Here is a 230,686-nt window from a genome sequence, read left to right on the forward strand (position 1 = left end):
CAGTCAGCGCGTCCCCGTCTGGGTCAGTGAAGGTGCCGCTCGGCACGGTGTAGGCGTACGCAGCGCCTGCCGCCACGCTCTGGTCCGGTACCGGTGCCGAAACCACCGGCGCCTGGTTCGTGGCACCGCCTCCGCCATTCACGAAAATCCGTGGGGTACGTTTGTCCCAGCCTATAGAGATGACATCTAGGTCACCGTCATTGTCAAGGTCTACCGTTTGCGTACCGTCATGGTGATCTGGAGTTGTTGCACCACCCGCATGCAGAATCCGCTTGATCCAAGTACCGGAATCACAGATATCATTTTCAAAGGCAATTAGCCGGTGGTCATTTTTCCATTCGCCGGTGACCACATCTAAGTCGCCGTCAAAGTCGAAATCCACTACATCTAAACTAAGTCCGGCATCTACATCTGTGCCTATCACTTTCCTGGTCCAGGTTTTGGTAGGATCGGTAGGAATTTGCAACCAGCTAATCTCTCTATCAATGCCATCTTCGGTCACCACTGCTTCCAAGACCCCATCCCTGTCAAGGTCATAGAATCCATTCCGCTCCATTTTGGAAGGAAGAGTGACTCCTGTCGCAAACTGGGTCCAGGAGCCATTGTCATTCCTAAGCCAATTTTTCCCTTGGAATAGGTCCAGATCACCGTCTTTGTCTATGTCAACGGCAGACATAGACTCGCCTACCCCTACCGGCATGATGTCTTTTATAGCCCAGGTGGTGATGGCCGGATTGGTGGGAACAGTCAACATCTGCACAGGCAATTTGTTTGCGTCAGCCCCATTCCAGGATAAAGCAATCTGGATATTCTCTACCCCGTTGAAGTTACCAATAGCTGCTCCTGCAATAAAGGTTTTGTCCTGGATTGACCCCGCTGGAAAACCACCCGGAATGTTGGTATGGATAATGAAGTTCCCTTTCCCATCATTCTGTGCCCATGCCATCTGTGAGCTAAGGTATTTGCCTTGGAAACCGAAAATGTCTAAGTCTCCATCTTTATCCAAGTCATGAACAAGCACCATGTTGTTCAAAGGGGCACCAATTATATTTTGCGTCCAAACTCCATTAGGTATTCCGGGGTTGCGGTACCACCACCCACCAGTTACAATATCTTTGAACCCATCATTATTGATATCTACCGGGTAAATGTAGGCAGCCCGGTAAGCCACATCTGGCCCTATAATGTGCTCTGTCCATTTAACAGGGAAAGGATTGTCCACACAAAGCAGTTGGGAAGCCACATTTATCTGGATCTCATGACTGTATTCCGTTAAACTATGGTCTGCGTTTGCCAAGGCAAGCTTCAAAGTATGCGCACCCAAGGATAGGTTATCAACTGTTATGGGAGCTGTACTAATGACATCACCTTTGTCTACGCCGTCTATGATCTTATGAATATGCGACGTCTGACTACCAATAGGCCAGTAGTTCACATTGAAATTGATCTTGAAAGGTTGAACAACTGTGGCACCACTGGCAGGGTTTGTAATGGTGATATTGGGTTTCTGCACCGTTTCCTTGCCATAAATTACCTCAATGGCATTTACCTTAGCCCTCCCCACAACACCGGTAAAAGGCATGGTCAAGGAGCCATCAGTGACCTGGATACCATTGAACCTTTCTATTTGTGCCGTTCTGTATCCGGCCCTGCCAAAGATGTCATAATTGGAAAGCGTGTATTGCCCGTTTTCAATGTTCACGTTGAACAGCCTTGACCCGGTTTTGGTGTAATCCAATTCGGCGAAATGTAGTTTAACATCATACACTCCACTCTGAGGCACTGGGATATTATAGGTAAAGTTGTTGTTGACTTCAGATAGGTAGATTACGTCTGAGGTGGTATTGTCTATAGGTACAGTAGTCTTGGTAACGCTAGTACCACCAGTCTGAAACTGGCTTTTGGCCCATTGCACTCCATTCACTTCAATAGCAGGCCCACCAGAGTTAATCCGGATAAACACCTCATCTAAAGTGAAGTTTTTAGTTAGGAGCGTGGAGGAGACCACTCCACTTTCGTTTTTTCTGTACAAAACAGAAAAAACATTCTCCACCTGAGGCACAATGCTGGTGGTATTGAATACCACCGTTTTTCGGTCACTTTGTAAAACCGCCGATAAAATGCTGATCCCGTTACTGACACTGTAATTAGAAAGGGACTCTGCAGAGGCTTGGTCTAATGCCTCATTAAACCTCACCTGGAACTGGTTTTTAGACGTGCCCTTTATAGAGTATATATTAGGCGGTGTCGTGTCTACTGAAACGCCGGCCCCAATAAACTCAATATAATTGACGTCAAAGAGGTTGATGTCTCCGGTCTGCTTCTTGAATACAATGTACAGGTCATGTTTTCCCCCAGGGTCTGTGATGGTGCCGGTCACATCTCCCCACCTGTCTAAACTACCAGTCACCGGAACAACCACCTTGCTGAGGATTGGTCCGTCTGGGGAGTCTCGGTGAACCTCAATGGTACCGCCTAAGGTGGAGGCAATTCTGTACGAGACAGAGTGTATGTTTTTGAGGTTTCTGCCCGCCATCATCACATAAGCGCCATGTGACAAAGCCCTTACCGAATAAGAAGCTCCTCCCAGTTGATCTGTATTATCTATCAGGCGGGTGTTTGACTCCGTGTCATAATACTCCGCCTCCATTATCTTTGGATGCACCGTTACCTGGTCAAAAGCAGTTAAGCCACCTTTATCAGTATAACTAGTCTTAAAAATATAGAAGATGTCATCAGGCCCCTGCGCATCGTGCCCGCTGGGATCTAGGTAAAAAGTACCTTTGGTGTTGTTGATGGTGATACCATCATGCGAATGGGTTAAGTGCCCAAAAGCCGGAACAAGTTTTAGCGCACTGCTACTGATGGTACCATTGGCGGTGGAGCCGTCCTCCGCATCATTCACCACGATGTCATAATTGAGGTTATCTTCCCAACTGATCATACCGCCATCTACCGGGCTGTTAAACTGAAAAGTAGCCGCGGTATTGCCAGCGTAGATTTTGATCGACTTTGAGGTGGTGGCTCCCTTTGTATCTGTTACGCGTAATTGTACATCATAATTTAGCTTTTGAGTAAAGGTGAAGGATGGGTTTGGCTCGCTTGAATCAACCGTACCATCTGACTGAAAATCCCAGGCGTACGTAAGGGCATCTCCGTCTTGGTCAGAAGTACCCTCGCTGGAAAAATTAACGGTTAAAGGCAGAGGACCAGAGATAGTACTTGCATTCAGGGCCACTACAGGGCTTTTGTTTGTATCAATTCCGGTATAGTCTAACCTGACCAGCTTGCCACTCCCAACGTTTCCGGGGCAACAGCCAGCACCGTATTCCAGGATATACAACTGTCCGTCTGGGCCAATCTTCAAATCCATGAAACCCGCCCCGGTGATACTTGGCGCGAACGGTTGGTTTGAAAGGATTTTACCGGTGGCGTCTAGTTTTACAACCCAGATTTTACTTTGGTTGAAATCATAATAGAAGAAGGCCTGGTTAAACTCTGAAGGCAGCTTCTTAGGGTTGTTAAGCGCTGAATTGTAGTAGTACCTTGGGCCTGCCAGGTAACATTGGTGAAAAAAGTCTAACCAGGACGATTGGGCAGGAGGTAACGTTTTTGCACCTGAATTCCATTTAGAAAGGTTTACCGGATTGTTTTTATCATAGTAGAAGTCCGGCTCTGCGTAGGTGTTCAGGTAAGGCCGGTTCGCACCTGAGAGATAGGGCCAACCATAATTGCCCGCACTTTTTGTGAGGTTTATCTCATCAAGCCCTTCTGGGCCGGCATCACTGGCCACATCCGCGTCGGGCCCAACTTCCCCCCAGAAAAGCCAATCAGTTAGGCCTTTGTCTACAAATATCTTAAAGGGGTTTCTAGCCCCCATTACGTAAATCTCGGGTAAACCACCCTCTCCGTTGGGGAACAGGTTCCCTGCCGGAATAGTGTAGGTACCGTTTGCCTCAGGTTTTATCCGTAAGATTTTACCCCTGAAATCATTTGTATTAGAGGAGGTTCTTTCAGCACTAAGGTTGGCGTTGGATTCATTAAGCGGAGCGTACTGAGAGTGATTGGAATTGTCACCGATGGCGATGTATAAATTTCCTTTAGAGTCAAAATCCATATCTCCGGCGGCATGGAAATACCCATTTCGGTCACTCGTCCATTCTAACAGTACTCTTTCTGAAGTTAGATCAAGGTTGTCACCGTTCATCAAGAACCTGGAAACCCTATTCTTTGGGAGAGTGGCATGTGAATAATGTATATACACATAGTGATTCACCGTGAAATTGGGGTCGAAGGCAATAGCCAACAGCCCTTCTTCCATATCATGGAAAACGTCTAAGGTACCGGCAGATACCGTTGTTTGCAGGTTGGGTTTGTAAATAAACAACTCCCCGTACCTATCCAGAATAAAGATTCGGCCATCTGGTGCAAACTCAAAGTTGATGGAGTTCTTTAGACCTGTTATTAATTCTACTTTTTGAAAGCTGGTTGGCAACTGTGCGGATCCAACCAGAGGAAAAAGAAATAAAGAAAATGCAAAACCCTGCAAGAGTATACACTTCCATAACTGGAAAGTAGATTTTGTCTTCATAAAGCTACGCTACTGTATACAATATCTAATACAAATCATTAACAATCAGACCTAATACCAACAAAAACGGGGGAGCAACAATCAGGAATTCTTTGAATGTTAGATTAACTATCTCTATGACGTATGACTATTTTCTATTTCAATTCTAACCTTACTATTAGTTTTATCTATAATCTCACTACAAAAATTATAAATCTATTATTGTTATACTTTTCCAATAACACCCAAAAAACCTACCCTATTTTACTACACAGGAGTAGCTCCAAAACAGCAAGCCTTCTACCAGTTATATTTCTACCTTCAAGGCAATCAATCTGCAGACACCAGCTCTTTTTTCTTGGCCACACACATCAGCGACAGAGCACTGGAATCGGCGTTAGGGTCCCGGCCAGACAGAATGTTCCCCAATCTGTATTTCAGGGATGCTTTGCCTTTCTGGCCCTGTAAAACCTCGGATCCTAATTCATGGTTGTGCGGGAAAACCTTGACCTCAAATTCATTTGGGGTTAGGGTATCAGTGAATAGCTCTTTGGTGACCCCGTGCCCTGGTTTATGGTGGATTTCGCATTTTAAGCCCCAATACTGCTGGCTATCTGTCTTATGGAAGCCATGGCCTGTGATTTTGTAGAAGATAAGCCTTCCCTCCCATAGCACTTTTGCCAATCCTTTGTAATTCCAGGCGCTAAACTGCGGATCATGGTCTGTCACAATCAGGCCCCCTGGTTTCACTAGGCGGGCGGCTTCTTTTAAAATGGCGGCCATGTCCTCGCAGTGGTGAAGCGCAGCGTTCAATGCCACGATATCCGCAAACCCCGAAACAAACGGCAGGTGGGTGGCATCTGCTAGAATTGGGAGGTACCCTAATTCGCCTGCCAGTTCCAAGGATTTCGGGGCCACGTCAACCCCAATTAAAAGCTTTGGTTTGCCCTTGAGTGTTGCATAGATATTACCAGGCCCACAACCTATATCCAACACTATTTTGTTTGTCCAATCGCCCACAGCGGCTTGCCACCTACTTTTGAAACTGTCGCTTCTATGGCAGTAGGTGAGATACTCTTCTGCCCACTCAGGATGATTGAAGTAATAAGCATTGGCTTTTAACCCTTCTGAGGGATTATGGATGGGACACTCCAGATATTTGTCAAGCTGTTTGATTTCTGCATCTGGAAGCAAATAAGGCTGGATTTCTTTCAACATGGCTTTGGGTTTAGGTTATCACACGATTTTCATTTCCTACACCTGCTTCACTGCCTCCCTGGATAATGAAAGAGTACAGGAAACATAATCTGGTGATGACAGAAAGAAAATGTGGTTTCTGCCTTTACTTTGCTTTAGGCTTCTGTGAGTGCCTGTTGCTGCCATTCTACCCGGTAACGGGCATTTATCTCCTCATACACGTTCTTCACCCCATCCTCCAAGGAGATTTTTGCTTCCCAGCCACAGGATTTGAGCTTAGACACATCTAGCAGCTTACGTGGGGTACCATCTGGTTTGCTCTTGTCCAGCACTATATGTCCTTCATACCCCACTACGTTTTGGATCAGTTTTGCCAAATCCAGGATGGAAATGTCTTTCCCTACGCCTATGTTAATGAGGCCGGGCTCGTCATAGGTGTTCATCAGGTAAAAGCAGGCATCTGCCAGATCATCGGCATGCAGGAACTCCCGCTTGGGAGTACCACTACCCCAAAGCTCCACCATGGGCAACTTTTTCTCACGGGCCGTGATGAACTTCCGGATCAATGCGGGCAGCACATGGGAGTTTTGAAGATCGTAATTATCATTTGGTCCATATAGGTTGGTGGGCATCACCGAGATGAAGTTGCACCCGTATTGGTCGCGGTAGGCATCGCACAGTTTTATCCCGGCTATCTTGGCAATGGCATACGGCTCGTTGGTTGGCTCTAGATCACCACTTAAGAGGTATTCTTCTTTTAAAGGCTGTGGGGCTAATTTTGGGTAGATGCAGGAGGACCCCAGGAACAGAAGCTTTTTAACGTGGTGTACATACGAAGCATGGATCACGTTGCCCTGGATCATGAGGTTGTCATACAGAAACTCGGCCCGGTAGGTATTGTTCGCCACGATTCCCCCTACCTTGGCGGCTGCCAAAAAAACATAGTCTGGCTTTTCTGCTGAGAAAAAATCGTTTACCTGCGACTGGCTACGCAAATCCAACTCACGGGAAGAGTAGGAAACAATATTGGTATACCCCTCCTTCTCCAATTTTCTAACAAGAGCTGAACCCACCATGCCTCTATGGCCGGCTACGTAAATTTTAGCACCTGGCTCCATCTACTCAAACTGGTTATTGATCTGGTAACCTGCCTCCAGCAGAATCTTCTCTTTGTGGAAATTCTCCACATCAGCTTCCATCATTTCCTTCACCAAGGCTGCAAGGTCATATTTAGGTTGCCATCCCAGTAGTGTTTTGGCCTTGGTAGGATCCCCAATCAGCAATTCTACCTCGGTGGGGCGGAAGTAGCGCGGGTCAACGGCAATTACCTCCCTGCCTATTTCCAACAAGAAATCTGGGTTAGAGCAAGACGCAACAATGCCTCTTTCATGTACCCCTTTCCCTACAAATTCAAGCTCAATACCAATTTCGGCAAAGGCCATCCTCACGAAATCCCGGACGGTGGTCGTTATCCCCGTGGCGATGACATAATCCTGTGGTTCTTGCTGCTGCAATATCAGGTACATGGCTTCCACGTAATCTTTGGCATGCCCCCAGTCTCGTTGGGCATCCAAGTTTCCCAAGAACAATTTGTCTTGCATTCCTAAGGCAATTCTGGCAGCCCCTCTGGTGATCTTACGGGTTACAAAGGTCTCGCCCCTTAAAGGACTCTCGTGGTTGAAAAGGATTCCGTTACAGGCAAACATGTTATAAGCTTCCCGGTAGTTGACCGTGATCCAGTAGGCATACAACTTAGCGACGGCGTAGGGAGACCTGGGATAGAAAGGGGTGGTTTCGGTTTGGGGCACTGCCTGCACCATTCCGTAAAGCTCAGAGGTGGAGGCCTGATAGATGCGGGTCTTTTCTGCTAACCCCAACAGCCGTACCGCCTCCAGCACGCGGAGGGTACCGGTTCCATCTACATTAGCGGTATACTCTGGGGTTTCAAAACTCACCTGCACATGGCTCATGGCACCAAGGTTATAGATCTCGTCTGGCTGAACCTGCTGTATAATCCGGATGATGTTGGTAGAATCCCCCAGATCGCCGTAATGAAGCTTTAAATGGATGTTTTCTTCATGCGGATCTTGGTACAGGTGATCTATTCTATCTGTATTGAACAGAGAACTCCTACGCTTGATCCCATGCACTTCATATCCTTTACTTAGCAGGAATTCTGCTAAGTAAGCACCATCCTGGCCCGTGATGCCCGTAATTAATGCCCTTCTCATAACTTACAAGATTAAATCTAACTTATTAATTAAATTATTATATATTATAAAGAAGGCTCTGCAATACACCTTTAAAACGCGCAAGAAGAAGGTTAGCTTGATGAATTTACACAATGAGCAAACCTTCTTTAAAGGTCAATTCCTTTGATAACAGTAAGAGGGGATGGTAGATATTTCTTTAGGATTTTCTCCGCAAGAAAGTGGCTTAGCCTTGATAGTTGAAGTTTTTGATTATACTTTTCTATACTTAAAAGCTGATTTCATTCTCATTTCGCTAGTCCTCTGCAATACTTCTGCAAACACCTGTCAACTAGACAGAGGTGGGTAGGGTCGGGGATGAAAAAGATTTTCTTTTGTAGGAGGCTGTTGGTAATAATAACAGCTATTAGTAGGAGTACAGGTCTGTTTAAGATTTTCTTGAAAACTAATGTACTAATTAAAAATCTAATTTAATATTTTTTTATTAATATTTATTTTGCTTTATTCACGCCTCTCTCCGCTACTCGCGAACACCCCTATCTAATATTCTATACAAATACTTATACTATGCTCTATCCACCATGCCGTACAAGTATACTACCTTTTTTAAATGGATAAGTATATCAATTGATTACCTCTTTTTAAACCTTTCCTTATCCATTGGTTTACTTCTAACGAACCCTGCCCAATTAGAATCCGGCATCCCAGATCAATACAAGCTCAACTTTCTCTTATTCAACCTTATGTGGTTCTACTGTTCTCACTTAGTAGAGCTGTACCAAGGTGTGCTCAGCAGGGAAGCCATACCTACCATCAAAGCCACCGCGTTGGCCTTGGCTATGTACTTTTCTGGGCTGGTAGCTTTGCAACTGACCCTCAAACAATTGCCGCTCTCCTTTGAGTTTGTGTGGCTCAGCTCTTTTTTGTTCGGGTTTGTGCTGCTCACGGTGAAAGTAGCCTTTCTCTTCATCCGGAAAACCAAACGCCACCTCCTTATCAACTACAAGAAGGTAGTGATTATAGGCGCGGGCAAAACAGGAGAAAAGATCAGGGACTACATCAACCAAACCCCGCACCTGGGCTATAAAGTAGAGGGCTTTTTTGACGACAAGCCTGGCAACGGCAGCAACCTGGATATTCTAGGGTGTATAGACCAATGCTTTCCGCAGGCCAAAGCCTTGGGCGTTTCAGAGGTATTCTACACTCTTCCCAACCAAGACAAGGAAAGGGTAGATGCCCTGATCCATGAAGCCGATAAAAACATGATGAGGTTCAGGCTTGTACCGGAGATCAACCTATTCCAGGAAAAGAATGTGTTTATTGACCTGAATGGACCAGTACCTATTCTCACCAATAGGCAAGAACCGCTGGAAGACCGGGCCAACCGATTGGTGAAACGGGTCTTTGATCTGCTTGTCTCCTCCCTGGTCATTGTTTTTATCCTCAGCTGGCTTATACCCGTCATGGCGGTGATTATCAAGCTGGAGTCTAGAGGACCGGTATTTTTCAGGCAGTTACGCTCAGGCAGGTACAACAAGCCATTTTACTGCTTCAAATTCAGAAGCATGCGCCTAAATGACGAATCAGACAAAAAGCAGGCCTCCAAAGGAGACGCCCGGGTTACCAAGGTAGGAGCATTTATCCGGAAGACCAGCATTGATGAATTGCCGCAGTTTCTGAACGTCTTGATGGGCGATATGTCTGTCATTGGCCCGCGACCGCACATGCTCAAGCATACTGAAGATTATTCAGCCTTATTTGATGAGTACATGGTTCGGCATTATTTGTCTCCGGGTATCTCCGGTTGGGCCCAAGTGAATGGCTTCAGGGGCGAAACAAAAGACGTGCAGAGTATGCAGAAAAGGGTAATGGCCGATATCTGGTATATGGAGAATTGGTCACTCCTGTTAGACCTCAAGATCATGTTCTTGACCATCTGGGTAACCTTCAAAGGAGACCAGGATGCTTACTAAATGGAAGATTTATACTTTCGCCTGAACAGTGGCTTTTTGCTGGGTCTTCAGCAAAGAAATGAGATTTTCTACCTTAGGGTGCCCCATATTCATAAACAGGATCACTCCAATAAGCACCAGACAGTAACCGATACCAACACTGACCATGCTTTTCCCAAGGAAGGAGATAATGATCTTTCTTATAAAGAATGCCCCTAAAAGGCCAATAGTAGCACCTATTATTCCATATATAAATAACACTGCTACTTCTATCATAACATCTCCAAATGTCGTTAAACAAGTGCAATATAAGTACTTACAATATATGAAAATAGTTGCATCTATTTTCATGCCCCACTTTCATTATATAACATTAAGTAGAAACGACCTCCTACTCAACCGCTCCTTTTCTGGCAGTAAAAGCCAATAAAACCCTCTTTAAGGCACTTCAAGGCATATTATTCACAAGTAAACACCCTAAAACACATCTGTAATAAAGCGACAAACTTATTTGATATTTAAAACCTGAAAAGAATTATACTGAATTAACAAGCCAGAAAGGATTTGACAAAACTACTAACCATTCAGTGACCTCATCTTCTTTAAATGATAATATTATTCACACAATTAACAACAAGTAGATTTATAGAATAATATAGACATCAATCATCAAAAGGACAGAATAGGATCAGGTATCACCTTAGTTTAACAGGAGAAAACCTAAGGCCCAACAATCTATCACAAAGCCATAACCAAGATTCTTATAAATTGAAGCAAGACCCTTGGTTAAAAGTGATTTACTACCTGCTTATCATAATTTATGATTATAAATACACTACCCTTTTTACCTACTCCTTCTTTTATCCTCTTTTACAAGAATAGCCCAAAAAACAATTGAGCATTTTGGCACTACAGGAATCCTAAACCTGTAGGAAGGAAACACCAGAATAAATATCTGCCCTTAAACTCAGATCTGCTTTAGAACAGTTTTGCGCTGATTTTCCAGAAACTAGGTCTTAAACAAGAAATGCGCTGGCATTTAGGCGAATTAAAAAAGGGCTACGCGGAGGGGCTGCTGGATATCATCCAAAGCAACTCCTTTGCATGGCCCTTCTTTGTTTTTAGTTTAAACTTTTGCCTTACTACTTAAACCCTGCTCAGGCGGCTACTACGTCGTCTTTTGTGGCTTTCACCTTTTGCTTTGTAACAAGCAGCCATCTTTCGGCGGCAAGTTGGCTGTCAAAGATGCCGATCTTCACATTTTTAACTTCTAGCCGCCCGGCGTAGTCTGGTGACAAATTGCTTTTGGGAGGTTTCACCCACGCGAAAAAAGCACAGGTTGTCTTGTCCAGTTCCAGGAACCCCACAGTAGCAGCCCAGATGGCAGTGGCTTTCCAGTGCGTAGTTACGTTTGAGTTATTGTTCAGGATCAAGTGGCACCTTTCCTGCTCCAGCATGCTCAACAGGAACCGGCATCCATCTAACACGTTTTGTCTGGTAATATCGCCCCACCAGTCTACGTATAGAATAGAGGTTTCATTATCTACCGTAATGGTAATGTAGGGTTCAATTAATAAGATGCTTCTAGCCATAGCAACAATTGACTTACGTGGAGCTTACTCTGCAAAAAGTGTCATTAAATATAAGATAATTTAATTTGGCACCAAAACTTCATTTACTGTTTCTCACCTTCCTAATTCCGCAGCAACAGATTAGGTTTCAACCTTTTATTTTAAAACAGGTTTCCTAAAAACAGCCTTAAAACGGCTTTCCAGCGTTTCCCTGCGTTTGCTTTCCTATCTACGGCCAAACATGGTTTGAAAGTTCTACAAAACACTGCTTTATATGCGTCTATTACCAAAATCTGAAGTAAACAACTGCCATCCAGAGACCAGGAAAGCATATTTACACTTCTTAACAATTAGGTAACATAGAAGTAATATTCAGGCAATACTGTCCCTCTACTTTTGCACCATCAAAAGACCACGGCTAAAAACCCGAGACTAATTTTTAAACGTGTGTTTTTTGATGGGCAGAACAGAATCAAAGGCAATAACGCTGAAGTGGATGTTTTCCTACCATTACCCTCTTTTCATTCTGACTAAATGCAGAGAGGCAACAGTTACAGAATTTTACAATTAAACACTTCACTTTTTGCTTATGTTCTCACCCATAAACAAAAGCGTAACCAGATCTTATTTTAGAAAAATAAGTGTGATTGCTGCGTTTCTGCTTTCCGCTGGGGTAGCCCAGGCCCAGGTTCCGGTAAACCCAACCCGGGATTCGGCCGCTGTCACTTCTGCCCAGGACTCAGTGATGGCCAAACCAAAAGCTCCGGAAGCCCCCAAGGCACACTGGTATGACAAAATATCGTTGCGCGGATACGTGCAGATCCGTTATAACCGCCTGCTGGAAAGCAACCCAGATTTGAGATCAGAATACGACCGCTCTGTGGGCAACAACGGCGGCTTCCTCATCAGAAGGGCGCGTCTGGTGTTCAGCGGCAACGTACACGAAAGGGTGTACATCTACATCCAACCAGACTTGGCCTCCACCCCCTCCGGCAGTTCCACCATCCACTTCGCGCAGCTCAGAGATGCTTACGCCGATGTGTCTCTGGACAAGCAAAAGGAGTTCAGAATCAGAATTGGCCAAAGCAAGGTGCCGTACGGCTTTGAGAACATGCAGTCAAGCCAGAACCGCCTCACCCTGGACCGGAACGACGCCCTCAATACGGCCTTGCCCAATGAGCGGGACTTAGGCGTGATGTTCTACTGGGCTCCGGCGCATATCCGGAAGAGATTCAGCGAGCTAGCCAACACCCAATTCAAAGGCTCCGGCGATTACGGGGTATTTGCCCTGGGCGTGTACAATGGCCAGACTGCGAACAAACAAGAAGCCAACAACAACCAGCACGTGGTGGCCCGCCTCTCCTACCCCATCGCCTTCAAAAACGGGCAGATCATAGAACCCGGCATCCAGGCTTACACCGGGGTGTACACCGTCACCTCAGACCAATTAAGCAGCTCCGAGATCAAGGGCGGTAACTTTACCGATCGCCGGGTGGCTGCCAGCTTTGTGCTGTATCCGCAGCCCTTCGGTTTCCAGGCCGAGTACAACGTGGGCGAAAGCCCCACTTTTGACCCGGCTACCCGCACCATCCAGACAAAATCCCTGAAAGGGGGTTACGCGCAGGCCATGTATGCCTTTAAATTAGGAGGGCAGAACTTTATTCCTTTCCTGAAAGCCCAGTACTATGACGGTGGCCGGAAAGCCGAGACCGATGCCCGCTACAGCAAAGTGTATGAGACCGAGATTGGGGTAGAATGGCAGCCCATCCCCGCTTTTGAGCTGGCCGCCCAATACACCATCACAGACCGCACCAACAGAGACGCCCGTAACCTGGACAACCGCCAGCACGGACAGTTATTGAGAGTACAGGCGCAAATCAATTTTTAAGGCAATTCTGCAAAACTGACGCAAAAACATGAACACGACAATGATAAAATCTATCAAAACACAGGTAAGCAGTTTATTGGTTGCCACCTTGTTACTGGGCGCCTGCAGCAAAGGCGGCGATGCCAAAAAAGAGAATGTAGAAGGAGATAAAGCTACCTCCGGGGCTACCTCCATCACGGTGAAAGGCAGTGACACTGTCCTACCATTGGCCCAGCAGGAAGCTGAGAAATTCATGGGCAAAAACCAAGGCGCTGCCATCACCGTGGTGGGCGGCGGAACCGGGGTGGGCCTGTCTGCCATGCAGGAAGGCACCACTGACATCGCCATGGCATCCCGCAGTCTAAAAACCGAGGAGAAACTGAAACTGAAAGGCGCCAAGAAAGACGTAAAGGAAGCCCTCATCGCGTATGATGCTCTTTCTATCATTGTGCACCCCAGCAACAAGGTGAGCCAACTGACCCGCGAGCAACTGGAAGGCATCTTCACCGGCAAAATCTCCAACTGGAAAGAAGTGGGCGGCGCCGACGAGAAAATTGTGCCTTATTCCCGTGAGACCAGCTCCGGTACCTATGAGTTCTTCAAAGAGCACGTAATGGACAAAAAGAACTACGCCAACGGTATTCTTATGATGCCGGCCACCGGTTCTATTGTACAGTCTGTAAGCCAAACCAAAGGCGCCATCGGGTACATTGGCCTGGCCTACGAAACCAAAGAGGTGAAGGCGCTGTCCGTGTCTTATGACCAGGGCAAAACCTTTGTGGCCCCGAGCCTGGAGGCCGCCAAAAACAAAACCTACCCTATTTCGCGTCCGCTGTTCTTCTTCTATGACGCCACTTCTGAGGCCAAAGTGAAACCGTTTGTAGACTACGTGCTTTCTGCCGAAGGCCAGCAGACGGTGCAGGAGATTGGCTACATTCCTTTAAGCAAATAATTCAACCCGCTTAACCCATTCCCTTGAAAAGGTACTTCCACAATCTGGGCGAAAAGTTAATTGAAGGCTTGATTACCATCAGCGGCACGGTGACTAGTATCACCGTGCTTTTGATTGTCTTCTTCCTGTTCAAAGAAGGTTTGGGCATTTTCAGCCAGTCACCGGTGGCCGAGGGCTCCGTGATTGCCGTGCACCAGAACAACCCGGTCAAAGAGCTGAAGGCAGAAGAGGTGAAGGAAATCTTTGACCAGAACATCACCAACTGGAAAGAGTTGGGCGGCCCCAATGCCCCCATCAAGCTGTTCTCCATTGATGACATCACCGATTATTACACAGAGGAACAGATAGGGGCCAACTTTGAGTACCTGCCCCAGCGCCTGAATGAACTGGTAGCCAAAGAACCGAACATTCTGGCCTTCTTCCCCGAGGAGTACTTGGCCAAGGATTTCAAGGGGCACCAGATAAAACTGGCCAATGTCTCTTTGGGTGACTTTTTGTTGGGCCGGCAATGGTACCCTACCATCCAACCGGCGGTGCAGTTGGGCGTGCTTTCCCTCATTCTGGGTACCCTGTGGGTAAGTTTGGGCGCTATCCTTATTGCCTTACCTTTGGGTCTGGCCTCGGCCATTTACCTAGCGGAAATCGCGAACCCCAAAGTGCGCAACATCCTTAAACCAGTTATTGAGCTGTTGGCCGGTATCCCCTCCGTCGTATATGGTTTCTTTGGGCTGGTGGTGATTGTACCGCTTATCCAGGATCTGTTCGGCTTACCGGTGGGCGAGACTGCCCTGGCGGGTAGCATTGTCTTAGGTATTATGGCGCTGCCTACCATCATCTCGGTGTCTGAGGATGCCATGCGCACCACGCCGCGGGCCATGAAAGAGGCCAGCCTGGCGCTGGGCGCCAACAAGTGGCAGACCATCTACAAAGTCATTATTCCTTACTCCATTTCCGGTATCTCTACGGCGGCCATCCTGGGCATCGGTCGGGCCATTGGCGAGACTATGGCCGTGCTGATGGTGACAGGCAATGCCTCGGTCATCCCGCATACGTTCTTGGAACCGGTGCGCACCATTCCGGCTACCATTGCCGCGGAACTGGGCGAGGCGCCGCAGGGAGGTATTCACTACCAAGCGCTCTTCGCGTTGGGTTGTATCCTGTTCCTTATGACTTTGGTCATTAACCTTACCGTGGATTTCGTCTCTACTAAAAAGAAAGAAAACAGATAAGCCATGGCATTCGGAACTACTTCCTCGTCGCATAAAAGTAAGAAGCTGGCGCAGAGTGCGGCCTTCTTCATCTTCCGGTTGCTCAGTTTCTCGGTAGTGGCCATTCTGTTGGTGATCCTAGGTTTTATTCTGGTGCAGGGCATTTCCGTGATCAGTTGGGAATTCCTCACCGAGATGCCCCGCGAGGGCATGACTGAAGGCGGTATCTTCCCGGCGCTAGTGGGTACGCTGTGCCTGGTGGCAGGAAGCATGCTGTTCGCCTTCCCTATCGGTATTCTGTCGGGCATCTACATCCATGAATACGCCAAGGACAGCTGGTTCAAGCGCTTTGTGAAACTCATGACCAATAACCTGGCCGGGGTTCCATCCATTGTGTTCGGTCTGTTTGGGATGACCCTGTTCGTGAATCAATTCGGCTTCGGAGATTCCATTTTGGCCGGTTCTCTTACGTTGGGATTATTGGCCCTGCCGGTAGTGATCAGGACCACCGAAGAGTCGCTCAAATCCATTGATGACTCTTTCCGCATTGGGTCGCTGGCCTTGGGGGCTACCAAATGGCAGACCGTCAGCCGGGTGGTATTGCCCATGGCGTTCCCCAACATCATCACCGGTCTTATTTTGTCCATTGGGCGGGTTTCTGGCGAGACGGCGCCCATTCTGTTCACGGTGGCGGCGTACTTCCTGCCCAAACTGCCCACCAGCATCTTTGACCAGGTCATGGCCCTTCCGTACCATTTGTACGTAATCTCCACCAGCGGCACAGATATTGAGGCCTCTAGGGCAATGGCCTACGGCACTGCCTTCGTGCTGATTTTGATTGTGTTGCTGGCGAACCTATTGGCCAACTGGCTCCGCCGATACTTCGGCAAAAAAGTAAAAATGAACTAACTTGTGTTTTGGGCCCAGTTTTTTAGAATCGGGTTTAAAACAGGAATTAAACTTTCTCCGGCTGCTCCTCTTAACATTGATATGAATAGTGTAGAAACCAAAGACGTTCACCTTTATTACGGCGATTTTCATGCCCTCAAGGGAATTACCATGGCCATGAAAAAAAACCAGGTAACGGCTTTCATTGGTCCCTCGGGCTGCGGCAAGTCTACGTACCTGCGCTGCTTCAACCGCATGAATGACCTGATTGACGGCGTGAAGATTGAGGGCGATATTCTCATTGACGGCGTAGACATCTACAAAACCAACATCCAGGTAGACGACCTGCGCAAGCACGTGGGCATGGTGTTCCAGAAACCCAACCCGTTTCCCAAGTCCATCTTTGAGAACGTGGCCTACGGGCTGCGCGTGAACGGCACCAAAGACAAGCGGTTCATTGAGGAGCGCGTGGAGCGATCCCTCAAGCAGGCTGCCCTGTGGGACGAGGTGAAGGACAAACTGAAGAAAAGCGCCTTTGAGCTATCTGGGGGGCAGCAGCAGCGCTTGTGCATTGCCCGCGCCCTGGCCATTGAACCATCGGTGGTGCTCATGGACGAGCCTACTTCGGCCTTGGACCCACTTTCTACCGCCAAAACAGAGGAACTCATCCACCAGTTGAAGGAAGAGTACACCATTGTGATTGTAACGCACAACATGCAGCAGGCCGGCCGCGTGAGCGATTATACCGCGTTCTTCTACCTGGGGGAGCTGGTGGAGTACGCCAAGACTAAAACGCTGTTCACTAACCCCAAAGACCAGCGCACGCAAAATTACATCACCGGTCGTTTCGGTTGATTTCTGGCAGCAACGCTGTTTTGAAGCCGATTTTCTGAAAACAAGCTTTAAACACAGTGGCAGAATAACGTAGATCATTAGGGTAAATCCTGCTTTTCAAGTACCTTCTTTTAGCAGAATCAGGTTAGATATGAATCAATTAGATAAAGAACTTCTTCGGATTAAAACCAAGGTGGAGGAGATGTGGGATTTGGTGGACTTCCAATTGGCGGCCGGCAAAGAAGCCCTCATGACCTCCAATGCAGACCTGGCGAAGCGGGTGGTCAAAAGCGGGAAAAAGGTGAATGCCTATGACATCAAGATTGACCGCATGTGCGAGAACATTTTCGCGCTGTTCAACCCGGTGGCCGTGGATCTGCGCTGGGTTCTGGCCATCCTGAAGATCAACGCCAACCTGGAACGCATTGGGGACTACGCCGAGAGCATTGCCGCCATGCTCAAAGAAGCCAAACCGCCCATTGAACCCACCTTGCTGGAGGAAAGCTGCCTGCTGGAGATGTACGAGGGCACGGAAACCATGCTGCGCAACGTACGCAAGGCTTTTCTGGAGGAGGACACGGAGCTAACCCGCCAGGTGATCAAGCAGGACAAGCTGCTGAACAAGATCCACGGCAGAACAGACAAGGTGCTCATGCGGTACTTCCAGACGCACCCAGACAACATCTACCAAAGCCTGAAAGTGGCGGGCATCATCCGGAAACTGGAGCGGATGGGCGACCACACCACCAACATCGCAGAGGAGATTGTTTTCTACGTGGATGCCAAAGTGGTAAAACACAAACAGAAGAAAAAGAGAAAAGACAAAGGCCCCGAGGATGCGGACCAAATATCTTAATGATTTTGCTTTTACCCCAAAAGAAATGCCTGACTTTGCAGTCAGGCATTTCTTTTGGGAAGTAGTTTAATCCTCCGGGGTTACTCCTCACCAAGGCCACCCTTGGTCACCACTGAATTACTTGCCGAGCGCGTTTCATGGCCGTTTTATTAAAAAAGAGCCTGAACCAATCTGCCTTGTAAACCGGTTAAGCCATGGTAGCTTCTCCCGCAAGGTCATACCCCAGTTGCTGGCGGTACATGGCCTTCAGGGACTCCAATTTTGAAACAGCCACCAGAATCATCTGGTCTGCGGTAAGGAACTCATTCTCCGTCTGCTCGCTTAACAGACTTTGAGGAGTTATATTCTCTAGGGTATTAGTATTTTTCATCGCCAGGTAGAATCAGGGTAAAAGTCTATTTCCTAAGTAATAATAAAACAAACATAGGCGCTTTTAACTCCTTTCATCCGCCTTTTAGGTCTACTGGCCTTTGTTCACGCCCAACCCGCGCAATCAGACGTTGAATTTGTATAGTACAATTACCTTCCAATCTTGCCCACGGTGTCTTTGTTTGCAGCCACCCTTGAAAAGCGTTACTTTTGCAGCCCCCGGCAAGAGACTTACCCGGCTGTAACCCTATGCCTTTACTTCCCACTCCAGATATCCGGCGGCCATTTTACCTCCTGAACGGGCATCTCCAGACCATTCTCCCCAGTACGCTCCGGCGCCTTCCGCCCCACGCCTATACCCGGGAGCGGATCCAGACCCCAGACAAAGATTTCCTGGATCTGGATTGGTCAAAGGTGGGTTCCCAGACGTTGGTGGTACTGTCACACGGCTTGGAGGGAGATACCCATAGGCCTTACATGAAAGGCATGGTGCGCGCCTTAAACAAAGCCGGCTGGGATGCCCTGGCCTGGAACTTCAGGAGTTGCAGCGGAGAGCCCAACCACTTGCTCAGGTCTTACCACATGGGTGCCGTGGAGGATCTGGACCTGGTGGTGCGCCACGCCCTGCAAACCGGCAAGTACCAGACCGTTCATCTGGTGGGCTTTAGCATGGGCGGCAACCTTACCCTGAACTACCTGGGGCAATGGACTGAGAAAGTGCCGGCGCAGGTGGCCCGGGCTGCGGTCTTCTCAGTGCCCTGCCACATGAAGAGCGCCTGCCTCCAACTGGCCAAACCCGCTAACCGCATCTACATGAAGCGCTTCCTGAGGTCTCTCCACGAAAAGCTCAAGGAAAAGTCCCAGCGGTTTGAGTTAGACCTTGCCGGCTACGAGCAGATCACCACGTTTGAGCAGTTCGATGACCGCTATACCGCCCCCCTGCACGGCTTCGAGAACGCCGCCGACTATTACGAGCGCTGCAGCTCGGTCGCGCACCTGCACCGCATCAAAGTGCCCACGCTGCTGGTGAATGCCCAGAATGATCCCTTTCTGTCCAATGAATGCTTCCCGGTGGAGCAGGCCCGCCAGAACCCTAACTTTTACCTGGAGATGCCCAAAGAAGGAGGCCACGTAGGCTTCTCAGAGGGTTTTCTCAAAGGCCGTTACTACTCTGAGCGCCGTGCTGTGGCGTTCCTGCAAGGAATAGTGTAAGCCGTTTCACAGCTGTTTTTGCAAAATGGGCTTGAAAATAAGGACTGTACCCAACAAATTTCCCTAGGAATACTCTTTATAAAAATTCTCAATTTAAACCCACTGAGGTTCAATTAGATAACCTGAAACTTTGGATTGGCAGAAACTTTTAGGATACTGTTCAAATCAATGTCGCCGTTACCATAGGGGTTCTCGGTCATTCAAGTGTCTTCTGATTACTTTTTCAATGAGTGGGTAGAGCGGAAGGATAAGGTGGAAACTCATTTTAATAAAAAAGTGGAATGCTTTATCTTTGATTTTGATTGATATGCGCCAACACCAGATAGCTTTGAACAACGTCTCTAAAAGATCAACTCTGCTTCTCCTGAGCCTGCTGATGCTGCTTGGCTCTTGCGGAAAATCTTCTTACTCCACCTTCAGCAAGCCCAATGAAAAGTACCGGTCGGCCCGGGAAATTGCCGAGATGAAGAAGCGGGAGCGCATGGCGCGCAGATCAGGTTCCAAAAAACCACTCAAAGAGATTCACATTTCCTCCGGCCGTGGCCGGAACAATCCGGGCTCCATCCACTTGGGCAGCAACCGCGCCGTCCGCCGCGACATTGAGACCGTAATCTCCACCGCCCGGTCTTACACCGGCACTCCTTATCAACTGGGAGGCACCTCCCGCATAGGTATGGACTGCTCTGGTCTGCTGTGCACCTCTTTCCAATCCATAGACGTTTTGCTGCCCCGCACGTCTACAGAGCAAAGCCAGTTTGGGCTCCCTATCTCCACCCAGGAATTACAGGCCGGCGATCTGGTGTTCTTCAGTTCCTCCAAAAGTGAGTACAACATCACCCACGTGGGCATGGTTACCGAGGTGAGAAACCAGAGCGAGGTATGGTTCATTCATGCTTCCACTTCCCTAGGCGTGAAAGAAGACAATCTCTACGCTCCCTACTACCAGAAAATCTTCGTGAAGGCTGTGCGTCCCGCCATCTAAGTTATCGTTTTATTAAATTATCCTTTTTTTCAAAAAGCGATCCTTTAGGAAAATCGCTAGAAGAATTACGTATTTTTACTAATCCCATAATGAAGAAAGGGATAGAATAAGTGCTAATTAACAACTTCTAAAAAGTGTTAGCAAAACCTTAACCCCGAGGAGCTAACTATATTATTTTCTTGCAGCTAAGTTTGAATCTGGTTGCAAAACAAAAGAATTAACTCTCTATCTTTGCGCCGTCAATACACTGACCGCCAATAAAATGTTTTCCTCCCATAGGAATTTTGCATTTTCTTCCCTTCTCAATTCTGTTAGCATTGTTAATGTTAACTTAACAGTAGTCTCACCTACTTTTCTTTTTAATTATTTCTTTTTTACCAATTCTTTTTTTGCACAAAAAAAATCCTTTATGAAAAACCTTATTACCCGATTGATGCTCATCGTGGTGATGTGTTTGCCTATGCACCTTAGTTGGGGCCAGGGCTCAACCACCGCCTCAATGAACGGTGTAATCACTGATGCTAGTGGTGCTGGCCTGGCTGGCGCTACAGTAGTGGCGATTCACACTCCTTCTAACACCCAATACGCTGCAAGCGCCGATGCCAATGGCCGTTACAACTTGCAAAACATGCGCGTTGGTGGTCCTTATACCCTTACTTCTACGTACGTAGGTTACCAAGACCAAAAGAGAGAAAACGTATTCTTGTCTCTGGGTCAAAACCTTAAACTGGATTTCAACTTAGCCCAAAGTGCGGTAGGTTTGAGCGAGGTACAAGTAGTATCAGACCGCGGTGCCGTGATCAACGCAGACCGTACTGGTGCAGCTACAAGCGTTTCACGGGAGCAGATTCAGAACCTTCCTACCTTGAACCGTGGCTTGTCTGATTTCACAAGACTAACCCCACAAGCCTCTTCTTCTGGTGGAGGAACTTCATTGGGAGGTGCAAACAACCGTTATAACAACATCACTATTGATGGCGCTGTTAATAATGACGTATTTGGATTGGCTTCTAACGGTGCGCCAGGCGGACAGGCTGGTACACAACCTATCTCATTAGATGCTATTGACCAAATCCAGATCGTACTTGCTCCTTACGATGTAAAGTTCGGTAACTTTACAGGTGGTGGCATCAATGCTGTTACCAGATCAGGTACCAACAACCTGGAAGGATCTATCTATGGTTTCGGCCGTAACCAAAGCACTGTAGGAAATGACCCTACCACTGAATTAAAAACTGCTGATTTCAAAGATTACCAGACAGGCTTCAGAGTTGGAGGTCCAGTGATCAAGGATAAGTTGTTCTTTTTCTTAAATGGTGAAATTACACGTCGTAGCGAACCATTGATTAACGGATTAGGAACAGCAGGTTCACGTGTACCTTCTGACAGTGTACAGCAAATGTATAACTTCCTTCAAACGCAATATGGTTATAACGCAGGTACTTTTGGCAACATTGACCGCCGTACCGAAAGCAACAAATTCTTTGCTCGTTTAGACTGGAATATTACTGACCGTCATCAATTAACGCTTCGCCATAACTATGTAGACGCTTTTGATGATAACATAACACGCAGTCTTTCTGCTTTCCGTTTCGGCAACAATGCCTACGTTTTCAACAGTGTAACTAACAGTACAGTTGCAGAACTTCGTAGCCGTTTTTCAGAGTCTCTCTCTAACAGCTTAATTGTTGGATATTCTAGAATTAGAGATAACCGTGATGTACTTGGCCAGCTATTTCCGCAAGTAAGAATTAACTATAGCAATGGCGGTACAGGAACAGTAGACGCTGGTACCGAAAGAAGCTCTATCTACAACGAGCTTGATCAGGATATCTTTGAATTCACTGACAACCTTACCTTCTTCAGTGGTCGTCATACCTTCACACTAGGTACACACAATGAATTCTTCCACTTCCGTAACCTGTTCATCAACAACGCAGCTGGTTACTATCAGTTCCCAAGCTTTAAACGCTTCTTTGACCAAGGTTTACCAACCAGGTTACAGGCCACTTACTCTGCTGATTCTAAAAACCCACAACCATCTGCAGAATTTGATGCGATGCAGCTAGGGTTCTATGCGCAAGATGAGTTCTCTATCACAGACAACTTCAGATTGACCGCTGGTATTCGTTTGGACATTCCAGTAATGCCAGACACCCCAGCTAGAAATGAAAAAGTTGAGACAACTTTTGCTAACACTCAGTACAGCGATTTACGGACAGATCAAACTCCAAGTGGCCAGTTGCTGTGGGCTCCTCGGGTAGGCTTTAACTGGGATGTATTTGGTGACAAAACGTTCCAGCTGAGAGGTGGTACAGGTATCTTTACTGGACGTGTTCCATTTGTGTGGTTGTCAAACCAATTCACCAACAATGGTATCACCTTTAACAACATTGACTCAAACAGACCTCCTAGATTCGAGCCGAATCCTAACAACCAAGCCGCTGTAGCAGGTGCTTCTACTGCTTCTGAAATCAACCTTGTGACTTCAGACTTTAAAATACCTCAAACTTTCCGTACCAATTTAGCAGCAGATTACACCTTGCCTTTCGGTATTGTTGCTACGGTAGAAGGTATTTACTCAAAAACCTTGAATGACATTGTATACAAGAACATTAACTTGGTAGCACCTTCCGGTAACTTAGAAGGAGCCGAAAAGAGACCTATCTATCCAGCTGTAAGACAGATCAACTCTGCCTTTACCAACGTAATTCTACTTGACAATGCTAACAAAGGGTATTCTTATAGTTTGACTGGTCAATTGCAGAAGAACTTTGACAATGGTCTGAATACAATGGTGGCTTACACCTACGGTAAGTCTAAAGACCTGAATAGTGGTGCTAGCAGCACTGCAGTATCAAACTGGCAGTTCAACCAGATAGCTTGGGATCCAAACAATCCTGAATTGTCTTACTCACGTTCAGACGTGCGTCACCGTATCATTGCCACTGGTGGTTACACTGTTAAATACTTAGAGCACTTTGGAACATCTATCTCTCTGTTCTACGAAGGTCAGTCTGGCACGCCATTCACCTACCTGTACAGAAATGACTTGAATGGTGATGGTCAAAATGGTAACGACTTGATGTACGTTCCTAGAAATAGAACTGAGATGCCAAATATGAGCGAACAGCAATGGAATGACTTAAATGCATACATTGAAGGCGATTCATATCTTAGCACCCGCAGAGGTCAATACACAGAGCGTAACGGAGCACGTATGCCATGGACGCATCAAGTTGACTTACGTTTAGCTCAGGATCTTTACTTCAATGCTGCTGGCAAGAAGAATACACTGCAATTGACTTTTGATGTCTTCAACATTGGTAATTTGATTAACAACGATTGGGGTCGTCAGTATTCAATCACAAACAGCGCAGTTGAACTTGTATCCGCAACTCGTACAGGAACTGGAGCTACTTACACTTTCAGCAAACCTGCTGGAAAAGTATGGGGTGAAACTTTCTCTTCAAGATGGCAAGGACAAGTTGGTCTGCGTTACATCTTCCAATAACGAGATAGCTTAATTTCTTCTAAAAAAGGCGAACCTTGTGGTTCGCCTTTTTTATGCCTTATATCTTATGAAAGCCAGACAGAGCACTGTCTGGCTTTTGTGTTTTTGGCCATGTTATAAGAAAGTAGCCCTAAAAGGGGAAAGCCGGCATCTGCTGGGCTTCCATAGCCAGGTTAAAGGAACGAACTTCTATGTTTAGGCTCTTTACTAGAGTATTAAGGCAGAAATAAGTTTTCGGCAGAAATAAACTTGTGCCGTGTGGCATCGTAAAGAGAACGGCTAACTAGGTGATTATCTAATAGTTAGTATTATAAATATACTATATAGGCCCTGCCCTTCCCCAGCCTTGCGTGGCTGACTGCCTCCACACCTTTCCTCCGGAGGAGTTTATCTGACCCTAATGCGCCCCTGCTCATCACCCTTTATTTCCAATCCCGCTCATTAGTTCACTTAAAAGTTTGGCATAACAGAACCTTTATGAAAAAACTAATTACCCCCCTATTGCTTACTCTTGTCATGTGTTTGTTTGGTCACCTTAGTTGGGGACAGGGCGCTACTACCGCCTCCATGACGGGCGAGATTACAGATGCAAGCGGCGCAGGGCTACCGGGGGCCACTATTGTGGCCGTACATACGCCTTCCAATACCCAATATGCCGCCAGCGCCAATGAGAACGGCCGGTACAATCTGCAAAACTTGCGGGTGGGTGGCCCCTATACCATCACCGCCACCTATATTGGCTACCAAGACCAGCGCCGGGAAAACGTCTTCCTTTCCTTAGGCCAAACCCTTAGGCTGGATGTAAACCTAGCCGCCAGCGCCGTAGGCCTGAGTGAGGTGCAGGTAGTATCAGAGCGAGGTGCTGTCATCAACGCTGACCGGACCGGGGCTGCCACCAACGTATCCCGGGAGCAGATTGAGCGGCTTCCTACGTTAAACCGCTCCCTACAGGATTTCACCCGCCTTACGCCACAAGCCTCCGGCAACTCTTTGGGTGGGGCCAACAACCGTTACAACAACATCACCATAGACGGGGCCGTGAACAATGACGTGTTCGGGATATCCGGTACCGGGACCCCGGGCGGGCAGGCAGGCACCCAACCTATTTCCCTGGATGCCATTGACCAGATCCAGGTGGTGCTGGCTCCCTACGATGTGAAGTTCGGGAACTTTACCGGGGGCGGGATTAATGCGGTTACCCGATCCGGAACGAACAACTGGGAAGGCTCAGCCTATGCCTTTGGACGTAATGAGAACATTGTAGGCGATGACCCGATCACCGAGCAGGAAACAGCGGAGTTCAAGGACTACCAAACGGGTTTCAGGATAGGCGGACCGATTATCAAAGACAAACTGTTCTTTTTCCTGAACGGAGAAATTACCCGGCGCACGGAGCCACTTTTATTCAACCTGGGTGACCCGGGCTCCATTGTCCCGGCAGAAGACGTGAGGAGAATTGAAGACACGCTCCGCATCAAGTACGGGTATGACCCCGGCACCTCCGGCCCTATCAACAGGCTTACCGAGAGCAACAAGATCTTTGGCCGGCTGGACTGGAACATCACAGACCGGCACCAGTTAACGCTTCGGCACAACTTTGTAGACGCCTTTGACGAGAACATCACTCGCACCAACACCACGTTCCGGTTTGGCGGCAACGCCTACCGGTTTAACAGCTCCACCAACAGCACCGTGGCAGAGTTACGCAGCCGCTTTTCCGAAAACTTCTCTAACAGCCTTATTGTGGGCTATTCCAGGATCAGGGACAACAGGCAAACGCCGGGCGGCCTTTTCCCACAGGTAACCATCCGGTTTGCGGGGAGCGGCAGTAACACTATCACCGCCGGCACCGAGCGGAGTTCGGCCTTCAATGAGCTGGACCAGGACATCTTTGAGTTCACAGACAATCTCACCATTTTCAAAGGCCGCCATACCTTCACGTTGGGTACCCACAATGAATTCTTCAGCTTCCGGAACCTGTTCATCAACAACTACAACGCCTATTACCAGTTCAACAGCGCCGAGGATTTCTTTGCTGCCAGGCCTTTCCAGATAGAGCAGACCTATTCGGCTAGCCAAAACAACCCCACCCCGGCCGCCGAGTTCAACGCCGCGCAGCTAGGCTTCTATGTGCAGGATGAGATGGATGTGCTGGAAAACCTACGGGTAACCCTGGGGCTCCGGTTGGATGTTCCGGTCATCCCAGATGAACCCGCTCGCAACCAGGCCGTGGAAACCGCTTTTGCCAATACCACCTACTCCAACCTGAGGACAGACGTGACGCCTACCGGACAACTCTTATGGGCCCCGCGCCTGGGCTTCAACTGGGACGTGCGCGGCGACAAAACCATACAGGTGCGGGGCGGTACCGGTATCTTCACAGGAAGGGTGCCGTTTGTGTGGCTGTCCAACCAGTTCGTGAACAATGGGATTACTTTCAGTTCGCTACAATTGAGAAACCAGACCGCGCCAAACCGGTTTGTAACCGACATCAACCAGGTCCGGAACCTGGGCCCGGCCGTAAGCACCACGGAGATCAACCTGATTTCCGAAGACTTCAAGATTCCGCAGACGTTCAGAACCAATCTGGCCGTGGATTATACCCTTCCCTTAGGCATCATTGCCACCTTGGAAGGTATCTACTCCAAAACCATGAATGATATTGTGTACCGTGATATCAACTTACTCTCTCCCACTGGCACTTTGAGCGGTCCAGACAATCGGGCGCTGTATTCCTCCGGGCGGGTTTCCTCTTCGTTCACCAACGTAATCCTGCTGGATAATACCAACCGCGGTTACACCTACACCTTGACCGGCCAGTTGCAGAAAAACTTCAATATGGGGCTCAATACCATGGTGGCGTACACCTACGGCAAATCTGAGGATGTGAACTCAGGCGCCAGTAGCACCGCCCGGTCTAACTGGCAGTTCAACCAGGTCTACCGAAATCCCAATGACCCCGAGCTTTCCTACTCTCGCTTTGATATCCGGCACCGGGTTATTTCCTCCGGAGGCTACACGTTTAAATGGCTGAACAACTTCTCCACTACCTTATCTTTGTTCTACGAAGGCCAGTCTGGCACACCTTTCACCTACCTGTATGCGGGCGATATCAACAACGATGGCAGCAACGCCAATGACCTGCTGTACGTGCCGCGCACCATTGAAGAAAGTGGATTGATAGATGTCACCAACAGTTCCGGGGTAGTAACGCGCACGGCAGCCCAGCAGTGGACAGACCTGAACGCCTTTATTGAGAACGATGAGTATCTGAAAACCCGCCGGGGCCAGTATGCTGAACGCAACGGGGCACGCACGCCCTGGACCCACCGCGTGGACCTCCGCCTGGCGCAGGACATCTTCGCCAATTTAGGCGCGAAAAACCACACCCTGCAGCTAACCCTGGACATCTTCAACGTAGGTAACCTATTCAACCAGGACTGGGGCCGCAACTACTTCGTGAACAACGCCGCCGTAGAGTTGGTGAGGTTCAGCCGCCGCGATGATAACAACCGGCCGCTCTTTACCTTCAACAACCCTTCGGGCGATGTCTGGACTACCTCCTTCTCCTCAAGATGGCAGGGGCAGCTTGGGGTACGGTACCTCTTCCAATAAGCGTTTCCAATCTCTTTTTCAGAAAATCGGGCGAAAACAGATTTCGCCCGATTTTTTTCTTTCAATCCAAGGTGAATTTCAGAACCCTTAAGTTGAAACAAGTCAGCTATTTACCTATTGAACGACTTAACTGCTGGCACTTCAAGGAAAGCAAAATGCAGAAATGCGCCGAAAAGATTTTGTAGTTATCAGAAAGGCTATTACTTTTGTAACATCAAAACGGGGGATTAGCTCAGCTGGCTAGAGCGCTTGCATGGCATGCAAGAGGTCATCGGTTCGACTCCGATATTCTCCACTTGAAAATCAAGCACTTACGAGGTAAAACTTGTAAGTGCTTTTTTTGTTGGGTCACACAATTGTACACAAAGATTGTTTAAATCGTAGTAATTTGGTCTCAACAAATCCTTGAATAGCTTTAACAATCTTTTTAATCGTTTTGCAAAATCAAAGTAGTCATAGTGACTGCCATTCTTTGAGGCAAGATATATTGCAGTAAGTCCCTAATCTATATCAGAAATCAAATTATCTATCTCTGAAAGTATTGTCACCATCCCTGATACAGTTAAAAACTAGTCAACAAAGCAGCATTCCCAACTTGTTCTAGCTATCTATACACAAATCTTCGTTTTGTGAAAGTAGAACGCCTTCCAGCCCTGTCTACTGAAAGCTTACTTATCCAATTCCCTTTTTCATCGAAATCGTAGCACAAGCCTATATCATTTATAATAGCATTATCTGGCCTTAAGATTAGAATCTCTGTTATCTCTTTTGTGACTTTGTCTCTCCCGAGGTATATCGTAGCCTCAAGCTCATTGGAGGAACTATAATGAGACTGTACCTCTATGCTATCTCCCTCCCACTTACTCTTATGGTAAGTGAATACCTTTCCCTTACCATCTGTAAGCTTTTCAACTATGGGTTTTCCACTCTCGTTGTATTCGATAATTTTTGCAAGGCCTGGCTCTCCTTTAGCGTCATAACTCTTCACAGTTTCAACCCTGTTCTTTGAGTCTCTAACATGCACCTGCTTTGTGATAAGCTTTGATGCGGAATCTGAAGTGATACTCTCTTTTACAAAACCATCTTTATCATACTTGAAGATGTGTCTTTTTAGAATTCTGTCATTTTGATCGAACTCGATTAGTTCGGTTATGTTTCCTTCCTTATCAAAGTTGGACTGACCATGCCCTGTCCAGTCCTTCTCACCTACTTCCCACTTATCAGACCTGTATTCGGCTTTATAAGTGTTCTCATGCACTGAAACCACATTTCCTTTTAGATTATATTCATCAAGGGTGTTTTTCTTTTGGGAATGGCTTTCAAAAGAGCAGATCCAGCCTAGGACAAAAATTAGACATACCTTTTTCATTTGTACCCTATTTAAGTGATTATTGAAACTTGCTTCTCACTTAGCTAAAATACAATTAATTAACAAAAATTTTCAACTATAAAATATAAAAACCCTGGGCTGTTACCTTGAAAGGAGCAAATTAACAGCTCAGGGTTCAGACCTCAATTCAGGAAAACTTACCTTTCTACTTACTCCAGCACAAGCCTCACATGATAGGAATTTCCAGCTTTTCGAAGCACCACGAGGTACATTCCACTTCTTTCTTGACCGACCTACAGCCCCTGCCCAAAGAGGCCACCCTCTTTGGGCAGGGGCGGATAAACGAAGAAAGCCTGAACCATTGCTGGCCCAGGCTTTCTTTTTCACACCCGAAGGTCTGGAGTGACGGAATCCTTAAAAAGGGTACTTCCGCTAACGAACCAGAAGCCTGGCCCGGTAGGTAACCCCGCCCGAGGAGACGGTCACCAGGTAAAGGCCATGTCTAAGGCCGGCGGTGCCGATCGCCCTCTCCAGCGCCCCTCCCCCGTGGGTGAAACCCTCGGAGGAAACCCTCCTGCCCGACAGGTCCGAAACCTGCAGCACGGCCACCCCGCTGGGGAGGTCATGAATAGAGAGCATTACCCCTTCGCCGGAACCGGCGGGGTTCGGCCACAGGGCCATCTTCTCTCCCTGGGATGCGAAGGCCGCCGAAGCTGCTACTTCTGCCATTGCTCCGGATGAGGTCACTTGGCCCACCACGGCGAAGGGCGCGGAGGCGGTGCCGATCACCACAGGCGAGGTGCTCACCACCCGCACGCGGTAACCGCTGCCCGAGGGGGTATTTGCCGGGATGGTGCCGTTGATGGGGTTCCTGGTCTCGTAGGCGCCGATCACCACCGCATTGGCGAAGGAGCCGGAGGCGTCGGACAGATGGATACGAAACTCGTTCACGTACCGGGTGAAGAAGCCCGTCGCGGTATAGGGCACCGCGATCGTCGCGCCCGCCTGATAGGAGGAAGCGGCCAGGGTGCCGGTGGTGATGGCTCGGCCTATCACGGTAAAGGGCGCGGAGGGGGTGCCGATCACCACAGGCGAGGTGCTCACCACCCGCACGCGGTAACCGCTGCCCGAGGGGGTATTCGCCGGGATGGTGCCGTTGATGGGGTTCCTGGTCTCGTAGGCGCCGATCACCACCGCATTGGCGAAGGAGCCGGAGGCGTCGGAGAGCTGGATCCGGAACTCGTTAGTGTAGCGGGTGTAGGTGCCCGTCTTGGTATAGGGCACGGTGATCGTCTCGCCCGCCGTGTAGGAGCTAGCGGCCAGGGTGCCGGTGATGATGGCTTGGGGCTCCTGTGCCACCACGGTAAAGGGCGCGGAGGGGGTGCCGATCACCACAGGCGAGGTGCTCACCACCCGCACGCGGTAACCGCTGCCCGAGGGGGTATTCGCCGGGATGGTGCCGTTGATGGGGTTCCTGGTCTCGTAGGCGCCGATCACCACCGCATTGGCGAAGGAGCCGGAGGCGTCGGACAGCTGGATACGGAACTCGTTAGTGTAGCGGGTGTAGGTGCCCGTCCTGGTGTAAGGCACTACGATCGCCTCACCCGCCTTGTAGGAAGTGGAGGCCAGGGTACCGGTGGTAACCGTGTGCGTCGGTGGGGAAACTTCCACGGTTTGGGTGGTGCTATGTTCACAGTCTCCCTGCCTAATGGTAAGCTTGGCAGTGTAGGTGCCGGCGGCCGCGTAGGTATGGTTGATAGTGCCTTTGGTAGTATAGTCCACGGTGCCGTCATTATCCACATCCCAGGCATAGGTGGCATAGGTGGCCACGTTGGAAGAGGCGTCCGTGAGGGTGGTAGCATTCCCCATGGAAACGGGTGCTGCAGTGAACGAAGCCACCGGCAGAGTACAACCTTGGAGCTTGACCACCCAGTAGTCAATACCGCCTTTGGAGGCCCCGCCTTTGTCCCCCCCGATGCCAGAATCAGAATACCCACCTAGGACATAGCCCTTGTCGGCGGTTGGCTGCAGGGCCGTCAACTGGTCACTACCGCTCCCGCCTATGGTCCTGTCCCATACCTTGGCCCCGTTGGCGGCCAGTTTGACCACCCAGTAGTCACTGCCGCCTTTGGAGGCCTCGGTCTTGTCCCCACTGACGGGAGAAGGAGAAGTCCCCCCCAGGATATAGCCCCCGTCGGCCGTCTGCTGCAGGGAACTCAACTGGTCGCTACCGCTCCCGCCTATGGTTTTGTCCCACTCCTTGGCCCCGGTTGCGGTCAGCTTGACCACCCAGTAGTCACTACCGCCTCTGGAAGCCTCGCCCTTGTTCCCCCCGGTGCCAGAATCAGACCATCCCCCCAGGATATAGGCCCCGTCGGCCGTCCGCTGCAGGGAACTCAACTGGTCATTACCGCTCCCGCCGAAGGTCTTGTCCCACTCCTTGGCCCCGCTGGCGTTCAGCTTGACCACCCAGTAGTCACTGCCGCCTTTGGAGGCCTCGGTCTTGTCCCCACTGATGCCAGAAGGAGAAGTCCCCCCCAGGATATAGCCCCCGTCGGCCGTCTGCCGCAGGGAACTTAACTGGTCACCCCCGCTCCCGCCTATGGTCTTGTCCCATACCTTGGCCCCGTTGGCGTTCAGTTTGACCACCCAGTAGTCAGTACTGTTACCATTGCCTCTATTAGCCCCGGTCTTGTCCCCACTGACGGGAGAAGGAGAAGTCCCCCCCAGGATATAGCCCCCGTCGGCCGTCTGCTGCAGGGAACTCAACTGGTCAGTACCGCTCCCGCCGAAGGTCTTGTCCCACTCCTTGGCCCCGCTGGCGTTCAGCTTGACCACCCAGTAGTCATTATTGCCTCTGGAAGCCTCGGTCTTGTTGCCACTGACGCCAGAAGAAGAAGTCCCCCCTAGGATATAGCCCCCGTCGGCCGTCTGCTGCAGGGAATTCAACTGGTCGGTACCGCTCCCGCCGAAGGTCTTGTCCCACTCCTTGGCCCCGCTGGCGTTCAGCTTGACCACCCAGTAGTCACTGCCGCCTTTGGAGGCCTCGGTCTTGTCCCCACTGACGGGAGAAGGAGAAGTCCCCCCCAGGATATAGCCCCCGTCGGCCGTCCGCTGCAGGGAACTCAACTGGTCAGTACCGCTCCCGCCGATGGTTTTGTCCCACTCTTTGGTAGGTTGCGCCACAAGGCTGGTTATGGCTATACAGAACAGGAGGGCGTACATCATCCCGGCGATAGCGGTTTTGTAGGAGAAACCTGTCACTCTGGTGGCGACAGGTAGAGAATGGGTAAAGTTTCGGTTCATGTCTATTGGTTTAAGTGGAAAAATTGAATGCGCTTCGATTAAAAAACGGCACTGTAGCAGTGCACCGGTGGAGTGACGACTAAACAGTTTTTAGGCTAGATTAGGCGAGAAGGCAGGTTTTGGGTGGAATAGCTATAGATGCATATAATATTTATAATCTATGATTTAATTAAATAATTTAAAGCTGAATATAAGTGATTACAGATCAATAACCAAATTATTTATACGTATTCAATATTAAATATGATTTTTTATCTGGGTGTTTACCCGATGTATGGTGGTAGATGCTTGTTCTAGATACAAACAGAGGCTCAGCATTTACTTCGAAGACTTCAAGCGGTGAGTTCAGGTTAGTCCACCAGGGCTTTGCGTCTTTTAGTCAGGTATACTAATGCCCCCATGCTCAACCGACGCCCGCGTACTGGAAAACGGAGCGAAGAGGCGGGGGAACCCGGAGACGCGAGGGTGCTTCGCCGTATGTTCAATAGGTAGGCACCGTAGTTACCCCCTGTACTCGGGGACGATAAGGTTAGGACTAGCCAATAGTAAATACCTGATACTTTAATAACATGAAGCATCCCCTTGTTGATGTGACAGGGCTTTTTAGGATGTACCGTAGGCTGCAGTGAGATGAAGTAGGTTTTCTTCACCTGTAATGGACCATATGTTCAGAAGGCTAAATACTTTGATTTAAAAGACTGCACCATTATGTTTTATAAAACTTTATACTTGAAAGGGATGGAAAAAACTAGCCCGCTGCGAAAAATCACAGCGGGCTAGTTTTTTATAGTTACAGATAGAAACCTTCATTCCCCTTTGCTCCCATTATAATATGGTTTTACCTATTGCATTGCCGCTGTAAAAACCACAGGAGCGACCTTTAAAATTTAGTCAGAAGAGCCGCATTCTTCACCCGCTCTTCCTGCTCAAAGGAGGCCAAGTAGGTTTCTGTCGTTTTTAGGTCATTGTGGCCTAGGCTCTCCGATATAAAGGCAATGTTAGCACCCGAGCGTTTCAACACACTAGCATAGCTGTGACGGGCCGTATAGGTGCTTATGTTTCCAATACCAAGCTTCTCCCCTATCACCTTCATTCTATCATTCATCAAGTGAGTGATATTCTTGATAATCCTGCGTTCATCTGCTGGGCTTTCTTCTCCTTTTAAGAATGGGAAAATAAAATCTTCTTGCTTCCTGCTTTGATTGCCCCACCTATTAATGATGGTTTGCATCTCCGGAGTAATGAAGGCATGTATCAGCTTTTTCTTTTTGGCTTTAGCTAAAGTTTTTTGCCTGTAGAAGCAGATTTCACCGTTTCGGATATTGAAGTATTTCAATTTGCAAATGTCCGTTATATTCGCCCCGTTGCAGAGATAGGAGAAAAACCACAAGTCCCGGCACATCTCTTCATTACCACTACCGCACTCATATTTTACAATCTGTGAAATCTGGCTTATAGTTAAAGCGATGTTCCGGCCTTCGTGTTGTGGTATCTCAAATTTACCTTTACCGAACGGGTGCTGTGTCGCTTTGATTACCCCGGCTTCCTTTGCTTCATTGATGATCACCTGCAAGGCACGCATGTACATTGATATGGTAGTATAGCTTTTACCTTCATCCAGCAAATGCTTTTCATACTTTCTTAGCCAATCAATTGTGATTTGAGAAAAGCTAATCTTATCCCCAGCAAACAAGCGGATACTTCTTAGGGTGTACTTATACCAATCCGAGGTACTTATTTTACCCTTAGCGGTCAAGTCTTCTATCCTTGCAACAAAGGCAGTATTAAGAGTATCACTTGTGGCGCTACTTAGCCGTTTATTGAGTGCTTCAAAACTAAACGCGTCTTGCTTGATTAGTCCCTTTACTTCGGACCTGACTTTTTCTGAAAATTTCTGGATTGACTCTCTGATAGCTTTTGCCTCCTGCCCTTTGGCATTTGGCAAGCGTTCCCATTCTTCAGGCGACAGCACCTTTCCAGTGGAATAGTAACTGCGTTGACGTTTGTAAGTGATTCTTACCCTAACAGGGTGCAACCCGTCCTTATTCACTTTCCTAGTTTCAAGCACTGTGGCTAACGTAACGCCACTATCAGAGAATTCGAACATCTTTCAGGCTTTAAGTTTGTGTATACTACCCAAGGGGTCACACATAAGTACACACAAATATAGCAAACAGATGAGAATCAATGAAGGAACATGAAATTATTTTATACCCTATAATATTAAATATCAGCGCTTTATCAACAAAATGAAAACACAGGAAAATCAATGAATCACTCTACCTTTTGCATGGCATGCAAGAGGTCATCGGTTCGACTCCGATATTCTCCACTCTTTAAAGCGGCACTTACAAAAGTAAGTGCCGCTTTTTTTGTGCCCATACTTGTGCATTCTTGGCTCTATACTTTTCCTCAAACCCTTGGTAAACAATAGTACCGTTTTCTGCTTATTCTAAGTAAATAAAGGCAAAACCAACTACTGCGTTATGTTACTCACCGGCTATGCGTTGCTGATCACTTTTGCGTGGGTTTGCGCGAGTATCTACTTACTCATCAATAGCCGCAGGGTAAAGTACCTGAAGAACATCGCGCCACGCACCGGATCACGGGAGCCGCAGGTCGCTATCATTGTGGCGGTCAAAGATGAGGAGGCAGAATTGGAGCAAGCTCTGGCCAGCATCTGCAAGATTGATTATCCTAATGCTAGAATCCTAGTGATCAATGACCGATCTACGGACCGCACCCCGCAGATTCTGGAGAAAATGATGGGGGAAAATCCAGCCATAGCGGTGAGAACGGTGACGGAGTTGCCTCCGGGTTGGCTGGGAAAAAACCACGCGTTGTACCAAGGGTATCTCCATACCACAGAGGAATGGATGCTCTTCACCGATGCCGATGTGATGTACAACCGGCAAGCTTTGAAAAAGGCCATGCAGTACTCGCAGGACAACCGCTTAGACCACCTCACTGCCATGCCCGAGATCACTTCCCCTTCTGGCTTGTTCAGAAGCGTGATGAGCACGTTTTCCATCATGCTGGAGCTTCGGCAAAGGCCTTGGGAAGTCCGCAATCCTAAATCTGATGCCTCTATTGGAATCGGTGCGTTTAACCTGGTCAGGCGGACGGCTTATGAACAGGCAGGAACGCATAAGGCCTTTTCGCTTCGGCCGGATGACGATCTGAAGCTGGGCGAACAGATAAAAGCAGCAGGCTTCCGGCAGGATGTGGTGTACGGCGAGCAGGAAATCTCCCTGAAGTGGTATACCAGTTTGCCGGAGTTTGTGCGGGGCCTGATGAAAAACACGTTCTCGGTGGCAAATTACCATTTTCCTACCGCGCTAGGCATGGCCCTGGCCACGCTTCTGGTCTTCGTGCTACCGCCTCCCTTGTTACTGTTGGCAGGACCTACGGGGCAATTTTTGGCGGCGGTGCTATTGCTTTCTCAGGTGCTACTCATGCAATTCAAAAGCGGCATCCGCAGCAAAGGATGGCACGCCCTGATGATTCCGTTTGCGGGCGCAATGATGGTGTATATCCTCATTGCATCGGCAGTGAAGACCATCAGGCAGGGGGGCATCTACTGGCGCGACAGCTTCTACCCCCTGGAGGAACTCAAAAAGCAGCGGTAAGGATTCTGGCCCTTTCTGGTAAGGGCATTCAGGGCAATGTGTTTCAGGGCTGATTTCGGGAAAAGAACCCAGAAATGGAAGGCACGTAGAGAAAGGCAGAAGCGCAGCAGTACGTGACTTCCCTCATAGACTCTACTTAGCAGAAACCATGGCCAAGAAAAAGAAAAAAGGAACCAAGCACCAGACCTTTTACAAAGCGGTAAAGCCTTTTATCAAGGACAACCGGGTTTTACTTGCGCTGCTTGGGGCGGTGGGTGCAGGGGTGGCTTTAGGAAAGATGATGGGCCCAGATAGGGCCGGGAATCTGATAGACGGGATTACCGCCACCGTCAAACACCTGGCGCAACCCAAAAAGGAGAAGGAAAAGAAAGACAAATCGTCTAAAAAGAAAAAGAAACTCAAGCCTACCAGCACTCCCCATCCGCTCACCATAGCCCAGGACAACAGCTCTCCTGAAGACAAAACCTAATCAGGAAAAGTAGTGCGGTGACATGCCTTTTGCGGCAATTCTGTAGTCTGTAAAAACTAAAAGGCTTGACTGGCGTAGGTGCATACTAAGGGTTAACCACATGCAACAGCGTATTAACCCATTCATGTTGATTCACTTAATCATATCATTACAGCCATGTCAAAGAACAAAAACAAGACGAAGAAGAACAAAGACAAACAGAACAAGTCGCTTTTATCGGGAGTGCAATCTCTGGTAAAAAATAAAAAGGTGCTCTACTCCCTATTAGGAGCAGCAGGTGCTGGCATTGCGATTGCAGCGCTAGGCAAAGACAAACGTCGTTCGCTAACCGATAAAGTAACCAGCTCAGTACAAGGACTAGGCGGCTCCTTAGGGTTGGGCGGTTCAGATTCTGCTTCAAGCAAAGCTTCTGGCAATAACTCTGGCAATAACTCTGGCAAGCCTGCCGGCCAATAATCATCTGTAGGAAGTGTAGTAACCGCTTTCTCCTGCCCCATATTCCAGTAAAAGGCGAATCCCTGTAGACAGGGATTCGCTTTCTTTTTTAAGGCAGTTTTTAAGAAATCAGCCCAAAAACAAAGCCGCCCCTGCAGAGGCAAGGGCGGCTTTGCTTTTATCTAAAGAGGTAGTTACACAAACAGACCTTCCACTGACAGGTAACGCTCGCCGGTGTCATAGCAGAAGGTAAGAATACGGGCACCCGGCTCCACCTCAGAAATTTTCTGGGCTACCGCCGCCAACGAACCTCCCGAGGAAACCCCAATGAAGAGTCCTTCCTCCTTGGCCGCCCGGCGGGCATATTCAAAAGCATCTTTGGGGTCTACCTGAATCACGCCGTCCAACACAGACATGTCCATGATTTTAGGAATGAAGCCCGCGCCCACGCCTTGGATAGGGTGCGGACCAGGAGCGCCGCCGCTCAGCACCGGCGATAAGGTAGGCTCTACGGCAAACACCTTCAGGTTAGGGAATTTCTCTTTCAAGACTCTTCCAACGCCCGTGATGTGGCCGCCGGTGCCTACCCCCGTAATGAGGTAGTCAAATCCATCCGGGAAATCATTCAGGACTTCCTGAGCCGTGGTTTCTACGTGGATGCGGGTATTGGCCTCGTTCTCAAACTGCATAGGAATCCAGGCGTTCTCGTTTTCGGCGGCCAGTTCGTGGGCCCTTGCGATGGCACCATTCATGCCTTTCTCGCGCGGGGTCAGTTCCAGGTGGGCACCGTAGGCAGCCATCAGACGGCGGCGCTCAATAGACATGGACTCTGGCATGACCAAAGTAAGTTCATAGCCTTTTACGGCGGCTACCATGGCCAAGCCTACCCCCGTGTTGCCTGAGGTGGGCTCAATGATATGGCTGTGGGGCTTTAGTAACCCGCGTTGCTCCGCATCTTCAATCATGGACAGGGCAATACGGTCTTTGATGCTCCCGCCGGGGTTGGCACGCTCCAGTTTCATCCAAACCTGCGCCTCGGGGCCAAATAACTTGTTGATTCGTACGGTGGGGGTATCCCCGATGGTCTGCAATATGCTTTCTGCTTTCATCTCGTAAGGTTTACGTTAGAATTGTACCCACCCAGGCAAGTATCCTGGCCCAAGGCTTGGCACAAATGTAAAATTATTTCACTAATCCCATAAAGGGTAAAACTAAATAGAGAAATCAAGAATGTCCTCTGGTGCCTCAGATCGGCTTACCTTGATTTGCGCCCGGTGATACAGCCGCGAATACGCAGGTACGGTCTCGGTGAGCCAAACGTTACCCCCAATGATGCTGTGCGCCCCAATCACGGTGTTGCCCCCCAGGATGGTGGCCCCGGCGTAGATGATCACGTTGTCTTCCAGGGTAGGATGGCGCTTGAGATCGGTCATGTACTTGGCCACGCTCAGAGCCCCCAGTGTCACACCCTGGTACAGCTTCACGTTTCGGCCAATGGTGGTGGTCTCGCCTATGACAATGCCGGTGCCGTGGTCAATGCAAAAGGGGAACCCAATCTGAGCGCCGGGGTGGATGTCTATGCCGGTGCGGCTGTGGGCGTACTCGGTTAAAATGCGCGGCAGCAGCGGAACGCCCTCCTGGTACAGCAGGTGCGCGATGCGGTACACGGCAATGCCATAGAAACCAGGGTAAGAGCGCATCACCTCCTCTATGTGGCGGGCCGCCGGATCTTCCTGCAAAATGAACTGGGCATCGGCGATGAGCCGCTCATGCAGGTGGGGCAACTGTTTCATGAACCGGTCCACGGTCTCGGGCGCCGGAAACCCGCTGATGTGCTGCACGCCTTCCAGCAGAGACTCCAGTTCCTGCTCCAGAAACGTGGCTTCCTGAGCCAGGGCATCGGCATCCTTGAAGGGCTGCTCAGCCAGCGGCGGGAAAAGCATCTGCAACAGCCGGTTCAGGAACTGGCAAAGCAGACCGGTGGGTATCCGGAGTTGGTTCTGCTGATGAAGGCTCCAGAGCCGATTCAAAAATGATTCTTCCATAAAAATAACCTACGAAATTATACCTCCCAGGGAAACAAAAACCTTCTCTCTTTCAGGTAGGCGACGCAAAGGTAAAGCCACCGGCAGGCAGATGCGCAGCGCCTGCGGTTTCTTCCAGTATAGCACCAACCTTGTTTTACGCTCGTTTTCACAGAATCGGGGGTAAAACGGAAATTAAGTTGCGGTAGGCCTGCCCGTATTTCTGGCCGCGGCGGCAATCTCTTTATTCTGTCCCCTACATTTTACTTAAAAGCGCGTAAGTAAAGGGCTTTTCAATAACTTCACCGCCTATGGCATTCTGGGATAATCTAATAGGGAAGAAACCACCAAGGCAGGGACAGCCGCAACTTACCGTAAAGCAGCGGGTGAGTGCCCTGAAACACCTGCCGCCGTTCCTGAAGATGGTCTGGCAGACGAACCCGCGCATGGCGTTCATCAACGTGGTGCTGCGTCTGCTCAGGGCGGCCGTGCCGGTGGCCATGCTCTACGTGGGCCAGTTGATCATTGACGAGGTGGTGCGCCTCACCCAAACCAATGACAAACTGCTGGGCTATTTGCTCACGCTGGTGGCCATTGAATTCGGGTTGGCGGTGGTCTCGGATTTCCTTAACCGCGGCATCGCGCTGATTGACGGGCTGCTGGGCGATCTGTTTGCGAACCAGTCTTCGGTACGGCTCATGGAGCACGCCGCCGAGTTGGACCTGGACCAGTTTGAGGACTCGGCGTTCTATGACAAACTGGAACGCGCCCGCCGCCAAACCCTGAGCCGCACCATTCTCATGAGCCAGGTCTTGGGCCAGATGCAGGACATCCTCTCCATGATTTTCCTGGCCGCCGGTCTGATTGCCTTTTACCCGTGGCTTCTGCTGCTGCTGTTGGTGGCGGTGCTGCCGGCTTTCCTGGGCGAGTCGCACTTCAACGAGCGCAGCTACTCGCTGGTGCACGGCTGGACGCCCGAGCGCCGTGAACTGGACTACCTGCGCCAGACTGGTGCCAGCGATGATACGGCCAAGGAAGTAAAGATTTTCGGATTATCCGGGTTTCTGGTAGACCGCTTCCGCACGCTTTCTGATCAGTTTTACAAAGACAACAAGAAACTGTCTACCCGCCGGGCAGGTTGGGGCAGTGTGTTTGCCGCACTGGGCAGCGCCGGATATTACGGAGCTTACGTGTACCTGCTCATGCAGACGGTACAGGGCCAGGTTTCGTTGGGCCAATTGACCTTCCTCTCGGGCTCGTTCATGCGCCTGCGGGGCTTGCTGGAATCAGTACTCAACCGCTTCACCAGCGTGGCCGAGGGCGCACTGTACCTCCAGGATTTCTTTGATTTCTTTGAGCTGCAACCCCGCATTCGGCGGTTGGCATCGGCCCCACCTTTCCCGCGGCCCATCCAACACGGCTTTACCTTTGAGAACGTGGGCTTCCAGTACCGCAACTCAGAGAAATGGGCTTTGCGCCACCTCAACTTCACCTTACACGCGGGCGAGAAACTGGCATTGGTAGGCGAGAACGGCGCCGGCAAGACCACCATGGTGAAACTGCTCTCCCGCCTTTATGACCCTACCGAGGGCCGCATTCTGCTGGACGGCATTGACCTGCGCGAGTACGACCCCGCTGATCTGCGCCGCGAGATTGGCGTCATTTTCCAGGACTTCGTGCGGTTCCAGATGAGCGCGGGCACCAACATCGCCATCGGGCGGATTGAAGAAAAAGAGAACCGACCCCGCATTCAGACCTCGGCGCAGCAAAGCCTGGCAGATACCGTCATCGCCAAACTTCCCGAGGGATACGACCAGGTCATTGGCAGGCGCTTCAACAAAGGCGTGGACTTATCGGGTGGTGAGTGGCAGAAAATCGCGTTAGGAAGAGCCTATATGCGCGATGCCCAGCTCCTAATCCTGGATGAACCCACCGCCGCCCTTGATGCCCGCGCCGAGCATGAAGTCTTCCAGCGCTTTGCAGAACTGACCCAAGGCAAAACCGCCGTGCTCATTTCCCACCGCTTCTCCACCGTGCGCATGGCCGACCGGATTCTGGTTATTGAGAACGGGCAGTTCGTAGAGATGGGCTCCCACGAAGAACTCATCGCCAAAGGCACCCGCTACGCAGAATTGTTCAGATTGCAGGCGAAGGGATATTTGTAAAAACCTCTTCGTTTCTCAAAAACGGCCCTGAAACAATCAAGCTTCTACCCTTTTCTGAAACTTGCCCATCATCACGAACAAGAACGCCAGGAAACACAGGGCCGCGGCACCCCAGAACACGTAGGGAATAGCGCTGATCTCGTTTCCGTAAATCCAGCCGGAGGCGAAGGCCCCGATGCCGATACCGGCTTCCAAGGCGATGTACACGGTGGCCATGGCGCGGCCGCGGCGATCTGGGTGGCTTAGGTCAATGGCCCAGGCGTACAGCGTAGGCGAGTTCATGCCTGTCCCGAAACCATACAAGACGGCCGCCCCTAAGAACATAGCTTTGTTTTCCGCCAAGCCAAGCACCACCATGGACACAGCCATCATGAGTGTGGAAACTCTTAAAATGGGCACGCGGCCGTATTTATCAGAGGCTTTCCCGGCCAGGAAGCGTACGCCAATGGAAGAGACGGTGTAGAAAGTAAAGAACAGCCCTTTGTTCTGGATGCCCAGGTGCTGGCTGAAATCTGGGGTGACGGTGAGCACGGCGCCGTAGCAAGACAGCGTGAGCAGCATCACAATGAACGTAGGCAAAACCCGCGGCTCAAAAATCTCATCCTTCTTGATGCGCAGCAACCCGGTCCTGAACTTCTGCGGATTGGGCAGGGTCTCTTTCAGGTTCACCAGCACTAGGATAGAAAGCAGTGCCATCCCCGACGAGGAATAGAAAAGCGCATCTAAAGAGAAATGCCGGCTGAACTCTCCGCCAATGGCTGGTCCGGCGGCCAAGCCCAGACTTCCGGCCAACCCGAAAATACCGATGGCGGCGCCTCTCCGCTCCAGTGGTACAATATCGGCGATGTAGGCGGCTTCGCCGGTAGGCGTGAACCCGGTGGAAAATCCGTGGATGAGCCGCAAGAGCAAAAACGCAAAAACGGTGGTGAGCAGCGGGTACAGCAGACTACACAGAATACAGACGGCCACCCCGAAATACATGACCGGCAAGCGGCCCACGGTATCGGTGAGTTTGCCGCTGAACGGGCGCGAGAGCCCGGCGGTGAGCGTGAACAACCCGATGATGTAGCCTTTGTAATCGGCGCCGCCCAGGTGGGTGAGGAAGTTGGGCAACTCGGGGATGATCATGTTGAAACTAGCCGAAAAGAGAAACGAGCTCAGGCACAGCATCCAGAAACGAAACGAGTAGGTAGTGGTAGCGGGGGAAGCAGTAATCATAACGGGCGCAAAGGTCTGCATTTTTAAGACAATCGCTCTGCGTTTCTCCCCCATTTTCATTAAAGCAGGGCAAAAACGGCATTTCGTTTTCTACCGGCTGGTGGCCATGCCGAAGACTCAGGACAGTTTTGTATCTTCCGTGCTCAAGTGCTCTTTATGAAAAAACAGATCAGAAACGCCGCTGCTTTGCTTTTGTTGGCTGTTGCCTGCCGTCAGCCCGCCCAGCAAAGTGCTCTAAACGGCGTGAATAAATTCAGCGACGCCACCCTGCGCAAAATCTACACCCTGCAGGACGAACGCAAAACCCAGGAACTGCTCGCCTTTCTGGAGCGCCCCGAGACCATGTACCGCCGCGAGGCAGTCCTGGCCTTCGGATCGGTGCAGGACAGCACAGCGGTTCCCGCTTTAGCAGCCGCCCTGAAAGACCCTGAGCCTGAGGTCCGGAAAGGCAGCGCCTATGCCTTGGGGCAGATAGGCAGTGCCTCGGCAGAACCGGCGCTCATGGAAGCCTATAACCAGGAACAGAACATCCCGGTGAGGGCCGAGATTCTGGAAGCTTGGGGCAAATGCGCCTCGCAGAACGGCTTGGACATGATCTCCAGGTACACGGCACAACCGCAGATGGAGGCAGCGCAGGCCTGGGCCCTTTACCGCGCCGGCCAACGGAAACTCAACTACACGGGGGCCATCACCAAAGCCGCGGCCTTGCTAACCTCAGGTCAGGAAGAAGCCCGTTTAGGTGCCGCGCACTTTCTGGGCCGCACCGCCAAACTGGACCCCAGTCCGGCCAAAGCCCAGGTTTTCAAAGTAGTTCAGCAAGACCCCAGCGCCAACGTACGCATGGCCGCGGCCCTGGCCTTAGGCAAAATGACCGATACCGTAGGCCTGGCTCCTGTAGTCAATGCGGTTCTACGGAAAGACCCTGATTACCGCGTCCGGATCAATGCCGTGCGACCTTTGTACCAATTGCCCTACGAGGCGGTACAAGCCTCCGCCTGGAACACCCTCTTAGACAAACATCCGCTCGTAGCCCTCAGTGCTGCCGAGTACCTGACCGCCAAAGCGCCCGCTACAGAATCTGCACGGTTATTGGAAGCAGCCAACGTTCAGAAAGACTGGCGCGTACGGGCCACTTTGTTCGGGGCTGCCCTGGCCTCTGCGGGGCAGAAGCAGCCGGTAGTCCAGCAGATTCAAGAGCGGTTTGCCTCCGCGAAAAACCCGTACGAGAAAGCGGCCTTGCTCACGGCCCTCAGCAAAGATGCGGCCCAGTACCCGTTCATTGAACAGCAGACCTTCGGGGCCCCTCACCCAGCCATCAGCACGGCGGGTATGGAGGCCTTAGCGGCTATCAGAGGGCAGAAAAACTTCGATACTTCTGCAGCAGGTGTTTTCAACTCGATTTTCCAGAAAGCCATCCAATCTGGCGATGTGGCCATGGTGGGGATTGCCGCAGGCGCCATCCGGAACCCGGACCTGAACCTGAAGAACGCCTATGCAGACCGCTCTTTCCTGACCCAGGCCCGCGACAAACTCACCCTTCCCCGCGACATAGAAACGTACCTGGAACTGCAGAAAACCCTGGATTACCTGGAGGGCAAAACCTCAGCGCCAACGCCAGCCACCCCGTTCAGCCATCCCATCAACTGGACCACGGTAAACAAGCTGCAGAAAAATCAGAAGGCCCGCCTAATGACGTCTAAAGGTGAGATCACCTTTGAACTGCTGGTGGAAGATGCGCCCGGATCGGTGGCCAATTTTGTGGAGTTGCTGGAGCAGGGCTTTTTCAATGGCAAGAATTACCACCGCGTGGTCCCTAACTTCGTGGCCCAGGGCGGCTGCCCCCGCGGCGATGGCTGGGGCTCCTCGGACTACGCCATCCGCAGCGAGTTCGCGGACCTGAACTACCTGGAAGGCTACGTAGGCATGGCCTCGGCGGGCAAAGACACCGAAAGCTGCCAATGGTTTATCACCCACTCTCCCACCCCGCACCTTGACGGCAAATACACCATCTTCGCCCGCGTCATCAAAGGCATGGATGTGGTGCATCAGTTGAACATTGGGGATAGGATTGAGAAGGTGGAGTTAATTAAATAGCTAGTTTGATTTCACTAGCCAAGCTACCATAAATATGAGGTCATTCGTCCTTTGGATCATCATTTTGGGTTCTACTGTCTTAGCCCTTCTTTTTGGCATCACTTGGTCCTCAAGATTGAACTTAGAGTATAATGAAGAAGGTCGTTACTTCGATACTAATGCTTTAGTTACCTATGACCAAGCCGCATTACTCGTTTATGGGGCATTAACGCTGCTTTTTACTCTAATTGGAATTGGCGGCTATATATACACAGCTAAATCATTTAACAACCTGATTAAAGAAGTGAAACTTTGAAATTGTAAAGAAGCAAGCAGTTTACAGAAACAGAGTTCTTCCTATTGTCATCCTGAAAGGATCTTGTGGACGGACTAGAGAAGCCTTTCCTATTCAAGTTATAAGCTAGGGCACAATCATAGGACTAGAAAATGAACTTCGCCTTTAAACAAAAGAAATTCAGGGAGCCTGATAACACGGCTGTATTCACAACAACTTTTGTAATGAAAGAGCAGTCGCTCATCACATTAGTCACTCATGAACTGGATGGAGATTGGCAATTTTTCGGGAATGATCTATTTGAGGATGTTCTGACGGTTGCAATGGTAGTTTCTCTGGAAGAAATAATAATGAAAGATAAAACTTTATTGCAAGTAGCTGATGTACCTATTGGTTACAAAGCTACTAGAACCAGTAAATCGGAAAAATGGACAATTGCAAAGATTGAGTACGAGGAAGATGAACTAGCGGAGATGGGATTCTACTGCTCTGTTTGTGATCTATATCATAGAGATGTCCCTATGGCTTATGGTGCTCAGGCACCATACCAGTACTCTAATATACCTGAGGAAGAGTTAGAAGAAAGGAGTGAACTCAATCAGGATTTCTGTGTAATTGATGGGAAAGAGTTTTATCACAAAGGACAAATTAGAATCAAGGTATCAGAGAAAGAGGAATATTTTGCCTGGAATGTTTGGGTATCTATCAGTGAGGCAGACTTCTTACAAGCAAATGAGTCTCTCTTTGAAGAAAACAGGATGTTGCAAGAGCCTTATTCAGGAAAGTTAGCAACAAGCTTAGAATGCTACCCAGAAACTCTGGGATTAGAAGTTAAGATGTATACCCAAGAGGTCGGGCTTATTCCCTCTATTGAGTTACTTGAATCTGACCATCCGCTCTTCTTAGAGCAGGAAAATGGAGTTGACATGGCCCGTGTTATTGAGTTTGCAAAGACAATAATCTATGGCCATAACTAGAAAAGGCGTTTCATAAGAGGTACTAGAAAGAACGTAAAAGCAGAAGCCTCTTCATATGAAGAGGCTTCTGCTTTTATCTAGAATCTGTTTAGAGGAAGATTTTCCAAAAACAGCCTCTAAAACACCTAAGCCGTGGGATGCAGCGGTACGTACACCACCTTCTTCGTCTCGAAGAAGTCTTCCTGGAAATAGCTGCTCAGGTCAAACACTTCATGCAAAAGACCAGACTCAGCCAACTCCTCGGTTAGGTCGCCGCCTTTGAGGTAGTATAGCCCCTGGCCGGGCACCGATTCCTTTTTGTAGCTGAACTGAATCCACTGGTAGAAAGTAGCCAAACGGGCCACCGCGCGGCTCACAATGAAATCATACTTTTCGTGCACCTGCTCGGCGCGGGTGTGGGTGGCTTTCACGTTGTGCAGACGCAGTTCCTGGGCAATCTCCTGCACCACATGAATCTTCTTCCCGATGGAATCTACCAGGTGAAACTTCACCTCGGGGAACAGGATGGCCAAGGGCAAACCCGGCAAGCCACCGCCGGTTCCTACATCCATCACTGAAGAGCCCGCCGGGAACTGCACCACTTTGGCAATTCCCAAGGAATGCAGCAGGTGGTTCACCATCAGGTTGTCCATGTCTTTGCGGGAAATCACGTTGATTTTGGAATTCCACTCCACGTACAGCTCCGCTAGACGGGCAAATTGTTGCTGTTGCTCTTGAGTAAGATCAGGGAAGTAGTGCAGTAGGATATCGGCGGATGTTGGGTTCATAGGCTCAAAGATAAGGAAAGGAGTCCTGAGTCTTGGGTCCTGAGTTAAAAATGAGTCTGTTCCGTTTTAGATCTGTTTTCAGGAAAAGAAACTAAAAACGGAACATACTTCAAGTTTGAGCGCAGCGGTAACTTGGAGTAGCATGGAGAGCCAGTTTGCAACTAGCGAAACATATTGCTTGATTATGGTCAAAGCCAGTTGCAAACTGGCCACATGGCCCCACAAGTTACCGCTACGCTCAAACTTGCGGGATGTACGTTTTGTGTTTTGGGCCTATTTTCTGCAAAACAGCTTTAAAACACAGAAAGCAGCCACATGGGCTGCTTTCTGCTAACATTTCAATTTTAAAGTCTTATAACACGCTTGATCCTAGATCAGGTGTTTCTTGTTTTTCACCATGTCATAGAGCAACTCGCGGGCGCGGTGCAGTTGGGCCTTTACGGTCCCGAGCGGGGCGCTGAGTTCGGTGGCGATCTCCTCGTAAGACAGCTCGTCAAAGTAGCGCAGCGTTACTAGGCGCTGGTACTTATCGGGCAGTTTGCTCACGATGTACTGCATGATCTCGATCTTCTGATTCTTGATGGCGCTCTCCTGCGGGTTCAGGTTGTTGTCTTTGAAATCAATGGTGATCTCATCGCCGTTGTCGATCTTGATGGCCGAGTCAATGCTCATGGTCTTGATCTTGTTCTTCCGGATGAAGTCAATGCAGTTGTTCGTGGCAATGCGGAAAAGCCAGGTACTGAACGCGTACTCGGGGTTGAATTTGTGCAGGTTACGGAAGGCTTTCGCGAAAGCTTCAATGGTCAGGTCCTCCGCATCATCTGCGTTGCGCACCATTTTAAGCACCACGTGGTAAACTGGCTTTTTGTATATCTGCATCAGCTCAGCGTAGGCCTTCTCATCCCCATCTTCCACCGCTGACTGGATCAGTTTAAAATCGTGTTTCGCTTTCGCGGAGAATTGTTTGTTTACTTCCATCTTACCTTTTTAGTCGTTAAAACAGAGATCCCGATCCCTATGTAATTGAAGTAATATCCCAGTTCCAGTATTGGCAGCAACCACCACTTCACAGGTTCTTGCAGGCGGCGCGCCACCGGGAGGTACGTGCCGTAGAGGCCGGCATACCTCACCCCAATAATGAGGCCAACCCATAGCAGTTGATACTGTAAACCTAAAAGAACGGGTGATATTACATAAAATAGCCCATTTGACAAGACAAAAAGTCCGAGTCTGAACTGCTCCTTCTTCTGGTACTGCCGCCCTGCCGCCAAATGTCTCCGTTTCTGGCGCCACCAGTCGCGCCACCGGGTCTCCGGGGTGCTGCTTGTCTGGGCGCCACGGTCAATGACAATCTGGACGGCAGAGTGTTTGGCAGCTTCCTGCACAAATAAATCATCGTCCCCTCCCAAAGATCTTATATGGGAGGCAAAGCCTTTGTTACGTAAAAACGTTGATTTGGTATACGCCAGATTTCTCCCCACTCCCATATACGCCTGGCCCTTCCTGGCAAACGACAGATACTGCATCGCCGTTAAGAAGGTTTCATAACGGATCAAATGATTTAAGAATCCATATATCTGCATATACGGAGAAACGCCCAAAATGATATCGTTCTTCCCTAAAAATCCACTGGCCATGTACTGCGCCCAATGCCTGGACAGAGGTCTGCAGTCGGCATCGGTGAGCAGTAAGTGCTCATACTGAGCGGCTTTAATGCCCAAGAAAAGCGCGTATTTTTTTGGGCTCATAAGCGCCGGGGTTTCCTTTACCCGCAGCAATCTTACGTGGGGGTGCTCCATTTCATATTCTTTCACCAGCACGTGGGAGCCGTCCCAGGAGCGGTCATCAATGATGATGATCTCCACGGGTTGCGGGTATTCCTGCTCCAGCAGCAGCGGCAGCAGCTCCTTTAGGTTCTCCACCTCATTGTGCGCGCAGACCAGGATAGACAAGGGCGGCAAAGCCGATGGAGGGGCCACCTCCTGGCTGCGGTGGAAAGAGAGCGGCAGAAAGTAGTAGAACCCGTAAAACAACTGCACCAGCACGCAGGCCACCAGCAGATAGAGAAGAGAAGCAGAAAGAAGAAGTGAGTAGTCCAAAGCAAGAGCAAACTGAATCCAAAAATAGCACAAATATTCATGCGCAGCCTACCCGCAGAGCGGCAGAACAAAAGGTTGTTTGTATCTTTGCCGTTTGGAGAAGCGTGGGTTGCTTTACCGTGACCTGACCTATTGATAAAGAAGGCTTCCCCAGCACTTTACCCCTTGTACATGACCTTTGATTTAGTAGCGAAAGATCCCGCTTCCAAGGCCCGCGCCGGTGAGTTGACCACCGCGCATGGCAAAATACAAACCCCTATTTTCATGCCGGTGGGCACCGCCGGCACCGTGAAGGCCGTGCACCAGCGCGAGCTCAAAGAAGACGTAAAAGCCCAGATCATCTTGGGCAACACCTACCACCTGTACCTGCGCCCGGGTCTGGGCGTGCTGGAGAAAGCCGGCGGCCTGCACAAATTCAACGGCTGGGACTTGCCCATCCTCACCGATAGCGGCGGGTACCAGGTGTTCTCGCTCTCAGGCACGCGCAAGATCATTGAAGACGGCGTGAAGTTCCGGTCGCACATTGACGGTTCCACCCACCTGTTCACCCCGGAGAACGTGATGGACACGCAGCGCACCATCGGCGCGGATATCATCATGGCCTTCGATGAGTGTACGCCGTACCCATGCGATTACAACTACGCCCGCAATTCCATGGAGCGCACGCACCGCTGGCTCCAGCGCTGCATTGACCGCTTTGACTCTACCCAGGGCAAGTACGGCTATGAGCAGACGCTGTTCCCTATTGTGCAGGGCAGCACCTATAAAGACCTACGCATTCAAAGCGCGGAGACCATCGCTTCCAAAAACAGGCCCGGAAACGCCATCGGTGGATTATCGGTGGGCGAGCCTGCCGAGATGATGTACGAGATGACCGAACTGGTCTGCGACATACTGCCCGCTGACAAACCGCGTTACCTCATGGGCGTAGGCACACCAGCCAATATCCTGGAGAACATCGCCCTGGGCGTGGATATGTTTGACTGTGTGCTGCCTACCCGCAACGCGCGCAATGGCATGCTGTTCACCACCCAAGGCATCATCAACATCCGGAACGAACGCTGGAAAGAGGACTTCTCCCCTATTGATGCGGAACTGGGCGGCTACGTGAGCACGTTTTACTCCAAGGCGTATCTACGCCACCTCATGCATGCCACCGAGATGCTGGGAGCCCAGATTGCCAGCGTGCACAACATCACCTTCTACCTGTGGCTCGTGGGCCAGGCGCGCGAGCAGATCATTGCCGGTACGTTTAGGGCCTGGAAAGAGGAGATGGTGAAGAAATTGATGACAAGGTTATAATCAGGAGCTGAAGATCCGTGAAACTGAAACTATTAGATAATTACATCCTCAAGAAGTTCCTGACCACGTTTGTGTTTGTGGTGATTATCTTGATTGCGGTGATCTGCGTGATTGACTTCGTGGAGAAGAATGATGACTTCATTCAGCATAACCTCTCCGTGAAGATCATTCTGGTAGATTATTACATGAATATGATCCCGCACTACATCAACATGCTGAGCCCCATCACGGTGTTCATTGCCACGGTGTTTGTGACGGCCAAGCTGGCGTCGCACACCGAGATCGTGGCCATTCTGAGCAGCGGGGTTTCCTTCAAGCGGATGTTGGTGCCTTACATCATCGGGTCAATCGTTATTGGAATTTTCATCTTCTTTTTCGCCTCGTACGTGATTCCTACGGCCAACAAAACGCGGGTGGCCTTCGAGATCAAGTATGTGAAGAACCCTTATACCTTCGAGGGCCGCAACGTGCACTTTAGGATTGGGCCAGACTCTTACGTCTACCTGGAGAGCTATAACAACCACGCCGATGTGGGCTACAAATTCACCCTGGAAACGATCAGAAAGCAGGAACTCATCAGAAAGCTTTCCTCGGAATCCATCCGCTGGGATAGCACGAAGCAGAAGTGGCACATGGACAGCTACACCTTGCGCACCTTTAACGGTGACAAGGAAACGGTCTTCAACGGCGGCGCCATTGACACTACGCTTAACCTATTGCCCAAAGACTTCGCCAGTACCTACCGCCTCAAAGAGACCCTCACCAACGCCGAGCTGAACAAGCTCATTGACGAGAAAATCCTGCGCGGCGCCACCGATGTGGAGATGTACATGACCGAGAAATACGAGCGCATGAGCTATCCCTTCGCCATCACGGTTTTGACGATTATCGGTGTGATTCTGAGTTCGCGCAAAGTGCGCGGCGGCGTGGGTCTGCAGATTGCCTTGGGGTTTGTGCTGGCCTTTATCTTCATCATCTTCGTGATGATGAGCCGAAGTCTGGCCTCCGTAGGCGGAATTCCGCCGCAACTGGCCGCCTTTGTACCGCTGGCCGTGTTCACCGTGATCGGTGTTGTCCTCTACCGAACTGTTCCCCGCTAATAATCCTCCCGCTGTGTGCCCCTTGCCCTGTTTAGAAAGAGGAGTCACATACTAGCTACAAAAAGAAAGGTGTTTCGGGGCTGTTTCAACCAAAACAGCCCCGAAACACCTTATCTGATATTCCACCTGGAATCCATTCTTAACTTCTTTTTCCCTTGCAAACCCCTCGCCTCAAAGATTTCCTGGAACTTCACTTTATCATTCTGCTGTGGGGTTTTACGGCCATTCTGGGAAAATTCATCTCTATCCCGGCGGTGGAGCTGGTGTTTTACCGGACGATCTTGGCGTCGGTGGCGCTGGCGGTGGTCATCAGGCTGAAGAAACAATCCTTCCGGATTGGCCGGCGGAATATTGCCAAAATCTTGGGGGTGGGGTTCCTGATTGCGGCGCACTGGATTCTGTTCTTCGCCTCGGCGCGGGTGGCCTCGGTGTCTATCTGTTTGGCGGGCATGGCTACGTCCAGCCTCTGGACCTCCATCCTGGAACCCATCTTCACGAACAAGAAAATACGGCCGCATGAGGTAGCCCTGGCACTGCTAATTATGGTGGGCCTGTACGTCATCTTCCGGTTTGAATTTGACCATGCGGTGGGTATCTCCATGGCGGTAGTATCGGCGTTTCTGGCCTCTTGTTTCACCATCATCAACAGCAAACTCACCAAACAGCATGCGGCTACCACCATCACCTGCTATGAAATGGCCGGAGCCTGGCTAGCCACCTGCCTGTTCTTTCCGTTTTACCGCCAGTTCATGACCGATACCGGCGAACTGCAACTGGGCCTTACCTGGGTGGATGTGCTAAGTATTGGGGTGCTGGCTTTGGTCTGCACGGTGTACGCGTACACGGCGGCTGTGCGCCTCATGCACAAATTCAGCGCCTACACCATGAACCTTACCGTGAACCTGGAGCCGGTGTATGGCATTTTGCTGGCCTTTTTCATCTTCAAGGAAGGCGAGCAGATGTCGGCGGGCTTTTACTATGGGGCGGCGATTATCCTGTTCAGCGTGTTTCTGCACCCCATTCTGGAGAGTGTGATCAACCGGCGACAGAATCGTCTAAAGGACGCCCTGCCAAACTGAGTAATCCTCCGGGAAAGGCAGTGGCCATTCTGGCGCCGTTTGGAACAATCCGTACATCGTTGACCCCGAGCCTGACATAGACGCGTACACCGCGCCCATTTGGTACAGTTGTGCCTTCAGGTTAGACAGCACCGGGTACTTGGGGAACAGGCTCGCCTCAAAGTCATTCACCACCTCGTTTTTCCAGGTTGAGATATCCTGGGCCAGAAGCGTTTTAAGGCTCTTTTCCGGAAATCGGGGCGAAACTCCGGCATAAGCCTCAGCAGTACTGATGGCCAGGCTGGGATAGACCAGCAGCAGGTGCCAGCCTTTCAAATTCAAGCCAATAGGTTCAAACACATCGCCTTTCTCCAGCGCCAGCACCGTCTGGTTTTTGATGAAAAACGCGCAGTCACTGCCCAGTTGCCGGGCGTAGTTTTCCAAGGCATCCTCTGCGAGGTTCAGGTTGAATTGCTGGTTCAGGAGTTTGAGCGTGAAAGCGGCATCGGCGGAGCCACCGCCCAGACCCGCTCCCATGGGAATGACCTTGTGCAGGTGCATCTGAATGGCAGGCAGTTCAAAATCCCGGCGCAAAAGTTCGTAGGCTTTCCAGCAGAGATTAGCGGTGGGCGCGCCTGGCACCGGCAATCCCGAGAGCGTGAAAGAGGCCTCTCCCTGTGCGGGCAGAATCTCCAGGGCATCGGTCCAGCCCACGGGCAGAAAGCAGGAAACCAGGTTATGGAACCCATCCGGGCGCTTCGCCACCAATTGCAATCCAAGGTTTATCTTCGCGTTCGGGAATTGAATCATGCGCGCAAATTAACAGAATCTGCGCAGAGAATCGTACTTTCGTTTCAGGGCTGTTTTACAGAAACCAGGCCCGAAACAGAATAAAACGTTCAGGCCCCACCCTGATTTCAAAGCTCCTTTAATTCTTTACGCTGTTCTATGGCTTATCTGCCTTACGGGAAACGTTCTCTAGACCTTCTGCTGGCCGGGAGCGCGCTGCTCCTGCTGTGGCCCGTGATGGTGTTGGTGGCGGGGGTTCTGTGGGTGGGTTTCAACGGGCAGGTTTTGTTCCGGCAGCAGCGCCCGGGCCTGCACGGCAAGCCGTTTGGGTTCTATAAATTCGTGACCATGACCCAGGCACGGGACCTGCATGGAAACCTTCTCCCCGATGCCCAGCGCCTCACCCCGCTGGGGAAATTCATCCGCAAAACTTCCCTGGACGAACTACCTCAGTTGATTAACGTGTTACAAGGTGAGATGAGCATTGTAGGGCCGCGGCCGCTGCTCATGGAGTACCTACCGCTGTACTCCCCCGAGCAGGCGCGCCGGCACGATGTAAAACCCGGCATTACGGGTTGGGCCCAGGTAAACGGCCGTAATCTATTGGACTGGGAAGAGAAATTCGCTTATGACATATGGTACGTGGAGCATGTGTCTCTACGGGTTGATCTGCTGGTTTTATGGCGCACCATAAAGCATTTGTTTAAACCCGAAGGCATCTCGGCCCCGGGCACAGCCACCATGGAGCGCTTCACCGGCTCCTCCAACTCCTCTTCCACATGAATACCGTTAAACAAAGAATCGCTATTGTAGGTGCCGGCGGATTGGGCCGCGAGGTGCTCATGCTTCTGCTGCAGATAAACCAGGCCACGCCCAAATGGGAGATTGTGGGGTTCTATGACGATGCCCCTTCTGCCCACCCCACCATCTGCGGTTACCCCTACCTGGGCACTGTAGACCACCTGAACGACACCGAGACCCCGCTGTGCGTGGCCATTGCCATAGGAAACTGCGCCGCCAAGACAGACGTAGCCGACCGGTTGCTGAGCCCCTTATTGAAATTCCCGGTATTGGTGCACCCCTCGGTGCTGTGCAACCCCGAGCAGAAAAACCACTTTGGGGAAGGCACCATCATTTGCCAGAACTGCATTCTTACGAACAACGTAACCCTAGGCCGGCACGTGCTGCTGAACCTGGCCTGTACCATTGGGCATGATGCAGTCCTGGGCGATTTCTGCTCCCTGATGCCGCAGGTGGCGGTAAGCGGCTGTGTACGCTTGGGCGCGGGCGTGTATGGCGGCACCAACAGTACTATTTTACAGAACAAAAAAGTGGGGGACTTCACCATCATCGGCGCGGGCGCGGTGGTGAACGAGGATCTGCCCAGTTACTGCACCGCCGTGGGGGTCCCGGCCCGCATCATTAAACAGACGGCATGAGCCAAAAAGGAGAATTCATTTACCTCTCGCCCCCGCACATGGGCGGCAGGGAACAGCATTTTGTGCAACAGGCTTTTGACCAGAATTGGATTACCACGGCTGGCGCCAACGTGAACGGCTTTGAGCAGGAGCTGGCCAGCTACACAGGAGTACCCGCTGCGGCTGCTTTGGCATCGGGCACCGCTGCGCTGCATCTGGCTTTGCTGGCCCTAGGCGTTGGGCCCGGCGATGAAGTCCTTTGCTCTACGTTCACCTTTGTGGCCAGCACCAACCCCATCCGCTACGTGGGCGCCACGCCCGTGCTCATAGAAAGCGAGGCGACTACCTGGAACCTTTGCCCCAAAGCGTTGGAGGCCGCTTTGCAGGACCGCCACAAGAAAGGCAGAATTCCTAAAGCCCTCATGCTGGTGCATCTCTACGGCATGCCCTCCCGGATGAAGGAAATTCAGGAACTTGCCCAGCATTACGGAGTGCCCATCATTGAAGACGCTGCCGAAGCCCTCGGCTCCAGATACCACGGCCGTTTATTGGGTACTTTCGGGGAATTGGGGGTTTTCTCCTTCAACGGAAACAAGATCATCACCACTTCAGGCGGCGGCGCTCTGGTGTCTTCTGACCCCACTTTGGTGGAACAGGCCCGCTGGCTGGCCATGCAGGCCAAAGACGATCTGCCGTACTATCATCACACTACCATGGGCTACAATTACCGTATGAGCAACATCAGCGCGGGCATTGGGCGGGGACAGTTGGAGGTATTAGAGGAAAGGGTGCGACAAAGGAGAAAGGTGTTTGCCAACTACCAGGAATTGCTGCAGGAGGTGACAGAACTGGAATGGCACGCAGAGCCGGAAGGCTTTTTTTCGAACCGCTGGCTCAGCTGCTTCACTATCAAGAAAGGTAGCTCTATGACTCCTGAGGTCCTGCGCCAGCACCTGTTAACCGCCAATATTGAAAGCCGTCCGCTTTGGCAACCCATGCACCGGCAACCGCTCTACCAATCCTGCGACTACTTCGGCGATTACGTGAGCGATGACCTGTTCGCCCGCGGGCTGTGCCTTCCTTCGGGCTCTAGCCTCACCCCCTCAGACCAGGAGCGAATAGCCGATACTATCAAAAAAGCGTTTCAGGGCTGATTTCAGGAAAAGGAGCCAAAAACGATGCGACGCTCACCACAGGACAACTACAAGGGTTGGCTTCTCTAAGTTTTAGGACCGTTTTTAGCAAAAAGGCCTTAAAACAGGAAATCCTGTCCCGCCGAAGGCAGAACAGGATTTCCAAAGACTTTAAGAAGCAACAGACTATTTCTTGCCTTTTTTCTCCTCTGTCTGAGCGCTTTTCAGGGCTCTTGGGATAGTTACTGTAGCCACTGGTGAAAGTGGGTTGGTCAGGATAGCGTAGTTCTCAGGAGTGATTTTGTTCACTTTGATAGACTTACCCAACTCCAGGTCAGAGATGTCAACCGCAATTGAATCTGGCAGGTTAGCAGGAAGTGCTTTCACGCGCAGTTTACGTAGTTTGGTCACCAGTTTACCACCGGCCATAACCCCTGGAGAAGTACCAGTGAAACGTACCGGCACATCAACTTTCACTTCTTTCTCGTCTTGCAGTAACAGGAAGTCCACGTGCAGCAACATTTCGTTTACTGGGTGGAACTGCAGGTCTTGCATGATGGCTTTGTAGTGCGTGCCTTCAATGTTCAGGTCCACTTGGTAAACCTCCGGAGAGTACACCAGGTCACGGAACAGGATAGCAGGCGATGAGAAATGAACTTGCTCAGCACCGCCGTACAACACGCATGGAACTTGAGCTTCCTCACGAAGCGCTTTGGCTTCGGATTTACCGAGATTTGCTCTTTTAAACCCTATAATCTCTAAGCTTTGCATAAAAATGAATATAAATAAAAAATGAAAAAACGCTTTTGAAGAAGATCCTAGAGGATAGCCACTAGCCTTCTCTTAATATCAATCAGCAACTAGATAAACAGGGAGCTGATGGAATCATGGGTTACCACGTTGCTGATGGCCCGGGCAAACAGGTCTGAGAAGGTCAGGACTTTGATCTTAGAAGACTGACGCTTCAACGGAATAGTGTCTGAAATCACCAGTTCCTCCAAGACTGAATTCTCAATGCGGTCAATAGCCGGACCAGACAATACGCCGTGGGTAGCAATGGCCCGCACGCTTTTCGCGCCTTTGTCACGCAACAACTCGGCGGCTTTGGTAATAGTTCCGGCGGTGTCTACCAGGTCATCTACCAGCACCACGTCCATGCCGTCCACATCGCCAATCACCTGCATAGAGGCGATCTCGTTGGCACGCTTCCGGTGCTTGTCGCAAACGACCATCTCCACCCCAAATACCTTGGCAAAGCTTCTTGTTCTTACCACCCCTCCCACGTCCGGTGAGGCGAAGATCAGATCTTGCCCTAAATCCAGGCTGCGCAGATAAGGCACAAAAATGGCCGATCCGTCCAGATGGTCCACCGGTATGTCAAAGAAGCCCTGGATCTGACCGGCGTGCAAGTCGCAGGTCATAAGACGGTCAGCTCCTACGCACTGGATGGCGTTGGCCATCACTTTGGCTCCAATGGAGACCCTCGGCTTATCTTTTCTGTCCTGGCGGGCGTAACCGTAGTACGGCATCACCACAATTACTTTATGCGCTGAGGCCCGTTTGGCCGCATCTACCAGCAGCATGAGCTCCATGAGGTTGTCTGCGGGCGGAAACGTGGACTGGATCAGAAACACCTCGCAGCCACGAACAGACTCATTGAAGTGAACTGAGATCTCGCCATCTGAGAAGTGCTGCACCGTTAAGTCACCTAAAGGCAGACCGTAAGCGGCGGCTACCTGTTCAGCGAAATACCGCGAATTTGTTCCGGAGAAAATCTTTACCGTTGGGCTCATGGGGAAAAGAGGGTTGCCGAATGAAGTCGCAAAATTACTCCTAATTTTGGTAGGCTCAAACCAAGTACGCAAAAAATAAGAGGTACTTTTTCAGGAACTTGACAGTACAATTACTGAGACCGCTGTTTTATAACCCTTTTCCAAACACACTCAAATTCAATAATTTACCCAGAACAGGTCTGACCCGCCATATTCTAGTCGCAGAACCAAAGGATGTAAAAGCAAAAAACCTCTGTCTCTTTGCAGAAACAGAGGTTTTAAGTTGTCCGACCAGGTTTCGAACCTGGACTCTTCTGAACCAAAATCAGACGTGTTGCCAGTTACACCATCGGACAATCTCCGCTGACAACCTGTTGTTGTCGTTTGGTGTTGCAAAGGTAGAAAAGAATTTATTCAGCGCAATACACCAGGCGAAAATTTTTCAAAAAATTTATTCCATAATCCGCTCCAGGGCGGTGTCATAGCTGTTTTTGATGACCTGAATGGCATGGAAAACCTCACCGTCCACCTCGCAGTAGCGGGCAGTCACTTCACCAATTTTTTTGAAAGTCAGGCCGTTACCAGCCACCAAGTTCTCAAACGCCTCCTGCTGGGCGGGGCTTACGCTCACCACCACGCGGCTCTGGCTCTCACCAAATAAATAGGCATCCTTCCGGAAAGATGAATCGGTAGAAATGGTAAACCCAAGCTCCTTAGGCATGGCAGACTCCAGCAAGGTGATGTACAGACCACCATCGGCGCAGTCGTGGGCCGACTGGATGAGCGACTGATCAATCAGGGATTTCACTGTTTTCTGCAGCACCAACTCTTTCTCCATGTCAAAGGCCGGGGCCGGAGACAATTTCACCTGGTGATAAGAATACAGATACTCACTGGAGGCGATGTCATTGGCGGCATCTCCCAAAAGGTAAATGGCGTCTCCCTCGTTCTGGAAAGCCAGCGTCATGGTTTTGGATTTGTCTTCCACAATCCCCAGCATGCCTATGGTTGGCGTTGGGAACACCGGACCTTCGTCGGAAGACTGGTTGTAGAAGCTCACGTTCCCACCGGTCACCGGCGTCCCGAAAGCGGTACAGGCTTTGCCCATGCCTTTGATGGCGCCTACAAACTGCCAGTACACCTCCGGCACGTACGGGTTCCCGAAGTTGAGGCAGTTGGTGATGGCCACGGGCTCGCCGCCGGCACACACAATGTTACGGGCTGCCTCGGCCACCGCAATGGCGGTACCTTCCTCTGGATCAGCGTTCACGTAGCGGCTGTTGCAGTCCACGGTGATGGCGATGGCCTTGTCAGAACCTTTCACTTTCACAATGCCGGCGTCGGCAGGACGGTTGGTGGTCAAGGTGGACGTGCCGATCATGGAGTCATACTGCTTGTACACCCAGCGCTTAGAAGCGATGTTGGGGTGCGTGGCCAGGAACTCGGCTACTTCTTTGTAGTTGGTTGGCTCTTGTACAGAGTCAATGGAGAATTTCTTCGCTTCTGCATAGTAGGCTGGCTCGCGGTACTCTCTATGATAGACAGGGGCACCACCGCCTAATACAAGGTCTTCGGCAGGTACATCGGCTACCAGCTCACCTTTCACGTAATAGCGCAGGCGCTTGGAGTCGGTTACCTCGCCGATCTGGGCGCAGGACATATCCCACTTGTCGCAGATCTGATGAATAAGGTCCTCGGCACCTTTCTCCATCACCACCAGCATCCGTTCCTGGCTCTCGGAAAGAAGGATCTCAAACGGCTGCATGTTGGCCTGGCGGGTAGGTACTTTGTCCAGCCAGATTTCCATGCCGCTCTCGCCTTTGGCGCTCATTTCTGAGGTAGAGCAGGTGATACCGGCCGCACCCATGTCCTGCATGCCAATCACGCGGTTGGTGGCCAGAATTTCCAAAGTAGCCTCTAAAAGCAGTTTCTCCTGGAACGGGTCACCCACCTGTACAGACGGCAAGTCGTTCACCGAGTCCTCGGTGATGTCTTTAGACGCGAAGGCTGCGCCGTGGATACCATCCTTACCGGTAGCCGCCCCGATGATGAACACCGGGTTTCCGGCTCCGTGCGAAGTGGCGCTGGCGGTTTTACCCACCTCCACAATACCCGCTGAGAAGGCGTTTACCAGCGGGTTCACGTTGTAGCAGTCATCAAAGAACAGCTCGCCGCCCACCGTTGGGATACCGAAGGCATTGCCGTAATCCCCGATCCCTTTTACCACACCTCTCAAAAGGCGCTTGGTTTTATCTGAGTTCGGGTTCCCGAAGCGCAGGGAGTTCAGCTGCGCGATAGGCCGGGCACCCATGGTGAAGATATCACGGTTGATCCCGCCCACGCCGGTGGCTGCGCCCTGGTAAGGCTCCAGCGCCGATGGGTGGTTGTGTGACTCTATTTTAAAAGAGCAGGCTAGACCTCCGCCAATGTCTACCAGACCGGCATTCTCCTCACCGGCTTTGGCCAGCATGCGCGGAGAGTCTTTGGGCAGAGTCTTGAGCCAGACAATGGAGTTTTTGTAGGAGCAGTGCTCAGACCACATCACAGAGAAGATGCTGAGCTCGGTGAAATTGGGCGTGCGGCCCAGTATTTCTTTGATACGATCGAATTCTTCGGGCAGGAGGCCCAATTTCTGGGCGGTCTCTACAGTAGTCAGGGTCTGGGTTTCCAAGACGGATATGGATTTGGTAAGACAGGGCAAAAATAAAGATTTCTTTTACAAGGCACTGCCATCTTTTCACATCGTTTTTCGGCGGGTTTCCTAAAAGCAAGGCAAAAACGGAAAATGAGTCCTTATTAAGGACAGGCAGAAAAGCGTTTCGGGGCTGTTTTGCGGAAATCAGCCTCTAAACAGAGGCAAGAATAAAACACTCAGAAAGGCACGTTACATCCAAAACTTTTTAGGTACTTCTATGGAAATGAGGATAGAATGCCCTATTTTTGCAGCCTGATTGAGAACTGTATCTATCTAAATAATTATAAACCAACCAAATGGCGAATATTGGCAGAATTACCCAGGTGATCGGTCCGGTAGTGGACGTAAGCTTCTCGGGTGAGAATTCTAAGTTGCCCAACATCATGGATGCCCTGGTAGTGGTGAAAGAGAACGGTGCCCGCGTGGTACTGGAAACTCAGCAGCACTTAGGCGAAGACCGCGTGCGTACCATCGCGATGGACGCCACCGAAGGCTTAACCCGTGGCATGGAAGTAACTGACCTTGCGGCTCCTATCTCAATGCCTACCGGCGACAACGTGCTAGGCCGTCTGTTCAACGTAATTGGCGATGCCATTGATGGTATTCCGCAGCCTGCCAGCTTGGTAGACCTGCCTATCCACCGCAACGCGCCACGTTTCGAGGATCTTTCTACTTCTTCTGAGGTATTATATACCGGTATCAAAGTAATTGACCTGATTGAGCCCTATTCTAAAGGTGGTAAAATTGGTTTGTTCGGGGGTGCCGGGGTAGGTAAAACCGTATTGATCCAGGAGTTGATCAACAACATCGCCAAAGGCCACGGTGGTCTTTCTGTGTTTGCCGGTGTGGGTGAGCGTACCCGCGAAGGAAATGACTTGCTGCGTGAGATGATTGAATCTGGCATCGTGAAATACGGTGACGAGTTCATGGAGTCTATGGAGCACGGCGGATGGGATCTTTCTAAAGTTGACGCCAATGCGTTGAAAGACTCTAAAGCTACCTTCGTGTTCGGTCAGATGAACGAGCCGCCAGGGGCGCGTGCCCGTGTGGCCTTGTCTGGTTTGACCATTGCTGAGTCTTTCCGCGATGGTGACGGTACCGGTTCTGGCCGTGACATCCTGTTCTTCATTGACAACATCTTCCGTTTCACCCAGGCAGGTTCTGAGGTATCGGCCCTTTTGGGTCGTATGCCATCTGCGGTAGGTTACCAGCCAACTTTGGCTACGGAAATGGGTGCCATGCAAGAGCGTATCACGTCTACTAAGCGTGGTTCCATCACGTCTGTACAGGCCGTTTACGTACCTGCGGATGACTTGACTGACCCGGCTCCAGCGACAACTTTCGCTCACTTGGATGCTACAACCGTACTTTCCCGTAAAATCTCTGAGCTTGGTATCTACCCTGCGGTAGACCCTCTGGATTCTACGTCCCGTATCTTGACCGCTGACGTAGTAGGTGCTGAGCACTACAACACTGCCCAGCGCGTAAAAGAGATCCTGCAGCGTTACAAAGAATTGCAAGACATCATCGCTATCTTGGGTATGGACGAATTATCTGAAGAAGATAAATTGGTCGTACACAGAGCGCGTCGTGTGCAGCGTTTCTTGTCTCAGCCATTCCACGTAGCCGAGCAGTTCACTGGCTTGAAAGGTGTGTTGGTTGACATCAAAGACACCATCCGCGGATTCAACGAAATCATGGACGGTCTGCATGACAACCTGCCTGAGGCAGCCTTCAACTTGGTGGGTACCATTGAAGACGCCGTTGCCAAAGGTCAGAAAATGATGGCCGAAGCGAAATAGTTTTAATGTGCTAATGTGTTAATGTGCTGATGTTAGAAATTAGCACACTAGCACATTAGCCAATTAGCACATTAACAGATGTATTTAGAAATCATTACCCCAGATAGAAGAGTATTTGAAGGCGACGTAACCTCGGTTAAGTTTCCGGGCATCAATGGTGGGTTTGAGGTGTTGAACAACCACGCCGCCCTCATCAGTGCCCTGGCCAACGGAGCGGTACGCATCACGCCTGCCACCGGTACTCAAGTGGTGTTCCAGATTGACGGGGGAGTTGTGGAAGTGCTAGACAACAAGATCATTGTCCTGGCCGAAGCCGTAACCGCCTAAGATTTCCTGTTTTCCATTTAAAAAGCCCGTTCTTCTCTGCAGAAGGCGGGCTTTTGCTTTTAGGCTGTTTTTCTGAAAACAAGCCCAAAGCGCGCTTCCTACTTTCACTCCTTTCTGCTTACCTTTAGGATTGTTGATTGCCCATCGTTTGTTGTTTTTAACCGAAGCACCAATCACTCAGGCATGACAACCAACAACTAGCAACCAACAATTAACCATCAGTTTCGTGTCCATATCGCCAAAGATCACCCCCATTTACCAGACATCCGTGTTCACCTTTGAGGACCTGAACGCATTGGAAGCTTACTTCCAGGAGCCTGGCCAGCATTACATGTACACCCGCTACGGCAACCCCAACAGCGAAGAATTGGCCCAGGAAGTAAACAAACTGGAACATGGGCAAGGCGCAGTGGCTACCTCCTCGGGCATGTCGGCGATTCTGACGGCGGTGCTGGTGTACGCCAAAGCCGGAGACCACGTACTCTGCGCCGAGGAGATCTACGGAGGCTCCTCTTCCCTGCTCTCCAATGAACTCAGTCGATTAGGTGTGGAGGTGACTTACGTGCCTACCGCTGATACTTACTCGCTTGCCGGCTACGTGCGCGAAAACACCAAACTGTTCTTAGCCGAGACCATCAGCAACCCCATGATGATGGTGATGGATCTGGCCCAACTAGCGCAAAAGTGCCAAGCTAAGGGCATAAAACTAGTGGTGGACAACACCTTCGCTTCGCCGGTGATTACTCGTCCGCTGGAACTGGGTGCCGATTTGGTGATCCACAGTGTGACCAAATACCTATCCGGGCACAGTGACGTGACAGCAGGTGTACTAATAGCCAAAGAAGCCGAAGACGCTGCCCGGGCCGCCCAAATCATGCGCACCTGGGGCCTGAACCTGAGTCCGTTTGAGAGTTGGCTAGCGGCTCGCGGCCTGAAAACGCTTAAGCTCAGAATGCGGGAGCACTCCGCCAACGGTTTGGCCGTGGCCCAGTTCCTGCAGCAGCACCCCAAAGTGCAGGCCGTTTTCTATCCGGGCTTGGCCGAGCACCCGCAGCACGACCTCGCGCAAAAGCAAGGCAACGGCCTATACGGCGGCATGCTGTCCTTCAGAATCGCGGATGAGACGGAGGCCGTGAACCGTTTCATGAAAGCCTTGTCGCACATTCCATTCGCGCCGTCACTGGCTGGGGTCACTACCTCCATTTCTTACCCGTTGGGCACCTCCCATCGCGGCCTCACCCAGGAACAACAGGAAAAAATGGGCATCACCGTAGGCCTGATTCGGTTATCCGTGGGGATAGAGGATGCGCAGGAACTCATCGCAGACCTGGAGAAAGGTCTGGCGGCTATTTAGTGGTAACTTCCGTTTTATGCCTATTCTCTAAAAATTAGCCCCAAAACGTGGCAGCCCTTACCTTTGCAGGATGTTTACACGTTTCCTCAACTGGCTTGGCCAAAAAGAGCCTACTGAGCCAACAGAAAACACTCCAACTGATATGAAATACTTACTTGTGGGCCTGGGCAACATCGGCCCGGAATACGCAGATACGCGGCACAACATCGGGTTTATGGTGTTGGATCACCTGGCCAAAAAGCATGAGGTCTCCTTTGACACCGGCCGCCACTCGTTTGTGACGGAGTTCAAAACCAAAGGCAAGCACTTTACGCTGGTAAAGCCCACCACCTACATGAACCTGAGCGGCAAAGCCGTGGCCCATTGGCTGAGCGTTCTGAAGATTCCGGCCCAGCAGATGCTGGTGATCACCGATGACCTGGCGCTGCCCTTCGGCAAACTGAGGATGCGCGCCAAAGGAAGCGCCGGCGGTCACAACGGCCTCAAACACATCGAGGAGACCTTGGGCCACAATGAATATCCGCGGCTGCGGTTTGGCGTGGACTCTCAGTTCTCCAAGGGCCGTCAGGTGGACTATGTACTGAGCCCCTTCTCCGCCGATGAGCAGATTGACCTGCAGACGCACATTGAGAAAGCCGCCGAGATGAGCCTTTCCTTCGGGACCATTGGGCTGGAGCGCACCATGAACTTCTTCAACAAATAACCTCCAAGGTAGAAAAAACAAGTGAGCGTTTAGGGGCCGTTTTACAGAAACGGACTCTAAACGCTCACTCGCTTTCAAGGAAAACGGAAGCTTTCTAGGCAGTGCGCAGTTTCTCCAGGTTGCGGGCCAACAGCTCGGCCTGTACTTTCAATCGTTTATAATTCGCGCTCACCAATTTTCCGTCTTTGGCTGCGTTGGCCTCCATCTTAGCTCCCAGCGCCACCACCTCGTCTAAGAGCGTCTGTAGGTTTTGGCTCAGCTGGTCCTGGAACCGCTGCAGCTTTTCGTTGGCCAGGGCCAGCTGCTCCTGCTCCTTCACTCTCCTTCCTCGGGTCCCTTTCGTTTCTAATTGCAGCATGGTCTTTCTGGTTAAATCCTCCGGCGTCATCCTCCGGAGTTAAGTTACTCTTCTTTACTTCCCCTGATAAGCTACTGGGTTCTTGCGGACTGGCGGGCCCATTTGCTGCTACTAAGCCTGAAACCCCGTCCACTAAAACCAGCGCTTTGTCTAATTAAAGTTAAGAAACGCTGCAAGCATACTATTTAAGACTCGATAAACCCCTGGCTTTGGAAGTTAAAACCGCGATAATACCCGGTATAAGCTTTTGGATTGGTGGCATTTGCCTAATTTTATAGGACCCAGACGTCCTCCGCCAATGATTCCAATCGTTTCCCTTTACCGCAATGCCTTTCGTGGCCTCTCCAGAGAAGTTTGGTACCTGGCGGCAGTGACATTTATCAACCGCAGTGGGGCGATGGTGGTCCCATTCCTGAGCGTGTACCTCACAGAATCGCTGGGATTCAACATTAAACAGGTGGGCGTGCTGCTAAGCCTCTATGGGGTAGGTGCCACCATCGGCAATTTTTGGGGTGGCTGGCTCACCGATAGGCTGGGCCATTTCAAGGTGCAACTAGGGAGCTATGTCCTGACTGGCCTCTGGCTTGTTGTTGTCCCTTTCCTGCAGCGGTTTGAGTGGGTAGCCGGAGGGCTTTTATTGCTGAGTATCTTAACCGAGACGTTGCGGCCGGCCAATGAATCTGCGGTAAGCGCCTTCTCCGCTCCCCAGCAGGTAACGCGGGCTTTTTCCCTTAACCGGCTGGCCATCAACCTGGGCTTCTCCCTGGGGCCAGCCCTTGGGGGCTTGTTGGCTACGTTGTCGTACAAATGGATATTTCTGGCGGACAGCTTTACGTGCCTCACCGCGGGATTGGCTTTTTTCCTTTTGTTCAAGAACCGAAAAGGCACCGCAGCCGAAGCAGCTCCGCAGAACCAGCCTGCTGATTCCGGGCTGGAGTACCCAGCTTCGCGGTCTGCGTACCATGATGCGCTTTTCCTGGCCTTTGCTTTCCTGTGCTGCTGCTATCTGGTGGCGTTTTCCCAGTTATTCACCACCCTCACCCTGTTTTGGCAGAAGGTGCACCACTTGTCTAAGGCTGAGATTGGCGGCTTACTGTCTTTGCAAGGCTTGCTGGTAATTCCCCTGGAGATGGTCATCGTCTACCGGCTAGGCAAAGTGCGCACGCTCTGGAAAATGATTGTGCCCGGACTCCTTTTGCTGGCCATTGCCTGCGTCTTGGTTCCCCTGGCCCAAGGTCTTCCGGTGCTGGTGCTATCGGTGGTCTTCTGGTCGCTTTCAGAAATCTTCACCCTGCCTTTTACCAGTACCCTCACGGCGCAGCGGTCCAGTCTGCAGAACCGGGGCTCCTACATGGGGCTCTACACCCTCTCCTACTCAGTAGCGTTCATTGTGGGTCCGCTGGCGGGCACCAGCACCATTGATTCCTTCGGGTTTAATGCGCTGTGGTGGGGCTGCAGCGCCCTGTGTGTTCTTACCGCAGTTGGGTTTTACCTGGTGGTACGCCGGTTACAGGCACCTGCCGAGATGGATTTCAAATTAGCGGTACCGGAACCAGTTTAAGAACACCGGTTCATTTATTACCCGTAGAGTTGGTTTCATTTCTCTACTTTTGTGCCGCTACCCGCTTTAGAATGACCCCAATCCTTTCCCTTTACCGCAACGCCTTCGGAGGACTCTCCAAAGAAGCTTGGTTTCTGGCCGCCGTCATGTTCATCAACCGCAGCGGGGCCATGGTGGTGCCGTTCCTGAGCGTGTACCTCACCGAGGCCTTGGGCTTCAGTCTGCAGCAGGTGGGCGTGCTGTTAAGTCTGTTTGGGGTGGGTTCCATGTGCGGCACGTTTCTGGGCGGCTGGCTCACCGATAAGATCGGGCATTTCAAGGTGCAGTTCTTCAGCCTGACGCTGGGCGGCTCCTGGTTTTTTGTGATGCTCTCGTTCAAGCAGTTCGAGTTCTTTGCGGGCGGCATTTTCCTCTTAAGTCTTTTGACCGAGTGCCTGCGTCCGGCCAACGCGTCTTCGGTGAGTTCCTACGCCCGGCCTGAGAACGTGACGCGCGCCTTCTCCCTGAACCGGATGGCCATCAACCTGGGCTTTTCCATCGGGCCCGCGCTAGGCGGGATTCTGGCTACGGTTTCTTATCAGTGGCTTTTCCTAGCCGATGGCATTACCAGCCTTTCCGCCGGGGTATTGTTCTTCCTGTATTTCAGGCACCGGCAGGGACACGAGCCCCAACGTCAGGAACCCGGAGAGCCCCAGGCACCGACAGCCATGACTCGCTCTCCTTACCGCGATGGGCTCTTTGTTTTGTTCACCGTGCTGTGCTGCTGCTTTGCGGTGGCCTTCTTCCAGTTCTTCTCTACCATGCCGCTGTACTTCCGGCGGGTCTACCACTTGTCTGAGCTGGAGATTGGCGCTTTGCTGGCTTTCAACGGCATGGTGGTGTTCCTGCTGGAGATGATCATTGTGTACCTCATCGGTGATAAGCACGCGCTCTGGAAGATGATTGTCCTGGGCTTGTTTTTGCTAGCCTTAGCGTTTGTGCTGCTCAACGTGGCTAAAGGGTTCCCGGTGCTGGTGATTTCGGTGCTGCTCATGAGCCTTTCTGAGATCCTGGCCATGCCCTTCATGAGTACGCTCACGGTGCAGCGCTCCGGTCCGCATAACCGAGGCTCTTACATGGGCCTCTACAGCTTATCTTACTCTGCCGCCCACATCATCGGGCCGTTTGTAGGAACCACGGTCATTGCCAGCTTTGGGTTTGACACCCTGTGGTGGGGAGCCAGCGCCTTGTGCCTGGTGGCCATTGTGGGGTTCTACTTTGTGGTAAGGCGGCTGCAGGCGGGCTAAGCCCTATGCTTTGTGGCTTAATTCCGGAAAACAGCCGTAAAACGGAAAACCTTTTTCTGCTTTGCTATCTTTTTGGCATCTTTCACCAACTCTTCGTCTCTCTGATCTATGAAAACAATGATGTCGCTCCTGATTGTCTTAACTGTGATGCTGGTCGCCTGTTCTGTGGTGAAGCAAAGTTCCTACCCATCGGAAATGCTGGTGTACGTGGGTACGTACGCCAAACCCGATGCCGAGAGCATTTTCGCCTTCCGGCTAGACGAGGAGACCGGAACGCTGACCAGCGCTTTCGCGGTGAAAGGCGGCGAGAATCCATCCTATCTTACCCTGGACAAAGACCGCAAGCACCTGTACGCGGTAAACGAAACCACGGAGTACGAGGGCCAGAAAAGCGGGGCGGTGAGCGCCTTCTCTATAGACCAGAAAACCGGTGGCCTTACCTTTCTCAACAAACAGCCCTCGCTGGGCGGCGCCCCTTGCTACATCAGCCTGGACCACAAAAACAAAATGGCCATGGTGGCCAACTACGTGGGCGGCAACGTCTCCGCTTACCTGCTGCAGCCCGACGGCCGATTGAGCGCCTCCACCGATATGGAACAGCACGCCGGCAAAGGGCCGCGGCAGCAGCAAGACGGTCCGCACGCGCACTGCATTACCCCAGACCCCAACAACAATTTCGCGCTGGCCGTGGATTTGGGCATTGACCAGGTCATCAGCTACAAAATAGACAAAGAGAGCGGCAAACTGGAACGGCAGTCGGCGTTCACGGCTAAGACCGGCGCCGGGCCGCGGCACCTCACCTTCCACCCCAACAAGCGCTTCGCGTACGTGATCAACGAACTGAACGCCACGCTGACGGCCTTCACCTATAACCCGCAGACCGGCGTCCTCACCGAGGTGGAAACCGTGCCCACGCTACCTGCAGACTACACCGGGGAAAACGCCTGCGCCGACCTCCACGTCTCGCCCGATGGCCGTTTCCTGTACGGCTCTAACCGGGGGCACAACAGCATTGTGGTCTTCGCCATTGACCAGAACACAAACAAACTCACGCTGGTGCAGCACGCGAGCACCCAGGGCAACTGGCCGCGCAATTTCACCTTCAGCCCCTCAGGCAAAACCATGCTGGTAGCCAACCAGCGCTCCAACAACATCACCACCTTCAAAGTAGACACCCAAACCGGCAAGCTGACCTATACCGGAAACTCCGCTTCGGTTTCTTCGCCGGTGTACGTGCAGGTAGTGCCGGCTTTCGCAGAGACCCCAAGACCATAACTCCATCCTGTTTAGGGCCTGTTTTCTGCCAAACAAGCCCTAAATAGCTTCCTCTTTTGCCTGTCTCCTGCCTTCTCCAAGGTGGACTTCCGGAGTATTTCCAATAGCTTCGGCATCACTTGAAACTTCCGTTCCGGCAAAAAGTATAGTTCCTGTACATTCCTCATCCAGAACATGACCCTATGAAAGCAGTGGTGATCACAGCACCCGGCGCGCCGGAAGTATTGCAGGTACAGGAACGGTCTACTCCATCGCCGGCGCCGGGTCAGGTGTTGGTGCGGGTACACGCCGCAGGCATTAACCGGCCAGATGTGGCCCAGCGCAAAGGCAACTATCCGCCACCCGCCGGCGCTCCCGTGGACATTCCGGGACTGGAAATTTCTGGGATTGTGGAAGCCTGCGGCCAGGGAGTGGCGCGCTGGAAAGAGGGTGATGCCGTGTGTGCCCTGCTGCCCGGCGGCGGCTACGCCGAATACGCGGTGGTGGACGCGCGCCACTGTCTGCCCGTGCCTCAGGGCTGGAGTTTCGCTGAAGCCGCCTCTCTGCCCGAGACCGTTTTCACTGTCTGGCACAACGTCTTCCAAAGGGGCGCGTTACAAGCCGGCGAGACATTTCTGGTGCACGGCGGAAGCAGCGGCATCGGGATTACGGCCATTCAGTTGGCCAAGGTCTGGGGCGCCACGGTGTACGCCACGGCGGGCAGCGAGGAGAAATGCCGCGCCTGCGAAGAACTGGGCGCCGACCGCTGCCTCAACTACAAAACCCAGGACTTCACCGAGGAACTCAAAGCCGAGGGCGTGGACGTGGTGCTGGACATGATCGGGGGCGAATACATTCCCAAGAACCTGGGCCTGCTCAAACCCGACGGCCGGTTGGTGTTCATCAACGCGATGCAGGGTGCCCAAGGCCAGTTTGATGTACGCCAGGTCATGCAGAAACGCCTCACCATCACTGGCAGCACCCTTCGGCCCCGCCCCGCCGACTTCAAAGCCGCCCTCGCCGCCGAAATTGAGCAACACGTCTGGCCCCTGCTGGAAGCCGGCAAATTCAAGCCGGTTCTTTACCAAACGTTTGACTTAGCCGAGGCTGCCCAGGCGCATGCCCTCATGGAAAGCAGCGCCCATATTGGAAAGATCGTCCTCACCGTATCCAACGACTAAACCCAAACGCTGACGGCAGAGTACAAGAAAAGGTCCTCGGTTTAGCGCCTGTTTTCAGAAAATGGGCTTAAAACCAGAGGCAGGCATTTCTTCTTTCCTGGTCAATCCTTTTCGCCTTATCTTTAACCTCTGTTTTCTCACCGAAGCCCTGCATGAATCTCCTGTTCCTCACTTTTGGACCCAACATCAAAAACCATTACCAGGCAAACTTCGCCATTTTGTCGTTTTTGCGGTACCAGAAGGAGCTGAACACCATCTACGTCTTCACCGATTACCCAGAGTACTATACGCGCCTGCAAGCGCAGGTGCAGATAATCACGGTGACCAAGGAACAGCTCACTGCCTGGGAAGGCCCGCACCAGTTCTTCTGGCGCGTGAAGATCAAAGCCATTGAGCAACTCATCCAGGAGAGTCCAGACCAGCCGGTGATGTACGTAGACTCAGATGTGTTCCTATACCAGAATCCGCAGGAGTTATGCACGCAGCTGCGGAACGGAGCGGCCTTCATGCACCAACCCGAAGGAAGACTCTCTGCGCTGCAGAGCAAAACCGAGAAGCGGATGTGGCAACAGGTGCAGGGCATGGATTTCGGGGCTTTTAAACTGAACCAGCACCACCAGATGTGGAATGCGGGCGTGGTGGCCTTGCCGAGCCAGAACAACCTGGCAGCCGTAACCCTGGCGCTGGACATCTGCGACAAAATGTGCGCCCAACAGGTTACTCCCCGGCTCATTGAGCAATTTGCCCTTTCGGTGGCCCTGCAAGAGACGTACGGCCTGCGGGAAGCCAAACCCTGGCTTGCGCATTACTGGGGCAACAAAGACGAGTGGAACGAGCACATCAGCCAGTTTTTTTTGGAGTCTCACTTGAAAGGTTTTTCCGTGGAGCAGGATGTGGCCCGCTTGCAGCAATTCCAGTACAGATCATTGGCTTTGATCAAGCGGAACAAGAAGACCCGCACTCGGCTTATGCAGGCCATTGACCACCTGTTCCCGCCCAAAAACCAGGTCTTCATTGAGGAGTAGCACGCAGGAGCGGTAGCGCGGTCTTTCACCTTCGGCCATTTGGAGTCTTATCCTCTGCTTTTAGCAAGCGACGGTGTACCTCCAGTTTATTGTGGATGAGCAGGGCATCCTAAATGACTTTGGGAGGCTGGTTCAGAGAGCTTTGAGTTCAACCAAAAGGCCTCTTTCCTACATGGTATCTAACTATGCTGAAAAGGAGCCTTTTGACTCAAGAGACATCGTTCCCATCATTTTCAGATGAGAGTATTCAACTGACTCCTCAATAAAAACGCCTCGCCTGTAGAACCGGCGAGGCGTTTGATCTTATTTACGCTTTAGGCCTGATTTATTGAAAACAGCCTTAGAACGTGTATCCAAAAAACTTATTAGCTCACGCCACCGCCATTTACTACCGGTTTGGAAGGCTGCATGAAGGCCAAAGACCCATCGGCGTTCTCGGCCATCAGGAGCATGCCTTGGCTCACGATGCCTTTGATCTCACGGGGCGCTAGGTTCACCAGCACACTCACTTGCTGCCCGATGATTTCCTCAGGGTTGAAGTGCTCGGCAATGCCGCTCACGATGGTGCGCTGGTCAATGCCGGTGTCTACTTTCAGTTTCAGGAGTTTCTTGGTTTTGGCTACTTTCTCGGCCTCCAAAATGGTACCGATGCGGATATCTATTTTGGAAAAATCATCGAAGTTGATGTCTTCTTTGGCCGGGGCAGCCACGGCATTCGCCAGCTCATTTTCCTTTTTGGTGTTGAGCAGTTTCTGCACCTGCGCCTCAATCACGGCATCCTCAATCTTCTCAAACAGCAGTGCGGCTTCGCCGATGGTGTGGCCTGCCGGGATCAAATCAGGGGAGCCTGCCTGGTCCCATTTGCCCGGCGTGTAGTTAAGCATAGCGCCCAGTTTATTGGCCGTTTCAGGTAAAAACGGTTCAGACAGAATGGTGAGGCTCGCCGAGATCTGCAGCGCAATGTTCATGATCGTTTCCACGCGGCCGGCATCGGTCTTGATCAGTTTCCAAGGCTCGGTGTCTGCCAGGTATTTGTTGCCCAAACGGGCCAGGTTCATCAATTCGCCCAGCGCCTCTTTGAATCGGTACTGCTCCAGGGAAGCGGCAATCTTCTCGGGGAAATCGGCGAGTTGGGCCAATACCTCCTCGTCAAAAGAGGTTAATTCGCCGCGTTGCGGCACGGCGCCGTTGTAGTATTTATTGGTGAGAACCACCACCCGGTTAATGAAATTCCCGAAGATGGCCAGCAGTTCGTTGTTGTTGCGGGCCTGGTAGTCTTTCCAGGTGAAGTCGTTGTCCTTTGTCTCGGGGGCGTTGGCGCAGAGTACGTAGCGCAGCACATCGGCTTTGCCGGGCAGTTCCTGCATGTACTCGTGGAGCCAAACGGCCCAGTTGCGGGAAGTGGAAATCTTGTTGCCTTCCAGGTTCAGGAACTCGTTCGCGGGCACGTTGTCGGGCAGCACGTAATCGCCGTGGGCCTTGAGCATGGCCGGGAAGATGATGCAGTGAAACACGATGTTGTCCTTGCCAATGAAGTGCACCAGTTTGGAGCCCTGGTCTTTCCAGTAGGTTTCCCAGTCTGGCGTCAGGTCTTTGGTAGCGGAAATGTACCCGATGGGCGCATCGAACCACACGTAGAGCACTTTGCCTTTGGCACCTTCCACCGGCACGGGCACGCCCCAGTCCAGGTCACGGGTGACGGCGCGAGGCTGCAGCCCTTGGTCGATCCAGCTTTTGCATTGGCCGTAGACGTTCGTTTTCCAGTCGGTTTTGTGTCCGTCCACAATCCACTCGCGCAGCCAGGCCTCGTACTGGTCCAGCGGCAGGTACCAGTGTTTGGTCTCGCGCAGCACTGGCGGCTCTCCGCTCAGGGTGCTTTTGGGATTGATCAAATCCGTAGCGTTCAGGGACGTTCCGCAGCTTTCACACTGGTCGCCGTAGGCGTTCTCGTTTCCGCACTTGGGGCAAGTTCCCACAATGTAGCGGTCGGCCAGGAACTGCTGGGCCTTCTCATCGAAGTACTGCTGCGTGGTCTGCTCAATGAATTTGCCTTCGTCATACAGTTTGCGGAAGAACCCAGAGGCGATCTCGGCGTGCGTCTTGGACGAGGTGCGGGAATAGATATCGAAGGAGATGTTGAAATCGGCGAAGGATTTTTTGATCAGTTCATGGTACTTGTCTACAGCCTGTTGGGGCGTGATGCCTTCTTTCTTCGCCCGAATGGTAATGGGAACGCCGTGCTCATCAGAACCGCACACGAACTTCACGTCGCGCCCGCGCGAGCGTAGGTAACGGGCATAGATATCAGCGGGGATGTACACGCCCGCCAGGTGCCCAATGTGCACGGGGCCGTTGGCGTAGGGAAGCGCTGCGGTAAGGGTATATCGTTGTGGGTAGGTAGTCTCTGCCATAGTCTTTCTTTGAAGAGGCAAATATAGCGAATTTGCAGGGAGGTTTTTTTGCGGTTCTTTGGTCTGGAAGCAGCCTCTCCCCTGTTTTTTGGTTCAAGTTTGCGACTTGGACTTATCATGGTCTGCAGGTTGCATCTGCAGTGAGGCGGCAGCCTCAAAGGCACTCTGGAGGTAGTTGCTTCCTATTTCCTACTTACCAACCCTCTAGTTGCAGCCGCGGCCTGCGGGCGTTTGTCACTTTTCTCCTTGATGAGAAAAGTAACCAAAAGAATCAAGAAGAAAAGAAACTCGCTGACGCTCAGACAGTCTTTTCTTCATTCTTCGTGGCACCCCGCTGCAGTCCTCTGTTGCATAGCACACGTAGGCCATTACTGCTTGAGCTGTTAAAGCGTGCGGCAAGCCGTGCCTCGGCCTTATAGAGACCTTCACCCCGACCTGCCGCAGGTGCTTATTTCCATGCTCTAGTGCTGTTTCCTTTCCTTTATCCATGGTTCAAGTCTGCGACTTGGACCCATAATGATCGGCAGTTTGCAACTGCCGTGAGGCGAGAGCCTCAGGTAAAGTTTGCAGATAGCAGTAGATTGGAAAACGGCATTTCAACTGCTTCGTTTATGTTTGCGGGATTCCCCTCCTGGGAGGGGTTGGGGTGGGTTCGGACCTAAGCAAGATGCTGGTTAACTACTAAAAAAAACGCCACGACTTCTGGGGAAGTCGCGGCGTTTTTGGGTTGTTTTCAGGGAAATAGCCTAAAAACGGCTCTTATGCTAATTGCCGGTGGTGGTGCCTACCGTGGGTGGCATGGCGGGGCGCCGGATGGTGTCTGGCGCTACGGGTTGCCGGCCGGGTAGTATCTTCTGGCTCCTAACGGCCGGGGTTTGGTTGCCGGGCGAGTTAGAGTTGCGGTCTTCAATGTTCTTCTTCTGGTTCACCTGGCTGGCCTGGTTGTTTAGGTCGCGCGGGGTGGGCGTAGTCCGGTAGGTACGCTGCTGCCCGGCGGTTTCCAGCGGTGGACTTTCCCTGGATGAGGTACAGCCTACCACCATGGTACCCCAAAAGAGGCACATTCCCAATCCAGACGTTTTACGTCCTATTTTTCCAAAACTCCTCCAAAACGTCTGCATCTTCCTGGGGCTTAACGGGCGTTGCTTTGGCTTAAATCCTCATCCTCCAGTTCCTGAATAGCCTTGTAGCCGACAGGGGTCAACCGCAGGCCCGCTGGGTCTGGCGTGGCGTAACCCTGGTTCCGCAAATGTTCCTCGGCCCGCTTCTGTACATCCTGGTAGTGAAGTTTTTCATCTTCCTGGTGCAGGAAAGGGTAAATCTCCGCCCATTCTAACACTTCTTCGGCCTGGGTGCCTTTCACTTTGAAGGCCTTTAAAATAAGGTAGCCGGTATTCTCAATATTCTCGCTGTTGGAGCTCAGGTTCTCTAAATCCATAGTCTTGTGTGTTAAGGTCTGTGCTTTACAGTACGTCAACCCACACGCAAAGGATTTGACCGCTTAGTAGCGTGGCAGGTTGGCCAGAATACCGTCCCACAGGTGCAGGCGCATCTTCTGGCAGGCCACGGCTTCCTGAAGGCACTCTTGCCATTTGTGCTCGTCCTGGCCGCACAGTTCAGCCACCATGCGCATGGCCAGCGGGGAGTGTACCTCATCGTCTAGTTGGATGTGGCGGTCCATGTAGTATTGGAACGTGTCCAGGGTACCAGGGTAGCGGCGGTTCAGGTCTCCCACAAGGCAACGGAACATATCCGGGATCACGTCTTCGCGCCCGAAGGTGAAGGCCGCCGCAATGCGGTGTACCTGGCCGCTGTTGATGATCTGGAACGTATGCGCCACGAAGTCATGGGTGTGGCCCGGCACCGGCAGGTTCTCCAATTGCGCGAACACTGATTTTCCCTGGTGCAGTCCGGCCATGAACTCATGGATCAGGCGGACATCGGCGCCGCACTCTTCCATGGCCCGCACATACAGCTCAAAATGGCTGATGGGGTTTCCGGCGGGGTCAATGTCGGTTTCTTCCTCCAGCACAATCTCGTTGATGAGTCTGCGGTTGGCGGGGCTTCCGTGCGGCGTCCAGGGCACATCTACACAGGTAAGGTGGCGCTGCAGGCTTTTGAGCAGGCTCATGAAATCCCAAACGGCAAAGATGTGGTGCTCCATGAACACCCGCAGGTCGGTGAGGTCATAGATGGACTCATAGAGCGGATGCTGCATCAGCGCCTCGCGGTGCGGGCGGAGTGCCTGCTGCAGCCAGCTTATCTTTTCCTGATAATAAGGAGAAAGGTTAGATAAGGATTCGGATTTCTCTAAAGTTACGGGCATAGTATGGGGGTATAGAATTAGGTATAGACAGACCGCGGATTTTCCGGTCCCGGCCCCCAAACATCTCCTCTTCTGCAGACTGCTATCCTGGAGGGTAAAGGTACGTTTGGAACCGGTGATTACGCAAAAAACGCACGTTCGTTTTAATATTATTTTCTCTGAATTAATACAAAAACCACTTACCCTAAACGGGTATATTTTCATGGCTCAGGGCCAAAGAAGTACTAAGATCCGAAAAGAGGAAAAAACCGCACCTGCCCGCTTCTCTACACATTTCTTGGCCATTCTTTTGGCGGAGGAGAGCGCTTGTACCTGAGATGATAAACTCAGGTTTGATTGGCTGGTTTGGGTGAACTGATTATACGTAAATATAAGACTTGACGGGGTATAAATCTACCGTACTTCTACTAGGATTGGTGGCAGATATAGGAACTTAGTGGTGCAAGGTGCTGTTCTCCCCCACAAGCTAACACCTGTAACTGGTTGGGCGAAAGGCCTTTTTCATAAAAAGTATAGAAAAGCCTGAGAAAAACCCTACCTTTGCGGGCTGAAAATAACCTCTGAATGCAAAGTATCCGCAACATCGCGATTATTGCCCACGTGGACCACGGTAAGACCACGCTGGTAGACAAAATCATCCACGCCTCAAAGATATTTGACGCGCACCAACAGTTCGACGACCTGATCCTGGACAACAATGACCTGGAGCGGGAGCGCGGCATCACCATCGTTTCCAAAAACGTATCGGTGCGTTACAAAGATGTGAAAATCAACATCATTGATACGCCTGGTCACGCCGACTTTGGAGGTGAGGTTGAGCGCGTTTTGAAAATGGCCGACGGCGTATTGCTGCTGGTAGATGCCTTTGAAGGCCCTATGCCACAGACCCGTTTCGTGCTAGGAAAAGCTATCTCTCTGGGCTTGAAGCCGATTGTGGTAGTAAACAAAGTAGACAAAGAGAACTGCCGTCCGGACGAAGTACACGAAATGGTATTCGACCTGATGTTCAACCTGGACGCCACCGAAGACCAGCTGGACTTTGTGACGTTGTACGGTTCCAGCAAGCACGGCTGGATGAGCACCGACTGGCAGAAACCAACTGATAACATCATTCCTCTTCTGGAGGCCATCATTGACGTAATCCCTCCGGCTCCTTCAGAAGAAGGTACGCCGCAGATGCAGATTACTTCTTTGGATTACTCTTCTTTCGTGGGCCGTATCGCCATTGGTCGCGTGAAGCGCGGAACTTTGAGAGAAGGCGCCAACATGAGCCTTTGCAAGCGCGACGGTTCTATCAAGAAAGTAAAGATCAAAGAACTTCAGGTTTTTGAAGGCTTGGGCAAAGTGAAAGTGGAAGAGGTATCTGCCGGCGAGATCTGCGCCGTGACCGGTATTGAAGGCTTTGACATTGGCGATACTCTGGCTGATTTTGAGAACCCGGAGCCATTGGAGCGCATCTCTATTGATGAGCCTACCATGAACATGCTCTTCACCATCAACAACTCTCCTTTCTTCGGGAAAGAGGGTAAGTTTGTAACCTCCCGTCACCTGCGTGACCGTCTGTACAAAGAGACTGAGAAAAATCTGGCTCTGCGCGTAGACGAGACCGACAAAGAAGACACTTTCCTGGTGTACGGACGCGGTATCCTTCACTTGTCTGTACTCATTGAGACCATGCGCCGCGAAGGCTATGAGTTACAGGTAGGTCAGCCACAGGTAATCTTCAAAGAAGAGAACGGCCAGAAAATGGAGCCAATGGAGCACCTGGTTGTGGACGTTCCTGAGGAATCTGCCGGTAAAGTGATTGAATTGGTAACCCAGCGTAAAGGTGACCTCCTGATCATGGAACCGAAAGGCGACTTGCAACACTTAGAGTTCAACATTCCGGCCCGTGGTTTGATTGGTCTGCGTAACAACGTCTTGACCGCTACTGCCGGTGAAGCCATCATGAACCACCGTTTCATCAGCTACGAGCCGTTCAAAGGTCCCATCCCAGGTCGTATCAACGGTTCTTTGATTGCCATGGAGAATGGCCCAGGTACCGCTTACTCTATTGACAAACTGCAAGACCGCGGTGTGTTCTTCGTGGAGCCCGGCGAGGATGTGTACATGGGCATGGTAATCGGCGAGCACTCTCGTCAGAATGACCTGACCGTGAACATCCAGAAAGGAAAGCAGCTGACCAACATGCGTGCTTCTGGTTCTGACAACAACGTGAAGATTGTTCCTAAGAAACAATTCTCACTGGAAGAAGCCATGGAATACATCCAGAAAGATGAATTGCTGGAAGTAACGCCTAAGAGCATCAGAATGCGTAAAATTTACCTGGACGAGAACGAGCGCAAGCGCTTCGGAAACTCCCAAGGATAAGAAGTATCCATATCCCTTTCAAAAGCCTTACTGCTCCCTGCAGTAAGGCTTTTTTTGTGGCAGTTTTCCAAAAACAGGCCTAAAACAAGAAGTTCAGCAAAGGATGGTAGGTGCAAACCTTTCAGCGTGCCTCCTGTTTCTTTTCTCCCATCGTTAAGGCCACTTTCCGCCTCGCCTCGATGGTAAGCAAGCAGAATTTATTTTGAGGATGGGTTAAGGGCGTAGGGGTTGGTTTAGGGTTCCCTGTCTATATAAGCGGCCAGGGTTGAACAAATGATTGTATTCCCCTAAGGCCAGCTTCTCTTCCAGATTTATACCCTAACCCTTCATTCTCTTCTATTATGAATAAAAGACTTTCTTTGCTTGGCGGGGCGTTGGCCCTCTCCCTTCTTGTGCTTCCGGCACATGCCCAGTTCAACATCGGTGACAAACTCAAAAGTAAAGTCAACGAGAAGATAGATGCCAAACTAAACAAAACGGCAGACCAGGTCACCAGCGGTAAAAAAGCATCTAGTGGGGCGGCAAAAGAAAGCGAAGAAGCCGCTACTGAAGAAACTGCGGCGGAGGGCACCTCGGCGGCTCCTGAGGCCAAGGCAAAAGTCTGGACCAAGTATGACTTTGTGCCCGGTGACAAAGTGCTTTTCGCCGACAACCTGAAGGGCGAGGAAAACGGCGAGTTCCCTTCGCGCTGGGACCTGAAAAACGGAAACGCCGAGGTGGCTTCCTTTGGCGGCACCGATGTCATTCACCTGGTAAGCAACGGCACCGCCATCAGTCCCCTGATGAAGACCGAGAACTACCTGCCCGAAACGTTTACCGTGGAGATGGACGTCTACTTTGACTCAGACAACCCCAACATGGCGTATGAAATCTACTTCCTGAGTGACCTGAACAAGTACAACGAGGCGACCCACGGCATGTTCTGGGATCCCATCGTTATTTCGCCGGAAGGAGTGCATTTTAAGAATTTCGGCTCCAATTCTGCCGAGTTGCAGGCTACCGGCACCAAAAGCCAGTGGCGCCACGTGTCCATCGCTTTCAACAAACGCAGCATGAAAGTGTATCTGGATCAGCACCGCCTCATCAACATCCCCAACACCACCGGTAAACCAGTCAACCTGAAGATAAAGTCTGACCGGCGAATTGAGGGCAATGCCATGGTGAAAAACGTGTTCATCGCCGAGGGCGGCAAGAAACTCTATGACCAGGTGCTGGCCACCGGTAAGATTGTCACCTACGGCGTGAAGTTTGACACGAACAAAGCCGTGATCAGGCCAGAATCTATGGGCACCCTCAACAGCATTGTTAAACTCATGCAGGAGCAACCTTCCCTTAATTTCAGCGTAGATGGCCACACTGACAGTGACGGAGACGATGCCTCTAACCTGAAACTGAGCCAGCAACGGGCCGAGGCCGTAAAGACTTACCTCGTGAGCCAAGGCATCGCGGACAGCCGTCTGAAAGCCAAAGGCCAAGGCGAAAGCAAGCCGCTTGACAAAGGCACCACCGTAGAAGCCAAAGCCAACAACAGAAGAGTAGAATTTGTTAAAATTTGATTATCCTTGCCCACTACCTACAACCAACATGTTCTTTTAACCTATCATAGCCGTTTCTTTCTGTAAAGGATGAAGGAACGACTTTCCACCATAAAAAAGGCCCGCTACTAACAGCGGGCCTTTTTTATGGTGTTTTCTGAAAACTAAGCTTCAAACGGAATGGTCCGTTTTTCTTGGCTGCTCTGCATGATGAGTTCCACCACTTTGATCACGTCCCGTGCCTGTTCTGGCTTTACCGCGAGCGGCGCCTCTCCTTTGATGGCTTGGTAGACATTGTCATAGAAACTACGATAGTGGCCAAGTTCGCTTTCTACTCTGCCGGTGAAATGCAGACCTTGGAACTCGGTGTTCAGGTGGCCCCAGATGCTTTCGGGTTCTAAGCCCCAGGTAGAGGTAAGGTGGGGCAGCAATCCGTCGTTGAGGGCTTTTTCCTGCACGTCCAGGCCGTACTTCAGGAAAGAACCCTGATCGCCGTGGAGGGTGTACCTGGGGCTCAGTTCCCTAACCAGCAGTCCTGCCGATAGAGTCACTTTCAGGTTTTCATAGAACAGCGTGGCCTCAAACTTATCCACCACCGGGCTGCTGGGCCGCTGGATTCTGACATCGGCGGAGATGGCCTGCGGAAGTCCGAACAGTACCAAAGCCTGGTCAATGAGGTGGGAACCCAGGTCGAAGACGATGCCCGAGCCCGGCGCCTCTTCCTCTTTCCAGGTATTGCCCTTCAGCGCCGGCCTGAATCTATCAAAGTGGGCTTTGTACTCTACCACCTTTCCCAACACGCCGCTGGCCAGCACTTTCTGCACGGTCTTGTAATCACTGTCCCACCGGCGGTTATGGTAGACGGTAAGGATTCTGCCTTTCTGCCGGGCGAGTTGGATGAGTTCATCGGCTTCGGCGGAAGTGGGTGTGAACGGCTTTTCCACCACCACGTGCTTGCCCGCGTTTAGGGCCTGTTTTGCCAAAACATAATGCGAACTGTTGGGCGTAGCCACCACCACCAGGTCAATGGCCGGGTCATTCAAAATGTCTTCTGCCTGGCTCGTGATCTGCGCCTGCGGGTAGCGGCTGCGGGCAATCTGAATGTTTTCCTCGCGTGACTCGCGTATGCGCACCATTTCCAGCCCGTCCACCAGGTGGATGAACGGTCCGTGGAAAATGCGGCCGGCCATCCCGAAACCAATAAGCCCTACTTTGATGGTGTTCTGTGCTTCTGCCATGGAATGCTTTTCTGTTGTATTGCTAAAGGTAGTGTTCTCTCTCAAGTTGAGAGACCAGAATCCAGTCTAGTCATCTACCTCTTTTTAGAGTTCTTTCTGCTGAAAGGTATCAAAAGCTCCTCACTGATGTCAAAATTCCATAGGCTTAAGTCACGTATCCAGATCGATTTTTTATGCTGTCTATCTGATCAAGAAAACTCTTGCAAACTTAGCTTACTGATTGATTTACAGCGATAAATCTTCTGTATTGGGTAACTTTATGAAGGTACTGAGTTTGGGCTTAGGCTTGTGGTCCTGCGAACTTAAATAGTCTGGTTTCGTAAGATACTTTATCCAAAAAGCTGGAATGTAGATTTAAATTTCTACATTTGTTTATTATAACATTATCACATTAATGAAAAACGGTAAAGTAAAATTCTTTAATGATTCCAAAGGTTTTGGTTTCATCAAAGACGCAGACTCCAATGAGGAGTATTTCGTGCACGTGTCTAACCTGGTGGACGAAATCAGAGAAAATGACGAAGTAACTTTTGAGCTGAAAGAAGGCCGCAAAGGTTTGAACGCTGTAAATGTGAAACTTGCTTAAGTTTTAATATACATCAGTCCTCCAAAAGGGCCTCACCATACGTGAGGCCCTTTTTGCTTTTAGGCCTTCTCCCTTCCATAACCTCCTGCCTCAACAAAACTCTGCCGTTTATTTCTGGTCTGTTTTACAGAAAACAGAACCAAAACAGGTATAGATTACCGCTAGATTGCCTAGATTACGATTGAAATATTCTGGGTGAGCCCGGCCATTTGGTTGAGATGGTTTCCTGGCAGCTTAGAGGTTTCCCTTTACAGACATTCCCTTTAAACACCTATGCCTTTTTCTAAACCCGGAAGCCAGTTCTTCCTCACGATGGCCCTTAGCCTTAGTTTCTTCGCCTGCTCTGCCCCAGATAAAAAAACAGAGAATACCCCTGCGGCTTCGGCCACGCCCGTTGTTACCGCCGGTACCAAAACAGCACAAACCCCAGCTCCGTCTACCGATCCAACTGCTGCATCCACCGAGACTGAACCAGCCACTGCCGCTACCATCCTAGCCCGGCCGGAGGTGCCTATTCTGTGCTACCACCAGATCCGCGAGTGGAACTCCCATGACGGTAAAGTAGGCAAAGACTACATCGTGAAGCCCAATGATTTCAAAGCGCAAATGAAAATGCTAGCCGATAGCGGCTATCATACCATTTTGCCAGACCAACTGCAGGCGTACCTCACTAAAGGCACACCACTACCCAGCAAGCCTATTATGCTCACCTTTGATGACACCAAACTGGACCAGTACACCGTGGCTAAACCAGAGCTGGACAAATACGGCTTCAAAGGGGTCTTCTTCATCATGACCGTGTCCATTGGTCGGCCCAACTACATGACCAAAGAGCAAATCAAGGAGCTCTCAGATGCCGGTCACGTGATTGGCTCCCACACCTACGACCACCACAACGTGAAGAAGTACGAGGACAAAGACTGGATTACTCAGATTGAGAAACCCACAAAGCAACTGGAAGCCATCACCGGTAAGCCCATCAAGTACTTCGCTTATCCGTTTGGGTTATGGCGGCCGGAAGCCATTCCAGAACTGAAGAAACGCGGCTTTGACGCAGCGTATATTTTAGCTACCAAGCGTGATCAGCAGGACCCGCTTTACACCATCCGCCGCATCATCGCCAGCGGTTACTGGAGCACCAAAGGCCTGCACAACAGCATTGTGAGAAGTTTTTAAAGGAAAATAAGTAAATACATGAAGAGCATAAAGTTGATTTCAGCACTTTTAGTCTTTCTGGTTCTAATCAGCAAAGACGCATTTGGCCAAAGCTCTTCTTCATTTTATTTATCCCAAGAGGAAAACCAGCAATGGCTAGCAACCCTTACTCTAAAAGATAAGGACGCGAAGCTAGGAATGATAGCAGATAGGCTTCTCTTAAACGACAGGGAATCTGACTCTCTTCAAAGACAGTGTTGTTATCCATTACTGATTGTTGAGGGAATACCCCTTGAAAATACAAACCTGCTCAGTGATTCTATTGGCGTTGTGTTGTCTAATTATCTGAATAAGGAGAACGTAAAAGATGTTGCTGTTTTTGACAAGGCAGCAGAGATGATTCTCTGCACACCATCCAATGGAATTATATTGCTTACTCTAAGGGACAAAAGAACAGCTAAACAGTTCAGAAGGTTAATGGGATTGAAATAGGCTTTATTCTAATGCGCCCGGACACGAGCTGCAAGCTCGCGCCGGCGAAAAGAAGAAAGCGAATCAGGTCTATTTTCATGAAAATAGACCTGATTCGCTTTTGAATTGGTAAAAAGTCTTAGGCTATCCTTCTAGCACTTTTCCAGCGCCTGCAGAATATCGTTCAGGATATCATCGGCGTACTCCAGGCCTACGGAGATCCTGATCAAACCGGGAGTGATGCTCACGGCTTGGCGTTCTTCCTCGGTGAGTTTGGCGTGGGTGGTACTGGCCGGGTGCGAGGCGATGCTGCGGGTGTCTCCCAGGTTAGCGGTGAGTGACATCAGTTGCAGGTTATCCAGGAACTTCCGGCCGCTCTCCAAGCCGCCCTTCAGCTCGAAACAAAACAACCCACCGCCGTTTTTCATCTGCTTTTGGGCAATCTCATATTGCGGATGCGTGGGCAGAAACGGATACTTCACCCAGTTCAGTTGCGGATGGTTTTGCAGTTTGGTGGCAATAGAAAGAGCGTTAGCGGCATGACGTTCCATGCGTACATCCAGCGTCTCCAGGCTCTTGCTCAATACCCAGGCATTGAACGGCGACAAAGCAGGTCCCGAGCTGCGGCAGAACAGGTAAATGTCTTTGATCAGCTCTTTCTTGCCTACTACCACCCCGCCTAAAACGCGGCCCTGGCCGTCAATCCACTTAGTGGCGGAATGCACCACCAGATCGGCGCCGTACTGGATGGGTAATTGGTTCACCGGCGTAGCAAAGCAGTTGTCTACGTTGTAGATGAGGTTGTGCTTTTTGGTCAGCTGGCCGGCAAACTCCAGGTCAATGATGTCCAACCCCGGATTGGTGGGCGTCTCAATGTACAGCATCTTGGTGTTCGGCCGGATGGCTGCTTCCCACTCCTCGGGTTTGTCGGCAGACACGTAGCTGTACTCAATTCCGTACTTGGGCAGGAATTTGGTGATGACCGTATGCGTGCTCCCGAAAATGGAGTTACAGGCCAGCAAGTGGTCACCTGCCTTCAGCAAGGCCATAAACGAGGCGAACACAGCACTCATGCCCGAGGATGTCGCATACCCAGCCTCAGCGCCTTCCAGCGCCACCATCTTGTCTGTAAACTCCTGCACGCTGGGGTTGCTGAACCGGCTGTAGATGTTATCGTCGGTTTCATCGGCAAAGGCGGCCCGCATGTCCTCGGCATTGTCGAAGGCGAAACTGCTGGTCAGGAACATGGGCGTGGCATGCTCCATCTCATTCGTGCGCTCGGTCTGTATTCTGATGGCTTTGGTAAGCGGATGGTATTCCATGAGTTAATGTGCTAATTTGTTAATGTGCTGATGTGCTATCTGGGTTAGCAGAAGATTAAAAGGGTTACCTACCCTTGGCGAAAGCACTCGTAGGACTTTAGAAGACTACGAGGTCTCTGCAACAGGCGGTAATGCGGTTTTAAACGGCCTTCAACCCACCCCTACCCCTCCGAGGAGGGGAATATCAGCAAATGTAATCTGATTGTAAAATGGGAGAGCGCAGTGAGCCAGGAGGACGTCTTTGTTTTCAGCATCTTTTCTGCAAGACAGGTCCAAAACAAATAAGCGGAATTCCCCTCCTCGGAGGGGTAGGGGTGGGTCCACTTACCCAATTCAAGACTCAGAACTAAAGACTCAGAACTCGTTACGCAGTAACGCGCACTTCATAGGTAACCTGGGCACCGGCGCGGCGCAGGGTCTCGGCTACGGAGCAGTACTTCATGATGGAGAGTTCGCAGGCGCGCTCGGCTTTGCCTTGGTCAATGGGGCCTTGCAGTTCAAACACCACATGCACGTTCGTCCACAGGGAGGGTTCTTTGCCTTTTTCGCGCTCGCCGGAGATATCCATCTTGAAGCCAGTTACTTCCTGCCGCTGTTTTTTCAGGATCATGGCTACATCAATTCCGGCGCATCCGCCCAGCGCCATCAATAACATCTGCATGGGGCGCACCCCGAAGTTCACGCCGCCGCTCTCGGGGCTGGTATCGGTGGTGATGACGTGGCCGTTTGCGTCCCTGGCCTCGAAGCCGTAGTCGCCGCCTACGCGGTTCATCTCAATCTTTATCATTTTTATTACGGTTTTACACCTGTAGCCCTTTACTTTGTATTAGTTAAAGGTACTACATGAATTATTTTCAATATAACCAACCTTTTGAATTAGAAGGAGGGCAGACACTTCCAGAAATCACAGTTGCGTACCACACCTTTGGTAAGCTGAACGCAAATAAAAGCAATGTGGTCTGGATTTGCCATGCGCTTACCGCTAATTCCAACGTGTTGGACTGGTGGGATGGTATCGTGGGGGAAAGTAAGGTCATTGACCCTGAACAACATTTCATTGTCTGCGCCAACATTCTGGGCTCCTGCTACGGCAGCACCGGCCCCTTGAGCCTCAATCCCGAGACCGGGGCACCCTATTACAACACCTTCCCGCAGGTCACCATCCGTGACATGGTCCGGGCCCACATCCTGCTGCGCGAACACCTGGGCCTGGAGAAAATCCATATGCTGGGAGGCGGCAGCTGTGGTGGCTTCCAAGTTCTGGAATGGGCGCTAGCCGAGCCGGAGGTCGTTGATAACCTGTTCCTTTTGGCTACCGCCGCTGCTGAAAGCACCTGGAGCATAGGCATCCATACCACGCAGCGCCTCATGCTGGAAGCCGACGGTACCTGGGGAGAACCTAGCCCTACCGCGGGAAGTAAAGGCCTCAAAGCCGCTCGCGCCCTAGGCACACTCACTTACCGCAATTACCAGATCCTGGCCCAAAACCAAACCGACCCAGACCCTGAGAAACTGGACAATTACCGCGTGTCTTCGTATTTGAATTACCAGGGCGATAAGTTGGTGAACCGCTTCAATGCCTACAGCTATTGGTTCCTGACCAAGGCTCTGGACAGCCACAATCTTTCCCGCGGACGCGGCGGCCGTTTAGAGCCTGTTTTAGCAGAAATACGCCAAAAAACGTTGATTATTGGCATCAGCAGTGATATCCTGTGCCCCGTGCAGGAGCAGCAGTTCCTGGCCCGGCACCTGCCCAACGCGTCGTATGTAGAGATTGACTCCAACTACGGTCATGACGGCTTTATTATTGAAGGGCAAAAGATCTCCCAGCATTTCACGGCCTGGTACGCAGAGGTGCAGAAAGAAAACCAGGTTTCTGGTCCTATTCTCTCTGTTTAGATTCCGTATGGACTAAAAAGCGTTTGGGGGCTGTTTTCGTGAAAACAGCCCCCAAACGCTTTTATAGTTTTATTTCTTTTAGAACAGCCCTACCGCTTTCAACAGAATGCGCAGGCTCCAGATGATCACCAATGATCCTACGGCAATAAACATGGTTTTCATGGGCAGTCGGCCTGCCAGCTTGGCCGCAATGGGAGCCGCCAGCATCCCGCCAATCACTAGCCCCACAATGACTTCCAGGTGACTTAATCCCAGCATGGTGAAGAAGGTCAAGGCACTGGCGAACGTCACGAAGAACTCGGTGATACTCACCGTCCCGATCACGAAACGCGGCGTGCGGCCTTTGGCAATCAGCGTGCTGGTCACCAGAGGTCCCCAACCACCCCCCCCGAAGGAGTCCAGGAAACCCCCGGCGCCGGCCAGCACGCCGGCATATTTGATCTTCTTGCGCTCTTTGTTCTTCTTGAAGGCCGTGTAGATGATTCTGGCCCCCAGCACCAAGGTGTAGGCGGCTAAGATAGGCCGCACGTAGTTCGCGTACTCCTCCCCTACTTTGGCCAGAAGCCAGGCACCCACAATCGCACCTATTACCCCAGGCACCAACAAGACCTTGAACAGTTTCCGGTTCACATTCCCGAATTTGTAGTGGCTGAAGCCCGAGATGCCGCTGGAGAAAATCTCGGCGGTATGGATACTCCCGCTGATGGCCGGCAGGTTCACGCCCAGAGACAGCAACACGGTGGTGCTGGTCACGCCGTACCCCATGCCCAGGGCACCGTCTACCATCTGGGCTAGGAACCCCGCAAAAACCATCCAGTAGAAAATAGGCTCAATGTTCCCCACAAAGGTGGAGACCTCGTCAAAGGTGATGGCCGAGAACACAAACCGGCCCAAGATCATGAAGAAAAAGGCCAGGGCCGCGCCGGAGGCGATCTTTTTCCAGGGTCTTTCCTTGCGCTGATAAACCGGATTTGGTTTTTCGTTCACGGCCAGCACTTTGGTGATGTCGTTGAGCTGGGTTACCTTGGCGGAGAAATCCCCGGCCAGCCGGTTCCGGATGGACTGCATGTTATCCAGCACCTCGTCCAGTTCTTCAGGCACCGCCTCATTGAAGGTTTCTTTCAGGCGCTTGGCAATGGTGGGCGATTTGCCGTTGGTAGAGATAGCGATCTTTAAATTGCCTTTCCGGACGACGGAGCTGAGGTAAAAATCGCAGAGATCGGGCGTGTCGGCCACGTTTACCAGTTTGCCCTGGCGCTTGGCTTCCAGGCTGATCTCGCGGCTAGCCTCGCGGTCGTTCACGGCCACAATCACCACATCTGCGCCGGCCACATCCTCCGGGCTGAACGGTTTCAGGACGAGGGAAATAGTATTGTGCTCCTGGGCCAGTTGCAACACGGCCTCGTTGAACTGGGTAGCCACCACTTTGATGGTGGTTCTGGGCGAGTTCTGCAACAATGCGGTCAGTTTCTCCAGGCCTACATTGCCACCCCCTACCACCAACACGTGCAGATGTTCCAGTTTCAAGAAAACCGGAAACAACTCATTTTGCTCCTTTACGGTTACAGTTGTCATTGTCTGTATAAATGTCTTATAGGATGAAGGTTAGGGGCGTTTTGAAAATCTGTTTCGTCAAAAACAAAATTGCCGGGGGCCTAATCTGCGGGGGAGTGATACGAATGCGGGAAGGTTAGCGGGAGGATGGAAACCTTTTGGGCCTGATTTCTATAAAACAGGCCCAAAAGGCTTTCCTCACGGCTATGGTACTAATTCAACAGCGTACGGTAAGCGAAATCGCCGAAGCGTTCGCCCGGCAGGCGGTTCTGTTTGAAGGCCCCGAAAAGAACGTCCAGTTCCTGCAGAATGGCCGCTTCGTTCAGGTTCTCTTTGTAAAGTTTGTTCAGGCGATAGCCTTGTTCATCACCCCCCAGGTTAAGGTTGTAATGGCCCGGAGCCGTGCCCACAAACCCGATCTCAGACAGCACAGACCGGCCGCAGCCGTTGGGACAACCCGTCATCCGGATGATGATTTCCTCGTCCTGCAGTCCGTGGTTTGCTAGTACGCTGTCAATCTTGGTGATGAGTTCAGGCATATAGCGCTGAGCCTCGGCCAACGCCAAGGGGCAGGTAGGCAAGGCCACGCAGGCCATAGAGTTCTTGCGCACCGGAGAGGCGATTTCAGTGTGCGGGATTACGCTGTGTTTTACCAGAATCTGCTCAATTTCAGCTTTGTTCTCCGCGGTGATGTCGCTGAGGATCACGTTCTGGTTGCAGGTGAACCGGAAATTGGCTTTACCGGTCTGGGCTACTTCCAGGAGGGCTGATTTCAGGGAAGCGGAAGGCAGATCTGTGATGCGGCCATTTTCCACGAAGGCGGTGTAATGCCACAGGCCATTGTAGCTCTGCCCCCAACCGTAATGGTCTACGCGGGTCTCCAGCGCATACGCCCGGATAGGCTCCAACGCGAATCCGGTCCGTTTTTCTACTTCTGCCCTGAAAACGTCCAGCCCCATGTTGTCTACGGTATACTTCAGGCGGGCCAGTTTGCGGTCGGCCCGGTTCCCGAAGTCACGTTGCACGGTAAGGACCTCGTACACGGCCTTGAACAGCTTCTCGTCAGATTCCTCGGTGCTCACAAAGCCAATCTCGGTGGCCAGACGCGGATACGTTTCTGGGTTTCCGTGGGTGAATGATAAACCACCGCCCACGGCCAGGTTGAAGCCTTTCAGCTCTCCGTTCTCAATGATGGCGATGAGGCCCAAATCCTGGGCAAACACGTCTGAGTCATTGTTAGGCGGAATCACCAACCCGATCTTGAACTTGCGGGGCAGGTAGCGGTCTTGGTACAAAGGGTCTTCTTCCTCTGCCTTGTTGTAGATTTTTTCGTCGTCCAGCCACACATCATAGTAAGAGCGGGTCTTAGGCAACAGGTATTCGCTTATTCTGTCGGCGTACTGGTAGATGCGCTCGTGCAACGGAGACTCCAGCGGGTTGGCACTGGCCACCACGTTCCGGTTCACGTCGCCGCAGGCGGCTATGGAATCCAGTCCGGCTTGGTTGAAGGCTTTGATGGTGGGCTTGGTTTTGGCCTTCACAATGCCATGCAACTGCAAGGTCTGGCGCGTAGTGATCTTGATCACGCCGGTAGAGTTCTCGCCCGCGATGTTGTGCGTCGCGATGTACTGCTCCGGTTTAAGGAACCCGCCTGGAATCCGCAACCGGATCATGAAGGTATACAGACGCTCCAGTTTTTTGGCGGCGCGCTCCTCGCGGCGATCGCGGTCATCCTGCATGTACATGCCGTGGAACTTCACCAGCGCCGTGTCATCCTCGCGGATGGCTCCCGTGATCTCGTCTTTCAGGCTTTCCTTCAGCGTGCCGCGCAAGCCCTGGCTCACCTCTTTTATTTTCTCTATAGGAGACAGATTCTTTTTCTCAGTTGACATGGTAACTGGTCTTAATGATGACAGGAAGTTTCCTGTCTGGTGTGTTTGCCATTTTAGGCCTGTTTCCGGGGAAACACGCCTAAAACGTAAGTTTCTAAAAACCGCAAGTTGTAAACTTGCCTCATGGTTGCTCCAAGTTGAAAACTTGAAGCAGGGGTATTAATAGACGTCTTTCAGGTAGCGGCCTTCTTCTTTCAGCTGCTCCAGGTACACGGCGGCTTCCTCTGGGGAAGAGCCGGCGCCCAGCCCGATGATTTGCAACAGGGTATTTTCCACGTCCACGCTCATGGGTTCCTTGGCCCCGCACACGTACACGTAGGCCCCGGAAGAAAGCCACTCAAAGAAAGCGGCGGCGTTTTCCTGCATCTTGTGTTGCACGTACACTTTCTCTTGTTGGTCACGGGAGAAGGCACCGTTGAAGCGGGTCAGGATACCGGTCTCATACCAGCTCTGGATCTCGGTCTGGTACAGGAAGTCGGTGGCGAAGTGCTGGTCCCCGAAGAAAAGCCAGTTGCGCCCTTCGGCGCCGGTGGCATCGCGCTCGGCCAGGAAAGAGCGGAAAGGCGCTACTCCCGTACCGGGCCCGATCATGATCATGTCTTTGTCAGCGGCCGGCAGTTTGAACTGGCTGTTCTTGTGAATGTAGAACTCCAGCGGCTGGCCTTCTTTCTGCTCAGAAAGGTAATCTGAGCAATGACCGCACAGCAGCTCTTCGTTGATTCTGAACTCGTCTCTGGCTACCGTCACGTGGATCTCGCCAGGATGGGCTTCCAAAGACGAGGAGATAGAATACAGGCGCGGTGCGATGGGCTCCAAAATCTGCAGAACTTCTTTGAACTGCTCGGCGTCTTTTACCGGGTAAATTCTCAAAAGATCGAGTAAATCAATGCGGGTAGCGGGGATGTCCTGCTCCACCACTTCGGCGTACTTTTTCACCACGCGCTCAGGCAGGTAGGTGATGTTCACTTTGTCTTGCAGCAACTCCCGCACCGTAGACTCGCTGTTCCGGTGGGTCACTTTCTCCTCAGGGGAGATGCCCGTTACCTTCAGGATGGCGTCTACCGTGAACGGACGGTTCTTAGGGACCACGCCCAGCGCATCACCGGGTTCGTAGGCCAAATCCTCGGCCTCAATCTCAATGTGGTGCGTTGACTTGTTAGACCCTATGTCATTCAATACGATATTGGTGAGAATAGTGCCGTTGTATATTTTCTTGCCGGTTTTCTTGGCCGGAGCAGGCGCAGCAGCAGGCGCTGAGGCCGGGGAGGCGGCATTGTTCAGCGTCTCCAGAACGCTCTGGAACCAGGCGTTGGCTTCGTCCTCGTAATCTACGTCGCACTTCTGGATGGGCACCAGAGGGCTACCGCCTAGACGCTGCAGTTGCGCATCCACGTCTTCGCCGGCTTTGCAGAACAGCGGGTACGAGGTATCGCCCAGTGCCAGCACGCTGTACTTGAGCTTGGGCAGCTTTTTATCGGTTTGGTGCACGAAGTCATAGAACTTCTGCGCACCAGCCGGCGGATCTCCCTCTCCCTGCGTGCTGATGACGGTTAAGAAGTATTCTTCCTTTTCCAGGTCATTGAGGCGGTACTGGTCCAGGCTCACCACGCGTGCGTTGATGCCGCTTTTCTTGGCTTTGCCCGCCAGATCGGTGGCTACGCGCTTAGAATTACCGGTCTCGGTACCGTAGGCAATGGTTACTTTGCCTACCGCTGGTTTGGCGGCTACCGCAGCCTCAGCGGCCGGGGCAGTTACTCCAGGGGAAGCGGTAACGCCGGCCAGGTAACCGCTCATCCACAACAGTTCCTCTTTAGACGATTGCTGGACCAGATCCAGGAAGGTTTTTAATTTAGCTTCTGCTAACATGACAGATAATTATTGAAGTACCAGGCCCACCTGTTCAGTGACCGGCTTGAAGTAATATTCTCTCGTTGGGTTGTTGGTAAACCACTTGAACTCATGGTGCAGGTTCACCACTTTGCCAATGATTACCAACGAAGGGGAGACAAACGTCTTCCCGCCCAGGTTCCTTTCATACTCGTACAAACTGCTGGTTTGCACGTGCTGCAACGGCGTAGTGGCTTGTTCCACCACCGCCAAGTGTTTCTCCTCTGAGATGCCGTGGCGCGTGAGTTTCTCCACCACCTCGGCTAATCTTTCACTGGACATGTAGAACACCAGGGTGTCCTCCGTCTGGGCTAGTTCCTGCCAATAGGCATCGGTGAGTTTGCTGTAGGTGTAGAAGGTGAGAAAACGCACCGCGGTAGAATGCTGCCGGGCCGTTAAGGGAATGCCGGCGTAGGCCGCCGCTCCCAAAGCTGCGGTAATACCGGGGATGATCTCGTATTCAATCTCGTGGGCTACCAGGCTCTGGAGCTCGTCCAGCACGTTGGAGAAAATAGACACGTCGCCGCCTTTCAGGCGCAACACGTTCTTGCCCAACAGCGCGTACTCCACCAGCAGTTCGTTGATGGTGGCCTGCGGCGTGGTGCCGTGGCTGCGGCACTGCTTGCCCACGTACACGATCTCCGCCGAGGGCGAAGCATACGTGTCCAGGATCTCCTCGCTCACCAACCGGTCCACCAGAATCACTTGGGCCTGGCGCAACGCTTTCACCGTCTTCACCGTGATCAAATCAGGGTCACCGGGACCGGCGCCTGCAATGATCACTTTTCCTTTCTGTGGCGCTGCTTGCATGCTGTTGTTTGTAAGGCCGCCGGCTCTGTGCAGTTACCGGCGGTGATTAGATTGAATGTCCGTTTTAGGACTGATTTTTAGATTTCGGGCCAGAAAGGCTTTTCGCTGGCTTGGGTGGTGATCATACAGGCGCCAACCGTTACATTGCTGGTCTCGTCAATGAGAATGGCGCCGCCGTTGGCTCTCAGTTTCTGGTAGGTGTCAAAAGCGATGGGTGAGGCCGTTTTAATGGTGGCTTTCACTACATCATTCAAACCCGCGGAAACCGGGGAGAGTTCTTTCTCCAGGGTGTTCACGTTCAATTTATATTCCAGCTCTTTCACCACGCAGCGCACATTGCGGCTGTTGATCTGCAGGAGGTATCTGTTGCGGGGCACCAGCGGCGTGTTGCTCATCCAGCACAGCACCACCTCAAACTCCTGCGCCACCTGTACCGGGGCGTCCTGCTTCACAATCATGTCGCCGCGGCTGATGTCCACGTCGTCTGCCAGGTGCAGGACTACGCTCTGCGGCGCGAAGGCTTCTTCTACTTCTTTGCCGCCCAGTTCCACCGCCGAGATGGTGCTCTCAATGCCCGATGGCTGCACTACCACTTTGTCGCCTTTGCGGTAAACGCCGCTGATGATCTTGCCAGCGTATCCACGGTAATCAGGCAGTTCTTCGGTCTGAGGACGGATCACGTATTGTACCGGGAAACGCCCCTCAGTGAGGTTGATGTCTTCAGATACTTCCACGGTCTCCAGCACGCGCAGCAGGGAATCGCCGTCGTACCACGGCATGAAGATGGATTTCTCCACAATGTTGTCGCCGTTCAACGCGCTGATGGGAATGTAGGTCACATTCTTCAAGCCCAAAGAAGCCGCTACCTGGGAGTAGTCAATCACGATGTCGTTGTACTTGTCCTGCGAGTAGTTCACCAGGTCCATCTTGTTCACGGCCACCACTACGTGCGGCAGGTTGAGCAAGGAAACGATGATGGAGTGACGGCGGGTCTGCTCCACTACGCCGTGGCGGGCATCAATGAGGATAATGGCCAGGTCTGAGTTAGACGCGCCGGTCACCATGTTGCGGGTGTACTGGATGTGGCCCGGGGTATCGGCGATGATGAATTTGCGCTTAGGCGTGGAGAAGTATTTGTAGGCCACGTCAATGGTGATGCCCTGCTCCCGCTCTGCCCGAAGTCCGTCGGTGAGCAAAGCCAGGTCCACGCGGCCTTCTTCCTTGTTCTTGGTGCTCCGCTCAATGGCTTCCAACTGGTCTACCATGATGGACTTGCTGTCATACAACAGGCGGCCAATCAACGTGCTCTTGCCATCGTCTACGCTCCCGGCGGTTAAAAATCTTAGAATGTCCATTGTAATGAGTTCTGAGTCTTGAGTTCTGAGTCTTGAGTTTGTTATAGACCTGCTTTAAGGAAAACAGGCCTGAAACGAGGGACTCTTCACCAACTGCTCTTTATCTAAAATCGGCTGTAAGCCGAAATCTGTATTATTTAATTACGAGGCGGAGCCGAACAATTTTCTCATTCACTCCAGCCCTCCTTCTCTCAATCTCCTAGAAGTAGCCGTTCTTTTTGCGGTCTTCCATAGCAGCTTCGGACACGCGGTCGTCAATGCGGGTCTGGCCGCGCTCGCTGGTGTTGGTGGCGATGATCTCGTTGATGATGTCGTCCAGGGTTGAGGCGCTGGATTCCACGGCGGCAGTACAGGTCATGTCGCCTACGGTGCGGTATCTCACGGTTTTGCGGGTCACCACGTCATCATCGTGCAGTTGCACAAACTCGTTCGTGGCTACCAAACGGCCATCGAACTCCAGGACCTCGCGCTCATGGGCGAAGTAGATAGAAGGCAGTTCAATGTTCTCGCGGCGGATGTAGTTCCAGATATCCAGCTCGGTCCAGTTGCTGATGGGGAACACGCGCACGTTCTCGCCTTTGTTGATTTTGCCGTTGTAGATGTTCCACAGCTCAGGGCGCTGCAACTTAGGATCCCAAGACCCGAACTCGTCCCGCACCGAGAAAATGCGCTCTTTGGCGCGGGCTTTCTCCTCGTCGCGGCGGGCACCGCCGATGCAGGCATCGAACTCAAACTCCTCAATGGTGTCCAGCAAGGTGTAGGTCTGCAGGCCATTGCGGCTAGGCAGTTTGCCTTTCTGCTCGGTGAGGCCTTTGGCTTTGATGGTGTCTTCCACGTTGCGCACAATCAGCTTCTCCCCGATTTTATCTGCTAGGTAATCTCTGAAGTCCAGAGCCTCCTCAAAGTTGTGCCCGGTGTCAATGTGCACCAACGGGAAAGGGAACTTGCCGGGCCGGAAAGCTTTCAACGCCAAATGCACCAACACAATTGAGTCTTTTCCGCCGGAGAACAGCAACGCAGGACGCTCAAACTGGCCCGCCACTTCTCTGAAAATGTGAATCGCCTCTGATTCTAACTGATCCAGGTAATCTAATTTATATGCTGACATAATCTGAAAATGCTATGCTAAACAATTTTGGCTAATGAGTTGGCAACCCCTGGCTGCTCCTCGGTTACGTGCAGACCGCACTCTTTTTTGCTGGCGTCTTCCCACCACCAACGACCGGCCCGGAAATCCTCGCCCGGCTGAATGGCCCGGGTACAAGGCGCACATCCAATGGAGATGAAGCCTTTGTCGTGCAGCTTGTTGTAAGGGATGTTGTTCTGTTTGATGAAGGCCATCACCTCATCGGTGGTCCAGTACAGCAGCGGGTGGAACTTGATGAGTTGGTTTCCCTCGTCCCACTCAAACTTGGGCAGGATGCCGCGGCCCGGCGAGTGCTCGGCGCGCAGACCGGTAATCCAGATGGAGTGGCCCGCCAACGCTCGCTTTAAAGGCTCCACCTTTCTGATGTGGCAACAGTCTTTCCGGTTCTGGGTAGACTCATAGAAAGAGTTGGGACCAGTGTTATGGACAAACTCCTCCAGTTGCTCATTGTTAGGGTAGTAGGCCTTGATGCGCGTGTTGTACGCCTCATTGGTCCTGCTCCACACCGAGTACGTCTCGGGGAAAAGACGGCCAGTGTCTAACGTGAAAACGCGAATGGGGAGGTTGTTTTCCAGAATCTGGTGGGTGATCACCTGGTCCTCGAAGCTGAAGCTGGAGGAGAACGTCACCTCATTGGGGAAACGGTTGACCAGCAACGCAAGCGTCTGGTCTATGGTTAAGCCTTCTGTCTCTTGTATCAATTGAGACACCTGCTCTTGTTTTGAAGAGGCCATGGCAAGAAAGTACTAGGTAAGAAAATTGAATAAGTAGGGCGCCCGGATGGGCAATAGGTATTTGTTGACTGCTAGAGGTTAGCAACAACAGCAGCAGGAGCTGCAACAGCAGAAGCGCATTCGCTTTATATGAGAAGAATAGACCATGTAGTCTGATATCTGTATCTGTCTGTTAATGAAGATGACACAAAGGTAGGGACCGATCTTCACAAATCAAGTTTTCCTATCAATTTAATAGAGTTTATAGATAAAAATTTAGGAGGTCTACCCTCCATATTCTTACGCAACTCCCAATGAATCATCTCCAGCGTTAACGCATTCTCAAAAACCAGTGTTCCCTTTTAGCCCTCTTTTTTTGAAAACAGCCCGAAAACCGAAAACTTCTTGGCCTATGTCCCACCCAAAAAGCATTTCTAAACGCAAACCTCTGATTTGAAACTGAATCCCTAAAAACCCACCCCTACCCCTCCGAGGAGGGGAATTCCGAAATGCGTCACAAAGCGGCCGAACGGCAGTCTTGGTCGTTGGTGATAACACCAACAACGGCGGCGAGGTTGCAGGAGAAAGATAAGCATAATGTAGGGGCACCTCTGTAGGTGCCCTTTGCGGAGGATTCCGGTTATTTCCGTAGTTACTGATTATTACGAAGGACCCGTCAGAGACAAGGCATGCCTTGTCTCTACATGATCAAATAACCTAATCTAATGCTACAACTGTCTGTTTTCCTGCGGCGGGCCGGGGCGAAGGCCTACAGTGAGGCCGAGGCACGGCCTGCCGCAAGCAGTAGTGGTTTAAGCAGCAATGGCCTGCATTGGCTATGGAACAGATAGCTTTAGCCAGGTGGTACGGGATTGAAGCCTCACTGTCCGAGCGTCAGCGAGTTTGAGGCTTCTTGATTCTTTTAGTTACTTTTCTCATCAAGGAGAAAAGTGACAAACGCCCGCAGAGCGCGGCTGCAACGCAAAGTATGTAAGGAAGGGAATAGGAAAGAACTACCTCCAAAGTGATTTTGAGGCTAACGCCTCACTGCAGTTGCAAACTGCAGACCATGATAGGTCCAAGTCGCAGACTTGAACCAGGAAAGAGTGGGGTTATAAAGGTCAACAACCAAAACAACTCAGGATTGCCTCAATTGACAGCAGCATCCAAAATCAATCCCTACCTTCACAACTCCAATACACCTGCATCCATGCAAACCTTATCCCAACTGAAGGCCGGCGAACTGATCGGAGCGAAAAGACTGAAACTATCCTGTGACCTGACCGAGTTTCCAATAGAGATTCTAATCCTCGCGGATACATTGGAGATCCTGGACCTCACCGGCAACCGGCTATCAAATTTGCCAGAGGAATTCGCCCAGCTCACCAACCTGAAGATCGCGTTCTTCTCCGAGAATGACTTCACCGAGTTTCCAACGGTACTGGCCAAATGCCCGAAGTTGGAGATGATCGGGTTTAAGGCGTGCCAGATCAGACATATTGCCGAGGACGCCATTCCGCTGAATACCCGCTGGCTTATCTTAACCAATAACCAGATCACGGAACTGCCGACCTCCATTGGCAAATGTACCCGCATGCAGAAGCTGATGCTAGCGGGCAACAAACTCACCCAACTCCCGGAAGAAATGGCCGCTTGCCAAAACCTGGAACTGCTCAGAATCTCAGCCAATGAGATTACCCAGCTTCCGGAATGGCTTTTTTCCTTGCCGCGTCTGTCCTGGCTGGCCATCTCAGGGAACCCGTGCAATCAGCATGACTACCAGATGGAGAACCTGGAGGAGATTCCTTGGCCGGAACTGGTGCTGGAGGATGTACTGGGGGAAGGTGCCTCGGGGGTTATCTCCAGGGCCCACTGGCAAAACCCGACCGCACATGATGCCCCAGCCCAAGTAGCGGTAAAGGTGTTTAAAGGCGAAGTCACCAGCGACGGTCTTCCCGAGGATGAGATGCAGGCCTGTATGGCTGCCGGATCGCACCCCAACCTGGTGCAGGTTTTGGGCAAGATCGCGCAGCATCCGGCGCAGAAGCAGGGTTTGGTGCTGGAACTCATTCCGGCAGGCTATCGGAACCTGGGTGGCTCACCCAGTTTTGCCTCCTGCACCCGGGATGTCTACCCAGAGGGCACTGTTTTCACCTTGCAGGATACCCTGAGCATTGCAGAAGGTATTGCCTCGGCGGCGGCGCATCTGCACGCCCGCGGCATTATGCACGGCGACCTGTACGCGCACAACACCCTGGTAGATGGCTCGGGCCATGCGCTGTTCGGTGATTTTGGGGCGGCTACGCTGTATGACAAATCAGATGCGCAGAAGGCAACTGCCCTGGAAAAGATTGAAGTACGGGCGTTCGGATGCCTGCTGGAAGATCTGCTGGACCATTTGGCGCCGGAAGACGCAAACCAAAACGTAGTGGCAGAGCTGTTGCAGTTGAAACAAACCTGTATGCACCTATCGCCAACCCATCGGCCATATTTTGCAGCTGTTGTGGAGCAATTAGAAAAGCTACGCTAAGGAACCTGACCAAGGCCTCTTCTCCCCTCCTCCTGCCTTTCTGAGATCACGTTGACTTGCAGTGAACAGAAAAGCAGGGATTGTTTTTCGCCTGTTTTTCAGGAAACAAGCCCAGAATGGCGCCTCTGTGCGGTGATGGTGAAAATTAGGAAACCTCTATACCTCTAATCCGGTACATGTAACCTTAGACATTCACTGGCTATCACCTATCCGCAGAAAACGTATGGCGAAACATACCTATGACATGGGGCTTATTGGCAACTGCGCCTATCTGGCCCTCATCCACAAAGACACCAATATTGAATGGCTCTGCTGGCCCAGATTTGACAGCAGCTTTGTATTCGGCCCCATCATGGACCGGCAGAAAGGGGGAGAATACTCCATCAAGCCTGAGGCGGAGGAGTATACCTCGCATCAGTATTACATGGAGAACACCAACATCCTGTGCACGGAAATCACCTGCCAGGACGGCTCCTACCGCGTCACCGATTTTGCCCCCCGGTTCCGGCAGCACCAGCGCTACTACAAACCTTTGATGCTGATCAGGAAAGTGGAGCCACTCTCTGGCTCTCCGCGCATCAAAGCCACCTGCCGCCCCGTGGGCAATTACGGCGAGTTCCCTTTGAACAGAAGACGCAGCAGCAACCACATCGCGTTCCTGGGCCTAGATGAGGAGGTTCGCCTGACGACCAATGCCTCTTTGAGCTACATTTTGGAAGACCAGTTCTTTGTCCTGAACGAGACGCTGTATTTCGTGCTAACCTATGGAGCGCCTTTGGAGGCCAATCTGGAAAGCACCGCCGAGGCCTTCCTGAGCCAAACCAAGCGGTACTGGCGCAACTGGGTAAAGAACACCAGTATCAGCAATTTCTTCCAGGAGCAGGTGATCCGCTCAGCCCTGGCTTTGAAAATCCACCAGTACGAAGACACCGGCGCCATCATTGCGTCACCCACCACCAGCTTGCCCGAGCACCCCGGCAGTGGCCGTAACTGGGATTACCGTTTCTGCTGGATGCGGGATACGTACTACATCCTCAACGCGTTCAACAACATTGGGCACTTTGAGGAAATGGAGCGCTATTTCCATTTCATTGCCAATATCACGGCCAAAGATACCCAACGCTACCAACCCCTGTATTCTATCAGTGGCCAAAGCAAACTCACCGAGATTGAGCTGGAGCTGGAAGGATACCTGGGCAACAACCGTCCCGTGCGCATCGGGAACGATGCCTACACCCACATCCAGAACGATGTTTATGGCCAGATCTTGGTGGCCCTGCTCCCACTGTATGTAGACCGCCGCTTCAATGACGCCGAGCGGATAGAATCCAAGAAGCTGATCTCTAAAACCCTGGAGAAAATACAACAGACCATGGACGAGCCCGATGCCGGTTTGTGGGAGTTCCGCGATTTTGCCCAATACCATTGCTACACCTATCTGTTCCATTGGGCCGGAGCCTCGGCCGCCCGTAGCGCCGCCCACTACATGGGCGATGAGCAACTGGGCCAATTGGCCACGCAACTGATGGAGCAAGCCGCTGCCAAGATTGAGGAGTGCTTTGACCCAGCACAAGGCGTGTACACCCAAGCCATTGGGAAATCCCACATGGACGCCAGCACCCTGCAGCTCATCATGATGCACTACCTGGACCCAGCCTCTGAAAGGGCCAAAACTCACTTAGAGGCCATGGAGAAAGAACTTAAAACCCCTGAGGGGCTTTTCTACCGCTACAAACACGCCGATGACTTTGGGGTGCCGCAAAGCACGTTCCTCATCTGCGCCTTCTGGTACATTGAGGCTCTGGCCTGCGTAGGCCGCCTGGAGGAAGCTACCCAGGAGTTTGAGAACATCCTGAAGTACACGAACCACCTGGGCCTGCTCAGCGAAGACGTGGACTCCAAAGACGGAAGCCAATGGGGTAACTTCCCGCAGGCCTACAGCCACGTGGGTCTGCTGAACGCCGCCTACCGCATCTCCAAGCGCCTGGACAAACCATCGTTCCTGTTATAGCAGTTTCTGACCTGTAAAAGAGAAAGGCTCACCAATCTGGTGAGCCTTTCTCTTTTTATATTGGCCTTTTTTAGGCTGATTTTCTTAAACCAGAGCAAAAACGACCAAGATCGCAGACTCCCGAACACTGCCTGGTAAGTTTCTGTTTCCAGCCTCTTTTTCCAAAATTAACCAATAATCAACAATCAGCAATCAACAATCACCTCAGGAGCACAGGGACTGCAGCAGTTTGCGTACCTCTACGGTGTTGTTCAGGTTGAAGCGGGCCAAAGAGCGTTTGCTGCCTACTTTGATGGTGAAGGCCTCTTTGGGCATGATCCGGAACATGTCCTCATCGGTGCGGTCATCGCCGATGCCCAGGAGGAAATCATGCGGGTGTTCTTCGAGCCAGCGCAGAGTGGCCAGGCCTTTGTTCACCTCCACGTTTTTCACCTCCAGCACTTTGTCGCCCTCCATGACCTGCAGGTTGATGTTGGAGGCTAGGTATTGCAAATGGTTGTGCAGTTCGCGGGCGCGCAGTTCGCCCAGGCCTGGGTCTACTTTGCGGTAGTGCCACACCAGCGAGAAATCCTTTTCCTCAATGAACGAGCCGGGGGTGCGGCTGACCAGCAGCTCCAGAATGGGCTTGATCTCGACTTTCCAGTCACTGGTGAGGTGGTGCAGCATTTTCCAGTCCTGGCCGTATTCCCGCACCCAAACGCCGTGCTCGGCAATGATGTCTACCTGCAGATGCCCCAGCCATTCCTCCAGGGTCCGGCGGTCGCGCCCGCTGATGATGACTACTTTGTTTCCTTTCTCCTGGGCCAGGCAGCCCAACACCTGCAGCAGTTCATTATCGGGTTTGGCGTGTTTGGGGTTGTTATGGAACGAGGTGAGCGTGCCATCATAGTCCAGAAAAAGAATACGCTCCCCTGATTTTTTGTAGGCTTTCAGAAGATCGTCCCGCTCTTCCTCAGATAGGTACTCGGTGGCCAGGCTCATCTGCTTTATCTTGATGTAATCTAGCCGGTTCATGAAAATGCTTACCCAGTGGTGGATGTCATACTGCTGCAAAATCTCCTGCATGTGCTGCATGCGCAGTTTCTGCTCTTCCTCGGGCATGACCATGGCTTCCTGCATGGCCAGCACCATCGCGCCCAAATCATTGGGGTTAATGAGGAGGGCATCTGACAGTTCTTTGGCAGCACCGGCCATCTCACTCAAAATCAAAACGCCGCTCTGGTCCAGTTTGCTCGCCACAAATTCTTTGCAGACCAGGTTCATGCCATCGCGCATGGGCGTTACCAGGGCAATGTCCGCCAAGGCATACAGCGCCGAGAGTTCCTCTAAAGGGAAAGAGCGGTAGAAGTACTGAATGGGGTTCCAGGTGATGGTGCGGTAAGAGCTGTTGATGCGGCCCACCAATTCATCAATGGTTTCTTTCAGCTCGCGGTACTGCTCTACCTGGTCGCGGGATGGGACCACCAGCATAAACAGGGTTACTTTCTCCCGAAACTCTGGGTGTTCCTGCAGCAGCAACTCAAACCCCCTGAGGCGTTGCGGAATGCCTTTGGAGTAATCCAGCCGGTCAATAGACAACATCACCTTTTGGTCATGCAGGGCCTCACGGTATTCCTTCAGCTTTTCCTTCATTTCCTCTGAGGCGGCCAGCGAGGCATATTTCTCGTAGTCAATGCCCATAGGAAAGGCGTCAACCATGATCTGCCGATGGCCGTTGTCAATCAGGTTTTGGGAAGAAGTCCAACCCACAATGCGGCTCACCGAGCTGAGGAAGTGACGGGCATCATCAAAGGTATGGAAACCCACCAGGTCAGCGCCCAGCATGCCTTTCAGAATCTGCTCGCGCCAAGGCAACAGGCGGAACACCTCATACGACGGAAACGGGATGTGCTGGAAAAACCCGATGGTACTCTCAGCAACCTCTTCCCGCACCATCTGCGGGAGCAGGAGCAATTGGTAGTCATGGACCCAGATAGTATCGCCAGGCTCAGCGCGCTCCATCACGGCCTGGCAGAACTTGCGGTTTACTTGCTGGTAGGCCTCCCAAAAAGTGTCGTCATACACCGCGTACTGACTGAAGTAATGAAAAGAAGGCCACAGGGTCTCGTTGCTGAACCCCTCGTAAAAATCCCTGATCTCGGCCTCAGTGAGGAAAACCGGGTGCATGCTTTGCTCAGAAAGATCCTTGGAAACCTGCTCCTGCTCGGCCTCATCATTGAAGAAGGTGCCCGGCCAGCCAATCCAGATGTTGTCGTCGGTTTTATAGATGGACCCTAAGCCCGTTGCCAGCCCACCTTCACTGGTCTCGTAGGCCAAACCGGTCTCGGTGCGCTGTACTTTAATAGGAAGTCGGTTGGAGATGATGATCGTTTTAGGCATAGTGTATAGGTTTTAGAAAAATGGGCGCCCTGCCAGAAAAAAGGCCAGTTTCACTTTGCAACTAGCAAGAGAACGGGCTGCTTCTACTTTTTTTACCGGGGTGCCCGGCTCTTTTTACTCCTTTACCGGCAGATTGGTTAAAACATATAGAAAACCCTATTCTCTTTCTGACTCTCTCCCTGAGGTGAAGGCCTGGGCAACCCTTTTGCCGGATAGCGGGTAAACAGGAACTTGTAGTTTCAGATCAAAGGAATGCTAGAACAGTTTAGAATAGAGAAAGTGTTTGATCAGCTCAGGCACTTTGCCCTTGATCATATTCCCCAACTGCTGCAGGGTACCGGCGTAGTGGTAGGTGCCCTCATTGGCGGCATGATTCTCAGATGGCTGATCATCAAAGTTCTTTCGGCTTACCAGCATTGGTTTCCGCATATCTGGATTGAAGCCATCCTGGCAAAGCTCAGCAGACCACTCTCCTACTTACTTCCGCTTTTACTTCTGGCCGGGGCCCTGCCCCTGCTGCCGCTTACCCCCACGGCTTTTGAGGTGGTGCGGCGGGTGATGGAGATCCTGCTCACCTGCACCTTTGCCTGGTTTCTGATTGGCTGGGTGAACGTGGTGCAGTACCAGGTCCGGAAAAAACACCAGCTGGACAAGGCAGACAACATCAGGGAACGGCGGCTCTTCACGCAGCTGCAGTTTGTACGGCGCGTGGTCATCATCCTCATTGTGTTTCTGGCCGTGTGCCTCGTGCTCATGAGTTTCCCAACGGTAAGAAGAATAGGGACCGGCTTGGTGACCTCGGCGGGGATTGCGGGGGTTATCCTGGGTTTTGCCGCGCAGCGCTCGCTGGGCAATTTGCTGGCTGGTTTCCAGATTGCATTTACCCAGCCCCTGCGCATTGACGATGTGCTGGTGGTGGAGAACGAGTGGGGCCGGGTGGAGGAGATTACCCTTACGTATGTGGTGCTGCGCATCTGGGACCAGCGCCGCTTGGTGCTGCCCATCAACTACTTTATTGAAAAGCCTTTCCAGAACTGGACCCGCACCACCTCTGAGCTCCTGGGCACCGTTTTCCTGTACCTGGACTACACCGCGCCCATAGAAGCGCTACGCACAGAACTCACGCGAGTCTTGAAGGAAACGCACCTCTGGGATGGCCGGGTGGGGATCTTACAGGTCACCGAGTCCAAGGAAAGAACCCTGGAACTGCGGGTGCTGGTGAGCGCCGCCGATTCTTCCAGCGCCTTTGACCTGCGCTGCTTTGTGCGGGAAAAGCTGGTGGACTTTGTGCAGAAAAACTACCCCGAGTGCCTGCCCCTCACCCGCAACACCGGCTTCGCAGAAAGCCCCCACCACTCCTTCGCCCCCATGATCGACCCGACCGGGAAGTAGTAAGCAGCAATTGATTCTGGATTTATCTGATTTCTTGCCGGACTTGCCAGAACCGCCGTTTACCATTGTTGGTGTTATCACCAACAACCTGTACTGCGGAGGCTAGCGCAAGGGCAACCACAAGGGATTGCCCCTACAATTCATATTCCCATGTTCTGCTTATTTTCAGGAAAACAACCCTAAACAGGTATCCAAAAGAAATATCCGATTCCTGCCTGATTTTCACAAAACAGGCAGGAATCGGATATCACAGTATCTCCGCTGAAATACCGAAAATGGTGCTTAATCTTTGTACGGATCGTAGACGTCTTCCCCGGCCATAGCTACACCCAGCGGCCTGAGGGTGTGCAGTATTTTGATGGTATTGCCCTGGTGTTTAAGCACATCTTCCAGTTTCTTGTAGGCTTCAGGGGCTTCATCGGCACCTGCGCCGCGCAGTTCTATGCCTCTGGCTTTCATGCGTTGTTGCACCGCATCAAAATCAACCAAGCCCGGCGAGACCACGGTTTTGCGCTTCACGCCTTTCTTGTCCCTGATCCATTTGGTTTTTCCGGCAGCCGCGCGCCGGCTAAGCAAGCGCCCGGCCCCGTGCACCGTGGAGTACAAACCTCTAATCGATAATTCGCTTTCCACGCCTTCTATGATGACCGAGTTGTCAAACATATTAGCGCCGATAAAACCTTTCTGACCCGGGAACGCCGGCGTGCAGCCTTTACGCACGACCCAGTAATTCTCGCCCTGGTGCTTTTCAAACCAAGCGAAGTTGTGGTGGTTGTGGATGATCTCGGTGGCTTTCCCGCCCAGAATATGCAGCACCTGGTCTACTACCACATCGCGGCCCGCGTAGGCGTACTCGCCGGCCAACGACATGGCGGCAATGTAATCCTGACCCAGTTCTGAGTCGATGTCAAACAGGATGGGCGGTGCATCCATGGAGCCTTCCTTGGCTTTGTCAAAGAAACTCAATCCCTGGCTCAGCGCGATAAACCCCGAAGCCGTTTTGTGCCCGAACCCTCGAGACCCGAAGTGCACGCCTACCCACAAATAGCCTTTCTCGTCTTCAAACAAATCAATGAAATGGTTGCCGCTACCCACCGTGCCCAGTTGCTCGGTGGCTACTTTGCGCAGTTCCCGCTGCGGCTTGAACTCGGCTTTCTTGATATGCTCCAGTACCGGATGGTCAATACGCTTGGGATTAGGCCGGCCCACGCCAAAGCCGATGGTCTTCACAATCTCATCCATGATGCGGGAGACGTTCACATCAGAAGCCATAATGTCGGTGCGCACGGCTTTGTTTCCGCAGCCGATGTCAAACCCAACCCCAGACAACGAAACCTTGTTTTTGTACGCCACGGCTCCACCGATGGGGTGCGCGTAGCCATAGTGAGCATCGGCGGTGAGCACGCCAATGTCTTCCTCGCTCACGCAGCGCTTTAACTGATCAATAGCGCTCTGGTCAATGATCTCTTCCCCAAAAACAGTGATGTTGTCTTGCACAATAGCCATGGTCCTTCAAATTGGTGGTACAGGCTATACGTGAAAAGAGGATTGCGTTTTTTACCTGTTTTTTGGGAAAGGAGTGAAAAATAGATATTGCCAGAGACACTCGTAGGAGCTGCGCACACTACGAGGTCTTTTAAGCAAGCGTTATTGCAACAGGAGAAACAAAAACCTCACAAGTTTTAAAACCTGTGAGGTTTGCACTTACCGAAGCTATGGTTTCTATGACCTCGTAGTGTGCGCAGCTCCTACGAGTGTCTTTCAAGCTTCCCTTTCCAGCCTGTTTTCACCAAAATAGCTTAAAAACAAAGAAGCCCCACCAAAAAGGCAGGGCTCCTATTTATTTCAATCTTCCGGAAGGGTTACTTCTTCGCAGGTAATTCCTTCAACAGCACTTCTACTGCTTTCTCAATTTGCTGATCGCGGCCTTGGGCTACCAGAGCGGGGTCATTAGCTATGAGGTAATCTGGCTCCAGTTGGGAGTTCTCCAGGAACTTGCCGCCACTGAGGGTGCGGTAACCAACCTGCGGAATCCCGAAGACCATTGTAGGGTCAATGAGGGTTTCCCACCACACGAAGGTACCGGTTCCGGCCACGGGCATGCCCACGGTTTTACCGATGCCTAGCTCTTTGTAAAGTACCGGGAAGATGTGCGCGTCTGAGTAGTTGCTCTCGTTCATGACCACGATAGACGGACGCGTCCATTTGTTGCGGGGCTCGTCTGAGAGGTTCTGGCCGCGCGGGATGAACTCGGCGTACTGTTTGGTGTTCAGGAAGCTGATAAGGTCATCGTGCAGGTTTCCGCCGCCGTTGGAACGGGTGTCTACGACCAGCGCTTCTTTGGTCGCGTTCTTACCCAGCGCATCTTCATACACCGTGCGGTAGCTAGGATCGTTCATACTCCTGATGTGCACGTATCCCAAACGTCCGCCGGATAGACGGTCTACTTCCTTGCGGCGATTGTCTACCCAGCGCTGGTACAGCAATTCGCTCAGTTCGGTGCCTGAGATCGGTTTTGCCGTTTCTTCCCAACGCTGCTTCGTTTTCTCGTTGTACAAAGACACCAGCGTGTACTTACCAGATTTGCGGTTCAGGAGTTGGTCTACATCCGTGTTATCTTCAATAGGCTGACCGTCAATTTTCTCGATGATGATGCCCGGTTTTACTTTGGAGCTGGCACGGTCAAACGGACTCAGGTTGATCACTTCTTTTACTTTCAGCCCCTGGCCATTGTACTGCTCGTCATAGAACAAGCCCAAAGAAGCAGTGGCGTCTGGATTGGTAGCCCTGTGGCTGTAGCGACCGCCGGTATGGGAGGCGTTCAGTTCGCCCAGTAACTCACTCAGAATATCCGCAAAATCATAATTGTTTGCGATGTGTGGCAGGAACTGGCGGTAATTCTCGGTGTAGAACTTCCAGTCCACGTTGTGCAGGTCTTTCACATAGAATTTCTTGTCCAGCTGCCGAATCACGTGATCGTACATGTAGGCGCGCTCGGCGGCGGCGTTGAGGTTCATCTCGCCGTTTATCTTGAGGGTCTCCTGCTTGCCGGTTTCAGTGTCTACTTTCAGGATTTTACCTTCGGTTAACACAAACAGGTTTTTGCCGTCCTTGCTCATGACCATGTCACCGCCGCGGGCACCTAGTTTGGCCAGCAGTTTGGTGTCATTGTCACGCAAATTAGTCACCCACAGGTCATAGCCTTTCTCTAGACGGCTCAAATAAAACATGCGGTCGCCTTTGTCCGTCACCACGGCATCAGCTAAGTCCGAAGAAGTGGCCGTGAGCCGGGCTTTGCGCTGGGGCAGGTTATCCAATTCTAGCGTCATGCCAGTCGGAGCGGCAGTTTTAGCGGTTTCGCCTTTTTTGCCTTTCTTCTTGGGGTCAGCTTTTTCCGAAGATGCACTGCCCGCTGCAGCTTCGCGTTTCTCTAGGTCTTCTAAAAGAGTAAAGTCTTCTTTGCTCAGTTTGAACCGGTCAAAACCATCTTGGGTGGTAAACAGCGCATACATGTCGCCGGTACCAAAGGTGTTTCCGTTTCCGCGCAGACCTTCACGATTGGAGTAGTAGGTAATCATTTTGCCACCCATCATCCACTGCGGACTGTTCTCGTAGTAACCACTTTGGGTCAGGTTGATGATATCGCCTTTACCGCTGGCCGAAATCAGGCCTACTTCGCTCAGCCACTGCTTGGGTTGGTTGTACTGCACCAAAAAACACTTGCCGTCTGGTGACCACTCAAAGTACTGGTCTCCGTCTGAGTACGAGTAGTTGTTGGCATTGCCCAGAATGGTGCGCACCTGCTTGCTGGCTTTGTTCACCACTTTCAGGGTTACGCGTTCTTCCAGGTAGGCCACTTCCTTGCCGTCTGGTGAATAAGCTGGCTGAAATTCCTCGGCTGCCGTAGCAATCACGGGCTCTTCTTTCAGCACCGTGGAGGCGTAAAAGTACGGTTCGGCGCTGCGTACCAGGCTGGTTTCATAAATGTTCCAGCTGCCGTTACGCTCACTGGCGTACAGGATTTTGCGACCATCGGGCGAGAAACTCACGTTCCGTTCCTGCTCCGGCGTGCTGGTGATGCGGCGGGTGATGCCACCGTCTACCGATGACACGAACACCTCACCCCGGTTCACAAACACCACTTCTTTGCCGTTCGGCGATACCTCCATTTCAGTCATGCCGCCAGAGATAGGCAACACGGTCTCTGGGTTGGAACGGATGTCTGAATACAGTTGGATGGCTACTTTCTGCGGCTGAGCGCCCGGCTTGAGCGTGTAAATCTCGCCGTTGTAGGTAAATGACAGCACGCCGTCTTTGGAACCGCTCAGATGACGCACGGGGTGTTTACTGAAATTAGTGACTGCGGCGCTCTGCTTGGGATTCTGCAGACTCATCTTGCGCACGTTGAACGTGCCGTTGGGCTGCTCACTTAGGTAATACACCTCTTGTCCATTGGCGGTAAACACCGGCTGACGATCCTCGCCCACGTTATCGGTGAGTTTGGTGTGCTGCTTGGTTTTGGTGTTGTACGTCCAGATATCACGGGCAGTGGAGGAGGTCTGGTGCTTGCGGAAGTTGTTCTCTAGGCTCTTCTTGTCCTGGTAGATCAGCACATCGCCAGAGGCGTTGTACTTGGCAGCTTCGGCAGGTGTGGTCAGGACCATGGCATTGCGGCCACCGCCCAGCGAAACACTGTATAACTCAGGAAAGGTCGCCGAAGGAAACATGGCATTAGATGCCACATCAACTCTGGCAGAAGTGAAGATCACGTTCTTTCCGTCTGGCGTGAAATCAGAGGGTAAGTCTGAAGAAGAGTGAAACGTGAGGCGTTTGCTCTCGCCACCTTGCGCGGGCATCACAAACACGTCAAAGTTGCCGTAGCGGTCTGAGGCATACGCAATGGATTTCCCATCCGGAGACCAGACCGGCATGTACTCGTAGCCTTCGTGCATGGTGAGCGGCGTGGCGTTTCCGCCAGCCGCGGCTACTTTGTACAGATCTCCTTTGTAACTGAAGACAATGGTCTGGCCATCGGGCGAGATCGCCGGGGTGTTGAGCCAGAGCGGGGTTTGGGTCTGGGCCATGGCTCCCAAGCTACCTGCGCAGCAAAGGGCCAAAATGGCTAGAAACCTCTTTTTCATGATGTAAGCGGTTGTTTGTTAGATTGGAATACTAAATGTAAGCAATGTTCCCGCTTATTCAAAAGAAGCAGGATCTAGGCTTATTTTTCAGAAAAGTAAGGAAAATGGATTGGGCGTTTTGGAGGTAGTTTAAGGAAAATGAGCCTAAAAGGAACATTTAATGTATGGACACCTCTGGCTCGCGACAGCTGTGTTGTTTTAGAACTGAAAAGCCGTTCCACCCCTGATTTAAGAAAATCAGGGGTGGAACGGCTTCGGTAATTTTGACTCAGAACTTAGGATTATAGACTCAGTGCTCTTCCTAGTAATTTCCTTTTAAACCCTCCTGAAAGCAGTGGCGGCAGCGGGCCTCGTAAGAATCAGTTTCACCCAAGAGGACTTTCTCCTGGGAGGCGGCTTTCCGGAAGGAGTAGGAGGCGATGTCACCGCACTGCACGCAGATGGCGTGGACTTTGGTTACGTACTCGGCCACGCCCATGAGCGCCGGCATCGGTCCGAAAGGTTTGCCCAGGTAATCCATGTCCAGGCCAGCCACAATGACGCGCACGCCGGTGTTGGCCAGATGCACGCAGACTTCAGTGATGGCCTCATCAAAGAACTGCGCCTCGTCTACGCCCAACACATCGCAGCCGCTGCCTAGTAGGAGCATGTCATTGGCGAACTGGATGGGCGTGGAACGGATGCTGGTGGAATTGTGCGAAACCACATCGATTTCATGGTAACGGGTATCAATAGCGGGCTTGAAGATCTCCACGCACTGTTTGGCGATTTTGGCGCGATTAAGCCGCCGGATCAATTCTTCGGTTTTCCCCGAGAACATAGAACCGCAAATCACTTCTATCCAACCTCTTCTCTGGGCCTGCTGGCGGTTTCCCACCCGGGGTTCTATGAACATACGCTGTTATTGAATGATGGAGTGATTGACTGATGGAGAGAATACCTGGGGTTCAATCACTGAACAAAGGTATTAGCCCTCTGCCCTTTGCTAATGAACAATTTTTCCACACAGTTATCCAATCGTCTGGCTTTTAGCTTATTGAATGATTGAAGGATTGAGTGAAGGAGAGAATACTTTAATTTGGAGATTAGGAGATGTAGGAATACGAATAAAATTAGATTCAGCCAAAGATCATTTTCAAATCAGCACATCTACAAATCTTCAAATCACTCACTCACTCACTCACTCTCTCACTTGGTATAAGAAATGTGCGGGAGTTTCGTTTGTTGGGGAACGCGGCAGGTGACGGGGCCGGTGAGCTGCGCCTGGCAGGTGAGGCGCTCATTGGGTTTGAGGCGGCCGTTGTTGCGGAAACGGGTCTCGGGGGCAGTATCCGGGACCAGGTTCTCCGCGCCTTCCAGCACCACCATGCGGCAGGAAGTGCAGCGGCCTTTGGCGCCGCAGGCGTGCATCCAGTCTATTCTGGCGGCTTGCAGGGCGGCCAAAACCGTTTGCCCCTGGGCTACGTTCACCACAATTCCGCCCAGATTAGAAACCGTTAATTCGGCCATATTTCGCTATATTTACGAGCGTATGCTTCCTCCAATGAAAGACAAATATAATCAAATACGCCTGGCCCAGTACAGCCAGGCCCTTGCCCAACGCCTCAGCGAAGAACATTTTGCTCATCATGAGAACGTTACTGCCCAGCAACTGATTTCCTTTACCCCTATCAAACAGGTGAACCTGTACATGATCAGAGAGCTGCTTACGCTCTGGAACCATGAGATGGCCAACCTGCGCAGCCCGTACTTTGACTTTGAGCACCCCGAGGTGAAAGACGCCCTGGTACTGTTCATGAACGTATTGTCCCGCAAAATCTCCATCAAACGTCCGCACTTTGAGCCATTGCTGCTCAAGGCCATCCAGGACACGCTGCGCGCCGTACTGGAGCCCGAAGCGGTGTTTGAGGAGAAATTCATGCGCCTGGACGATCTTTCTGTACCCAAACTGCAGGAAAGCCTCAAGTACCAAGACCTTGACAAAGACCTGTACCGCCGATTCCTGGACACGCTCTCTGGCACCGAGGTAGACCGTTACCAGCTCATTCCGAGGCTGAGCCGTTTCCTGGCCGAGCACGAGGCAGAGCGTACTACCGTGAACGAGGTAGTGGCCAAATTCAATGAGGTACAGCCATTAAAGGTTGACGAACTGTTTACCCTGGCGGCCGCCCCGGCTCCTGCCGCCATGCCTGCCATGAGCACGCACGTGGCAAGTTCACCGCGGCCCAGTTTCCAGCCCTCATTGAACCCCGAGCCTCGGCTGAACGAACGCCTGCAAACCGAGCAGAAACCCAACTTGAACGACCGATTAAAACAGCCCGTAGTCCCCTCCATGGCCGACCGCCAGCAGGATCAGAGAATAGGCTCGCTCAAAGAAGCTATCTCCATCAACCAACGGTTCTCGTTCATCAATGAGCTGTTTGAGGGCGATAACATGGCCTACCATGCCGTAATCAAGCAACTGGACGAGTACGACAACCCCAACCAGGCCAAGCAGTACCTGCAGCAGGAAGTTGGCAGCAAATACAACTGGAGCCGCAAAGAAGAACACGTGCAAAAACTGACCAGGCTCATAGAGCGCAAATTCGCCTAAGCTTTTTCAGGTCTTTTTCACGAAAACATACACAAAACGCCCGCCTCTGAAAAAGAGGTGGGCGTTTTGCTTTTCAAGACCATGTGGCAGTCTGAAGAACTGCAATCATCTTTAACCAGGAACTCCGCCGATCCCAAAAGCAGAAATCCGTTTCGGGGTTGTTTTAAAGAAAACAGACCCGAAACGGATGCTTGCCCAGATATATGATACGCGCTACCTGATACGCAACTTACCCTCGGCCCAGGTCCAGCTTGCGGTGGGCATCGATGGCTAACAGAATGAACAGGAGAATGGTAAATGACCACAGCGACGAGCCGCCGTAGCTGAAGAAGGGCAGCGGAATCCCCACCACCGGCGCCAGCCCGATGGTCATTCCCACGTTTACCAGAAAGTGGAAGAAGATGATGGACGCCACACAGTAGCCGTACGTGCGCCCGAAAACCGAGCGTTGCCGCTCCGCCACGTAGATGATCCGGATGAGCAGGGCCATGAAGAGTGCCACAATGATGAGACTGCCCAGCCAACCGTGCTCCTCCCCCACGGTGCAGAAGATGAAGTCGGTGCTTTGCTCCGGCACGAAGTCGAATTTGGTCTGCGTTCCCTCCAGAAACCCTTTCCCGAAGAACCCGCCGGACCCAATGGCGATCTTGGATTGCGTTACGTTCCAGCCCACGCCCAACGGATCCACCTCGGGGTCTACCAGCACTTTGATACGGTTCTGCTGGTGCTCCTGTAGAACGTTGTCAATAAAGTACGTCACGCTGAATACCATGACCAGAACGGCTGCCCAAATGCTGATGTACGTGGGCAGATAGCGTTTTATCCGGTGGAAATTGAGCCACAGGTAAGCGCCCATCAGTACGGTGACAATGCCCGCCAGGTACCACTGCGGAATCAGCAACGTGAGCACGAACACAAACACGGCCACCGCCCCGATAATCAGAATCAAAGGCGACATGCCCTCCCGGAAGAAGGCCAGCGTGAAGGCGGCAAACACCAGCGCAGAACCGGTCTCGTTTTGGAGAATGATGATCATGGGCGGCAACAAAGCCAATCCCGCCAACTTGGCCTGGTCTTTCCAGTTCTGCTGCCGCAGGTTGATGCTGCTCATGAACCGCGAGACCGCCAGCGCCGTGGCAAACTTCGCGAACTCCGCAGGCTGCAAACGCACAGATTCCGTGATCACAAGCCAGGAACGCGACCCTTTGATCGGCGAAGCCAAAAGCAGAGTGCCTAGTAAAATCAGAATCACAAACCAGTAGATCCCGTACGCCAGCGAGTCATAGGCCTTGTAGTCAATGGCAAACAGCATGATGATGATGATCACCGAAGTGCCAATCCAGGCCAGCTGCTTCCCCGAGTTCAGGGTGAAGTCAAAGATGCTGGTGACGTTCTCTGGGTTATAGACGGCGGCGTAGATGTTCATCCAGCCCAGCGTCACCATGAGGGCGTACAGCCCAATGGTCACCCAGTCTATGTTATTCGCTATTTTGTAGGTAGTCCGCATGTACTTTCTGCTAATCGGTCCATTTGTAGAAACTACCGTTGATCATGTCAAACTCCCAGCGCTTGCGGTACTTTGTCTTTACGGTATCGGTGAGGTATTTTTCAATCATCAGGCTGGCCATGGGCGCCGCGGCAATGGCCCCGCCCCCGGCATTCTCCACGTACACCGCGATGGCAATCTTGGGATCCTCCTTAGGGGCGAAGGCGATGAACACCGAGTGGTCTTTGCCATGCGGGTTCTGCACCGTTCCGGTTTTCCCGCACACCACCACCCCAATGTGCTTCAGGCTGGCGTTGCGGCCGGTTCCTTTCTCCACCACCAACTGCATGCCGTCAATAACCGGCGGAAAATACCTGGGGTTCACAGAGGTGTAGTTTTTCACGGAGTACTCGGGCAGCGGTTTCCCGTTTTCGCCCACGGAGCGCACAATGTGCGGTTTGTAGTAATAGCCCCGGTTGGCGATGGTGGCGGCAAAATTGGCCATCTGCAGCGGCGTCACGCCCGTCTCGCCCTGGCCAATACTTACGGAGTAGATGGTCGGGAATTTCCAGCCGTCGCGTTTGTAGATGCGGTCATAGAACCGGGCGTTGGGCATCATCCCTTTTTTCTCGCCGGGCAGGTCTATGTCCAAACTGCTGGCAAACCCGAAACTCTTGATGTGCTTGTTCCACTCATCCAGCCCCAGCCTAACATCTTCGTACACGTTGCGTGATCTGCCCCGCGCCACCACCGACCGGAAAACCTGGTAGAAATAAGGGTTGCAGGAGTTCTCAATGGCGATATTCAGGTTGCCTGGATAGGGATGCCGGTGCGAGCATTTCACCAGAGACCAGTTACACGGGTACCCGGTCTCGGGGGTCAGCACGCCCTCCTGCATCGCGATCAACGCCTGCGCCAACTTGAAGATGGAGCCCGGTGGATACGTAGCCATGAGCGGCCGGTTGAACAGCGGCTTGGTAGGATCGCGCAGCAATTTCATGTAGTTGTTGCCCAGTTCCTTTCCGGTCAGCAGCGAGGGATCAAAATACGGCGCCGATACCAACGACAGGATCTCGCCGGTTTTGGGCTCAATGGCCACAATACTGCCCACCTTGCCGCCCGACATGAGCAACTCGGCGTACCGCTGCAGTTCCAGGTCAATGGTGGTGACCAGGTTCTGCCCCGCTACCGAGAGGGTGTCATACTCGCCGTTTTTGAAGGATCCTTTCTCAATGCCCCGCACGTTCACCATGGTGTATTTCACCCCGCGCTTGCCCATAAGAAACTGCTCGTACTGCCGCTCCAGGCCGCTGATGCCCAGATAATCGCCCTGGCGGTAACCGTGGTAAGTAGTGTCTTCTAACTGCCGAGGGCTGATCTCCCCAATGTATCCCAAGGCGTGGGCCAGGCTGCTATGCTGATAGCCGCGCACGGTACGGGCGTTGATGTAGAACCCGGGAAAATCCACCAGGTTGTCCTGGATGGAAGCAAACTCTTCGTTGGTGAGGCGCTGCAGGAACGGCGAGGGCTTGACGTAGGAGTATTTCTTGGCGGCGGTGATTTTCTCGCGGTACTCCGGTAAAGAGATGCCCACCAGTTGGCAGAACTTGAGCGTGTCAATGGCTTTGGCTTCTTTGGGCACCACCATTAAGTCATAGACGGGCGTGTTCTCTACCAGCAGTTTTCCGTTGCGGTCATAGACCAACCCCCGGAACGGGTACTGCACCACGCGGCGCATGGCGTTGCTTTCGGCGGCGGTTTTATAGCTGTCATCCAGCACCTGGATGTAGAAAAGTTTGATAAGATAAACCGCCCCTATGGCTATGAAAATTGCCTGGATTACGTATTTGCGGCCTTCTAAGTACTTCATCTAAAACCTCGTGCTCTTCGCTCAAAAAATAACATCTGAAAAATCAGCAGCACCGTTCCGGTGAACAGTGTGCTGGCAACTATCTTGGCTAACGTAAAACCAATCAGTTTAAATCCGTTGAGCTCCAGAAAAAACATGGTGAAGTGATGCACAAAGATAAGAGTCATGCCATAGGTCAGGAACCAGCGCCAGCCCATAGAGGGCAAACTGGCATGGTCAGAGACCTCGTAGCCATCGCGGGGCGTGAGCAGTTTGAGCATGGAGGGCCGCAGGTAGGCCATGAGCACCGTAGCGGCCGCGTGCACCCCAGACGTGTCATAGAACAGGTCAATGGTAAACCCGCAGACAAAACCTAGCAGCAGCAGCAGCACCTTGTCCATCTCTATGGGCAGAAACAAAATGAACCCGATGTACACAAAGCAGAACCCGGTCTCAAACAGCACCAGGTTGCGCATGAGCAACACCTGCAGGCTCATCAAGACCACAAACTGGACTAAGTGTATGAACCTAAAACTATTCATTCTCTTCGGTTATGCCTGATTGTACCAGCAAGCTGTCTAACTCAGGCTTGCGTTTGTTTTCCACCACGTACACATAAGACAGTTTCTCAAAGTCAACGCTCAGGCGCACCACAATGGTGTAAAAGCTTTTATCCAACTCTTTACGCACGCTGATCACGCGCCCCACCATAATGCCCGGCGGATAAATACCCCCGGCACCCGAGGTCAACACAGAGTCTCCCTTGTAGATTTTCTCGCTTAACGGAATATAGTGCAGACTGGCGGTCTCGGGGTTCTCTGTATCCCATTTGATGGAACCCAAGCTTTTGTTCCGCTTCAGTTTCACCGAGATCAGAGTTTGGGAGTGCAGCAGCGAGGTCACCGTGGCATAATGCTTGGAGACCGCTTTCACGCGGCCCACAATCCCGTTGGCGGTGAGCACGCCCATGCCAGGCCTGATGCCCGCATCTGAGCCTACATTCAAAGCCAGGTGATTGTTGAGTCCCCGCACCGAATTACTCGTCACCCGAGCTGGCCGGTAGGTAAACACCAGTTCTTCCAGGGAATCACGCGGTGCTTGAAGGGAGTCTTTCGGATCTGGGGCCTTGACCTGCACAAACACAGAGTCCTTCACCACGCCCAGGCTGTCGTTGAGTTTCCGCTCCTGAATCTGGGTAAGCTGCGCCCGCAACTGGGCATTCTCCTGTGCCAACGACTGGTTTACCTCCTTCAGCCGGAAATAATCAGCCACCTGGCTCTGGATCTCCAGCACGCGCCCCACGTAGTAGTTAGACGATTGGTAAAACGCCGCACTGTGGTAGGTGTTGCTCCGGTAAAGCAGGTAAATGGAAACGCCCTCTAACAGCAGGAACACCAGGAAAGCCCTAATCCGGAAGATGAAAATAAATAGTTTCCGCATGGGCGCGTGTGCTTAGCTCAACAGCACGTTGCGGAAACCCTCAATGTTTTTCACGGCCGCGCCGGTGCCCCGCACCACGGCTCTTAACGGATCTTCCGCAATGTGGATAGGCAGTTTTGTTTTAGCAGCTAGACGTTTGTCCAAGCCTCTGAGCAAGGCGCCCCCGCCAATAAGGTGGATTCCGTTGTCGTAGATATCGGCGGACAATTCCGGCGGCGCAATCTCCAGGGCCTTAAGCACGGCCTCTTCAATCTTGGACACGGACTTATCCAGAGCGATCGCGATTTCCTGGTAGGTTACCTTGATTACCTTTGGGATACCGGTCATCAAGTCACGGCCTCTGATCTCGAAGTCAGCGGGCGGGTTGTCCAGCTCGGTAAGCACGGCGCCTACCTCAATCTTAATCCGCTCAGCGGAACGCTCACCAATGAGCAGATTATGCTGACGGCGCATGTGGTCCAGGATGTCTTTGTTGAACACGTCACCCGCTACGCGGATAGACTGATCACACACAATCCCTGACAAAGCGATCACAGCGATCTCAGTAGTACCACCTCCTATGTCTACCACCATGGTTCCCACGGGTTGCTCTACGTCAATGCCAATACCTATCGCGGCAGCCATGGGTTCCTGGATCATCCAGACCTCGCGGGCATCGGCGTGCTCGCAGGAGTCTTTCACGGCGCGTTTCTCCACCTCGGTAATCCCGGACGGGATGCACACCACCATGCGGTAAGAAGGCTGGAACAGGCGTTTTTTGCCTTTGTCAATCATTTTGATCAACCCCCTGATCATCATCTCGGCGGCGGTGAAGTCGGCGATCACGCCGTCTTTCAAAGGACGGATGGTCTTGATGTTCTCGTGGGTTTTCTCGTGCATCTGCTGCGCCTCACGGCCTACCGCCAGCACCTTGTTGGTTCTGCGGTCCAGGGCGATGATGGAAGGCTCGTCAACTACAATTTTATCGTTATGAATGATAAGGGTATTGGCCGTACCCAAATCAATGGCTATATCAGATGTGAAAAAATTAAATAATCCCATTATTTGTCAGTCGTGCACTCACCGTTAGAGTGCTATATATGAAATCTATTTACTTAACCAGGCACTATAATGGCGCAAAATTACGTATTTCCCGCTAATAATTACGCTTGAGCATGAGACAGTTCTGTTTTCTGGCTTTTTTCCCGAAAACAGCTACAAAATACACCCAGTCTGGCTCGTTCAGTTACCCTGACGTTTACCTTAAGCAACCTCAAACCGCAAGGTACCTCAGAAAACCAGCATCCGCCCTCTTCCTGCCCGGGCAATTTCCTATTTAAAGCTATAATCCAATATCGCCCCCAAACTCCCAATATTGCCTGGCAACTAACCCGGAACAAAGCACCTTTTCACCACCTTAGAGAAGGACAGTTACTAACTATTTAATGATTAACGCCTCAACCAACTTCCGCTTTCCTTTAGACAAACTCAGTTCGAACTAATTCATCAGGAGATTCGCAGGTCAACTAGCCAATCTACTTCCGGCCATGATCCTCAAAAGCTTATATCTTCTCTGCGTGCTGCCGGGGATGATAGCTATTTTCAAGCTATTTTCTTAGAAACAAGTCTTAAACGACTTTTGGCACTTTCTGCGAAATGCAAAAAAGCCCGGCTGTCCAAAGAACGGCCGGGCTTTCATAGTACTCTTAAACTACGATTAATGTTTGAAGTGGCGCACGCCGGTCATGACCATGGCCATGTTGCGGGCATCGCAGGCATCAACGGAGTCTTTGTCTTTGATAGAGCCACCAGGCTGCACCACGGCAGTGATGCCAGCTTCGGCGGCAATTTCCACGCAGTCAGGGAACGGGAAGAACGCGTCTGAAGCCATCACGGAGCCTTGCAAATCGAACCCGAACGAACGGGCTTTCTCGATGGCCTGGCGCAGAGCATCCACGCGGGAAGTCTGGCCCACGCCGCTGGCCAGCAATTGGTTTCCGCGCGCCAGCACGATGGTGTTGGATTTGGTATGCTTGCAAACCTTCAGCGCGAACTCCAGGCCTTCCACTTCTTCTTGGCTCGGGGCCCGCTGCGTCACGGTTTTGAAGTCTTGGGCGGTTTCAACGGCCAGGTCTTTGTCTTGCTCAATCACGCCGTTCAAGAGGGTTTTGAACAGTTTGTTTGGCAACTGAACCGGTTTCTGGCGCAGCAAAATGCGGTTTTTCTTGGATCTGAGCAGTTCAAGGGCATCGGCATTAAAGTCCGGCGCAATGAGCACCTCAAAGAACAGTTTGTTCAGTTCCTCGGCAGTAGCCAGATCCACGGTTTTGTTCACGATGATCACGCCCCCAAATGCCGATACCGGGTCACAGGCCAAAGCGTTCATGTAGGCTTGGTGCAGGGAATCGGCGACAGCCACGCCGCAGGCATTGGTGTGTTTCAGGATGGCCACGGCCGGTTGGTCCGCGAACTCGGCCATGAGCAGCACGGCGGCATCTACATCCACCAGGTTGTTGTAAGACAGCTCTTTTCCGTTCAGTTTTTCAAAAAGAGCCTCTAAATCGCCGTAGAAGTATCCTTTCTGGTGCGGGTTCTCGCCGTAACGCAAGGTCTGGCTGGTGCGCTCGCTCTGCTTGAAGGCGGGAGCAAGGTCCTGCTCTTTGCTCAGGTAGTTGAAGATGTGGGTATCGTAGTGCGAGGACACGTCAAAGGCTTTGGCCGCGAAACGCTTGCGGTCGGCCAACTCGGTGCTGCCGTCCTTGGCCTGCAGCAGTTCTACCACCTCAGAGTACTGCTCGCGCGATGACACGATCAAGACATCCTGGAAGTTTTTCGCCGCCGCGCGGATCAAAGAAATTCCCCCAATATCGATTTTCTCAATCACGTCTTCCTCCGAAGCACCGGAGGCCACGGTTTCCTCAAACGGATACAAATCCACAATCACTAGATCCAGCGCCGGGATCTCGAACTGCTCTACTTCCTGCTGGTCTTGCTCATGGTTCCGGCGATGCAGGATTCCCCCGAAGATTTTAGGATGCAGGGTTTTCACGCGCCCCCCGAAGATAGACGGATAATCGGTCACGCTGTCCACGGCCACCACCTCGGCGCCCAGGCCTTCCAGGAACGTCTGGGTCCCCCCGGTGGAGTAAAAAGTAACGCCTTGTTTCTGCAACTCGCGCACCAGCGGCTCCAGGCCGTCTTTGTAGTACACCGAGATAAGGGCAGATTTGATTTTAACGGAATTCATATGGTTAGAAAATGTAGGTTCTGAAAGGAACAGGCAGGCATTAGGCTCAGCAATAGCCCGAGCACAGGATGGCTATCTTCCAATTTTACAGGTTGGGAGTTAGCGTTGTTGGTTCTAGGTAAATTATAAGGACAGAACAGACCTGAGAAGGCCCGCAGTTGACACGTAAGCAGCAGGGAGAGCAGTAGCAAAGGCCGTGTCAGTCGCTTCATCTCTTCTTCCGGTTTTAGGCGGCGGGCGTTTCGGGGCTATTTTTGCCGGATGTTAGCAAATCCTCCACTACGCGGGGCAGGTGCTTGTGCTCCAGGGTGAGCACGCGGGCCGCCAGGGTCTCGCAGGTATCATCGGGGTGCACGGCGCAGAACTCCTGGTAAATGGGCGCGCCCTCGTCGTAATGCTCGTTCACGTAATGGATGGTGATGCCGGTCTGGGCTTCCTGTGCATCTATCACGGCCTGGTGCACGTGTTGGCCATGCATGCCCTTGCCGCCAAATTTAGGCAACAGCGACGGATGGATGTTGATGATCTTGTTGGGGAACGCTTGCACAAAAGCGGCCGGCAAAAGCCAAAGAAACCCAGCCAGTACAATCAGATCGGGCGCATAGGCCTGTACCTGCGCCTGCACGTCGCCCGCCTTCAAAGACGCCCTATCGAAGACGACGGTAGGCACGCCATAGTTCTGGGCCCGCTGTAAGGCAAACGCCTCCGGGTTGTTGGAGAAGAGGGCCACCACCTGAATGTGCGCGTGGTCCTCAAACTGCTCCAGCAGGCGCTGGGCATTGCTCCCGGAGCCGGAAGCGAATATGACGATGTTCTTTTTCTTTGCGGAGGTACCCAAAACTGCTGTTGCTGTCAATGGAAGAGCAAAGATAGTGTTTCTGGGGTATTTTCCGGTAAACCGGGTGAAAACGTTTGAAATGATAGATAACGGCTTTGTTCGCCTGTTCACTTCCTAGCCTCTCTTCTCTGGTTCAAGTTTTATAACTTGGACCTACCATGGTCTGCAGTTTGCAACTGCAGTGAGGCGTTAGCCTCAAAGGCACTTTATAGGTTATTACTTTCTATATCTGTTCTTACCTCTCAAGGTTGCAGCCGGGGTCTGCGGGCGTTTGTCACTTTTCTCCTTGATGAGAAAAGTAACCAAAAGAATCAAGAAGCCTCAAACTCGCTGACGCTCGGACAGTGAGGCTTCAATCCAGTACCACCCCGCCACTGTCCTCTGTTGCATCGTAGGCGCAGGTCACTGCCACCTGAATAGTTCTTCCGTGCGGCAAGCCGTGCCTCGGCCTCACTGTAGGCCTTCGCCCCGGTCTGCCGCAGGTGCCTTTTCCTTTGTCAATCTGCCTTACCATTTAATTCTTTCATGGTTCAAGTCTGTGACTTGGACCCAGCATGATTGGCAGTTTGCAACTGCCGTGAGGCAATAGCCTTAACCAAAGCCTTCGGATAAAAGAAAAATTAAGGAAAATAAATGGCGAGCTAAGCTTTCAGGCCTATTTCCGGAAAACAGCTCTAAAACGCCAAACCTTAAGCGTTAAGCCTCAACACAGAAGTGGGCACTTGTTTGTTTTGGATGGGCTGGTGCGGCTGGAGGCGCGGCTTTTTCTCGGTAAGGTATTTCCAGTAGCGCTTGGGCATGTGGCGGAGGTGGAGTTTCTGGTTTTTCCGCTCGGGGATGTTGACGTGGTCAAAGTAGGCTTGCCAGAGTTGCTGGTACAAAGGTTCTACGGCGGTGAGAATTTCGGGGGAAAGCTGTCCTTTCCGGAGGCCTAGGGGGGCTTCTCCCAGGGAGACAATCTGTACGCTTTGCAGATCATAGTAGGCACCGTACTGCCGGCGCACGTCATAGATGAGCCAGTGCTGATCGGCGTAGCGTTTCTCAAAGTGGGGTACCACCAAAGGCAGCACGTTGAAGTCTGGGCTGATGGGCGCGACGAACAATCCATCTTGGGTGCGCTGGAACCGGATGAAAGCTTCCATGCGGTGCTTTTCCCGGTGCATCTGCTTGCCCACTACGGCCATCTTCTGCACGCAGGGCTCCGCGAAGTTCTCTTCCACCCCGGATTGGGTACTGGAGAACACCAGGCGCACAAACTGGAAGATGAGCATCTCAAAACCGGGCTGTTCCCAGAGGTAGGCTTTGTACACGTTCTCCCAAGCAGCTTTTGACAGCTTTTTGCCTAAACCCTCCCAAACGCGTTTGGCCTTGTCTTCCTGCGTGGGCACAAAGTGGTGTTCCGCAAAGATACCGGGGGGCGCCTCGCCTTCCTGCCCAATTTGGGTTGGCCATTCTTTGCGCTCATACGCTTCAAACACCACCGTCAGGAGGCCTTCAAAAGAACCGTCGTAGGTATAGAAATGCACGAGCGCTTGCAATTAGTTAGGAGGCGATCCGTACGGAGGAACGACGGCCGTTGTTCTCGTGGCGCTGGGCCGACAGTTGGCGCAGATACGGCACCAGGGTGCTGAGCTTGCAACGGAAAGAAACAGGGGCTACGGTTTGGCGGTTGGCTACAGTTGGCATAAGTGACAATAATCTATGAGGTTTTACAAAAACAATTCTTTTTCTCTTGTGTGGCGGAAGACTCCCAGACTTTTGGCTTTCTAACCCGCCTGCTGAAACAGGTCCAGCTGGCTGCCCCACAGGCTGGCCCGGCTCCCCTTCTCCCCAAAAATGATCCTCCTCCGGATAGTTTCTTCGTCCCATTCTCTCGTCTCCAAACTGCGCCCTCCGCAGGTGATAAAATACTTGGCCCGTTTCAGCACCACGCCAATCTGGCGCAGGTGCTCCCACGTGAGGTGGGCAAAGCGGCGGGCGGCCACTATCTTCTTCGCAGACTTTATCCCGACGCCGGGTACCCTGAGGATCATCTCGTAGTCGGCGGTGTTGATCTCCAGCGGGAACACGTGCCGGTTACGCAAGGCCCAAGCCAGCTTAGGATCAATCTGTAGGTCCAACTGCGGATTCTGCTCATCCAGCAGTTCGTTCACTCCGAAGCCGTAGAGCCGCACCAGCCAATCGGCTTGGTACAGCCGGTTCTCCCGGATGATGGGCGGCGTGCTGATGAGGGGCAGGCGGCTATCGGTCACCACCGGCACGTAACCAGAATAGTAGACCCGCTTGAGGTTGAAGTTCTGGTACAGGCCATTGGCGAGGGTCATGATCTGCCGGTCGGTCTCTGGTGTGGCGCCTACAATCAATTGGGTGCTTTGCCCGGCCGGCGCGAAGGAAGGCGTAGACTTAAAAAGCTTTTTCTCCTCTTTCACCAGCACCAGTTGGTCTTTGATATGCCCCATGGGCGTAAGCACCTCTTTGAAGTTCTTCTCAGGGGCCAAAGACTGCAGGCTTTCCTCGGTCGGCAGTTCAATGTTCACGCTCAGCCTGTCGGCGTAGAGGCCGGCTTCCTTTACCAGTTCCTCGCTCGCGCCCGGAATGGTTTTGAGATGAATGTAGCCGTTGAACTTGTGCTCCAGGCGCAGTTTCTTCGCCACGCGCACCAGGCGTTCCATGGTGTAGTCGGCGTTCTTGAAAATGCCTGAGCTCAGGAACAGCCCCTCTATGTAGTTGCGGCGGTAGAAATTGATGGTCAAATCCACCACTTCCTGCACCGTGAAAGCGGCGCGTTTCACGTCGTTGCTTTTCCGGGACACGCAGTAGGCGCAATCGAAAATGCAGAAGTTGGTGAGCAATATTTTTAGCAAAGACACGCACCGGCCATCCTCAGTATAGCTGTGGCAGATACCCATTCCTTCGGCGTTGCCTAAGCCTTTGCCCTCATTTTTGCGCTTGCCGCCGCTGGAAGAGCAGGAAACGTCATATTTGGCCGAATCTGCCAAAATACTTAGTTTTTCTAGGAGCGGAGTTTGCATGTGGTATGCTATTTAAATCATTGAATACGTTAGCAAGTTACAGCACATGCAGTTAAGAAACTAATAATTTTAGCCACAAATTATCAACAGTATGTGGATAAAGCTAATATCAATAGCAAAAACACCGCTCTTGTGGTTCTAAGGATTATTTGCCGTATTTTAGGGATGGGTTATAGGGTATGAAGACAGCCGCAAGATTTTCTGTGCACGCACAATTGCTATTTCTGCTGGTAATGGCAGGATGGTTCAGTTGCGTTTGTGCGCAGGCACAGGTAGCCTCCCCTCCGGTCACGCAGCCATCCCTTTACCCGCCGCTGGAAGACACCACCGACAACAAGCAGTTCCTGCAGTCTTTGAAGCGCATCAGCCAGAAGAAGACGTTGTTTGGCCGGGCCGTAAAAGCCCTGGTGGTCTTTAAGCCGCGCCGGATTGAGGGGCCCGTGGAAAACACCTTGCTGCCGTCCACCTACGCGCAACACAACTACAAGGTGGTCCGGAGTATCTATTTCAAGCGGTTGGATGCGTTCGGCTACTCCATCAATGACACCTTAGCCTTGCCCGACAACAGCCTGGAGCGCCTGGGCAATGCCCTGCACATGCGCACCAAGCGGAACCTGCTCCGGAACCAGATCCTTTTCAAGGAAGGCGATTTGCTGGAGCCCCTGGACTTGTCAGAGTCAGAGCGTTTGCTGCGCCAGACCGCGTACCTGCTGGATGCCCGGGTGCTGGTCAATGACTCCACCTCCACCAAAGACAGCATAGACGTAGTCATTATCACCAAAGACGTGTTCAGCATCAGTGGCTCGGGCTCGGCCAGTACCTCGGGCACCCGACTGGGCTTGCGGGATATCAACTTCATGGGCATCGGGCACCAGTTCAGGAGCAACTACCGGTTTGGCCTGTCTGAGCCGCAGAGCTGGCAGTTTCTGGGCAGCTATTTCATTCCTAACATTTCGCACACCTTCATCTCAGCGGAACTGCTCTACCAGAACACCCATTATTACAAGCAGCAGAGCCTCAGCTTCAGAAGGGACTTCTTCTCCACCGATACCAAATATGCCGGAGGGGCTACCGTGGCCTGGTACCAGACCCTGGTGCCGGATTATTACGAGCAAGGCGGCCCGGGAGAGAGCGAAGGAGAGGAACCAGTCATCAACCACATTCCCCTGGATTATAACATTCAGGATTTCTGGATTGGGCGCGCCTTCCGGCTCAAGTCCTATGACCTGGCCATGGACAACCCCACGCGGTTTATCACGGCGGCCCGGTTCCTGAACATCAAATATACCCAGGGCAGCGGCCCCACGCTGCAAAGCGCCCGCCTTTACCTTACCGCTTTTGGCTTCAGTTTTAGAAAATACTACAAAGATCAGTACCTCTTCGGGTTTGGCCGTACCGAGGATATTCCGGCCGGGAACCTGGTGGCCCTTACGGCAGGCTTTGAAGACGGTGCCCAGAAGAACCGGATGTACCTGGGGGTGAAAGCGGCCTTCGGGAAATACCAGCCCAACTTCGGTTACCTGTACGGCGGCCTTGAGTACGGCAGTTACCGGTACCAGAATGCCTGGGAACAGGGGGTGCTCACCTCAGAGGCTTTGTATTTCACGCCCTTGTACCGCTTAAGAAACTGGCGTTGGCGGCACTTCCTATGGAACCGTGCCTCGTTGGGCATGCGCCGCCCCGATCTGTTTGCGCTGGACATTGACCAGGAAGACGGCATCCGGGGTTTCAGCTCCGGCGCCGTGCGGGGTTACCGCAAGTTTGTCCTTAACTACGAGACCAACTTCTTCACCCCCCTGACGCTGCTGGGCTTCCGGCTGGCGATTATCGGCTTCGCCGACTTGGCCTGGCTCACCAGCATTCAGAACAAATCTCCCCTGAAAGAAAAGCCTTATACCGGCTTTGGCATGGGTCTGCGGTTCCGGAACGAGTTCCTGCCTATTAACACCATTCAGGTATTATTGGGGTATTACCCGCGCCTGCCGCTGGTCAACAACCAGCAGGATTTCAAGCTGTTCCAGACCACCCGGCAGTACTACGAGTTCAACGACCTGCGCTTTACCCAACCCCTGATCTCTGAGTTCAGGTAACTTTTGGGTCAATTCTCTCTTTTCGTTTTCGATTTTACCACCCAGCATGTTCAATATAACTATAAAAAGCTTATATTGACCTAATCTGAGAATACAGCACGTTTTGCAAAAAATAGGCTGAAAACGTGGTTAGAAATCAAAAGCGCTGGAAATTGAGATTTTACCCCCACTTACTCTGGAGCGTCTGCCTGGGCTTTCTGCTTCTCTGCGCCTTCTGCTCTGCAGCCCAAGTCACCTCCAACAAGGGGCGGGACTTTTGGGTGGGGTACATGGCGCACATTCAGAATGAATCTGGCCCCAATCCGCCGCAGGGAATTTCCAGCATGAACTTGTACGTCACCTCAGACGTGAATACCACGGTACGGGTCACCGTTGGCGCAGGGGCCGCTACCACGCACCAGGTATCTGCCAACTCGGTTACCGTCATTCCGGTGAGCCCCTCGGTGGCGTATGTAGGTTCCAGTGAGGTCATTGAAAACAAAGCCATCCACGTGACTTCAACGGAGCCGGTGGTGGTGTACTCCCACATTTACCACCTGAATAAATCAGGGGCCACGCTGGTGTTGCCGGCCAACACCCTGGGGCGCTCCTATTACGCCATCAGCTACAACCAAACCCAGTACCTGGATGCCCGAGCAGCCTCCCAGCTCATGGTGGTGGCTCTGGAAGACAACACCACGTTGGAAATCACGCCCACCGCACCTACCCTGGGCGGCCAACCCGCTGGCAAGCCTTTCTCCCCAAACCGCCCCCTGATGAAGGGTGAAGTGTACCAGGTGCGCTCTCTGCAAGACCTTACCGGCACCAAGGTAGAGTCTATTGAGTCAGGTATTGGCTCTTGCAAACGGATCGCGGTTTTCTCAGGGAGTTCTTACACGGCCATCCCGGAGCCCTATACCTGTCCGGGTCAGTTCAGCGGAGACAACCTGTACCAGCAGCTTTACCCGGTGAGCGCCTGGGGCAAGAACTTTATGACCGCTCCTTTTAAGAGCCGAATGTCAGGGGACATCTACCGAGTGCTCGCCTCCAAAGACAATACTGTTATCACCGTGAATGGCCAGTCCGTCACCAAAAACAGCGGGCAGTACCATGAGTTTGAGAACTCCATCGCTAATTACATCACCACTTCTGAGCCGGTGCAGGTGACGCAGTACACCAAATCACAACTCTGCGACGATGTGCCCAGCGACCCAGAGATGGTGTTGATCAACCCGGTGGAACAGACCCTGAAAAACATCACGCTGTACTCCTCGCCGTTCTTCCAGATCTCCAGCCACTACATCAATGTGACCATGAAAACGGCGGATATCGGGAGTTTCCGGTTAGACGGGCAACCGGTGGCATTCACGCCCGTTCCCGCCAATCCCACCTACTCGTACGCGCAGAACACGGTGTCCTCGGGGAACCACACCCTTACGGCAGACCAGGGCTTCAACGCCATCGCGTACGGGCTGGGGAACGTGGAATCTTACGCCTATTCTGCGGGCGCGAATGTGACCAACCTGAACCAGAACATCACCGTGGCCTCTGACAGCATCTGCGAGGGGCGCAGCATCCGGTTCAAAGGGTTTGCCGTGTACGTACCGCTGGCCTGGAAATGGTATTTCGGGGACGGCACTACCTCCAGCGAGCAGAACCCCACCCACGCTTTTCCCCGAGCCGGCAAGTTCAACGTCTCCCTGGTCACCACCAAATCAAACGGCAACGACTGCGACTCGCAGGACTCCACCAACATAGAGGTGGAGGTTCTGTCCAACCCCGAGGCAGCATTCTCCTACGACGTGGCCTGCGCCAATGACAGCACCCGCTTCACAGACCAAAGCAAAGTCACTACCGGCGACAGCCTCATCCAGTGGCGCTGGAACTTTGGAGACGGCACCACCTCCCGGAAGCAGCACCCAGCCCACCGTTTCAAGAATCCCGGCACGTACAAGGTCACTCTGTCCGTCACGAACCAGAATTTCTGCGTCTCAGACACCACCCTTGATGTCACCATCTTTGCCCCGCCGGCAGCCCGCTTCAGCGCCTCCCAAACATGTGACAAAGAACCCATGGCTTTCCAGGACCAAACCACCGTAGCGCAAGGCCGGGTGGCACGATGGGAATGGGACTTTGGGGATGGCACCCCGCGTAGCGCGGAGCAGCACCCGCGGCACGTGTATGTTGGGGTGGGTACCTACACGGTAAAACTGAAAGCGTTCTCAGACCAGGGATGCCAAGATTCAACGCAACAGACGGTAGTGATCCATCCTCGCCCCTTAGCAGGCTTTACCCTGCCTGATCTCTGCGTAAAGGACGAGGCCGTTTTCCAGAATCAATCCACCCTGGCCTCTGGCACTATGACCTACCGTTGGGATTTTGGCGACGGCAGCAGTTCCACGGCGCCCACCCCCCGCCACCGCTATACCGCCGAGGGCAACTACACAGTAAAACTAGTGGTGACGTCAAACAGAGGCTGCCAGGACAGTGTCTCGCATACCTTCACCATCAGCGGAGCGGTACCGGTTGCAGAGTTTACTGCTTCATCTTTCTGCCAGGAGCAGGGCATGGTTTTCCAGGATGCCAGCACCATCGCTTTCGGGAAGATCATCCGGCGGCAATGGACGTTTGGGGACGGCACCTCGTCTGAGGAAACAAACCCCAGCCACCAGTACGCCAAACCAGGGACTTACCAGGTGCAATTGCGTGTTTGGTCAGGTATTGTCTGCGAGGCTTCGCTCACCAAAACCATTGTGGTGCTGCCCAACCCAGCGGCGGGCTTTACGGCGGCCAATGTCTGTGAGGGCACGCCGGCCCGCTTCACGAACACTACCCAAGACCGAGGCAGCGGTGCTCTCACCTACCGGTGGGATTTCGGGGATGGCACTACTTCCACTGAGGCCAGCCCCGCGCACCTGTACGCGGCCCCCGGCACCTACATGGTGGTACTGGCGGTGAAAGGGGCTAACTCCTGTGAACAAACCTCCACCTCCACCATCACCGTTTTCCCAACCCCTAAAGCCGATTTCTCGCCCACGGCAGGCTGCCTTGCCGAGGCAGTGTCTTTCCAGGACATGAGCAGCCTGGCAGGCGGCCGGCTGACGAGTTGGGCCTGGGACTTCGGGGATGGGGCATCGGCGGCTGCCCAGCACGCAACGCACAAATATGAACGGGACGGTACGTACCAGGTCAGACTCACGGTTACTTCTGAGTTGGGCTGCACGCACACCATCAGCAAAGCAGTTTCCATTGCCCCGGCCCCGGTCGCGAAAGCGGGCCCGGACCAACTACTCTGCGGTAACGCTAATGCCACCCTGGCGGCCAACTCCCCGGCACCAGCTACCGGCCAATGGACAGTGGTGCGCGGCTCCGGCGGAAGCTTTGCCAACGCGGCCAGCCCTACCACCACTTTCACCGGCAGCCTGGGCACCGACTATACCCTCCGGTGGACGGTGAGCAACAGCCCTTGCGTCAGTGCCACTGATGAAGTGGAGATTAAACTGCAGCCTACCCCAGCGGTAAATGCCGGAAAAGACATCCTACTCATTGAAGGCGAGAGCATCAAACTGGAGGGCAGCGGGGAAGGTCAGCTCTCCTGGTCTCCAAATACCAACCTGAGCAACCAGAACACCGCGAACCCGGTAGCCTCCCCGCTGGTGACCACCACCTATTACCTGAGCACGGTCTCAGAGGCGGGCTGCCCCAACGTAGACAGCATGGTGGTGACGGTGATCAAGCGGCTGCAGATTCCCTCGGCTTTCTCGCCCAACGGCGACGGCTCCAATGACACGTGGGTTCTGGAAGGGATTCAGGATTACCCGCACCTCAACATTGAAATCTATAACCGATGGGGCCAGCAGGTGTACTCCACGCGCGGGTATTCTACCCCTTGGGACGGGAAACGCAACGGCGTTGATTTGCCCATTGGCGCTTACTACTACATTATTGACCCCAGCAACGGACGGCCCAAAATCACGGGGCCGCTCACCATCCTCCGCTAAGCCCAGCGCCTATGAGAAAGAATAGCTACTTCCTGCTTTTCCTGCTCTGTCTCCCGCTCCTGGGGTTGGCGCAGCAGATTCCGCACTACAGCCAGTACATGCTCAACCCGCTGCTCCTGAACCCCGCCGTGAGCGGCACCGACAATTACCTAGATGTGCGGGCCGGTTACCGGAACCAATGGACGGGGCTAGAAGGCGCACCTACCTCCTATTACCTGAGTGCCCACATGCCGCTTTCCCGCATGGATTACCTGAGCCCGCCCACTACGTTTAAGCCCCAGAACGCCGTGAAAGGGAAGTTCAAGAACCAGTGGCGGCCGGATTACCGCAACAACGCCCAGAAAACGCGTCCGCACCACGGGGTTGGGATCTTAATGCAGGCCGACAAAGCCGCCGGTCTCAAACGCACCGAGGTGCAGTTGCTTTACGCTTACCACCAGCCGCTCACTCCCCACCTAAAACTGGCCGCCGGGGTAGCGGCCGGGTTTACTCAGTTCGGGCTGAACCGCGAGATGCTTTCCTTCGGCACCGGAGGGGACCCGGTCATGAACGCCGATGAATACAACCGCTTGCTGCCCAGCATTGGGGTGGGTGCGCTCCTCTACAGTTCCCGTTTTTACCTGGGCGCTTCGGTGGCGCAGATTCTGCCCACACCCTTCAGTTTCCGGGAAACGCGGTCTACCGTATCAGCGAAACAGCAGCGGCATTTCTTTGGGCACGCTGGCTACCGCATCGCCTTGAGCAGCTATCTGAGCGTGACGCCTTCGGTGGTGGTGAAATACGCGGCGCCTAGTCCGGTTTCCGTGGATTTGAACACCAAGGTTTTCTGGCGCGACCAGTTCTGGGTGGGCGGCTCTTACCGGTTGCAGGATGCAGCGGTGCTCACGGCAGGTTTCCAGTACAAGCATAAATTCCATCTGGGCTACGCCTATGACCTTACTACCTCGGGGCTGAGCCAGGTGAGCTACGGGTCGCATGAACTGGTGCTGGGCCTCATGCTCCGCAACCGCCGCAGCATTTACTCCCCGTCGCAGTACTGGTAATCTGTTTAGGGCCTCCTTTCAGGAAATCGGGCTCTAAACGGCAGACAGGCATTCTAAAGAATATTGGTCATTGGTGAGAACACCAACCACGGCGATAGCGAAGATTCTCCTCCTCGGAGGAGTAGGGGTGGGTTCCTTTTGGCATGACGCCTGGAACTACTGAATCGGGGCACCCAGTTTGAGGCTGCAGCTTCACTGATTTGCAAACATCAGCCCATGATGGGTGCTAGTTCAAAACTTGAACCAGAGAAGATGTATTTGTTTTATAAATTGTAGAAACCAGGCTTTACTTGGTCTCCAACGGATTCTCCACCTCCACTGACGGTTCCCTTTAAACCTACCCAAAAACGTTGCTCTCACATCGGCCCTTAGCCAAAATATTATCGGCTGGTAAAAAGACGGTTAAGGCTGTTTATAGCCTGTTTTGGGCAAAACCGCCTCTAAACGGATTTCCCGCGACAAAGTTTGGCTAACGCTTGATAGGTGCCGTATAGATTCTCTACCTTTGTTTCACGTTTTAACCCATCTGGTATGCTGCACTTAGGCGATTACAACTTTCTGGAGATCCTCCGCGAATTGGAACATGGCATGTATTTAGGTTCTGAGGACGGCGACGTGCTGCTACCCCGCAAGTACGTACCAGAAAACGCGCAGGTAGGCGACATGATCTCGGTGTTCGTGTACCGCGACTCAGAGGACCGCCTCATTGCCACCACCCTGGAGCCGAAGGCCAAAGTAGACCAGTTCGCCTGCCTGCAGGTGCGGGACGTGAGCAACTTCGGGGCATTCATGGAGTGGGGATTGGAGAAGGACCTGTTTGTGCCTTACCGCAACCAGCACGAGGACCTGCACGTGGGCCAATGGGCACTGGTGTACGTGTACCTTGACGAGAACTCAGACCGCCTGGTGGGCTCCACCAAACTGGGTCCTTTCCTGAGCTATGACCCCATCACGCTGGAAGAAGGTGATGAGGTACAACTGCTCATAGGGCCGGAGAAGGCGCTGGGGTTCCAGGTCATCGTGAACAACAAGTATCTGGGCATGCTGTACCGCAACGAGGTTTTCCGCAGCCTCACGCCCGGAGAGTACACCCAGGGCTACCTGAAAAAAGTACGCGAAGACAACAAGCTGGACGTGAGCCTGCAGAAACAAGGCTACGACGAAGTGCGCGAGGCCTCTGAGCTCATCCTGGCTCGTCTGCGCGCCGAGAACGGCCGTCTGCCCCTCACCGACAAGAGTAGCCCGGAGCTCATCTACCAGACGTTGGGCATGAGCAAAAAAACCTTCAAAAAAGCCATTGGGGCCCTCTATAAAAGAGGAGAGGTGCAACTATTGCCTGATAGCATTAGTCTTTTGGTTAGTTCTTGATCTGTCTCTCTACAACCTGTCTCTTTTTGCCCTATGAAATACGTCTGTCTGCTTTTGCTTTGTCTTTGCAGCACCTTCCTCACCTATGCCCAGGCTCCTAAAGTCACAAAGCAAATCACAGCAGGCCGCACGGCCACTCCCCCCAAACTAGACGGCATCCCAGAAGAAGACATCTGGAAACAGGTAGAACCCGCCACCGGCTTCACCCAGATGGCCCCCGCTAACGGCTCACCGGCAAAGCAGCAGACCGAGGTGCGGGTTTTGTATGACGATGAAGCCGTGTACGTGAGCGCCCTGCTCCTTGACACCGCCCCAGACTCCATTCTCTCCCAGCTCAGCCAGCGCGACGGAGGCCAGGTGAACGCCGATATGTTTGGCGTGTACTTTGACACCTACCTGGACAAGCAGAACGCCTTCGGGTTTGAGGTATCCACTGCCGGAGTACAGACCGATTTCAAGGCCACCAGCAACGGGAACGAGACCACTTGGGACGCGGTCTGGCAGAGCGCCGTGGCCCGGCATCCGCAGGGCTGGAGCGTGGAGATGCGTATCCCTTATTCCGCCATCCGTTTCCCCAAAAAAGACGTGCAAACCTGGGGCATCAATTTCTGGCGCTCTACCCGCCGGTACAAAGAAGAAGCCTTCTGGAATTTCGTGGACAGTTCCATCCAGGGGTGGGTGAACCAGTTTGGCGAGGTGCACGGCATCACCGGCCTCAAAGCCCCGTTGCGGTTGTCCTTGATGCCGTACCTCTCTGGCTACGCCGATCACTTCCCGCAGGAGCAACCCGGCAAGAAAGACCTCAAAACCACCGTCAACGGCGGCATGGACATTAAATACGGCATCAACGACGCCTTCACCCTGGACATGACCCTGGTACCGGATTTCGGGCAGACCCAGTCAGATGCGCAAGTCCTCAACCTCTCGCCGTTTGAGGTCCGTTTTAACGAAAACCGGCAGTTTTTCACCGAGGGCACCGAGCTCTTCAACAAAGCCGGGCTTTTCTACTCGCGCCGCATCGGGGCCCAGCCCATGAACTACTACAACCTGGCCTATGACAAGGAGCGCTACGGCGAGCAGGTGGAAGTAGTGGAAAACCCCGAGAAAACCAGTCTCGTCAACGCCACCAAAATATCTGGCAGAACAAACAAAGGCTTGGGCATTGGCTTGTTCAACGCCGTGACCCGCAACACGTACGCCACCCTCAGAAGCGGCCTGAACGATGAGGAGTTCAGAGTCCTCACTGACCCCGTGACCAACTATAACGTGCTGGTGCTGGACCAAAGCCTGAAGAACAGCTCGTACGTGACCTTCACCAACACCAACGTGACCCGAGGAAGCGGTTTTTACAACGCCAACGTGACGGGCCTCATGACCAAGCTCACGAACAAGAAGAACTCCTACACCCTCAACCTATCGGGGAACCTGAGCCAGCACTACAACAAAGGCGAACTTCCCGTGGGCACCGACAAAGTGGAACTGGGCCACGCGTACGCCGCCACCTTCGGGAAGACCAGCGGCAATTTCCAGTTCCGGTTACGGCACACCGCCGAGAACCACACCTATGACATCAACGACCTGGGCTACCTGGACAACAACAACTCCCGCGAGAGCCAGGCCTTGGTGGCTTACAATTTCTACAAGCCTTTCTGGAAACTGAACAACGCCTACAACGCCCTGGGGGTGCAGCACCGCATGCTCTACAAACCGGCGGCGTTCACCCAACTGGCGTATTTTCTGGAGACCAACGCCACCACCAAGAACTTCATCTCCTTTGGGTACACCATTGTCTGGTTGCCCAAAGACGGCTACGACTACTTTGAGCCCCGCTCTTACAAAGACGGGGTGCCCGACCAGAAATGGCGCAAACCCGCCGGCTGGGAGGTGAACTCCTATATCTCCAGCGATTACCGCAAAAAACTGGCCGTAGACTTGGATTTCGGGTTCTATTGGGCGCCTGAGTACGGCGAACTGGACCGATGGATTGGCATAAGCCCTCGGGTACGGGTCAACGACCATTTACAGCTGGTTTACGGCGTCCGCTACAGTGATACGCCCCGCGGCTTTGGGTTTGCCGGCAACGGCGTGCAGGACAGCATTTTCTTCGGGCGCCGCAAGGTGAAGACCGTGAGCAACACCTTAACCGGTACCTACATCTTCAACGCCCGCACGGCCCTCAACCTGAACATGCGCCACTACTGGTCCAATGCCACGTTTGACAAGTACTTTCTGCTGCAGGATGACGGCAACGGCCGGCCTTTGGAGTATCGCCCCAACTCTCCTTCTGCCAATGCCCGCAACTTCAACGCCTTCAACATTGACCTGGTCTACAGCTGGCGGTTTGCCCCAGGCAGCGAGGTGAGCGTGGTCTGGAAGAACGCCATCTATGACAGCGCCCTGCCCGAACGCCCCGACTATTTCCTGAACCTCAGGAACACGCTGCAGGCTAAACAATTGAATAGTTTCTCCGTTAAGGTGCTATATTACCTTGACTACCAGGTGCTCAGAAGAGCCCTTAAAACCTAACCCGGAGATATGGTATCTGCCAAAGCTGCTCTCATTGCCGGCGCCAGCGGACTGGTAGGCAGTCACTGCCTACAACTGCTGCTGCAAAGCCCCCGCTACAACAAGGTAATCTCCGTGGGCCGGAAGAGACTGGCGGTAGACCACCCCAAGCTGCAGCAGATCATCGTGGATTTTGACCAACTGGAGAAACACCGCCACAGCCTCATCGCCGATGACGTGTATTGCTGTTTAGGCACTACTATTAAAAAAGCGGGCTCAAAAGACAAATTCCGGCAGGTAGACTTCACTTACGTGGTGAACCTGGCCAAAATCACCTCCTCCCACTTTGCCACGCAGTTTCTGGTAGTCTCGGCGCTGGGCGCTGATGCCCGGTCCCGCATCTTCTACAACCAGGTGAAAGGCGAGATGGAAGAGGCCGTGAAAAAAATGCCTTTTACCGCCGTGCACATCTTTCAACCCTCCTTGCTCTTAGGCGAACGGCAGGAAGAACGGTTCGGGGAGAAGGCCGCAGCCACGCTGATGAAGGGCGCGGGGTTTCTGTTCAACGGCCCGCTGCGCAAGTACAAAGCCATTCATGCCAAGACCGTGGCCAAAGCCATGCTGGAGGCTGCCAAACAAGACGGCGGTGGCGTACTGGTGCACCCCTCTGAGCAGATGCAGCAATACGCCTAAATGCCTTTTTGCCCGTGATCTGTTTTGAAGGTCATTTCAGGAAAACAGCCGCAAAACGACGTTACTCCTAGCAAACCGTTGAAAGTTCTGCAACTTTCTCTCCTTACATAGACGGCACACCTGCGCGCTCCAGCACTGGTATTTCTGCCAGGGAATGATAAATAAGTTTCCCTTTCTCCCGGCCAACGTTTACCATTTCATCGGCCCCTTGGGAAGGTCCTCCCACCCTTAGCACTGCTCCGCAAAAGTCAATCAGTTGGATGGCCACCGGGTGAAAGATCTGGTTAAAAATAGCATCTCCTAGTTGCGTAGAGCCAGCGGTCTCCAGAAGAGGCAACGCAAACCATTCGCCTAGCACCGGCAAATGGCCCAACTTGTATACCTCCAGCGCCACTTCCTGCATCAATTCCACGTTTTTCTTAATAAGTTCTGGGTTGTCCTGGGTGCCCGACCGATAGGGCCCGGCCACTAAAATCATCATGGGTGTGTTCAAGGTGTTTCGTAGTTAAGTAAAAAATTAATAATAAGAATAGAGCACTTCATAGCTGGAATTCAACTCTGGGTGCCCTGGGTACGCTACCGTATTCACCATCTTTTCCAGCTTCTCCTGGGTAATGGTAAAGTCTATGGAGACCACTTCCTCCACTTGGGCCGTCTGCCCCGGACCTATCACGGTCTTGGTGATTTTCTTGGGCAGCTGGTTAAGCCGGCTGAGTACCGGGTAATTGTAGATCTCGTACTTTTCAGCTAAGTCATGGCTAATGAACACCCAGGGATCAAAATCAAAAGGAGCAGAATAGCTGTCAATAGTCCAGATGACTTTATAGCCGTTGCTGGCCGTTGCGGTTACCTTAGACAACAGGTTTTGGCTGCTGTACTCATAGACATTGTGGTACACCAACTGCTTGCCGGCCTCATTTATCTTAAAGTAATCCATCTCAGAGACGGTGCCGGTAGCGTTGTATTTGTACTCAAACACAAAGGTGGAGCCGTAGCTCGCTTGTTTTTGCGCGCGGGTCCAGCTAATCATCTGGCCGGCGGGGTTGTAGGCGTAGGTGTTCTTATAATCAGATGCCTCCAAGGCCATTTCCGTCAGGGCTTCGTTCTGGTAGCGGAAATAGATATAGTTGCCACTTCCCACCTGGCTTACCTTTTTGATAGTACTGTCGCTGTTGTACGTATAGGCGGCCGTCTGACCGAAACTTTTCCATTCCACCGTGCGCAGCAGGTATTTCTGTTGCTTCTTAATGCCATGGCCTGCTTCTGGGAGGTCTTTACTCGGAACTGGATCTTTATCTTTTTCATCACAGCTAGTGGCAAGGAAAAATAACAGCAGAAGCAATCCGCTTAAGGGGGAGATCTTTGTCATAAATGCTTTTGGTTTTCAGCTAATAAACGGGTACTTGATTTGGAGTAAAATTTGCCCTTTACCTCCCGATCCTGTTTTGGGCGGATAGGTTGCAACAGGCTTACCGTAAATCAAGACAGCGTACCAACCCCTTTCCCCTACCTTGCGTAGTGTCAGTACTAATACTAATTTTAAATGGACGCTGCCCAACACCAGATACAACACCATTTTCCCCGCAGTACCCAGTATGACCCCACATGGGTACGCGAGCATTCTATGGGCGAGAACGTGCTCTTCAACCTGGAAAGCATCACTTCGCTTATTCCGCTGCAGAAAGGCATGCGCGTGCTGGACCTGGGCTGCGGCAAGGCGGCCAGCTCTATTTTCCTGGCCAAGGAGTTTGGGGTGCAGGTTTGGGCGGTGGATGAGGCCATCACGGCCACGGCCAACTACAAACGGGTGCAGGAAGAGAACCTGGAAGACCACGTGTTCCCGCTTCAGGCCGATGCCCGCTCCCTGCCTTTCCCTGAGGAATACTTTGACGTGGTACTGGTTATTGACTCGTACACATACTTCGGTACCGATGACAAGTACCTGCCCTACATCTGCCGTTTCCTGAAATCAGACGGGTACATCGGTATTGTGGATGTTTGTTTTAAGGAGGAGATTGAGACCATTGACCAGGTACCTGAGTTCCTGCGCGCCGATTTCCAGAACTACTGGTACTACATCCACTCGGTGGCTTGGTGGCGCAAACTGTGGGAAAAGACGGGCTTGGTGCAAATCAAGAACGCTGAGCTGCTGCCCGCTGCCGACCTGATCAGGGAACAATACGTGCGCGATTTTGAGGAGCACGGCCAGCGGAAAGACCCTTTTGCGCGCGGGCTCAAAAAAGATACTGACCACCATATCAGCTTCTTCCGGCTGGTTGGCCAGCGCACCTCCCGCGAGGCGTACCTGCAATCGTATAAAAAAGCCTAACTTGCCCCCGGTTTTCAGCCGGAAAGCCATAAGGTGTCTTCTGTTTTTAGGCACAGGTAAAATAATAACGGGTTCTAAGCAGTTTTAGAAAGGCAGGCGCTGTTCTGCTCTCTTTTTGCAAAGAATCTTTTTACTATGAGAAACAAACATCTTATTTTTGGGCTGGGAATACTGTTGCTCTCCTTTGCGCACCTGCAAAGCGCCCAAGCCCAGAAAGCGGGCATAGGCCTGCGGGTGGGCGGTTACTCGGCCGGTATCTCGGGTAAATATTTCTTCAGAGACGCCGTTGCGTTTGAGGGAATTCTGGGAACGGGACTTGGCCGGAGGGGCTTTCAGTTAACCGGTTTGTTTGAGTTGCACGCGCCGGCGTTTGCCGTACCGGGCCTGCAATGGTTTTATGGCGGTGGCGCGCACGTAGGCGCTTTCCGCGGAAGGTATTACTTCAAGCCCTCAAACAAACATTATGTAGAATCTTATGACAGAAACCTCGCTACGGTGGGGATAGACGGAATTGTAGGTTTGGAATATCAGATTACGGAAATTCCGATTTCACTTGGGGTCGATTTTAAGCCATTTATCGAAACCAACAGAGCGGGACTTTTCTTGTATGGCGACGGAGCTCTGACCGTCCGCTACACATTCTAATGCTTCCCCGAACCTACTTGAAAAGCCTGCCTTGTGCAGGCTTTTTCTATTTTAAACAATTTCGTTTTCTGGCTGTTTTCACAAAATCAAGCCTAAACGTCTTTTACAAAGCATTCTGTTTCCGTAAACGGATAAATTGACAGTGGCTTGGCAAATAATTATTCTATCTTTATCCTCCTGATCCAGGCAATAACCAAAAGGCCTAACACTTTCCTGGCGGATGACACGTTCACAGAAGATAAGCCCTGAGTAGGCTTGTTTTACCACCCTCAATTTTATTGCGCAACCGCTCTCTGCGCAGGTTCTGCCGGGTTTGTTTCTCGCGGTTCCCTTCCTTTCACTCCCCCCTCATGTCCTCTAAGTTAAAATTCATCAATAAAGACAAGTCCACTTTTTATGCCACTACCCGCCAGCGCGTAGAGATCCACTTAAAAGAAAAAGGAATTTCCAGAAACGCCAATCCCGCTATGTGGGGCAAGACCGCTTTTTACCTGTTGGTGACGGCCGGGCTTTATGGCTTGATCATGTCTAACGAGTTTGGTGTGTGGCCCATGTTTGGACTGGCCTTGTTGCTGGGCGTTTTCAGTGCGTTTATAGGCTTCAACATCTGCCATGACGCCATCCACGGCGCGCTTTCCTCCAATAGCAAGGTAAACAAGGTCTTCAGCTTTGTCTTCAACCTGATTGGCGCCAGCCCCTACGTCTGGAACTTGACCCACAACGTGGTGCACCACACCTACACCAACATCCCCGGCCACGACGAAGACATTGAGGTAGCCCCCGGCTTGATTAGGGTAGATACCAATGAGAAGGTGAACAAACTGCAGCGGTTCCAGCACATCTATGCCTTCGGGTTATACAGTTTGTCCTCGCTTTCCTGGGTACTCCGGAAAGACTACGTCAAGTTCTTCAAGAAACAGATTGGCGCCCAGGATACGGCCAACCACCCCACCAAAGAATACTATAAACTTTTCGGCTACAAAGCCATTTATTACGTGCTGTTCATTGTGCTGCCGCTGGTAGTGCTGGACATCACGTGGTGGCAGTTTATCATTGGGTTTGTGAGCCTTCATTTAGCCGAGGGGCTGGTGATGGGCTTGGTCTTCCAGTTGGCGCACGTGGTGGAGGGAACCGATTTTCCGGAGCCCAATGCGCAAGGCAACATGGAAGAAGCTTGGGCTGATCACCAGATGCGGACCACCGCCAATTTCGCCACGAAGAACCGACTGGCCGGTTTCCTGCTGGGCGGCTTGAACCAACAGATAGAGCACCACCTCTTCCCTAAGGTTTGCCACATCCATTACCCCGGAATTTCAGAAATCGTGAAGAAAACGGCCCATGAGTTTGGGTTGCCGTACATAGAAAGTCCCTCCTTCTCCAAGGCGCTGGGCTCCCATTACCGTATGCTCAAGAAATTGGGTTGGCAAGACTATAAAACACAGCAAATAGCTTTTGAAGTGGAAAACGCCCCTGAAACGAGTCTGGCGTTAAGCTAATTTCATTATTCAGATAGAGAGGCCGGTCTTTAGAGGAAAATAACCTGTAAAGACCGGCTTCTCCATTCAGAACCGCCTATTGCCTATTCAGGCATGGCTTGGGTTCCTCTCTCCGGGCGTGGCCTTTACATATTTGCAGAATCCAATAACAGCCGCTATCTTTGCTACTGCTTATCAAGAAAGACGGAGGGATTAGGCCCTGCGATGTCTTAGCAACCCAATTCAGTTGGGTGCTACTTCCTACCCGCTGCACCTACCGTGCCGGGGGAGATAAGTGACGGAACTCCTACGCACCAGCGCCCGCCACTTTCCTCTGCCCTTTCTTGAGCCGCAACTAACCCTTTAGGTTTGCACAAGAAGATGACTCCAATAGAGGAAGAAGTAAAAAAACGCATATTAGTCTTAGACGGTGCCATGGGTACCATGATCCAGCGGTACAACCTCCAAGAGGAAGATTACCGCGGCGAGCGTTTCAAAGACTACCACCTGGATGTAAAGGGCAACAACGACTTGCTCTCCATCACCCAACCCCACATCATCAAGGAAATCCATAGCCTCTACTTTGAGGCTGGCGCCGATATTGCCGAGACCAATACCTTCAGTGGCACCTCCATCGCCATGGCCGACTACGACATGCAGGACCTGGTGTACGAGCTGAATTACGAGTCAGCCCGCATCGCCAAAGAAGCCGCCGACGAGTGGACCGCCAGGACGCCAGACAAACCGCGCTTTGTGGCCGGAGCCATCGGGCCCACCAACCGTACCGCTTCTTTGTCACCGGATGTGAACAATCCCGGGTACCGCGCTATTACGTACGATGAACTGGTAGACGCTTATACCGAACAGGTGCGCGGCCTGGTAGATGGTGGCGTGGATTTGCTTCTGGTGGAAACCATCTTCGATACCCTCAACGCCAAGGCAGCGCTGTTCGCCATTGACCAATACAGTCAGCAAACAGGTAAGCGTTTGCCGCTCATGGTGTCTGGTACCATCACCGATGCCAGCGGTCGTACCTTATCGGGCCAAACCGTAGAGGCGTTTTTGTACTCCGTATCGCACATGCCGCTGCTGAGCGTGGGCTTCAACTGCGCCCTCGGGGCGAAGCAGCTGCGTCCGCACTTGCAGAGCTTGAGCAAAGCATCTAAATTCCATATCAGCGCCTACCCGAATGCCGGTCTGCCGAACGCCTTCGGGGCGTATGACGAGACTCCGGAGCAAATGGGCCAGCACATCCGCGATTTCCTGGAAAACAATTTCGTGAACATTGTGGGCGGTTGCTGCGGAACTACGCCGCCGCACATCAAAGCCATTGCCGAGATTGCGAAAGAATACCCGCCGCGTCCGTTGCCTCAACTTCCGGCCGTTCCTACCTACTCGGGCCTGGAGCCGCTCACGGTGTACGAAGGCTCTAACTTCGTAAACATAGGTGAGCGGACCAACGTGACCGGTTCCAAGAAATTTGCGCGCTTAATTCTGAACGAGCAGTACGAGGAAGCCTTGGCCATCGCCCGCGGACAAGTGGAGAACGGCGCCCAGATCATTGACGTGAATATGGACGAAGGCATGCTGGACTCCGAGGCCGCCATGACCTTGTTCCTGAACCTGATTGCCTCCGAGCCAGACATCGCCCGTGTGCCCATCATGATTGACTCCTCCAAATGGAGCGTGATTGAGGCCGGATTGAAGTGCGTGCAGGGGAAAGCCATCGTGAACTCCATCTCGCTCAAAGAAGGCGAAGAGAAGTTCAAAGAGCATGCCCGCAAAGTACGCAGTTACGGGGCCGCCGTGGTAGTAATGGCCTTTGACGAAGAAGGGCAAGCCGATAATTACGAGCGTCGCATCCAGATCTGCGAGCGGGCCTATAACATCCTGACCAAAGAAGTAGGCTTTCCTGCCGAGGACATCATCTTTGACCCGAACATCCTCACCGTGGCTACGGGCATGGAGGAGCACAACAACTACGCCGTAGACTTCATCAACGCCACCCGCTGGATTAAGCAAAACCTGCCGGGCGCTAAAGTAAGCGGCGGAGTGAGCAATATCTCCTTCTCGTTCCGGGGCAATGACCCCGTACGCGAGGCCATGCACAGCGTGTTCCTGTACTACGCCATCAAAGCCGGTCTGGACATGGGCATCGTGAACGCGGGTATGCTGGAAGTCTACGAGGAAATTCCGAAAGACCTGCTGGAGCGTGTAGAAGACGTGCTGCTAAACCGCCGCCCGGATGCCACCGAACGTCTGGTAGAATTCGCCGAAACGGTGAAGAACAAAGGCAAAGAGATCGTCCGCGACGAAGCCTGGCGCAATGAGCCGGTGCAGAAGCGTTTAACGCACGCTTTGGTAAAAGGACTGGTAGAATACATTGACCAGGACGTGGAAGAAGCCCGTCACTTATTTAGCAAACCACTGGAAGTGATTGAAGGTCCGCTCATGGACGGCATGAACGTAGTGGGTGATCTCTTCGGCGAAGGCAAGATGTTTTTGCCTCAAGTAGTGAAAAGCGCCCGCGTGATGAAGAAAGCCGTGGCCTATCTATTGCCTTACATTGAGGAAGAGAAAGTACGCGCTGCAGCTAACGGAGACACTTCTACCCGCCAAACCAACGGTAAAATCCTGATGGCAACGGTGAAAGGCGATGTGCACGACATCGGGAAAAACATTGTGGGCGTGGTATTAGCCTGCAACAACTACGAGGTGATTGACCTAGGCGTGATGACGCCAGCCGACAAAATCCTGGATGCTGCCCGCGAGCACAACGTGGACGTAATTGGACTAAGCGGGTTGATCACGCCGTCCTTGGACGAGATGGTGCACGTAGCCCGCGAAATGGAGCGCCAGAACTTCAATATCCCGTTGCTCATCGGTGGCGCCACTACGTCCCGCGCCCATACTGCCGTGAAAGTAGCACCAGCCTACAACGGCACCGTGGTGCACGTACTGGATGCTTCGCGCAGTGTACCGGTGGTAGGAAACCTGCTGAGTCCTGAAAACAAAGAGAAGTTCGCCCAAGACACCCGCCTGGAATACGACCAGATGCGTGAAGGCTATTTGAGCCGTCAAAAGGATAAGAAATACCTGCCCTTACCGCAAGCCCGCGCCAACAAGCTGCCTATTGAGTGGAAAGCCGAAGACGTGTACACCCCAGCCAAAACCGGTGTGCAGGTATTTCAAAACTTCCCGTTAGAAGAACTGGTGCCGTACATTGACTGGACGCCGTTCTTCCAGGCTTGGGAACTGCACGGCAAATTCCCGAAACTGCTGGAAGATGCAGTAGTTGGTGAAGCTGCCACCAAACTATACGCCGATGCCCAAGTTCTACTCCAACGCATTGTGGACGAGAAGCTACTCACCGCCAACGGTGTGGCCGGTTTATTCCCGGCCAACAGCGTAGGCGACGATGACGTGGAGATTTACACTGACGAAGCGCGTACTGAGATCTTAACGCATTTTCGTACGCTGCGCCAGCAAGGTCTTAAAGGACCAAACGTTCCTAACTTAGCCCTAGCTGACTTTGTAGCGCCAAAGGAAACTGGCTTAGACGATTACACCGGAGGTTTCGCGGTAACCGCTGGTATTGGCTTAGATGAACTGGTAGAACAGTTTGAAGCCGACCACGACGATTACCACAGCATCATGGCCAAAGCCTTGGCTGACCGTTTGGCCGAAGCCTTCGCGGAGAAGTTGCACGAGATTGTGCGCAAGGAGATTTGGGCCTACGAGCCGGAAGAAAGTCTCACGAACGAAGACCTGATCAAGGAGAAGTACCAAGGCATCCGTCCGGCCCCGGGATATCCGGCTTGCCCAGACCATACCGAGAAAACGACGCTGTTCCAGTTACTGGACGTGGAGAAGAACACCGGCATCTCTTTAACCGAGAGCCTGGCCATGTACCCGACTGCCGCTGTTTCTGGCATGTACTTCGCGCATAAACAGTCTCGATACTTCGGACTTGGAAAAATCGAGAAAGACCAGGTAACGGATTACGCGCAGCGCAAAGGCATGACGGTGGAGGAAACTGAGCGCTGGTTATCACCTATTTTGAATTACTAAACTCTCTGTTTAGGGGCTGATTTCATTAAATCGGCCCCTAAACAGGAAATAAGCATACTCCTTACTTTCAGGATTGCTCTCCTTTTTAGGACACCTTTTCCTGTCATCGTGAAAGGACCTTGTGGGCAAACTAGTGAGGCCTTGAAGAAACGCTGTTACGCTCGCACACAAGGTCCTTTCAGGATGACAAAAAGTAGGGAGAAAGTAAGAAAGAGAAAATAAACGAGGTAACTCGTCTCTAAACACCTTGCTTTCTTTAAAAACGAGAAAGCTAAAACAAAAGCTAAAAGAAAGGCTTACGCCTAAGACATACATAACTTCAATGAAAGTTACTGAGCATTTACAGAACGCCACCAGTACCCTTTTCTCGTTTGAGATTCTGCCGCCGGTGAAGGGAACCAGCATCCAGTCTATTTACCAGGGCATTGACCCGTTGATGGAGTTCAAGCCGCCGTTTATCAACGTGACCTACCACCGCGAGGAGTACGTGTTCAAGGAGCGCGAGAATGGTCTGTTGGAGAAAATCACCATTAGAAAACGGCCCGGCACGGTAGGAATCTGTTCGGCGATCATGAACAAGTACCACGTAGACGCGGTGCCGCACATCATCTGCGGAGGCTTCAGCCGGGAAGAGACGGAGAACGCTTTGATGGACCTCAATTTCCTAGGCATCGACAATGTGCTGTTGCTCCGCGGCGATGCGGTGAAGACCGAGCCTGGTTTCCGGCCGCACAAAGACGGACACTCGTACGCCACTGACCTCATCAAACAGGTGGTGCAGTTGAACCATGGCCATTACCTGGATGAGGAGATGGAAAACCCGGTGCCTACTGATTTCTGCATCGGGGTGGCGGGTTACCCCGAGAAACACATGGAAGCGCCCAACCTATCTGCCGATTTGAAATACCTGAAGCAGAAAGTAGACCTGGGGGCTAATTACATCATCACGCAGATGTTCTTCGATAATCAGAAGTTCTTTGAATTTGTGAACGCGTGCCGCGCTGCGGGCATCACGGTACCCATCATCCCGGGCCTGAAAACGCTTACGACCAGAAACCAACTGAACGTACTGCCGCGCTACTTCAACATTGACCTGCCCGAGGACCTGGTGAACGCCGTGGAAGCCTGCACCAACCCCAAAGATGTGAAGCAGGTGGGCATTGACTGGACCATCCAACAGTGCAAAGAGTTGATGGACTTCGGGGTACCGTGCCTGCACTTCTACACCATGAGTAAGTCAGATGCCACGGTAGCTGTAGCCAAGGCAATTTTCTAAACCCTGTTTAGCGGCTATTTCCCGCAAAACAGGCTCAAAGCAGAAGGTCCATTTACCTGAGTAAATGGACCTTCTGCTTTTATCAGGGCTCCTGAAGAAGGTTGCTGGCAGTTTACGTTTAAGGGCTACTTTCGCGAAAACAGCCTTTAACCAGGAATCGGTTTGGCGAAGTAAACCCTACAGCGGAATCCGGTATTTGGTGGTGGTAATGCCCCCGAAGTTGCCGTAGCCGTTCCGGATGTTGCTGTGCAGGTTCAGCGGCTCTGCAAAGGGATTATCTTCCTGGTAGTTACTTTTAGAGCGCTCGTACAGGTACAGGTCTGGGGTAAGGTGCTGCAGCGTAATCTCTATGTATTTGGGAGACAGGCCGCTGCCAATATAGGCGCCTACCTTGTCAGAGAAAGTGATCACGCCCTGCTTTGCCCAGCCATCGTCAAAGACCTTGGACAGCTCTATCTTCTCCACTTCCTCGCCAAAGATGTCGTCGTTGTCCTCCACGGAATAGAAATTCCCGATGAGCTGTTCCGCGTCATCCACCAGCCGCACATGCAGACGGTAATAGTCCTGCTGGTTGGCCAGGTCGTTGAACTGGATGCGCAGCAAACCAACGTAATTGTATCCATCGTTCTTGCTGTCGGGCACAAAAGAAGCAGAGGCTACGGGTACCTGGGCGGGCATGGTCAGTTTTCCCTCAATGGTCTCAAAACCCGGGGCGCTTACGGTGAGGCTGTACTGCTGGCCGGGCTCGGGCGTGAATTCATTGGTGGGCTTGTAGTTGCCTATCTCTTTGTTGTACTCCAGGGGCACAAACGCGAAACTTTGGCGCAGGGTACCGCCGCCATCGGTGATGGTGATGGCCGCATCCTTTACCAGGCCGTTCCGCCAGAGGTCGTCGGTGGCCAGCACTGATTGGCTCCGCCCGATGTACATGTTCTGCTTGGGCGCCTCGGTGTTGAGGTTGTACTGCACTGCCAGCTTGGGAGTGTGCCCGGGCACCTCAATGTCTACTTCCTTCTCACAACCCGTCAAACCTCCGGCCAAGAGAAGGCAGCGCAGGCCCCAGCCCAAGAAGCAGGTGTTTTTAGGTCGGTTTCCGGAAAAAAGGTTAAAAACGAAAGGGAACATGCGCTACTAGAACTTAAAGGTTTTGCTGATGGAAGGTAAGATGGGGAAAAGGCTGATCTGCCTGAACCTGGGTGGATCGCCTTCGTTTCTGCCTGCCTGCACGTAGATAAAATAAGGGTTCTTGCGGTTGTAGGCGTTGTAGAAACTAAGGTTGTTCACCACCTCGCCCCACCGTTTCTTCTTGGTGTGGCTCAGGCTGATATCGGCGCGGTGGTAAGAGGCCATGCGGTAACCGTTGCGGTCGCCGTAGTCATTGTAGGTCTGGGTGCCGCCGTAGCCGCCTTCCCAGGCTTCGCCCAACACGTAGCGGGCCTCGGGCAAGGTAACCGCGTTGCCGGTGCCGTACACCCACGTAGCCGACAGCGAAAGGTTGGGTTTAAGCTGATGGATGACCACCACCTCAAAATCATGGCGCCGGTCATAGCGGTAAGGGAACTCCCGGCCATCGTTCAGCTCCGCAAACTGGCGGTTAGACCAAGCCAGCGTATACCCGATCCAGCCGTTCGTACGCCCTGTCTTTTTGTGCAGGAACAGCTCCACGCCGTAGGCGTCGCCTTTGCCGGTGGTCACCTTGGTATCCCAGCTGTTGGAGATGCCAATGAACGAGGCGCCTTCTTTGTATTCAATGAGGTTGCGCATGGTCTTGTAGTAGCCCTCCAGGCTGATCTCCAGTTTGTCACCGGCAATGGTGCGGGTGGCACCCAGCGCAACTTGGCGCGAGCGCTGCGGTTTTATCTTCTCGGTGGAAGGCACCCAAAGATCGGTGGGCAACCCGATGCCGCTGTTGGTGAGCAGGTGGATGAACTGGGTCATGTGCGTGTAAGAGGCTTTCAGACTCAACTTCTCCGTGGCGATAAACCGCACCGAGGCGCGCGGCTCAATGGAGGAATAAGTCTCTCTGTTCACCAGGAAGCTGTTGGCCCGCACGCCCACATTGACCTTGACCCGGTCAGAGAGCCGAAGATCATCTTCCAGGTACAGCCCTACCTCCTGGGCCACCGTTTTCTGGGTGTTCACCTGCAGGTCCTCGGCAGAGCCTTCGCTGTTGTCCTGCACCTGCAAGGCGCCCGGCTGAAACTGGTGGTGCACGTACTGCCCTCCAAACCGAATGTAATGGTTGGGATTGGGGATAAAGTCAAAGTCCACCTTGGCGCTCAGGTCCCGGATGTTGGACAGGTACTTGAGTTTGTAGCGCACGTCGCGGTCCTGAAAAACAGATTCCTCCTCGCTGCTGATGTCAAACTGGTATTTGGTGTAGGTGAGGTGCGTGTTGAGGAACAGGCGCTGGTTGATGATGCGGTTCCAGCGGAACGCCGAGGTGAGGTTTCCCCAGCCCAGTCCGGCCGTGCTTTTCTCCCGCTTATCGCCGCTGCGGTCCACATCGGCGTAGAATTCATCGTAGCCGGTGTAGGCGCTCAGGTAAAGGCGGTCTTTGTCGCTTACTTTCCAGTTCAGCTTGCCGTTGAGGTCATAGAAATAATAACCAGCCACGCCGTCTTCCTTGTTCATGAAAGGCCGCGCCAGCACATCGATATAAGTCCGCCGGCCAGAGAAGATAAAGGAGGACACATCCTTTTTGATAGGTCCGCCCACCGTCAGCCGGGAGGCGATGAGCCCGATGGAGCCCTCCCCGTCCACCTCGTTCATGTTGCCCTCCTTCATGGAGATGTCCAGCACACTGGACAGCCTTCCGCCGTACCGCGCCGGAAAACCACCCTTCACCAGCTCCACGTTATTCAGGGCCTCGGCGGTGAACACGGAGAAAAACCCGAACAGGTGCGAGGCATTGTACACCGGCACGCCGTCCAGCAGGATGAGGTTCTGGTCAGGGCCGCCGCCGCGCACGTACAGGCCGCTGCTTCCCTCGCCACCAGACTGTACGCCCGGCAACAGCTGCAAGGTTTTGAGCACGTCCACCTCGCCAAACAAGGCGGGCACAGACTTGATCTGCGCCACACTCATGTTGATGGTGCTCATGCGGGTGCTCTCGCGCACGTCTTCCTCGCGGGTGTTCACAATCTCCACCTCCTGTAGGGCAGTGGTAAACGGGGTAAGCAGCAGGTTTTGCTGCACGTCTTTGTCTAAATAGGCCGAAAACGTCTTGCGCTCATACCCCACGTAGGAAAGCACCAGTTTCACCGAGTCTTTGGGCAGGGTAAGGCTGTAGAAGCCGTAGGCGTTGGTGGCAGTGCCCTGCCCCGTGACGGAGTTGAGGATGGCTACCCCAATGAGGTTCTCGCCCGTCTGGGCATCGCGCACGTATCCACTAATGGTGTGTTTCTGGGCAAAACCCGTGAGTGGAAGCAACAGAAGCACCAAACCAGCAAGCATCCGGAGGCTGCGGCCCGCAAGGCCCCGGAACCGAAAATGAAAGGACATTCAGAAAAGAGTTGAGATAGACACTGATCACAGGCAAGGTTTACCTACTTAGTAGGTAAGTGACAGGCAAGATCGTATTTACCCCTACTTCTTCCAAAGGAAATTTTGTTTAATAGCCGATGTGCAGAATGGCGTCTCCCTGGTTGACCACGGGCATGTGGTTGAGCCCTACCACATGGCCCGCCACGGGCGTGGTAATGGGGTGGGTGGCCGCCCCGTAAGGATCAGACACGGCGCCTACCTGCTGCCCCCGGCTCACTTCCTGCCCGTTTTTCACAAAACTGCGGAAAAGCCCGGCCCGGGGTGCCCTGATCCAGGTGGTATGGTGGCAAATGACGGAAGGCTGCGAGGCCGGCACCATTCTCTCGGCCATGTCCAGGTGATGCATGACCCGCTGGGTGCCTTCCATGGCCATGATGATGCCCTGCTCGTCAAAGCGCAACGACTCACCGGTTTCATACACAATGATGGTCTTGCCCATGACAGCCGCTTCTTTGCGCAGGGAGCCCAGCCGGTAATTGGAATTCAGGACGAAGGGGGCACCAAATGCTTTGGCCAACACATCACTCTCGCCATCTTCCAGGCGGCACCTGATCTGCGGGAAATTGGATTTACTTTGGCCCCCGGTATGGAAATCTATGCCATAATCAATGAGCGGCAGTATTTCTTTGGTAAACCGAGCGGCTACGCGGCTGGCCAGCGAGCCTTTGGAGTTACCCGGGAAACTCCGGTTCACGTCTTTGCCGTCTGGCACCTCGCGCGAGAAGTTCAGGAAACCGTAGATGTTGAGGATGGGGATGGCCAACACCGTGCCCCGCTGAGGCGTGAGCAACTTCCTCCTGATCATGCGCCGGATGGTCTCAATGCCGTTTACCTCATCGCCGTGCATGCCGGCCATGAGCAGCAGCACCGGCCCCGGTTCCTGCGCCCGGAACACGTGGATGGGGATGTTGATCTCCGTTCCGCTGGGCAACCGCGAGATATCCAGCCTGATGAGCTTGCTGTCTCCCGGGTAGATAGGAATGTCATTGATGATCATCTCCGCCATCGGGGGTGCTCTTTGATTTGGTCTTTTTGGTTTTCCCTTTGTTCACCAGCAGCTCGGTGTACTCAATGATCTTGCCGGCGATGTCTTTTTGGGTGGCCTTCTCAATGCCTTCCAACCCCGGCGAGGAGTTCACTTCCAGGATAAGGGGTCCGCGGGAAGACTGCAGCATGTCCACACCCGCCACATCCAGGCCCAGCGACTTGGCCGCCATCAAGGCTGCGGTCTTCTCGGCGCGGCTGAGCTTGATGAGGCTGGCGCTACCGCCGCGGTGCAGGTTAGACCTGAACTCGCCCTCTTTGCCCTGCCGTTTCATGGCGCCCACCACCTCCCCGTTCACCACAAACACCCTGATGTCGGCGCCCTTGCTCTCGGCAATGAACTCCTGTACAATGATGCGGGCCTTGAGGTTGTGGAACGCCTCAATCACCGACTCGGCGGCTTTCTGGGTCTCGGCTAACACCACGCCCAGGCCTTGGGTGCCTTCCAGCAATTTGATTACCAGCGGCGCCCCGCCAACCTCTTTGATCAGTTCCTTTACCTGTTTGGAGTAGTTGGTGAAGGCGGTTTTGGGCATGCCCAGCCCGGCCCGGGCCATGATCTGAAGGCTGCGCAGCTTGTCTCTTGACCGCAGAATAGACTGGGAGGCTACCACGCTCTTCACCTTCATCATCTCAAACTGGCGCACCACGGCCGTGCCGTAGAACGTCACCGAAGCCCCGATGCGGGGAATGATGGCATCTATGCCCGTGAGCAACTCGCCCTTGTAGAGAATATGCGGATCACCTTTCTCCATGACCAGGTCACAGCGCAAGTGGTCCAGCACCACTACCTCATGGCCCCGTTGCTGGGCGGCTTCCACTAACCGGCGGGTGGAATATAACTTGGGGTCGCGAGAGAGAATCGCTATTTTCATAAAGGGGAATTCTTGGGTGTGTTACTTTTCTTGGACTTGTTTTTGGCCTTGAGCGACAGGTATTTCTTGGAGACATCCACAATGAAGCGCCGCCTCAGCAGCGTGCGCCCCAGCAAGACCGGGTACTTGAGGTCGCTGCGGTCTGAGAGCGAGAACTCCGTCTCTACCTCCAGCCCGTTGATGAGGACCTTTGTCCGGATTACGTAGCGTTCCTGTACATCGCCAAACGAACTTTTTACAATCCGGAGGTCAAAGTCAGTGAATTGGAAGGCTTTGTGGTTATACCCCGGATGGTTGGCATCCAGGAGCTCAAAGTGGATGGCCCGCTGCCCGTTGGGCAAATCCACTTCCCGTATGTTGTTGCAGTGGATGGAAGAGGTGTACGCACCGGTATCTACCTTGGCTTCTATGTCAAACAACTCCAGCTCGGGGAAATCCACCATCTCGCGCCGGCCTATGATACTTTTTACAGGTTTGTCTTTCTTCATACCTCCTGGACTTAGTCGTTTTTAAGCCTATTTGGTAAAAAGAGGCCTGAAACAGACGCTGACTACTCAGTTAAGATGCGCACCTAAAAACTAAACGGCTCTCTGCACAGGTGCCTTGTGCTGATGATTTGAACGCCGGCCTGGTTGGTGGTGGCGCTGCTAACCGTAGAGCACTCCTTATGGTCGTTGCTGTGCCTGATAAACACAAAAGCAGATACGGCGAAAAGCACGATTCCCGCGCCCGCAAAAAGTACTGGCTTCTTTTTCATCATCTGGTGCCTTCCGTTACTGGAACAGACTTGTTTCTAGGCCAATATGAGAAAAAGAAGCCAGAAACCAGCTTACTTGTTACCGGTGTAGGTGATCCGGTAGATGGCGTCGTTCATGTCATCAGACACCAGCATGGATCCGTCTGGCATCACTTCCACGTCTACTGGGCGGCCCCACTCCTTCCCGTCCTGCAGCCAACCCGCCGCGAACGGCACAAAGCTGCCTTTGCCCTGCGCATCGGTGCGGTAGAGGCTCAGGCGGTACCCTATTTTCTCGGTGCGGTTCCAGGAGCCGTGCTCGGCAATGAAGATCTGGTTTTTGTAGTTCTCGGGGAACATGGCGCCGGTGTAGAACTCCATGCCCAGCGTGCCGCCATGCGGATTCAGTTTCTGCACGGGTGCGGTGTAGTCGGCGCAGTCCTTTCCTTTCCCGAACTCAGGGTCCAGGGTCTCGCCGGCGTGGCAGAACGGATACCCGAAGTGCATGCCTTTCTTGGGGGCGCGGTTCAGTTCATCTGGCGGCATGTTGTCACCCATGAGGTCACGGCCGTTGTCGGTGAACCAGAGTTCCTTGGTGGTGGGGTGCCAGTCAAAGCCCACGGTGTTGCGCACGCCGCTGGCGAAGACCTCCAGGCCGGAGCCGTCTGGGTTCATGCGGCTAATGGCGGCGTACACCGGCTCTTTCCGAAGGCAGATGTTGCAGGGCGCCCCCACCGGCACGTACAGCTTGTCATCTGGCCCGAAGGCGATGTATTTCCAGCCGTGGTGCTCCTCCGTGGGGAATTTGTCATAGACCACCGCCGGCTTGGGCGGGTTCTTCAGGTTCTGGGCGATGTTGTCATACCGCGTGATGCGGCTGATCTCGGCCACGAACAGGGAACCGTTGCGCAGGGCCACCCCGTTGGGCATGTTCAATCCACTGGCAATGGTGATCACCTCATCGGCTTTGCCGTCTTTGTTTCTGTCTGGCAGGGCGTACACGCTGCCTTTGTCACGGGAACCTACGTAGAGCGTACCATCCGGGCCCAGGGCCATGGAGCGGGCATTCACCACGTTGCGGGCAAAGTAACTGATCTGGAAGCCGTCTGGCAGGGAGATCTTGGCCAGGTCTGCATCAGTGGCGGGCTGTTCCGTGACATTCTCAGAGGCGGTGTCCTGGGCGGCGGTAGAGGTTCTCTCCCCTTCTTCGTTCGCATCGGGCTTGCCAGAGTTGGAAGAGCATCCAAGTTGGCAGAGAACCACCAGCAAACAGGTACTCCACCGCAGGATGGTGCTTTTTTTCATAGTTCTAGGGTAGGTTTGCAGAGCACGCGGGAATACCCGAATACTCCAATTAGAAATTACAGCTTATAAAGTATTTAACAGGACAATATTAGTTAAATTTAATATTGTAAAAAATTCAGCAACCACGATCCTCGGCAGGTTTCAGCGTGCCTACAGAGATACCAACCTGTCTCTCACCTAGTAGGCAAAATGAGACAGCGGTTGGTAGATCTTCCTACCGCAACATACCCCCACAAGTATAAAAGTAAAAGTCGCTTTTCCGTTTTGGAGCACGTTTTTTTTTAAAGCGCCTAAAACCCTCCGGGAAAAACATCCTTAGGGCGTATACGCAAAGAAACTCAGTTGGCTGTCTTTGAGCGGTGATTCCTGAGCCAGGTGGCCACGGTGTACAGCAGGTTGGTATGGCCGGTCTGCAGCACCACCAGGTTATGCCGTTTGAGGGCGTTGAGGAAAACCTGCAGCCTTTTCTGCGAGATGATCTGGTCATACTTGCCCAGGAAGACGTTCACCTCTATGTTGCTTTGGTTCAGGAGCCGCACAATCTTGCGGGTGTCAAAGGTAAGGTTGCTGAAGCCCGTCCAGCTGCGATACACGCGCAGGCGCTTCTGAGGCGAGTCCATCTGCCAGTTGGCGAATTTGACCAGGCCCGAGTCTACCCACCGTTTCTGCTCCAGCCAGGTCAGGGTCTGGAAAAACCGCGTGGGCCGCAGCACAATGCGCTTGAACAAGCCCTGCATCCAGCCGGGGTAGGTGGCCAGGCTGTAAAGTAAGTGGGTTTTGATGCCATCGGGGGCAATGAGGTAGAGTTCCTGCATGCGGTCATGGAACTTCTCCAGCACCGTGAGCGCAAATTTACCGCCCATGCTGAAGGCCATTACCGAAAAGCGCCCAATCTCTTCCTTCTCCAGCAAGGCCTGGATAAAGGCCTGCAGTTTCTTTTTGGAGAGCGGCTGGTCTGCTTTGCTCAGGGTGCTTTGGCCGTGGAAGAAAAGGTCTATGGCGTACACCCGGTATTCTGGCTGCAGCGTACGCGCCATGTTATCATAGTAATGCCCTTCCTGCCCGTAACCATGGAACGCCAGGAGCGCCCTTGGGCCAGTACCCATAATGCGGTAATGCAGCTTAGATGATTTTATTCTGATGAATGGCACGGAAAAGAGCGGTTGTCTGTGGTGAATAACTTGCCGAAAGATAAGGCAGGGATTCCTGCGTGAACTTGCAGGTCCCTACCAGAGCTTTCCAAATTACCTTTTACTGACTCAGGCCCGCCGGGTTGTTAGAGATCTCCCGCTCAAAATACACCAATTCCTTTTGGGCAGGATTTTCCTGCACCGTGCAGTAGTAAACCCGTTTCGCAAAACGCCTCACCACCAATTTCAAACCAGGGTTCACTCTCGCGAAAACGACAGTGCCCGGAAGGTATAAATTTTCCATCATCTAGTAAGGTACGCAAAAGAAGTCAGCAGTAGGGTTTTATTTCTGGCATTCGGCGCCCTTCAGGCTTTAAAGCGCTAAATACATGGAGCAAACACTTTTCTAAGCTGGAAACAACTTGAAAATCGGTTTCTCCAGTGATTCTCCTAGCCTAAGCATCAGCCCTTACCTTCCTTGCCTTTTATACCATGTTGTTCATACAGGTTGACTTTTCCGGTGGAAATGCCTCCCTCCTTTCCGGGGTTTACCCGGATTTACCTGTAGGGATTTTGCCTTCTTCTGATAGGTCAATTTATATATAGTGATTTTTCCGGCTGTTTTGCGCCCGGTTTCGTAAAAAGAAGCAGAACCTACTAAACCTAACTATATGAAAACCAAGATTTTATTTCTCACTTTATTCACCGTCGCCTTTACCTTTTTCACAGGCCAAGCGTGGGCGCAAACCACCGAGAATCAGCAGGAGCTGAATACCGAGCAGGACTCTATCAAGCAGCGGGCGCAAGATGACAAAAAACGTCTGAACGCCTTAACAGACTTGAAGAAAGACACCAAAGCCGATGCCAAGGTGGCCAAAGAACGGGCCAAGGAAGCCAGCCGGATAGAAAAGGAAGCCTCAGACGCAGCCCAGGAGGCAAAACAAGCTGCCAGAATGGAACAAAAAGCCCAGCGCAACAGAATGAAAGCCGACAAGCAAGCCAGAAAAGCCGAGAAAGCCCTGGAAAAAACCACCGACAACTAACTCCCGCGCTGACTCCATTGATTTGACGAATTTCAGATAATTCTGGAGCCACCACCTTTACTCCTGAAACCACAGGTTACATTCCTGATGTAAATGGAGACCAAAGCAGAAGCCGTTTCCAGCTTGATTTTCATAAATCAGGCCCGAAACGGCTTCTGCTTTTCTTCCTCTAAAGGAAGGCCTTCAATTTTCTTGTCCTGTTTTGCCTACAGCAAGCCAGTTTTATTCTCCACAGTGGTTACCCTGCTGCTTCTACCTGCCACATCAAAGGCAGCCAGTTTTATGGTCCCTTTTTCAGAAACAGGCCCAGAATACACTTTGCTTTGCGCGGTAGGCTCTGACCCATCCAGGGTGTACCTGATGACCAGGCCGGGCATCTGCACGTTGGCCAGTACTTTGCCGTCCTGCACGGTGGCGCCCACGGTGGGAATCCGGTACCCGAAGCCTCCGGCGTAGTGACTGAGGCGGGGCAGTTCCCGTTTGCCCAGCACGTTCACAAACTGGGACCAGGCCTGCGTATAGGCGGCTTTGCTCTGGCTAGATTCGGGGTTGGAGGCCCAGGCAGGATCAGGGGCCCAGGCTCTTTCGGCTAAGCCCAGCACCTTGGGCAGGAGCATGTATTCCAGCCGGTCCGGTGAGGTAAGTGTCTCGCTCCACAAAGGCGCCTGCAGCCCCACAATGTTGGCGCGGGCCGCGGGCTTCAGTTGCTCTTTTCCCGCGAACGCAGCGGTGGAGGTAAGCGGTTTGTTATCCTCGTTCACCCGGATGCTTTTCATGTAGTCAAACGGATTGAAGTAGAAGGGTTTGTCCACGTCCAGAAAACCACCCCAGTACAATCCTTTCTCATCGTATTCTTTCTGGTACGCCAAGTCCAAGTAGAAGTGCGTCACGTTGGTAAGCACCACTTTGTAGCCGGCGTTGGCCATGCGGTACGGCAGGTCCAGGTTGGCGCCCAGGTTGTTCCAGACATCCACGTGGAAATTCTTCTTCACAAACGTGGGGTTGGCCACGTAAGACAGGCGCCCGTTGGTCCGCACCTTGCGCAGGCCTATTTCCTCCCAGCCAGACAGGTACAGTTTGCGGGCCTCCAGCATCTTGCTCACCTTCCCGAAGAAGTAGTACCAAAGATCGTCCACGTTCTTCACCTCAGGGTTTTTGGCCATCAGGTTCTGCACCTCCGGCGATTTCTCCCACACCCCGCTGGGCACCTCGTCTCCACCGAAATGGATGGTCTGGATAGGCGCGCCGGCTTCTTTGTACATGGCCAGCAGCTCATCGGTCACTTTCTCCAGGAAGTTGTAGGTAGACGGCAGCGCCACGTTGATGACGTTGTCATTGAAGTACTGCACTGAGCGGTACTCCGATTTATCGTTCAGGTCACGGAGCAGGTACTTCTGGGCCTCGGCGGTCTTGCCTTCCTTCATCAGCCGCTCGTAGCGGGCATCCATGGATTTGATGGCGGCGCGGGCGTGGCCCGGGGTCTCCACCTCGGGGATGACTATGATGTGCCTTTCGCGGGCGTATTTGAGAATCTGCACGAAATCTGCGCGGGTGTAGAAACCGCTGCCGCTGGATTTGTCCACGTCTGGACCGGAGCCGTAGGCGGGCATCAGGAAGTTTTTCTCGCTTGGGTCATGCCCCCGGCGACCACCCACCTGCGTCAGCTCGGGCAAGCCCGGAATCTCAATGCGCCAGCCTTCGTCATCGTTCAGGTGGAAATGGAACACGTTCAGTTTGTACAGGGCCATCAAATCCAGCAACTTCAGCACGGCCTCTTTTTTATGGAAGTTTCGGGCCACGTCCAACATGACCGCCCGGTGCCCGAACCGCGGTTCGTCTTTCACCTGTACCCCGGGCACCAAAACCGAAGTCTGCGTCTGGGCCAGCGCCGAGGCAGGCAACAGCGTTTTCAGAGACTGCGTGCCGTAGAAAGCACCCGCAGGCGTTGTGGCGGAGATCAGGATTTCCTGCGGCGTTACCTGCAATTCATAAGCCTCTTTGCCAAGGCCCGCCTTTTTCTTCAGCCGGATGGCCTTGCCTGTGCCAGAGGCTTTCACCTCGGGTTTCTGCCCGAAGATGGAGCCCAGGTGAGTTGCCAGCAAAGTAGCCTCGTTCTGGAAAGCCTGATCCGCGACCACCGGCACCGCCGAGGTCAAGGCAAACGCCTGGTCAGTTTCTTTGTACTGCGCCGGGGTGGGGAAAACCTTCGTGAGTTGCTCACCTGGGATGTCTTTGATGCCGCTGTTCTGGGTGTAGATGTCTTTGGGCTCAATCCAGCCTACCATGTTCTTGGCGGGTTTCAGGACCTGGGCATTGGTGATGGCGTACCCTTTGGTTGGTTCTTTGTCCCACACCAGGTAAAAACCACGGGGCGCCCGGGACTCGTTCACAATCTGGCCGGCCGCCACAAACTCAAACTTCTGCGTGTCGCCGGGCTTCAGTTCCTTGAATTTGCCCGTCGGCACGATGCGCAGCAAATCCCCGTTAATGGACTCTACCTTCAAGGGCGCATCCGTGGCTTTAGGCGTGAAAGAGGGCGTACAGTGGAAGTAAATACTCCATCCCGAGGCCGGCAAGGCCACGGCCCCGCTGTTTTTGAACGTGAGCACCGACAGCGTCTGGTTTTTGCCCAGGTACTTCTCCTCCAGCACTTCCCAAGTGAGGCTCAAAGGCTGCTGTTGCGTGTCTACCGCCGGCGCGGCTGTCCCCTGGGTTTGGGCTGGGGACGGTTGCCCGCAGGAACAAATGGAAATCAGGCTCAATAAACAAACTAGAAGGTGTTTCATAAGGGGATTTGTTTTTGATTCACATGACAAAAGGCAAGCACGGGGCAAAAGTGATTCCTCCTGATTCTGCCCTACCAGGATTTGCGCCTCTAAAGATATCATTACCGCCCGACTTTCCCTCTTTCTTCTGGTGGAAGGCTAAATTTCTAGGCAGCTCTGGCGTTTATTACCCTTTTTACGCAAAGAAGGCCTAAAAACAAAGAAACCCGCTTTAAGCCTGCTTTCACAAAAACAGGCCCAAAACAGGTTCCATTGCTTTCCGATTCAAGCCTTATTTCGCAAAAATGGGCTTGAAACAGAGGTAAACAGCAGACGGATGCTAGCCTAGATTTTAGAAACCCCGCCGGACACCACAAACTTCATGACCTCGCTGCTAGGGATTTCCAGGTAGGTGACATTCTCGCGGGCCACCAGGAACAGCTCACCGGAAAAGTTGTAGGAGTGCGGGAAGTAGACGGCCACTTTCTCGGGCAGGTTCACCGCCTCCATGGACAGCTGCGTCACGAAGCCCAGTTTGTAGGTATCGTTAAACTGTGTCATCTTCACCAGCACCGGCTGGTTGAATTTCTGGTTCTCGCCCACAAACGCATCAAAAAGGTCTTTGAGCGAGGAGTAGATCATGTTCACCAGCGGCAAACGGCTCATGATGCGCTCGGTGAGCACAAAGAAAGGCTTCACCAAAAAATGAGAACCTATATACCCCACCAACGTCACCAGAAGAATGATGAGCAGCAGGCCCACACCGGGGTAGTTGAGCCAAAAGAGATCATCCAGCCAGTTGATGGTGGCCACAATGATGTAGATGGTCAGGGAGATAGGTGCTACAATCAGGAAGCCATTCAGAAAATAGCGTAAGATTTTTTTCATAAACAGAAGGATAGTAAAAAAGCCCCGTCTCCGGGGCTTTCAAATATACTGAGTCTCTAATATTTTGTTCTAAGAATTATACCGCCACAGGGTGCTGCGCCTGAATGGCATCGGCTACCTGCTGCATGAGCCACATGGGGGTGGAAGTAGCGCCGCAGATACCCACGGAGGTCGCGTCCTTAAACCAGTCCATGTCCAGTTCCTCGGCGTTCTCCACGAAATAGCTCCTGGGGTTCACCCGCTGGCAAACGGCATACAGCGCCTTGCCGTTAGAGCTTTTCTTGCCGCTCACAAACACCACCACATCATGGTTCTGCGCGAATTTGTCCAATTGCGGCTCGCGGTTAGACACCTGGCGGCAGATGCTGTCATTGGCATCCAGGTCAAAAACCTCTATCCCGTTGGCTTTCACTGCTGCTACGCGCTCCTCAATGAGCTCTTTCATGCGGTAGAAGCCTTTGGTGCTTTTGGTGGTCTGGCTAAACAGGGTGATGGGGCGGGTATAGTCCAGTTGGTCCAGGTCTTCCTCGGTGGTGATCACGATGGCCTCATTGCCGGTCTGCCCGGCCAAGCCGATGACCTCAGCGTGCCCCTGCTGCCCGTACAACACAATCTGGCCGTTGTGGGCTTTGACCGAATCATAGGCATGCTTTACGCGGTTCTGCAGTTTGAGCACCACCGGGCAAGAGGCGTCAATGAGCTCCAGGTTGTTGCGCAAGGCTGTCTGGTACGTCTCCGGCGGTTCGCCGTGCGCTCTTATGAGCACTTTGCAGTCATGCAGTTGCTCCAGCTGCTCGCGGTCAATGATGCGCAGGCCTTTGTTATACAAACGCTGTACCTCCATGCTGTTGTGCACAATGTCACCCAGGCAGTACAGCTCAGATACTTCTTCTAATTCATCTTCTGCCATCTGAATGGCAAACTCTACCCCAAAACAGTAGCCCGAATTCTTATCTATGGTGACGTTCATACACAAAGGTAACAATCTGTTTACTGGGCAAGTTCTCTTTGCAGCAGCGCCGAAGCGACTAAATCCAGCACGAAGTCTACCTGCTCATCTATGGTAATATAGGAAGTATCCAGCAAATGCGCATCCTCAGCCCTTCTCAGGGGGCTCTCGGCGCGGGTAGAGTCAATGAAGTCGCGTTTCTTCAGGTTCTCCACAATATCGTCAAACGGTACCATCTGCTTTTTCTCAAACAGCTCCTGCTGGCGGCGGCGGGCCCTGATTTCCACCTCGGCGGTCATAAATACCTTCACCTCGGCATCGGGGAAAACGGCGGTTCCTATGTCACGGCCGTCCATCACCACGCCGCGGCGCTTGCCCATTTTCTTCTGCTCGGCCACCATGGCATGGCGTACGGCCGGCAGCACGCTCACCTCGCTCACCTTGTCAGAGATGTACATTTTCCTGATCTCGTCCTCCACGTTGAGGCCGTTGAGGAAAACCTCGTTGCGGCCCGTCTTTGGGTTCCGGTGGAAAGTGACTTCAATGTTGTTGAGCGCTTCCTGCACCTTCTTGGGGTTGGTGAGGTCTACGTAGTGCTCTAAAAAGTAGAGGGTAACGGCCCGGTACATGGCGCCGGTGTCAATGTACGCGTAGCCTAGTTCTTTTGCCACTTGCTTGGCGGTGGTGCTTTTACCACACGAAGAGTGCCCGTCCAGGGCTACTACAATCTTCTTCATACCAGTGCCTTAGGTGAATTAATTAGCAATCTTTGGTGGGGCAGGGTATGCCTTTGCCCGAGCGCTGGTGGCGCTGGTAGCTCTTGGTTTTCTTACTCAAGGAGGAAGACTTGCGCGTGCAAGCCGGACTTACCGCACCCAGCAGCAAGCACCATACTAACCCAAGGGAAAAAATCTTTCTCAAAACCATTAACTTTGACTGCAAAGATAAACGTAATCTGCCGGAACCGCTACGGGTTTTTACGTACGCTACCATTTCCGGCTTACTTTTCGCAAAACTCCTTAAAAACGTACCATGGCTACACCCAGATTCTACAAAATGAGTGGCAATATCATTGACGTCCTGCAGAAGGAAATCTACCAGGGAACCCTGGAGATCATGGACGGCCAGATTGCCCGCATTGTACGGGAAGCCGTGACAGAAACACACTATCTCCTGCCCGGGTTCATAGACGCGCACGTGCACGTGGAAAGCTCCATGCTGGTGCCCTCTGAGTTTGCCCGCCTGGCGGTGCCGCACGGCACGGTGGCCACCGTCTCAGACCCGCACGAGATTGGCAACGTACTGGGCCTCAAAGGCGTGGAGTACATGCTGGAGAACGGAAAGAAAGTGCCTTTCAAGTTCTTTTTCGGGGCGCCATCCTGCGTGCCGGCCACGCCTTTTGAGACAGCCGGCGCCGAGATTACCCCTGAGGACATTGAGGAGTTGTTCCAGCGGCCCGAGGTCAAGTACCTGGCCGAGATGATGAACTGGCCCGGCGTCCTGAACCAGGATGACCTGGTCATGCAGAAGATCACGCTGGCCCAGAAGTTTGATAAACAGGTAGACGGCCACGCCCCGGGTCTGCGGGGCGAAGAAGCCCAGGCCTACGCCGCCGCCGGCATGACCACCGACCACGAGTGCTTCACCGCCGAGGAAGCCCTGGACAAGATCACCGTCGGCATGAAAATCCTCATCCGGGAAGGCAGCGCCGCCAAGAACTTCGATGCGCTCATAGAACTGCTCAGCCAGCACCCAGACCAGATTATGTTCTGCTCCGATGACAAGCACCCCGACAACCTGGTGGAAGGCCACATCAACGAGCTGGTGAAACGGTCCCTGGCCCTGGGCCATGATTTGTTCCACGTGCTACAGGCCGCCTGCGTGAACCCCGTGCACCACTACAAACTGGAAGTAGGCCTGCTTCAGGAAAAAGACCCCGCCGATTTCATCGTGATTGACAATCCGCAGGACTTCAACGTGCTCAGAACCTACATCAACGGGCAATTGGTAGCGGAGAACGGCCAAAGCAAAATCGCGTTTACGCCCAGCGAGATCATCAATAACTTCCACGCTGAGCCTAAAACCGTGAAGCAGTTCCTTTTCTCGGCCGGTGATGCAGTAAAAATCAGGGTGATTGAGCCCTATAACGGTCAACTGGTGACCGGCATGCTGCTGCTGGACCCCAAGATTGAAGACGGCCATATTGTGAGCGACCTGGACCAGGACGTCTTGAAGATGACCGTGGTGAACCGTTACCAGAACACCGCGCCAGCGCTGGCCTTTATCAAGAACTTTGGGTTAACCAGAGGGGCCATTGCCTCCAGCGTGGGCCATGACTCGCACAACATCATCGCCGTAGGCGTGGACGATGAGAGCCTGTGCCGCGCCGTGAACCTGCTTATTGAGGCCAAAGGCGGCATCTCGGCGGTAGACGGGGAAAAAGAAGAAGTGCTGCCGCTGCCGGTGGCCGGCATTATGTCGCCGGAAGACGGGTATTGGGTGGCGGAACAGTATGCCAAACTAGACAGAGCCGCAAAAGACCTGGGCAGCACCCTCACCTCTCCGTTCATGACGCTCTCGTTTATGGCTCTTTTAGTAATTCCATCCTTGAAACTCAGTGACAAAGGCTTGTTTGACGGCCTACATTTTCAGTTTGTGGAGGTCACCAGTCCCACATTGGAGGGAGAATAACTCATTAATTGTTTTCCCGCTGTTTTTCAGCCTGAAACGCAAATTTCAGGCTGAAAACAGCGGGAAATTTACGGCTTTGGTTAAGCGAAGGGCAGTTTATTCTCCTTTGGGCTTCAGATTCCAGGCACGCTGGCAAAATTATTGCTTTTGGCTGGGTAACTATTTTTTCTGCCGGATGGTAAGCAAGGGCAAGGCTCCTTTCAAATGGAGCCAACTTGCAACACTTCGGCGGAAAGAGGACGGCTCTTCTTTCTCTCACCTTGTCATCTAGTAAAAGCGCGGCTTGTTAACAGAGATTCTCCTTTTTGCGGTAGGGATTGTGGTCAGCACCTTCGGGACGATGGTGGGCTTTGGGGGCGGGGTGTTCATGGTGCCTATCCTCATCATGTTCTTCCAGTTCCCCATTGAACTGGCCATCGGGACGGCCATGACGGCGCTGCTGCCCGCGGCGTTGGTTTCCTCCATCTTCAATTTCCGGGAAAAAAGCATTGACTACGTGGTGGCCTCGCTTTTGCAGTTCCCGGCCATGGTGGGTACCCTCATTGGCGCTTTTCTGGTGGCCTACATGCCCGTGCTGCAGATGCAGATTCTGTTTGCGCTGTTTGTGCTGGCGGTGGGTATCTACATGCTCATCACCTATAAACAGGAGAAAATGCGCAAGCAGGGCATGATGTACCGCCTTAACCGCATGCCCACCTCATTCATCCGGAAAAACCATCCGCGGCACCTGGCTTATAGGTTGAACGGCAGCCTCATGGCGTTCTTCGGGTTATTGACCGGGGTCATTGCGGGGCTTTTCGGGATTGGCGGGGGATTTCTGCAGACGCCTATCATGATCAGGGCCTTCAAAATTCCGTCGCAGATTGCCATCTCCACGTCTTTGTTTATTCTGGTGGTGACCAGCCTGTCGGGCATCTCCTCGCATTACTGGCTGGGGCATATTGACTGGACCAAGAGCATGCCGCTCATGCTGGCCTTCGCGGTTGGGGCTTTGCTGGGGAAAACCCTCAAAGGCCAGAACTTCCCTCCTACCCAGCAGTTCTCTGAGAAACTCATCGGGGTGGGCCTTATGCTGGCCGGCATCAGCGTGATGGTGCACATTTTTTTGAAGTACCAATTCTAAGCTCCCTGGCGGGCAGACCCAACAGGGAGGTAAACAGCAGAGCGTTTAGGAAGCGTTTTTCAGAAAACACCCCCTAAACGCTCTGCCAATTCATGTGCTCAGAAGTGGGTAGAACTTAGATCATACCTTCTGTTTACGCGCCGTTTTCCGGGAAATAGTTATCCAGCAGGCTCTGTACTTTCTGGGCCGTGAGGGGCTTGGTGAGATAAGCAATGTTCTTGGCGGCGGCGCGCTCAGTGTCCTGGCTGTGCTCTGAGGTAGACAGCAGCGCCAGCACCATGTCTTGCCGGAACTCGGGGTCCAGTTTCTCAAACATGCCCAGGAACTCAAAACCATTCATAACAGGCATGTTGATGTCCAGCAGAATAAGCGAGGGCTTGAAGTACTCTGCCGAGGCCGCATCCATGTCGCCTTCGCTCAGGTGGTGGAGGTAGTCCAGGGCGTGCTTGCCGTTGCGGAACTCCTTGATCTTATCTGTAATCTGCATCCGGCTCAGCAGGCGCTGGTTCAGGAAGTTGTTTGTATCATCGTCATCGATGAGCATGATGCCCTTCAGTTTTTTCATATCCTTGGTCCGGTCTATTGTTCACGGTTTACAAAATACAGCAGGAACGTGGTTCCTTCGCCCAGTACGCTCTCCACTTCTACTTTGCCGCGGTTGTTGTCCATGATGCGTTTAATGATATACAGTCCTACGCCGCTGCCCTCCACATGGTCATGGAACCGGCGGAACAACGAGAATAAGTGCTGCCCATACTGGCTTAGGTCCATGCCAATGCCGTTGTCCCGCACGGTTAGCACCACATAATGGTCCTCATGCCTGGTGGAAAGGAAGATCTGCAGAGGCCGCTGGGCATCGCGGAACTTGATGGCGTTGGAGATGAGGTTCGTGAGCAGGCTGAGGAGGTTGTCGCGGGAAAAGAACACCTCAGGCGCGGCGGAGAAATCGGCGTGCAGGTTGGCTTCCGCGATGTTCAGGGGCTCCGCCAAGGTTTCTCTGGCCAGTTCCAATACCTGCTCAAAAGACACCATGCTCAGTTCTTCCTCCTTCACCGGCCGCTGGATTCGGCTCACCTCTGTGATGTTATGCAGTTTGCGGTGGATGCTGGAGACGGAATCGTCCAGGCGGGCGAAGAGCTGGTTGAACTCGGGGTTATCTGGCGGCAACTCCTCCCGGAGGGCTTCCACCAACCCAGACACGTTGAGCACCGGCGCGCGCAGGTCACGGGAGGCGTAATAAACGAAATCATCCAAATCAGCATTCTTCTTGACCAGTTCGTAATTCTTGGAGATGAGCTGCTTCTCGGCGCGTTTGCGGTTTTCCACTTCCCGCTCCAGTTCCCGGGTGGCGGTAATGGCCCGGGCACTTCGCTCCTGCACCCGCTGCTCCAACTCCTGCTGCACCTGCCGCAGGGCCACCTGGGTTCTTTCGCGCTCGGCTATTTGTTCCCTGAGCTCCTCGTTGGTCTTCTGCAACTGCGCCGGGCTGGGAATGGCCAGCACGCCCGGCACCGCCTTGATCAGCAGGCCGGTGGTTACCAAGGCAATGACCCCAAACACTAACCTGAGCACCAGAAACAAGCCTTCGTCGTTGTCATTGCCCCAGAAGTTGAGGGAGTGCAAAGCTCCGCCCATGATGGCCGTAACCCCAAAAAGCGCCAGCACCACCTTCCGTTCCTGTGTTTTCTGCCGTACGGCCAGGTAAAAGAGCGTTCCCGCCACCAGAATGTAGGCCGTTACCACCATCAAATCCCCCACCAGCACCAGGCCATCAGGGCCAGAGGCGTTTGCCGGAGAACTCACCGCGTTATCTGAGGAAATCTGAAGGAGGAGCACAAGCTAGATTTTGAGAGTTTAATGTGCTTAAAACGGGCACTGCCCCCACAAAGTTACCACCAAAGGGTTTGGCCTGAGAGGCAGACCGTTATCTACAGCCCGTGTTAAACAGAACGGCCACCAGGTAAAAGCCCGGTGGCCGTTTCTGGCCTGTTTTACAGAAAACAGGCTTAAAAGGCAAAGAGGTTAGTCAAGGTAGCCCTGGGCCCGCATCCAGTCATCGTTGTAGATCTTGGCCAGGTACCGGGTGCCGTGGTCTGGCAGAATCACAACCATGGTATCGTTCTCGGTGAGGTGCTCACGGGCGTACTCCAGCGCGCCGTGCACCGCCGATCCGCAGGACCAACCCACAAACAGGCCTTCTTCCTTGGCCAGGCGGCGGGTCATGAGGGCTCCGTCTTTATCGGTCACTTTGATGAACCGGTCAATCAGGTCGAAGTTCACGTTCTTGGGCAGAATGTCTTCGCCGATGCCTTCGGTGGCGTACGGGTAGATTTCTTCCTCGTCAAAGATGCCGGTCTCTTTGTATTTCTGGAACACCGAGCCGTAGGTGTCAATGCCGATGACTTTGATGTCTGCGTTCTGCTCTTTGAGGTACTTGGAGATGCCGCAGATGGTACCGCCCGTGCCTACGCCGCACGCGAACGTGGTGATCTTGCCATCGGTCTGTTTCCAGATCTCGGGGCCGCTGGTGTCATAGTGGGCGGCGGTGTTGGAAAGGTTGTCGTACTGGTTGGGGTAAAACGAGTTGGGGATCTCCTGGTTCAGGCGCTTGGCTACGGAATAATAGGAATCTGGGTGCTCTGGGGCCACGTTGGTGGGGCAAACCACTACCTCGGCACCTACCGCCTTCAGAATGTTGATCTTCTCCTGGCTCTGCTTGTCAGACATGGTGAAGATGCACTTATAGCCTTTGGCGATAGCGGCCAGGGCCAAACCCATGCCCGTATTGCCGGAGGTTCCTTCAATGATGGTGCCGCCTGGTTTCAGGATGCCCGCTTTCTCGGCGTCTTCCACCATGCGCAGGGCCATGCGGTCTTTCACTGAGTTGCCCGGGTTGAAATACTCTACTTTTGCTAACACAGTGGCTTTCACTCCGTCTGTGACGCTGTTCAGCTTCACCAGTGGCGTGTTACCAATGGCCTCTATAACATTGTTGAAATACATACCTTATCTCTTGGTTGTGTGACTCTTGGAATCAGGCACAAAGGTAACCAAAATTTTAAGACCTACCGGGTGCGGCGCCCACTCTGTTACCAGCGCGGGTCATAGAAAGTGGTGGTGTCCCGGAAGAGGCGATTATACCGCAGACGGGCCTGCCGCAGGGAGTCTTGCCGCATCATGAGGCGCTCGGCCTGTTTCAGACGTTCCCTTTCCTCCATGAGTTTGGCCACGCGCGAGCGCTGCCTGCCTTCTTTGGAGAACTGCTCATACAGGAAGCTGATGGGGCTGGTGATGAGGTCAGCGGGCGCAGGCGGCCCGGGCGGGATGATGATGCGTGGCACGGTCACGTTCATTCTGGGTTTGGGAGGCGCGGGGCGCGGTTTCATGTTCCTGAGCACCCGGTCTACCTTCTCCGGCGACAACGGCGATACCCGCACCTCTTTCAACTGCACGCTTTCCTGCTGCAGCAGGATGTTCACCCGCAACTCTGTGACGCTGCGCAACGAAGGCACGTATATTTTCTCCCGGAACCCCAGCGCCCGGAAAACCAGCGTGTCTGCCGCGGAAATCTTGATCCGGAAGGCGCCCTGCTCATTGGTGGCCTGTCCCTGGCCGGTGGCTTTGAGGTAGACAGACGCTCCCGCGATGGGGGCCTTGGTGTCTTCCCGCAACACCTGCCCGCTTACCCAGATACTGTGCCCCGCCGTGGTCTGGGCCATGGATTTCTGCAAGCCAAGCCAGCCTAATATAACTAGAAACAAAAAGCAAAAATGCTTACTCATAGACTCAGAAGGGCGCAAATGCAATGAAAAAGGCTTGCCTTTCTTACGGGCAAGCCTTTCAAAGATACAGAGAGAACGCTTAGTTCTCCAGTTTTATTTTAGTGTCACCAGACTTGTATTTCACCTCGTCCTTCTCGCGCTTGATCTTGGCGTCATCGGTCTTGATTTTAGACTCATCCCCGTCTTTTTTCACTTTGGTGGTGCTGGTTTTGAGTTTGGACTCGTCGCCTTCTCTTTTCATCTTGGCATCGCCGGTCTTAAGCTTGGCCTCGTCACCGTCAATTTTGAGTTTGGAGCCGTCCTGCATTTTGTACCTGGTATCTACGTTGTAGTATTTCTTGCGATTGGCCTCGTACATCTTGAACTGCTCTGGGGTCAGGAAGCCTTTCACCTCCATGTCTACATTAGAGTTGATGGACTCCATCTCGCTGTAATACTGAGTTGGGTAATCTTCTGGGTACCCGGTTACTTCCATGGCGGTAGAAGTTTGCACGGCCGCGCCGCTGTCCATCATAGTATCATCTTCCACTAGCATGTCTTCGCTCATGGTGCTGCTGTCTGCGGCCAGACCGGCGCTTTGGTTTGTGCTGCTGTAGCGAGTCTCCAGCTCGTTCATCATGCGGGCCCGGTTATACATCACCGTCCTGATTCTTGCCTGGGCAGCCGCGTCTAATTTCAAGTCCTCGGAGATCTGCGAAGACATGCGAGTCGCCCGTTCTCTTGACTCCCGTTCGTAGTTGTATACCGTAGAGCTGTCGTTAGTTTCACCGGAGGCGTTGTCTGGGGTATCGCTGTCGTTTTCGTTTGTTTCTGTGGAGGTACCGGCGTCTTCGCGGCACGAGGAGAAAGCAAAGGCTCCCGCCGCCATACACATCAAGATATACTTTTTCATAATCTATTTCTTAAATGGAACATCTTTAACCAAGTAGCTTAGCTCATTCCAGCAGTTTTACGCAACCCTATTTCGCAGGTTACCCAACAATTGGACTTAACCCACATCAACGCTTCTACTGCCGCATCCGCTAAAAAGACTTATAAAAACCAAAAACCCCGTTTTGAGGCCATTTTAGCGAAAACAGCTTCAAAACAGGGTTTGTACTTTGGCTAAAAAATCACCAAAAGAATTTTAGATCAATGCTAATGCCCATCGGCTTCTTAGGCTCGCTTGAATTCAAACACGGTGATCTCAGGCAGGAAGCCCACGCGCCCGTGGTAGCCCAGGAATCCCAGACCCACGTTCACATACAAATGCTGCCTGCCTTTCTTGTACAGGCCAGCCCATTGTTTGTACACGTACTGCACGGGGCTCCATTTAAAACCGGGGATGTTCACGCCAAACTGCATGCCGTGGGTGTGGCCAGACAACATGAGGTCAATATCCTGGTAGTTGATGTTCACTTCGCCATCCCAGTGCGAGGGGTCATGAGAAAGCAGGATCTTGAACGGATACTTTTCTGTGCCGGCATAAGCCTTAGACAGGATCCCGTATTTGGGGAAATTCATGCGGTGGCCCCAGTTCTCCACCCCCAACAGGGCAATCTGCTGCCCGTCGCGCTCCAGCACCCGGTGCTCATTCATGAGGATATCCCAGCCCGCCCGGCGGTGATGGCTGATGAGCGTGTTCAGGTTCTTCATCTTCTCCTCGCGGCTTTCCCAAGCCACATAATCGCCGTAGTCATGGTTACCCAGAATGGAGAAGACGCCGCTGGGGGCTTTGATTTTGGCCAGCGTAGGGATATACGGCTCCACCTCAGAGGCCACGTTGTTCACCATATCGCCGGTGAACACCACCACATCGGCGGCCTGCTTGTTGATGATGGCCACTGCTTTCTCCAGCGGCTCGTTGGAATGGAAACTACCCGAGTGCATGTCAGTGATCTGCAGCAACCGGAAACCGTCAAAGGCCGGTGGCAGGTTGGGGAACCTGAGGGTCACTTTCTTCACCTGGTAGTCATAGGCGCCTTTCACCATTCCCCAGATTAGCGCCCCAAACGGAAGCGCGCCCATCACCAAAGCCAACTGGCTCATGAAACGGTGCCTAGACACATCAAACTTCGGGTTCTCGGGGCCTCGTACCGCGTTGGACACCCACTGCGTGAGGCGCACCAGATCATCCAGTAACAGGAATAGCACGATCACCACCTTGGAAATGAACAGGATGAAGAGCACGTTGGCTACCTGCATGCGCGTGGGATTGGGCGCCGAGCCCCGGGTGAGCAAAGCCAGCAGCAGCGTGCCCAGGGTAAACAAACTGATGGCCCAGTAAATGATGTAAGCCGCCTTGCGGGCCCCGGGCGAAAAAGTGGCGGCCACCGTACGTACCGCCTGGAAAACGTAAATATCTATGAGTAAAACGAGTATTAACGTGATGATCAATCTGGTCATGTTCTTCTATAAAAGCTGATTCAATGCGACAAAGCTAATTTTCCTTAACGAAGGATGTACGTGTTATTGTAGCTGCCCGGTGAACTATTTCTGAAGCATATAAATTATACAAGAAATTTTATTCTGAATTCAATAAAAACTATTAACCGTATGTCTACGCTTTACGCCACCGCACCGCTCTCCATTAAATCCTGGGCCGAGGAAGACCGCCCGCGCGAAAAACTCCTGCTCAAAGGCCGCGCCGCCCTCTCCGATGCCGAACTGATTGGCATCCTCATCGGGTCTGGCACGGCCAAACTGAGTGCTGTGGACGTAGCCAAACTCATCCTCAGCGCGGTAGACAACGACCTCAATGCCCTGGCCCGGCTTACCGTGAAGGAACTGCAGAAACACAAAGGCATCGGCGAAGCCAAGGCCATCTCCATTGTGAGCGCGCTGGAACTGGGCCGAAGACGCAAAGAAGCCGCCCCTGCCGTGAAAACCCGCATCACCTGCTCCACTGATATCTACGACTACATCCGTCCGCACCTGCTGGACCTGCCATACGAGGAGTTCTGGATCATCCTGCTTAACCGTGCCAACACCATCATGAAGAAGATCCAGATCAGCACCGGCGGCGTGGCCGGCACCGTTGCCGATCCCAAGATCATCTTCAAACACGCCCTGGAGAACCTGGCCAGCGCCATTATCCTGGTGCACAACCACCCCTCGGGCCAACTGAAACCCAGCGCCGCCGACATCTCGCTCACCAAAAAACTACAGGAAGCCGGCAAAGTACTGGACCTGCCCATTCTGGACCATCTCATCTTCACCGATAACAGCTACTACAGCTTCGCGGACGAGGACCTTCTTTAAGAATTGCTGATTGTTAATTGCCCATTGCTTTGTCTGTCTGGAAGGCAGCTGCTGAGAAGTGGCTGCCTTTCTACTTGAAGGCACTTTCCTAAAAAAACAGGCCAGAAATAGTAATTTTGTGCCCATCAGGCCCGTAGCGTCGTTACCCTGTAACGACGAGGTGCTACACCGCAAGCCTGTTTCAACGAAGCCCAAAAAAGTGATTTGCAACAGACACCTTATTTAATTGCATTTAGAATAGGTCTTTGCAAAGAGAGGCGGTATTGTTTCATAGCGCCACGTCGTTACAGGGTAACGACGCTACGTTTTCTTGGGGCCTGTTTTTAGAAAAATAGGCCAAAAACGCTTGTCTGCATTTCTGTATTGTTTTCTTTCCGACCTTTGCGCCTTCAACCTGCCTTAGTTCATGAAAGGATTTAAATACATCATTCTTATTGGCGTGCTGCTCATTGTAGGCTATCTGGTAAAAGACCTGTTCTACAACGATGAAAGCTACAACCAGGCCGTCCTTAAATTCAGGGAAAACAAGGACCTCTCCTTCCGAAGCCTTACCCGCTCTCCCCTCCCCGATTCTTTGCGCCGCTCCTTCAACAAGCTCAATTACTACGCCCCGGCCCGTGATTTTGAGGTCGCCGCTGATTTCACGGCCATCGAAGGCAAGGAACCAATTGCCATGCCCATGACCACCGGCACTCAGGAACCGTATTTTGTAAAAGGCAAAGCCTCTTTTGAACTGGAAGGCCAGACGCACACGCTCACTTTGTTCCAGAAAGCCGGCTCCACCTCAGACACGCTGTTCATCCCCTTCACCGACCAAACCAATGGCTTCGAGACCTACGGCGGAGGCCGCTACCTGGACGCAATTCCCAATGGGCAAACCATTGTGCTGGATTTCAACAAAGCCTACAATCCTTTCTGCGCCTACAATCCGCAGTTCGCCTGTCCCATGCCTCCCGCCGAAAACCGCCTGAAGGTGAAAATCCCGGCCGGCGAGCAAGCGTTTGCCAAGTAAACTTGGCAAGTCCTGAGTTCTGAGTCTTGAGTCTTGATTTCTGAGTTATTCGCTGGCGCAAGCGTCCCGCTCGTGTCCGTACTTGATGGATTGCTTTCTCTGATTCTAAAAGAGGATCAGAAATACGTGCGGACACGAGCGGGACGCTCGCGCCAGCGGAGGAAATCACTTGTTGTCTATGCTTGACCGCTGGTTCAAAAGACCTCGTATTGTTTGGTGGACCTACAATCCTTTCTGTCATTGCTGTTTCAAGCTTGTTTCCGCAAAAATAGCTCAAAACCGTCCGCACCCCTTCTAATCAAGGTATTAAAGCCATTGGATTAGGTTTTCCACAAAATAACGCCCTGATTTCTCCATCTTAACCAGTTTTTGGTAATTTTGAAAATTGTAGCCGCAAAACGGCTATAGGTGCGGCGTGGCTGCACCTGTCACACCCTGAGAAGAACACCATGCGCATATCACTGGATTGGCTGAAGACCCTTATTTCTATAGATAAACCCGCCCAGGAAGTGGGCAAACTCCTTACTGATGCCGGCCTGGAGGTAGAAGGCATTGAAACAGTAGAGGTAGTGGCCGGCGGCCTCAAAGGCATGGTCATTGGCGAAGTACTCACCTGCGCCAAACACCCCGATGCAGATAAACTGAGCGTGACCACTGTGGATACCGGCGAAGGCGAACCCAAGCACATTGTCTGCGGCGCCTCCAACGTAACGGCGGGTCAGAAAGTAGTCATCGCTACCGTAGGCGCCACCTTGTACCCGGCTGGGGGCGAGCCTTTCCAGATAAAAAAATCAAAAATCAGAGGTGCCGTGTCTGAGGGCATGATCTGCGCCGAGGACGAACTTGGCCTAGGCACCGACCACTCCGGCATTATGGTGCTGGACACTGATTTGCCTAACGGAACCCCGGCGGCCCAGTACTTCGGGTTGGCTTCTGATGAGGTATTCGAGATTGGTTTGACGCCTAACCGCGCGGATGCCGCCTCACACCTGGGGGTAGCCCGTGATCTGCAGGCCTTGCTCAAAACACCATACCAACTGCCCGACCTAAACAACTTCAAAGTAGCCAATACCAATCTGCCCATCTCGGTGGAGGTGGAAAACCCTGAGGCTTGTCCGCGCTATGCAGGCGTGACCGTTTCTGGCGTGAAAGTGCAGGAGTCGCCTAAGTGGTTGCAGCAACGGTTGAGAGCCATTGGCTTGTCGCCGATCAATAACGTAGTGGACGTGACCAATTACGTGCTGCACGAACTGGGCCAGCCCATGCACGCCTTCGATGCCGAGAAGATTAAGGGCGGTAAGATCATTGTGAAGAACGCTACCGAGGGTGACAAATTCACTACCCTGGACAGCGTGGAGCGTACCTTGCGCGCCGAGGACCTGACCATCAGCAACGCCGAGGAGCCAATGGTGCTGGCGGGCGTGTTCGGCGGCTTGCAGGCCGGTGTGACTGAGGCTACCCAGAATATCTTCCTGGAAAGCGCTTACTTCGCCCCAGCTGGCATCCGGAAAACTTCTCAGAACCACGGCATCAAAACCGATTCTTCGTTCCGCTTTGAGCGCGGCACAGATCCGAACATGGTTATCACGGCCCTGAAAAGAGCCGCTTTGTTGATTCAGGAAGTTGCCGGTGGCGAGATTTCCTCTGAGATTGTGGATGTGTACCCTACCCCGGTGGCGCCAACGCAAATTCGCGTGAGCTACGCCCGCGTGCACCAACTCATCGGCCAGCATATCGGCGAAGCCAGAATCAAAGAGATCTTGACGGATTTGGGCATCGGGATTGAGGAAGAAACCGCCGAGGACTTGCTCCTGTCCATTCCGCCGTACAAAGTGGATGTGACCCGCGAGGCCGATGTGGTGGAGGAGGTGCTGCGCATCTACGGCTATAACAACATCCAACTGAGCCAGAACCTGGCCGCCAGTTTCCTGGCTAAATTCCCCAACCCTGACCCGGAGGTGATCACCAAGCGCATCGCCGATGCGCTGGCAGCCAACGGCTACCTAGAGACCATCACCAACTCGCTCACCAATTCCAACTACTACAAAGACGCGGAGGGCAACACGCCGGCCGACCTGGTTCCTATTCTGAACTACAACTCAGAAGATCTGGACGCCATGCGCCTGACCTTGGTGTACTCAGGTTTGGAAGTTTTAAGACACAACATCAACCGCCGTCAGCGCGACCTGAAGGTGTTTGAGATTGGCAAGGTTTACCGGAAAGAAGGCGAGAAATACAAAGAGAACAACTACCTGGCCTTGTTCATGACCGGTAACCGCGCGGCCGAGAGCTGGCAGCAGGCGACCGCCAAAGCCACTTTTCATGACCTGGCCGGACAAGTGCAGCAGGTATTGACGCTTTGCCGCCAACCCAATTACACGACCCAGCCTACCCAGCACCCGTACCTGGCGGGCGGCGTGACTTACGTGAAAGGCGATGTGACCCTGGGCCACATCGGATTACTGAAAGACAGCGTGTGCAAGCAGGTAGACGTGAAGGAGCAAGTGTGGTACGCAGAGCTGAATTGGGATTATTTGTTGCGCAACTACAAAGAGAAGCTGGTATTTGAGGAGTTGTCTAAATTCCCCGAAGTGCGCCGCGACTTGTCATTGGTGGTGGAAAAATCCGTATCTTTTGACCAGATCAGGCAGGTGGCCCAGCGGGTGGAGCGGAAAATTCTGCAAGACGTGAACGTGTTTGACGTCTACGAAGGGGATAAGATTGAGAGCGGCAAAAAAGCCATCGCCATCAGCTTCACCCTGCAGGACAAAAACCAAACGCTCACCGACAAAGTGATTGATTCTACCATGAATCGCCTGATGCAACAGTTTGAGCACCAACTAGGAGCCGTAATCCGGAAGTAAGATGTCTGACCAATCCTATCTGCAGCAGATTCAGTCCATTGAGGGCAAAGTGCACCAACTGGTACAGCAGTACCAGGCCGGGCAGGAACGGCTACAGGCCGCCCACCAGGAAATAGCGCGCCTCCAGCAGGTGATTCAGGAAAAAGATGCTGAGATAAAAAATTTTCAGAATCAAGATAATATTAGTAAAATTGTACAAACCATAGCAGTAGACACTACCAATTCAACGGAGTTGAAGCTAAAAATAAACGAGTACTTGCGCGAAATTGACAAGTGCATCGCTTATTTAAAAGAATAGAAGAACGGGTTGTCTGGTTGCGGTTGTTGTTTGTTCTCTTTTTAAAACGCGTGCCCGCACGCTGATATACCAATTTAGAACCCTAGGCTTGAGATGCGGAACTTTTACTTTTTGATTACCACGCACTGCAACCTTCTGACCAACAAACGCGCCACAGCAGCCCTTAACAGCATCTGGACATGAGTGAGTTATCTATACGCATCAAGATAGCCGACCGCGAATATCCAATGCGGGTAAACGAGGACGAGGAAGAAAGGCTGCGGCAGGCCGGAAAATACCTGAACGAGCGCCTGAGAATGTTCCGGGAAGAGTTCGGGATTCATGACAAGCAGGATCTGCTGGCCATGATTGCGCTGGAAACCGCCGCTGATAAAATAAAGACGGAGGACGCCTCCGTTGAAATCCAACTCACGTTGGAGCAGAAACTCGCATCTTTGAACCAACTGCTTTCTTCTCTGCAGCTCGGATAATCAACCGTCCGCTCCGCTTAAAATTGGCCAAGTGTCATTGCTATACTTTAACCCTTTAAAGTTATAGTTATGACCATTTATATCATTTTAGCAGCGGTAGTAGGCGCCGGTATTGGCTTCTACGTGGGCCGCGTGCTGCTCCTGAAGCTCTTCAAGGAGCAGGAAGAACAGGCCACCGAGCGGGCCAAACTCATCATCCGCGAAGCGGAAGTCAAAGCCGAGACCCAGAAGAAAGACAAGATGCTGGAAGCCAAGGAACACTTCCTGAAGCTGAAAGCCGAGCACGAGGAAGAGGCCAACCGCAAGAAAAACATTATCATCCAGAATGAGAACAAGGTAAAGCAGCGCGAGCAGTTCATTACCAAGCAGCAGGAAGACCTGAAGAAAAAAGAGCAGGAAACCGAGGTACTCAAAGACAAACTGAACCAGCAACTGGAAGGCTTCAACAAGCGCAAAGAAGACCTGGAGGCCCAGTACCGCGACAAACTCACCAAAGTAGAGCAAGACCACCACGAGATCCTGAGCCGTCTGGAGCGCATCGCGAACCTGAGCGCCGAGGAAGCCCGTGAGCAACTGGTAGAGAACCTGAAGTCTGAAGCCTCTACCCGCGCCTCTTCTTACATCAAAGACATTGTGGCCGAGGCCAAACTCACCGCTACCAAAGAAGCCAAAAAGGTAGTGATTGAGACCATCCAGCGCACCGCCGCCGAGCACGCCATTGAGAACTGCGTCTCTATCTTTAACATTGAGTCTGACGATATCAAAGGCAAGATCATCGGCCGCGAAGGCCGTAACATCCGCGCCCTGGAAGCCGCTACCGGCGTGGAGATCATCGTGGACGATACTCCGGAAGCCATCATCATCTCTGGTTTTGATCCCGTTCGCCGCGAGATTGCCCGTCTTTCCCTGCACCGCCTGGTAGCCGATGGTCGTATCCACCCGGCCCGTATTGAGGAAGTGGTGTCTAAAACCAAGAAAAGCATTGAAGAGGAGATTGTGGAGATTGGCGAGCGTACCGCCATTGACCTGGGTATCCACGGTCTGCACCCTGAGTTGATCAAGATGGTAGGCCGCATGCGCTTCCGGTCATCTTACGGCCAGAACCTGCTGCAGCACTCTAGAGAAGTAGCCAACCTTTGCGCCACCATGGCTGCCGAGCTTGGCCTGAACGTGAAGCACGCCAAACGCGCCGGTCTGTTACACGACATTGGGAAAGTAACGACGGAAGAGCCAGAACTGCCGCACGCCATCATCGGGATGCAACTGGCCCAGCAGTACAAAGAACACCCGGATGTTTGCAACGCCATTGGCGCTCACCACGATGAGATTGAGATGACCGCTATGATCTCTCCTATCATCCAGTCATGTGATGCCATCTCCGGTTCCCGCCCTGGTGCCCGCCGCGAGATCATGGAATCGTACATCAAACGTCTGAAAGAACTGGAAGAAACCGCCCACTCGTTTGAAGGCGTGAACCAGTGCTACGCCATCCAGGCCGGCCGCGAGCTGCGCGTGATGGTAGACGCCGATAACGTCACCGACGAACGCGCCCAGCAGCTTTCCTTCGATATCTCACAGAAGATTGAGAAAGAGATGCAGTACCCAGGCCAAATCAAGATCACGGTGATCCGCGAAATGCGCTCTGTGTCTTACGCGAAGTAACAAGTAGAATTCCAGCTCCGTTTTAGGGCTGATTTTATAAAAACGATGTAAAAAGGCCCTCTGCTACCAAGCGAAGGGCCTTTTTGTTTGTAGGGGCAATCCCTTGTGGTTGCCCTTTACGTTGAATCACCGTCAAGGGCAACCACAAGGGATTGCCCCTACAACATCCAATAATTACGCTGGCGCGAGCGTCCCTACATCAGAAAACGTAAATCAGGTTTCCTGGATCAGATAACGGGGAGACAAGGCGATGCCTGGTCTCTACAGTTGTTCCATCCAACCTATTTTAGCCGGCAATTATCTCTCCTCTGTTTTGGGCTTAGTTTTCCGGAACCTGCCTGGAAACATTCTTCAGCATGGCGCCTCTGGAGATGGTAGGTCCGCCCCAAACCACTACTTCGATGCAGAGGCCAGCGGGGTTGAAGCGGAGGGCCAGCATGGCGCTGTACACCACGCTGTCGGAGATTCCCCAGGTGCCTTCCAGTTGCGCGTAGCCTACGTTCCCCTGCACGCCTACCAAATTGTATGAAACATTGGCGTAAAGGCCCATGACTTTGTCCCAGTGTTGCTTGATTTTAGCAGACCCGAAGATAGGGGCGGCAAACGGCGACTCCAGCAACCGCACATCCGCGGTGAAAAGACTCTGCAAGGCAACGGCGTTATTCTCGCCCAAAGCGGTCTGCATGGCATCTAGCCAATGGATGACACGTGACTCGGTGAGGAAATGCTGGTGCTTGCTTTCTGGCAGGCGCCATGCGGGGTTTACCCGGGTTTCACCAGCGTAATACAGGCAGATGAGATTCCCGGATGGATCGCGCAAATACGCTTCCCGCCAGCCCCACGACTGGTCTTTGAGTTCCTGCTCAAACACGTAACCCTTCTCTTTCAAGGAAAGCACCTGCTGGTCTAGCTGGGCACATTCAAAGTACACGGTGGTAGTAGAAGGCTGAAAAGTACCCTCCTGGTGCAAGTGCACCGAGAACGTGGAAAGCCCATCGGGGCACACGAAACGAGCGTAGTGGGGACTCTGCACAATCAGGTGCAGGCCCAGGTTCTTATAAAAAGTAACCGCCTCCGGCACTTGGTGCACAGAAACGGTTACCTGATTTAATGCCAATGACATAGGCAATGGAATATAAAACTAACGGATGACCTTGCTCACGCCCACCACCACGGCGGCAATGCGCACGGCATCAAAAATGCGCTGCTCAGAAGCGCCTAGCTTGCGTACGCTTTCCTCGTGCGAGGTCACGCAGCGCTCACAGCCGTTGATAGCCGAGATAGCCAGACTCACCAGCTCGAAAAATTCTTTGCCGGTTACGGGGTTCATCATGATGTTCATCTTCACTTTGGCAGGCGCTGACTCATAGAAATCAGTGTGCATGAAATGCTTGAAACGGTACAGAATGTTGTTGGTGCTCAAAAGCGAAGTTACCGCAACCGCCTCCGCCAACTCAGCGTCGGTAGCGCCATGGGCCGCAGCTAATGTCCGGAATGACTCCGTCAGGGTGTTGTTTTCCTCGTTCACCGCCGCAGACAAGGCAATCAGGTAGGCTTCCTTAGAAGTTACGTTTTCAGACTGCAGCGCGGTTTTCAGGTTGATGCGCAAATCTTTCAGATATTTGGAGTCGCCTTGCACCAGTTGGTCCAGGCGCGCGAAATCTTGGCCGGAAAGACCTAAGTCCTTCAGGAAATCTTGTTGGGTTTCTTGGATGACAGAAAGCATGGGATTGTATGGATAGGAAGGTGCTGGAGCAACGGCTGTCTAAAAGCCCAATCTGGTCAGTTACCTTTTCAAAAGAGAAATAGAAACAGAAGCTTCGGGGACCGGTAAGTGACAGACATTCCCTTCCGGCCCTCCGCAGCCTTCCTGTATAAAAAAGAAATTAAACGGATAAAGTGGCTTCGCCTTTTTTCCAGTTGCAAGGGCAAAGCTCATCGGTTTGCAGAGCGTCCAGCACACGCAGCACCTCGGCTACGTTACGGCCCACGCTCAATCCGTTCACGCTCACCCACTGGATGATGCCTTGCGGATCTACGATGAACGTCACGCGGTAGGCTACGCGCTCTTCAGTATCTAAGATACCCAGCTCTTCGGCTAAAGACTTAGAGGTATCGGCCAGCATCGGGAAACGAAGGCCACGCAGATCGTCGTGGTCACGGCGCCAGGCGGCGTGCACGAACTCAGAATCAGTGGAGGCGCCAATCAGTTGGCAATCGCGGTCGCGGAACTCGTCGTAGTTCTTGTTGAACTCAGCGATTTCGGTGGGACACACGAAGGTGAAGTCTTTCGGCCACCAGAACATCACCAGCCACTGGTCGTTTTGGCGGTGCTCTTGCTCGGTGATGGTTCTAAACTCTTGGTCTCTCTCTAAAGAAACAACAGCTTTTTTGGAAAAGGCAGGGAATTCTGCCCCAACAGATAGTACTCGGTTTTGTGACATGTAATTGGAGGTTAAAAGGTAATAAAGGGTATTAGTAGTGTTTTAGGAGCGGTGGGTTAAGAGCTTGTTTGAATTTCAGGTTTGCAAGCGAAAATGACCAGAGAAGGGTTCTGCGGAAGCGTTTTTTGAGCAGCGTAGCAGCGCTACGGGGCGAGGAAAATGCAAATGCAGGTTCTTTTTATGGTTGTTTGCAGCGCAAAGATGAAATCTAAACATGCTCTAAGAACCTTGGAAGGCGTTCAGCATCCAGAGGTTTTTCTCCAGGGTGTTCAGGTTATCGCTGATCAGTCCTTGGGTACCTTCGTCGTCCAATTCAGCGGCCAAGGCCAGCACCTCGCGCTCCAAGTGGATGATCTGCCCGATGTTCTCCACGGTGGCGGCCACGGTGTCTACATCTGAGGTAAGGCCTTTTCTTTCCTGCACGCGCGACGTGGCCAGGAAATCTGAGAAGCTGTGCATGGGCACGTGGCGCAGGGTTAAGATACGCTCAGCAATCTCATCAATGGTCTCGAAGGCCTCGGTGTACAGTTCCTCAAACTTGGCGTGCAGCGCGAAGAAGTTTCCGCCTTTGATGTTCCAGTGGAAGGCGCGCAGGTTTTGGTAATACACGTGGTAGTTGGCCAGTAACTCATTCAATTTAACGGCCAGATCTTTGGTATCTCTGCGTTCCAGTCCTAATTCGTTGTGTGATTCCATAGTGGTGTGATAGGTTAGAAAATGTTCTTGTACTGCCTAACCATACGACAAAGGTGTCCGAAACGATTATATAGAACAAATTGATAGTACTTATACGATCATAGCCATTATCTATTACCTTTGTCTAAACTCCAGAGAACGCATTTTAAGTCTCCTTTTCAGAAAACAAGCTCAAAAAGCCATCTAGGATAAACACCAAAAATTCACCCAGGAACTTCATTCATTCCATCACTCAACCTCTCCATCATTCAATACTAAGATGACCCTCACCCAACTGGAATACCTGCTGTCTGTAGACACCTACCGCCACTTCGCCACTGCCGCTGAGAAATGTTTTGTGACGCAGCCCACGCTGAGCATGCAGATTCAGAAACTGGAGGAGGAACTAGGCGTGCAGGTTTTTGACCGGAGCCGGGTGCCGGTGCGCCCCACTGAGTTGGGGAAAGAAGTGATTGCCCAAGCCAGAGTAGCTGTGGCCGAGTTCAAGAAGATTGAGGAACTGGTAAAGGTGCAGCGCGACGGCATCACGGGCGAACTCCGGATTGGCGTCATCCCTACCCTGGCGCCGTACCTGGTGCCGCTGTTTATTACCTCGTTTATCCAAAAGTACCCCAAAGTACACGTCACTATTCAGGAGCTGGTCACCAGCAGCATTGTGGAGAACCTGCGGTTGGAGTTGCTGGATGTGGGCTTGTTGGTGACGCCTCTGCACGATAAAACCATTGTGGAGGTGCCGCTTTTCTACGAGGCTTTTGTGGGTTACCTGCACCCTACGCATCCTTTGGCCCAAAACGAAACCATTACCGCCGAGGCTATTGATCCCGCCGATCTGTGGCTCCTGAACGATGGTCATTGTTTCCGGAGCCAGGTCCTGCAACTCTGTAACCGCGCCAAAGGCACCCGCAACGTACACTTAGACTACGAAAGTGGCTCCCTGGAAACCCTCAAACGCATTGTAGAGACCCAAAGCGGCATTACGTTGCTACCCGAGCTATCGGTGCAGGACATGTCAAACGAGAAGAAAGCCATGATTCGGCCTTTTGCCGAGCCTCAGCCTTTGCGAGAAGTGAGCTTGGTGGTGCACCGCAGCTTTCTGAAGAAGAAATTGATTGAAGCGCTCCGTGATGAGATTGTAGCCCACTTGCCCGATGGCCTGCGCGAGCGCAACCCGGTGCGGGTGGTGAAAATCAAGTAAACCAGTTTTCGGCTTATTTGACCAAAACGGGCCTAAAACAAGAAAGGCGGCTCTGCAAAGAGCCGCCTTTCTTTATGCTATAAGGGAAGAAACTTACGCGTTGGTCGTCTCGCCCTGTAATACTCTTACCATAGTCTCGCCAATTTCAGCTGGAGAGTCTACTACGTGGATGCCGTTCTCACGCATGATGCGCATTTTAGCGGCAGCGGTATCATCGGCACCACCAATGATGGCACCCGCGTGGCCCATTCTACGACCAGCCGGAGCGGTCTGACCCGCGATGAAACCAACTACTGGCTTCTTGTTACCCGTAGCGCGGATGTACTCCGCAGCTACGGCTTCGTAGTTACCACCAATCTCACCAATCATTACAATGGCATCGGTCTCTGGGTCTTCCATCAACAGTTCCACTGCGTTTTTAGTAGGTGTTCCGATGATTGGGTCACCACCGATACCGATGGCAGTAGAGATACCCAAACCAGCTTTCACGATCTGGTCAGCGGCCTCGTAGGTCAACGTACCAGACTTAGACACGATCCCGATTCTACCTGGCTTGAACACGAAACCTGGCATGATACCCACTTTCGCCTCGCCTGGGGTGATCACGCCTGGGCAGTTTGGTCCGATTAAGGTAACCGGCTTGTTTTTGATGTAGTTTTTAGCGGCAACCATGTCTTTCACCGGAATTCCTTCGGTGATGGCCACAATCACTTCAATACCGGCATCGGCGGCTTCCATGATGGCATCAGCGGCGAAGGCTGGTGGCACGAAAATGATAGACACGTTGGCTCCGGCTTTCTGTACAGCCTCAGCTACGGTGTTGAACACCGGACGGTCTAAGTGGGTAGAACCACCTTTGCCTGGGGTTACGCCACCTACTACGTTGGTGCCATACTCAATCATTTGCTGTGCGTGGAAGGAACCTTCTGAGCCGGTGAAGCCCTGCACAATCACTTTGGAATCTTTATTTACTAAAACACTCATGTGTAGTGGATTATGTGAAAGATGTACGCTCTGGTTAAAACTGTACGCAAAATTAGGCTTTTTTGCCACCCATCCAAACGAAGAATCCGGATTAAGGCTAGGGGGTGGCTCCCTTGGTTTTACGCCTGTTTTCTGAAAATCAGGCGCAAAACAGAACATTGTGCTTTCCTCGGCATGCAGCGCAATACTGTTTTTTCGCTATATTAAGACAAAAAACGCCCGCATGCCGCTGCTCCCCTGCCTCCGCACCCGTTTCACCTTCTTGCTTTCTGCCCTTTGCCTGCTGACACAATCCAAGGCTCTTGCCCAGCGCGACCTGGTCCACAGCCGCACCACCAGTTATTACACTTACCTCTACAAAATCACTGACACAGAGGCCAAACAGCTGTATGAGAAAGGAATGGACGCAGCCAAAGAAAGCTTCTTTCATTCCAGGATAGACTCGTTCCCCACCAACCTGTCCTATCAGAAGCGGTTACCGCAGGGGCATTACCTGTACACCTACACCTCGGGACCTGATTTGATGTACTCTCTGGAGAGCCAGACCAATCTGCAACTGCAGCTCCTGAAGAACCACGTGGATTTGGCGGCAGTGCTGTATGACTCTTTGGGCAACCCCATCACCAACGCCAAGGTAGAACTGGGCAGGAAAAAGATCCCGTTCGATGCTGCCTCAGAAAGTTACCGGCGGGCCAACATCAAGAAAAGCGGACTGCTCTCGGTGACGCATGAAGGCTACACGTTTTATGTGCCGGTAGAGCAATCTTCTAAAAAGGCCCAATACCATCTCCCACTCTGGAGAAAGATTGTCTACACAAAACCCATTTACTACGTCTGGGGACCGGCTTGGAAAGTTGTCTACAATCCTTTCAGAGATATCGTATATAGTTTAAGGTACCATGATCCACAAGGTGTGGTGCGTAAAGTATTTGGCATTTTCGATGACACATACCGCAACTATGACGGGAACGAAAAGAAGCAGCCTCGGGGCTACTTAGCTCTTAACAAACCCATGTACCGCCCAGGTGACACGGTGCAGTACAAGGCGTTTTTGGTAAAACCAAGCGGAAAACTCTACAAAAAGTACTTGCGGGCAGAGCTCTACGGCAACAGCAATACCAAGAAGTTGGGTGACGTGAAACCATTCCGGCCGGGTGCCTACGAAGGTTCTTTTGTGCTCCATGATTCTCTCCAACTCAGGTTAGACACCTATGTAAACCTGACTCTGGTACGGGAGAAAAAATGGGACGATGACCGCATCATCACTACCCAGTTTAAGTACGAAGACTATGAACTGAAGGAGAACACCTACACCCTCAGGCTAGAGAAACCCGAGCATTTTGCGGGTACCACCAACAGCGTCATCCTGCGCGGAGCCGATGCCAACGGCTTAACTTTAACCGATGCCCGGGTAGAAATCACCGTGCTCACCAGGCAGATCAGGGAGACCAAAGATCCGGTGCAGTTTATTTCAGACACGTTGTGGGTACATAAGCAGCCTTTGGAGAGCTCCGGCGAAACCACTATCCAGCTTCCGGCCACCATCTTCCCGAAGGCGAAGGTGGAGTACCAGGTGCAAGCCGTTTTCCTGAACTCCAGCAATGAACGGAGCACCAAAAGCGCCAACGGCCTTTACTCTTTTGAAGACGGCCACATGCAGCTAACCCTGCTCCAAGACAGCGTGCAGGCCACCTACCTGCAGGCCGAGAAGTCACTTCCTAAAACAGCCACGCTGGTCTTAACCGATGCCCAGGGCAAGAAACTGCAGACGCAAGTCGTTCAACTGCCAGCCCTCCTTCCTTTGCAAGCCCATGCCCGGAAGTATCAGCTCACCTCCGGAAAGCTGCAAAGCACCCTGGAACTGAGAGAAGAACCAGCCAACCTCCAGTTCTATTCTGAGCGCACCGGTGATTCTTTATTCCTTTCCATCCAGAACCCCAGACGCCTGCCGTTTTGGTACTTCGTTTACAAAAACAACAGTTTAATTGACCGGGGCCAGGATACCGCTTCTTTTTGGCAAAACACCCGGAAAGCCACCAACCAGGAGCCGTACTATGTGTCTGTGCAGTACCTGTGGGGCGGCGAGGTGAAGAGCGAGGAATACAATGCCCCCTTCCGGAAGAATAAACTAAACATCACCGTTCAGGCACCGGCTACAGTTTATCCCGGGCAGAAAACCAATCTGACCTTAGAAGTGAAGAACGCCAAAGGCAAACCTGCGGCCAACGTGGATGTAACAGCCTACGCCCTCACCTCAAAGTTCAGGAACGATTCACCGCCTTCGCTTCCCAAGTACCAAAAATTCCAAAGCAGAAAAGACAAGCGCACCTTTTCTAGGAAAGATGCGCCGGGCCAGGGCTCCCATCTTCTGCAGTGGACCCATTGGCGGAAAAGCATGGGCTTGGACAGCCTGGCCTATTACCAGTTACTATACCCAGAAAGCGGACTTTACTCCAACTACACCGTCACCCCAGATAGTACCACCCAGTTCGCTCCCTTTGTGGTAGACTCCGGCCGGGTGGTGCCCGTGCATGTGATTTTCCTGGACCAGGTACCGGTGTATTTCTCCGGCACAGATGTGGTGCCGCCTTATTCTTTCCCGGCCGACAGCGGGTACCATTCCCTGAAACTTCGCACGGCCAAGCATATCCTTGAATTAGACAGCGTGTACTTGAAACAAGGGCAGAAACTAATCCTGAGCATCGACCAGAACAAGATGCCCGCTTTACTGGAAAAAGCCGAAGCAGGGTATCTTTCCAAATCTGAACAAGGCGCCCTGTCTCAGTACCTGGTGCCTGTGGAGCAGAACTTCCATACCGGCCTCACTTTCCTTAAGCAAGGAAAAACCGTGCTGTACTTACCCAACAGCCCAGCCCTAAGAACTTTCAACCGCGGAAATCAATGGGATAAAATCCTGCTGACCGGTCCTTTCAGACCACATGAGGTGCAGTTCTATTCGCTGGGAAACTTCACGACCAGCTTTACGCCCGAAGCCAACTACACCCATCGTTTTGAACCTGGTTTGCTGAAAATGCGCGAAAAACTGACGTTCCCAGACAAAGTGTCCCTTTCCTCGAAAGGCAGTTCTTATCACCTTTCGTCTAGTTCTTTGGCAGAAATCGCTTATACAGAAAAAGGCTTGCGGCACCAGTGGGAAGAAGCCCAAAACACCTTCTGGTTATCTAAAATACTGGAAAAACCCGAGTACCGCACCGAAGCGGGTAGCGGCCGTTTGCACTGGCAACTGGATTCCACGTTTGCGGAAGGCCCTAGGTTTGTCTTTTTGTATGAACCCAACGCCTCCAATGAACAGGTAGCCATGTACCGAGGCAGCATGAACCATCTGAACCAACTGGCTCCTAAGAAATACAAACTGGTGCTGGTGTTTACAGACCACCGGCAAATCAGCACCCTGGTGACCATCCGGCCCAACGGGGAACTGCGCCTTCTCTTCAGCAACTCTCAGCTAAAAGCTCCTACACCAGAGACCAAATCCCTGGAAGCGTATTTACAGAACAGCGTGGAAGCCGCCAAACGCCGGGCAATCACTACCGCCCCATTGTCTATACCGGCACCTGCTAACTCAACTCCTACGGTGATCTACAGTGGTTCATTGGGAAGTTACTCCAATGAGGTAGAAGGCCAGGTGTTTGATGCGGCCACCGGGGAAGCCATGCCGGGAGTAACGGTTCAGGTAAAGAGAACTAGCACAGCTATTGCAACTGATGTGAATGGCAGGTTCTCCATTGAAGCCCCTTCAAACGGAGTGCTCGAGATTTCCTTCATTGGATATATTACCCAGGTAGTACCGGTAAGGGGCAGCCGCCGGATTGAGATCAAGTTAATGGGTGATGTCAGAGCATTAGATGAAGTGGTGGTTACCGGCTACGGGATACAAGGTGCGCTGCAAGGCCGGGTGGCCGGAGTGCAGGTAGCAGAATCCAATGGTCCTATTCGCATCAGGGGAGCCTCCTCCATCCAGGGCAATACGGCGCCATTAATAATAGTAGATGGTCTGCCGTTCAGCGGAAAGATGGGAGATTTGGAGGCGAACGCTATTGCTTCCTTTACCATCTTGAAAGGCACTGAGGCAACTGCCATTTACGGAACAGCGGCAGCGAACGGCGTCATCATCATTACCACCAAGAAAGGCAAAGCCGAGGCCGAGCAGCCGCTTCTGGCTGGTGCCGAGGCAGACGCCACCGCTTCCATCCGCAGTTACTTCTCTGATTACGCGTTTTGGCAGCCGCGTTTGGCCACCGATAAACAAGGCAAAGCCACGTTCCCGGTTACCTTCCCCGGCGATGTCACCAGTTGGAAAACCCACGTACTGGCGATGGATGGAAAGAAGCGGAGTGGCACCGCCACCACCGAGATCCGGTCGTTCAAAGCCATGATGGCAACCTTAAGCGGTCCGAGGTTCCTGATTGAAGGCGATAAAACGCAAATCATCAGCAAAGCCGTGAACTACCTGCCAGATACTGCCAGTGTACAGACCCGGTTTGAATTTAACGGACAGGCGCTTCGGCAACAGAACCTGAAACTAGGCCGGGTGTTCACCGATACTGTCATGATTCAGGCCCCGGCCGTCGCACCGGACTCGGTGGAGTTGATGTACTCTTTGCAGCAGGGCAGCGGCTTCTCAGACGGAGAGCGGCGGCACATTGGGGTTTATAAAAAAGGCGTGCTGGAGCGTAAAGGCGTTTTCCTATCGCTGCCCATTGACACCACGGTTACCCTCACGTTTGATCCCGCCAAAGGCCCAGTGCATTTCTACGCCCAGAGCGACTTGCTGCAGGTCATGCTGGATGAGATCAAGGCCCTGCACCGCTATGAGTACTGGTGCAACGAGCAGGCCGCCTCTAAACTGAAAGGCTTGCTGTGGGAGAAACGCATACAGGCGGCTCTGGGCAAAGAATTTGAGCATGACAAACTGGTGAACCGCGCCATCCGGCACCTGGAGAAAACCCAGAAGCAGGACGGCACCTGGAGCTGGTGGGAAAACGGTCCCGCTTACCTCTGGATCAGCCATCACGTCACCGAGGCTTTGGTCATGGCCCAGCAGGAAGGTTACAGCACCAATTTCAAAAAACAACCGCTGGTTGATTACCTGACCTATCATGTGGAAAGGAAAGAAGCGCAGGACAAAATCAGAGCCTTGGAGATACTGCAGAAGTTGGAGGCCAAAGTAGACTTCCCGGCCTACGTGACCAAGCTGGAGAAACAGCCCAAACTCTCTTTGGAAGACCAGTTTCGCCTGACACGGCTTAGGCAGAAACTGCAGATGAAGGCTCCCCTGGATACGCTGCAGAAATACCAGCGCGCCACCACCTTGGGCGGCTTGCATTGGGGCGAAAACAAAAACAGCCTGTTTGACAGCCACATCTCCAACACGCTGCTGGCCTATGAAATCTTGAAAACGGCGGGCAATCACGAGCGTGATCTGCTCAGAATACAGGTGTTCCTGCTGAACGAGCGCCGCACCGGCTATTGGCGCAACACCTTTGAATCGGCGAGAATCCTAGAGACGCTATTACCTGATTTAGTAAAGGGAAAAGGCCAGACTCCCGAAAACCAGCTTTTCCTCTCTGGTGGGGTCAACGCCACGTTGAAGAAGTTTCCGGTAGACACCACCTTTACGCCCACGCAGCCGATTACCATCAAGAAGCAAGGCTCGCTGGCGCTGTACCTCACCGCCTACCAGAACGAGTGGATCACCCAACCGGCCCGGGTAGACAAAGACTTCGTGGTGCGCACGTCTTTCGCCGATACCAAGCTGGCCAAAGCCATGCTGTCAGCCGGTAAGCCGGTGGAGATGGAAGTGGAGATAGAAGTGAAAGCCGATGCCTCTTACGTCATGATCGAAGTACCCATTCCGGCGGGCTGCACCTACGACACTAAATCCAGCTGGGGCCGCCATGAGGCGCACCGCGAGTACTTCCGCCACAAAGTTTCTATCTTCTCCAATCACCTGAGCAAAGGAAAGTACACGTTCACCATCAACCTGTTGCCGCGCTACAAAGGAACTTACACCCTGAACCCCGCCCGGGCCGAGCTCATGTATTTCCCCACTTTCTTCGGGCGCGAAGGCTTGAAAGAGGTGGACGTAAAATGAAGGAGTTCTGAGTTCTGAGTGGATGCTATTTTCTTGGTTCGGGCCTGTTTTTCAGAAAACAGGCCCGAAATGTTTTCTGTCATTCTGTACATCCCTCCGCTGGCGCGAGCCTCCGGCTCGTGTCCGGACGCATACCTGATCAACTTTTAAAATATAGATAACTATCCAGCAATTGCGGACACGAGCCGGAGGCTCGCGCCAGCGGAGGGATGCACAGAATGACCTCTTAAAGCTACCGCCTAAGGGCAGTTATAAACTGCCCGCATGATGGGTCCAAGTCACAGACTTGAACCATGGGTTGGAAAGTAGGCAAGCCGTCGTCAGTTGAATTCGTTTCAGGCTTGTTTTTAGAGAAACGGGCCTGAAACGCCATGCTACTCTCTTCAAACTGGCCGTCCATCTTTAAGAGAAAACACTTCTCCGGAACACAACGGGCGTTGCTTCGTTTACTATTCCATAAACATGTGCCTCAGACACCGGTTTATACTACCTAACCTGCGTAACATGAAGATCGGATATCCCTGCGTGAATGAATCTCTGGACTGCAGTTCGTCGGGCACGTTCAGGCTGGCCTCTTACAATGAGGAGCGGCTGGTGCAGATGGTGGAGAAGAACCTGGCCTGTTTGCGCCGCATCCTGGAATACAACCTGGAGCACGGGTTCCTGTTCTTCCGGATGAGCTCGGGGTTGGTGCCGTTCGCCTCGCATGAGATTTGCACCTACAACTGGCAGCAGCATTTCCAGATGACGTTCCGGCGCCTGGGCGATTACATCAAGAAGCACAACATGCGCATCTCCATGCACCCAGACCAGTTTGTGGTGCTCAACTCGCCAGACGAGCGCATTGTGCGCAACAGCATCGCGGAGCTGGTGTACCAGGGCAGCGTCATGGATTTGATGGGGCTGGACTCCACGGCCAAACTGCAGATCCATGCCGGCGGCGTGTACGGCGACAAACCCGCGGCCCTCAAACGCTTTATCCAGACGTTCCACCAGCAACTCCCCGAGGCCGTGAAAGCGCGCCTGGTAGTGGAGAACGACGACCGCCTCTACAGTCTGCAGGACTGCTTGGAACTGCACGCCGAGACCGGCATCCCCATTCTCTTCGACAACTTCCACCACGAGTGCCTGAACAACGGCGAGCCCATGGAAGAGGCCCTGCAACTGGCCTCCGGTACCTGGCACCCAGAGCAAGACGGCGTGCTCATGATGGACTACAGCTCGCAAAGCCCGGGAGAGCGCAAGGGCAAGCACATCACCAGCATTGAGACCGAGCTCTTCCGGGAGTTTCTCACCCACCTCAACGGGCTGGACGTAGACATCATGCTGGAAATCAAAGACAAAGAAGCGAGTTGCCTGCGGGCACGGCAGGTTTTAGAAGAGATGGCCCTGGTCTGATGCTGTTTTCCCGTCGTTTCTCTAAAATCAGGCTAAAAACAACTTTACCTCGTACACCATACTTCCGAGGAATCGGTCTTTGTCTGTGAATCAGATTTAGGGTAGACCCAAAATGATTATGTTCTTACGCCAATTTTGCTTTTGTATCTTCCTTTCCATGACTGTATTCTCTTCTGGCTGCCAGTCATCCTCAGACTCAGCCCCACCCACCGCTGTCGTGACCCAGAAAATGGTGCTGGAGGGCGTTCCCTCGGCCTCGGGCATTGAGCGCGTGGGCGACCAGTATTACGTCATCGGGGATGATTCGCCGTACCTGTTCTGCCTCAACGCCCAGTTCAAGGTGGTGCAAAAGGTGTCTTTGATGGAGGCGAGTTCCCTTGTGGGCGGCCGCATCCCGAAACCCGTGAAACCAGACCTGGAGGCCATTACCTCGGTGATGCTGGAGGGCCAGCCGTACCTGTTCATTGTGGGCTCGGGGTCTACCAGCATGCGCAATGTCGGTTACCTGGTTCCCATTACCCGGCAGGGCGCGGGCAAACCGGTGCAGGTACCCCTTGAAAAACTCTACAGTCAACTGCGCCAGAACAAAGCCATCACCGGCGGGGCCGCTCTCAATATTGAAGGCCTTTCGTCCGATGAGGAATACCTGTACCTGTTGCAGCGTTTCGCGCCGGGCGGCCATAATGTACTCATCACCTATACGCTGTCTTCCATCACGTCTTTCCTGCGCGGCAGAGGCGAGGCGCCCAAACCATCTACCATCCAGCCCTGGGCCTTGCCCGATCTGGCGCAGATCAAAACCGGCTTTTCGGGGATGGCCACCGGCTTAGGCGGCAGGCTCTTGTTCACGGCCTCGGCCGAGGAAACACCCAATGCCGTACTGGACGGGGAAGTGTACGGCAGCTTGGTAGGCTGGCTCAAAGCGCATCCCGAAGGCTCTTCCCAAGCCACCCTACCGGAGACCGTGGTTCCCGTGAAAGAGAAAGACGGCAGCATCCTGAAGAGCAAGATTGAGTCTATTTGCATTTTAGACGAACACCGCCACCACCTGGAAGCCGTGGCCGTGGCCGACAATGACAACGGCACCTCAGAACTGGTGGTGCTCACCTTCAACTGGTAAAACCACCATAAACAGAAAGGCCTGCGGTTGATGCACCGCAGGCCTTTCTGTTTACAAAATCTGGAAATTACCGTAGCCGAACGCGGAGTTTCTTCCAGTAAACCGTGTTGCCTGATTTTACTTCTACCAGGTAAGTGCCGGTTCTCAATTTGCCTATGTTCATGGGAGGCGCCAAGGTATTGTCTCCTTTCGGGATGGTGGTGGTGTATAATACTTTCCCGGCATAGTTGGTGAGTTCCAGCACGCCATCCTCGGGGATCTCCTGCTGGAAAGAAAGCATGAAAATATCGTTCTTCTTGTCCTGGGGAAACAGGTCTATGCCAGATAACGTCTCGCGCCGAATGGGGGCGTCTTTACCGGGAACAACCTTGGCCACAGGAGCGATTTTCTGCAATGCGACAGGTCTATTGGGGGCTTGGGCCGAGGCACCAGACATCGTTAAAATCCCTGCCACTAACAGGGCACCAACTGCGTTAAATTTCATTTCCATACGGGATAGAGTGTGAGGTTCTTTTTGGGCCGCTGCGGCGGCAAAATCCCTATTACATATACCGTTCCAAAAATAAGACCTCCCAGAAAAATTTAATCCAGGAGTTTCTTCTTCGCCTCTGGCAGGGCCTGTCGCGCCCATAGCTGGTGCATTGATCCGCTGTAATGCAATCTATCGGGGGCCAAGAGCTGCGGCGATTCTTTCACGGCCAATGACATGTCATAGACATCGATAACGGTAATGCCGGCTACCACTGCCTCGGCCTTGATCACGTCATTGAACTTCTTGATCTGCGCCGTGATGTACGCGCGGTCCCAGCCCGAAGCATAAGGCGTGGCCCCCCAATCTGGAATGGTAAGTACCAGCACATTTTTAGGGTCGTTTTGCGCCAAGGAGGTGCTAAGCGTCAACAGCTCTTTGAACTGCATCCTGAACTCCTCCAGGCTGCGGCCCTGGTATTGGTTGTTCACCCCAATCATGAGCGACACCAACCCGAACCCTCCGTCAAACTTCTCCGACTTCACGCGCTGCAGGAGATTGGCAGTAGTCCAGCCCGTCTGCGCAATAATGCGGGGCTCCCCCACCTTCACGCCTTCTGGCTCTAACATATGGGCCAAATACACCGGCCAACGCTCGGTGGCCGCTACCCCCTGCCCGATGGTGTAAGAATCACCCAACGCCAGGTAGGAGGTGGAAGCAGAAGGTGAAGTCGGGATTTTAGGTGTTGGCGTATTCTCCGTTTCTTCCTTATCTGAAGACGAACAGCCCGCCAAAAACAGAATACCCGCGAAAAATAACACGAACCTACAGAGAGAATGCATACCGGTAAATTTGATAACCAGAAGCAGAACCACCCGCCTCTTACCTCATCTACGCAACAGGCTACTTCTTTGGATTGTTCAATCTGGTTTGGAGAGTAGGGAGACTAATTTGGTTGCTGATGATAACACCAACAACGGCGGACGGGGTGGCTAGGAGAATGGTAAAAGATGTGGGAGCATCTCTTGTGGGTGCCCTTGGTAGTAGCTGCAGGTTATTGCGTCAGAACCGTTGGAGACAAGGCATGCCTTGTCTCTACATTGCCAAACAGAAGAGAACAGACAATTCTAATGTTGTCCTCCCGTCCGCAGGACGATACAGGCATTGCACCGGCTCCAATACAAGAAAGAACCATGCCGGGAGGCGGAGGTTGGGCGCATGCGTAACCCAACCTCCGGCGAGCGCAGGCAGTGGCTTCTCCAACAGCAATGGCCTACGTCTACTATGCAACAGAGGACGGCAGCGGGGTGTCACAACAACTGAAGAAAAGACTGTCCGAGCGTCAGCGAGTTTCTTTTCTTCTTGATTCTTTTGGTTACTTTTCTCATCAAGGAGAAAAGTGACATACGCGGGCAGACCGCGACTGCAGTCAAAGAGTTAGAAGAAAGTTAATAGGAAGTAACTACCTCCAAAGTGGTTTTGAGGCTAGCGCCTCACTGCAGTTGCAAACTGCAGCCCATGGTAGGTCCAAGTCTCAGAATTGAACCAGAGAAAGAGAGGGTTAGAAGAGAAAGAGAGGGTTAGAAAACAGAAAAGAGAGGGAGAAAAGTAAACACTCCACTCCCACCTTTTAAAATGCCGCCTTTTCTAAAATCCTACTAGCTATTAAGCTTAAGCACTCTTCGTTTCAGCAGTATTCTCCGGAAAAGACGCCAAAAACTCCTGGCGCGCTTGCTCCAGAGCCGTCATGAGGCGGGTGCGTTGCTCCAGCAGGCTGTGCAGCACAGTAGACCGCTTGGAAAACAACGAGAAGAAAATCCAATTACTCCGCGCGATTTGGATGCGGTGCCAGTAGTGCAGCACAAAGAAGCCGGTCACGGGCAAAGCCACCAGATACGCTACCAGCGCCCAACCCGAGAGGCCCAGCCAGGCATGCACCGCCCAACCAATCAAGGCATAGAAAATGGGAAAGGTGAACATACCAATGGTCATCATGATGGGCGCGTAGAACTCTATGTCCTTGGTGAGCATGCGGGCGATCTTGGCGGGCAAGAGGTACGGCAGGTAATTGTGTACCACCCCAAAAAGGTAGAAAGGAAACCCAAAGAACAGGTAAAGAATGGTCTGCACCGTTCCCCAGGCCACCTCCCGGCGATTAGGAATGCGCTTAAAGGCATCGGGGACCAGGCCTACGCTTTCCAGGTGCTGCAGGTAATCCTGCAGTTCAGAGCGCAGAGAATGGATGCGCTCCGGCTGGCGGGCCTCAAAGTATTTGATGCTCTGCAGAATGCCCTTGGTGATGAGAAAACGCTCCTCGGGCTCAGAGGGGGCCAGGTCCAGCTCCTTCACCAGTTTGTCCTGGTACACGGCTTCTACCTGGCGGGCCAAGGCATCTTCCTCGTCGGTCTCGGTGTGGATGACCAGCGCTTCCAGGCGTTCCTTGATTTCATCGGTGAGGGCGTGCGAGGCTTTGAAGGGATCATCGGCGTACGCCGCTTGGAAATCTTTGACATGGATGGGCTCGCCCACGTTCACAAACACATCGCTGCGAAAACGCGACGGGTCTGAGTAGTTCACGCCCACCGGAATAATGCGCAGGCCCAGGTTAAAACCGTGCTGGCTTTCGGCGCCCAGGCCAATGCGGGCGGTGCCGGTTTTCAGCGGACGCAGGCGGCGCTGCATGAAACTGTTGCCCTCGGGGAAAACCATGAGCGTGCCGCCTTTGCCCAGAAACTCGTAGCATTTGGAGAACGTGGCATCGTTCTGGGCGGTGCCGCCGTCGCCCACGTCTTCGCGGCGGTACACCGGAATCATGAACAGTCTATGGAAAAGCCACCCCTGGATGCCCGGTTTAAAGAAACTGCTCTTGGCCAGGAAGTAGATGTTCTGCTTCATGAGCGAGGCCGTCACAATGGGGTCCATGAGCGTGTTGGGGTGGTTGGAGACCACTATGAGCGGACCCTCAGAAAACAGCAGGTGCCGGTTGTTCACCGTGAAACGCCTGAAGAAAACGCGCAACGCTATCCTGAAAAGGGTCTTAAGCAGAAAGTACAGCATAGAGGCTCTGGATTAAGGAAGGAAGCTACGCATTTTCAAATCGATTTCAGAAAAAGCGCCTTAAAATAGCGCGGCTCCGCCGATGCTTCCGGTCCTTGGGCGTTTACGGCCCGTTTTCCTGAAAGTATGCCGAAAGCAGATTTATCCTGAGAACTTTCTCTTAAGCGGGCAGCAGGTCACAGAACCAGAAACCGGTGTCATAAGGCGCAGGCTTTTCCGCAAAGCAATCGTCTTCCTGCGTCTGGGCGGCGGGCGCGTAGCTTCTGAACACCACCTCCCCCAACTGCACCGGCACCGGCCGCCGGAAGTTGGGGCCGTCATAGACAAAGGAGTGGTACTCGCCGTTCTCTCCGCAGGGGTCTACGTGGGCGGGCAGGTCCCGCACGAAAACCTCGTTTAGGTCGCGGCCGGCGAAGGAGGCGTCCAGGTGCTTGCCGTTGACGCAGACGACCTTGGCCTTGAAACCCGCCCGCCAGAACTCCTCCAGCAAAGCCATGGGCTGCTCGCCCCACAGCGGAAACGCCGCTTCAATCCCCACCTGGGTTAACTGCTCCTCCCGGTACTGCCGCAAATCCTCCAGGTAAATATCCCCGAAGATGCCGTGCGTGACGCCATCATTTTTGAACTGGGTCCAGGCCTGGGCCACGGCTTGGTTGTAAAGCGGCATGCTGGCGCCCTCGGGCAGGTAGAGCGGCTGCCAGGGCAGTCCCAGGGCGTTGGCCTGCGCCTGCATGAGTTCCTCGCGCACGCCGTGCATGGTCACGCGCGCGTGCGTTTGGCTTACGGTGGTGAAGAGGGCGTGCAAGGAAAAGGTTTGCTGCTGCTGTATTCTGTGCAAAGCCAGCGCGGAGTCTTTGCCGCCGCTCCAGTTGAAAATGGCAAGGGGTTTCATGTCCGCAAGGTACAGCTTCTGGCGGGCCGTTTTCAAGGTCTTTGCCAAAAATCGGGCATAAAACGGCAGGCTTTTCCTAAGCAGATTGGCTGTCAGCAAACTACAGGAAGGGCGGCTCGTTCCTTTAAATAAGACAATACGCCCGTGCAGAAGAATTCTAAAAAAGCGACCTTCCGTGTCTAGAAATGACTAAATTTGGAAAGCAAGCAGAAAAACTGCTCCCCCTCTAGCTACATGCCTACGAACCGAAGATGATCATGACTTTCTTTGAGGAAATAAACAGTGATTTCTCTACCGGGGTGGCCTTCAAGAACGTCAACCTCAAGAAGAAAGTCATCTCCTATTTCGCTACCAGGGGGAACGCCACCATTGCCGAGCTGAGCAAGGAACTGAACGTGAGTGTGCCCAAGATCACCAGCCTTTTGAATGACCTCATCCAAGACGGACTGGTGCAGGACCACGGCAAAGTGGACTCCACGGGCGGCCGCAAACCCAACGTGTACGGTCTGGCGCCAGAATCTGCCTTCTTTCTGGGAATTGACGTGAAAACGTCCCACATCAACATCGGGCTCACCGATTTCCAGAAAAACCTCATCTCAGACTTTGAGAGCTACCCCTACAAGCTGGCCAACGACAAGGAATCATTGGACGAGCTGTGCCACATCATCAACAACTTCATCTCTGAGCTGCCTATTCCCAAGGAGAAGATTCTGGGCATTGGCATCAACCTCTCGGGGCGCATTAACTACGCCAAAGGCTACAACTACAACCTCTTTGATTTCCATGACGCACCGCTGAGCAAGATCATTGAAAAGGAGATTGGCATTAAGGTGTTCTTGGAGAACGATTCGCGAGCGATGGCCTACGGCGAGTTCTGCTCTGGCGTGGTGGAGGGCGAGAAAGACGTGTTGTTCCTGAACCTGGACTACGGCATTGGCATGGGCATGATCCTCAACAACCAGCTGTTCTATGGCAAGTCTGGCTACTCCGGGGAGTTTGGCCACATTCCGCTGTTCCAGAACGAGAAGATGTGCAAGTGCGGCAAGAAAGGCTGCCTGGAGACCGAGGCCTCGGGCTGGGCTCTGGTGGAGATGTTCAGGGACAGCATGCTGGCCGGCGCCTCCACCATCATCACGCAGAACAACCTTCAGCCGGAGGATCTGCAACTGGAAGACATCATCAACGCCGCCCACAATGACGATGTGCTGGCCATTGAACTCATCGCCAAGATTGGCGACAAAATCGGCCGCGGCATTGCACTGCTCATCAACGTCTTCAACCCTGAGTTGGTGGTGCTGGGCGGCAGCCTGGCCTCTACCGAGGACTACATCCTATTGCCCATCAAAAGCGCCATCAAACGCTACTCCCTGAGCCTGGTGAACAACGATACGCAACTCAAAGTCTCCAAACTAGGCGAGAAAGCCGGCGTGATTGGGGCCTGTCTTTTAGTGCGCCACCGGTACCTGGCGCTGGAACATAATTAAACCGCTTTAGCTAATTTCTGAGATAGCAGATAGTTTGTGAGCTAGTTGAACCGTTGGCGCGAGCTTGCAGCTCGTGTCCGCACGCATTGCTGAACTACTACTTTTGCTTTGTCATCCTGTGGTCACCCTTATTTGTCATCCTGAAAGGATCTTGTGAGCGAACGGTAGTAGCCTTTGCTCAAGCGCTTTTCTAGGGTGCCCACAAGATCTTTCCAAGATGACAAGCGAGGTTAAGGATGACTGGAGAGCTTGAATTGAGTCTACTCAGGAATGCGTGCGGACACGAGCTGCAAGTTCGCGCCAGCGACCTGTAGAATCCTTTCTTCTCTTAAAAAGGAAAGCCCCGTTTCAGGCCTGATTTTAGAAAACAGGGCTAAAACGGGGCTTCTATAATTCTTGGAGTTCTTTCTGAAAGTTTACCACGCCGAGGAGGCCCACAGCCACAGGTACTCGGCTACTTTCCAGAGGCCCCAAAGCAGCAGCCCGAACAAAATCAGGAAGGCGATGAGCACCCCGATGATGAAACCGGTGCCTTTGCCCTGGTACTTGCCTTCCTGGTAGTGGCGCCGCAGCAGGTTCACGTTCTTCTGATTCGCCTTGTACCCGAAGTCAAAGAGCCAGCCCACAATGGGGATACTCCCTATCACGGCATCCAGGAAAATGTTGAAGAGCATTCTTACCACCAGCGCCCGGCTGGCCCCGTGCTTGGCCATGGTCATGACCAGCACCCCAGACATGGCAAAAGAGGAAAGATCGCCCACCACGGGCAGCAAACCCATGATAGGGTCCAGCCCGAACCGGAACTTGGTTCCCGGTAGCACAAACTGGTTATCCAATAGCCTGGAGATAGACTCTACCCACTTCAGGCGTTCATCAACGGGGGTAACAGGCGGGGTTGTCTGGTTCATAATCTTGGGGATTTCTCCTTCATACGCAGAAACAGGCGCTAAGATTACGTTTAGCTTTGCAGCTGCAACATGCCCTCTAACCGGGCCTTGACATCGGGCCACTCCCGGTCAATGACACTGAGAATCACAGAGTCGCGCACGCGGCCTTCTGAGGTGACCATGTGGTTGCGCAGAATGCCCTCCTCACGAGCCCCTATGCGCCGCATGGCCTGTCGGGAGCGCTCGTTCAGCACATCGGTTTTCAAAGTAACCCTGATGCAGCCCAAGTCTTCAAAGGCGTGCCGAAGCAACAGGTACTTGGCCTCGGTGTTCACGCCGGTGCGCTGCCAGGCAGGCACCAGCCAGGTCCAGCCAATCTCCAGGCCCTTGTTGGTCACGTCAATGTTGCCAAAGCGGGTGCTGCCCATCAGTTCTCCGGTGGTGGGGTGTTGGTAGACAAAAGGCAGAGCCGTGCCGGCTTCCTGGGTTTTAAGGGCCGTCTGCACGTAAGCCGCCATGTCCTCGGGGGTACGCAGCACGTGCAGACTCAACCGCCAAAGGTCTTCCACCAAACCAACCCGGCTCAGTTCTGGGATATCGCTTTCCTGCAGGGGCCGCAGCCACACATGCTTTCCTTTAAGGGTGACCGGAGCGGGAGTTTTCATGGCCAGCTTTTCTGGTGAGTTCTGGTCTCCAAGTTAACAGACTTTGGGTAAACGTTCCCTTTTTGCTGCTCAGAAAATCGCTTTCTAGGCGTCTCTGTTGTATTTAAAGCTTCTCCTTTGGTCACCCCTAACCTCCTACTTCCATCTTGGAAAGATCTTTTGGGCAAGCTGGAAAGGCTTTGGCTCGTACAGCATTACCGTCCGCCCACCAGATCCTTTCAGGATGAAAAAAGGGGCAGAACTGTTCCTTCAGAAGGAAAGAAATCCAAGTCTGTTTAAGGCTGGCTTTAAATAAAACAGCCCCTAAACGGAAATCCGTTTAGGGGCTGTTTTCAGAGAATCAGGTTAGAAACGCTTAGAGCGCACCTTCAGCGGCGCTGCCGCCTTGCAGGAACGGATAGCGGTAATCTACCGGCGGCACAAACGTTTCTTTGATGGTACGGGCGCTGGTCCAACGCAGCAGGTTCAGCATGGAACCGGCTTTGTCGTTGGTACCCGAGGCACGGGAACCACCAAACGGCTGCTGCCCAACCACGGCACCGGTAGGTTTGTCGTTGATGTAGAAGTTACCGGCCGCGTGGCTCAGTTTCTTTGTGGCCAGTTCCACGGCGTAGCGGTCATTGGAGAAAATAGCCCCTGTCAATCCGTACGGCGAGGTGGTATCTACTATTTCCAGAATCTCCTCAAACTTATCGGCATCGTACACGTGCAGCGTCAACACCGGCCCGAAGAGCTCTTCGCACATGGTCACGTATTGCGGGTCTTGCGCCACAATCAAGGTAGGCTCAATAAAGTATCCCTTGCTCTTGTCATGGTTACCGCCGGAGATGATCTCTACCTGGTCATCGTTCTTGGCGGCATCAATGTACTTGGCCAGTTTATCAAAGGATTTCTCGTCAATCACGGCGTTGATGAAGTTCCCGAAGTCCTGCGGATCACCCATTTTCAGGGATTTCAGGTCTTCCACCACGTGGCCTTTCACCTCTTCCCAGATGTTGCTAGGAATGTAAGCACGGGAAGCCGCGGAGCATTTCTGCCCCTGGTATTCAAACGCACCACGGGTGATAGCCACAGCTACCTCCTTGGCGTTCGCCGATTTATGCGCCACAATGAAGTCCTTGCCGCCGGTCTCGCCCACAATGCGCGGGTAACCACGGTACGAGTTGATGTTCTCGCCAATGGTTTTCCAGATATTGTTGAACACCCCGGTGCTACCCGTGAAGTGAATACCCGCAAACTGACGGTGCTTGAAGATGACCTCGCCGGCTTCTGGTCCATCCACATACACCAGGTTGATCACGCCATCTGGCAAGCCAGCGGCTTTGAACAGCTCCATGATCACATGGGCCGAGTACACCTGGGTGTTGGCGGGCTTCCATACTACCACATTGCCCATCATGGCCGGAGCGGCACACAGGTTGGCGGCAATGGAAGTGAAGTTGAACGGCGTCAAGGCGAACACAAAACCCTCCAGTGGACGATGCTCCAGACGGTTCCACATGCCCGGCATAGACTCCGGCTGCATTTTGTAGATATCCGTCATGTACTTCACGTTGAAACGGAAGAAGTCAATCATCTCGCAGGCCGCGTCAATCTCGGCCTGGAACGCGTTCTTAGACTGACCCAACATGGTAGCGGCGTTCATGCGTGCCCGGAAAGGTCCGGCCAACAGATCGGCGGCTTTCAGGAAGATGGCGGCGCGGCTTTCCCAGGGCATGTGGGCCCATTGCTCGCGGGCGGCCAGGGCGGCGTCAATGGCCTGCTGCACGTGGCTGGCGTTACCGTAGTGGTAATTCCCGATGACGCGCTGGTGGTCATGCGGAGGGGCTACGGGCATTAAGTTGCCGGTGCGCACTTCCTCGCTCCCAATGTACATGGGAATATCCAATTGCTGCTCGCGCAGCGTATTATAGGCATTGAGTAGTTCTTCTCTTTCTTTGCTGCCGGGCGCGTAGCCCTTTACAGGCTCGTTTACCGGGATGGGGACATTGAAAAATCCGTTGGCCATATGGTTATTTAGTTAATTTCTACACTGATGATAAACAAAGGTAAGGCTTATAAGTAAAAAAGGCTAACGCGTGACAGGTAGCGCCTCCCCCCTCCAACCTGCCACGGAGAATGGTTTCCTTTCCACTTTATCCAAAACGACGATGGCACCCAAAGACCTTTTCTCCACCCAGGCCGGCCTGTACAAGAAGTTCCGGCCCACGTACCCACCAGCCCTGTACCAGCATCTGCGCTCCCTACTGCCAACGCACGAACTAGCCTGGGACTGCGGCACCGGCAACGGACAAGTAGCCATGGAACTGGCCAAGTTTTTCACCCACGTGCACGCCACCGACATCAGTGAGCAGCAGCTTTCCAAAGCGCCCGCCTCAGAACGCATCACCTACCAAAAAATGCCCGCAGAGCACACTACTTTCCCGGATAACTCCTTTGACCTGATCACCGTAGGACAGGCCGTGCATTGGTTTGAGTTGGAGAAGTTCTACCAGGAGGTGAACCGGGTAGCCAAGCCCGGAGCTATTCTGGCCCTTTGGGGATACGGCCTGCTCTCCATCTCCCCGGAGATAGACGCGCCTTTCTACCGTTTCTACTCCGAGACCGTGGGCCCGTACTGGGATTTTGAACGCAGCTACGTGGACCAAGCCTATGCCAACCTGCCGTTCCCGTTCCAGGAGGAACCCGCTTTCTCCGGCGCCATTACCACCACTTGGTCCTTACCAGATTTTGAAGGCTACCTGAACTCCTGGTCCAGCGTGCAGTCCTACATCCGGCAGAACGGAGAGAACCCGGTAGAGAAACTGATGGAGCAGATGAGAAAGATTTGGCCCGAAACTGAGCAAAAAGAAGTACGATTCCCCATCTTCAGCCGGATAGGTCGGGTTAAAAAGTAAACCTGTTTAAAGCCCAATTTTAGAAAATTGGGTCTTAAACAGGTTTATGTAATTCTTGTAATGACTAATCACGCGGGGCCTGAAGCTTTCGCCGTTGTTGGTGTTATCACCAACAACCTAAACTGCGCTGAAACAAAAGGGCAACCACAAGAGATTGCCCCTACAAGTTCTTGCCAAAAGGCTCAGGACTCTCGACTCAGAACTAAGGACTGTCTTCTACACGTCAAACAAAAAGAACGGCATCGCGAAGCCGGCTTTCTGCAGGATGGGTTTGGCTACGTTGTAGACCTTTACTCCTTTTGGGGTCTCTCCTTCCAGGGTGCCTACGTGGGCGTGTCCGTGGAAGCAGGCCAGCACGTTCTGGCGGTCCAGGGGCTCAGCCAGGCGCGAGCAACCTAAAAACGGATGGATGGCTTCGGGCTCCCCTTCTACGGTGGCTTTGATGGGCGCATAATGCAGCACGGCTATTTTCTTCACCCCGGGGTACTCGGTATCCAGGCGCGAGAGACCAGCCTCCAGTTTGAGGGCTTCATCTACGGCTTCCTGCACGAAGGCTTTGTTGCTTACCTCACCGAACATGGAGAGCATGTACTTGTCAAAACCGCCGCCAAAACCTTTCACGCCCGCAAACCCCACGTTCTTCACCACCACAGCGTCCCCGTCCAGGAAATGCACGTTGTCGCGGATAAGGCAGGTGCGGATGGCTTCGTGCTCGTCTTTGTCATGGTCGTGGTTGCCCAGCACGCAGACTACTGGAATGGTGCAGGCCCGCATTTCCTCTGCCAGCACCTCGGCCTCTTTCGTGTAGCCATGATCGGTGAGGTCGCCGCAGAGCAGCAGAATCTCGGCCTGTTCAGAGGCGGCTTTGAAAAAATCCACCCATTTGCCTTTGTCCGTTTCCCGCACGTGAATATCGCCCACGGCGGCAATTCTTACCGGTTTGGTTGTCACGGGGGTAGGATCAGGTTGGCCAGTGGCTTGGGGCTGTAAAGGTTGAACGGGCTGCGGCGCAACGAAGGTCTGCGGTTGTTGTTCCATTTTCAAAATTACGGATTGTTGATTGCTGATTGTCAGCATCCTGTACAGGTAAACCCAGCAAGTCCTGACAATCAGCTAAAAACTAGATGGTCATGATGGTCATGGCTTTGAAGCCCCACTCGGTAACGGCCGGGGCGTATTGGGTTTGGTCTATGAGCAGGCCGCGGCACACTTTCTCGGTAGGCGGCGGCATGTCAAACTGCTCTTTGGCGCGCAGCAACAGCTCATCAAACAACCAGCGCGGAATGATGTCCCGCTCAGAGGGGTACACAAACTGGAAGGACAGCAGTTGCATCAAGACCAGTTGCCAGTGCTGCTCCAGGGTCTGCAGAATGCGTTCCCAGTCCATGTGCTCGCCGTGGCGCAAAATGAGGTGGTTCAGGTCTGAGCCATCGTAGCGCTCGCGGTTCTGCACGTAAATCTTGCAGCGGAACAGGTCCTCAGCGGAGATGTACTTCACGGGCACGCCAAACTCCGTTCCGTCTGGGGCTCTCCGGAACCAGCCGTCGTTCACGGGCATGTTGTTGCCGGGGTTGTTGAAGATGAAGTCTACGTATTTGCCTTCTTTGAAAGCCTTGGCCAGCCAACGGGCATCCACCAGCTCGGTTTTGAAGCCTTCATCGTTGAAGATCTTGAGCAACCGCGGGCAATCGCCGGCCTTGCAGAACACGTCCATGTCTTTCATGGCACGCTGCATGCCGGTGTACTGCCGAAGGGCAAAACCGCCGCCCATTAAGAAGGGCAATCCGCTCTCATGCAGCATTTTTAGGGCTTGCGGGTAAAATTCCTGGGCCACCTCTGGGGCCATATCATCCAATTCCATAGTAATATCAGTGCTGAAAGGTTCAAAGATGCCCGCCTGTTTAGGCGCTTCGCCCACCGTCCTGCTCACAGACAGCCAGAAGCCGACCCTGGGATAGAAACAGTGGGTATAGCATTTACTGAATCCTTTGAAAAATGTTATCTCCTAAGCGCCACAACTAGCCAGAAAGCAGAAAATCTCTGTTTTTAGGCCATTTTACAGAAATCGGCTCCTAAACTTCCTGCTTGCGGTTCAGGCAAGCCTGCGTAAGTTTGGGCTTTAAACCAACGCAGGAACACGTGATGTCTGGAAATAAATTGAAATATATCTTGGTGGCAGTCTTCGCCGCGCTCATGGTCTGGTTTGTCAAGGATGCCTTCACCCAGCCCGGCGTGCAAGACCTTTCCGGTGACTTTGAGGAAGTGGCCCTCTACCGAAACGAGAACAACACCGGTCCCATCCAGCGCATCTACGCCGTCACCGCCTCAGACAGCCTCTGGGACCAGATGCAGCAGTACGGCGATTTCATGCCCCATACCAAATACGGCACCACCAAAGTCTACTTCTTTCTGGAAGGACAGCCCACGCCTAAACAGGTCTTCCCCGGAGCCCAGAACTTTGACGCACAGTTCCAGCCCCATTGCCTGGCCAAATACGAGAAAGACGCCATGGGGCAGGTGAGCCTGGTAAAGCGGCCGTTTGCAAGGTAATTGATTTAAGATTTAACCTTCCAAGAACAACCAAATAGAGATACCCATCACCGCATTCTAAGCGCAGACTCTCCCCTTGAGGGGAGCGCAGAGGGGTGTTTACACCTGCGAACATACGTTGCGTAAAAGGCAATATGCCTAACAAAATAGTCCCTTACCGGCCTGACCTAAAAGAAAAGGCAAAGCACCTGCGCAAGAACAGCACCTTGTCGGAAATCCTCCTGTGGGAAGAAATCAAAGACAGAAGGTTAGGGTATCAGTTCCACCGGCAGGTGCCCATGCTTCAGTACATCGTGGACTTTTACAGCCATGAGTTGGGACTAGCCATTGAAGTGGACGGTGACAGCCACGACCATAAAGTAGCTTATGACCAAAGGAGAGAGCAGGAACTGAAAGCGTATGGAGTGACCATCCTCAGGTTTGAGGATATTGACGTGAAGCGACGGCTGGCCTATGTAGTGCAGGAAATCTATTGCTGGATTGAGGATTACAAGAACAAGCAAAAGTAACTCTCCTGTGTAAACACCCCTCTGCGCTCCCCTCAAGGGGAGAGTCTACGCTGATGAAACGTCATTCGGTCACCGACTGAAAAGAACAGTCTTCTTACAGTATAGAGAGATATTTAGAATATTCTCTCTTACCAGATTTTCTATTTCGGCCTTAGTTTCCCAAAACAGCCGAGAAACGCCCTGCTCTTTGCACTAAACCAAGAACCTGTTCCAGCCTCACTCTTTCCGTTGCGGATTCGATTTAGAAACCTTTAACTTTGTAGAGCGATGGAGAATTTTGTTGTATCTGCTAGGAAATACCGCCCAACTACGTTTGATAGCGTGGTGGGGCAGCACCATATTACCACTACTTTAAAGAACGCGATCAGCAGCAACCACCTGGCGCAGGCGTTCCTGTTCTGCGGCCCTAGGGGCGTGGGCAAGACCACGTGCGCGCGGATTCTGGCCAAGACCATCAACTGCCAGAACATCACGCCGGAGGTAGAGGCCTGCAACGTGTGTGATTCCTGCAAGAGCTTCAACAACAACAGCTCGTTCAACGTGCACGAGCTGGATGCCGCGTCTAACAACTCGGTAGAAGACATAAGAAACCTGGTGGAGCAGGTGCGGTATGCGCCGCAAACGGGCAAGTACAAAATCTACATCATAGATGAGGTGCACATGCTCTCCAACTCGGCCTTCAACGCGTTTCTGAAGACCCTGGAGGAGCCGCCGGCCTACGCCATTTTCATTCTGGCCACCACCGAGCGCCACAAGATCATCCCTACCATTCTCTCGCGCTGCCAGATCTTTGACTTCAACCGCATCCGGATTGAGGACATGGTGCAGCACCTGGGCCGCATTGCCCAGAAAGAGGAAATCAAAGCCGATGACGATGCCCTGCACCTGATCTCGCAGAAAGCCGACGGTGCCTTGCGCGATGCCTTATCGATCTTCGACCAGATGGTGACCTTCTCGGGCCATCACCTCACCTACAAGGCTACCGTGCAGAACCTGCACATCCTGGACTACGACTATTACTTCCGCCTGACGGAATACCTGCTTACCCAGAACCTGAGCGGTACCTTGCTGCTTTATGACGAGATTCTGAAAAACGGCTTTGATTCGCACAATTTCGTGCTGGGCATTGGCGAGCATTTCAGAAGCCTTTTGGTGTGCAAAGACTCGGTGACGGTTCAGCTGCTACAAGTATCAGACAACATCAAGGCCCGCTACGCACAGCAAGCGCAAGAAGCCTCGTTGAGCTTCTTGCTATCAGGCTTGAACCTGGTGGGCAGCTGTGATCAGAACTTCAAAGCGGCTAAGAACCAGCGGTTGCACGTGGAACTGCTGCTCATGAAACTGGCCCACCTGCCGCACGCCTTGCAGCTTGCCTCAGACCTCTCTGTGAACGGAGAGGTCAAAAAAAAAACTAATGGAAGTTCCGTCGTAGGAGCGCAGAACGGATCGGCTTCGGTTGGTGCTCCGGCAACTCCGGCCCCGGCGCCTGCTCCAGCTAGCGCCCCGTTGGTCCCAGCACCGGCAGCACCGGTTTCGGCCCCTTCTGCGAAAAACGGCTCAGAAACACACCACAACACCGCCCCCTCAGACATGGACGCGGGTGAAGATCCGGTGTTTGACACCTACCCGGCCCAGGCACCTTCTCCGGTTCCTTCCATGGCGCCGCCCCTGCCCGCTCCGGCTCCAGCAGCCCCGGCCCGACCTATTGCTTCTCCTCTGGCCAGCCGGAAACTCTCCAAACTGCCCAGCCTGAAGAACATTGAGGAACAGGTAGCAGCCTCGGCTGCGCCGATGGTGGAAGTCTTGGAAGAGGAGAATGAGGCCTACGTGCCCGGCTCACTGCCCACCATCAACGAGCACAAACTGCAGCAGCTCTGGAAACTGTATGTGGACCGCGTGAAGCACACCGACCGCACCCTGGAGTACACCATCCTGAACCGCGAGTGGTACTTTGACGCCGAGAAGGCCGAAGTGCACCTGCAGGTGGAAAACGAAGTACAGGTAGCCGAGTTCAACAGCTTCAAACCGGAGTTCCTGTTGTATCTGCGTCAGGCGCTGGGCCACAACCGCCTGCAAGTGCACATTGACGTGGTGCAGCAGGTAAGTGGACGTAAGCTCTACACCTCGCAGGACAAGTACAACTACCTGGCAGATCTATACCCAGCCCTCAAAGACCTGAAAAACCGCCTGGGCCTGGATACCGATTTTTAACTTTCCGCTTTCTTTAAACCTGCGCGGCCCGTTATCCGTCTTTCAGGTCTGTACCCACTCGTGCCCATGCGCCAGCTCTTAGACCGTAAAACCGATTCCTTTTTTGGCCCCCTCCGCTACCTGGGGTACGCCTTGCTGTTGGCCGGTCTGGTCTTAGGCAGTAGCCCCTGGTGGCGCACCGATGCGGTAGACAAAGTACAGATGCTCTGCGTGGGCGCGCTGCTGCTCCTGCTGGGTGTGCTCTTCAAATTCACCTTCCACGGGTTCCAACTCGATCTCCAGCACCGCCGTGTGCGGGAATACCTGAGCATGTTCGGCCTGAAGACCGGCAAGTGGGCGCCTTTACCGGCCTTCCAGCGCGTGCGCCTCACCTCCCACCTCAGAACCACCGAGGACCACGACCATGAGCACGGCCACACCCATGACCACGAGCCCGCCGCTTCGGTCATGTGGTACACCATCGGGCTGTACTCCCAATCAGCAGAACCAGACTACGAACTCCGCACCGACAACGCCGAGGAAGCCCTAAAAACCCTCCACCTCTTGTCAGACGAACTCCGCATTCCCGCTGAAAACACCCTTTCCTCCCCTGCATCTCATTTATAACATCTGTTTTCAGGCTGTTTTCTGGAAAACGGGCTTGAAACGGTACTGGCGAAGACACTCGTAGGACCTTCGGACACTACGAGGTCTTTCAGAGCTGACGGTATTGCGTTGGTTCCTGAAAAGAATTGCGAGGATCGGCAGGAGTAAACACCCCTCTTCAGAGCTTCGCTCGCTGCCTCAAACTCTCGTTTGGGCAATCCTCAAGGGGAGAATCTACATTGATCACTTTTTACTCACGGCAGTTGCAAACTGCCGGTCATTTTGGGTCCAAGTCACAGACTTGAACCAGGTAAAGATAACCCACCCCTACCCCTCCGAGGAGGGGAATCAGAACATCCTCAAAGTCTTCTTCTTGGCAAAGGATTGAAAGTTCGCAGTGCTGCAAAGGCTTTGACCAAACGAACCAATTCCAGCCTTTCGGTTGAGCGCCTTGTCAGGTTCCGGTGCCGAAGGCATTGCGACCGCAAGGGAGCAAAGGAAGCTGGCGCAGCGCGAGGCCGGAAGGCGGGGCCTCGCGGCCGTGAGCGCACGGAGCCCAGCGATGCAACAACTCAGCTTATGCACCCACGAAAACAGCAGCGCCACGATAGCACAAGCGGACTAGGCGTACCCCTAAGAATAGAATGGCAAAGCAAAACGCTCCAGAAGAAAACTATTCCGGCTGTACTTCCCTTGTAAACCAAAGCGTTATAAAGATCCCTATAAACTCCCCCGGTTTTCCTATATTTGACTACTATCTATCAGATAAATTCCACCTGACGTGAAAAAAAGATTTATTGCTTTTTCCCTCATGGGAGCGGTGCTGTTTGCCCAGTGCAAGACCAGTACGCCCTCCCAAACCGCTGCCACGGCTACCGAAACGCCAACGCCCGAGGCGGCCAAGAAAGAGTTCACCTACACCACCGTGCCCAATGATCCGCTGAAAGCGCGCATCTACAAGCTGGACAACGGCCTTACGGTGTACCTGACCAAGTACGAGAATGCGCCCCGTATCCAGACGTACATCGCGGTACGCGCGGGCAGCAAGAACGACCCGGCCAACGCCACCGGTTTGGCCCACTACTTGGAGCACATGGCTTTCAAAGGTTCCACCCGCTTAGGTACCATCAACTGGGAAAAGGAGCAAGAAGAACTGGCCAAGATTGAGGCGCTGTATGAGCAGTACCGCACCCAGAAAGACCCGGCCCTGCGCAAGAAAACTTACCACCAGATAGACTCTATCTCAGGGGTGGCCGCCAAGTACGCGGTGCCGAACGAGTACGACAAACTGGTGGCGGCCATGGGCATGAAGAACTCCAATGCCAGCACCTGGGTAGAGCAGACTATCTATTACGGCGACATCCCCAGCAACCAGGTAGACAAGTGGGCCATGCTGGAGTCGGAGCGCCTGGGTGTGATGATTCCGCGTCTGTTCCATACGGAGTTGGAGGCGGTGTACGAAGAGAAAAACCGCTCGCTGGACTCTGACAACAACAAGGCGTTTGAGGCGGCGTTCGCGGCTTTGTTCCCCACGCACCAATACGGCGCGCAGACGACCATCGGGACGGTGGAGCACTTGAAGAACCCGTCTATCACCGAGATCAAGAAGTATTTCGATAAATATTACGTGCCCAACAACATGGCCATTGCCATGAGCGGCGACCTGGACTTCGACCAGACCATCAAAACCATCAATGAGCACTTCGGGAGATGGCAGCAGAAAGCCGATCCGGCCTACACGGCACCGCAGGAGAAACCCATCACGGCGCCCGTGGTGAAGGAAATTCTGGGTCCGGAGGCCGAGAGTCTGCTGATGGCGTACCGTTTTCCGGGTATCAAATCAAAAGACGCGTTGGTGCTGCGCATGATCAACCAGATTCTGAGCAATGGCCAAGCGGGTTTGATTGACCTAAACATCAACCAGAAACAGGCCGCTTTGGGGGCGGCATCCTTCGCCGAGGTCTACAATGATTACAGTGCGCACTTCCTGAGTGCCAACCCGCGCCAGGGCCAGACGCTGGACCAGGTGAAGAACCTGTTGCTGCAGCAGATTGAGCTGGTTAAGAAGGGCCAGTTTGAGGATTGGTTGATTCCGGCCATCGTGAACAAAAACAAAATCAGCAAGATGCAGGCCTACGAGAGCAACGCGGCCCGCGCCACGGCGTTTGTGGATGCCTTCATCGCCCGCCAAGATTGGGCTGATTACCTGAAGCAGGAGGAGAACTTTGAGCAGATCACGAAGCAGGACGTGATGGACGTGGCCAACCGCTACTACGGAAACAACTACGCCGTGATTTACAAGCGCACCGGCCAGGACCCCACCGCACAGAAAGTGGAGAAACCTACCATCACACCGGTACCCGCCAACCGCGAGGCCCAGTCTGAGTTCTACAAGCAAGTGGCCAGCCGCACCGTTTCTGACCTGCAGCCGCAGTTCGTGGACTACAAGAAAGACATCCAGGAAGGCAGCCTTAAGAGCAACATTCCGGTGTATTACACCAAAAACAAGGAGAATGGTCTGTTCAACCTGTTCTACATCCTGGACATGGGCACGAACAACGACCTGAAACTGGGCTTGGCCGTGGATTACCTGCAGTACCTGGGCACCGACAAATACACCGCCGAGGAACTGCAGAAAGAGTTCTTCAAGATCGGTTGCTCCTTTGGGGTTTCCTCGGGCCAGGACCAGGTGTATGTGTCGTTGACAGGTCTGGACACGAACCTGGAGAAAGGCCTGCAACTGTTTGAAAGTCTCCTGCAGAACCCCAAAGCCGATCCCAAAGCCTTGAGCGACATGGTGGCCGGTATCCTGAAAGACCGCAAAGACGCCAAACTGGACAAAAATACCATCCACAGCGTGGCCATGGTGAACTATGCCAAGTACGGTCCTAAGAACCCGTTCACACACATTTTGAGCGAGCAGGAACTGAAGAAAGTGAAGCCTGCTGAGCTGATCTCCCGCATCAAGAGCATCCCTAGCTACCAGCACCGCGTGTTGTACTACGGTCCCAGAGAACTGCAGGCGATTACGGCTACCTTGAACACCGGCCACATTGTACCCGCTGCCCTGAAACCGGTTCCTGCCGAGAATGCCTTCAAAGAACTGGAGATCAAAGACCGCAAGGTGTACTGGACAAACTATGACATGGTGCAGGCCGAGTTGCTGTTTTTGACCAAGTCTTTGAATTACGATCCTAAACTGGTGCCCACCATCAGGCTGTACAACGAGTACTTTGACGGGGGCATGGGCGCGATTGTGTTCCAGGAGCTCCGCGAGTCCCGCGCCTTAGCGTACTCTGCCAGTTCAAGGTTTGCCAACGCCAGCCGGAAAGATCGCGCCAACTACATTATGTCGTACATCGGGACGCAGTCAGACAAACTGCCCGAGGCCATGGCCGGTATGCAGGAACTCTTGAACGATTTGCCTCTAGCCGAGACCAATTTCACTAACGCCAAGGCCTCGGTGCGCAACAGCATCGCCACGGAGCGGATTAACAAGGTGGGTATTTTGATGAACTACGAGCAGGCCCGCAAACTAGGCGTAGACCATGACCTGCGCCGCGACATTTACGAGAGCCTGGATGCCTTGACCTTGGATCAAATTAAGGCTTTCCAGCAGCAGTTTGTGAAAGGCCAGAACCAGACCATTCTGGTCATCGGTTCCAAAGACCGACTCAACTTCAAGGAACTGGGCAAGTACGGCACCGTGAAGCAGCTGACCCTGAAAGAGCTGTTCGGATACTAAGGTGTAGTTGACAGCTGTTAGTTATCAGTTAATATGATTTAAAAGAAGGAGCGGCTATTGGTCGCTCCTTCTTTGTTTTTGGGCTATTCTCACCAAAACAGGCCTAAAACAGAAATCTATTTCAGAAAGCAAAGCACCAACGAAAATATACAGGTAATTATATATATAGCGATTTCTTGCGTGTAATCAGTCAAATCAGCTTACTTTTGAATAGCAACTTTTAAAAGCTTTTTACTGCTGTTCCTTTACTTCCCTCACCTTTTATGAGAATATTTCTCCTCGCTTTGTTTTTACTGCCGGCACTTTGCTTTGGGCAAGCTGTTAAGCAGACTGACAACCTAATCACCATTGGCACCAAAGAAATTTTGCCCTCCGCTATTTTAGGCGAGGATCGCGAAGTATGGGTGTATGTGCCCAAGTCTTCGGATGGCAATGCGCGTTACCCGGTCATGTACCTACTGGACGGCAAAGACTTCTTTCATTCTGTGACGGGCATGGTAGACGAGATGAGCTCCGTAGGAAAGGCGCCCAAAATGATAGTGGTGGGCATCCTGAGCAAAGACAGAGGAAGCGAGCTTACCCCAACGTACTCTAAGTTCAGCCGAGATGGCATGGTAGACCCAGATTTCAAGAATTCAGGCCGAGGGGAGAAATTCATTTCCTTTATACAGAGAGAACTCATGCCCTTTGTTGAGTCCCGCTACCAAACGGCGCCTTACCGTATGTTTGTGGGCCATTCATTGGGCGGACTCACGGTCCTAAACGCGCTCGTGAACCACCCGGCTTTGTTTAATTCTTACGTAGCCATTGACCCCAGCGTGTGGTGGGATGGCCATCTCATCATCAAGCAAGCCCAGAAAGCACTTGCCCAGAAAGAATACGCAACCAAGAGCCTTTATTATGCGACCTCTAACACCATGGAGAAAGGCATGGACACCGTGCGGGTGATGCAAGACACGGCGTATGCCAACGGCAACGTACGCAACCACTTCCAGTTCAGAGAGGTTCTCAGAAAAAGCAAGAACCTCGCCTGGGCTTGGAGGTACTACCCAGAAGACAATCACTCTTCGGTGCCCTTGCCAGCCGGGTATGACGCGTTGCGCTTCCTCTTTAAAAAGTATGAGCTAGACAAAAACCTGAATGACCCTACCATTACAGTGGCTTACCTGAAGGATCATTACCGTGCGGTGTCTGCCATGATGCAGTACACGGTGATGCCCTCAGAGGTGACGGTGAATATGCTGGGTTATGCTTCCCTGGGCAACAAACAGTATGACAGGGCTTACCAGTTCTTCAAGATGAACCTGGAGAATTACCCCACTAACGGCAACCTGCATGATTCCATGGGCGACTACTATCTAGCGGTTGGTGATAAGAAGAAAGCGATGGAAGCGTTTAAGAAAGCCCTGTCCCTGGAGGAAGTAGCAGAAACCAGACGCAAGTTGAAGCAGCTGGAAGTCGGTCAGTAAGGTTCCGGCACTTAGCTTGATTTACAAAAACGAAGAGGGAGCAACCATGAGTTGCTCCCTCTTCGTTTTTGGGCTATTTCTGAGAAAACAGGACTAAAACGCTGGCTCAGTTTCCTCAAGGAAAGAATGGGGTTTATACCTAATTGTCTTTTTCAAGGTAACATCCATACTTCCAGACCGTTACACCTAATTCGTATTTTCATTTTAACGCACTGGGTGCTTTTTGAAAGGTAGTGGTTTATTGCACCATACCAAGCTATTAAGTCTTGCTAAACTGATGTTACCTACCTTTGGGCCTCAAAACGTTTTTTGTGCTTTCTACTTTCCATTCCTGGCTGGTAGGCCTAGCCTTCCTTTCAAACTTCGGATGACCAACAATACGCTTACATGAAAAGTACCAACAACCCTCCCCTCTTCAAATTGAGCCTGATTTCCCTTCTGTTGGGTGGTTTCAGCATAGGGATGACCGAATTCCTGATGATGGGCATTCTGCCCGATATGTCCAAAGCCCTTAACATTTCCATTCCGGAAGCGGGTCACCTCATTTCCATTTACGCCCTGGGCGTGGTGATTGGCGCGCCTTTGATGGTGGGTCTTACCTCCAACATGCCACCTAAGAAAGTGTTGATCGGCTTGATGCTGATGGTAGGCATTTTCAATGGCTTGTTTGCCCTGATGAGCAGTTATCCCTTACTCATGGCGACCCGGCTTCTGGCTGGTCTTCCGCACGGGGCGTTCTTCGGCATCGGTGCCGTGGTGGCAAGCAAATTAGCCGAACCAGGCCGAGAGGCAAGGGCAGTCTCGGTGATGTTCGCTGGGCTGACGGTGGCCAATATCATTGGGGTGCCGCTGGGCACGTTCATTGGCCATAACTATAGCTGGCGGTTTTCCTTTGCGTTGATCGCGGCGGTGGCCTTGGTAGCAGCGTTCGCGGTAAAAGTCTGGATGCCTTCGGTGAAATCAGAATCTGAGACCAGCTTTTTGAAGAGCCTCAACATTTTCCGGCACAAGGAGCTGTGGTACATCATTGGCATCTCCACCATTGGTACCGGCGGCTTTTTTGCCTGGATCAGTTACATCGCCCCGCTGATGACCGAGGTGGCCGGGTTCAGCAATAACGTCATGACCATTATCATGGTAGTGGCGGGCCTGGGCATGGTGGTAGGCAACTTCGTGGGCGGTCGGCTGGCCGATCGGTTCTCGCCGTTGACCACTACCACCTGTCTGCTGTTGTGCATGGTAGCCGCCCTGTTGCTCACCGTGGTGATGGTGCAGTTCAAACCGACGGCCGTGCTCATGACCTTCCTCATCGGGGCGATTGGGTTTGGCGTGATCGCGCCCATGCAGATGCTGATTGTGCAGCAGGCCAAAGGTGCCGAGATGCTGGCTTCTTCCCTGCTGCAGGCTACTTCCAACATGGGCAACGCTTTAGGCGCTTTCCTGGGCGGGTTACCCATTGCCGCCGGCTTCGGGTACACGTCTCCAGAGTATGTTGGCGCTGCCTTGGCCTTCACCGGGGTTCTGTTCTGCCTGCTGCTGGTAGCGGCCTATAGACAGAAAGCCAGAAACCTGGCCATTGCGTAAACCCTTTCGTGGAAAGGGGTACTTTTCACGAAAACGGGTGCGAAACGAAAGCACCCTTTCATTCACTCATCAACCTAAGACACCACCATGAATCAGATAGCATTAGTAGTGGGCTCCAGCGGAATTGTGGGCAGCAACCTGGCCCAGGAACTCCTCTCCCAGGGATGGACCACCTTCGGGCTGGCCCGCAACCCCAAAACCGATGTCCCCGGTCTGCAACCCGTAGCCGCTGATCTGCAAAGCCCAGAGAGCTTACAGGCAGCCTTAGCCGACATCGCGCCGACGCACGTATTCTTCACCAGTTGGATGCGACAGGAAACCGAAGCCGAGAACATCCGGGTGAACAGCGCCATGGTCCGGAACCTGCTGGATGTTTTGTCGCCGAAGAAATCGGTGCAGCACGTGGCGTTGGTGACCGGGCTGAAGCATTACCTGGGGCCGTTTGAGGCCTACGCCAAAGACGGGTTCCTGCCCGAGACGCCGCTGCGCGAAGAGCATCCGCGCCTGGACATGGAAAACTTCTACTATGCCCAGGAAGACGAAGTGTACGCCGCCGCCGAGCGCGATAGCTTTACCTGGAGCATCCACCGGCCGCACACCATCATCGGGAAAGCCGTGGGCAACCTCATGAACATGGGCACTACGTTGGCCGTCTACGCTTCCATCTGCAAAGAAACCGGCCGCCCGTTCCGTTGGCCGGGTTCTGAGGCGCAGTGGAACGGCCTCTCTGACGTGACCGATGCCCGCGTGCTGGCCAAGCATCTGGTGTGGGCCGCCACTACCGAGGCCGCCCGCAACGAGGCCTTCAACGTGGTCAACGGCGAGTACTTCCGCTGGAACAAGCTGTGGAAACAACTGGCCCAGTATTTCGGGGTGGAAGCCATCGGGTATGAGGGCAGCATTCAGCCGCTGGAAGTCGAGTTAGCCAATGACGGTCCGCTCTGGCAACAGATTGCCGAGAAATACAACCTGGCAGAACCCAACTTGGAACGCCTGGCCTCGGCCTGGCACACTGACCTGGACTTGGGCCGCCCCATAGAGGTCATGACCGATATGTCCAAAAGCCGCCAACTGGGTTTCCACGTCTACCAAAGAACCGATGAGTCTTTCTTTGACTTGTTTGAGCAGCTGCGGAAAGACCGGCTGATACCGTAGAAGTATCTAGGCTTAGACCTTCGAAAAGAAAGTAGTATTTAAGACGATTTACCTCTTGATGAAAACAAAGGAGGAGCAGCTGCAGGGTTGCTCCTCCTTTGTTTTTAGTATGTTTTAGGAAAAAGAAGCCGAAAGCAGAAAGGGCTGATATAATATTTATAGTATATAGTATATTCGGCAGTGCAGTTCCGTTTATCTGACCAACGGTGAGCGTGTAAACGGAGGTTTGGTTATAAACAAAGCGCCAATAACCGGAACAGTTCCATATACACAGTAGTTGTGCGTAATAAATAAATAAATAAATAAATGATTACTCAACTTAAAATAGATTCAGTTTTTGATTCCAATCCAGAGTTTAGGAACCACTTTATACTGAAGTGCCTAAGTTTAAAAAGCGACGACTTTCTTTATGTATCTTTAAAAGAAGATTCAAATGGTAAAGACTTAGAATCAATTATTCTTATACTCTACCATTTCATCGATAAAATTGTTGAATTGAAAATAAATAATGTGGCATTCTCTTTTAAAGAAATAGAATACTTTGCCGACTTAGGGAATGCTGCAATTGTTAATCTTGCTATTCGAATAGATAATAAAGGCGGTAAGTTTATAGTGATAGAGCCAAAACCTAAAATAAAGGACGTTCTGGAGATTTTGGGATTAGATGAATGCTGGCCTATTTATAATTCTGAGAAAGAATTCATTGATGATATGAATAAATAAAATTACTACGCACAACACTGTATAAAAGTCAGCATCGGCCGACGGCCTCCGCCGATTTTTATACTAGTCCGTTAGGTCTAATTTTAAGCATAAAAGAAACATAAATGGACATTCAATGGAATAGTCTACACGATTCTTCAATCAAAGAAATCTCAATAGATTGGGAAAGGGAAATATTGACCATTGAAATCTCAACTACTGCCCTTTCATTTCCAGAAATAAGAAGAGCGTTCATAAAAGCTGAAAATGTTACTTCGCTTCTTTGCCCAATGAAAAGTCCTTGGGGAAAGAGTAAATCAATAAATGAAGTAAAACAGATTGGTAAAAAACTTAAAATTGAGATGCAAAGTGGTGACACGATAGTGATTGAAGCTACTCTATTCAAATTGGAAGAATTTTGAATCAAGTTGTTTCTGACCTGTTTTTCGAAAATTAAGGCAAAAACGGACGGACAAGAGTTAGTTGCGCTCGGCAAGCTGTTTTCAGGCTCATTTCGGAAAATCAGGCCAAAAACAGAAAAAAGCCGTGCAGTCTTTGCAGAAAAAAAACTAGACCTAACAACAGCTAAACGCCAGCATCGGCCGACGGCCTTTCCGTCGTTTACACAAGTACGTTGGCTGTAACCTTTTAAAAACTTACATTTTGACAATCTAAATACTGTCTGATAGAAAAAGCATGAAAACGCTAAAAATCACTTTCATTTTAATACTGACAGCAGTTCTAATTTCTGTTGGATATGTTTACGCATTGACATTCCAATCTGAAGGACGTTTGGATTGGGGGCAGGCTTTGTTTTTAGAATTGATAGGTGACAATGATGAACAGGTAAAGTCACTTAAAAAAATGACAGTTCAGGAACGTAGCCATTTCATAGATGCACTGCCTTTCGACATCACAGGTTTAAGTATTGATACCCTTAGAATTACGCAGGACAGCCTAACTGTATATGTTTTCAAACCGCAACATTTACCTAAAAACAGCCCAGTAGTTGTTTATTTTCACGGCGGGGCATTCATTTTACCCTGGACAAATCAGTCGGTAACTTATGCCACACGCCTGGCTCATACCTTCAATGCTATTGTGGTTGGTGTGGATTACAGGGTAGCCCCGGAACACCCCTTTCCCACACCGAATAATGATTGCTACGCATCACTGCTTTGGACAATTCAAAACATAGAAAAGTGGGAAGGTAACCCCAATCAAATCATCGTGGCTGGAGAAAGTGCAGGGGCAACGTTCGCAACAACAGTAGCAATCAAGGCCAGGGACGAGAATCTGGCGAATATCAAATACCAGCTTTTAGATTGCCCGGTTACCTATATCCCTTTCAAAACGGACGCCTATCAGAAGTTTAAGCGCGGGTATTTTTTAGAGGAAACCGAAATGCTTTACAGTGTAGAAAGTTATTTGCCTAATGAGGCTGACCATACTAATCCGTTGGCGATGCCATACTATGAAGCCAATTTGTCGAACCTGCCCCCTGCCTTTGTGATCACCAGCGAATTTGATCCTTTGAAGGACACAGGACGGGATTACGCTAAGAAATTAACAGCGGCAAACGTTCCAACAATATATAAAGAGGTGAAGGGCATGATGCATTGCATACCAGGTCCGCTTAATGAAAAGGATAGAGTTGCCTTATATAAGCAAGCTGCAAAAGAATTCTCTGGTGCTAAGCAAATTGAAATATAAATAACAGTCGAATAGGAAAGGCAGCAGCCAACAAAACCTATAGTGCATAAACGCACCATAGCCCAATACGTTAAGCAATTAATAAGAGAATTAGGTAATCAAAATAAAACAAATGATTCCAATTATAAACTCTGATCAAGAAATAGTGACTATAAGAGTGTTAGAATTTTCCAAAGGAAAAGTTTACAAAGCATGGTCAAACCCAGAACAATTAAAAGATTGGTGGGGGCCAAAAGGCTTTTGGAATACCTTTGAATTATTTGATTTCAGACCGGGCGGCCAATGGAAGTTTGTTATGCATGAACCAGAAAGAGGCAACTACAAAAATGAATGTGAATTCTTAAAAATAGAAGAACCTAATTTAATATACTGGAAGCGACTCACTCAACCACTATTCCAAGTTTGTGCAACTTTTGAGGAAATTGAAAAAGGAAGTACAAAAATTACTTTTCGAATGATCTTTGATTCAGTTGAAGCGTGCAATAAAATTAAGCCTTTTGCAATTGATAAAAATGAAGAGAATTTCGATAAACTTAATATCCTTTTAGAAAGATTATATACGTAAAATAAAAATACCAACCGCTAACACCGTATAAACGTCAGCCTTCTGCCGATGGCCTTGCTCGTTGTTTATACTAATCGGTGTATGGTATTGAAACCTTCTAATTCCTAAACTACTTTATGTATTACAAGCTAATATATTTATCTCTTTCCTTCCTACTAACATCGAATTTGACGTTTGGCCAGGATGAGAATCTACTTGGAAACAATAAGTTTAGGAATAGCAAGCTTAATAAAGCCTATGTGACAGACATATTAAGTAAGCATCCATGGACTTTGATTAGAATTGATTCCTCTTGCTTTGATGTAGGAATTAGCTCAAACAAAATCTCAAATAAGCACTTAATAAAGTTTCGGTCTAATGGGAGCGTAGAATCTCCAGAAGAAATGTTTACCAATTTTAAATATGATGACGCCAAAAGGGATATTCTCCTTTACAACAAGGCAAACGAAGAATATTTCGCACTCTTCTTAAACCAAAGCAAAAGAATTTACTTCCTTACAATACGCAAGCGTAAATCAAATTCCGAAGAATGCCATACTGTAAGCTATTCTTTTAAGCAAGTGATTTAACGACTTTGTGTACCTAAGTAAAATGAGAAACGGAAGTATAGAAAAACAACACTATACAACACCGTACAAACGTCCTTCTTCGGCCAATGGCCTTGCCCGTTGTTTAGCCAGTACATTCATTAAACATTAACTTATAAAAAGAGACCAGACTTATCCGTAATCTAAGATTCTAAAAGGACGAAATAAGGGTTTCAGCTAAACCAAAAATCACTTAAAAACACTCAGCTAAATAAAACCATCAAATTCATTACCATGAGAAGCAGCTTACATTATTTAATTATTCTATTCTTTCTAATTTCTACCAATGTTTTCTCACAAAATAAAACCGAGAGTTTACCCTTTGCACAATCTTTGAATTACGGCAAATCTGTAGCTGTTTTTGGTGGCTCTGTTTCTGTAATTCCTGAAAGTGACAGTGCCAAAACCATGTGGAAAAAATCTTTAGGACTGACTATTACTAATTACGGAGTGCCTGGCGCAGGTTTTTCTTCCTTACAGGGGAAATCAATTCAAAAACAGGTTGATGAAGCCGGCGTGTTTGATATCTATATTCTTTGGGCTTCAACAAATGACTATACCAATAAAAGAGCCGTTGGATCTTACACAGATTACACAGAATTAGATGGCTACGACAAGAAGAAACTAACCACCCAGGCAGGAGGAATCAACTATTGCATAAAAAAGATTTATGAGAAAAACCCTCATGCCACCATATACTTTTTCACCTCCAGCAAAGCCTTCAACGACCAAGGGGGCTACGATCCGCTTTTCGCCCAGGGGATGAACAGATATGTTGAATTACAAAAACAGATTTGCTCCCTTCACGGCATTCCCGTACTCGATCAGTTTACATGGGGCGGCTATAATGTTTACAACAAACATCTATACTATACCGACGCCATCCATATGAATGCCTTAGGATACAAAAAGCTAGGCGAGCTACAGGTTTCGTTTCTTGCTTTTCCGTAGGTGGGTAAAGTTTGAGATTAGCTCAATTAAAATCTGAGGACAGTAAGACCACAAATTATAGTCAATATTCTCACACGAGAAGGCTAGCATTGCAAAACGAAAACGCCGCCTGAGATTCCCTCAGACGGCGTTTTCGTTTTGTAACCAGTTGCTATTAGAATTGATCAATCAAAGAGTTCAAGGTAGTGCTTGGGCGCATGGCTTCAGCCGCTTTGGTAAAGTCTGGATGGAAGTAACCACCCAAGTCAACCGGCTTGCCCTGGGCTGCGATCTGCTCTTCTACAATCTTGGCTTCGTTCTGGGTGAGGGCTTGGGCCAGGTCAGAGAAACGGGCTTTCAGCTCTTCGTTCTTGGTTTGCTCCGCCAAGGCCTGGGCCCAGTAGAGCGCCAGGTAGAAGTGGCTGCCGCGGTTGTCAATGCCCCCTACTTTGCGCGATGGCGACTTGTCTTTCTCCAGGAACTCAGCGTTGGCTTGGTTCAGGGCCTCGGCTAGTACCTGGGCCTTCTCGTTATTGGTCTTGTAGGCCAAATCCTCCAAGGAAACCGCCAGGGCCAGGAACTCACCCAGAGAATCCCAACGCAGGTAGTTTTCTTCCATGAACTGCTGCACGTGCTTAGGGGCAGATCCACCGGCTCCGGTTTCAAACAGTCCACCGCCGTCCAGCAGAGGAACAATAGAAAGCATCTTGGCGCTGGTACCCAGCTCGATGATCGGGAACAAGTCGGTGAGGTAGTCACGCAGTACGTTACCGGTCACAGAGATGGTGTCCTGACCTGCTTTGGCGCGCTCACAGGTATACCGAATGGCCTCTACCGGCGACATGATCTGAATGTCCAGTCCGTTGGTGTCATGGTCTTGCAGGTAACGCTCTACCTTTTTGATTAGGTTGGCGTCATGTGCGCGTTGCTTATCTAACCAGAAGATAGCTGGCGTGTTGGTGATGCGCGCTCTGGTCACAGCCAGTTTCACCCAGTCTTGGATAGGCAGGTCCTTGGTCTGGCACATTCTCCAGATATCGCCTTCCTCTACCTGGTGCTCCATGAGGGAATTGCCTGCGGCATCCACCACGCGCACGGTTCCGGTGGTCGTGATTTGAAAGGTTTTGTCGTGGGAACCGTACTCCTCGGCTTTCTGGGCCATCAACCCGATGTTCGGCACCGTGCCCATGGTCTTCGGATCAAAGGCACCATTGGCTTTGCAGAAATCAATGACCTCCTGGTAAATGCCCGCATAGTTGCGGTCTGGGATCATGTATTTGGTTTCGTGCAGTTTGCCATCTGGTCCCCACATCTTGCCCGAAGAGCGGATAGCTGCCGGCATAGACGCGTCAATGATCACATCATTCGGGAAGTGCAGGTTGGTGATGCCTTTGTCTGAGTCTACCATGGCAATGGCCGGTCCGTTCTGGTAAGCGGCTTGCAGATCCGCTTCTACAGCTGCTCTCTGCTCTTCCGGCAACCCCTGGATTTTACTGTACACATCGCCCAAGCCGTTGTTTGCATCTACCCCGATGGACTTGAACAGTTCTGCGTGCTTCTCAAACACCTCTTTGAAGAACACCGTCACCGCGTGCCCAAACATAATAGGGTCAGAGACCTTCATCATGGTGGCTTTCAGGTGCAGGGAAAGCAGCGTGCCGGATGCTTTAGCATCAGCGATCTCTTTTTCATAGAACGCGCGCAGGGCTTTCTTGCTCATGCGGGAAGCATCAATCACCTCACCAGCCTTCAGAGCCAGTTTATCTTTCAGAACGGTTGTAGTACCGTCAGCGGCTACAAACTCAATTCTCACTTCGGTGGGCTGCTCTACTACTGCAGACTGCTCACTGCCGTAGAAATCACCCTCGCTCATGTGCGCTACGTGCGAGGTGGTGTCTGGACTCCAAGCACCCATGGAGTGCGGGTTCTTTCTGGCGTATTGTTTTACCGCATCGGCTACGCGACGGTCAGAGTTCCCCTCACGCAACACCGGGTTCACGGCGCTACCTAATACTTTGCCGTAACGGGCTTTGATTTCTTTTTCAGCGTCTGTTTTCGCGTCGGCCGGATAGTCTGGTATGCTATAGCCTTGCGCCTGCAATTCTTTGATAGCCGCTGTCAACTGCGGAATAGAGGCACTGATGTTGGGTAATTTGATGATGTTCGCCTCGGGGGTCTTGGCTAACTCGCCCAGCTCGGCTAAGTCATCGCTTTGCTTCTGCTCCGCGGTAAGGTTCTCTGGGAACGTAGCCAGAATACGACCTGCCAACGAGATGTCTCTGGTTTCTACCTCAATACCTGCTGCTTTGGTAAAAGCTTTTACAATGGGCAGGAATGATTGCGTGGCCAGGGCCGGCGCCTCATCTGTAATGGTATAAATGATCTTCGCGGTTTTTGTCATGTTGCTCTTTAAATTAAATACTCCCGCCCGGGGCTTCATAACCCCAAGCGATTTCAGACCTATGCCCTACCGGTAAAGGCGGGGTTTACCTAGCAAATATAAGCGACTTTTTCATATAGCCTACCTGGCAGAACCGTGCAGACACAACCTATTCCCTTACGCACAAAAACACATCAGGATTAGGAAAAATACCTCAACTCTTCACCCGCGCATGAAGAAGCCAGTTACTTACACGCCCTCTGCTTCTTAGCCATTTGGGTATTGGTACCAACCTGGCAGGACAACACCTTTCATCTCCGCGGCAAGACCAAACCGTAACTTTCTCATCCTCAACACACTTACCCTGCAAAAAATCCAAACTGCAGGCTTTTTGGCCAATTTGAAAGCGTGTTTTGAATCTATCTTATACAGCACCTGCTTAAGTGACCTCTCTCTGACTAAAAGCATTCAAAGAGCTTTCCGCTGTATCTGGTTAGGATTAACCTCAAAGACCTTATTAGGGTAGTATCAATTTTTAGCAAATAATTTTTAAAAATAATTTATTTTATTTTTTTTATAACTATTCTGAAACAACATACAATTTAGAGCTTTCCCCGCAAAAAATCAGTAGAACTATTTTTACTAGCCCCTTTTCTCCACATCGGCCCACAGGACCTTCCAAAGGACTTACCTATTGTGAAATAGTTAAACAAAATATAATTTACACCACATTTAAAAATAGTTTATATAATAAACTAAAGATATAATTTAACATAAATTACAATTTAGATTATACCCCCTGTTTTACATATAACAATAATTTAATATTTATTTTATGAAATCATTATTACTAGTGATCCTTGTAGGCGTAGTGACTTTGCTACAGGCTGAGGTGTATGGACAAGCTCCTAGAACCACCCTTTACCATGAAAATTTTATAGGTACCATTAACAGCATCACCCACAACTGGCAAACCGGCACCACAACAAACAGTACGGCCTCTTACACCAAAGCTTCTAAAGGGGCACACCTCAAAACAGGCACTGCCCCGGGCACCTATGTACTAGAACTGGGAACGTTTACTACCGGCGGATTTGAAGACATTGACGTAAGCTGGGGCGGAAAAAAAGACGGAGAAAATGCCATAATGCTGGAGTACAGCTACAATGGAGGCATCTGGGTAACCGTTGATAAATGGTTTGACGTGGGCACCGAATGGTCAAAAGTGAACGCAGAGTTGGGCATCTCCTTACCTACCTGCTTTAACAAAGGCAGTGTGAAATTGCGCTGGACCTTTGTGGTGACTAATGCTTCCACCGCTTACGCCATGGATGATATCACCATTACCGGAATACCTTACGGAGGGCCTGGTCTTCCAGCAGCCATGTCAAAGTTCAGCTGGGATACTAAAACAGGCGGCGAAGTCCCCTATAATGCGGCACGGTATGGCAGCAATAATTTCTATGAGGCAGACGGGGTTCACATGCAATGGAACAAGCAGGAAGTAGGCACGGCCAATATGTACACCCAGCAGGTTACCCCAGATTACCAGAACATACACGCTTATTCTATCTCTCAGCAATATGCCGGAGGCGTTGCTTCAAACAACTACTCCCTGAATACGCTCCATTTCAAAAATACCGCTGTGCAGGGGCTAACCTTTTCGCTTTTTGATATTGACATGAACAAAAACCAGTTCCTTGATATCTTAAAGGTTGTTGCCTACCGCACCGGAAGCACTACCCCTATCTTGCCCCAGAAAAAGCATTCAAAGACCACGGCTACCAATGAAAGAATTCAGGATGGAAACGCAGTATTCTTTAGAAGCAAAACGTTTGACACCGGAGGAGCCAGCATTGACGGATCTTCTGAAGAAGGAGATGTCACCATCACCTTCCTGGAGCCGGTGGACAGAGTTGAATTCACCTTTTACAACGGCATCCCTCCCCAGAACGGAAAAGGACAACAAGGTTTCGCGATTTCTGACCTCACCTGGCGCAATGTAAACATGCCCGCTCCGCCGGTTGACTTTTCCACGCCCAGCACCATTGGCGGAGGCAGCAACGGGCCAGATCCGCTTCCTATTTCTTTAACTGCCTTTGGGGTTAAGAAAGTAGCCGAAGGAGCTAAACTGGATTGGATTACCGCGAACGAAAAAGACAATGACCGCTTTGTGGTAGAACGCAGCCTTGACGGCAAGACCTTCGAGGCCATTGGCGAAGTGAAAGGCGCCGGAAACAGCAATGTCCTTCTGAAGTACTCCTTTACAGATCGGTCACCTAAACAAGGTGTCAACTATTACCGCTTAACCCAAGTGGACTATGACGGCAAGTTTGAGCGGTCCAAAACCGTCTATTTGGCTGTTAAGGCGGGTACGCAGGCCTCTACCCTGGCTACCTACCCCAACCCAACCCCAGATGCGCTCACCATCAAGCTTGGGGCCGCTCTTCAGAACGACAAGACCTTCTACATTCTAAGCGCAGCGGGCAAACTGGTAAAAACAGTAGTTCTGCCCAGAAACGAGACATCGGTTCAGGTATCGGTACGGGAATTGGCCGCGGGCCTTTATCTGGTGAAGTCAGACCAGTCCATGAGTAAGTTCTTTAAGCAATAAACGAAGAAGCACCGGTGAATGAACCGGTAGACAGAACCATCAGGGCACTTTTCTCTTAGGGAGCAAGGTGCCCTGATTCATTTAGGAGGGCACCTCTCTCCTGTTTTCACCTCCCAACCTCTCGCATTACGGCAATGCACTTCGCAGGGCGACTACTTACGTATAAGGCGCATGAAGCTATTGAAACATGCCTTACCCCTTGCGGCACTTCTCCTGCTTAGCTGCGGACCCAATGAGCGCGGGGAAAACATCACCACAAGGGAAGAAGCCCAAGCATCCAATATCCAATCGGAAGAACAAAGCCAACAAGCCGATGTTCTGACCAAAGACACCCTCAACGTGGTACAGGACGAGGTGGTGAAAAAACCAACCCTTGGTACCTCTTCTGATTTCGAGCCGTTTTTTGAAAACTTCAGGCAAACCATCACCCAACAGGATGCCGGTGAATTCAACCAATGGATAGATCCGGACCTAGGACTTTACCTCATTGAAACCCCAGGCGCGGTTCCGCATTTCACCCATGTCACGGATATCAAAGAATTCCAGCTGGCAGGTGCCGATGGGCAAACGTTCTTCTCCATCAGAGACACGTTCACAGAGTGCAGCCCGGAGGAAGTGAAGATCCTGCCCACCATTACCTGCCAGGGCGAGGACAACAACTTCACTCGACAGGGCTGTTTTGTGGCGGAGGCAACAGCCTTCAGAAAGAGCGAGGCATACAAATACGCCGGCCTCTCACCTAAAGAGGAGCAGAAAGTTCTCCAGACCCAGTTATTGGTAAGCAAAACGGTGCTGCACACCAATAGCGGCTTTAGGTTTCATTTCGGGCAGATCAATGGCCAATGGCGCGTGCTGTTCATAGACCTCTCAGTACCGTGCAGCGCTTGATTTTGGTACCAAGCGTAAGGTAGCTAGCATCACGACAGCGAGTTGGTTTGCAGGCAAGCTCGAAGCAACCAGAAGCATCTTGCTAACCTAACCGCCGTAAGAGAAAAAGCAAATCTGTTTTGGGCTCAATTTTCTTAAATCAACCTCAAAACACCTTTGCGCCAAACTCAAGACTCATAACTCAAGACTCAAAACTCTCCTATGGCCTGGCCCTCGCACCTTCCTCCCCCAGATCCCCAGCTTGTAAAGACCTTAACCGAGCAGCAGGAAGTTCTGCGGCAGCAAGTGGTGCTGCAGAAACCTGACTTCGACCTGAAGTTGCTGGCCGGCTGTGACTCCTCTTTCATCGGGGAGAATATCCTGTCGGTGTTCGTGGTGTTGACGTACCCTGACCTGAAACTGGTGGAAAGCGTGTGGCACTATGGCCCGGTGGAGTTGCCGTACATCCCGGGTTTTCTGGCGTTCAGGGAGGCACCCAATCTGGTGAAAGCCTACGGAAAACTGCAGCACACCCCCGACCTGATCATGGTAGACGGGCACGGCATCGCGCACCCGCGCCGCCTGGGCATCGCCAGCCAACTGGGCGTGCTGCTGAACAAACCCACCATGGGCGTGGCCAAGAAAGTATTGACCGGCCGCCACGAAGAACCAGCCATGGCCAAAGGAAGCATCACACCGCTGACCCATCGGGGAGAACATATCGGGAACGTGATCCGGACCAAAGACAAAGTGAAGCCGGTGTTTGTGTCACCGGGGCATCTGATGGACCTGGAAACCGCCACCGCCATCGCCCTGCAGACCGCCGTCAAGCACAAGCTGCCCGAACCTACCCGGCTAGCCGATTACTACGCCGAGATCTACAAGAAAGAAGTGGTTTAAACCCGACAACTGAGGAATACGGAGGCACTAGCGGTAAATACGGCAACTTGAAAGCGAAAGTACTGCATTTGCGTTTTCTGCCCCAAAATCCCAAACCCGGGCCAACCATGCCAGTATATGCCATTAACCAGCCTAAGGAAAATCTTCCGCCGGTCTTCAGATAGAGGTAGCCTGCATTTGCCCACAGAGCTTTGAATCAAAGTTTAGGGGCATGCTCAACTATAGTCGTTGTTTTTTGGATCCCCGAAGAGCCTTTCTCTCGTAGAGAAAGGCTCTTTTCCTTATGGGCCCAAAGCCTCTCCAAGTCATCCGGCACCAGGCAGAATCACCGAAGTGTAAGGCTGGCGTTTACCTAATCATCTAGCCTAACGCCTTGGGAAACAGCACACCTCCATTTGCATCTGCGGCAATTATTGGCTTACTTCAAGGGTTGCCCTTTTGCCCCGCCGTTCATCCTGGCCAACCCAAATCCTTCCGCTTACGTCCTTAGGGTGAAAACGTGGGCTTTTACAGGCAGCGTCAACCAACCTAAAACTCTATGGAAACAATCAAATCCTTTTCTGCCGCCTCTGAAGAAGAACTTTGGCACCTGGTAGCCTATGACATGGCCAACCAAAAAGAATTGTTATCCTATTCTGCACTCCTGCAGCAGCACGGCACCCAGATTTACTTTGACACCGACCTTGACCTGGGCGGCGGCTTTGAGAGCGGCATCTCGTCTACCACGTTTATGGCCCCCGTGCCGGCGCACGTTTCCCTGCGGTTTGCCTTACACGAGCAAGGCTGGATGGACGAAGTAGGCAAGTTCTTCGGGATGGAAGACATTGAGCTGGGTTACCCAGACATTGACGATGCCTTCATCATCAAAACCAACCAGCCAGACACCCTCAAGACCCTGCTCTCTGACCCTGCCATCCATGACATGCTGCTGAAGCACAAGAACTGCACCCTCAAACTAGACGAGGACGCCGACGAGACCGGCCCCGAGACAGTGCTCACCTTCTCCAAAGACGAAGCCATCCTGGACGTATCTGAACTGCGCGAAATCTACCGCCTGCTTTACGAGATGCTGCAGAAGCTGCGGTAGATGACATAGACACTCGTAGGAGCTTCGCACACTACAAGGTCAACTAATTAGTTCTGAGTCTTGAGTGCTGAGCCCTTATTGGGGAGGTGTTTTTAAGGGATTGAGAGATATAGAGTCAAGTACGCAGTTGAACCCACCACTACCCCTCCCAGGAGGGGAATTTGGGCTATTCCGGTTTGGGGTTGTTTTGCTAAAAAGAGAGACGAAACGCAAAAGGTATCCTGCTTGATGAAGGAACATCTGCTCCATTGTTTTGAAAACCGCAGCCTTTCGGAACCTGATTACAAGCTTTGGGAATAATTTAGAATTTACTCAATGCTTACAGTAGCTGCTAATTCCCCTCCTCGGAGGGGCAGGGGTGGGTTCAACTCCATATGCCTCCGCAGTACCGCTTACTCAAAAGACCTAGTAGTGCGCGCAGCTCCTTCAGGCATTTATGCCAACCACCTGTCTCACCCACAGTCATTTTGTCTGATTATGTTAAATAAAGCCATTGCTGTTTCTGTCATATTTTCCGAAATATGGTCCAGAAACGGCTAGGCACCTCATTTGCTCTTAGAGCCGTAACAAACTTAGAAACTACGGAAAGAAGATATAGAGCTATGAACTTTAACAACTATACCATCAAATCGCAGGAGGCCGTGCAGAAGGCAACCGAGATTGCCGGCGGCAACCAGCAGCAGGCCATCGAAACGGGGCACTTGCTGAAGGGTATCCTACAGACTGACGAGAACGTGACTGGTTTCTATTTGAAGAAACTGGGCGTAAACGCGAACCAATTCAACTCGCGCCTAGACGAGATCGTGAACGCTTACCCTAAAGTGAGTGGCGGCAGTCCGTACCTGGCCAACGAAGCCGCTGCGGCTTTGCAGAAAGCCAACTCGTATTTGAAGGAGTTTGGGGATGAGTACGTGGCCATTGAACACTTGCTGTTGGGGATGCTGGCCGGCCGTGACAAGGTGGCAACCCTCATGAAAGACGCGGGAATCACCGAGAAGGGCCTGAAAGCCGCCATCAAAGAACTGCGCGGTGACTCGAAGGTAACCGACCAAAACGCCGAGGCCAAATACAACTCGCTCAAGCGTTACGCCATAGACCTGAACGAGCAAGCCCGCTTGGGTAAGATTGACCCGGTAATTGGCCGTGACGAGGAAATCAGACGCGTGCTGCAGATTCTGAGCCGTCGTACCAAAAACAACCCGATTCTGTTGGGTGAGCCGGGCGTGGGTAAAACCGCCATCGTGGAAGGTCTAGCCCAGCGCATCGTGTCTGGTGACGTGCCGGAGAACCTGAAATCCAAAACCATCATGAGCCTGGACATGGGTCTGCTGGTAGCGGGCGCCAAATACAAAGGGGAATTTGAAGAGCGTCTGAAAGCCGTGATCAAAGAGGTGGTAGACTCTGAAGGCGAGATCGTGCTCTTCATTGACGAGATCCACACCTTGATTGGCGCGGGTGCCGGGGGCGACAGCGCCATGGATGCTGCCAACTTGCTCAAACCAGCCTTGGCCCGCGGGGAATTGCATGCTATTGGGGCGACTACTTTGAAAGAGTACCAGAAGTACTTTGAGAAAGACAAAGCCATGGAGCGCCGATTCCAGGCTGTAACGGTAGATGAACCGAGCATCCCAGATGCCATTTCCATCCTGCGCGGTATCAAAGAGAAATACGAGCTGCACCACGGCGTGCGCATCAAAGACGATGCAGTGATTGCCGCCGTGGAATTGTCCAGCCGTTACATCTCAGACCGTTTCTTGCCAGACAAAGCCATTGACTTAATTGATGAGGCCGCGTCTAAACTGCGCATTGAGATTGACTCTTTACCTGTGGAGTTAGATGAGGTGCAGCGCAAAATCATGCAGTTGGAGATTGAGCGCGAAGCTATCCGCCGCGAGAACGACAAAGAGAAAGAGAACCTGCTTTCCAAGGAGATTGCCGACCTGAGCGAAGTACGTGACGCCTTGCGTGCCAAGTGGCAAAGCGAGAAACAGGTCATTGAAGGCATCCAGAAACAGAAGGAAGCCATTGAGCAATACCGCCTGGAAGCGGAGCAGGCTGAGCGTGCCGGTGATTACGGTAGAGTAGCCGAGCTGCGCTATGGTAAAATCCAGGAAGCCGAAGCCAAGTTGCGCGAATTGCAGAAACAAGTGCAGGAACAGCAAGACGGTGACCACATGCTGCAGGAGGAAGTTACCTCTGAAGACATCGCCGAGGTGGTAGCCAAGTGGACCGGCGTGCCGGTAAATAAGATGCTGCAAAGCGATCGCGAGAAACTGTTGCACCTGGAAGAAGAATTGGGCCGCCGCGTGGCCGGTCAGGAAGAAGCCATTGCCGCCATTTCGGATGCCGTGCGCCGGAGCCGGGCTGGTCTGCAAGACCCTAAACGTCCTATCGGTTCGTTTATCTTTTTGGGTACTACCGGGGTGGGTAAAACTGAGCTTGCCAAGGCCTTGGCCGACTTCCTGTTCAACGACGAGAACGCCATGGTGCGCATTGACATGAGTGAGTACCAGGAGCGCCACGCGGTGAGCCGTCTGGTGGGAGCGCCTCCGGGATACGTGGGTTACGATGAAGGTGGTCAGCTGACCGAAGCCGTTCGCCGGAAGCCTTACTCTGTGATTTTGCTGGACGAGATTGAGAAAGCACACCCAGATGTGTTCAACATCTTGCTGCAAGTGCTGGATGATGGTCGACTGACTGATAACAAAGGTCGGGTTGCCAACTTCAAGAACACCATCATCATCATGACGTCTAACATTGGGGCGCATATCATTCAGGAAAACTTCCAGGAACTGGACGAACTGAACCCGGAACCAACCATTGACCGGACCCGTGACGAGGTGTTTGAGGTGTTGAAGAAGACCCTCAGACCTGAGTTCCTGAACCGGATTGATGAGCTGATCATGTTCCGTCCGTTGAGCTCCAGAGAGATCCGGAAGATTGTGGACATCCAGTTCCGTCACATCCAGGAACGTCTGGAAGACAGCGGCATCCGTCTGGAAGCCACCGAAGAGGTTCTGGACTTCCTGGGCCACGAGGGTTACGATCCGCAGTTCGGTGCCCGTCCGTTGAAGCGTGTGCTGCAACGCCGCATCCTGAACGAGCTGTCCAAAGCCATCCTGGCCGGTGACATCCGGAAAGACGCGGTAGTAGAAGCTGAACTGGATGGTGACCACATCCGGTTCGTGAACGTGGACATTGATCTGCCTATTGATAGATAATCCGTTGTTTTAAGTTGATTGAAGGCGTTGGGGAGCAATTCTCCGGCGCCTTTTTCTTTTATTGAAAGCCGCCGTTTTCAACCTCTTTTCTGAAAATAAGGCTAAAAACAAATCTGTAGCGGCGTTACCCTGTAACGCCGTGGACCTACGCAGCAACCCACGGCTCAAATCCCCCATAAATTCTCCTTGCTACTGAGATTCTGGCTTTGTCACAAGGCCTGATTAGGAAGAAGCATTTCTGTTTCATGGAACCACGCCGTTACAGGGTACCGCCGCTACGTTTTCGGCATATATTTTCTATAATAGACCTTAAACAGAAACTCACCCTCACCGGCTCACTCCTCAACAGCAGAACTTGCATCCCTGAGGCTTTTTTCTAATCTTGCCTGACTAACACCATCTTAAAACAGCAAGCAAACGTGTCGTCCGTCTTTTTCACTTACCTTCAATTAGGCTTTCACCACATTTTCAACCTTCAGGCGTATGACCACATGGTGTTTGTGCTGGCCATGTGCGCCATGTATTCTGGTAGCGAGTGGCGCCGCATCCTGGCCCTGGTCACCAGCTTTACCATCGGGCACTCCATCACGCTGGCTTTGTCTACCCTTAACCTGATAAAGTTCAATACTGCCCTCATAGAACTGCTTATTCCCATCACCATTCTGCTCACGTGTTTGTACAATTTCACCCAGTTGGGTAAGGTCAAAAAGAAAGGTGGCGCGGTCTGGTCTTTGAACAACGCATTCGCGGTTTTCTTCGGGTTAATCCATGGCATGGGCTTCTCCAATTACCTTAAGTCTCTCCTGGGTCAGGGGCAGAAC

General features: G+C 52.3%; 172 protein-coding genes, 2 tRNA genes, 1 pseudogene and 1 riboswitch (1 of these 176 only partly in view). Of the genes and pseudogenes, 89 read left to right on the forward strand and 86 right to left on the reverse strand.

From position 1 onward, the window contains the following. The 4 genes from FOA19_RS02675 to gmd all read right to left on the reverse strand — a co-directional run. The coding region (locus FOA19_RS02675) for a PQQ-dependent sugar dehydrogenase (RefSeq protein WP_223808704.1) at positions 1-4,591 on the reverse strand (4,591 nt) is incomplete at its 3' end. 309 nt (positions 4,592-4,900) lie between these two features. Further along, entirely contained in the window at positions 4,901-5,788 is an 888-nt protein-coding gene (locus tag FOA19_RS02680) for a class I SAM-dependent methyltransferase (RefSeq protein ID WP_149089247.1), read from the reverse strand. Positions 5,789-5,922: 134 nt separating this feature from the next. Further along, positions 5,923-6,885, reverse strand: coding sequence for a GDP-L-fucose synthase family protein (locus FOA19_RS02685; protein ID WP_149089248.1), 963 nt, complete (start codon positions 6,883-6,885; stop codon positions 5,923-5,925). Beyond that, positions 6,886-7,998 (reverse strand): GDP-mannose 4,6-dehydratase, encoded by a 1,113-nt coding sequence (gmd, locus tag FOA19_RS02690; protein WP_149089249.1) that lies wholly within the window; start codon positions 7,996-7,998, stop codon positions 6,886-6,888. A gap of 560 nt (positions 7,999-8,558) precedes the next feature. On the opposite strand from gmd, the gene FOA19_RS02695 reads away from it, so the two are divergent. Continuing rightward, the gene (locus FOA19_RS02695) at positions 8,559-9,950 is read left to right on the forward strand and encodes an undecaprenyl-phosphate glucose phosphotransferase (RefSeq protein WP_149089250.1); all 1,392 of its coding nucleotides are present in this window, start codon (positions 8,559-8,561) and stop codon (positions 9,948-9,950) included. A gap of 9 nt (positions 9,951-9,959) precedes the next feature. Here FOA19_RS02695 and FOA19_RS02700 read toward each other — a convergent pair whose 3' ends face one another. Then, positions 9,960-10,205 carry a hypothetical protein gene (locus FOA19_RS02700; RefSeq protein ID WP_149089251.1) on the reverse strand — a complete coding sequence of 82 codons (246 nt, stop codon included), beginning with the start codon at positions 10,203-10,205 and terminating at the stop codon, positions 9,960-9,962. An 881-nt stretch (positions 10,206-11,086) separates the two neighbouring features. Then, positions 11,087-11,521, reverse strand: coding sequence for a hypothetical protein (locus tag FOA19_RS02705; protein WP_149089252.1), 435 nt, complete (start codon positions 11,519-11,521; stop codon positions 11,087-11,089). 568 nt (positions 11,522-12,089) lie between these two features. On the opposite strand from FOA19_RS02705, the gene FOA19_RS02710 reads away from it, so the two are divergent. The 6 genes from FOA19_RS02710 (at position 12,090) to phoU (ending at position 18,105) form a co-directional block, all read left to right on the forward strand. Continuing rightward, on the forward strand, positions 12,090-13,388 hold the full coding sequence (locus tag FOA19_RS02710; RefSeq protein WP_149089253.1) for a porin: 1,299 nt from the start codon (positions 12,090-12,092) through the stop codon (positions 13,386-13,388). Between the two features lie 28 nt (positions 13,389-13,416). Beyond that, complete coding sequence (locus FOA19_RS02715) at positions 13,417-14,319, forward strand: phosphate ABC transporter substrate-binding protein (RefSeq protein WP_223808705.1); 903 nt, start codon at positions 13,417-13,419, stop codon at positions 14,317-14,319. 23 nt (positions 14,320-14,342) lie between these two features. Further along, positions 14,343-15,548 (forward strand): phosphate ABC transporter permease subunit PstC, encoded by a 1,206-nt coding sequence (gene pstC / locus FOA19_RS02720; protein ID WP_149089254.1) that lies wholly within the window; start codon positions 14,343-14,345, stop codon positions 15,546-15,548. A gap of 3 nt (positions 15,549-15,551) precedes the next feature. After that, positions 15,552-16,436: a phosphate ABC transporter permease PstA gene (gene pstA, locus FOA19_RS02725; RefSeq protein WP_149089255.1), complete on the forward strand. Its 885-nt coding sequence runs from the start codon at positions 15,552-15,554 to the stop codon at positions 16,434-16,436. Positions 16,437-16,517: 81 nt separating this feature from the next. Continuing rightward, complete coding sequence (gene pstB, locus FOA19_RS02730; protein WP_149089256.1) at positions 16,518-17,270, forward strand: phosphate ABC transporter ATP-binding protein PstB; 753 nt, start codon at positions 16,518-16,520, stop codon at positions 17,268-17,270. 130 nt (positions 17,271-17,400) lie between these two features. Next, on the forward strand, positions 17,401-18,105 hold the full coding sequence (gene phoU, locus FOA19_RS02735; RefSeq protein ID WP_149089257.1) for a phosphate signaling complex protein PhoU: 705 nt from the start codon (positions 17,401-17,403) through the stop codon (positions 18,103-18,105). A gap of 187 nt (positions 18,106-18,292) precedes the next feature. Here the strand turns inward: phoU and FOA19_RS02740 are convergent, their stop codons facing one another. Then, a complete protein-coding gene (locus FOA19_RS02740) occupies positions 18,293-18,475 on the reverse strand; it encodes a hypothetical protein (protein ID WP_149089258.1) in 183 nt (60 codons plus the stop codon). Positions 18,476-18,723: 248 nt separating this feature from the next. On the opposite strand from FOA19_RS02740, the gene FOA19_RS02745 reads away from it, so the two are divergent. The 5 genes from FOA19_RS02745 to FOA19_RS02765 all read left to right on the forward strand — a co-directional run bounded on the left by FOA19_RS02745 (position 18,724) and on the right by FOA19_RS02765 (position 28,092). After that, positions 18,724-19,686, forward strand: coding sequence for a YheT family hydrolase (locus tag FOA19_RS02745; RefSeq protein ID WP_149089259.1), 963 nt, complete (start codon positions 18,724-18,726; stop codon positions 19,684-19,686). 292 nt (positions 19,687-19,978) lie between these two features. Beyond that, on the forward strand, positions 19,979-20,668 hold the full coding sequence (locus FOA19_RS02750; protein WP_223808706.1) for a C40 family peptidase: 690 nt from the start codon (positions 19,979-19,981) through the stop codon (positions 20,666-20,668). A 262-nt stretch (positions 20,669-20,930) separates the two neighbouring features. After that, entirely contained in the window at positions 20,931-24,182 is a 3,252-nt protein-coding gene (locus FOA19_RS02755) for a TonB-dependent receptor (RefSeq protein ID WP_223808707.1), read from the forward strand. Between the two features lie 477 nt (positions 24,183-24,659). Next, positions 24,660-27,797, forward strand: coding sequence for a TonB-dependent receptor (locus tag FOA19_RS02760; RefSeq protein WP_149089260.1), 3,138 nt, complete (start codon positions 24,660-24,662; stop codon positions 27,795-27,797). Positions 27,798-28,018: 221 nt separating this feature from the next. Continuing rightward, positions 28,019-28,092, forward strand: a tRNA-Ala gene (locus tag FOA19_RS02765). A 309-nt stretch (positions 28,093-28,401) separates the two neighbouring features. Here the strand turns inward: FOA19_RS02765 and FOA19_RS02770 are convergent. From FOA19_RS02770 to FOA19_RS02780, 3 genes are all read right to left on the reverse strand, one after another. Then, positions 28,402-29,166 carry a hypothetical protein gene (locus FOA19_RS02770; protein ID WP_149089261.1) on the reverse strand — a complete coding sequence of 255 codons (765 nt, stop codon included), beginning with the start codon at positions 29,164-29,166 and terminating at the stop codon, positions 28,402-28,404. A 393-nt stretch (positions 29,167-29,559) separates the two neighbouring features. Further along, positions 29,560-32,433, reverse strand: coding sequence for a PKD domain-containing protein (locus FOA19_RS02775; protein WP_149089262.1), 2,874 nt, complete (start codon positions 32,431-32,433; stop codon positions 29,560-29,562). Between the two features lie 880 nt (positions 32,434-33,313). Then, on the reverse strand, positions 33,314-34,540 hold the full coding sequence (locus FOA19_RS02780) for a site-specific integrase (RefSeq protein WP_149089263.1): 1,227 nt from the start codon (positions 34,538-34,540) through the stop codon (positions 33,314-33,316). A 379-nt stretch (positions 34,541-34,919) separates the two neighbouring features. On the opposite strand from FOA19_RS02780, the gene FOA19_RS02785 reads away from it, so the two are divergent. The 3 genes from FOA19_RS02785 (at position 34,920) to FOA19_RS02795 (ending at position 36,987) form a co-directional block, all read left to right on the forward strand. Further along, positions 34,920-36,062: a glycosyltransferase gene (locus FOA19_RS02785; protein ID WP_149089264.1), complete on the forward strand. Its 1,143-nt coding sequence runs from the start codon at positions 34,920-34,922 to the stop codon at positions 36,060-36,062. 148 nt (positions 36,063-36,210) lie between these two features. Next, entirely contained in the window at positions 36,211-36,531 is a 321-nt protein-coding gene (locus FOA19_RS02790; RefSeq protein ID WP_149089265.1) for a hypothetical protein, read from the forward strand. Positions 36,532-36,687: 156 nt separating this feature from the next. Further along, on the forward strand, positions 36,688-36,987 hold the full coding sequence (locus FOA19_RS02795; RefSeq protein ID WP_149089266.1) for a hypothetical protein: 300 nt from the start codon (positions 36,688-36,690) through the stop codon (positions 36,985-36,987). A gap of 173 nt (positions 36,988-37,160) precedes the next feature. Here FOA19_RS02795 and cysK read toward each other — a convergent pair whose 3' ends face one another. Both cysK and FOA19_RS02805 read right to left on the reverse strand, forming a co-directional pair. After that, positions 37,161-38,075, reverse strand: a complete 915-nt coding sequence (gene cysK, locus FOA19_RS02800) for a cysteine synthase A (protein ID WP_149089267.1) — start codon at positions 38,073-38,075, stop codon at positions 37,161-37,163. Positions 38,076-38,177: 102 nt separating this feature from the next. Beyond that, entirely contained in the window at positions 38,178-39,011 is an 834-nt protein-coding gene (locus tag FOA19_RS02805; RefSeq protein ID WP_149089268.1) for a serine O-acetyltransferase, read from the reverse strand. A gap of 290 nt (positions 39,012-39,301) precedes the next feature. Between FOA19_RS02805 and FOA19_RS02810 the strand changes: the two genes are divergently transcribed. Further along, positions 39,302-41,155 (forward strand): ABC transporter ATP-binding protein, encoded by a 1,854-nt coding sequence (locus tag FOA19_RS02810; protein WP_149089269.1) that lies wholly within the window; start codon positions 39,302-39,304, stop codon positions 41,153-41,155. A gap of 36 nt (positions 41,156-41,191) precedes the next feature. On the opposite strand, the gene FOA19_RS02815 is transcribed toward FOA19_RS02810, so the two are convergent. Next, positions 41,192-42,373 (reverse strand): MFS transporter, encoded by a 1,182-nt coding sequence (locus FOA19_RS02815; RefSeq protein ID WP_149089270.1) that lies wholly within the window; start codon positions 42,371-42,373, stop codon positions 41,192-41,194. Positions 42,374-42,529: 156 nt separating this feature from the next. Between FOA19_RS02815 and FOA19_RS02820 the strand changes: the two genes are divergently transcribed. From FOA19_RS02820 to FOA19_RS02830, 3 genes are all read left to right on the forward strand, one after another. Further along, the gene (locus FOA19_RS02820) at positions 42,530-44,467 is read left to right on the forward strand and encodes a peptidylprolyl isomerase (protein ID WP_149089271.1); all 1,938 of its coding nucleotides are present in this window, start codon (positions 42,530-42,532) and stop codon (positions 44,465-44,467) included. 34 nt (positions 44,468-44,501) lie between these two features. Beyond that, positions 44,502-44,762 carry a hypothetical protein gene (locus FOA19_RS02825; RefSeq protein WP_149089272.1) on the forward strand — a complete coding sequence of 87 codons (261 nt, stop codon included), beginning with the start codon at positions 44,502-44,504 and terminating at the stop codon, positions 44,760-44,762. A gap of 131 nt (positions 44,763-44,893) precedes the next feature. Then, complete coding sequence (locus tag FOA19_RS02830; protein ID WP_149089273.1) at positions 44,894-45,718, forward strand: DUF2199 domain-containing protein; 825 nt, start codon at positions 44,894-44,896, stop codon at positions 45,716-45,718. Positions 45,719-45,843: 125 nt separating this feature from the next. Here FOA19_RS02830 and rsmG read toward each other — a convergent pair whose 3' ends face one another. The 3 genes from rsmG to FOA19_RS02845 form a co-directional block, all read right to left on the reverse strand. Next, entirely contained in the window at positions 45,844-46,485 is a 642-nt protein-coding gene (gene rsmG, locus FOA19_RS02835; protein WP_149089274.1) for a 16S rRNA (guanine(527)-N(7))-methyltransferase RsmG, read from the reverse strand. 369 nt (positions 46,486-46,854) lie between these two features. Continuing rightward, positions 46,855-47,463 carry an RNA polymerase sigma factor gene (locus FOA19_RS02840; protein WP_062542709.1) on the reverse strand — a complete coding sequence of 203 codons (609 nt, stop codon included), beginning with the start codon at positions 47,461-47,463 and terminating at the stop codon, positions 46,855-46,857. Next, the gene (locus FOA19_RS02845; RefSeq protein ID WP_190300265.1) at positions 47,454-48,584 is read right to left on the reverse strand and encodes a glycosyltransferase; all 1,131 of its coding nucleotides are present in this window, start codon (positions 48,582-48,584) and stop codon (positions 47,454-47,456) included. Before FOA19_RS02845 ends, FOA19_RS02840 begins: the two co-directional genes overlap by 10 nt. A gap of 171 nt (positions 48,585-48,755) precedes the next feature. Between FOA19_RS02845 and tgt the strand changes: the two genes are divergently transcribed. The 3 genes from tgt to FOA19_RS02860 all read left to right on the forward strand — a co-directional run bounded on the left by tgt (position 48,756) and on the right by FOA19_RS02860 (position 52,065). Beyond that, the gene (gene tgt / locus FOA19_RS02850) at positions 48,756-49,886 is read left to right on the forward strand and encodes a tRNA guanosine(34) transglycosylase Tgt (RefSeq protein ID WP_149089276.1); all 1,131 of its coding nucleotides are present in this window, start codon (positions 48,756-48,758) and stop codon (positions 49,884-49,886) included. A 23-nt stretch (positions 49,887-49,909) separates the two neighbouring features. Further along, positions 49,910-50,986: an LptF/LptG family permease gene (locus FOA19_RS02855; RefSeq protein ID WP_149090462.1), complete on the forward strand. Its 1,077-nt coding sequence runs from the start codon at positions 49,910-49,912 to the stop codon at positions 50,984-50,986. Positions 50,987-51,141: 155 nt separating this feature from the next. Further along, a complete protein-coding gene (locus tag FOA19_RS02860) occupies positions 51,142-52,065 on the forward strand; it encodes a DMT family transporter (protein WP_149089277.1) in 924 nt (307 codons plus the stop codon). Here the strand turns inward: FOA19_RS02860 and ispE are convergent. Then, positions 52,042-52,854, reverse strand: coding sequence for a 4-(cytidine 5'-diphospho)-2-C-methyl-D-erythritol kinase (ispE, locus tag FOA19_RS02865; RefSeq protein WP_149089278.1), 813 nt, complete (start codon positions 52,852-52,854; stop codon positions 52,042-52,044). The genes FOA19_RS02860 and ispE overlap by 24 nt on opposite strands. 138 nt (positions 52,855-52,992) lie before the next feature. Between ispE and FOA19_RS02870 the strand changes: the two genes are divergently transcribed. The 3 genes from FOA19_RS02870 to FOA19_RS02880 are packed head-to-tail and all read left to right on the forward strand — an operon-like array spanning position 52,993 to position 55,405. Further along, positions 52,993-53,616: a sugar transferase gene (locus FOA19_RS02870; protein ID WP_149089279.1), complete on the forward strand. Its 624-nt coding sequence runs from the start codon at positions 52,993-52,995 to the stop codon at positions 53,614-53,616. Beyond that, on the forward strand, positions 53,613-54,272 hold the full coding sequence (locus FOA19_RS02875) for an acetyltransferase (protein WP_149089280.1): 660 nt from the start codon (positions 53,613-53,615) through the stop codon (positions 54,270-54,272). Before FOA19_RS02870 ends, FOA19_RS02875 begins: the two co-directional genes overlap by 4 nt. Further along, a complete protein-coding gene (locus tag FOA19_RS02880; RefSeq protein WP_149089281.1) occupies positions 54,269-55,405 on the forward strand; it encodes a DegT/DnrJ/EryC1/StrS family aminotransferase in 1,137 nt (378 codons plus the stop codon). Before FOA19_RS02875 ends, FOA19_RS02880 begins: the two co-directional genes overlap by 4 nt. Positions 55,406-55,570: 165 nt before the next feature. On the opposite strand, the gene FOA19_RS02885 is transcribed toward FOA19_RS02880, so the two are convergent. The 4 genes from FOA19_RS02885 to purL all read right to left on the reverse strand — a co-directional run bounded on the left by FOA19_RS02885 (position 55,571) and on the right by purL (position 59,827). Next, a complete protein-coding gene (locus tag FOA19_RS02885) occupies positions 55,571-56,155 on the reverse strand; it encodes a 50S ribosomal protein L25/general stress protein Ctc (RefSeq protein WP_149089282.1) in 585 nt (194 codons plus the stop codon). An 89-nt stretch (positions 56,156-56,244) separates the two neighbouring features. Further along, the gene (locus FOA19_RS02890; RefSeq protein WP_149089283.1) at positions 56,245-57,177 is read right to left on the reverse strand and encodes a ribose-phosphate pyrophosphokinase; all 933 of its coding nucleotides are present in this window, start codon (positions 57,175-57,177) and stop codon (positions 56,245-56,247) included. Positions 57,178-57,439: 262 nt separating this feature from the next. Then, a tRNA-Gln gene (locus FOA19_RS02895) sits at positions 57,440-57,512 on the reverse strand. Between the two features lie 95 nt (positions 57,513-57,607). Continuing rightward, positions 57,608-59,827, reverse strand: a complete 2,220-nt coding sequence (gene purL / locus FOA19_RS02900; protein WP_149089284.1) for a phosphoribosylformylglycinamidine synthase subunit PurL — start codon at positions 59,825-59,827, stop codon at positions 57,608-57,610. 320 nt (positions 59,828-60,147) lie between these two features. Here purL and atpD point away from each other — a divergent pair, with 320 nt between their 5' ends. From atpD to pth, 4 genes are all read left to right on the forward strand, one after another. Continuing rightward, entirely contained in the window at positions 60,148-61,653 is a 1,506-nt protein-coding gene (gene atpD / locus FOA19_RS02905) for a F0F1 ATP synthase subunit beta (RefSeq protein ID WP_149089285.1), read from the forward strand. A gap of 78 nt (positions 61,654-61,731) precedes the next feature. Continuing rightward, positions 61,732-61,980: an ATP synthase F1 subunit epsilon gene (gene atpC, locus FOA19_RS02910; RefSeq protein ID WP_149089286.1), complete on the forward strand. Its 249-nt coding sequence runs from the start codon at positions 61,732-61,734 to the stop codon at positions 61,978-61,980. Between the two features lie 226 nt (positions 61,981-62,206). Beyond that, positions 62,207-63,334, forward strand: coding sequence for a trans-sulfuration enzyme family protein (locus tag FOA19_RS02915; protein ID WP_149089287.1), 1,128 nt, complete (start codon positions 62,207-62,209; stop codon positions 63,332-63,334). A gap of 142 nt (positions 63,335-63,476) precedes the next feature. Next, the gene (gene pth / locus FOA19_RS02920) at positions 63,477-64,037 is read left to right on the forward strand and encodes an aminoacyl-tRNA hydrolase (protein ID WP_149089288.1); all 561 of its coding nucleotides are present in this window, start codon (positions 63,477-63,479) and stop codon (positions 64,035-64,037) included. Positions 64,038-64,131: 94 nt separating this feature from the next. Here pth and FOA19_RS02925 read toward each other — a convergent pair whose 3' ends face one another. After that, complete coding sequence (locus tag FOA19_RS02925) at positions 64,132-64,395, reverse strand: hypothetical protein (RefSeq protein ID WP_149089289.1); 264 nt, start codon at positions 64,393-64,395, stop codon at positions 64,132-64,134. 298 nt (positions 64,396-64,693) lie between these two features. Between FOA19_RS02925 and FOA19_RS02930 the strand changes: the two genes are divergently transcribed. From FOA19_RS02930 to FOA19_RS02950, 5 genes are all read left to right on the forward strand, one after another. Then, a complete protein-coding gene (locus FOA19_RS02930; RefSeq protein WP_149089290.1) occupies positions 64,694-65,956 on the forward strand; it encodes an MFS transporter in 1,263 nt (420 codons plus the stop codon). Positions 65,957-66,027: 71 nt separating this feature from the next. After that, a complete protein-coding gene (locus FOA19_RS02935) occupies positions 66,028-67,242 on the forward strand; it encodes an MFS transporter (protein WP_149089291.1) in 1,215 nt (404 codons plus the stop codon). 108 nt (positions 67,243-67,350) lie between these two features. After that, positions 67,351-68,517, forward strand: coding sequence for a lactonase family protein (locus FOA19_RS02940; RefSeq protein ID WP_149089292.1), 1,167 nt, complete (start codon positions 67,351-67,353; stop codon positions 68,515-68,517). Positions 68,518-68,699: 182 nt separating this feature from the next. Continuing rightward, entirely contained in the window at positions 68,700-69,677 is a 978-nt protein-coding gene (locus FOA19_RS02945) for an NAD(P)H-quinone oxidoreductase (protein ID WP_149089293.1), read from the forward strand. Between the two features lie 152 nt (positions 69,678-69,829). Further along, positions 69,830-70,702 (forward strand): hypothetical protein, encoded by an 873-nt coding sequence (locus tag FOA19_RS02950; RefSeq protein WP_149089294.1) that lies wholly within the window; start codon positions 69,830-69,832, stop codon positions 70,700-70,702. Positions 70,703-71,067: 365 nt separating this feature from the next. Here FOA19_RS02950 and metG read toward each other — a convergent pair whose 3' ends face one another. From metG to FOA19_RS02970, 4 genes are all read right to left on the reverse strand, one after another. Continuing rightward, complete coding sequence (gene metG, locus FOA19_RS02955; RefSeq protein ID WP_149089295.1) at positions 71,068-73,113, reverse strand: methionine--tRNA ligase; 2,046 nt, start codon at positions 73,111-73,113, stop codon at positions 71,068-71,070. Between the two features lie 764 nt (positions 73,114-73,877). Continuing rightward, on the reverse strand, positions 73,878-74,177 hold the full coding sequence (locus tag FOA19_RS02960; protein WP_149089296.1) for a hypothetical protein: 300 nt from the start codon (positions 74,175-74,177) through the stop codon (positions 73,878-73,880). A 68-nt stretch (positions 74,178-74,245) separates the two neighbouring features. Then, positions 74,246-74,551 (reverse strand): hypothetical protein, encoded by a 306-nt coding sequence (locus FOA19_RS02965; protein WP_149089297.1) that lies wholly within the window; start codon positions 74,549-74,551, stop codon positions 74,246-74,248. A 63-nt stretch (positions 74,552-74,614) separates the two neighbouring features. After that, positions 74,615-75,439 (reverse strand): DUF3050 domain-containing protein, encoded by an 825-nt coding sequence (locus FOA19_RS02970; protein WP_149089298.1) that lies wholly within the window; start codon positions 75,437-75,439, stop codon positions 74,615-74,617. A 564-nt stretch (positions 75,440-76,003) separates the two neighbouring features. On the opposite strand from FOA19_RS02970, the gene typA reads away from it, so the two are divergent. Continuing rightward, positions 76,004-77,809, forward strand: coding sequence for a translational GTPase TypA (gene typA, locus FOA19_RS02975; RefSeq protein WP_149089299.1), 1,806 nt, complete (start codon positions 76,004-76,006; stop codon positions 77,807-77,809). Positions 77,810-78,150: 341 nt separating this feature from the next. Continuing rightward, on the forward strand, positions 78,151-79,365 hold the full coding sequence (locus FOA19_RS02980) for an OmpA family protein (protein ID WP_149089300.1): 1,215 nt from the start codon (positions 78,151-78,153) through the stop codon (positions 79,363-79,365). Positions 79,366-79,508: 143 nt separating this feature from the next. On the opposite strand, the gene FOA19_RS02985 is transcribed toward FOA19_RS02980, so the two are convergent. Further along, entirely contained in the window at positions 79,509-80,582 is a 1,074-nt protein-coding gene (locus tag FOA19_RS02985; protein WP_149089301.1) for an oxidoreductase, read from the reverse strand. Positions 80,583-80,976: 394 nt separating this feature from the next. Between FOA19_RS02985 and FOA19_RS02990 the strand changes: the two genes are divergently transcribed. The 3 genes from FOA19_RS02990 to FOA19_RS03000 all read left to right on the forward strand — a co-directional run bounded on the left by FOA19_RS02990 (position 80,977) and on the right by FOA19_RS03000 (position 82,815). After that, positions 80,977-81,168 (forward strand): cold-shock protein, encoded by a 192-nt coding sequence (locus FOA19_RS02990; protein WP_062542753.1) that lies wholly within the window; start codon positions 80,977-80,979, stop codon positions 81,166-81,168. A 273-nt stretch (positions 81,169-81,441) separates the two neighbouring features. Further along, entirely contained in the window at positions 81,442-82,344 is a 903-nt protein-coding gene (locus FOA19_RS02995) for a polysaccharide deacetylase family protein (protein WP_223808708.1), read from the forward strand. A gap of 18 nt (positions 82,345-82,362) precedes the next feature. Beyond that, positions 82,363-82,815, forward strand: coding sequence for a hypothetical protein (locus tag FOA19_RS03000; protein WP_149089302.1), 453 nt, complete (start codon positions 82,363-82,365; stop codon positions 82,813-82,815). 131 nt (positions 82,816-82,946) lie between these two features. Here the strand turns inward: FOA19_RS03000 and FOA19_RS03005 are convergent, their stop codons facing one another. Together FOA19_RS03005 and FOA19_RS03010 are read right to left on the reverse strand one after the other, a co-directional pair. Next, positions 82,947-84,116 carry a trans-sulfuration enzyme family protein gene (locus FOA19_RS03005; protein ID WP_149089303.1) on the reverse strand — a complete coding sequence of 390 codons (1,170 nt, stop codon included), beginning with the start codon at positions 84,114-84,116 and terminating at the stop codon, positions 82,947-82,949. A 364-nt stretch (positions 84,117-84,480) separates the two neighbouring features. After that, positions 84,481-84,903, reverse strand: a complete 423-nt coding sequence (locus tag FOA19_RS03010) for an OsmC family protein (RefSeq protein WP_149089304.1) — start codon at positions 84,901-84,903, stop codon at positions 84,481-84,483. Positions 84,904-84,959: 56 nt separating this feature from the next. Between FOA19_RS03010 and metX the strand changes: the two genes are divergently transcribed. Further along, the gene (metX, locus tag FOA19_RS03015) at positions 84,960-86,015 is read left to right on the forward strand and encodes a homoserine O-acetyltransferase MetX (RefSeq protein ID WP_149089305.1); all 1,056 of its coding nucleotides are present in this window, start codon (positions 84,960-84,962) and stop codon (positions 86,013-86,015) included. 78 nt (positions 86,016-86,093) lie between these two features. Here metX and FOA19_RS23715 read toward each other — a convergent pair whose 3' ends face one another. From FOA19_RS23715 to FOA19_RS03050, 7 genes are all read right to left on the reverse strand, one after another. Further along, positions 86,094-87,590, reverse strand: a complete 1,497-nt coding sequence (locus tag FOA19_RS23715; RefSeq protein ID WP_149089306.1) for a TSUP family transporter — start codon at positions 87,588-87,590, stop codon at positions 86,094-86,096. A gap of 191 nt (positions 87,591-87,781) precedes the next feature. Next, complete coding sequence (gene cysI, locus FOA19_RS03025) at positions 87,782-89,461, reverse strand: assimilatory sulfite reductase (NADPH) hemoprotein subunit (protein ID WP_149089307.1); 1,680 nt, start codon at positions 89,459-89,461, stop codon at positions 87,782-87,784. Between the two features lie 159 nt (positions 89,462-89,620). Next, positions 89,621-91,327, reverse strand: a complete 1,707-nt coding sequence (locus FOA19_RS03030; RefSeq protein ID WP_149089308.1) for a diflavin oxidoreductase — start codon at positions 91,325-91,327, stop codon at positions 89,621-89,623. Between the two features lie 9 nt (positions 91,328-91,336). Then, positions 91,337-92,158, reverse strand: coding sequence for a uroporphyrinogen-III C-methyltransferase (gene cobA / locus FOA19_RS03035; protein ID WP_149089309.1), 822 nt, complete (start codon positions 92,156-92,158; stop codon positions 91,337-91,339). Positions 92,159-92,235: 77 nt separating this feature from the next. Continuing rightward, positions 92,236-93,513, reverse strand: coding sequence for a sulfate adenylyltransferase subunit 1 (locus FOA19_RS03040; RefSeq protein WP_149089310.1), 1,278 nt, complete (start codon positions 93,511-93,513; stop codon positions 92,236-92,238). Between the two features lie 199 nt (positions 93,514-93,712). Next, positions 93,713-94,621, reverse strand: a complete 909-nt coding sequence (gene cysD / locus FOA19_RS03045; RefSeq protein WP_149089311.1) for a sulfate adenylyltransferase subunit CysD — start codon at positions 94,619-94,621, stop codon at positions 93,713-93,715. A 17-nt stretch (positions 94,622-94,638) separates the two neighbouring features. Next, complete coding sequence (locus FOA19_RS03050) at positions 94,639-95,394, reverse strand: phosphoadenylyl-sulfate reductase (RefSeq protein WP_149089312.1); 756 nt, start codon at positions 95,392-95,394, stop codon at positions 94,639-94,641. 1,189 nt (positions 95,395-96,583) lie between these two features. Here FOA19_RS03050 and FOA19_RS03055 point away from each other — a divergent pair. Beyond that, positions 96,584-97,903, forward strand: coding sequence for a leucine-rich repeat-containing protein kinase family protein (locus FOA19_RS03055; RefSeq protein ID WP_149089313.1), 1,320 nt, complete (start codon positions 96,584-96,586; stop codon positions 97,901-97,903). Between the two features lie 223 nt (positions 97,904-98,126). After that, a complete protein-coding gene (locus FOA19_RS03060) occupies positions 98,127-99,914 on the forward strand; it encodes a glycoside hydrolase family 15 protein (protein WP_149089314.1) in 1,788 nt (595 codons plus the stop codon). Between the two features lie 204 nt (positions 99,915-100,118). Here FOA19_RS03060 and FOA19_RS03065 read toward each other — a convergent pair whose 3' ends face one another. Next, positions 100,119-102,293, reverse strand: a complete 2,175-nt coding sequence (locus tag FOA19_RS03065) for a bifunctional alpha,alpha-trehalose-phosphate synthase (UDP-forming)/trehalose-phosphatase (RefSeq protein ID WP_149089315.1) — start codon at positions 102,291-102,293, stop codon at positions 100,119-100,121. A gap of 252 nt (positions 102,294-102,545) precedes the next feature. Here FOA19_RS03065 and FOA19_RS03070 point away from each other — a divergent pair, with 252 nt between their 5' ends. Next, positions 102,546-103,685 (forward strand): mechanosensitive ion channel family protein, encoded by a 1,140-nt coding sequence (locus tag FOA19_RS03070; protein ID WP_149089316.1) that lies wholly within the window; start codon positions 102,546-102,548, stop codon positions 103,683-103,685. Between the two features lie 282 nt (positions 103,686-103,967). Here the strand turns inward: FOA19_RS03070 and FOA19_RS03075 are convergent, their stop codons facing one another. The 4 genes from FOA19_RS03075 to FOA19_RS03090 all read right to left on the reverse strand — a co-directional run bounded on the left by FOA19_RS03075 (position 103,968) and on the right by FOA19_RS03090 (position 110,335). Next, positions 103,968-105,191 carry an RtcB family protein gene (locus FOA19_RS03075; RefSeq protein WP_149089317.1) on the reverse strand — a complete coding sequence of 408 codons (1,224 nt, stop codon included), beginning with the start codon at positions 105,189-105,191 and terminating at the stop codon, positions 103,968-103,970. A gap of 356 nt (positions 105,192-105,547) precedes the next feature. Next, the gene (locus tag FOA19_RS03080) at positions 105,548-108,826 is read right to left on the reverse strand and encodes a S41 family peptidase (protein ID WP_149089318.1); all 3,279 of its coding nucleotides are present in this window, start codon (positions 108,824-108,826) and stop codon (positions 105,548-105,550) included. Positions 108,827-109,127: 301 nt separating this feature from the next. Next, a complete protein-coding gene (locus tag FOA19_RS03085; RefSeq protein ID WP_149089319.1) occupies positions 109,128-109,721 on the reverse strand; it encodes a thymidine kinase in 594 nt (197 codons plus the stop codon). Between the two features lie 293 nt (positions 109,722-110,014). Beyond that, positions 110,015-110,335 (reverse strand): 2Fe-2S iron-sulfur cluster-binding protein, encoded by a 321-nt coding sequence (locus FOA19_RS03090; protein ID WP_149089320.1) that lies wholly within the window; start codon positions 110,333-110,335, stop codon positions 110,015-110,017. 34 nt (positions 110,336-110,369) lie between these two features. Here FOA19_RS03090 and FOA19_RS03095 point away from each other — a divergent pair, with 34 nt between their 5' ends. Next, positions 110,370-111,419 (forward strand): hypothetical protein, encoded by a 1,050-nt coding sequence (locus FOA19_RS03095; RefSeq protein ID WP_149089321.1) that lies wholly within the window; start codon positions 110,370-110,372, stop codon positions 111,417-111,419. 229 nt (positions 111,420-111,648) lie between these two features. Here FOA19_RS03095 and rodA read toward each other — a convergent pair whose 3' ends face one another. The 10 genes from rodA to FOA19_RS03140 all read right to left on the reverse strand — a co-directional run bounded on the left by rodA (position 111,649) and on the right by FOA19_RS03140 (position 123,290). Further along, complete coding sequence (rodA, locus tag FOA19_RS03100) at positions 111,649-112,926, reverse strand: rod shape-determining protein RodA (protein WP_149089322.1); 1,278 nt, start codon at positions 112,924-112,926, stop codon at positions 111,649-111,651. A 10-nt stretch (positions 112,927-112,936) separates the two neighbouring features. Continuing rightward, entirely contained in the window at positions 112,937-114,775 is a 1,839-nt protein-coding gene (gene mrdA / locus FOA19_RS03105; RefSeq protein ID WP_149089323.1) for a penicillin-binding protein 2, read from the reverse strand. After that, positions 114,772-115,296 carry a hypothetical protein gene (locus FOA19_RS03110; RefSeq protein WP_149089324.1) on the reverse strand — a complete coding sequence of 175 codons (525 nt, stop codon included), beginning with the start codon at positions 115,294-115,296 and terminating at the stop codon, positions 114,772-114,774. The genes mrdA and FOA19_RS03110 overlap by 4 nt, the downstream gene beginning before the upstream one ends. Continuing rightward, positions 115,289-116,194, reverse strand: a complete 906-nt coding sequence (gene mreC, locus FOA19_RS03115; protein ID WP_149089325.1) for a rod shape-determining protein MreC — start codon at positions 116,192-116,194, stop codon at positions 115,289-115,291. Before mreC ends, FOA19_RS03110 begins: the two co-directional genes overlap by 8 nt. Positions 116,195-116,206: 12 nt before the next feature. Then, positions 116,207-117,235, reverse strand: coding sequence for a rod shape-determining protein (locus FOA19_RS03120; RefSeq protein ID WP_149089326.1), 1,029 nt, complete (start codon positions 117,233-117,235; stop codon positions 116,207-116,209). A 655-nt stretch (positions 117,236-117,890) separates the two neighbouring features. Further along, positions 117,891-119,420: a bifunctional phosphoribosylaminoimidazolecarboxamide formyltransferase/IMP cyclohydrolase gene (gene purH, locus FOA19_RS03125; RefSeq protein WP_149089327.1), complete on the reverse strand. Its 1,530-nt coding sequence runs from the start codon at positions 119,418-119,420 to the stop codon at positions 117,891-117,893. A 226-nt stretch (positions 119,421-119,646) separates the two neighbouring features. Beyond that, positions 119,647-120,258, reverse strand: a complete 612-nt coding sequence (gene purN / locus FOA19_RS03130; protein WP_149089328.1) for a phosphoribosylglycinamide formyltransferase — start codon at positions 120,256-120,258, stop codon at positions 119,647-119,649. 689 nt (positions 120,259-120,947) lie between these two features. After that, positions 120,948-121,784, reverse strand: coding sequence for a TIGR03915 family putative DNA repair protein (locus tag FOA19_RS03135; protein WP_149089329.1), 837 nt, complete (start codon positions 121,782-121,784; stop codon positions 120,948-120,950). A 16-nt stretch (positions 121,785-121,800) separates the two neighbouring features. Continuing rightward, entirely contained in the window at positions 121,801-121,944 is a 144-nt protein-coding gene (locus FOA19_RS23270; protein WP_190300266.1) for a hypothetical protein, read from the reverse strand. An 80-nt stretch (positions 121,945-122,024) separates the two neighbouring features. Then, positions 122,025-123,290, reverse strand: coding sequence for a putative DNA modification/repair radical SAM protein (locus FOA19_RS03140; protein WP_149089330.1), 1,266 nt, complete (start codon positions 123,288-123,290; stop codon positions 122,025-122,027). A 179-nt stretch (positions 123,291-123,469) separates the two neighbouring features. On the opposite strand from FOA19_RS03140, the gene FOA19_RS03145 reads away from it, so the two are divergent. From FOA19_RS03145 to FOA19_RS03170, 6 genes are all read left to right on the forward strand, one after another. Then, the gene (locus tag FOA19_RS03145) at positions 123,470-125,380 is read left to right on the forward strand and encodes a hypothetical protein (RefSeq protein WP_190300267.1); all 1,911 of its coding nucleotides are present in this window, start codon (positions 123,470-123,472) and stop codon (positions 125,378-125,380) included. A gap of 152 nt (positions 125,381-125,532) precedes the next feature. Beyond that, positions 125,533-129,360, forward strand: coding sequence for a PKD domain-containing protein (locus FOA19_RS03150; protein WP_149089332.1), 3,828 nt, complete (start codon positions 125,533-125,535; stop codon positions 129,358-129,360). Between the two features lie 11 nt (positions 129,361-129,371). After that, positions 129,372-130,403 (forward strand): PorP/SprF family type IX secretion system membrane protein, encoded by a 1,032-nt coding sequence (locus tag FOA19_RS03155; RefSeq protein ID WP_149089333.1) that lies wholly within the window; start codon positions 129,372-129,374, stop codon positions 130,401-130,403. Positions 130,404-130,934: 531 nt separating this feature from the next. Further along, complete coding sequence (locus tag FOA19_RS03160; protein ID WP_149089334.1) at positions 130,935-131,771, forward strand: CvfB family protein; 837 nt, start codon at positions 130,935-130,937, stop codon at positions 131,769-131,771. Positions 131,772-131,804: 33 nt separating this feature from the next. Beyond that, on the forward strand, positions 131,805-134,297 hold the full coding sequence (locus FOA19_RS03165; RefSeq protein WP_149089335.1) for a DUF5916 domain-containing protein: 2,493 nt from the start codon (positions 131,805-131,807) through the stop codon (positions 134,295-134,297). Between the two features lie 9 nt (positions 134,298-134,306). Then, complete coding sequence (locus tag FOA19_RS03170; RefSeq protein ID WP_149089336.1) at positions 134,307-134,969, forward strand: oxidoreductase; 663 nt, start codon at positions 134,307-134,309, stop codon at positions 134,967-134,969. A 103-nt stretch (positions 134,970-135,072) separates the two neighbouring features. Here the strand turns inward: FOA19_RS03170 and FOA19_RS03175 are convergent, their stop codons facing one another. Beyond that, the gene (locus FOA19_RS03175) at positions 135,073-135,450 is read right to left on the reverse strand and encodes a DUF4406 domain-containing protein (protein ID WP_149090464.1); all 378 of its coding nucleotides are present in this window, start codon (positions 135,448-135,450) and stop codon (positions 135,073-135,075) included. A gap of 36 nt (positions 135,451-135,486) precedes the next feature. Beyond that, the gene (locus FOA19_RS03180) at positions 135,487-136,338 is read right to left on the reverse strand and encodes a hypothetical protein (RefSeq protein ID WP_149089337.1); all 852 of its coding nucleotides are present in this window, start codon (positions 136,336-136,338) and stop codon (positions 135,487-135,489) included. Positions 136,339-136,512: 174 nt separating this feature from the next. On the opposite strand from FOA19_RS03180, the gene FOA19_RS03185 reads away from it, so the two are divergent. The 5 genes from FOA19_RS03185 to metF all read left to right on the forward strand — a co-directional run bounded on the left by FOA19_RS03185 (position 136,513) and on the right by metF (position 144,765). Beyond that, complete coding sequence (locus FOA19_RS03185) at positions 136,513-137,298, forward strand: SAM-dependent methyltransferase (RefSeq protein ID WP_149089338.1); 786 nt, start codon at positions 136,513-136,515, stop codon at positions 137,296-137,298. A gap of 135 nt (positions 137,299-137,433) precedes the next feature. Further along, entirely contained in the window at positions 137,434-137,943 is a 510-nt protein-coding gene (locus FOA19_RS03190; protein WP_149089339.1) for a hypothetical protein, read from the forward strand. Between the two features lie 350 nt (positions 137,944-138,293). Then, positions 138,294-139,439 (forward strand): fatty acid desaturase family protein, encoded by a 1,146-nt coding sequence (locus FOA19_RS03195; protein ID WP_149089340.1) that lies wholly within the window; start codon positions 138,294-138,296, stop codon positions 139,437-139,439. A gap of 168 nt (positions 139,440-139,607) precedes the next feature. Further along, positions 139,608-139,716: riboswitch (SAM riboswitch) on the forward strand. Between the two features lie 83 nt (positions 139,717-139,799). Continuing rightward, complete coding sequence (metH, locus tag FOA19_RS03200) at positions 139,800-143,489, forward strand: methionine synthase (RefSeq protein WP_149089341.1); 3,690 nt, start codon at positions 139,800-139,802, stop codon at positions 143,487-143,489. A 322-nt stretch (positions 143,490-143,811) separates the two neighbouring features. Continuing rightward, on the forward strand, positions 143,812-144,765 hold the full coding sequence (gene metF, locus FOA19_RS03205; protein WP_149089342.1) for a methylenetetrahydrofolate reductase [NAD(P)H]: 954 nt from the start codon (positions 143,812-143,814) through the stop codon (positions 144,763-144,765). A gap of 177 nt (positions 144,766-144,942) precedes the next feature. Here metF and FOA19_RS03210 read toward each other — a convergent pair whose 3' ends face one another. The 8 genes from FOA19_RS03210 to FOA19_RS03245 all read right to left on the reverse strand — a co-directional run bounded on the left by FOA19_RS03210 (position 144,943) and on the right by FOA19_RS03245 (position 153,708). Continuing rightward, complete coding sequence (locus FOA19_RS03210) at positions 144,943-145,890, reverse strand: DUF4249 domain-containing protein (RefSeq protein ID WP_149089343.1); 948 nt, start codon at positions 145,888-145,890, stop codon at positions 144,943-144,945. A gap of 6 nt (positions 145,891-145,896) precedes the next feature. Next, entirely contained in the window at positions 145,897-148,269 is a 2,373-nt protein-coding gene (locus FOA19_RS03215; RefSeq protein ID WP_149089344.1) for a TonB-dependent receptor, read from the reverse strand. Positions 148,270-148,378: 109 nt separating this feature from the next. Then, positions 148,379-149,317: a succinylglutamate desuccinylase/aspartoacylase family protein gene (locus tag FOA19_RS03220; RefSeq protein WP_149089345.1), complete on the reverse strand. Its 939-nt coding sequence runs from the start codon at positions 149,315-149,317 to the stop codon at positions 148,379-148,381. Further along, positions 149,295-150,230, reverse strand: coding sequence for a 30S ribosomal protein S6--L-glutamate ligase (rimK, locus tag FOA19_RS03225; RefSeq protein WP_149089346.1), 936 nt, complete (start codon positions 150,228-150,230; stop codon positions 149,295-149,297). Before rimK ends, FOA19_RS03220 begins: the two co-directional genes overlap by 23 nt. Beyond that, positions 150,227-150,718 carry an ATP-dependent zinc protease family protein gene (locus FOA19_RS03230; protein ID WP_149089347.1) on the reverse strand — a complete coding sequence of 164 codons (492 nt, stop codon included), beginning with the start codon at positions 150,716-150,718 and terminating at the stop codon, positions 150,227-150,229. The genes rimK and FOA19_RS03230 overlap by 4 nt, the downstream gene beginning before the upstream one ends. A gap of 341 nt (positions 150,719-151,059) precedes the next feature. Continuing rightward, positions 151,060-152,271, reverse strand: a complete 1,212-nt coding sequence (locus tag FOA19_RS03235; protein ID WP_149089348.1) for a PQQ-dependent sugar dehydrogenase — start codon at positions 152,269-152,271, stop codon at positions 151,060-151,062. Between the two features lie 338 nt (positions 152,272-152,609). Beyond that, positions 152,610-153,422: an alpha/beta hydrolase gene (locus FOA19_RS03240; protein WP_149089349.1), complete on the reverse strand. Its 813-nt coding sequence runs from the start codon at positions 153,420-153,422 to the stop codon at positions 152,610-152,612. Between the two features lie 100 nt (positions 153,423-153,522). After that, the gene (locus FOA19_RS03245) at positions 153,523-153,708 is read right to left on the reverse strand and encodes a hypothetical protein (protein WP_149089350.1); all 186 of its coding nucleotides are present in this window, start codon (positions 153,706-153,708) and stop codon (positions 153,523-153,525) included. Positions 153,709-154,072: 364 nt separating this feature from the next. Between FOA19_RS03245 and FOA19_RS03250 the strand changes: the two genes are divergently transcribed. Next, positions 154,073-154,444: a hypothetical protein gene (locus FOA19_RS03250; RefSeq protein WP_149089351.1), complete on the forward strand. Its 372-nt coding sequence runs from the start codon at positions 154,073-154,075 to the stop codon at positions 154,442-154,444. Between the two features lie 206 nt (positions 154,445-154,650). Here FOA19_RS03250 and FOA19_RS03255 read toward each other — a convergent pair whose 3' ends face one another. The 4 genes from FOA19_RS03255 to cmk form a co-directional block, all read right to left on the reverse strand. Beyond that, the gene (locus tag FOA19_RS03255; RefSeq protein WP_190300268.1) at positions 154,651-157,230 is read right to left on the reverse strand and encodes a family 20 glycosylhydrolase; all 2,580 of its coding nucleotides are present in this window, start codon (positions 157,228-157,230) and stop codon (positions 154,651-154,653) included. Positions 157,231-157,554: 324 nt separating this feature from the next. Then, a complete protein-coding gene (locus FOA19_RS03260) occupies positions 157,555-158,097 on the reverse strand; it encodes a DUF502 domain-containing protein (protein WP_149089353.1) in 543 nt (180 codons plus the stop codon). A gap of 76 nt (positions 158,098-158,173) precedes the next feature. Beyond that, positions 158,174-159,067, reverse strand: a complete 894-nt coding sequence (locus tag FOA19_RS03265; protein WP_149089354.1) for a 4-hydroxy-3-methylbut-2-enyl diphosphate reductase — start codon at positions 159,065-159,067, stop codon at positions 158,174-158,176. Positions 159,068-159,087: 20 nt separating this feature from the next. Then, positions 159,088-159,783 carry a (d)CMP kinase gene (cmk, locus tag FOA19_RS03270; protein ID WP_149089355.1) on the reverse strand — a complete coding sequence of 232 codons (696 nt, stop codon included), beginning with the start codon at positions 159,781-159,783 and terminating at the stop codon, positions 159,088-159,090. 295 nt (positions 159,784-160,078) lie between these two features. Here cmk and ade point away from each other — a divergent pair, with 295 nt between their 5' ends. Together ade and FOA19_RS03280 are read left to right on the forward strand one after the other, a co-directional pair. Further along, complete coding sequence (ade, locus tag FOA19_RS03275) at positions 160,079-161,737, forward strand: adenine deaminase (RefSeq protein ID WP_149089356.1); 1,659 nt, start codon at positions 160,079-160,081, stop codon at positions 161,735-161,737. 283 nt (positions 161,738-162,020) lie between these two features. Beyond that, entirely contained in the window at positions 162,021-162,860 is an 840-nt protein-coding gene (locus FOA19_RS03280; protein ID WP_223808709.1) for a sulfite exporter TauE/SafE family protein, read from the forward strand. 133 nt (positions 162,861-162,993) lie between these two features. Here FOA19_RS03280 and FOA19_RS03285 read toward each other — a convergent pair whose 3' ends face one another. From FOA19_RS03285 to FOA19_RS03310, 6 genes and pseudogenes are all read right to left on the reverse strand, one after another. Further along, positions 162,994-163,425 carry a response regulator gene (locus FOA19_RS03285; RefSeq protein WP_149089357.1) on the reverse strand — a complete coding sequence of 144 codons (432 nt, stop codon included), beginning with the start codon at positions 163,423-163,425 and terminating at the stop codon, positions 162,994-162,996. 14 nt (positions 163,426-163,439) lie between these two features. After that, positions 163,440-164,696, reverse strand: coding sequence for a sensor histidine kinase (locus tag FOA19_RS03290; protein WP_149089358.1), 1,257 nt, complete (start codon positions 164,694-164,696; stop codon positions 163,440-163,442). A gap of 189 nt (positions 164,697-164,885) precedes the next feature. Then, positions 164,886-165,863: pseudogene (locus FOA19_RS03295) on the reverse strand (PLP-dependent cysteine synthase family protein); the annotation flags it as partial. 86 nt (positions 165,864-165,949) lie between these two features. Continuing rightward, positions 165,950-166,579 (reverse strand): carboxypeptidase-like regulatory domain-containing protein, encoded by a 630-nt coding sequence (locus FOA19_RS03300; RefSeq protein WP_223808710.1) that lies wholly within the window; start codon positions 166,577-166,579, stop codon positions 165,950-165,952. Positions 166,580-166,721: 142 nt separating this feature from the next. After that, positions 166,722-167,534 carry a hypothetical protein gene (locus FOA19_RS03305; protein ID WP_149089361.1) on the reverse strand — a complete coding sequence of 271 codons (813 nt, stop codon included), beginning with the start codon at positions 167,532-167,534 and terminating at the stop codon, positions 166,722-166,724. A 263-nt stretch (positions 167,535-167,797) separates the two neighbouring features. Beyond that, positions 167,798-169,027, reverse strand: a complete 1,230-nt coding sequence (locus tag FOA19_RS03310) for a metallophosphoesterase (protein WP_149089362.1) — start codon at positions 169,025-169,027, stop codon at positions 167,798-167,800. A gap of 150 nt (positions 169,028-169,177) precedes the next feature. On the opposite strand from FOA19_RS03310, the gene radC reads away from it, so the two are divergent. From radC to rny, 6 genes are all read left to right on the forward strand, one after another. Next, a complete protein-coding gene (gene radC / locus FOA19_RS03315) occupies positions 169,178-169,882 on the forward strand; it encodes a RadC family protein (RefSeq protein WP_149089363.1) in 705 nt (234 codons plus the stop codon). Positions 169,883-170,288: 406 nt separating this feature from the next. After that, positions 170,289-170,894 carry a DUF1684 domain-containing protein gene (locus FOA19_RS03320; protein WP_149089364.1) on the forward strand — a complete coding sequence of 202 codons (606 nt, stop codon included), beginning with the start codon at positions 170,289-170,291 and terminating at the stop codon, positions 170,892-170,894. A 449-nt stretch (positions 170,895-171,343) separates the two neighbouring features. Further along, the gene (gene pheT, locus FOA19_RS03325; protein WP_149089365.1) at positions 171,344-173,758 is read left to right on the forward strand and encodes a phenylalanine--tRNA ligase subunit beta; all 2,415 of its coding nucleotides are present in this window, start codon (positions 171,344-171,346) and stop codon (positions 173,756-173,758) included. Between the two features lies 1 nt (position 173,759). Next, positions 173,760-174,056 carry a hypothetical protein gene (locus tag FOA19_RS03330; RefSeq protein WP_149089366.1) on the forward strand — a complete coding sequence of 99 codons (297 nt, stop codon included), beginning with the start codon at positions 173,760-173,762 and terminating at the stop codon, positions 174,054-174,056. A gap of 179 nt (positions 174,057-174,235) precedes the next feature. Beyond that, positions 174,236-174,526 carry a cell division protein ZapA gene (locus FOA19_RS03335; protein ID WP_149089367.1) on the forward strand — a complete coding sequence of 97 codons (291 nt, stop codon included), beginning with the start codon at positions 174,236-174,238 and terminating at the stop codon, positions 174,524-174,526. Between the two features lie 69 nt (positions 174,527-174,595). Continuing rightward, positions 174,596-176,188: a ribonuclease Y gene (gene rny, locus FOA19_RS03340; protein WP_394344090.1), complete on the forward strand. Its 1,593-nt coding sequence runs from the start codon at positions 174,596-174,598 to the stop codon at positions 176,186-176,188. Between the two features lie 319 nt (positions 176,189-176,507). Here rny and FOA19_RS03345 read toward each other — a convergent pair whose 3' ends face one another. The 4 genes from FOA19_RS03345 to FOA19_RS03360 all read right to left on the reverse strand — a co-directional run bounded on the left by FOA19_RS03345 (position 176,508) and on the right by FOA19_RS03360 (position 179,328). Beyond that, positions 176,508-177,311 (reverse strand): VOC family protein, encoded by an 804-nt coding sequence (locus FOA19_RS03345; RefSeq protein ID WP_223808711.1) that lies wholly within the window; start codon positions 177,309-177,311, stop codon positions 176,508-176,510. Between the two features lie 18 nt (positions 177,312-177,329). Beyond that, positions 177,330-177,914, reverse strand: coding sequence for a carboxymuconolactone decarboxylase family protein (locus FOA19_RS03350; RefSeq protein WP_149089369.1), 585 nt, complete (start codon positions 177,912-177,914; stop codon positions 177,330-177,332). Between the two features lie 160 nt (positions 177,915-178,074). Further along, complete coding sequence (locus FOA19_RS03355) at positions 178,075-178,632, reverse strand: peroxiredoxin (RefSeq protein ID WP_149089370.1); 558 nt, start codon at positions 178,630-178,632, stop codon at positions 178,075-178,077. A 219-nt stretch (positions 178,633-178,851) separates the two neighbouring features. Further along, positions 178,852-179,328: a Dps family protein gene (locus tag FOA19_RS03360; RefSeq protein ID WP_062542817.1), complete on the reverse strand. Its 477-nt coding sequence runs from the start codon at positions 179,326-179,328 to the stop codon at positions 178,852-178,854. 259 nt (positions 179,329-179,587) lie between these two features. Between FOA19_RS03360 and FOA19_RS03365 the strand changes: the two genes are divergently transcribed. After that, complete coding sequence (locus FOA19_RS03365) at positions 179,588-180,523, forward strand: hydrogen peroxide-inducible genes activator (protein WP_149089371.1); 936 nt, start codon at positions 179,588-179,590, stop codon at positions 180,521-180,523. A gap of 93 nt (positions 180,524-180,616) precedes the next feature. Here FOA19_RS03365 and sucD read toward each other — a convergent pair whose 3' ends face one another. Beyond that, positions 180,617-181,507, reverse strand: a complete 891-nt coding sequence (gene sucD / locus FOA19_RS03370; RefSeq protein WP_149089372.1) for a succinate--CoA ligase subunit alpha — start codon at positions 181,505-181,507, stop codon at positions 180,617-180,619. Between the two features lie 223 nt (positions 181,508-181,730). Here sucD and FOA19_RS03375 point away from each other — a divergent pair, with 223 nt between their 5' ends. The 3 genes from FOA19_RS03375 to FOA19_RS03385 all read left to right on the forward strand — a co-directional run bounded on the left by FOA19_RS03375 (position 181,731) and on the right by FOA19_RS03385 (position 190,140). Further along, the gene (locus tag FOA19_RS03375) at positions 181,731-187,622 is read left to right on the forward strand and encodes an alpha-2-macroglobulin family protein (RefSeq protein ID WP_149089373.1); all 5,892 of its coding nucleotides are present in this window, start codon (positions 181,731-181,733) and stop codon (positions 187,620-187,622) included. 504 nt (positions 187,623-188,126) lie between these two features. Next, the gene (uvsE, locus tag FOA19_RS03380; RefSeq protein WP_149089374.1) at positions 188,127-189,020 is read left to right on the forward strand and encodes a UV DNA damage repair endonuclease UvsE; all 894 of its coding nucleotides are present in this window, start codon (positions 188,127-188,129) and stop codon (positions 189,018-189,020) included. A 157-nt stretch (positions 189,021-189,177) separates the two neighbouring features. Next, positions 189,178-190,140, forward strand: coding sequence for a DUF6929 family protein (locus tag FOA19_RS03385; protein WP_149089375.1), 963 nt, complete (start codon positions 189,178-189,180; stop codon positions 190,138-190,140). A 67-nt stretch (positions 190,141-190,207) separates the two neighbouring features. Here the strand turns inward: FOA19_RS03385 and FOA19_RS03390 are convergent, their stop codons facing one another. From FOA19_RS03390 to FOA19_RS03405, 4 genes are all read right to left on the reverse strand, one after another. Continuing rightward, on the reverse strand, positions 190,208-190,624 hold the full coding sequence (locus tag FOA19_RS03390) for a T9SS type A sorting domain-containing protein (RefSeq protein ID WP_190300270.1): 417 nt from the start codon (positions 190,622-190,624) through the stop codon (positions 190,208-190,210). 98 nt (positions 190,625-190,722) lie between these two features. Then, complete coding sequence (locus tag FOA19_RS03395) at positions 190,723-191,451, reverse strand: SGNH/GDSL hydrolase family protein (protein ID WP_149089377.1); 729 nt, start codon at positions 191,449-191,451, stop codon at positions 190,723-190,725. An 829-nt stretch (positions 191,452-192,280) separates the two neighbouring features. Further along, complete coding sequence (locus FOA19_RS03400; protein ID WP_149089378.1) at positions 192,281-193,666, reverse strand: lysophospholipid acyltransferase family protein; 1,386 nt, start codon at positions 193,664-193,666, stop codon at positions 192,281-192,283. Between the two features lie 160 nt (positions 193,667-193,826). After that, positions 193,827-194,558 (reverse strand): adenine nucleotide alpha hydrolase, encoded by a 732-nt coding sequence (locus FOA19_RS03405; protein ID WP_149089379.1) that lies wholly within the window; start codon positions 194,556-194,558, stop codon positions 193,827-193,829. Between the two features lie 251 nt (positions 194,559-194,809). Between FOA19_RS03405 and FOA19_RS03410 the strand changes: the two genes are divergently transcribed. Continuing rightward, positions 194,810-196,042: an ROK family transcriptional regulator gene (locus FOA19_RS03410; RefSeq protein WP_223808712.1), complete on the forward strand. Its 1,233-nt coding sequence runs from the start codon at positions 194,810-194,812 to the stop codon at positions 196,040-196,042. A 416-nt stretch (positions 196,043-196,458) separates the two neighbouring features. Here FOA19_RS03410 and FOA19_RS03415 read toward each other — a convergent pair whose 3' ends face one another. The 3 genes from FOA19_RS03415 to pruA all read right to left on the reverse strand — a co-directional run bounded on the left by FOA19_RS03415 (position 196,459) and on the right by pruA (position 199,602). Beyond that, positions 196,459-196,950, reverse strand: coding sequence for a DUF4112 domain-containing protein (locus tag FOA19_RS03415; RefSeq protein WP_149089380.1), 492 nt, complete (start codon positions 196,948-196,950; stop codon positions 196,459-196,461). Between the two features lie 50 nt (positions 196,951-197,000). Beyond that, entirely contained in the window at positions 197,001-197,594 is a 594-nt protein-coding gene (locus FOA19_RS03420; protein WP_149089381.1) for a GNAT family N-acetyltransferase, read from the reverse strand. Positions 197,595-197,949: 355 nt separating this feature from the next. Continuing rightward, positions 197,950-199,602: an L-glutamate gamma-semialdehyde dehydrogenase gene (pruA, locus tag FOA19_RS03425; protein WP_149089382.1), complete on the reverse strand. Its 1,653-nt coding sequence runs from the start codon at positions 199,600-199,602 to the stop codon at positions 197,950-197,952. 142 nt (positions 199,603-199,744) lie between these two features. Here pruA and FOA19_RS03430 point away from each other — a divergent pair, with 142 nt between their 5' ends. Continuing rightward, positions 199,745-200,491, forward strand: coding sequence for a class I SAM-dependent methyltransferase (locus FOA19_RS03430; protein WP_149089383.1), 747 nt, complete (start codon positions 199,745-199,747; stop codon positions 200,489-200,491). 216 nt (positions 200,492-200,707) lie between these two features. Here FOA19_RS03430 and FOA19_RS03435 read toward each other — a convergent pair whose 3' ends face one another. Beyond that, on the reverse strand, positions 200,708-201,529 hold the full coding sequence (locus FOA19_RS03435) for a metallophosphoesterase family protein (protein WP_149089384.1): 822 nt from the start codon (positions 201,527-201,529) through the stop codon (positions 200,708-200,710). Between the two features lie 82 nt (positions 201,530-201,611). Continuing rightward, on the reverse strand, positions 201,612-202,421 hold the full coding sequence (locus FOA19_RS03440; protein WP_223808713.1) for a nucleotidyltransferase: 810 nt from the start codon (positions 202,419-202,421) through the stop codon (positions 201,612-201,614). A 182-nt stretch (positions 202,422-202,603) separates the two neighbouring features. Between FOA19_RS03440 and FOA19_RS03445 the strand changes: the two genes are divergently transcribed. The 13 genes from FOA19_RS03445 to FOA19_RS03505 all read left to right on the forward strand — a co-directional run bounded on the left by FOA19_RS03445 (position 202,604) and on the right by FOA19_RS03505 (position 218,817). Beyond that, entirely contained in the window at positions 202,604-203,041 is a 438-nt protein-coding gene (locus FOA19_RS03445) for a hypothetical protein (RefSeq protein WP_317132016.1), read from the forward strand. Between the two features lie 134 nt (positions 203,042-203,175). Further along, positions 203,176-203,550: an endonuclease domain-containing protein gene (locus FOA19_RS03450; RefSeq protein WP_149089386.1), complete on the forward strand. Its 375-nt coding sequence runs from the start codon at positions 203,176-203,178 to the stop codon at positions 203,548-203,550. A gap of 267 nt (positions 203,551-203,817) precedes the next feature. Further along, complete coding sequence (locus tag FOA19_RS03455) at positions 203,818-205,761, forward strand: DNA polymerase III subunit gamma/tau (protein WP_149089387.1); 1,944 nt, start codon at positions 203,818-203,820, stop codon at positions 205,759-205,761. Positions 205,762-205,827: 66 nt separating this feature from the next. Next, the gene (locus FOA19_RS03460; protein ID WP_149089388.1) at positions 205,828-206,367 is read left to right on the forward strand and encodes a hypothetical protein; all 540 of its coding nucleotides are present in this window, start codon (positions 205,828-205,830) and stop codon (positions 206,365-206,367) included. Positions 206,368-207,127: 760 nt separating this feature from the next. Then, entirely contained in the window at positions 207,128-210,091 is a 2,964-nt protein-coding gene (locus tag FOA19_RS03465; protein ID WP_223808714.1) for a M16 family metallopeptidase, read from the forward strand. 263 nt (positions 210,092-210,354) lie between these two features. Beyond that, positions 210,355-211,560, forward strand: coding sequence for an alpha/beta hydrolase-fold protein (locus tag FOA19_RS03470; RefSeq protein ID WP_149089389.1), 1,206 nt, complete (start codon positions 210,355-210,357; stop codon positions 211,558-211,560). Positions 211,561-211,947: 387 nt separating this feature from the next. Beyond that, positions 211,948-213,144: an MFS transporter gene (locus FOA19_RS03475; RefSeq protein ID WP_149089390.1), complete on the forward strand. Its 1,197-nt coding sequence runs from the start codon at positions 211,948-211,950 to the stop codon at positions 213,142-213,144. An 87-nt stretch (positions 213,145-213,231) separates the two neighbouring features. Next, the gene (locus FOA19_RS03480; RefSeq protein ID WP_149089391.1) at positions 213,232-214,299 is read left to right on the forward strand and encodes an SDR family oxidoreductase; all 1,068 of its coding nucleotides are present in this window, start codon (positions 213,232-213,234) and stop codon (positions 214,297-214,299) included. Between the two features lie 306 nt (positions 214,300-214,605). Continuing rightward, entirely contained in the window at positions 214,606-215,022 is a 417-nt protein-coding gene (locus tag FOA19_RS03485; protein WP_149089392.1) for an STAS domain-containing protein, read from the forward strand. 104 nt (positions 215,023-215,126) lie between these two features. Continuing rightward, positions 215,127-215,423: a hypothetical protein gene (locus FOA19_RS03490; RefSeq protein ID WP_149089393.1), complete on the forward strand. Its 297-nt coding sequence runs from the start codon at positions 215,127-215,129 to the stop codon at positions 215,421-215,423. A 274-nt stretch (positions 215,424-215,697) separates the two neighbouring features. Next, on the forward strand, positions 215,698-216,714 hold the full coding sequence (locus FOA19_RS03495) for an alpha/beta hydrolase (protein WP_149089394.1): 1,017 nt from the start codon (positions 215,698-215,700) through the stop codon (positions 216,712-216,714). Between the two features lie 112 nt (positions 216,715-216,826). Further along, positions 216,827-217,279, forward strand: coding sequence for an SRPBCC domain-containing protein (locus FOA19_RS03500; RefSeq protein WP_149089395.1), 453 nt, complete (start codon positions 216,827-216,829; stop codon positions 217,277-217,279). A gap of 821 nt (positions 217,280-218,100) precedes the next feature. Further along, entirely contained in the window at positions 218,101-218,817 is a 717-nt protein-coding gene (locus FOA19_RS03505; protein ID WP_149089396.1) for an SGNH/GDSL hydrolase family protein, read from the forward strand. A 154-nt stretch (positions 218,818-218,971) separates the two neighbouring features. On the opposite strand, the gene FOA19_RS03510 is transcribed toward FOA19_RS03505, so the two are convergent. After that, positions 218,972-221,197 (reverse strand): NADP-dependent isocitrate dehydrogenase, encoded by a 2,226-nt coding sequence (locus tag FOA19_RS03510; RefSeq protein ID WP_149089397.1) that lies wholly within the window; start codon positions 221,195-221,197, stop codon positions 218,972-218,974. Positions 221,198-222,011: 814 nt separating this feature from the next. On the opposite strand from FOA19_RS03510, the gene FOA19_RS03515 reads away from it, so the two are divergent. The 6 genes from FOA19_RS03515 to FOA19_RS03540 form a co-directional block, all read left to right on the forward strand. Continuing rightward, entirely contained in the window at positions 222,012-223,790 is a 1,779-nt protein-coding gene (locus tag FOA19_RS03515) for a T9SS type A sorting domain-containing protein (protein ID WP_149089398.1), read from the forward strand. A 171-nt stretch (positions 223,791-223,961) separates the two neighbouring features. Continuing rightward, positions 223,962-224,678, forward strand: a complete 717-nt coding sequence (locus tag FOA19_RS03520; RefSeq protein ID WP_149089399.1) for a hypothetical protein — start codon at positions 223,962-223,964, stop codon at positions 224,676-224,678. Between the two features lie 201 nt (positions 224,679-224,879). Next, positions 224,880-225,557 (forward strand): deoxyribonuclease V, encoded by a 678-nt coding sequence (nfi, locus tag FOA19_RS03525; protein WP_149089400.1) that lies wholly within the window; start codon positions 224,880-224,882, stop codon positions 225,555-225,557. Between the two features lie 538 nt (positions 225,558-226,095). Continuing rightward, positions 226,096-226,644 (forward strand): hypothetical protein, encoded by a 549-nt coding sequence (locus FOA19_RS03530; protein WP_149089401.1) that lies wholly within the window; start codon positions 226,096-226,098, stop codon positions 226,642-226,644. Positions 226,645-227,246: 602 nt separating this feature from the next. Further along, a complete protein-coding gene (gene clpB / locus FOA19_RS03535; protein ID WP_149089402.1) occupies positions 227,247-229,865 on the forward strand; it encodes an ATP-dependent chaperone ClpB in 2,619 nt (872 codons plus the stop codon). 419 nt (positions 229,866-230,284) lie between these two features. After that, positions 230,285-230,686 carry the 5' portion of a HupE/UreJ family protein gene (locus FOA19_RS03540; RefSeq protein ID WP_149089403.1) on the forward strand. It continues 201 nt past the right edge of the window, so only the first 402 of its 603 coding nucleotides appear in the window; it begins with the start codon at positions 230,285-230,287; its stop codon lies off the right edge, out of view.

This window comes from Rufibacter hautae, assembly GCF_008271695.1.
Lineage (GTDB): Bacteria > Bacteroidota > Bacteroidia > Cytophagales > Hymenobacteraceae > Nibribacter > Nibribacter hautae.

What these genes read in the sequence shown, in the direction of transcription:
- FOA19_RS03500 (WP_149089395.1), top strand. Translation starts at nt 216,827, where the DNA reads ATGATTCCAATTATAAACTCTGATCAAGAAATAGTGACTATAAGAGTG.
- FOA19_RS03405 (WP_149089379.1), bottom strand. Translation starts at nt 194,558, where the DNA reads ATGAAACCCCTTGCCATTTTCAACTGGAGCGGCGGCAAAGACTCCGCG.
- FOA19_RS02745 (WP_149089259.1), top strand. Translation starts at nt 18,724, where the DNA reads ATGCCTTTACTTCCCACTCCAGATATCCGGCGGCCATTTTACCTCCTG.
- FOA19_RS03085 (WP_149089319.1), bottom strand. Translation starts at nt 109,721, where the DNA reads ATGTTCATAGAACCCCGGGTGGGAAACCGCCAGCAGGCCCAGAGAAGA.
- FOA19_RS03355 (WP_149089370.1), bottom strand. Translation starts at nt 178,632, where the DNA reads ATGTCACAAAACCGAGTACTATCTGTTGGGGCAGAATTCCCTGCCTTT.
- FOA19_RS03255 (WP_190300268.1), bottom strand. Translation starts at nt 157,230, where the DNA reads ATGAAACACCTTCTAGTTTGTTTATTGAGCCTGATTTCCATTTGTTCC.
- FOA19_RS03330 (WP_149089366.1), top strand. Translation starts at nt 173,760, where the DNA reads ATGTCTGACCAATCCTATCTGCAGCAGATTCAGTCCATTGAGGGCAAA.
- FOA19_RS03460 (WP_149089388.1), top strand. Translation starts at nt 205,828, where the DNA reads ATGCGCCAGCTCTTAGACCGTAAAACCGATTCCTTTTTTGGCCCCCTC.
- clpB (WP_149089402.1), top strand. Translation starts at nt 227,247, where the DNA reads ATGAACTTTAACAACTATACCATCAAATCGCAGGAGGCCGTGCAGAAG.
- FOA19_RS03040 (WP_149089310.1), bottom strand. Translation starts at nt 93,513, where the DNA reads ATGGACATTCTAAGATTTTTAACCGCCGGGAGCGTAGACGATGGCAAG.
- cmk (WP_149089355.1), bottom strand. Translation starts at nt 159,783, where the DNA reads ATGAAGAAGATTGTAGTAGCCCTGGACGGGCACTCTTCGTGTGGTAAA.
- FOA19_RS02760 (WP_149089260.1), top strand. Translation starts at nt 24,660, where the DNA reads ATGAAAAAACTAATTACCCCCCTATTGCTTACTCTTGTCATGTGTTTG.
- FOA19_RS03390 (WP_190300270.1), bottom strand. Translation starts at nt 190,624, where the DNA reads ATGAAATTTAACGCAGTTGGTGCCCTGTTAGTGGCAGGGATTTTAACG.
- rimK (WP_149089346.1), bottom strand. Translation starts at nt 150,230, where the DNA reads ATGAAAATAGCGATTCTCTCTCGCGACCCCAAGTTATATTCCACCCGC.
- FOA19_RS03310 (WP_149089362.1), bottom strand. Translation starts at nt 169,027, where the DNA reads ATGACCAGATTGATCATCACGTTAATACTCGTTTTACTCATAGATATT.
- ispE (WP_149089278.1), bottom strand. Translation starts at nt 52,854, where the DNA reads ATGATTCAATTCCCGAACGCGAAGATAAACCTTGGATTGCAATTGGTG.
- FOA19_RS03145 (WP_190300267.1), top strand. Translation starts at nt 123,470, where the DNA reads ATGAAGACAGCCGCAAGATTTTCTGTGCACGCACAATTGCTATTTCTG.
- FOA19_RS02770 (WP_149089261.1), bottom strand. Translation starts at nt 29,166, where the DNA reads ATGAAAAAGGTATGTCTAATTTTTGTCCTAGGCTGGATCTGCTCTTTT.
- FOA19_RS03000 (WP_149089302.1), top strand. Translation starts at nt 82,363, where the DNA reads ATGAAGAGCATAAAGTTGATTTCAGCACTTTTAGTCTTTCTGGTTCTA.
- FOA19_RS03060 (WP_149089314.1), top strand. Translation starts at nt 98,127, where the DNA reads ATGGCGAAACATACCTATGACATGGGGCTTATTGGCAACTGCGCCTAT.
- FOA19_RS03090 (WP_149089320.1), bottom strand. Translation starts at nt 110,335, where the DNA reads ATGGCCGAATTAACGGTTTCTAATCTGGGCGGAATTGTGGTGAACGTA.
- nfi (WP_149089400.1), top strand. Translation starts at nt 224,880, where the DNA reads ATGGCCTGGCCCTCGCACCTTCCTCCCCCAGATCCCCAGCTTGTAAAG.
- FOA19_RS02685 (WP_149089248.1), bottom strand. Translation starts at nt 6,885, where the DNA reads ATGGAGCCAGGTGCTAAAATTTACGTAGCCGGCCATAGAGGCATGGTG.
- FOA19_RS03410 (WP_223808712.1), top strand. Translation starts at nt 194,810, where the DNA reads ATGATCATGACTTTCTTTGAGGAAATAAACAGTGATTTCTCTACCGGG.
- FOA19_RS03515 (WP_149089398.1), top strand. Translation starts at nt 222,012, where the DNA reads ATGAAATCATTATTACTAGTGATCCTTGTAGGCGTAGTGACTTTGCTA.
- FOA19_RS03415 (WP_149089380.1), bottom strand. Translation starts at nt 196,950, where the DNA reads ATGAACCAGACAACCCCGCCTGTTACCCCCGTTGATGAACGCCTGAAG.
- FOA19_RS03495 (WP_149089394.1), top strand. Translation starts at nt 215,698, where the DNA reads ATGAAAACGCTAAAAATCACTTTCATTTTAATACTGACAGCAGTTCTA.
- rny (WP_394344090.1), top strand. Translation starts at nt 174,596, where the DNA reads ATGACCATTTATATCATTTTAGCAGCGGTAGTAGGCGCCGGTATTGGC.
- atpD (WP_149089285.1), top strand. Translation starts at nt 60,148, where the DNA reads ATGGCGAATATTGGCAGAATTACCCAGGTGATCGGTCCGGTAGTGGAC.
- FOA19_RS03365 (WP_149089371.1), top strand. Translation starts at nt 179,588, where the DNA reads ATGACCCTCACCCAACTGGAATACCTGCTGTCTGTAGACACCTACCGC.
- FOA19_RS03420 (WP_149089381.1), bottom strand. Translation starts at nt 197,594, where the DNA reads ATGAAAACTCCCGCTCCGGTCACCCTTAAAGGAAAGCATGTGTGGCTG.
- FOA19_RS03065 (WP_149089315.1), bottom strand. Translation starts at nt 102,293, where the DNA reads ATGCCTAAAACGATCATCATCTCCAACCGACTTCCTATTAAAGTACAG.
- FOA19_RS02715 (WP_223808705.1), top strand. Translation starts at nt 13,417, where the DNA reads ATGAACACGACAATGATAAAATCTATCAAAACACAGGTAAGCAGTTTA.
- FOA19_RS02870 (WP_149089279.1), top strand. Translation starts at nt 52,993, where the DNA reads ATGGCTTATCTGCCTTACGGGAAACGTTCTCTAGACCTTCTGCTGGCC.
- FOA19_RS03165 (WP_149089335.1), top strand. Translation starts at nt 131,805, where the DNA reads ATGAAATACGTCTGTCTGCTTTTGCTTTGTCTTTGCAGCACCTTCCTC.
- FOA19_RS03190 (WP_149089339.1), top strand. Translation starts at nt 137,434, where the DNA reads ATGAGAAACAAACATCTTATTTTTGGGCTGGGAATACTGTTGCTCTCC.
- FOA19_RS03220 (WP_149089345.1), bottom strand. Translation starts at nt 149,317, where the DNA reads ATGGCGGAGATGATCATCAATGACATTCCTATCTACCCGGGAGACAGC.
- FOA19_RS02990 (WP_062542753.1), top strand. Translation starts at nt 80,977, where the DNA reads ATGAAAAACGGTAAAGTAAAATTCTTTAATGATTCCAAAGGTTTTGGT.
- FOA19_RS03480 (WP_149089391.1), top strand. Translation starts at nt 213,232, where the DNA reads ATGAATCAGATAGCATTAGTAGTGGGCTCCAGCGGAATTGTGGGCAGC.
- cobA (WP_149089309.1), bottom strand. Translation starts at nt 92,158, where the DNA reads ATGCAAGCAGCGCCACAGAAAGGAAAAGTGATCATTGCAGGCGCCGGT.
- tgt (WP_149089276.1), top strand. Translation starts at nt 48,756, where the DNA reads ATGACCTTTGATTTAGTAGCGAAAGATCCCGCTTCCAAGGCCCGCGCC.
- metF (WP_149089342.1), top strand. Translation starts at nt 143,812, where the DNA reads ATGAAAGTTACTGAGCATTTACAGAACGCCACCAGTACCCTTTTCTCG.
- FOA19_RS03030 (WP_149089308.1), bottom strand. Translation starts at nt 91,327, where the DNA reads ATGTTAGCAGAAGCTAAATTAAAAACCTTCCTGGATCTGGTCCAGCAA.
- FOA19_RS03435 (WP_149089384.1), bottom strand. Translation starts at nt 201,529, where the DNA reads ATGGAACAACAACCGCAGACCTTCGTTGCGCCGCAGCCCGTTCAACCT.
- FOA19_RS02775 (WP_149089262.1), bottom strand. Translation starts at nt 32,433, where the DNA reads ATGAACCGAAACTTTACCCATTCTCTACCTGTCGCCACCAGAGTGACA.
- FOA19_RS02680 (WP_149089247.1), bottom strand. Translation starts at nt 5,788, where the DNA reads ATGTTGAAAGAAATCCAGCCTTATTTGCTTCCAGATGCAGAAATCAAA.
- FOA19_RS02965 (WP_149089297.1), bottom strand. Translation starts at nt 74,551, where the DNA reads ATGGATTTAGAGAACCTGAGCTCCAACAGCGAGAATATTGAGAATACC.
- uvsE (WP_149089374.1), top strand. Translation starts at nt 188,127, where the DNA reads ATGAAGATCGGATATCCCTGCGTGAATGAATCTCTGGACTGCAGTTCG.
- FOA19_RS03320 (WP_149089364.1), top strand. Translation starts at nt 170,289, where the DNA reads ATGAAAGGATTTAAATACATCATTCTTATTGGCGTGCTGCTCATTGTA.
- metH (WP_149089341.1), top strand. Translation starts at nt 139,800, where the DNA reads ATGACTCCAATAGAGGAAGAAGTAAAAAAACGCATATTAGTCTTAGAC.
- atpC (WP_149089286.1), top strand. Translation starts at nt 61,732, where the DNA reads ATGTATTTAGAAATCATTACCCCAGATAGAAGAGTATTTGAAGGCGAC.
- FOA19_RS02785 (WP_149089264.1), top strand. Translation starts at nt 34,920, where the DNA reads ATGTTACTCACCGGCTATGCGTTGCTGATCACTTTTGCGTGGGTTTGC.
- FOA19_RS23715 (WP_149089306.1), bottom strand. Translation starts at nt 87,590, where the DNA reads ATGACAACTGTAACCGTAAAGGAGCAAAATGAGTTGTTTCCGGTTTTC.
- FOA19_RS02890 (WP_149089283.1), bottom strand. Translation starts at nt 57,177, where the DNA reads ATGAGCCCAACGGTAAAGATTTTCTCCGGAACAAATTCGCGGTATTTC.
- FOA19_RS03300 (WP_223808710.1), bottom strand. Translation starts at nt 166,579, where the DNA reads ATGGCCCAGACCACGGCGGGGCACAGTATCTGGGTAAGCGGGCAGGTG.
- mreC (WP_149089325.1), bottom strand. Translation starts at nt 116,194, where the DNA reads ATGCGGAAACTATTTATTTTCATCTTCCGGATTAGGGCTTTCCTGGTG.
- FOA19_RS03250 (WP_149089351.1), top strand. Translation starts at nt 154,073, where the DNA reads ATGAAAACCAAGATTTTATTTCTCACTTTATTCACCGTCGCCTTTACC.
- FOA19_RS02880 (WP_149089281.1), top strand. Translation starts at nt 54,269, where the DNA reads ATGAGCCAAAAAGGAGAATTCATTTACCTCTCGCCCCCGCACATGGGC.
- FOA19_RS02695 (WP_149089250.1), top strand. Translation starts at nt 8,559, where the DNA reads ATGCCGTACAAGTATACTACCTTTTTTAAATGGATAAGTATATCAATT.
- pheT (WP_149089365.1), top strand. Translation starts at nt 171,344, where the DNA reads ATGCGCATATCACTGGATTGGCTGAAGACCCTTATTTCTATAGATAAA.
- FOA19_RS02810 (WP_149089269.1), top strand. Translation starts at nt 39,302, where the DNA reads ATGGCATTCTGGGATAATCTAATAGGGAAGAAACCACCAAGGCAGGGA.
- FOA19_RS03530 (WP_149089401.1), top strand. Translation starts at nt 226,096, where the DNA reads ATGGAAACAATCAAATCCTTTTCTGCCGCCTCTGAAGAAGAACTTTGG.
- FOA19_RS03520 (WP_149089399.1), top strand. Translation starts at nt 223,962, where the DNA reads ATGAAGCTATTGAAACATGCCTTACCCCTTGCGGCACTTCTCCTGCTT.
- FOA19_RS03505 (WP_149089396.1), top strand. Translation starts at nt 218,101, where the DNA reads ATGAGAAGCAGCTTACATTATTTAATTATTCTATTCTTTCTAATTTCT.
- FOA19_RS02980 (WP_149089300.1), top strand. Translation starts at nt 78,151, where the DNA reads ATGAATAAAAGACTTTCTTTGCTTGGCGGGGCGTTGGCCCTCTCCCTT.
- FOA19_RS03195 (WP_149089340.1), top strand. Translation starts at nt 138,294, where the DNA reads ATGTCCTCTAAGTTAAAATTCATCAATAAAGACAAGTCCACTTTTTAT.
- FOA19_RS03260 (WP_149089353.1), bottom strand. Translation starts at nt 158,097, where the DNA reads ATGAAAAAAATCTTACGCTATTTTCTGAATGGCTTCCTGATTGTAGCA.
- FOA19_RS03345 (WP_223808711.1), bottom strand. Translation starts at nt 177,311, where the DNA reads ATGTCATTGGCATTAAATCAGGTAACCGTTTCTGTGCACCAAGTGCCG.
- FOA19_RS03285 (WP_149089357.1), bottom strand. Translation starts at nt 163,425, where the DNA reads ATGAAAAAACTGAAGGGCATCATGCTCATCGATGACGATGATACAAAC.
- FOA19_RS03120 (WP_149089326.1), bottom strand. Translation starts at nt 117,235, where the DNA reads ATGGGATTATTTAATTTTTTCACATCTGATATAGCCATTGATTTGGGT.
- FOA19_RS02945 (WP_149089293.1), top strand. Translation starts at nt 68,700, where the DNA reads ATGAAAGCAGTGGTGATCACAGCACCCGGCGCGCCGGAAGTATTGCAG.
- FOA19_RS03245 (WP_149089350.1), bottom strand. Translation starts at nt 153,708, where the DNA reads ATGATGGAAAATTTATACCTTCCGGGCACTGTCGTTTTCGCGAGAGTG.
- FOA19_RS02985 (WP_149089301.1), bottom strand. Translation starts at nt 80,582, where the DNA reads ATGGCAGAAGCACAGAACACCATCAAAGTAGGGCTTATTGGTTTCGGG.
- sucD (WP_149089372.1), bottom strand. Translation starts at nt 181,507, where the DNA reads ATGAGTGTTTTAGTAAATAAAGATTCCAAAGTGATTGTGCAGGGCTTC.
- pruA (WP_149089382.1), bottom strand. Translation starts at nt 199,602, where the DNA reads ATGGCCAACGGATTTTTCAATGTCCCCATCCCGGTAAACGAGCCTGTA.
- FOA19_RS03180 (WP_149089337.1), bottom strand. Translation starts at nt 136,338, where the DNA reads ATGACAAAGATCTCCCCCTTAAGCGGATTGCTTCTGCTGTTATTTTTC.
- purH (WP_149089327.1), bottom strand. Translation starts at nt 119,420, where the DNA reads ATGAATTCCGTTAAAATCAAATCTGCCCTTATCTCGGTGTACTACAAA.
- FOA19_RS02940 (WP_149089292.1), top strand. Translation starts at nt 67,351, where the DNA reads ATGAAAACAATGATGTCGCTCCTGATTGTCTTAACTGTGATGCTGGTC.
- FOA19_RS02805 (WP_149089268.1), bottom strand. Translation starts at nt 39,011, where the DNA reads ATGGAAGAATCATTTTTGAATCGGCTCTGGAGCCTTCATCAGCAGAAC.
- FOA19_RS02795 (WP_149089266.1), top strand. Translation starts at nt 36,688, where the DNA reads ATGTCAAAGAACAAAAACAAGACGAAGAAGAACAAAGACAAACAGAAC.
- FOA19_RS03070 (WP_149089316.1), top strand. Translation starts at nt 102,546, where the DNA reads ATGCTAGAACAGTTTAGAATAGAGAAAGTGTTTGATCAGCTCAGGCAC.
- FOA19_RS02815 (WP_149089270.1), bottom strand. Translation starts at nt 42,373, where the DNA reads ATGATTACTGCTTCCCCCGCTACCACTACCTACTCGTTTCGTTTCTGG.
- radC (WP_149089363.1), top strand. Translation starts at nt 169,178, where the DNA reads ATGTCTACGCTTTACGCCACCGCACCGCTCTCCATTAAATCCTGGGCC.
- FOA19_RS02995 (WP_223808708.1), top strand. Translation starts at nt 81,442, where the DNA reads ATGCCTTTTTCTAAACCCGGAAGCCAGTTCTTCCTCACGATGGCCCTT.
- FOA19_RS03210 (WP_149089343.1), bottom strand. Translation starts at nt 145,890, where the DNA reads ATGTTCCCTTTCGTTTTTAACCTTTTTTCCGGAAACCGACCTAAAAAC.
- FOA19_RS03005 (WP_149089303.1), bottom strand. Translation starts at nt 84,116, where the DNA reads ATGGAATACCATCCGCTTACCAAAGCCATCAGAATACAGACCGAGCGC.
- FOA19_RS03095 (WP_149089321.1), top strand. Translation starts at nt 110,370, where the DNA reads ATGAAAGACAAATATAATCAAATACGCCTGGCCCAGTACAGCCAGGCC.
- FOA19_RS03155 (WP_149089333.1), top strand. Translation starts at nt 129,372, where the DNA reads ATGAGAAAGAATAGCTACTTCCTGCTTTTCCTGCTCTGTCTCCCGCTC.
- FOA19_RS03235 (WP_149089348.1), bottom strand. Translation starts at nt 152,271, where the DNA reads ATGAAAAAAAGCACCATCCTGCGGTGGAGTACCTGTTTGCTGGTGGTT.
- FOA19_RS02925 (WP_149089289.1), bottom strand. Translation starts at nt 64,395, where the DNA reads ATGCTGCAATTAGAAACGAAAGGGACCCGAGGAAGGAGAGTGAAGGAG.
- FOA19_RS03010 (WP_149089304.1), bottom strand. Translation starts at nt 84,903, where the DNA reads ATGATAAAGATTGAGATGAACCGCGTAGGCGGCGACTACGGCTTCGAG.
- FOA19_RS02710 (WP_149089253.1), top strand. Translation starts at nt 12,090, where the DNA reads ATGTTCTCACCCATAAACAAAAGCGTAACCAGATCTTATTTTAGAAAA.
- FOA19_RS03140 (WP_149089330.1), bottom strand. Translation starts at nt 123,290, where the DNA reads ATGCAAACTCCGCTCCTAGAAAAACTAAGTATTTTGGCAGATTCGGCC.
- FOA19_RS02930 (WP_149089290.1), top strand. Translation starts at nt 64,694, where the DNA reads ATGATTCCAATCGTTTCCCTTTACCGCAATGCCTTTCGTGGCCTCTCC.
- FOA19_RS03215 (WP_149089344.1), bottom strand. Translation starts at nt 148,269, where the DNA reads ATGTCCTTTCATTTTCGGTTCCGGGGCCTTGCGGGCCGCAGCCTCCGG.
- FOA19_RS03395 (WP_149089377.1), bottom strand. Translation starts at nt 191,451, where the DNA reads ATGCATTCTCTCTGTAGGTTCGTGTTATTTTTCGCGGGTATTCTGTTT.
- FOA19_RS03305 (WP_149089361.1), bottom strand. Translation starts at nt 167,534, where the DNA reads ATGAAAAAGTATATCTTGATGTGTATGGCGGCGGGAGCCTTTGCTTTC.
- ade (WP_149089356.1), top strand. Translation starts at nt 160,079, where the DNA reads ATGGCTACACCCAGATTCTACAAAATGAGTGGCAATATCATTGACGTC.
- FOA19_RS03375 (WP_149089373.1), top strand. Translation starts at nt 181,731, where the DNA reads ATGCCGCTGCTCCCCTGCCTCCGCACCCGTTTCACCTTCTTGCTTTCT.
- FOA19_RS03170 (WP_149089336.1), top strand. Translation starts at nt 134,307, where the DNA reads ATGGTATCTGCCAAAGCTGCTCTCATTGCCGGCGCCAGCGGACTGGTA.
- cysD (WP_149089311.1), bottom strand. Translation starts at nt 94,621, where the DNA reads ATGTCAGCATATAAATTAGATTACCTGGATCAGTTAGAATCAGAGGCG.
- FOA19_RS02825 (WP_149089272.1), top strand. Translation starts at nt 44,502, where the DNA reads ATGAGGTCATTCGTCCTTTGGATCATCATTTTGGGTTCTACTGTCTTA.
- FOA19_RS02840 (WP_062542709.1), bottom strand. Translation starts at nt 47,463, where the DNA reads ATGGAAGTAAACAAACAATTCTCCGCGAAAGCGAAACACGATTTTAAA.
- pstA (WP_149089255.1), top strand. Translation starts at nt 15,552, where the DNA reads ATGGCATTCGGAACTACTTCCTCGTCGCATAAAAGTAAGAAGCTGGCG.
- FOA19_RS02875 (WP_149089280.1), top strand. Translation starts at nt 53,613, where the DNA reads ATGAATACCGTTAAACAAAGAATCGCTATTGTAGGTGCCGGCGGATTG.
- FOA19_RS02780 (WP_149089263.1), bottom strand. Translation starts at nt 34,540, where the DNA reads ATGTTCGAATTCTCTGATAGTGGCGTTACGTTAGCCACAGTGCTTGAA.
- FOA19_RS02830 (WP_149089273.1), top strand. Translation starts at nt 44,894, where the DNA reads ATGAACTTCGCCTTTAAACAAAAGAAATTCAGGGAGCCTGATAACACG.
- gmd (WP_149089249.1), bottom strand. Translation starts at nt 7,998, where the DNA reads ATGAGAAGGGCATTAATTACGGGCATCACGGGCCAGGATGGTGCTTAC.
- FOA19_RS02950 (WP_149089294.1), top strand. Translation starts at nt 69,830, where the DNA reads ATGAATCTCCTGTTCCTCACTTTTGGACCCAACATCAAAAACCATTAC.
- FOA19_RS03110 (WP_149089324.1), bottom strand. Translation starts at nt 115,296, where the DNA reads ATGAATAGTTTTAGGTTCATACACTTAGTCCAGTTTGTGGTCTTGATG.
- FOA19_RS03490 (WP_149089393.1), top strand. Translation starts at nt 215,127, where the DNA reads ATGGACATTCAATGGAATAGTCTACACGATTCTTCAATCAAAGAAATC.
- FOA19_RS03050 (WP_149089312.1), bottom strand. Translation starts at nt 95,394, where the DNA reads ATGGCCTCTTCAAAACAAGAGCAGGTGTCTCAATTGATACAAGAGACA.
- FOA19_RS03265 (WP_149089354.1), bottom strand. Translation starts at nt 159,067, where the DNA reads ATGAACGTCACCATAGATAAGAATTCGGGCTACTGTTTTGGGGTAGAG.
- FOA19_RS03475 (WP_149089390.1), top strand. Translation starts at nt 211,948, where the DNA reads ATGAAAAGTACCAACAACCCTCCCCTCTTCAAATTGAGCCTGATTTCC.
- FOA19_RS03055 (WP_149089313.1), top strand. Translation starts at nt 96,584, where the DNA reads ATGCAAACCTTATCCCAACTGAAGGCCGGCGAACTGATCGGAGCGAAA.
- FOA19_RS03510 (WP_149089397.1), bottom strand. Translation starts at nt 221,197, where the DNA reads ATGACAAAAACCGCGAAGATCATTTATACCATTACAGATGAGGCGCCG.
- FOA19_RS02970 (WP_149089298.1), bottom strand. Translation starts at nt 75,439, where the DNA reads ATGCCCGTAACTTTAGAGAAATCCGAATCCTTATCTAACCTTTCTCCT.
- FOA19_RS02740 (WP_149089258.1), bottom strand. Translation starts at nt 18,475, where the DNA reads ATGAAAAATACTAATACCCTAGAGAATATAACTCCTCAAAGTCTGTTA.
- metG (WP_149089295.1), bottom strand. Translation starts at nt 73,113, where the DNA reads ATGGCAGAGACTACCTACCCACAACGATATACCCTTACCGCAGCGCTT.
- FOA19_RS03230 (WP_149089347.1), bottom strand. Translation starts at nt 150,718, where the DNA reads ATGAAGAAAGACAAACCTGTAAAAAGTATCATAGGCCGGCGCGAGATG.
- mrdA (WP_149089323.1), bottom strand. Translation starts at nt 114,775, where the DNA reads ATGAAGTACTTAGAAGGCCGCAAATACGTAATCCAGGCAATTTTCATA.
- FOA19_RS03430 (WP_149089383.1), top strand. Translation starts at nt 199,745, where the DNA reads ATGGCACCCAAAGACCTTTTCTCCACCCAGGCCGGCCTGTACAAGAAG.
- FOA19_RS03455 (WP_149089387.1), top strand. Translation starts at nt 203,818, where the DNA reads ATGGAGAATTTTGTTGTATCTGCTAGGAAATACCGCCCAACTACGTTT.
- metX (WP_149089305.1), top strand. Translation starts at nt 84,960, where the DNA reads ATGAATTATTTTCAATATAACCAACCTTTTGAATTAGAAGGAGGGCAG.
- FOA19_RS03385 (WP_149089375.1), top strand. Translation starts at nt 189,178, where the DNA reads ATGACTGTATTCTCTTCTGGCTGCCAGTCATCCTCAGACTCAGCCCCA.
- FOA19_RS03360 (WP_062542817.1), bottom strand. Translation starts at nt 179,328, where the DNA reads ATGGAATCACACAACGAATTAGGACTGGAACGCAGAGATACCAAAGAT.
- FOA19_RS02790 (WP_149089265.1), top strand. Translation starts at nt 36,211, where the DNA reads ATGGCCAAGAAAAAGAAAAAAGGAACCAAGCACCAGACCTTTTACAAA.
- FOA19_RS02700 (WP_149089251.1), bottom strand. Translation starts at nt 10,205, where the DNA reads ATGATAGAAGTAGCAGTGTTATTTATATATGGAATAATAGGTGCTACT.
- FOA19_RS02935 (WP_149089291.1), top strand. Translation starts at nt 66,028, where the DNA reads ATGACCCCAATCCTTTCCCTTTACCGCAACGCCTTCGGAGGACTCTCC.
- phoU (WP_149089257.1), top strand. Translation starts at nt 17,401, where the DNA reads ATGAATCAATTAGATAAAGAACTTCTTCGGATTAAAACCAAGGTGGAG.
- FOA19_RS03450 (WP_149089386.1), top strand. Translation starts at nt 203,176, where the DNA reads ATGCCTAACAAAATAGTCCCTTACCGGCCTGACCTAAAAGAAAAGGCA.
- FOA19_RS03160 (WP_149089334.1), top strand. Translation starts at nt 130,935, where the DNA reads ATGCTGCACTTAGGCGATTACAACTTTCTGGAGATCCTCCGCGAATTG.
- FOA19_RS02705 (WP_149089252.1), bottom strand. Translation starts at nt 11,521, where the DNA reads ATGGCTAGAAGCATCTTATTAATTGAACCCTACATTACCATTACGGTA.
- FOA19_RS03400 (WP_149089378.1), bottom strand. Translation starts at nt 193,666, where the DNA reads ATGCTGTACTTTCTGCTTAAGACCCTTTTCAGGATAGCGTTGCGCGTT.
- FOA19_RS03335 (WP_149089367.1), top strand. Translation starts at nt 174,236, where the DNA reads ATGAGTGAGTTATCTATACGCATCAAGATAGCCGACCGCGAATATCCA.
- rsmG (WP_149089274.1), bottom strand. Translation starts at nt 46,485, where the DNA reads ATGAACCCAACATCCGCCGATATCCTACTGCACTACTTCCCTGATCTT.
- FOA19_RS23270 (WP_190300266.1), bottom strand. Translation starts at nt 121,944, where the DNA reads ATGCCAACTGTAGCCAACCGCCAAACCGTAGCCCCTGTTTCTTTCCGT.
- FOA19_RS03485 (WP_149089392.1), top strand. Translation starts at nt 214,606, where the DNA reads ATGATTACTCAACTTAAAATAGATTCAGTTTTTGATTCCAATCCAGAG.
- FOA19_RS03075 (WP_149089317.1), bottom strand. Translation starts at nt 105,191, where the DNA reads ATGGCTATTGTGCAAGACAACATCACTGTTTTTGGGGAAGAGATCATT.
- cysI (WP_149089307.1), bottom strand. Translation starts at nt 89,461, where the DNA reads ATGTCAACTGAGAAAAAGAATCTGTCTCCTATAGAGAAAATAAAAGAG.
- FOA19_RS03470 (WP_149089389.1), top strand. Translation starts at nt 210,355, where the DNA reads ATGAGAATATTTCTCCTCGCTTTGTTTTTACTGCCGGCACTTTGCTTT.
- FOA19_RS02885 (WP_149089282.1), bottom strand. Translation starts at nt 56,155, where the DNA reads ATGCAAAGCTTAGAGATTATAGGGTTTAAAAGAGCAAATCTCGGTAAA.
- FOA19_RS03175 (WP_149090464.1), bottom strand. Translation starts at nt 135,450, where the DNA reads ATGATGATTTTAGTGGCCGGGCCCTATCGGTCGGGCACCCAGGACAAC.
- typA (WP_149089299.1), top strand. Translation starts at nt 76,004, where the DNA reads ATGCAAAGTATCCGCAACATCGCGATTATTGCCCACGTGGACCACGGT.
- FOA19_RS02960 (WP_149089296.1), bottom strand. Translation starts at nt 74,177, where the DNA reads ATGTGCCTCTTTTGGGGTACCATGGTGGTAGGCTGTACCTCATCCAGG.
- FOA19_RS03185 (WP_149089338.1), top strand. Translation starts at nt 136,513, where the DNA reads ATGGACGCTGCCCAACACCAGATACAACACCATTTTCCCCGCAGTACC.
- FOA19_RS03080 (WP_149089318.1), bottom strand. Translation starts at nt 108,826, where the DNA reads ATGAAAAAGAGGTTTCTAGCCATTTTGGCCCTTTGCTGCGCAGGTAGC.
- rodA (WP_149089322.1), bottom strand. Translation starts at nt 112,926, where the DNA reads ATGCGGACTACCTACAAAATAGCGAATAACATAGACTGGGTGACCATT.
- cysK (WP_149089267.1), bottom strand. Translation starts at nt 38,075, where the DNA reads ATGAAAGCAGAAAGCATATTGCAGACCATCGGGGATACCCCCACCGTA.
- FOA19_RS02820 (WP_149089271.1), top strand. Translation starts at nt 42,530, where the DNA reads ATGAAAAAACAGATCAGAAACGCCGCTGCTTTGCTTTTGTTGGCTGTT.
- pth (WP_149089288.1), top strand. Translation starts at nt 63,477, where the DNA reads ATGAAATACTTACTTGTGGGCCTGGGCAACATCGGCCCGGAATACGCA.
- FOA19_RS02755 (WP_223808707.1), top strand. Translation starts at nt 20,931, where the DNA reads ATGTTTTCCTCCCATAGGAATTTTGCATTTTCTTCCCTTCTCAATTCT.
- pstB (WP_149089256.1), top strand. Translation starts at nt 16,518, where the DNA reads ATGAATAGTGTAGAAACCAAAGACGTTCACCTTTATTACGGCGATTTT.
- FOA19_RS03350 (WP_149089369.1), bottom strand. Translation starts at nt 177,914, where the DNA reads ATGCTTTCTGTCATCCAAGAAACCCAACAAGATTTCCTGAAGGACTTA.